Below are 223,453 nucleotides of genomic sequence, written 5' to 3' on the forward strand. Positions count from 1 at the left end.
CGTCTCCGCCGCTTCCGCCGCGTCCCAGCGCCTCAGCAGCGCCGGTGAAGGGCGTTCTAAGGTTTAGTGATCAGGGCCGCAAGCAGAAAAATGCATTCTGGCGCATTTTTTTGCATACTCAGGGAAAATATATACTTTTCAATTGTTTAGCAACCCACCAAACACCAATCTCTGCACCTGCGGGGTACTTGTGGGGCCTCGCAGTCGCTGTTCCGAACCAAGGCCTACACAGTCCACCACTATATATAGGGCATCGATGGCCACCGACTACTAGGCTACGCGACTCGGTGTGGTGAATCGGCCTTGCTCAACACCGCATGAATCGATGAATCGGGATAGTTTCCCGCGCCCAACGGCATGAAGTGCGCAGGAAAGATTTGGATGGCATTGAAAAGCCACCCTGACACCGCACCCGACCTTGCGCATCTATGCGCGATGCGCTCTGGTTCCCAGGGAACAAGCAATGACGATGATGCGGGACGGACATGACCCTCACCCCCACTTTTCCTGCTATACGCAATGTCGGCTTTGACGGAGCCCTGGTGACGTTTGCAGACACTATGTCGGATACCGCAAACCGGGCCGCGCTGGCGTTTCGGGCCGCGCTTGATGCCTTGGGCCTGAGCGGGATTGTTGAGATCTCGGCGTCTCTTGGGTCGGCTTATGTGCGGTATGATCCGCAGCAGCTGACCTACGGTGAAATCACAGCCAGCCTCCATCAGCTTTTGGAACAGCAGGATTGGTATGCGACGCCCTTGCCGACGGGGCGCAGGTTGTGGCGGGTTCCGACTGTGTACGGTACCGATCTTGCCCCGCAACTGGATGAAGCGGCAGCCGCCGCCGGATTGAGCACCGCCGAGGCCATTCGCCGCCTCAGCCAGTCCCGCGTGCGGGTTCTGACGATTGGCTTTGCGCCCGGTCAGCCTTACCTCGGCCCCCTTGGGCCCGAGTTCGAAATACCGCGCCTGCAAGAATTAAACCCGATGGTGCCTGAGGGGGCTCTGGTCCTTGCGATCTCGCAGTTTGTTCTGTTTTCCGGCCCCACCCCGACCGGATGGCGGCATATCGGTCAAACTGCGTTCCGGTGCTTCCGGCCCGAGATGGAAGAGACCTTCACCCTGAGACCCGGCGACGAATTGCAGTTTGATCCCATTTCGCGTGACGAATTGCAGAGCATTCGCACGAACAACGAAGACGGCCTTGGCGGCGCAACGTGTCACGAGATTGCGTCATGAGCCTGATTGTTAGACGTATCGGCCCCGCATGCACCATTCAGGATCAGGGGCGCACGGGGTACCTGGATCAGGGACTGTCCCGGTCCGGGGCGGCCGACATTCTGGCGCTGCATGAAGGCGCGGCCTTGTTGCGGCAAAGCCCGGACTTGGCCGCGTTGGAAATGGCAGGCATGGGGGGCGAGTTCGAAGCCACTCAGCCCGTGCGGGTCGCGCTGACCGGCGCGCCTATGCAAGCCAGTATCGATGGCGCGCCTGTTGTCTGGAACGCATCCCATCATCTGGAACCCGGGCAACGCCTGACGATTGGTGCGACGTTGCAAGGCAATTATGGCTACCTTCATGTGGGTGGTGGCATCGATACCGAGGTGTTTCTTGGCTCACGCGCGACCCATCTGACGGCTAAAATCGGGCGCGCGGTCGAGGCGGGCGATACGCTTCCCGCGGGGCCGGATGCAGGCGAGCCCGGGCGCAAGCTGCCCCCCAGCGACCGGTTCAACGGCGGCACATTGCGCGTTGTGGCCAGCTTTCAGACCCCACTGTTTGATGACACGACGCTGGGCCGTTTCACGCAAACCCAGTTCCGGCGGGGTGCCCGCGCCAACCGGATGGGCATGCAGATGGAGAGCGACGGTGAGGGGTTCGCCGCGAAGGGGCAGTTGAACATCCTGTCCGAAGTGATCACCCCCGGCGACATCCAGATGACCGGAACTGGCAACCCGTTCATCCTGCTGCCCGAGTGCCAGACGACCGGCGGTTACCCCCGGATTGCAACCGTACTGCCCTGCGATATGCCGCGTGCCGCGCAAACCCTCGCAGGTGGCTCGGTCCGGTTCGAATTCGTGACGATGGATCAGGCGATGGAACTGGATGCGGCCTTTCGGGCGGATCTTGCCCGCCTGCCGGGGCGTGTTGAGCCACTGGTGCGCGACCCGCATGACATTCCGGACTTGTTGTCCTACCAATTGATCGGCGGAGTGATCTCTGCCACCGAGCAAGGAGACCGTTAGATGCCGCGCGTGGATCTGAATGCTGATATGGGCGAAAGCTTTGGCCCGTGGAAGATGGGCGATGACGAAAGCCTGTTGAAGATCATCACCTCTGCCAATATCGCCTGCGGGTTTCATGCCGGTGATTGGGACGTGATGGCCAAGACGATGGCGTTGGCCGCCGAGAACGATGTGGGCATTGGCGCACATCCCGGCTTTCCCGATCTTCAGGGCTTTGGCCGCCGCAATATGAAAGTGCCCCATGGCAGCCTGCGCAATCTGGTGCGGTACCAACTGGGCGCAGCCATGGGGATGGCGGCGGCTGTTGGCACCAAGGTCCGGCACCTGAAACTGCATGGGGCGTTGGCCAATATGTGCTCGGTCGATATCGACATGGCGCGGGCCTGCTATCAGGGGGCGCTGGATGTGGACCCCGACATCATCATCATGGTACTGGCGGTTACGAAACAGGAAGAGGCCGTGCGCGAGCTTGGCTGCAAATGGGTGGGCGAGATTTTTGCCGACCGCGCCTATAATGACGACGGCACTCTGGTCGATCGCAGCTTGCCCGGCGCGGTGATCCATGACCCCGAAGTTGCCGGGCCGCGCATCCTGAACATGGTTCGCGAGGGCGCGATCATCACTGAATCCGGCAAACACCTTGAGACCTCAATCGACACGATCTGCCTGCATGGCGACGGGCCAACGGCTGTGCAGATTGCCCACTCGGTCCGGGAAAACCTGATTGCGGGCGAGGTCGAGGTGACAAAGTTCACCAGATAGCCATCTGGCCGTAATCCAGGCGGTCCAGGGTCTGGCTGTTGCCCGAACGGGGTTCAGCGCCTAGCATGCCTGCAAGTGCATGTTCTGAATACCGTTATTGCAGCAACACGCTTGCAGCCAGATTTCCGCAAGGAGGCGCCAATGTCTTTCGATCTGATGTCTTATGAACCCCGAGGCGATAAGAAGAACTCGGACTTCTTTCACGAATACTTGCCGATGATCTACGAGCGGAGGACAAGTTCGGGGATCGCGGATCAGGTTGGCCCCATGCGGGCGATTGTCATACAGGTCGAAACCACCGCTCTGTTCGATACCTTGGTCGAATTGTATGTGATGACGCCCTATCGCCACTCGGCCAGCTATTTGGGGCGGACACACAAGTTCTCGGTCCTGCATTCACATGCCGATTACCCGGCACTGATCGTGATGGCACCACTGAGCGAAACATTTGAAGACTTCATCCCGCGTATCAACCGCATGTACCCGCTGGCCCGCAACACCCCACAGACCCGGTATGTGGGCGAGGTTTTTGCAGCAAGCGATCTGACTGCGCTCAGCAAAACGCTGGAGGATCAGAATATCCGGTTCGAATATCCCGGCGACACGGAAAACCCCTTTTACACGCGGGACGGGTTTCGGTTTACGACCCCGTCCGATTTCACCTGCAATCGGGTCGGTTACTCGACGCTGGATTTCAATGATCCAGACAGTCTGGGCCTCGGGGATCGCGTTCTGCTCAGCGATGCCGAGAAAGCGAAACTGGATGAGGCGGCCGCGTTTGCCGAGGACAGCAAGATAGGGCCACTGATGCTGGGGATCGACCACCTTGCCACGCGGGTTCTGGCGGGTGAGCGTGAGGATGCGATCCTCGAATTTCTGACCATGGTGCCCTATTATTTCTGGGGCGCATACAACATCTTCGACATGAACTCGTCCACCAATGTGAACCGCAACGCCAATGTGGATGACGACAAGAAATCCCCGGCCAAGGTGTTCACCGCCAACAACACGCCGTCCTTTGTGAATTCCTTCGCCAAGCTGCCGATGCCGACCGAGGATTTCGTGCGCAATTTCGGCCGTCGCCTGCACCACATGGCGGTCGAGATACAAGACGGCGATCATGGCGCGGGCGAGAAGAATGTCGATTTCGTCGTCAACACGCTGAAAGACAAGGGCGTGCCGTTCCTGGCGCATGTGGTGGGTGAGTGCAAAGATGATCCGAACCTGAAACAGATCTTCTCAAAACACTCGAAGAACACGCTGCTGATCACCGAATATATCGAACGCTGCCACCACTATGACGGGTTCTTTACCAAGGACAACGTGGCCGCACTAACGGCGGCTGCCGGGCAGGACGAGCAGTATGAACATGGGCATGTGTTCGACTGACATTCCCGGATGAAAAAAGGGCTGCGAAACCTCGCAGCCCAGACCCATCAGGAGAGAATATGCCGGGTCTTATGACGGCCCGATCATGAAACAGGTAACATTGCGCGCCTGCAACCGGCGGCAGGCCAGATCGGCCTGTTCGCGGGTCATGCCCTGGAACGTTGCTTCGAACCCTTTCGAGCTTTGGTTAACCTTGCGCAGCGTGCCCTCCAGCGTGGTCATTTCCGACAGCGCTGTTTTCAGCAAGATCTTCTCGGCCTCATATCGCGTGGTGTAACGACCGACATTGACGCCCCAAAGATGCCCGCCGGATGTGGACAGGCGGGTGACGACCTCCTGCTCGGGTTCGGGCTGTTCCGCAGGTTGTGTCGATGCCAGAACCAGGTTGTCGGGCCGCAATGCAGGGCGTGTGTCCGAGCTTTCGACCGGAGGAGCGGTGGGTGCAATATCAGCCTCGGCAATGGCCGCAGCGATGCCGCTTTGGATACGGTCACGATCCTGATCTGCCGTCTCGGCGATTGCGCTGGCAACTTGCGTGGCCGCGCTTGGACGCAGAACCGGGCGCAGGCTGGCTTTGGGCGCGCCGCTAATGCTGGCCACCTGAGTCGAACCGCCAAGCCCCGTATTGCCCGCGTAAGATGGCCGCGCAGGTTTGCGGATCGGTGCGCGTGACGGCGCACGGCGGAAGCCCATATCCAGCAGTTCGGCCACCTTGGCGTTGCGCGAGGCGCTGGATTTGCCGCCAAACACGGTTGCGATGATACGCTCATCCTTACGCTTGGCCGAGGCGACAAGGTTGAAGCCCGCAGCACGGGTGTAGCCTGTCTTGATCCCGTCCGCGCCCCGGTATGCAGCCAGCAGGCGGCGGTTCGTATTGGGAACCGTCTTGATCCCGGCATGGGTCGATTGGCGCGAGAACAGGTTGTAATACTGCGGATAATCATACAGCAGATGCCGCCCCAGCGTGGTCATGTCGCGCGCGGTGGACAAATGCCCCGACTCGGTCAGCCCGTGTGCGTTCTTGAAGGTCGTGCGGCTCATGCCCATGGCCTTGGCCGTGCGGGTCATGCGACGCGCAAAGGCGGCCTCGGACCCGCTGAGCGCGATGCCGATGGCGGTTGCTGCGTCGTTGGCCGATTTCACAGCCGCCGCGCGGATCAGGTACCGGAACGCAATGGTCTGGCCCGAGCGCAGGCCCAGTTTCGAAGGTGGCTCTGCCGCCGCGGCCCGGGTGATACGAACCGGGGTATCCAATGTGATCTCGCCGTTCCGCACCGCCTCGAACGCGATATACAGCGTCATCATCTTGGTCAGCGATGCCGGATGCAGCCGGGTGTCCGCGTTGCGGGAATGAAGAACCTCGCCCGTGCGGGCATCGATCACCATGGCGGCGTAGGGTGCGGCCAAAGATTTAAGCGGCGCAAAAGAAAGCACCATCAACAATGCGATGAGAAATAAGCCCATTCGGGCCGGAACTGTCCGCCGAATCTGCACGATCTTTGCCTCTGTCTGCCTCGCGCCGCCGGGTTTTCCCGGTCAGCTAAAATTTATTCTGCTTGTCGGAAAGGCTAACACAGGGGCCGTATGAAATAAACCGAAAGCTGCGGTTTTCGCAGTTTCGTTATGGCCCGCAACCGCAGCTATATCTAGGCGCGGCGCGACCCTGGCCCTACTACATCGGCGAAGTTGGCGGGAACGGGGCGTATCCCAAAGCGGATTTTTCGGAACTGAGGCCGAATGGCAACATCACCCGAGTTCCTGGATCAGATCGCTGAGATCGCCCAAATCTCGCAGCTCGCGGAATCGCGGATCATCGACGGGGGCGTCGGCATGCTCGACCTCCCACACCAGACCATGCGGCACGTAAACGCCCCAGGAACCAGCCTGAATCGGGGCCACAACATCTGACCGCATCGAGTTGCCGACCATCATCGCCGACGCCGGGCCATCGCCATGTGAGGTGAAGATCGACCGGTATGTGTCGGCTGTCTTTTCCGAGACAATTTCGACCGCGTCGAACAAGTCACCCAACCCCGACTGGGCCAGTTTACGCTCCTGATCGATCAGATCGCCCTTGGTGATCAAAACAACGCGATATTCGTTGGTGACCGCCTCAACGGCTTCGCGGGCATGGGGAAGCAACTCGATCGGATAGGCCAGCATCTCTTGCCCGGCCTCGATCAACTGACGGATCACGGATGCAGGCACACGATCCTCGGTCACCTCAATCGCCGTTTCGATCATCGACAGGACAAAGCCTTTGATACCGTAACCATAGTGACGGATATTGCGTTTTTCGGCGGCCAGAAGACGCTCCATCAGGTGATCGCGGTCGGCGTGGTCTTTCAGTAAGCTGGCAAAATGCGCCTGCGTCAGTTGAAAGAACCGTTCGTTATGCCAAAGGGTGTCATCCGCGTCGAACCCGATTGTGGTCAGTTTTTCCACCATTCAGAATACGCTCTCTTCCTCTTTTCTCTGCGCCCATCGACGTTATATAAGCGCTCAGATAAACCCAATGCCTGAATCGGACAGAAGCGCGCGATGCTGGAAAACCCCTGGATGATGTCTGACAAATCGGATGACGATGCCGACTCGTCCGTTCTGGTTCAGACGCGGCCAAAGACCAAGCGCCCTCCGCTGTATAAGGTGTTACTGCTGAACGACGACTACACACCGATGGAGTTTGTAGTCCATGTGCTTGAGCGTTTCTTTGGCATGACCCATGCGCAGGCGTTCGAGATCATGCTGACCGTGCACAAGAAGGGCGTCGCCGTTGTCGGCGTGTTCAGCCACGAGATTGCCGAAACCAAAGTGGGTCAGGTGATGGATTTTGCCCGACGCCATCAGCACCCGCTGCAATGTACAATGGAGCGCGAAGAGTAAGCCCCGCGCTGCTGTTCGACGCATTCGAAGATGTCCCCTCGCCTCGATCTCGCCCTGCAAAGCGGTTTGACGCTGTCGCACCCGCTGACAGTGATTGGCCCGACGCCCGAGCAGGATCTGTCCGACCTGCCGCGTGATACGCAGGTCGTGCAGCCGTTCAAACCGTTTCACGATCACTTTGCGTCGCTGGGTTTCGCCGCAGTGCCCGAAGCGGGCGCACCCTGTCAGGATGCAATTGTCTTCCTGCCCCGCGCCAAGGCTCTGGCCCGCGCGCTGATCGATCAGGCCTGCACCCGTGCCAGTGGTCTGGTTGTTGTTGACGGGGCCAAAACCAATGGCGTGGACAGTATCCTGAAAGACGTGCGCAAGCGTGTGTCTGTCGAAGGGCCGCTGTCCAAGGCGCATGGCAAGATATTCTGGTTCCAATCCGAGCCTCAGGCCTTTGCCGATTGGGCCGCGCCCAAGGAGCAGATGGTCGACGGGTACCGGACTGCGCCCGGCGTATTCTCATCGGACGGCATCGATCCAGCCTCGGCGCTGCTGTTGCAAGCCCTGCCCGAAAAACTGGGACCACGCGTTGCCGATCTGGGGGCCGGTTGGGGGTACCTGTCAGCCGACTTGCTAAAGCGCGACCGCATCACATCCTTGCATCTGGTCGAAGCGGATCACACAGCGCTCGACTGTGCCCGCGCCAATGTGACCGACGACCGGGCCGCGTTTCACTGGGCAGACGCCGTGGCGTGGAAGGCCAGCGAGCCTTGCGATACCGTCATCATGAACCCGCCCTTTCACACCTCGCGCAGCGCTGATCCCGCGTTGGGTCAGGGGTTTATCACCGCTGCCGCCCGCAACCTGACCCGCAATGGCGATCTGTGGATGGTCGCCAATCGCCACCTGCCCTACGAGGCCACGCTGGCCGAGACTTTCGCGCATGTGGAAGAGGTTGCCGGTGACAATCGGTTCAAGGCCTTTCATGCCTCTCGCCCTCGACGCTGAGGCCCGTTAATCTGCCCCCCAACTCAGGAGGATTCGGATGTCCTTTTCCATAGCTGGCAAGACAGCAATCGTCACAGGCGGGGCCAATGGGATCGGGCTGGCCATCGGACGACACTTTGCCGATGCAGGGGCCAACGTGATGTTCGCCGATATGGACGAAAAGCGTCTGGTCGAGGAACTGGGCGAGCAGGCAGATGACAGCAATATCCGCTATTTCGCAGGCGATTTGCGCGAGAAACTGACCATCGCCAACCTTCTGTCGGCCACGCTGGACGCGTTCGATCAGGTGGACATTCTGATCAACGGCGCGCGGCAGGTGATCCCGTCCGATCCGCTGGACCCCGATGACGACTCGGTCCGCTCGCTGCTGAACCAGAACCTGATGCCCGCGTTGCGTCTCAGCCAGTTGGTGGCCAAGCGCATGATCAAACAGGCCGGGGACGAGGACGAAAACCCGGCCGGATCGATCATCAACCTGTCCTCGATTGCCGCCCGCCGAACCCATCCCGATCTGATGGCCTATTCAGTGTCTACGGCTGCGCTGGATCAGATGACACGCTCGCTGGCCGTTGCACTGGCTCCGAACCGGATACGCGTGAATTCCATCGCGCTGGGATCAGTCATGAGTGCATCCTTGCAGTCCACGCTCAAGGAAAACCGCGACTTCCGGGATGACATTGAAAAGCATACCCCGCTGGCCCGTATCGCTGCACCCACCGAATTGACGGAAACGGCCCAGTTTCTCGCATCCGACGCTGCCGGCTTCATCACCGGGCAAATCCTGACAATCGACGGTGGCCGGACCCTGCTGGATCCTGTTGCCGCGCCAGCTCACTAAGACCTCATGTTCGATACAGAAAAAACCACTGCCTCTGCCTGGTTCCGTCAACTGCGCGATGACATTGTTGCCGCCTTTGAAGCGCTGGAAGACAGCCACGACACAGGCCCGTTCTCGGACGCCCGACCGGGTCGGTTCGAGGTCAAGGAAACCACCCGCCACTCCGAGGATGGCTCGGACGCAGGCGGCGGTCTGATGTCGGTGATGCGCGGTGGGCGTGTGTTTGAAAAGGTCGGGGTCAATGTCTCGACCGTCTTTGGCACGCTGGGCGAACGCGCGCAGCAGGCAATGGCGGCGCGCAAGGGTATCCCCGGAATGACCGAAGACCCGAGGTTCTGGGCGTCGGGCATCAGTCTGGTGGCGCATATGCAGAACCCGCATGTCCCGGCGGTGCATATGAACACGCGCATGTTCTGGACCCCGCACGCCTGGTGGTTCGGCGGTGGATCGGACCTGAACCCCTGCATTGAGTATGATGAGGACACGGCCCATTTCCACGCGACGCAAAAGGCCCATCTGGACCCGCACGGCCCCGGCCATTACCCGCGACTGAAAGACTGGGCCGACGAATATTTCTACATCCCCCACCGCAAACGCGCCCGCGGCGTTGGCGGTATCTTCATGGATGATTACTGCACTGGCGACTGGCAGGCCGATTTCGCCCTGACGCAGGACATCGGCAAAGCCTTTCTGCCTGCCTTCCTGCCGCTGGTTGAAAAGCGCCGGGTGCAGTCATTCTCGGACGCCGATAAAGAGACGCAACTGGTGCATCGCGGCCTCTACGCCGAATACAATCTGGTCTATGACCGAGGCACGAAATTCGGTCTGGAGACCGGGCATGACCCGGATGCCGTGCTTATGAGCCTGCCGCCTCTGGCGAAATGGATCTGAAGCTCAGAACCCGAAATCTATGAAGTTGTCATAGCAGTAGTTCTGCGCCGAGGATGCCGACATATTCTCGCCCACCCGTTTGACGGTGATCGAGTATCCGGGGTTCGTATCCGCACCAGGCGGCGGGGTCAGCGAGAACTCAACCGTCCGCACACCCGGCTCATAGGCTTTCGAGATGTAAATCCGCTGGTTGTTCGGCACGCCCAGCGAACGGATCGCAAAATCGCCAATGCCACACCAATAGTTCACAGGGGCGGACGAACCGATGGCTTTGACGCTGTAGGTTCCCTCACCGACCTGAGTGATCTCGGTCCGGTACTGGGGCTGAACGCTCAGGCCAAATCCGACAGCTTGCGCCAAATCGGGCATAACCATCCCGCCTGTGACCAAAAGAGCTGATAAAAGTCTCATAGGCAAAACACCCTGAATGAACTCCGTTCTCTGTCAATAACATAGATGTCGTGCAGCATGAGTAAAGCGGTCAGAGGACCCCTGTCATTTGTCCTGCAAGATCCGCCCGCCAACATCCTGCGGTGCCAGCGCAACGGTTTTGATCACCGTATGGCACGCCACGCCGGGTTGCAGACCCAACGCCGAGACCGAGCGTCGCGTGACCCGCGCCAGAACAATGCCCGCTGGCGTTTTTACCGACACAATCGCCCCCGGCCCATCACCCGCGCGGATCGAATCCACCTGCCCGCTCAGCACATTCAGGGCCGACAGACCCTCGGGCGGGTTGCTGGACAGAATAACCTCTTGCGCGGGGATACGAATGCGCAGGGTTTCCCCGACCTGATGCGCGATGCGCGGCAGGAACAACCGCTCGCCACCGGCATCCAACTCGGTCAAACCGTCAGAATGATGTTCCCGCACCCGCACCTGCAGCACGGCCCCCACGGCGCGAATACCGGCAGGGGCGACGGACGGGTCGGACAGAACCTCGGACGCCGGACCGTGACGCGCCACCTTGCCGTCCTGCAGCGCGACCACCGACGTCGCAAGACGCGCAACCTCGGCCGCCGAATGGGTAACATAAAGGATCGGGACCGACACTTCATCGCGCAGGCGTTCGAAATAGGGAAGGATCTCAGCCTTTCGCGCGTCATCCAACGCGGCCAGAGGCTCGTCCGCAAGGATCAGGCGCGGGCTGGCCAGCAAGGCCCGACCGATGGCAACGCGCTGTTTCTCACCGCCCGACAGCATGGCCGGACGGCGATCCAGCAGATGACCGATGCCCAGCATCTCGATGACCTTGTCGGGGTTTTCCCGCTTTGCCTTGCGCGGCGCAAACCAGCGGCCATAGGCAAGGTTCTGGCGCACGGTCAGGTGCGGGAACAGGCGCCCCTCTTGAAAGATATAGCCCAGACGCCGTTTGTGCGGGGGCAGCCAGTTCTGGTGATCGGTGTCGAACAAAACCCAATCATCCACGGCGACCCGACCGGCCTGTGGCCGCAGCAACCCGGCGACGGCGTTGACCACCGTGGTTTTGCCCGACCCGGAGCGTCCGAACAGAACCGTCACCCCCGGCGGCGCGTCAAAGGTCAGATCCAGATCGATCCCCGGCAGGCTGTGTTGCAGGCGAACAGAAAGGCTCATGTCCCGGCCACCCGGGCAGCGGCGCGCCGCCCTACATATTCCGAGAGCAGCAGCGCAGACATGGCGATGATGATCGAAATGATCACCAATCTGGTCGCAGCGGCCTCACCGCCCGGAACCTGCAGGAAGGCGTATACGGCCGAGGGCAAGGTCTGGGTCTGCCCCGGAATGTTGGACACAAAGGTGATGGTTGCCCCGAACTCTCCCATCGCTTTGGCGAACGCGAGGATCGAGCCCGCGATGATCCCCGGCAGGATCATCGGCAGAGTTACAGTCGCGAATACCATCAGACGCGAGGCCCCAAGCGTTGACCCGGCCTGTTCCAGCCGTGGGTCCACAGCTTCGATCGACAGGCGAATGGCGCGGACCATCAGTGGAAAGGCCATGATCCCTGCGGCCAAAGCCGCCCCGGTCCAGCGAAACGCGACGACAATTCCAAACTCGGCCAGAAACCGGCCCATCGGGCCCTGAATGCCGAAGGTCAGCAACAACAGGTATCCTGTGACGACAGGCGGCAGGATCAGCGGCAAATGCACCAACCCGTTCAGGACCTGACGACCGGGAAAGCGCCAGCGCGCCAGCGCGTAGGCCACAAATATGCCGAAGGGCAAAGTCGCCAGCGTCGCCCAAAAGGACACGCGCAATGACAGCTTCAACGCCTCCAACTCTGCCGGACCCAACCACTCCATCTGCGTCACTCGCCCGGCAGGGCAAAGCCCTGGTTCAGAAACACGACCTCAGCGTCCTTGGTCTGTAAATAATCCAGAAACCCTGCGGCGTCTTTGTTGGCAGCACCGGTCAAGGCGGCAGGGTAGATAATCGGCTGATGTGCCTCGGACGGTATCGTGCCCACAACGCCGACACGCGTTTCAGCGATAGCATCAGACCGGTAGACAACCCCCAGCGGGGCCGCGCCGGTCGCAACCAAAGCCAGCGCCGCGCGGACATTGTCCGATTGCGCCACCTGCCCTTGCACCGCATCCCACAAGCCAAGAGTCTGCAACGCCTCTTTGCCATAAATGCCCGCAGGTACCGCGTCCACCAAAGCCATAGCCAGATACCCACCAGCCAGTTGACCCGAGAGATCATATCCGGGTGAAAGCTGTCCATCCGACGCCCGGTCCGCCGGTCCAATCAGAACCAGCCCATTTGCCAACAGATCCACCCGCGATTTAGGGTCGATCCATCCGCCCCCTTGCAGCGCGTCCATCCAATCCCGGTTTGCGGACATAAACACATCCGCCGGCGCACCCAATTGAATCTGGCGCGCCAAAACCGACGAGGCCGCATAAGACACGGTCACATCCACACCCGTCTGCTGCGTGTAGTCCAACGCAATCTCATCCAGCGCGGTTTTCAGGCTGGCTGCAGCGAATACCAATATCCCCTCTGCCCCAGCCCGTATCGGAGCCAGCAGAACTGCGATCAGAACCATAGAGGCAAAAACTGTTCGGCGGGCCATTGAAAGGGCCATTAAAACTCCCGACTGGAAAGTTACCATCCTGTTTGGGAATATCGGAGGCTGCATGGACCACGCAAGCGCGTTTCCTGACGCACTTTGGATAAGGTAGAAAAAACTTCGATCGGACAACGTTTTTGGCCAAAGGCCCAGGCATTGGGCGTGCGGTCCTCCCACCGTTCCCGGTGAAACAAATCTATTCAAGAAATTCCACCCCACCCTCTTGCGCCCGCCCGCAGGCTTGGCTACATGCACCGTCACGGGTGATTAGCTCAGTTGGTAGAGCGCTTCGTTTACACCGAAGATGTCGGGAGTTCGAGTCTCTCATCACCCACCATCCCCATCCCAGCACTGCACCAGTGGATTGCCTGACAGTCACCTCGCCGGTTTCTGCGCGCGGGTTCCGGCCCGCGGTGATGGGTCCGATGGGTTTGTTCAACTCTGATATCCGTTCCGCGGCGGCAGCTAACCTGTGGGCGAACACGCGGCTGAAAACGGCTGTCGATGCGTTGAAAGGCTGAGAGCCGGGCCAACTTGCCCAAAATGAAATTGGCCACGCCTAGTCGACCAGCTTCATGCACACGCTTGCGTTTCTATCGCGAATAGAACCCATCACGAAGCTCTTGCCTGAGGCGCAAACGCTCGGGGTATTCCTTCAGAAACTGCTCGGGCGGTTTGCCTTCCCAGACTTGCGCGTAGACCCGCATCTTGTTGCCGCCATAGATCTTTGCAGGGTCTTCGTTGGAATAGCCACGCGCCCAAAGATCATCGGTAATCGCGGCCAGAATTTTGGCAAGTTCGCCGTTGCCGGTCGCCCCTTTGTTGAAGGCATCGATCATGTACCCTCCGTCATCGTACATGCTCGCGTTTGCAGTCGCGAACTCCACGACCAGTTCGAGCGAGAACATGTCATCCGTTGCGATCCCGACATTGTCGACGCCCACAAGTTGAACGTAGTAGTCGATCATATCAGCGGCTTGTTTGGGAGAGATATCCTCGGGCCAGACACCGTCCATCATCCATTCGGTGAATGTCGGAGAAACATATCCCCCCGATTTGGCCGCGCGCAGCGCCTCATCATCGGGAATGGCCCGATAACACCCGCGCGGCGTGGCATTGGGTTCGTTCGCATAAAGACCGGCAGGGACTGAATGCGTGTAAACATAGGGTACACCGGGGTAGGTCTCATCCATGTAATCCATGGCGTCATTGGCCGTTTTGGAACCGGTATGGCTGAGGTCCAGCAGGATACCGAACCGCACCATTTCATCGATGACAGACTTCCCCCAAGGGGTCAGCCCGATGTCGCGCCCGTTGTAGGCCGCCAATTGCCCTGATCCGGTTCGGAAGATGTCATTGTAGGCCAGGATCATACTCTTGATCCCCATATCCTTGAGCAGGGCCATCTTCTTTAGATCGCCGTCCAGAATCGTGGCCGTTTGGCTGTTCCAGATGACCGCCGTCTTTCCTTGAATATGGGCGGCTTCAATATCGCGGGTTTCGTTCACGATCAGGTAGTTTTCCGGTTGCTGCGCCATCGCCGCGCGGAAATGGTAATGCTGTTCAAGAAAAGTCTCAAAGGACATATCCGCCGCAGCGAGCGTCATCTCATGCCCCGTGATGCCGTTTTCCCGGGCCCGTGTGAAGTAAGTGTGCAGCTGCTCATACTCGGTCCAACCGGTCCCGTAAGGGCTGGCCAACATGCCAAGCACGATTGTGTCCTGCACAAATTGCTTCGCTTCATCTGATGCGTCCCATGTCTTGCTTTCTTCGCTTGCGTGCAATGCGCCAGCAAAAGCAAAAGCGACTATGCTTGCGGTCAACAGAGTCTTCATTGCGGTACCTCCAGATAGAAATCCAAGACAGATGCTGCATGAGACCCGCATCAGAAAACGATCCGGGTTCGTAGACCTATCAGCGTGATGCTGTCCTGATCGGGGTTATCGAGCGGGTTGGAAATGAACTGCAGCGATGGAGTGATCTGCAGCCCGGGTGAGATTGAAAAGCGATAGAATGCCTCAAGCGTGAACTGTGTGCCGTCTATGCCTCTTGCCTCGGCCCAATTCAGGCCAAGCCCAGCCAGATCGGTATTGCGACCGTAATAGCCCAAACCGGCCGAGACCGACCGGTCATAAAGCGCGGCTGTCCCTTTTGAGGCCCCGGCCCGAAAGAATGGCATCCATCTGTTGTCGATAAACCAGGCCGCGGAGAACGCGGCGCCATAGTCCTCCGGACGGCTGCCATCGTCGGCTGCATCCGCATGCCAAAGGGTCAGGTGGATATTGTCGAAGTAGATGCGATCAAAGCCAGAGGTGTAGCCAAGTTCGAGTGATTTGAAGAGTTTGCCATCGCTGAACACATCGAAATTTGGATCAGACGGGTCGGCGTTTGCGTCAGAGACACTGGCGACGGCATAGACGTTTTTGCTGAGCTTTATCCCACCGGCAACGCCAAGACCTTGATTGGGCGTGTTAATGGTCGGGTTGGTATTAAAGGACAGGTTCTGGAACCCACTATAAGGGCTGACCAGCCCGTAGATATCCACGAAGTCCGTCACATCGATTTGCCCGATCTGCAATGTCCAAGAGCCATCTCTGGCCCTTTGAGTCCAGAACAGGTTGGTCAACAGCAAACCGTTGTCGTTGAATGCTGTTCCCGTAATCGCGCGCGCGCCGCCATCCAGCCCAAGAAACTGCGGGACAACATCCGTGTAACTGTGCCGATCTTCGATCTTGAACGTCAGCGAACCCCATTCCGTCGCCTGCCAACTGCCATAGATACGCGCAATTCCACTGGCCGCTTCGCCGGTTCCCGGATCGGCATTCGTTGTTTGGCCCAACGCCAGGTAATCAATGTTGAACCGAAACCCGTCCTCAGCCAGCCTGTTCTTCCACTGGAACCAGCCAGCAGCAATGTTGCGCGGAAAATCCGACCGGTACTGCGGGTCGGTCAGACCATCTCCGGGCTCAAGATCAGCTTCAACGGAAGAGGGCCCGGATAATCCCTGCGCCAAAGCTGAACCAGCAAAGGCAAAACAAAATAAGGCAAGCAGGCTTCTGATCATTCCGATGCGCGCGCCCCACCCGTCTTGCGATTCTCCGCCGCGCGAATGCGATCGGCGGCACGTTGTTTCCATTCCAGCCTGTCTGCCTCAGTCTCCAGCGTTTCGACTGTATCCGTCTCCAACTGGAAAGTCGCACTCATGGGCATCAAGCCATCCACGACCATCATGTTTTGAACCGAGGGGTCAATCGTCAGCGTTCCTGTAAGTCTCACCGGTTCATGAAAATAGCTGGGCGTCCAATCGCCGTTCAACCGCACGCGGATCATCTGGTTCGGCGGCGGCGGGGGCATGTGACTGCACATCCCACGTTCCGGAACCAGATACACCACAGATCGCCCGTCAGGATCGGTCGGGGCTGGAATGGCAAAGCCCGCAAGTGTGATTGTCTGACCATCGAATTGCGGGTTTCCTTGTGTGCCAGCCTTTCTTCGGCGTTCTGTCACAACCTCTCGCTGATCGAGCAGCCAGTCGACATCAATTCCGTCTGCCGACAATGCGCCTTCGGTTTCAGTCAGCAGCTCTTGCCATTTCTGTCTTTCCTCAACGCTGCCGACATTCTGCTGCAGTCTGCCGCGCAGGCGCACGACGAAAAGGACATCGTCGAACTGTTCGGGGGCAAGATCGCGATACGGGTCGTCAAAGATCTGTGTTGACGGATCCGGCAGGTCAGACCAGTCCAGCGAAGTGCCGGATGCCGCCATGGCGGAATGACAACCCATTCCCAGCGTTGCGATGGTAAAAACTTGGAGCCATTGACGCATGAAACTCTCCAATGTCTATCTACCGATCAATCCAATGTGTTTTTGTAGATCACGCCGTCTTTCATAATCAGACGGATCGTTTCAGGGCTTTCGGGCCTCGGGTCTGCGCCGAACCACTGGTCGCCGGTGCCAACGACCGAGAAATCCTCAAGCGGGTTGCCGTCTATCAGCAGGATGTCGGCATAGGCACCTTCCTCGATCACGCCCAGTTTTCCTTCCGGATAGGGGTTCATGAAATCACCGCTAAGTGCCGCGATCTCGCCACCTACCGAAGTCAGGGTTACCATCGACGCATAGGGGCCGAAGAAATGGTTGTTCAAATGTTTCTCGTAGGCGATCTGGATGTTGCACGCTTCGACTGAGCCCACGCAATCGGTTTGGAATCCGCGCGGCGCCGGGCATTCCTTCATGCTGGGAATATAGGCTTCGAAGGTCGCCGAGGCCGATTTGGCTTTCCTCAAACTGTTAGGGTTGTTTTTCACGGACGGAACGTCAAGAAGGCCCGGATCAAATGCCGTGATGTTCGTCGTGATGTACGCTCCTTTTTCTTTCATCAAAGCAGAAATTTCGCAGTCAAAGTGAAATCCGTGTTCAATGGTTCTAACCCCTGCATTCAGGGCATTGATGATCGCTTCTTTGCGGTAGGAATGTGCCATGACATAGGTGCCGTACTCGTTGGCAACCTGAACAGCAGCCTCGATCTCTTCCTTCGAACCGGCGAGCAACTGCCATGGATCGAATGCCGAAATCACCCCACCTGATTGCATGAACTTCAGTTGCGTGGCACCCATGCGCAAGTTGTTGCGGCCATACATGTAAATTTCGTCAACACCGTTGACCTGTTGGGCCATATTCAGAGTGCCAAAGTTGGTCACCCCGCCCGGCGGAGATGTGAAGGATGCGAAATCGGCGTGACCACCACGTGTTCCGAGAAATGCCCCGGAAGGATAAAAGCGGGGGCCGACGATCTGGCCGGCGTCTATTGCGCGCCGCAGCCCGCCACCAGCTCCCCCGGCATCGCGAACGGTCGTGAAGCCCTGCATCAGGTACATTTCGGCCATCCGGGTCCCGTGGATGGCGAAATCCTCCCAGGTCGAGTTGGTTTCCATCTCAGCAATCGATGGCCCCATGAGCATCAGGTGCGCGTGGTTCTCGATAAAGCCCGGTGTCAGCGTGCGCCCGCCGCCGTCGATCACGATGGCATCAGGGGCATCGATAGCATCCGTTGAAACCGACGTGATCAGATTGCCTTCGACCAGAACACTGGCATTCTCGATACGCTGTTCGTTGACACCGTCAAAGACGTGGACGTTGGTAAACAGCGTTTGAGGTTCCGCTTGGTCCTGAGCCTGTGCGGGCGCCGACAGTGTCAGGGCCGCCGCAAAGATCACCGTTGTGCGAAGGGGCAATTGTAAGCCGGGCATAGGGTCTCCCTTTCATATTCACCAATTCCTAACTGTAGCCCGGAAATTCTTGGTCCGGTTGCCAGTTTCGAGTTAGGATGTTCGAATGTGACTGTAAAAGTGGCCACTGAGCAAACCGACAAAGGGTGACAAGCTTGCCTTTCAACTCCACGATTTCGGAACATAGCGAAGGCTTTATCCGCCTCGCTTTGGCGTCTCCGTTTTTGCAATATCTCACTGACCGCAAAATCAATCCGCAACCCGCCCTGGATCAGGTCGGATTGAAGGCTGAGCTGCTGTCTGACCCATCTGTCTATGTCCATTCAGAACTGGTCTATGGTCTGATAAATGCCTTCGCGGACTTGGCAGGGGATCGGTATCTTGGGTTGAAAGTTGGGGAAACGTTTGACCTGCAGGCGTGGCCTCCGTTCGCTCAGGCCCTGCAATCGACACATACCCTGTTCGAATTTTTCGCCCGTTTCGTGGGGCTTGTCCCGCGCGAGTCCAATTCTGTAAGGCACAGCCTTGTCGTTGACGCGGACAAGGCGATCTATCGAATCCAGAGGCAACAGGAACCAACAGTCCCACCCGTTCAGGTGACCGGCTTCGGCGCCGCCATCTATGTGCGCCTCTTGCAGACCGTCGTCGGATCGTCATGGGATCCGTCCCGAGTGCGATGGGAAAGCAGATACATTAATGGCCTGCCCATTGGCTACAAGGGGATTGAGGTTGGTCTTGGAACCGATCCCGGCATGCAGATCAGCTTTCCTGTGGAATGGTTGTTTTTGCACCATGTCTCGCAAGATGCCGCCACCGCTGAGTTCTCACCCCGGCGGCACGAGGAAGTAACTGTGGTGGCTGCTTTGCGATCCGTCCTGCGCGACAAACTGGACGAAACCAATCTGGGGCCAGAGGTGGTGGCCGGGCTGTTGGGCATACAGCCCGAGCGGTTACTGAAAGCCCTTAGGCACCAAAGGACAACCTTGACCCACGAGGTCAAACGGCTGCGTGTCGATGTGGCCAAAGAGCATCTTAGAGAAAACAAGAGGACAATTGCCGAGATCGGTCTCATGCTTGGATATTCAGACAAGTCCCACTTCACGCGTTTCTTTCGCGGCCAGACCGGCATGACGCCGACCAAATTCCGCCTTGGATCGTAACGCACAGGCGCCATAGCGCCCCGGCGTCAGTCGGCGCGTGTCAGACCCTGGCTTCCCGCGCCCCGGGCATCGGCTGGGTCGATAAGCCAAACCAAACAGGTGCGTCCCCTTCTGACCATGTCGGGTATTTTGTCATAACCTGTTCGAAAGATGTGCTCTCCAGAAACCGCTTCAGCCAACCGATCAAATTCGGCCAGGGCTGCGCGTCGAACCACGGCTTGTCGATGAAAGCGAATTGGCGCACGAAGGGCAAAATGGCCAGATCGGCCAGCGTTGGACGCTCGCCAAACAGCCAGCGCTGTCCGGTGAGTTGCGCATCAAGCTTTAGGAGATGCGCTGACGCTTTCCCACGTTCGGTCGCGGGGTCCAGATCCGGATACCGCGTTGCGTATTTCGTGTGATCCAAAGCCGCTTTGAACGGGCCGTCATTGGTTTCGATCAAATCCCAACCTGCCTGTGGCATGTCCAATAGACGGGCCGGGTCATTCTGGTTCAATGCCCAGAGCATAACCTCAAGGCTTTCATCCAGCACCCCGTCTTTCATCCGTAGGGCCGGAACCGTGGCCGATGGTGATGTGTCCAGAAAGGCCTCGGGTTTGTCCCGCAACAGGATTTCCCGCAATTCGACCTGCACACCGGCGCTGAGGATCGCAAGGCGCGCCCGGATTGCGTAGGGGCAGCGGCGAAAAGACCAAAGGATCGGCGGGTGGGCCATGATGCAAATACCCTCATCAGAGACAGGCGCAACTTGCACTTTGCGACACCATGCGCAACCACCGCAAGACATCAGTGTCAGCGACGCGCCGGGTGATCGGCGCGTCGGGGTACCCGATTTATACCGTTGCACTAACCCTCGACAGCCTGCCCGTCCGCATCGAAGAAACGCAGTTTTTCGGGCAGGAAATGCAGCCCGATCCCGGTTCCTGCGGTCAGATCCGTATCGCCGTTCAGACGAACCGTCACTTTCTCTTCAAAGCCGCAATCGACGATCAGGAACGTATCGGCACCCAGATACTCGACCACTTCGATGGTGCCATCCGTCTGACCTGCACCGGGGGCGACCACCTCGATATGTTCGGGGCGGATGCCCACGCGGGTCGCTTCGCCCGTCAGGTCGAACGTGCCGGACCCGCCATTATCCAGATGGTAGGCACCATCCCGTGTTGTGCAGGGCATGATGTTCATCTTCGGGCTGCCGATGAACTGGGCGACAAACAGATTGGCCGGGCGTTCATACAATTCGCGCGGCGTACCGACCTGAGCGATCTTGCCGTATTCCAGCACCACGATCCGGTCTGCCAGCGTCATCGCTTCGACCTGATCGTGGGTCACATAGATCATCGTGCGTTTGAGGTTCTGATGCAGTTTCGCGATCTCGTACCGCATCTCGACCCGCAACGCGGCGTCGAGGTTCGACAGCGGTTCATCGAACAGAAACGCGGTCGGATCCCGCACGATCGAGCGCCCGATGGCAACGCGCTGCCGCTGGCCACCGGACAGATCCTTGGGCCGCCGTTCCAGAAACGGTTCCAGTTTCAGAACTTCGGCCGCCCTGCCGACCTGCTCGTGAATTTCGGCCTTGGCGACCCCTGCGACCTTGAGCGAAAAGCCCATATTCTCGGCCACGGTCAGATGCGGATAAAGCGCATAGGACTGGAACACCATGGTCAGGCCCCGCTTGGAGGGCGGATGATCCGTGACGTCATTGCCGTTGATCAACAGCTCACCGCGCGAGATATCTTCAAGCCCGCCGATCATGCGCAACAGCGTGGATTTGCCGCAGCCGGACGGGCCGACAAACACGACGAACTCGCCTTCCTCGATCTGCAAGTCGATGCCTTTGATGACCTGCGCGGTTCCAAACCACTTTTCGACGCCTTTAAGTTCGATGCTACCCATTAGGACCTCCCTGCCCAGTGCAGCCAGACAGCGGCTGTCCAGGTGAATGCGTTACCACCAGCGGGGCTGCCGGTTGTTGGATCGAAATACTCGGCAAACCCGAAGGTCGAGATCAGCTCGGCCGTTTTGCGGCGCAAGTGGTCTGCCTCGGCTGTATGGCCCATGTCTTTCAGGCCGAAGCCGATCATCATGTTCATGATTGCCCAGGTCGGCCCGCGCCAATAGCGGCGGGCGTCGAAGCCGGGCAAGGTTGGATCGTAGCTTGGCACCGGATGCGGGACGGTGTTCAGCACCGTCCTGATCCGGTCCAGCATGGCATCCGAGTCGACACCCGCGAACCAGCACATATAGGACGCGTTAGACACAGTGCCCGACCATTCGCCCGAATGGGCATCGCGCGAGTCGAAGGACGCAAGATCCTCGTTCCACAGCGACAGCGCGCCGGCCTCAAGCCGCGCTATGTCATCCGCCAAACCATCGGCACTCAGATGCAACGCCTCACTGACCGCCAGCAAATCCCGCGCGGCGCGCAATGTGGTGAATGTCATGGTCGGGTCAGCCACGCGGAACGGGTTGTCCGCCAGCAATCTCTGCTGATCCCATTGGGCATCGCGTCCGATCTGCACCAGTTTGATATAGCGGTCATAGTCGAACTTGGTCGGGCGATCCTCGCTGTTCACATGGGCTGTATCGCGGCGCTGGTATTCACCAACATCGGATGCGTCCATGCGCGCCATGGTCTTGTCCCAGTCGGGCGCATTGTCGCGACCGGCCTCCCAGGGATGGGTGGTGCATACGGCGTCATGCTCGTCCAGACGCCATTTCACGATCCAGCGATGCCAGGCCAGCATGGCCGGAAACAGCGCCCGGATGCGCGCCTCACCCGCGTCTGGGTCTTGTTCCCAGATTTTGCGCGCCATCGTCGCGGCAATCGGCGGCTGGATGATACCCGAGGACGGGATCGGCCCATGGCAGCCCCACACATCGGGGCCCGGGAAATAGCCGTCATCCTGTTGGTGGAACAGGATGTGCGGCACCATGCCGTCATCCCACTGGCCCGAGAACAACGTCTCAAGCTCGACCCAGGCGCGGTCGATGTCGAACTCGGCAAAACCAAGTGCGGCAATCGCGCTGTCCCAGTTCCACTGATAGGGATACAGCCCTTCGGTGGGGATGGTGTAACCGCCGCGATCATTGGCAACCAGAATGTTGCGCGCCTCGCGGTCGGGGTTGGTATGTTGGTTCATTTCGGTCATCCTTTGACAGACCCCGCAGTCAGGCCCTTGGTCATGAAACGTTCAAGCCCCAGGAACAGCGCCATGATCGGGACTGTGGCAATCACCGCACCGGCCATCAGGTGCTGTCGGGGGATTTCGGAAGAGTTCAGCATCGTCACCCCTCGGGTCAGGGTGAATTTCGACGGATCGTCCAGCAGCATGAAGGCCAGCAGGAATTCATTCCAGGCGATCATGAAGACGTAAAGCGACACAGATGCCAGCGCAGGCAGGCTCAGCGGCAAGGTAATCTTCCAGATCACGGCCAGACGCGACAGGCCATCCATCAGACCGGCCTCTTCCACCTCAGTCGGAAGACCCCGGAAGTAGCCTTGCAGCATATACAGCGCGACCGGGATCGTCGTGACCGGGTAGATCATCACGATGCCAAGGATCGAGTTGCGCAGGCCGGTCAGCGAGAACGCGATGTAGATCGGCAACGCCAGAACGATCATCGGCACCATATAGATCAGCAGGATCGAGCGTGAGAACGCCTTTTGCCCTTTGAACCGGAACCGCGCCACCGCGTAAGCCCCCGGAACACTGAAGGCCAGCGTGATGAACACCGTCAGGACCGAAACGTAGAACGAGGTCCACAGATAGGTGCCGAAGTTGAAGTCCCGGAACAGCTCGGTATAGCTGCGCAACAGCGCCCAGCCCTGTGACAGATCAACCGAGAAATCCAGCGGGTTTTGCAGCAATGCCTGCTGTGATTTCAGGCTGGTCATCACCATGACGTAGAATGGGATGATGACAATGGCGGTGAAAAAGATGTAGCCAAAGCCGGTGCAGAACCGGATCACCGCGTCCTCGAATTCATGGCGGGTGAGTTCGCCGAACGGCAGCTCTTTCAGGATTTCCGCCATCGACAGGTGCATCACCACCGCAAGCGAAATCACGGTGATCAGCGTGGCTTGCAGGGTGGTGTCCGATCCGATCAGAACCGGGCCAAAGCCGGTCAGGCAGGACAGGCCCAACAGGGCCGACACGCCCAGACGTGCCGGGGCATGGCGTTCCGGGAACCGGACATATGCCAGACCCGCGACCGCGCCCCAGATCAAGCTCAGCAGAACCTGAGGGCGGAACGCCGCCCCTGTTGCGAAGGACATGGTGACCGCGATGGTGGTGGCAATCACCACCAACCAAAGCGCGCCCAGTACGGGGCCAGTGACAAAGCCGTTGCGCATCACAAACCCTCCTCACGGCTGATGAATTTGAAGAAAACAAAGCTGAAGGCGATCAGGCACATCAGGATGACCACGGCCACCGCCGCGCCCGCCCCGATGTTCGAGACGGCAAAGGCCTGCTCGTAAACATTCACGGTCAGCGTGCGGGTGCCCGCATTGCCGCCGGTTAGCAGAAAGATGTCGTCGAACTTGTTGAACGTCCAAATGAAGCGCAGCAGGAACAGGACCGACAGGATGCCCAGCAGTTGCGGGATGCTCAGCAGCCAGAACTTCTGGAAGGGCGACGCCCCGTCCATATCCGCCGCCTCATACATGCTGGAATCGATGGACTGCATCCGCGCCAGAATGAACAGGAAGGACAGCGGGAAATAGCGCCATATCTCGAACACCGTGACCATGATCAGGGCCAGAGGGCGTTCGCCGAAGAAGTTGATTGGATCACTGGTCAGGCCCATCTGCACCAACAGCGCATTGGCCGAGCCCGAGAAGGGATCGAACAGCGTCACCCAAGTAAAGGCAACGGCAATGACAGGCGCCACATAGGGGAACAGGTACAGGCCGCGGATAAAGCCCTGCCCTCGGAAGCTCTTGTTCAGCAGCAGCGCCGCGAACAGGCCCATGACCAATGCGCCGATGGTGCCAAAGACGGTGTAGAACAGGGTGACCCAAAGCACGCCCCAGAATTCAGACCCATCAAATACGCGGGCGAAGTTTTCAAGGCTGAATTCGAAATTCGTCAGAACGCTCGGCCCGCTGCCGGTGGTGGCCGGTTCGGATCCTTCGACCAGATCCTCGAACACGTCCGGGTCGCCATCGACGGAGACAGGGATGCGGATGCGCTCGCGCTGACCGCCTTCCAGCGTTCCGAAATCGCAGAACAACTCTTGCCCGTTCAGGGCACAGGGCGCTGCGACCTCGCCAATTGGTGCAACGCCATCCGGCAACACATCGCTGAGGGTCACGCCGTCGATGGCGATCTCTTGGCTGGAATTGCGCAGGCGGTATTCGATTTGCAGATCGTCGCCCGATCCGCGCAGGCTTTCGCGGACAACAGGCGCGGGTGGGCGCAGGTCGGACAGCGTGAAGGGCTTGAAGCTGATCCAGATGATCGCCAGCAAAGGCAGGATCACCACAAGCGATACACTGATCACGGTCGGAGCCAGCAGCGTCCAGGCCAGACGCGCCTCGCGTTTGGCTAACGCCCCGGTTCCGGTCGGTGGGGTGGCCGAAGACATTTGGGATACCTCGAAGGGATGGGGGCAGCGGCGCGAACGCCGCTGCAGTGCCATTGGAAGGTGGCGTTACTCGACCTTGGCGAGTTCTTCGTTCATGGCTGCAACAGCAGCTGCGGCGTCAATTTCGCCGTCGATATATTGACGGACAACGCGGTTGATCGCTTGGCTGTTGACCATTTTCGAGGCCAGCGCCAGTTGGCCTTCGGCCACGCCCCAGCGCTGGGCCACGTCCAGACCGCCGACGATTTCGTCGATCATGGCCTGTTCGTACAGCTCACCCAGCGGCGCTTTGCGGTCGACACCTACGGGCAGATCCGCCCACGCCTCAGAAAACGCAGTCGGGTTGTCGGCGTTGCCGCGACGGACCGGGAATTTGCCCTCGGGCGCGATGGCCAGTGTTTGGGTATAGCCTTCGTCCATGGCGAATTTCACGAACTCCATCGCCGCATCGGTATCCGCGTCGTTGGTGATGCCAAAGTACCGCACATCGCCCCAAGCCGCACCGTCAGGGTTCGACGGGCCCGACAGTTTGGTCACGATGCCGGTCTTGCTGGCCAGATCGCGCGAGGTCGGGTCGTCGTTGATGGTCGGCGGCGCGCTGTCACGCAGGCCAGCCAGTTCGTCCAGAATGAAGGGCGACCAGATGATCATCGCGGCTTTGCCGTCAAAATACAGCTCGCGCGACTGCTTCCAATACAGCTCACCCGGAGGCGACGCTTGCGAGATCGCCTTGTAGAAATCCAGAACCTCGGTCGTCTTGGCCTCATCCAGCGGCTGGAACCCGTCAGGACCAACCGGTGAGACGCCATTGGCCAGGAAGACATGCTCCAGCACCTGGCTCATGAAGTTCTCGTCAACCTTGGTAGCCGAGACAAAGCCATACATCTCGGGCGGGTTATGCAGAGCCTCCAGCGCGGCCTGAATGCCCGCAAAACTGTCCGGCGCATCCAAACCGGCCCCTTCGAACAGGTCTTTGCGATAGACCACCATCTGGGTCCATCCATCCACCGGAACAGATGCGGTTTCATCGTTAAACGCCGCCATTCCCAACGCGCCAGGAGCGAACGTATCTGCGCCCAGTTCTTCGATCACTTCGGTTGCGGCTTCGGTGTCCAGAATTCCAGCCTCGGCCCAGGGCAGCGCGTATTGCAGCGGGTGATAGACCACATCGGGCAGGTCCCCGGCGGCAAACGCGGCTGTTGCGCGCGTGCCCAGATCGCTTTCGGTGATCGGAATGACCTCGACCGTGGTGCCTGTTTCGGCCTTGAACTGATCGGCCATCTCTTGCTGCTTGGCCAGACGCTCGGGCTGTTCTTCGGTGGTCCAGAAGCGGATTGTATCCGCCTGCACGGACATCGCGGTCAGCGCCAGTGCCAGGGACGAGCCTAACATCAGCTTGGCTGCTTTCGGCGTGAGTTTCATGATTGGTTTCCTCCCAATTTGCTTTCTGTCGTCTCTTTGATTTTCGTTGCCAGCGCGTCCGAGCCCAGCAGCGGCGGACCGTCCGAGGCCCGTTCGATCAGCATCGCCTCGCCCAGCTCGCGCAGTGTGCCCGGTGCTTCGCCCCGGATCTGACGGATAAGCAGGGTGGCCAGACGCTCACCCGCAGCGCGAGAATCGACGCTGAAGGTTGTCAGGGCCGGGTTGGCGTATTGGCACTCCGGAACGCCGTCATATCCGGTAACCGAAACGTCCCGGCCAATCTGCAAGCCAAGCTCAGCGGCAACGGGATAGAAGCCCAATGCCGCAAGATCGGTGGCAAAGATGATGGCAGTTGGCGGACGGTCCAGCGCCATTAGGGCACGCGCTTCGATTGCGCCCTCTTCGCGTGTTCGCGCGCCTTCGCGGATCAAATCGGGGTCGAATGGCAGGTCGGCAATGCGCAGCCCCTCGATATACCCGTCCCGGCGCAGATGGCTGTAGTTGAACTTGGGATCGCTGCCGACATAACCGATGCGCGTATGCCCATGGCTTGCCAGCCGCAGAACCGACTTCAGCATCGCGGATTCGCCCGAAATATCGAACCACGAAATATCATCCGGCACTTTGGCCCCGCCATAGCCGGTGCGTCCGTATAGGATATGCGGCACGCCCAGATTGCGCAGGAACCGAACCCGCGCGTCGGTGACGGCAGTACGCGGCAGGATAAAGCCGTCTGCCTTGTGTTCCTCGACCAGACGGCCAAGCACCTTGAGCGTGTCCTGCTCCGAATGCGCCGTTGAAATCGTCATGGTCCAGCCGAAACCGCTGGCCGCCTCGCATGCGCCTGCCAGAAACTCTTGCAGGAATGGGTTGTGACCGTCCGGCTCATCTGTGTTGAGCACCATGGCCAGCGCACGAACACGCCCGGTCCGAATGGCCTGCGCGTGGCTGAGCGGACGATACCCAAGCTTGCGCGCCATGGTTTCGACCCGCTTTCGGGTGGTTTCGGAAATGTCCGGATAACCGTTCAAAGCCCGCGAAACCGTGCTTTTGGACAAGCCCAGACGGGCCGCAAGTTCATCGATCTTTACACGGCGCGAAGACTGCGGATTTTCACCCGCCGTTTCGTATTGCCGATTTGTAAGATTCGCTCCCATGTCTACATTTTTTGTTTCCGAAACCGGTTTCGGCAACAGAAAATCTTATCAGCCGCGCTGTAGCGCCAATCAAGGGCACAACTTCACGTGGTAGGAATGCAGGATTTACCAGGGTTATCAGCCGGCCTCAGCCGGTTGTTGGGGGCAACGCCACTTTTGACGAAAGGGAACAATTAACCCGCGTCACCCCCAACTTTGGATATCCCGGACAACTCTCTCGGCATTGTCCGGGATGATCAGGAATTAAAGGCACTCGGCCAGGGTCTTTGCCATGTTCCGGATGACCTGAGGGTACAGGTCCACGCCGGGTTCAAGGTCCGAGCCCAGCGGGTCGATGACGCCGGTATTTGCGTCGGTGCCGCCCAGAACGGTTTCAATGATCCCCGGGTTGAATTGCGGCTCGGCCAGAACGCAATCGATCCCCTCTTCCGTGATCCTGCCCTGAATCTCGGTAATCCGCGCGGGGCTGGGGTCGGCTGCGTCGCCAATCGAAATCGCCCCCGAGGTGGGCAAATCAAACGCATCCTCAAAGTACTGATAGGCATCGTGGAAGACGATAAAACTGCCACCGCGAACGGGGTCCAACATCTGTGCAACCTCGGTCGAAAGCGCCTCAAGCTCTTCCCGGCCGGCGGCCGCATTGGCGAAATAGGCACCGGCATTGTCAGGGTCTGCCGCCGACAGTTGGGCCGCGATCACGTTCAACCAAGTTCCGGCGTTTTCGGGCGACAGCCAGGCGTGCGGGTCATGCGCGCCATGGTGATGGCCGTCGTGATCGTCATGGTCATCATGTCCCGCGTGGTCTTCATGGTCATGGTCATCATGATCCTTGGCGTCGGCATGATCATCGTGGTCGTCGTGATCGTGGTCGTCGTGACCATCCGAGTCCGCATGATCTTCGTGATCATGGTCATGGTCTTCGTCTTTGGCGTGATCTTCATGATCGTCGTGATCATGGTCGTCATGATCGTCATCCGCGTGGTCTTCGTGGTCATGATCATCATGATCATCATGGTCCCCGTGATCATGCGCCTCAAACAGCGCGCTTTCACGGAAATCCAGCAGAACGGTGCCATCGGCCTCAAGCAACGCCGTAACAGTTGCACCTTCGGCCAGTGTTTCCACCGCGCTTTCCATCCAGGGCGTCAGATCCTCACCCAGCCAAAACACCAGATCCGCCTCTTGCAGCGCTTCAGCTTCGGATGGGCGCAGGTTGTATTCGTGCGGCGAAGCCCCAGCCGGGATAATCAGGTCCGGCTCGCCAACGCCTTGCATGACCCGCGCCACAAGCGAATGCACCGGCGCAATATCAACTGCCACATTCGGCACATCGGCAATCGCCGTGCCCCCCATCAACGCGGCTGTGATCGAAACGGGAAGGAGCTTTCTGGACATCGGGAACCCTATGTGATTTTATAACGTTACCAGCGAAATACATGATATATAATAACATGACAAGTGAGACACCGCCCGCCACGGCTGAAGAAGCCACCCTGCTTGGGTTCAACAAGCACGACCACGCCTCGTGCGTTGCAACCGGTTTGGCCAATGCCCAGGCGCATTGCCAGGCAGAAGGGCTGCGCCTGACACCTGTGCGCCAGAAGGTTCTGGAAATGTTGCTGCAAGAGCATCGGGCGCTTGGGGCCTATGCGATTCTCGACCGTTTGCGTGAAGAAGGCTTCGGGTCGCAACCGCCGGTGGCCTATCGTGCGCTGGACTTTCTGGTCGAGCATGGGTTTGCCCATAAGATCGAGCGACTGAATGCCTTTGTCGCCTGCGCGCATCCCGGGGCTTCGCATTCCCCGGCCTTCATGATCTGCCGCAAATGCGATGCCGTGGCCGAGGCGTATTCCGCCCCCGCCAAAGGCGCGCTAGGCGCTGCCGCGCGCGCCGTCGGGTTCGAGATCGAACGCACCGTCGTCGAAGCCGAAGGCATCTGCCCCGACTGCACCGAGAAAGCCTGATCATGACTTTGGTTTCTGTAAAGGATCTCAGCGTCCGCTACGGCGCAAACACCGTATTGCGCCACGTAAACATGGCCGTTGAGCCGGGCGAGATCGTGACCATCGTGGGTCCGAACGGGTCGGGCAAAACCAGCCTGCTGCGCGCCATCATTGGCGCGACCCAACCCGCTGCGGGGCATATCACGCTCAAAAAAGGGCTGCGGATCGGGTATGTGCCGCAAAAGCTGCATATCGATCCGACGCTGCCGATCTCGGTCGAGCGGTTCATGCGCCTGACGGATCGGGTTTCAAAACAGGATTGCGCGGCGGCCCTGAAAACCGCCGGTGTCCCGGACCTGCTGAACCGGCAGATGTCGCAGCTGTCCGGCGGTCAGTTTCAGCGGGTTATGCTGGCGCGTGCGCTGATCAACCGACCCGAAGTTCTGTTGCTGGATGAAGCCACTCAAGGGCTGGACCAACCTGGCTCTGCCGCCTTTTACCGCCAGATCGAAGACGTGCGCCGGGAAACCGGATGCGCCATCCTGATGATCAGCCATGAACTGCATGTGGTCATGAGCGCGTCGGACCGCGTGATCTGTCTGAACGGTCATGTCTGCTGCGAAGGCTCGCCCGCCGTGGTCGCCTCGGCCCCTGAATACCGGGCGTTGTTTGGGACAGGCACGGGGGGCGCGTTGGCGCTGTATCGTCATGACCATGATCATGATCACGAACATGATCATGGCCCGAACTCTCAGGAAGCTGCAGAATAATGCTTGATGATTTCATGACCCGCGCAACGCTTGCTGGCGTTGGTGTGGCCTTTGCCGCCGCCCCGCTGGGCTGTTTCGTCGTTTGGCGCAGAATGGCCTATTTCGGCGATGCAACCGCCCATGCCGCAATTCTGGGTGTGGCCTTGTCGTTGACCTTCCAGATGTCTGTGTTCACCGGGGCTTTGGCCGTTGCTTTGGTGATGGCGCTGGCAGTCACGCTGCTGTCCGGCAAAGGCTATGCCATGGACACTCTGCTGGGTGTTTTGGCCCATTCCGCACTGGCTTTCGGCCTTGTCGCCGTATCGTTCCTGTCCGGGGTGCGGATCGACCTGATGGCCTATCTGTTTGGCGATATTCTGGCCGTTTCCAAAAGCGATCTGGCCGTCATCTGGGGTGGAGCCGCTTTGGTGGTGGCCCTGATTTCTTGGCGTTGGTCCCACCTGCTGACCGCGACGCTGAACGAAGAACTGGCCTATGCCAGCGGCTACAACCCCAAACGCGAGCAGTTGATCCTGACCCTGTCGCTGGCGGTAACAGTCGCGGTTGCGATCAAGGTGGTTGGCGTGTTGCTGATCGCCGCCATGCTGATCATCCCCGCTGCCGCAGCCCGCAGTCTGGCGCGATCGCCCGAGTCCATGGCCGTGATTGCCGCCCTTATCGGGACGACCTCATCGATCGTCGGCCTGAGGGCGGCTTATGTGTTCGACACGCCCGCCGGCCCCTCAATCGTCTGCGTCGCGGCTGTGCTGTTCGCCTGTTTCAGCCTGCTGGGCTGGCAAGGGCGCAAGACCTGATCAAAGCTCAGGACAACCGCGCGCCGCTTTGGTCGAACATGTAAACGCTCTGCGGATCGAAGGCGAGGCGGATGTCCTGCCCTTCTTCGACCCGATGCTGCCCGAACAGGCGGGCGGTGATCTGGTGGTCCTGAACCTTGGCAATGACGTTGGTGTCACCGCCCAGATGCTCGACATGGCTGACCCGTGCCTGAAGCGCGCCGTTGTCGTCCAGCACCAAATCCTCGGGGCGCACACCCATGGTCCTGTCATCCCCTTCCTGCATCAGCCCGGCGGGGAAGAAGTTCATCGAAGGTGAGCCCAGGAACCCGGCAACGAACTGGTTGGCCGGGTTGTTATACAGCTCCATCGGCGAGCCGATCTGTTCGACGCGCCCGTCACGCAGGACAACGATCTTATCGGCCAAGGTCATCGCCTCGGTCTGGTCATGGGTGACGTAAATCATCGATCCGCCAAGCTGACGATGCAAGTTTGCAATCTCCAACCGCGTATTCATGCGCAGCGCCGCATCAAGATTGGACAAAGGCTCATCAAACAGGAACAGCTTGGGCTCGCGCACAATGGCCCGGCCAATAGCCACGCGCTGACGCTGTCCACCGGACAACTCGGATGGGTAGCGGTTCAGATAGGGACCCAGATCCAGCATCTGGCTGGCCTTGGCGATACGCTGTTCGATCACCGCCTTGGACTGGCCTTCCTGCTTCAGCGCCAGCGTCATGTTCCCGCGCACGTTCAGATGCGGATAGAGCGCATAGCTTTGGAACACCATTGCGATCCCGCGTTTGGACGGTGGGGTCAGATTGACCAGCTCATCGCCGATCCGCACCTCGCCCGAGGTTGCATCCTCAAGCCCCGCGATCACACGCAGCAGGGTGGATTTGCCGCAGCCCGAGGGGCCGACGAAAACGACGAACTCGCCCTCTTCGACGTCAAGATTGATGTCTTTCAGAACGTGAACCTCACCAAAGGACTTGTTCACATCTTTCAGGGTCAGCGCGGTCATGTGGCGTCCTCCTTCAGAGATACAGGGTGGCCGGTGCGAATGCTTTCATCCGCGGCCAGGCATATGGCCAGCGATTGCACGGCGTCGTTCATGTGGCGGGTCAGGTCGATGTCATCCGTGATGGCGCGCAACATGTAGGCCTGCTCGGCATCGCAGAGCTCTTGATGGCCCGGCTCATCCGGCATCTCGACGGTGGTGTCACCATCCGGTCTGTGCACAAGAATGCTGCCAACCTTGGTGTGACCGTCGATATCTGGAGACGCGCCTTTGTTGCCGTCCGTGATCGAGACCGATCCGTTGGGCGAGACGATGTCTTTTACGAAAAACGCTGTCTCGGACATCATCGGACCCCAGCCAGCCTCGTACCACCCGACCGAGCCATCGGCGAAGACGACCTGAAACTGGCCGTAATTGTACATCTCTTCCGGTATCTCGTCGGTCAGGCGCAGGCCCATGCCATGCACGCGCACCGGGTCGGCATCGGTGATCTGGCACATGACGTCGACGTAATGCACGCCGCAATCCACTATCGGGCTGGTGGTCTGCATCAGCGCCTTGTGCGTCTCCCACTCCGCGCCCGAGGATTGCTGGTTCAGGTTCAGGCGGAAGACATATGGCCCACCCAGCCCACGCGCCTCTTCGATCAACCGAATCCACGACGGGTGATGACGCAGGATGTAGCCGACAACCAGTTTGCGCCCGGTCCACTTGGCCGTATCGACAACCCGCTTGGCATCTGCAACGGTCATTGCCAGAGGCTTTTCGACAAACACATGCGCCCCTGCCTCCATCGCCTTGCAGGCATAGTCCACGTGGGTGTCGGTATAGGTTGCGATAACGGCAAGGTCCGGAGTGGTGTCCGCCAGAGCCGCCTCGAAATCGTTAAACGCGGGATACCCGGCCAGATCGGGATGCGAGACCTCCCCGCTGCGGTTCACCAGACCAACAATCTCGGCCTCCGGATGGTGGTGATGGGCCAGCGCATGGCTCAGGCCCATATTCCCAAGACCGGCAACAAGAACACGGATCATTTGACAGCCCCCGAAGTCAGACCGCGGATCAATTGCCGCGAGAAAATTACGTACAGGATCAACACCGGTAGGATCGCCATGGACAGCGCCGACAAGACCGCGTTCCAGTCGGTCACGAACTGGCCAATGAAGACCTGCGAGCCCAGCGTCAGCGTCTTGGTCTCCTCGGCCGGGGCAAGGATCAGCGGGAACCAGAGGTCGTTCCAGATCGGGATCATGTTGAACACCGCAACCGTCGCCATGGCCGGGCGCACCAACGGCAGGACCAGCCGGAAGAAGATCGCGTATTCCGACAGCCCATCAACCCGGCCCGCGTTTTTCAGATCGTCCGAAACCTGCCGCATGAACTCACTGAGGATAAACACCGCCAACGGCAACCCTTGCGCCGTATAAACGAGGATCAGCGCCCATAGCGTGTTGACCAGACCGGTGGCCACCATCATCTCAAGGATCGCAACGGTGCCGATGCGGATCGGGATCATGATGCCCAGCGCCAGATACAGGCCCATCAGCAGGTTGCCTTTGAAACGGTATTCGCTCAGCGCATAAGCCGCCATTGCGCCGAACAGCAGGATAAAGAACAGCGACGCGACCGTGACGATCATCGAATTCTGGAAGTAGAGGAAGAAATCCCCCTGTTTCATCACTGTCTGGTAGCCAATCAGCGAGAAACTGTCGGCATCGGGCAAGGCCAGCGGCTGACGAAAGATCGCTTTGCGGGTTTTGAAACTGTTGATCAGGATGACAAAGACGGGGAACAGCGCGATCAGCGTGTACAGGATCAACGCCCCGTGCATACCGAATGCGTTCAATGGATTCGTACGCGCTTTGCTCATAGCTGATACCTCCGCATCCGGGTCTGGATACCAAACAGATAGATACAGACGCCCACCAGAATGATCGCGAACATGGCCCCGGCGATGGCCGATCCCATATGCGGGTCGCCCAGTTGCAACTGGAAACCGAAGAAGGTGCGGTACATGAAGGTGCCCAGAATATCGGTTGAAAAGTCAGGCCCGGCCAGCGCGCCCTGCGCGGCATAGATCAGGTCAAACGCGTTGAAGTTCCCCACGAAAGTCAGGATCGAGATAATCCCGATCGAGGGCAGGATCAGCGGCAGCTTGATTTTCCAGAACGCAGACATTCCGGTGATGCCGTCAATCTCTCCGGCCTCAAGAATCTCTTCGGGTATGGTCAGCAGCGCGGCATAGATCAGCATCATTGGAATACCGACAAACTGCCAGACCGAGATCAGCGCCAGCGTCGTCAGGGCGTATTCCTCTTTGCCCAGCCACGGCGCGAACAGAAATTTCAGCCCGACCGCATCCAGCATTGATGGCGCGATGCCCCAGATGGGTGACAGGATCAGCTTCCAGGCGAACCCGACGATCACAAAAGACAGGATCGTTGGGATGAAGATGGCCGACCGATAAAGCGCAGCAAAGCGCAGGCGCGGATGGCTGAGCAGCGCAGCCAACGCGATGCCGATCGGGTTCTGTACCAGCATGTGGATGAGAAAGAACCAGAAATTGTTGCCCAGCGCGTTCCAGAATTGCTCGGCCCAGATGGGATCGAAAAACAGCGTTCTGAAATTGTCGAGCCCGACAAACACCCTCTCCTGATCGATGCGCGAATACAGCGCCAGACGCAGGGTGTTGAACAGGGGAAAGATCATCACGGCGGTGTAGACGATCACGGCTGGCGCAAGGAATACGACGATATGCCAGCGAATGCGGCCGGGGTTCATGGTTCGATCTCCGGGGGTAGAAGGACCCGGGCGACAGATGCGCCCGGGATGTGTGCAACAGCGGTGGGCTTACTGATGCGGCGCGTACCAGCTGGCCAGACCATCCTGAAGCTGCTGGCCCAGCTCGTCCGGTGAGGCACTGCCCTTGATGGCGGCAACCGAGGCACCCCAGGTTTCATTCTCAAGGTTCGGCGTACCGCGCGACAGAATCTGATAGGTCGAACGGATCGTGCTTTCACACTCGCCACGCCACCCGACGATTTCCTTGGCAAGCGGGTCTTCCAACTCGACCGGGGTCGAGGACAGCGGGAAGAAACCCGGCAGGGCATTGCCAAAGATCTCGGCGAATTCAGGGCTGGCAACCCAGGCCAGGAAAGTGCGCGCGGCCTCGGAATTTTCGCTGGCTGCGTTCATTCCAATGCCGATATCGGTGTGATCCGAGATGTAGCAAGTGTCGCCCGCATTCTGGACCGGCGGCTTGAACGCGCCCATCTCGAAATCGGCCTGCGCGTTGAAGCCCGAAATCTCCCACGAACCGGCGGGATAAATCGCTGCGCGTCCCAGGGTGAAGATGTTCTGACTGTCGGGATAGGTCTGCGCCTCATACCCGTCGCCCAGATAATCCGCCCAGCGCGCCAGCGTCGCATAAGGCGCAGTCCATTGCGCGTCGGTCAGCTTCTGCTCGCCCGCGATCAGAGCCAGACGGCCTTCTTCGCCCTTCCAATAGTTCGGGCCGATATTGTTATAGCCCATGGTGGCCGCTTCCCACTGGTCATTCGTGCCCATGGCCATCGGGATGTAATTGCCGTCTTCCTTGAAAGCATCGAGCACCGCAAAGAACTCATCTTCGGTGGTCGGAGCCTCAAGACCCAGTTCAGCGAAGGCATCCTTGTTGTAGATGAACCCGTGGATCACCGACGCCATCGGCACGCAAAAGCTGGCCGATCCGTCATCCGTCTGCCATGCCGATTTCGCCACGTCCGAGAAGTTCCCCATCGCATCCAGATCAGACAGGTCGGTCAGGTGCCCCGCCTCATACAGCGCCAAAGAGGCATCGAAGGGACGGCACGTGATCAGATCACCCGCAGACCCTGCGTCGAGCTTCGAGTTCAAAACGGCATTGTACTCGGCAGGTGCAGAGGGCGTGAACTGGACCTTGATGCCGGGATGCTTGGCCTCAAAGGCCGGGATGATCTTGTCCTGCCACAGTGTCAGGTCATCGTTGCGCCAGCTTTCAATGGTCAGCGTGATATCCTCGGCATAGGCCCCCGTCGCCACAAAGGCAGTGGTGGCCATCGCCAGCGATAGTGAATTGCGTTTCATCATAGTCCTCCCAGGTTATTGTCATTCAAGCCGCGACAGCGCGGCCCGCAGGTTTCCTTCGGTTTCATGAAGCAGCGCATGGGCCGCATCGGGGGCAACCCCGTTTGCCACCAGAACAGCGGGCTTGACCTGCCCCCCGATCTGATCCAGCGCGGCGGATGCCGCAGCAACATCAACGCCCGCGATCCGCGCCACCATCGAAGCGGCACGCGCGCGCAGTTTTGCGTTATCCGCCCGCAGGTTGACCATCATCCCATCATGAACATGGCCCAATTCCATCGCCATCAGCGTCGACAGCATGTTCAGCGCAATTTTCTGTGCCGTCCCCGCGCCCATTCGGGTCGAGCCGGACAGCACTTCAGGCGGCGTGCTCAGGCAAATCGCGTGATCCGCGAGATCCAACAAGGCAGAGCCCGCATTATTGGCGATCCCCACAACGGCGGCCCCTCGGGATCGGGCGATCCGGGCGGCTTCGACGGTAAAGGGCGTCGTGCCGCTGGCCGAAACGCCGATCAGCAGGTCGCGCGCCGTCAGGGTCTCAAGGTCACGGTCCAGCCCGGCGGTATCGTCCTCGGTTGCGCCCGGCATTTCGACGCCCGTTGGCAAACCACCCGCAAAATGGATCTGCAACTGCGCAGGCGGGATCGAGAAGGTTCCGCCCAACTCTTGCGCATCCGCAGCCGCCATCAACCCGGAAGACCCCGCCGCCGCATAGTGCAGGACGCCGCCGCCACGAAGGGTCGCCGCCATCTGCGCCGCTGCGGCAGAAATTTCGGGAACAGCAGCCCGGACCGCCGTCGCGGCCTCGATCTGTGCATCCGCCAGCACAGCCGCAACATCGGCCAACGGGCGTGCATCCAACCCCTTTGCCAATCCGTGCAACGCTTCTGTCTGTGTGGAATGCACCTGATTCCCCCCTCCAACTCCGGAAACAATACCTTTATAATACCTTTTGTCCACAAGAATCTTTTTGAGACCTTCTTGGCGGTAAAATACAGGCGTTTTTCGCGATTTTGGTATTTAAAAGGTATTTACTTACCCGCACAGGTATCTTAATGGAGTCTCCTATGGCTGCCGAATCTCAAACCCCAATTCTCGCCATCGATGGCGGAGGCACCCGGTGCCGGATCGCGCTGGCGCAGGGGCAAACCGTGACCTCGGTCGAGACCGGTTCGGCCAATGTATCCAGCGATTTTAACGGCACCGTCCTTTCGATTGTGCAAGGTCTGGACTTGCTGACAGCCAAATCTGGCCTGCCCCAAGACGTGATCCACAACACACCGGCCTTTGTCGGGCTGGCAGGCGTGACCGGGCCAGCCATCGCGGATCGGTTGCGACAGGCCCTGCCCTTGTCGCACCTGCGCATCGAAGACGACCGGCGCGCCGCTTTGCGCGGAGCCTTGGGACGGCAGGACGGCGTTCTGGCCCATTGCGGGACGGGGTCGTTTTATGCCGCGCAGTTTGGTGCAACCGCGAAATTCGCAGGCGGTTGGGGCCCTGTTCTTGGGGATGAAGCCTCGGCACAATGGATCGGCCGAAACGCCCTGCGCCTGACGTTGGAAAGCGTGGATGGTCGCATTCCCGACGCCCCCATGGCCCAACGCTTTCTGACCCAATTCCAATCCCCTGCTGGGCTTGTTCGCTTCGCCGCAACCGCCCGCCCGCACGAGTTTGGCGAATTGGCGAAAACCGTCACCGAACTCGCGGCAGAAGGCGATCATCTAGCCCAATCCACCATGCAAGCCGGAGCGGATGAGATCGAACGCAGCCTGAAACAGATCGGCTGGGCGCCCGGACTTCCCGTCTGTCTGACCGGCGGGATCGGCCCGGAATTCCGCGCCTATTTACCGGCCGTAATGCAGGACTGCGTGACCCAACCGCTCAAGTCGCCTCTGGACGGTGCTCTGTCATTGGCCCGTGATTTCGCTGAGGAGGTCATCGCATGAGCGCCATCGAATTCCTGCGGTCGAAAACCTGGCTCGGCGAAACCGGCGGGCCACGCTATGTGCAGCTCAGGCGGCGTCTGGAAGAGGGCATCGCCTCGGGAATCCTACCACCGAACTCGTCCCTGCCGCCCGAACGCGAACTGGCCGAGATTACCGACCTGTCCCGCGTCACCGTCCGCAAAGCCATTCAGGAACTTGTGCGCGAAGGGCTGATCGAACAGCGGCAGGGCTCTGGGTCCTTCATTCGCGAACCGGTGACCCGGATGGAACAGTCGCTCAAGCAACTGACTTCATTCACCGAAGACATGACCCGTCGGGGGATGGAGACGACCTCTCGCTGGCTGGAACGCGGGGTATTCATGGCCACACCTGAGGAAGTGTCGGCGCTGGACCTTGCAGCAGGCGATCAGGTCTCGCGCATCTATCGCCTGCGCGAGGCGGATGGACGCCCGCTGGCGCTGGAACGCGCAGCGCTGCCGCTGGATTTGCTGCCCAACCCGACCGAGGTGTCCACGTCCCTGTATGATCTGCTCGCCAAGTCCGGCAACCGCCCGACGCGCGCGGTGCAGAAAATCTCGGCCATCAATCTGGAAGCGCGCGAGGCCGAGTTGCTGGATGTTGCCGAAGGGGATGCCGGATTGAGGATCGAACGCACCTCATTCCTTGACAGTGGGCGGGTCGCGGAACTCACCCGCTCCATCTATCGCGGCGATGCCTACGATTTCGTCGCCGAATTGCGCTTGTAGACCGGAAAGGCCGATCTGAATGCCACATCAAACCACGCAGATGCGCCGCGAGATTCTGGAAATCCCCGGCGCTGTCGACAGGCTTCTGACCCAGGGCGGTGACGCGATCACGCAAGCCGCCGATACAGCGCGGCAGATCGACCCGCGCTATTTGCTGTCCGTGGCGCGGGGGTCTTCGGATCACGCCTGCACTTATCTGAAATACGCCAGCGAGTTGATCCTGAAACGCCCCATGGCATCGGTCGGCCCATCCGTCAGTTCGATCTACGATGTCGCGTTGCAGGCCGAAGGTGCCCTGTGCATCTCGATCTCGCAATCCGGGCAAAGCCCCGACATTGCGCGCATGACCGAAGCGCTGGGAAAGACTGGCGGATTTACGGTTGCGATCACCAATGACTCGGCCTCCCGACTGGCCGGAATTGCCGACACCACGCTGCCGATCCATGCAGGCCCCGAGCTGAGCGTCGCGGCAACAAAAACCTTCGTCACCTCGCTGGTCGCGGGCCTTTGGTTGATAGCCGAAATCAAAAAGGACGCCGCGCTGATCGCTGCGATCAAGACCCTTCCGGAAAGGCTGGAGGCGGCGACCCAATGCGATTGGTCCGCTGCGGCAGAGGCCGTCGACGGCCGGTCGCTGTTTACGCTGGGCCGGGGGCCAAGCTGGGCGATCTCGAACGAGGCCGCGCTGAAGTTCAAGGAGACCTGCCTGATCCACGCCGAAAGCTATTCTTCGGCCGAGGTTCTGCACGGCCCGGTCTCGATCGTCGAGCAGGATTTTCCCGTGATCGCCTTCGCTGCCGCAGACGACGCTGAAGACAGCGTCGCGCAGACGGCGGACGCAATGGCCGCCAAGGGCGCGCGCGTTTTTGCCTTGTCCGACAAGGTCAACACGGCGACGCGTCTGCCTTATGTGCGAACAGATCACTGGCTGACCGACCCGATTGCGGCCATCGTTTCGTTCTACGGGATGGTTGAAACCGTGGCGGTCCAGCGCGGGATCAATCCTGACACGCCGCGGCACCTGAACAAGGTGACGGAAACGGTATGACACAGGATGTGGTGACATTCCGGAACGGGCTTGTTTTTGACGGGTCAAAGCTGTGGCAGAACCACGCGTTACGGGTCGTCGATGGGCACGTGGCAGAGTTCGGGCCGGATACGCGCATCTCTGACGCGGGACATGTCGTTGACCTTGGCGGAGATATTCTGAGCCCCGGTTATGTCGATCTGCAGGTCAATGGCGGCGATGGGCTGTTGTTCAATGACGATCCCTCGGTAGACACGCTGCGCCGAATGGCTCGCACCCATCGTCGTTTGGGGGTCACCTCGCTGCTACCGACACTGATTACGGATACCGCCGACAAAACTCAGGCTGCCATAGATGCTGCCATCCAAGCCGTTCGCGCGGGTATTCCCGGCATTGCGGGTTTGCATCTGGAAGGGCCGCATTTGTCGGTTGCCCGAAAAGGCGCGCATGACGCCAGCCTGATCCGACCGATGGAGCAGCACGATCTTGATGCCTTGTTGTCTGCCGCCGCCCAATTGCCGTGTCTCAAAGTCACAATCGCCCCGGAATCTGTGTCCGAACAGCAGGTCAGCACGTTGATCGAGGCCGGGGTGCTGGTTTCGCTGGGGCACACAGACGCCGGTTTCGACACCTGCATGCGCTACTTCGCGGCTGGTGCGCGTTGTGCGACGCATCTGTTCAACGCCATGAGCCAGCTGGGCAATCGCGAACCAGGGTTGGTTGGCGCGGTTCTGGCCAATGGTGCGGCCTCGTCCGGGTTGATTGCCGATGCCGTCCACGTTCACCCGGAGACAATCCGCGCCGCGTGGGCGGCCAAAAGCGGGCCGGGTCGGCTGTATCTGGTCAGCGACGCCATGGCTGTGGCCGGGACAAGCGAAACTGAGTTCCAACTGAACGGGCGCACGATCCTGCGTCGTGACGGGATCCTCACCTTGTCGGATGGCACTTTGGCGGGCGCTGATCTGGATCTGACCACAGCACTGGGCGTGATGGTCAACAAAGTCGGCATCCCGCCGGAGGACGCCTTGCAAGCTGCAACCTCGGTCCCTGCCGCCTTGATTGGACAGCAATGCGAGGACCTCAAGATCGGTGAGGGCAAGTTGTCGGGTATGATCCGCGTCGCCTCGGACTTCTCATCAGTCTCCACGTTCGACTGACAATGACGCGCAAGACCGGGATGACCCATCCCGCTCAGGTCCTTATCAATTCTTATCGGTACTCGATCTGCGACCAAACAAGCTGTTGAACCCGCGCGCAGCGGTGCCTATCGTGCGCCTCTGAAGGCCTTCAATCAGGACGTAGCTCATGACCGATCAAACCCCTCATCCCATGTCCCCGCAGGATTGCCTTGTGGCGATCATGGTCGCGGTCTCCGCATCGGACGAAAACATCCGCACGGCTGAGCTGGTCAAGATCCAGGGCGCGGTGAACATGCTGCCGGTCTTTGCCGGGTATGACGCGGACCGCACCCGGCATGTCTCGCAAATCGTGTTCGACCTGTTCGAGCAAGAGGATGGTCTGGACGCCTTGTTTGGCCTGATCCGGGACAACCTGCCCGAGCGTCTGAACGAAACCGCCTATGCGCTGGCCTGCGACGTGGCCGCTGCCGACGGATCCCTGGCCGAGACCGAGCTGCGCCTGCTGGAAGAAATCCGGTATGAGCTGAGCATTGACCGCCTGCACGCCGCCGCCATCGAGCGTGGCGCACGCGCCCGTCACGTGGTCTGACGGTTTCAACTGCCGTAAAGCGCGCCCCAGCGCTCAATCAGCGCCCGTTGCAATTTGCGCGACCGCCGGTTCCAGGCGCGCGCGCCCTCGGGGCGTTCGCGAAGGGCACGAGGGATCGTCGCGCGGTGATCGACATCTGCAGTAAAGATCGCAAAGGCCAGCTCCGATCCATCCGCCGTTGTCAGAAAGCCGCCCAGACCTGAAACGAAGTTCAGCGTTCCCGTTTTGGCATCCACTTTGATCGGGTGATCCTTTACGGGCGTGCCATTCTTGTCGGTCAGGGAAAACGGCTTCAACAAAGGGCGCAGCGCCCCGGCCTTGCGCGCCTGAACAAAGGCCGCAACCAAAGCCTCCGGTGCCATGCGCGATGCGTCGCCCAGCCCGGAATGATCCACCATTGCAATCTGATCGACCCCATAGACCTCAAGCGCCCAGCGGTTCATCTCTGCCGCCGATTCCGCAAGGTCCTGCGGCATCACTCCGCGCGCCTTGGTCGCTGCCATTCCCACCATCTCGGCTGTCAGATTGGTCGAGTATTTCAGCATTCCGCGCAGGATACTGTCCAAACGATCGCTTTGATGGACAATGAGGGTGGTGCCTTGCGGCGCCTCGCGCGTGACTTCAACCCGGTCCAGAACGATCCCGTTGGCACGGGCTAGAGTTTTGAACACATCCCCCGCATAAAGTGCAGGTTTGCGCACCGGCAACCAACGGGCACCGCCGTTGCCCAAGGCTCCTTTGGCGACGGACCAGCGGTCCTGCCGCGCACTGGGTTGATAAGTGTAAATCGGCAGGCTGCGCCCTTCGACCCGCATCGACGCCACGTCAACATCCGGGCGATACTTGGCGGTGCGGGCGTCCATTGTGACGTCGTAATTGGTGCCGTCCCGTTTCCATTCAAAGTGAACCCGGTTGAAATTCAGTGAAATACCGCTGATGGCCGGGCTATAGCCCAGATGATCCGGCTGTCCGGGGTCGATGCTGAACACGAAAGGCAGCGCGCCGTCATAAACCTTGAACGCGCCGCGCACCTCGGTAATGCCCGCCTCGCGCAGATTGGCCGCCATCGAGGCCAGATTGTCGGTGTCCAGCAACGGATCACCTCCGCCGGCCAGGATCAGATCCCCCTGCAATATGCCGTTTTCAATTGGCCCAGCCGCGATCAGGCTTGTTTCAAAGCGATGATCGGGTCCAAGCACGTCCAGCGCGTAAAGCGCGGTCAGCGCCTTGCCCACACTGGCGGGCGGCAATCCCATCTCGCCCTGAAACGCCTCAAGCTGCGCACCGGTGCCAACATCGGCCACCGCGAACACGACGTCGCCTTTCAGACCGGCCGCCCGGACAAGACGTTCGGCGCCGGTCAACTGCGGCCCGCGCGCCTGCGGCCGAAGCGAGACCAAAGGGGCCTGCGCCAATCCCGTCGCCGGGATCAGGGACGCCCCGATACCCCCCAGAAAAAACCGTCGTGAAATGCGATCAACCATGGGGCAATTAAAATCCCAGCGATTAAAATCAGACAACCATTGCATGATAATATGCAGGTGATGTGGCTATTCCGGCAACACTCCGTTGCGCCAATCGCCGCGATTGCGCAACTCGGTCGAGCTGACATCGACCATCGGTACATTCACGAAACACCAGGCCGGAGCCTGTGCCCGCCCCAGCAAATGCCGCGCCTGCCCGTCAATCCGGTAGCGGGCATAGAGCCGCGCCGCAGGCGACATCCGGGCACTGATCCGATCCCCCGGACGCGCCACCACACCCACCGGCACGCTGTCCATGATCTGCCGCCAGTCTTTCCAGCGATGAAACTGCGCCAGATTATCGGCCCCCATCAGCCAGACAAATTTGACCTGCGGATATAACCGGCATAGCGCCGCCAGAGTGTCCGCCGTCGCCCGCGTTCCTGTCAGCGCCTCGATATCCGTGATCTCGACATCCGGGTGCTGTATGACCCCCCGCGCGGCCTTGACCCGCTGCGCCAGAGGGGCCGGTCCGCGCTCCTTCAACGGATTGCCCGGAGACACCAGCCACCACACCCGATCCAGCCCAAACGCCTTCATCGCCTCAAGCGTCACATGCACATGGCCCTTGTGCGGCGGATCAAAGGACCCGCCGAACAGCCCGATCACCTGCCCGGGCCGCGCATATGGAATGTCGTATCGCTCCATCCCACGCTGATGTTCAGAACTGGCGGGCGTTGTCAATCAACCGGCTGCACCGCATCACCCAGCTTGACGCGCCCGGGCCGGAGGACTTCCGCACACCAACCACCATGCCCCCGCACGGCAGAATAACCCCCTTTGCCCAGCGCCTCCTCCATCCGGCTGCACGGCGCACAGATCACGGTAAAGCGCAAGATGGCCTCGCCCACCTGCACCTCACGCCCTTTGAGCGCCGCCAGATTGATCCCGGAAACCACCAGATTGCGCCGTAGAATGTCGGGCGAAACCGGCCCCTGCCCGAGATACGAGCCTATCGCCGCCAGATGCTCCTGCTGAATTAGAGTCACCGCCCGCTTGCCTGCGCGACTGCGGTCGCCGTCCAACCCATCGGCAGAGATCATGGCCTCGTCCACAATAATCACCTCCGACCGCCGCTCAGACCGAAGGCCGATCCATTCAACACGTCCCGACTGTGCCCAACCAGCAATGAGATCTTTCAGGGACATCAAAGGCTCCGAGATTTTCACACCTCCCCTCATCTAGCAGTCTGGCCGTTCCTGCGGCAGCCGCTAATAGTAATGCTGATTGATTTGTGAATTGGAACCAAACATGCGCCTGACCATCCCCGAACCCAAGATCAAGCTATACAAAGATGGGTTTGACGAGCACGACAAACTCTCACGCAAACCCACCGGCGACAAGTTGTCGGAACTGGTCGAGCGCATCGACGACCCACTTGTGATCGCTTTGGACGGAGCATGGGGCTCCGGCAAGTCATTCTTCCTAAAGTGCTGGGTGGGCGAGCATCTGAAGCGAGAAGGAAACACGACCCAAACCGTTTACTTCGACGCGTTCAAACATGACTTTCTGGACGATCCTTTGATTGCGTTGACCGGAGCGATTGCCGAACGGTTCGAAGAAACGAACGACGAAGCGGCTCAAAAGGCTTGGAAGACAGCCAAGCAGGTCGCCCCTGCCCTCGCGCGCGCACTTGTTCGTACCGGCGCGTCCGTCGTGACTGCGGGTCTAGTAACCAAAGCAGACGAATTGGCGGAGGCCGCGATCAAAACCGTTGCCGGTGAGCTTGATGAAGCCGTGACTGATTTCTGGAAATTAGAAAATGGTAAACGCGCGGCAATGGAGGGTTTCAGACGGGCACTGGTCGATCTGACCGAGCCAGATGCCAGCGGAGCGCCAAACCGAAAACTGATCGTTGTGATTGACGAACTGGATCGTTGTCGACCCGACTTTGCACTCTCCGTTCTGGAAACAATCAAACACTTTTTCGACGTGGCAGGCGTCCAGTTCGTTTTGGGCGTAAATCTAGAGGAATTACAGAACTCAGTTCGCGCTCGGTATGGAAGACAGACAAACGCAAATGCCTATCTACAGAAATTCATTCACGTTCAGTTCAAACTGCCATTAGAAACAGGCAAGGCATCAGCAACAACACTTTCAAAGTATTTAGCCCTCGTCGCTGAACATACCAAGAGCAAGAACACTCAAGGTGTCGGTCTACTAAACCTCTACACCAAGCACGGTTCAGCAACTCGCGAATTGACACTTCGCGAAGCGGAAAGGGTGTGTGCTTTGGCTTCCATTGCCGCTCCAATAGACACTGACTGGGGTGGGAAGTACGCGGCATGGTTGGTGCCGGGTCTGCTGCTTATCAAAATCAAAAGGCCGGAGCTCTACACATCATTGAGAGCTGGAAAACTTCCAAAAAACGAAGTGCTCGAACAGTTGGGCTTGGCGCGCGTAGAACTTGATGAACACAGCAAGCCCCGCAATAGCCAGCGACATATGCTAATATTGATATGGCACTATTACTTGGACCCTGCCTTTGGTGACAGACCGGTACTCGGTCAGAGTGAACTTAATTTTGAGAACGACTTTGTTCCTGACGATCTTCGGAACGTACCGCGCACAGAGCTTCTCTCCGCACTCATCAACGATTACCTAGAGGTGTTTCAGCCACTCAACAATCATTGACGGGCATCATTGCCCCCACCCAACGCATCCGCTATCACACCGCCCAACCCAATTTCCCCGACCCAGAGGACGCGACATGGCCGCCTATCAATATGTCTACCACATGCAGGGTGTCTCAAAGACCTATCCCGGTGGCAAGAAGTGCTTTGAAAACATCCACCTGAGTTTTCTGCCCGGCGTGAAAATCGGTGTTGTCGGCGTCAACGGCGCGGGTAAATCGACGCTGATGAAGATCATGGCCGGTCTGGATACCGACTTTACCGGCGAGGCATGGGCAGCCGAGGGCGCCAAGGTCGGCTATCTGCCGCAGGAACCGCAACTGGACGAAAGCCTGTCGGTCCGCGAAAACGTCATGCTGGGCGTGGCCGCTAAAAAGGCCAAGGTCGACCGGTTCAACGAAATCGCCATGGAGATCGCCGAGAATTACTCGGACGAGTTGATGGAGGAAATGACCACCCTGCAGGACGCTATCGACGCCGAAAACCTGTGGGACCTCGACAGCCAGATCGACGTCTCGATGGAGGCGCTGCGCTGCCCGCCGGACGATGCCAACATCGCCAACCTCTCGGGGGGTGAGAAACGCCGCGTGGCGCTGTGCAAGCTGCTGCTGGAAGCGCCCGACATGCTGCTGCTCGACGAACCGACCAACCACCTGGACGCCGAGACCATCGCCTGGCTGCAACAGCACCTGATCGATTACAAAGGCACCATCCTGATCGTCACCCACGACCGCTATTTCCTGGATGACATCACCAGCTGGATTCTGGAACTCGACCGTGGCCGGGGTATTCCTTACGAGGGCAACTATTCCGCATGGCTGGAACAAAAAGCCAAACGGCTGGAACAGGAAGCGCGCGAGGACAAGTCCAAGCAGAAGACCCTGCAGCGCGAGTTGGAATGGATGCGTCAGGGCCAGAAGGCCCGTCAGGCCAAATCCAAGGCCCGGATCAACGCCTATAACGAACTGGCCGAACAGTCCGAGCGCGAAAAACTGACCCGCGCGCAGATCGTCATCCCCAACGGCCAGCGCCTTGGCGGCAAGGTGATCGAGGTCGAGGGCCTGTCGAAACACATGGGCGACAAGCAACTGATCGAAGGGCTGGACTTTGCCCTGCCCCCCGGCGGCATTGTCGGCGTCATCGGCCCCAACGGTGCCGGTAAATCGACCCTGTTCAAGATGCTCACCGGGCAGGAACAGCCCGACAGCGGCACCATTACGCTGGGCGACACGGTCAAGCTGTCCTATGTCGACCAGTCCCGCGACGACCTGAAAGACAACGACACCGTGTGGGAGGCGATCACCGGCGGCGCCGAAATCATCCAGCTGGGTGACGCACAGGTCAATTCCCGCGCCTATTGCTCGTCCTTCAACTTCAAGGGCGGCGATCAGCAAAAAAAGGTCTCTCTGCTGTCAGGTGGTGAGCGCAATCGCGTCCACATGGCCCGCCTGCTGAAAGAGGGCGGCAATGTCCTGCTGCTCGACGAACCGACAAACGACCTCGACGTCGAAACCCTGCGCGCGCTGGAAGACGCCCTGGTCGATTTCGCAGGCTGCGCCGTGGTCATCTCGCACGACCGTTTCTTCCTTGACCGGATTTGCACGCATATTTTGGCCTTCGAAGGTGACGCGCATGTTGAGTGGTTCGAGGGCAACTTCGAGGATTACGAAGAGGACAAAAAGCGCCGTCTGGGACCGGACGCGCTGGAGCCCAAGCGGTTGAAGCATAAGAAATTTGCGCGGTAAGTACTTCGTGCTAAAATAGGCTCCAGTGTATTGATTGCATTGGAGCTGTTTTATGGAGCCAAAAATTGTAATTGATGTGTCCGAGATATTGAAACTGGTCACACCAGAAATTGAACGTTGGTCGCAGATTACAAAAGACAAAAGGGAAGAACGTCGGCTTGTGGCATATGTCGACGACATGCATCCAACATATCTTCGAAACACAAGCAGAATGTGACCTAGAAGCGATTATGAGCCATGTTCATGATGTGCCTAGTGAACATTTGATCAGACAGAGCCTGACAAGAATCGGCGCAACAAGACTCTTCGGTAGGGAAAAAGAGACGTATCGAAGAAAACCAACCCCCGAAGATGTTAACAGAAATCGCGCACTTAAAGAAATCGCCAAAGACTGCGTAGAACAGATGTTCTCCGAGAATGAGAGGGTTTCTTTTAGCGAAGTTAAGGCTCGAAACCCGGAACTGTCTGTAGAAGATGACTTGCGGGAGATTATTACTCAGCTGGGAGGAAAGCTCGTCGCCCGCGAGGAAAACGAACCGTTTGGAGACATCTATTTTAGGAACAAAATTACACGGAGATGGAAGAGAAAAGAATTGAAAAGCTAAAAAACAACGGAAATGTGTTGTTAACCTTCTGTGCATTGTCTTTGTTTTGGGGGTTTTTAAATATTCAATCTGAATTTGGAATACTATTTTTCATTGCAGCTATCGCAACGGGTGTCTCAGGTGCTATGCAACGTGCAAAAGCTGCAGAAGCGGAAAAAACAGAGACTGAGTAAATTGAGTGGTTTCGCAATGAGCAAGCGTGGAATGGGTGCTTGCACCCATCGTTACTGAATTCCAATCTACCTCATCAAATGATGGGTGAAATCACCCACCCTGCGGCTCGCCAAACGTTCCTTCGGTGATACCACCACTCCATTCCGGATCAACTCGACCCGCACGAATATCGCGATGGATTGACGAATACGGCCAATCGGTTGGACGTTCGACCAACCCATGTTTGACCGGATTACCCCAACAATACGCCATGTGACTCCGATAATCCCGTTCGTCGCGGATACAATGTTCCCAAAAACGGCGTTGCCAAATACCGCGCTCCTGTTTGGCGACCTTCGACTCGCTTCGTGGACCGAACTCCGCTGCGGCTCGCACAAACCGGCTTTTGATCAATCGCCAACGCGTCGAATAATCCGCATCCCCCGGCGGCAGGGTCCAAACCGCGTGGATATGATCCGGCAACACAACAAACGCATCACACCAGAACGGTCTCTCACGTTGAGTCACGGCAAAGGCCGCGCGTAAATGCGCCACGTCTCGTACCAACAAATCCGACGTTCTGTCGGCCAGTGAGACAGTGAAGAAGTACTTCGCTCCGGGTATTCGAACGCGGCGATAATTGCTCATGCGGGCATCCTGCCGCACTCATGGCTACCAATTCGTTAACCAAATCCACCCTTGCCACATGCCCACCCCAATGCCATATGCAAAGGGCTTACGTTTTTCTATTTCGACCTACTGTCTCCTTCCACGGCGCTCAGTCATTCGATCCAGACTACGACGCCAGGCTGCCGCATCCACGTGGGCAGCACCAATCAGGAGACAACGGATATGCCCGCAGGCACCGTAAAATGGTTCAACACCACCAAAGGCTACGGCTTTATCGCACCCGAAGATGGCGGCAAAGACATCTTCGTTCACATCTCGGCTGTCGAGCGTTCGGGCCTGACAGGTCTGGCCGACAACCAGAAAGTCACATACGAGCTGCGCTCGGGTCGTGACGGGCGCGAAAGCGCTGACAATATCGAGCTGGCCTAAGCCAGTCACAGGGTGAGGCGCAATCCTCACCCTTTTTTACTGCGGCGCAGCGCGAAAGCAGAACACATCACGTTTCCGTTATATTTGCCCTAGAAATGACCAGATTTGCTATCATCCTGACAGTATAGTCATGATTGCATTGGTCATTTGAAGAGGCTCACCCATGTTCACACGCCGTGTGTTTCTTGCCGGAACGGCTGCCAGCCTGCTGCCGGGTATCGCCAGCGCCAAGAAGGCGGTCGAGTACGATCCGACACCGCAATTTGTGCGGATCAAGAAGCAATTCGTTCCCGGTCAGCTGCTGGTCGTGCCCCGATCCTTCTACCTCTATTACGTGACCGAACCGCGCAAGGCGATCCGTTACGGCTGCGGTGTCGGCAAGGCGGGACTGGAGTTCACGGGCACCGCAACCATCGACGTCAAGAAGGAATGGCCCACCTGGCGGCCTACAGATGAGATGATCGAACGTGATCCGGTGGCTTACGCCAAGTTCAAGGACAACGACTATGTGCAACCGGGCGGAGGGGACAATCCGCTGGGCGCCCGTGCGCTGTATCTTTTCCAGAATGGGGTCGATACGTATTTTCGCATTCATGGGACGACACAGCCGCAGACGATCGGACGGGCGGCCTCGAACGGGTGCATCCGGATGCTGAACGAACATGTGGTCGATCTGTATAACCGGGTTCCGATTGGAACGGTTGTAACCGTGGTCTGACCGGCTGGTCAGGGCGCGGACCAGTCTGCGCCCTTTGCTTCTTCGATATGCAACAGCCCGTCTGGCCACGGGCGCGTTAACTGTTTGGCCTGATCTTCCGAGCCGGTCAGCCATAAATCAATGCCTGCGCGATCCAGCAGCACGCCCATCCGGTGGTGGATGGGTTTCACGTCGCCATTCGGCTCGCAGGTGACGGCTGCAAACTGATCGACCTGTAGGCCGCCCGGGGCCTGCCAGGTGTCGGTAATCGCCGCGAAGAACAGTGGCGCGCCGTCAGCCGACGAGATACGCCATGCTGTCTTGCGACGCTTCTCTCCGGTCCATTCGTACCACCCATCCACCGGGATAACTGCGCGGCCAACGCCCTCAAACGCGGTTTTGTCGAACACGGTCTCGGAGCGGGCATTGATGATGGTCTCCATCACCGGGCGCCCTCGGGCGTTGACCCGACCGACCGGGATCATGCCCCAGCGCATGGGCACCAGCCCGGATTGCGTCAGCACCAGCATCTCTTGACCAGGCTGGATGTTGCTGCGGGGCGGTTGTTCGGGGACATCCGCCGAAACACCAAGCAAATCGGCGATTTCGGCGATAGGTCGCGTCAGAAAGAACCGTCCCGGCATGAGCTACCCTTGTTCTGCGACCTCGTTGGCCAGTTGCAGCACTTTTGGCCCCAAAGCCTCGACAATAAGGGCGACGCCCTTGGCGTTGGGATGAATGCCATCGGGCTGCATGAACGCGCCAACAGCATTCGGATCGTCAACCGCCGTCAGCCCTTCAAAGAAGCTGTCTGCGTAAAGCGTCTGATACTGCTGCGCCAAATCGGGATAGATGCTGTCGAAGCTCTGCTTGTAGTCCGGGCCATAATTGCCGGGGGCTTGCATGCCCACCAGTAACACCTCAACCTCCCCCGCTTGCGCGGTGGTCAGGATCTTCTCGAGGTTTGATCGAGACACATCCGGGTCGATCCCGCGCAGCAGATCATTGCCGCCCAGCGCGACGATCATCCCATCCACCTCGGGCGTCAGGGTCCAGTCCACTCGCGCAGCACCACCGGCCGTGGTATCGCCCGAAACACCCGCATTGATCAACCGGACATCCGCGCCTTGCGCCTGCAGCCACCGTTCCAGTTGCGAAACAAACCCGTCCTCTTCAACCAGCCCATAGCCTTGCGTCAGCGAGTCCCCCAATGCGGCGATAATCACAGGTTCGGCTGTGGCCGCAAAACCGCAGCTTGCAAAAAGGCCTGCGATCAAAGTCTTGCGCAAAGTCGTATCCGCTCCATATCCCACAAGTGTTGCCTCCATTTGGAAAGACCTATGACTCAGCCTGTTCTTTCGCTCCAAAATGCCGCTTTGTCGCTGGATGGCAATGCCGGGCGTGTGGATATTCTGCATGGCATCACGCTGTCGGTAAAGCAGGGTGAGACCTTGGGGCTGGTTGGGCCATCCGGGTCGGGCAAGTCATCCCTTCTGATGCTGATGGGTGGGCTGGAACAGGCGACCGGAGGCTCCGTCACGGCCTTGGGGCAGGACCTGACCGGGATGGACGAGGATCATCTGGCGCGGTTCCGGCGCGATACGATGGGTGTGGTGTTTCAGAACTTCCACCTGATCCCGACCATGACTGCGCTGGAAAACGTAGCCACGCCACTGGAACTGGCCGGTCACAAGGATGCCTTTGCCCGGGCCGAGGCCGAGTTGGATTCGGTTGGCCTGTCGCATCGGCGCGACCACTATCCGGCGCAGTTGTCGGGCGGTGAGCAGCAACGCGTGGCACTGGCCCGGGCCTCGGCCCCGCGCCCGCAGATCCTGCTGGCGGATGAACCCACGGGAAATCTGGATGAGGCAAACGGGGCCGCCATTGTCGATTTGCTGTTTGGCTTGCGCGACAGACACGGCGCGACGCTGATCCTCGTGACCCATAGCCATACACTGGCCGACCGGTGCGACCGCGTTGTCCGCCTGCGCGACGGGCGCATTGCCGAGGATGCACGGAAAGAGGCTGCAGAATGAGCCTACGACTGGCCGGGCGGCTGGCGCGGCGGGAACTGCGCGGAGGCCTGCGCGGATTTCGTATCTTTCTGGCCTGTCTGGCCCTTGGGGTCGCGGCTATCGCCGCTGTGGGATCGGTCCGATACGCCATCCAGACCGGGCTGACACAGGAAGGCGCGGCACTGCTGGGCGGCGACGCCGAGTTGGAATTCACTTACCGTTTTGCCACCGCAGAAGAGCGTGCATGGATGGAAAACACCGCCGAGGCGGTCTCGGAGGTTGTCGATTTCCGGTCGCTCGCGGTTGCCCCGCTTGACGCGGGCACTGAGCGCGCGTTGACGCAGGTGAAGGCCGTTGATGCCGCCTATCCCTTGCTGGGTGAGGTTGGGCTGAACCCTGACATGCAGCTGTCTGATGCGTTGGAGGGGCACAACGATCTGCCGGGCGCGGTGATGGAGCAGGTTCTGATGGACAGGCTTGGCCTTTCGGTGGGCGATGTTTTTGCGCTGGGAACGCAGGATTTCGTTCTGATGGCCGCCCTGACCGCCGAGCCTGACGGGGCCGCAGACGGGTTTGGCCTTGGTCCCCGAACGCTGGTTCGCACCGCAGATCTTAGCGCATCCGGCTTGTTGGAACCCGGCACTTTGTTTTCGACCAAATACCGGTTGGACCTTCCTGAAACAGCCAATCTTGAGGTAACCGCAACCGAGGCCGCCCGGACCTTTGAAGGCACCGGAATGCGCTGGACAGATGCCCGAAACGGAGCGCCCGGCATTGCCGAATTCGTCGGGCGGCTCAGCGCCTTTCTGGTTCTGGTGGGCCTGTCTGGCTTGGCCGTGGGCGGTATCGGCGTGTCCGCCGCCGTACGGGCGTACCTGTCGCAGAAAACGGAAACCATCGCCACACTACGCACATTGGGGGCGGATCGGGCGACCGTGTTTCAGACCTATATGATCCAGATCGGGCTGTTGTCCGGGATCGGCATCGTCATTGGATTGGCCCTGGGTGGATTGGCCCCTGTCCTGCTGGCCCCCATCATCGAAAGCCAATTGCCCGTCCCGGCGGTGTTTTCGATCTATCCCCAACCCCTGGCCGAGGCTGCCCTGTATGGCTTGCTGACAGCGTTTCTGTTCACCCTCTGGCCGCTGGCCCGAACCGAGAAGGTGCGCGCCGCCACCCTGTTCCGCGACGCCCTGACCTCGGCCCGGCAGATACCCCGGTTGATTTACGTTCTGGCAACCGGGCTGGGTCTGGCCATTCTGATCGCAGCGGCGGCGTGGTTCAGCGGCTCGGCGCGGCTGACGCTTTGGACCAGTGGCGGGTTGGTCGGGGCGCTGTTCCTTTTGTCACTGGCCGCTTTCGCAATTCGCTGGCTGGCCCGCAAGGGCGTTCCGTGGTCGCGCGGCCGCCCGCCACTGCGTTGGGCACTGGCCGCCATCTCGGACCCACGCGAAGGCGCGGGGTCTGTGGTTCTGTCCCTTGGTCTGGGCCTTTCTGTGCTTGCCGCCGTGGGCCAGATCGATGGTACATTGCGCAATGCCATCTCGGGCAATCTGCCGGACGTTGCGCCCTCGTATTTCTTTGTCGACATCCAGAAGGATCAAATGCCCGGTTTTACCGAGCGTCTGGAAACCGACCCCGCTGTCAGTCGCCTTGAAAGCGCACCGATGCTGCGGGGGATCATCACCCAGATCAACGGTCAACCCGCACGCGAGGTTGCAGGCAGCCACTGGGTTCTGGAAGGCGACCGGGGCATCACCTACTCTGCCCTCCCGCCCGAGAATGCGCGCATCACGGCGGGCGAATGGTGGGCTGAGGGCTATGCAGGTGACCCCCAGATCAGCTTTTCCGCCGAAGAGGCCGAGGAAATGGGCCTGAAACTTGGCGATACGCTGACCGTGAACATTCTGGGCCGCGACATCACCGCGACGATTACATCCTTTCGCGAGGTTGATTTTTCGACCGCCGGCATCGGCTTCATCATGTCGATGAACCCGTCGGCGCTGGCCGGTGCGCCACATAGTTTCATCGCCACCGTCTATGCCGAAGAACAGGCCGAGGCCGCGATCCTGCGCGATCTGGCAGGTCAGTTCCCCAATATCACCGCCATCCGGGTGCGCGATGCCATCGACCGGGTCTCGGGCCTGTTGGCGGGGCTGGCCTCGGCAACGTCCTACGGAGCCGGGGTGTCGCTGCTGACCGGGTTTCTGGTGCTGATCGGCGCAGCCGCAGCCGGAGAACCGGCACGCCGGTACGAGGCTGCAATCCTGAAAACAATCGGGGCCGACCGCCGCCGCATTTTGCTCAGCTTCACCCTGCGTGCGATGTTGCTGGGTGCCGCGGCAGGCTTCGTCGCCCTGCTGGTCGGTATCTTGGGCGGCTGGGCTGTGGCGACCTATATCTTCGACACCGGGTTCGCGGTGATCTGGCCCTCGGCACTGGGCATCGTGATCACAGGGGTCATCGTCACCCTTGTCGCGGGGCTGATCTTTGCGCTGCGCCCCTTATCCGTCCGACCCGCCCGCATTCTGCGCGCCAGCGACTGAGCTTAACGCATACAGGCGACCGGCTGCAGGATTTTCAGCAGCGGATCATTATCGCAGACCAGCGCATCCAGCGTGATGTCGTCGAGCGATGCGTAAAACACCTCGGCGGCGTCCTGCAAGGCCACCCGCAAGCGGCAGGCGTCGGTCAGCGGACAGGTATTGTCGGCATCCGCAAAACACTCGGCAACCGGCAGCGATCCTTCCACATGCCGGAATACGGCACCAATGCGGATCTGATCCGCCGGGCGTGCCAGAGACATGCCACCATTCCGGCCGCGCTGCGTGCTCAGATAATCCAACTGACCCAGTTGATTGATCACCTGCGCCAGATGGTTTTCCGAGATGTTGCACACTTCGGCGATCTCGGATTTAGTCACCAGCCGCTCCGGGTGCGCCGCGCAATACATCAGCAGGCGCACAGCAATATTCGTTCGTTTGGTAATCCGCATATGGGCCTCCCTCACATAATGATGCAGCCTTATTGCATGTCCGGGAAAAAAGCGGTTTGACATACATCAATCGATCGAAAGGCGCGTTCGCAGATGGCAGACCCCTATTTCTTTGGCTATGGCAGCCTTGTGAACCTGGCCACCCATGATTTTCCCGACCCACGACCGGCAAAACTGAAGGGGTGGCGGCGGGCCTGGAAACACACCGATCTGCGCCCGGTCGCCTTTCTGACGGCGGTCCCAGACCCCGAGTCCGAGATCGAAGGCATGATCGCGCATGTTCCCAAGAACGACTGGGCCGCACTGGATGAAAGGGAATGGGCCTATGACCGGATACCCGTGACACAATCGGTCACACATCCACTGACCCATGACGTTGAAATAGCGGTCTATGCCGTCCCGCAGGCCCGGCATAATGCGCCGACCAATCACCATCCTTTACTGCTCAGCTACATTGACGTTGTCGTGCAAGGGTACCTACGCATTTTCGGACCAGACGGGGTGGACCGGTTCTTCGCCACGACCGATGGCTGGGAGGCACCTGTGTTGAATGACCGGGCCGAACCGAGATATCCGCGCCACCAACAACTCAAACCGGACGAGACCGCCTTTGTGGATGACCGCCTGCAGCGCGCGTCGGTGAAGATCATCCAACCACAACAACAAAAAGAGGCAGACGAACTGCCTGCCTCTTTCAAGTTCTAGATTGTCAGGGGCATTCAGCCCCGCGCGCGGATCACCTGCAGCAAGGGCAGCAGCGCCGCCATTTCAGGCCCGCGCTCCATCCCCGTCAGCGCCTTGCGCAGCGGCATGAACAGGCCCTTGCCTTTGCGGCCCGTCGCTTCTTTTACTGCTTTGGTCCATACACCCCATGTCTCTCCGTCAAACGGGCCTTCGGGCAGCAGCGCCATGGCGTCCGAGATGAACTCCCGGTCTTCATCCGCGATCAGAGGTTCCGCCCCATCCCGGCACAGTTCCCACCAGCCTTTCAGATCGGACAGAGTGGTGATGTTTTCACGCGCCATGGCCCAGAACGGCTCGGCCAGTTCGGCAGGAACACCCGCATCGGCCACAGCATCAGCAACTTCCGCCAGCGGCAGCGATTGCAAGTGTTTCGCGGTCAGCGGGAACAGGTCCTGCACGTCAAACTTGGTCGGCGCAGCCCCAAAGCGGTTCACATCAAACCCATCGATCAACTCGGCCATGTCCGAGCGTAGTTCGACTGGATCAGACGACCCCAGCCGCGCCATCAGGCTCAGCAGCGCCATAGGCTGCACGCCCTGCTCGCGCAGATCGCGCAGGGCCAGCGTGCCCAGACGTTTCGACAGCGCCTCACCCTGTGGGCCGGTCAGCAGCGAATGATGCGCGAAACGCGGACAAGTTCCGCCCAGCGCCTCGATGATCTGAATTTGCGTCGCCGTGTTGGTCACATGGTCCGAACCGCGTACCACGTCCGTCACACCCATCTCGGTATCATCCACAACCGACGCAATCGTATAAAGAACCTGACCATCGCCACGGATCAGCACCGGGTCCGAAACGGACGCCGCATCGATCGAGATGTCACCCAAGATGCCATCGGTCCACTCGATCCGCTCATGATCCAGCTTGAAGCGCCAGACGCCATTGCCACGTTCGGCCCGCAGCACCTCTTTTTCAGCGTCCGACAGGTTCAGCGCAGCGCGGTCATAGACCGGCGGCTTGCCCATGTTCAGTTGCTTTTTGCGCTTCAGATCCAGCTCGGTCGGCGTTTCAAACGCCTCATAAAACCGGCCCATCTCGCGCAGCTTGTCGGCGGCTTCGGCGTAGCGATCCAGACGGTCCGACTGACGCTCGACCTTGTCCCAGTGCAGACCCAGCCATTCCAGATCCTGCTTGATCGCGTCGACATATTCTTCTTTCGACCGCTCAGGGTCTGTGTCGTCGATACGCAGGATGAACGTACCGCCTGCCTTGCGGGCGATCAGATAGTTCATCAGGGCGGTGCGCAGGTTGCCCACATGGATGTAACCGGTGGGCGACGGGGCGAAACGGGTGGTTGTCATGGGTGTCTCCTGTTGGCGCGGCTCTTGTCACAAAGGCGCGATTTTGTCCAGCAGGGGTTTCGGATCGTTCGCACCATACCCAGCTTCAAGATCGCGGGACGAAAACCATGGAACACGTAATGTTCATCCAATTGCGTGCCAAACCGGGCTATACACTGGCGCACGACCCGCAACGAACTAACTTATTATCTGGCGTTCTGACAGGGAGACGAAGACATGGCCATCAACTTAACACGCAGAGCGGCCCTGGGCGCCGCCGCAGCCCTTCCATTCGCATCCGCAACAACCCCGCTATTGGCAGCCGGGGCCGAGACCAAGGCGAACTCGACCATCGCAAGATCGTTCCAGTTGGGCGATTTCACCGTCACAACGCTGCTGGACGGCAGTCTGCCGCGCGATGGCGCGCAAGAGATCTTTGGCGGCGGTGCATCCGACGAAGACTTTGCACGCGTCTCGGCGGAAAACTTCATTTCGCCCGACGTTGCGCAGTTCTTCTTTACGCCGACGCTGGTGAATACGGGGGCCGAGCTGGTTCTGTTCGACACCGGGCTTGGTCAGGGCGGCATTCAGGCGGCCCTCGCAGATGCCGGAGTGACACCGGATCAGATCGACGTCGTTGTCATCACCCATATGCATCCCGACCACATTGGCGGTATGACCACCAATGACGCTGAGACATTCCCCAATGCGCGCTATGTCACCGCCGCGCAGGAATATGACTTCTGGTCCGCTCAGGAGGCTGGCAACCGGGTCGGTGATCTGGTCGCGGCAAAAGTCACACCTTTGGCCGAGAAAATGACGTTCATCGAAGATGGCAGCGACGTTGTCTCTGGTGTGACGGCAATGGCGACGTTCGGCCATACGCCCGGCCATATGGTTTATCACCTGGAAAGCAATGGCCAGCGGCTGATCCTGACGGCAGACCTTGCCAATCACTATGTCTGGTCCTTCGCGCACCCCGAATGGGAGGTTCGTTTTGACATGGATAAGGCTGCAGCCACCGAATCCCGCCGCAAAATCCTGGGCCTGCTGGCCGCCGACAAGGTGCCGATGATCGGCTATCACATGCCGTTCCCGGCTGCCGGGTATGTCGAGACCCGCGGCGAAGGGTTCCGCTTTGTCCCGGTCAGCTATCAGATGATGGGCTGACGCCTCAATACCCAGGGTCCGGCCGCACCCTTGAGCCATCCGTGAAACGCGACAGGCGGAAGGCGGCCGGATCCACACAGGGCGTGGACTGCATCACCAGATCGGCCATCAGGCGACCTGCACCGGGCCCGATGCCAAAACCGTGGCCGGAAAACCCGGTGGCGATGAACATGCCGGGGATATCCTCGACGCCCGAGATTACCGGGATCGCGTCGGGCGTCACATCGATCAGACCGGCCCAGCTTTGCACCACTTCGGCCTGCTGTAGCGCCGGAAACGCCTTTGTCGCGTTGGCCCAGGATGTGCGCAGGGCCTTCGGCGATGGCTCGGGGTCCAGGACGCGGCAATGTTCGAACGGGGTCACATCGGTAGGCACCCACGACCGGTCCTGCGCCACCTCGGCCTTCCAACGACCAGAGAGCCGAAAGCGCAGGGATTTCCATTCCTGAAAAAACGCAGGCAGGAATTGCGATGCAAGGCGAAAGCTGTCGGGTACGATGTCATAGGTGTTTTGATGGGCCGAGGCGATGGAATACCCTCCATCCGCGCGTTTTCGGATTGCAAAGTCATCGGACCACAGCGCTGTGTCCGGCCCATCCTCGACAGGTGAGCTTCGCAGGACGGTGTTCAGCACTTTCAGCTGCGGCAGATCAATGCCTGCATTGCCCGCAAACAAGCGCGACCACGCGCCGCCTGCCAGCACCACCCTGTCGCAGGCCACGCGCCCGCGTTCCGTGAACACGCCGGCAACGCGTCCGCCCTGCACGTCAAGGCTGCGCACGGCGCAATTGGTCATGATCGCCGCCCCCCGGTCGCGGGCCCCTTCGGCAATCGCAGGTGCCGCAAGCTGAGGCTCGGCGCGCCCGTCCTGCGGCATGTGCAGCGCGCAATCGAGTGTGCCGGTATAGCCGGGCAACATTTCCGCCAGTTCAGACGCTGGCACAATCCGCGCCCCGGTTTGCAATCCGTCCAAATGGCGCAACCAGCATTGCAGATTGCCGGCCTCCCGCGCCCCTGATGCACCGAACAGGATGCCCGATTGCACGTATCCGGTTTGCCGTCCAAGACGATTGTCCAGGTTTTGCCAGATCCGGGTGGCTTCCTGCATCAACGGAATTTCGCGCGGGTCGCGCATCCCCAGACGCACCCAACCCCAATTGCGCGAACTTTGTTCCCCCGCGATCTGCCCCTTTTCACACAACAGGACGGACACGCCCCGTTCGGCCAGTTCCAGCGCGGTTGAAACGCCAATGATACCGCCGCCGATCACGACGGTGTCTACGGATTTTGGCAGGGAAAGATCGGATTCAAATGGGGTCGGTTTGGGACCGGGCATTTACCGCTCATACTCAATTTATCAGAGTACAAGGATGCTGAACTTGCCGGTCCTGACAACAGGTTTTCAGCACAGCCCTATCAAATGTGCGGACGTGTGGCAGCCGCGCCAAAGCATACGCCCGGCGGGTCACTTCAGGTTCTGACTCAGAGTTAGGCGGCGCCGGACAGTTCAGCCCATTTCTGACGCAGTGACGCCGACAATCCGGCCTCTTTTGCGTCGGCTTGCGCCGAAACCTCTTTTTGCGATTTCAGATCGGGAAATTCCAGCCGCTGCGATGGTTCGGCCTTGTCTTCCGCTGCTTGTTCGCCAAGCAGGTCAGCAATGGCCGCGTCCAGCTTTTCTTCATCCAGTTCCTGCGCCGGAGATTCCATCGTTCTGTACTGCCACGGCGCGTGCAGAGACTTATCGTATTCCTCGTACATGTTAACACCACACTATTAACTCAGACATCCAACCCCGGATGCGCCGCACGAGACAAAAATCACTTGTCGAAAAACTGCGAACTTAACAGCAATGCGTCACATCCGCCCCACATTGGGCAACTTCCAAGCATAAATGTGGCAGAAAAATGTCAGCCGAACAAGGTTAAGAACCCCTTTGGGGCCATGATTTCAGCCTCAATGACCCACAAATGGAAACAATATAAGGTCATGATGCGGAACTGTTTTCAGAAACAAGGCCGCGTATCGGCCTCAGCCCCGATCCCGCCAGCGATTCACGATGGGATAGCGTCTGTCCAGCCAGAACGCACGGCTGGTCAGACGGGTGCCGGGGGCAGACTGGAACCGCTTGTATTCGCTGATATAGACCAGATGTTCGACCTTGCGGGCGTCCTGTTCGCCATATCCGGCCGCGACACAATCGGCGATGGAACCGTCCTGATCCACCAGAATGTTCAGAATACCGTCCAGCACCGGATAATCCGGCAGGCTGTCGCTGTCTTTCTGATCTTCGCGCAGCTCCGCGCTTGGAGGTTTGTCGATGACCGAGGGGCGAATGACTTCACCCTCCGGGCCCATCATCCACGCACGGTGATTGGCATTGCGCCAGCGGCAGGTCTCGAACACGCGGGTCTTGTAGAGGTCCTTGATTGGGTTGTAGCCGCCATTCATGTCCCCATAGATCGTGGCATAGCCCACCGCGACCTCGGATTTGTTGCCCGTGGTCAGCAACATCTCGCCAAATTTGTTCGAGATCGCCATCAGCAGCACACCGCGCAGGCGGGACTGGATGTTCTCTTCGGTCAGGTCCGCGTCGCGCCCTTCAAACAGGGGGGCCAGCGTATCCGTTACCGCAGCCCGGCTGTCCGAGATCGGAACAAAGTCGTAGTGCACGCCCAGCGCTTTGGCGACCGCCTCGGCATCGTCCAGTGAGGCCTGGCTGGTGTATTCCGACGGCAGCATCACGCAGCGCACATTCTCTGCCCCGATGGCATCCACGGCTATGGCCGCGACCAGAGCGGAATCTACACCGCCCGACAGACCCAGCAACGCCTTTTTGAAACCGGTCTTCCCCATATAATCGCGTAAGGATTCCACCATGGCGCGGTAATCCTGTTCCCACGCATCGGGTTGAGGCACAATCTCGGCGGGGATAATCCGCCAGCCGTCATCGCCCCGCTCAAGGTCCACATGGGTGACGGTTTCGTCAAAAACCGGCATGCGAAAGGCAAGCTCTCCGCCCGGGTTCAGGCCGAATGTGGCACCGTCGAACACCTGATCGTCCTGCCCACCCACCATATTCAGGTAAATCAGCGGCAGGCCGGTCTCGACCACCCGCGCGACCATATGGTTCAGGCGCACATCGTATTTGTCCCGGAAATAAGGCGAGCCATTGGGGATCAGCAGAAACTCGGCCCCGGTTTCTTCCAGCGTTTCGGCAACATCCGGGTGCCAGCTATCCTCGCAGATCGGGCTGCCGATGCGCGAGTTCCCGACCGAATACGGCCCGCCCAGAGGGCCGGAATCATACAGGCGCACCTCGTCAAAAACCGTCTCGTTCGGCAGGTGATGTTTCAAAACCTTGCTGGTGATCCGCCCGCCCTTGAGGATCAGATAGGCGTTGAACAGGCTGTCGTTCTCGGCCCAAGGTCCACCAATCGCCACAGCCGGACCATCCGCGCATTGCGCGGCCAGATCCTGCACCGCTGCCATCGCGGCACGGTGGAAGACCGGCTTCAGGATCAGGTCCTGCGTGTTGTACCCGGTGATGAACATCTCGGGAAACGCCACAAGATCGGCCCCGGCCTCGCGGGCTTGCTCCCACACGGCCAAGGCTTTGGCTGCGTTGCCCTCGATATCGCCCACGGTGGGGTTAAGCTGTGCCAGAGTGATGCGGAAACGGTCGGCCATGCTGCCCTCTTGCCCTCGTTGGTGCTAATGCATTTAGCAGATCGTTGCGCGAGTGAAAGACCAATGCCGCAAAAGCCGTTGCTCTGACCTGTGCGGTCCCTTATTTTTGCGCCAACCAAAGCGAAAACGATCACCGGGCAGGCAGGACGATACATGAAGCTGATCCGCAACTCTCTCACAGTCGGGATTCTGTCCCTGACGATGACAGCCGCATTTGCCCAGGACGGGACGGTGATCACCAAGGATGACGAGGTCGGCGGCGTCTATGAGGGCACGTTCGAAAACGGGCTGCGCCATGGCACCGGAACCTACCGCCTACCCAACGGGTTTGAATATACCGGCGAATGGGTCGAAGGCGTCATTCAGGGCCAGGGCACGGCGCGTTTTGCCGACGGGTCGGTCTATGTCGGGCAATTCGCCGAAGGCAAGCCCGAGGGTCAGGGCAAGATCAGCTATGCCGATGGCGGTTCCTACGAAGGCGAATGGCAAGGTGGCGGCATCAACGGCACCGGTGTCGCGGAATACGCCAGCGGCGTGCGTTACGAGGGTGAATTTAAGGACTCGCGCCACCATGGCACGGGCACGCGCACGGACCCCAGCGGCTATGTCTACGACGGCGATTGGGCTGATGGCCAAATGCAGGGCAAGGCCAGGATCACCTACCCGGACGGGTCGGTTTACGACGGCGACGTGCAGCAGGGCCAACGCCATGGGCAGGGTCTTTGGATCCAGTCGGACGGTCTGGAATATGACGGCCAGTGGGTCGAGAACCTGATGACCGGCACCGGGCGAATGACGCTGGCCAATGGCGATGTCTACGAAGGCGAAGTTGCGAAAGGCCGCCGTCAAGGCAAGGGCAAAGAAACCTACGCCAATGGCAGCGTCTACGAGGGCGATTATGAAGACGACCGCCGCCATGGCAAGGGCACCTTCGTTGGCACCGATGGCTACCGCTATTCCGGGGAATGGTCGCAAGGCCAGATCGAAGGCTTTGGCGAGATCACCTATCCGGACGGCTCGGCCTATATCGGTGAGCTGAGCGCAGATCTGCCGCACGGCAAGGGCCAAAGCACATATGCCGACGGAACCGTCTATGACGGCGACTGGATTGCCGGGGTTTTTGAGGGGCGCGGCACGGCGACCTACCCCAATGGCACGGTCTATTCAGGCCAGTTCCGCAACGCCCTGAGCCACGGCACCGGCACGGTCACCTTTGCCAATGGCTATCGCTATGAAGGCGAATGGATCGACGGTGCGCGGCAAGGCAAAGGGAAATCAACCTTTGCCGACGGCACGGTGTACGAGGGCGATTTCATCGATGGCGCTCGCCATGGAAAGGGAACGATCACGGCCCCCAGCGGCTTTACCTACACCGGCGACTGGTTTGACGGTAAAATCACCGGTGTAGGCGTGGCAACCTATGCTTCGGGCGATGTGTATGAGGGCGGCTTTTTCGAAAACAAACGTCAGGGACAGGGCACAATGCGCTATGCCAACGGGCAAGAGCAATCGGGCCTTTGGGACAACGACGCCCTGTCGTCAGAAGATGCGGCACCCACCGAGGGCACACCAGACGCAGAACCGGATGCGCCAAGCGCCGGGGAACCGGAAACCGAGGCCCCCGCAGAGAACTGACCTGCTACCAGGGCACCCGCTTCCCGGCCCAGTCGAAGAACCCACCCGTGTCGTCTTGGGTCAGCGCCCCCGTCACACGCAGCAGGTTTTCAGCAGCCTCCTCTGGCGCGACAGCGGGGTGTCGGCCTAGGTATTTCCGCGTGAACTCGGTTTTGACCGTTCCGGGGTGCAAGGCGACGCAAATCGCCTGTTTGTGCGTCCGGGCCAACTCGATAGACGCCGTGTGAACCACCTGATTAACCGCAGCCTTGGCCGCGCGATAACTGACCCACCCGCCCATTCGATTGTCGCCAATCGATCCGACCCGCGCTGACAAAACCGCAATCACGGATCGCCTGTCGCGCGGCAGCAACCGATGCGCCCGGCCAAGGATCAGCGCAGGGCCGACCGTATTCAGAGCATACTGATCCATCATGGCCCGCGCCGTCACAGCGCGCATGGTTTTCTCGGGCTGCGCGCCATTGATCTCCAATGCGCCTGACGCGACCAGGACCAGATCGAACGGCCCCTGCAGGTCATCCAGACGCGCCAACGCCACCTCGGGCCGGGTCAGATCGAACCCGTCGTGCGACCGGGACAGGCCGGTCACCGCCACGCGCTGTGCCACAAGCCGGTCGCAGATTGCGCCGCCGATCCCCCCGGATGCACCAATGATCAAAGCTGTCTTCATACCGCCCCACCTAGCGGCAGCACAGATGGGTTCAACACGCAAAGCAAAAGAAACCGGGGCAAATCCGCAAAGCCTGAAAATTGGTTCTTTTCATTCCCCTTCTGCTCTGTATAAGTTTCGCCCATGATCAACCGCGCAGATATCCCTTTTATCGACACCGCCCTTGGCGGTACGTCGCTGCGTGGCCTACTGATCCTAATCCGCCTCTGAGCGTGCCACCCGGCGCGCCCGCTCAGAGGAGGACGCCCGCGCGCCATAGGCTTTAGGACAGAAGAAGAAAGAGAAATCCCATGACCAACGTGACCGACCAAGACCGCGTCTTGATCTTCGATACCACTTTGCGCGACGGCGAGCAGAGCCCCGGCGCCACCATGACCCATGAAGAAAAGCTGGAGATCGCCGAACTGCTGGACGAGATGGGCGTCGACATCATCGAGGCGGGTTTTCCCATCGCCTCGGAAGGCGATTTCAAAGCCGTCACCGAAATTTCCCAGCGCGCCAAGAACAGCCGCATCTGTGGTCTGGCCCGCGCCAATTTCAACGATATCGACCGGTGCTGGGAGGCGATCAAACACGCCGAGAAAAGCCGCATTCACACATTTATCGGCACCTCTCCGCTGCATCGGGCCATTCCGAACCTGACCCAGGACGAGATGGCCGAGAAAATCCACGACACCGTCACCCATGCCCGCAATCTGTGCGAAAACGTGCAGTGGTCGCCGATGGATGCAACGCGGACCGAGTGGGACTACCTGTGCCGTGTGATCGAGATTGCGATCAAGGCGGGTGCGACCACGATCAACATTCCCGACACGGTGGGCTACACGGCACCGCTGGAATCGGCTGATTTGATCAAGCGTCTGATCGCAACCGTCCCCGGCGCGGATGAGGTCGTGTTTGCGACCCACTGCCACAACGATCTGGGCATGGCGACGGCGAACTCGCTGGCGGCCGTCATCGGCGGCGCGCGTCAGATCGAATGCACCATCAACGGTCTGGGTGAGCGTGCGGGCAACACCGCGCTGGAAGAGGTCGTGATGGCCATGCGCACGCGCAACGATATCATGCCCTACCACACCGGTATCGACACCACCAAGATCATGCATATCTCGCGCCGGGTCGCCACCGTGTCGGGCTTCAACGTGCAGTTCAACAAGGCCATCGTCGGCAAGAACGCATTTGCCCACGAAAGCGGCATCCATCAGGACGGGATGCTGAAGAACCGTGACAATTTCGAGATCATGCGCCCCGAAGATGTCGGCCTTACCGGCACATCCCTGCCGCTGGGCAAACATTCGGGCCGCGCCGCCCTGCGCGACAAACTTGAGACGCTTGGCTTTGAGGTCGGGGACAACCAGCTTCGCGATATCTTTGTCCGCTTCAAGGACCTGGCCGACCGCAAAAAAGAGGTCTTTGACGACGACCTGATCGCCCTGATGACGCTGGACGAGGCGGATGACTACCTGCAACTGGTGTCGATGAAGGTCACCTGCGGCACTGGCGGACAGGCCGAGTCGACGGTCGAGCTGGAGATGGACGGCAAGGACATCATCGCAACCGAACATGGGGATGGGCCGGTCGATGCCACCTTCAAGGCGATCCGTGCGATTTACCCCAACAAAGCGCATTTGCAGCTCTATCAGGTGCACGCGGTGACCGAAGGCACGGACGCGCAAGCCACCGTCTCGGTGCGTCTGGAAGAAGACGGCATGATCGCCACCGGCCAATCTGCAAACACAGATACCGTCGTAGCCTCGGCCAAGGCGTATATCCACGCGCTGAACCGTCTGATCATGCGTCGTGAGAAAGCAGGCCCCGGAGCGGACACGCGCGAGATCAGTTACAAGGACCTGACCTAAACAGACCAAAGGCTCCCGCACCCGCGGCGGCCCGGCTTCGCCGACCCTTCTTGGGTTTTGGGCCCGGCAGCGCGCCTGCGGCGCGCTCCGGGGCCCAACTCGGTTGACGGCATCTTTGATGCTGGCAAGCGAGGCGGGAGACCCCTTTGCCGCACCAGCTTTCAAAGGGTTTTGAACAAGTCCGTCAGTCTCTGCGCTTCGTCGCTCAGGCCAAACGGCGCGTTGATCACGAACATGCCGGATCCGATCATGCGATGATCCTTTCGCGCCGCCGGAAAGGTCACCTCGTGCCGCATCGCTTTGGGTAAGTTCTGCCGAACCAATGCATCGACCATCTGTTGTTGGCGGTTATCCCGCAAGATCGGATACCAAAGCGCGATGACCCCGACATTCCATTTGCGATGCAGCTTGGCGATGATGCCCGGCAGGCGATCATACTCCGTTTTCACCTCATAACTCGGATCGATCAGCAGCATCCCCCGGCGCGGTGTGGGCGGCAGCAGGGACTGCGCCAGATCGTATCCGTCCTGCTTGTAGGTTTTGACATTGCCCCCTGGCACGGCCTGCGACAGCGCGGCATATTCCTGCGGATGCAGTTCGGCAAAATGCAAACTATCCTGTTGTCTGAGCAAACTTGCCGCAATCAGGGGTGATCCCGGATAACACGCCGACCCAAATCTGGACCGCGTCGCCACGATGGCCTGCGCCAGCGGATGCGATGCCTCGAACCATTCGCCCCGCTGCACCCGCTCAATCCCCGCCGCCGCTTCACCCGTCTTGCGCGCCTCGTCTGAATCCAGCCGGTACACCCCGCGCCCGGAATGGGTTTCCACATAGGTCAACGGCTTGTCCTTGCGGGTCAGATAAGACAGCGTCCATGCCAATATTGCGTGCTTTTGCACGTCGGCCAGATTCCCGGCGTGGTAAATATGTTGATATGAGAGCATGTTGCCTTCTAAAGTCCCTGCAAATGAGGCGAAAAGGTGCTGATTGTCGCGGAATCAGCCCTTTTACCGGGCGAGTTGGCACCCTATAAGTCATCCGTCCCGGAACCGTCGAGTCGCGGGCAGTAGAAAAACCGACATACAGGATCAGGGAAAACATGGGGATCTTTGGCAATCTGGGCGGCCTGTTCACAGCGGACATGGCTATCGACCTTGGGACAGCAAACACGCTGGTTTATGTCAAAGGTCGCGGTGTGATCCTGTCTGAACCTTCGGTTGTGGCCTATCACGTCAAGGACGGCGTAAAAAAGGTTCTGGCCGTCGGAGAAGACGCCAAGCTGATGCTGGGCCGGACCCCCGGTTCCATCGAGGCGATCCGCCCGATGCGCGAGGGCGTGATTGCAGATTTCGACACCGCCGAAGAGATGATCAAGCATTTCATCCGCAAGGTGCACAAACGCTCGACCTTCTCAAAACCCAAGATCATCGTCTGCGTCCCTCATGGCGCGACACCCGTTGAAAAGCGCGCGATCCGTCAGTCGGTTCTGTCCGCAGGCGCCCGCCGCGCCGGTTTGATTGCGGAACCGATTGCGGCAGCCATTGGCGCAGGGATGCCGATCACTGATCCGACCGGCAACATGGTCGTCGATATCGGCGGCGGCACCACCGAGGTTGCGGTTCTGTCGCTGGGCGACATCGTCTATGCCCGCTCAGTCCGCGTTGGCGGCGACCGAATGGACGAGGCCATTATCTCGTACCTGCGGCGTCAGCAGAACCTGCTGGTCGGTGAATCCACCGCTGAACGGATCAAGACCACCATCGGCACCGCCCGGATGCCCGACGATGGCCGGGGCCAGTCGATGCATATCCGCGGCCGCGACCTGCTGAACGGCGTGCCCAAGGAAATCGAGATCAGCCAGGCCCAGGTGGCCGAGGCTCTGTCGGAACCGGTCCAGCAGATCTGCGAGGCGGTGATGACCGCGCTGGAAACCACGCCGCCCGATCTGGCGGCGGATATTGTGGACCGGGGCGTGATGCTGACCGGCGGCGGCGCGCTGCTAGGCGATCTGGATCTGGCCCTGCGCGAACAGACCGGTCTGGCCGTGTCGATTGCCGATGAAAGCCTGAATTGTGTGGCTTTGGGCACCGGCAAGGCGCTAGAATACGAAAAACAGCTGCGCCACGCGATTGACTACGAAAGCTAAGGCGCGCACCCTTCGCACATAGGGTAAATTCGGCACGAGCAGCACGGGAAGGTAACCTGTGGCAAAAGACCGATCACAGCGCGATGACTACACGACCCCGCTGCGGCGTCTGCTTCTGGGGATCGTTGTGCTGTGCCTGTTGGGCATCTTTGTCGTCTGGCGCATTGATAGCCCTCGGGTTGAGCGTTTCCGCGCTCAGGTGGTGGACGCCGTTGTCCCCTCGATGGAATGGGCCATGGTGCCGGTGACGGCGACCGTCAATCTGGTGCGCGACTTCCAAAGCTATCAGCGCCTGAGCGAACAAAACCGCGAGCTGCGGTCCGAACTGCGCCTGATGCGCGCCTGGAAAGAGGCCGCGCTGCAACTCGAACAGGAAAACGCGCGCCTGCTGGACTTGAACAATGTGCGCCTTGATCCGCGCCTGACCTATATCACTGGGGTTGTGATGGCAGATAGCGGCTCACCCTTCCGGCAGTCCGTTCTGCTGAATGTGGGTGAGCGTGACGGGATCGTCGACGGCTGGGCCACGATGGACGGGATCGGGCTGGTCGGGCGGATTTCGGGCGTGGGGCCAGATACGGCGCGTGTCATTCTGCTGACCGACGCCTCTAGCGCCATTCCCGCGACCATCCAGCCATCGGGGCAAACGGCCCTGATCGCCGGCGACAACACCCCGGCCCCAGCCGTCGAATTCCTTGAAAACCGCGAACTTGTGCGCCCCGGCGACCGGGTGATTACCTCGGGCGATGGGGGCGTATTTCCCGCCGGACTGCTGATCGGCCAGATTGCCGCAGACCCCGGCGGTCGCCTGCGCGTGCGCCTGTCCGCCGACTTCGAGCGGCTGGAGTTTCTGCGGGTTCTGCGGTTCAACGCGGCGCCCTCGATCCGCGATCCCGGTGGCATTGTCGGCCCGGCGCGCCCCGAAGCCGCTCTGACACCCAATGAGGCCGGCGATGGATAAACCTGCCTCACATAACTGGGCGATGCGGGGGCTTTACGTGGTGTTGGCGTTTCTGGTCCTGTTCCTCCACCTTCTGCCGCTGAACGCGCAACCGGATCGCTGGCCCTTTCCGGATGTCATGATCGCGCTGACCTTTGCATGGGTGCTGCGCCGCCCGGATTACGTACCGACCTTGCTGATCGCCGCCGTGTTACTGATGGCTGACTTGCTGTTGCAACGCCCGCCCGGATTACTGGCGGCGCTGGTGGTTTTGGGCGCGGCCTACCTGCGCTCGGCAGCACCTGGCATGCGGGATGCGGGCTTTGTGGGTGAATGGATGTCGGTCGGCATGGTCACAACTGCCGTATTTCTTGGAAACCGCGTTATTCTGGCCGTCCTGTCCGTTGATCAGGCCGCCTTTGCGCCCGTCCTATTTCAGCTGGTCGTGACGATTGTGGCCTATCCGACAATTGTTCTGCTCAGCCAGTCCGTCTTTGGCGTGCGACGGATGTCGGCAGCAGACGTCAGTGTTGCGGGGGCACGGGCATGAAGCCGCGCAAGACCAAAACCCAGGGCCTTGCCTATAAACGCCTGCCGCGCCGGGCCTTGATACTGGGCGGGCTGCAAGCGGCCTTTGTCGGCGGGCTGGCGGCGCGGATGCGGTTCATGCAGGTCGATCAGGCTGATCAATATCGGCTTCTGGCCGAAGAAAACCGCATCAATATCCGCCTGATCCCACCCACACGCGGGCGGATCTATGACCGTAACGGGCAGATCATCGGGCAAAACACGCCGTCCTACCGTATCGTCATCGTGCGCGAGGATGCAGGCGACGTCGACAAGGTGATCGCCGAGCTGTCCAGCATCATCCCCCTGAACGAGGATGAGATCGAACGCGCCAAGACCGAGATGCGCCGCTCGGCCCCGTTTCTGCCGGTGACGCTGGCCGATCAGGTGACGTGGGAGGACATCTCGAAAGTTGCGGTGAACGCCCCGGCCCTGCCCGGCGTTACGCCAGAGGTCGGTTCAACCCGGCAATACCCCAGATATGAGGATTTCGCTCATATCGTCGGATATGTCGGCCCGGTCAGCGATTATGATCTCAGCCAGATCGAAGATCCCGAACCGGTGCTACGCATCCCGCGCTTCCAGATCGGCAAGGTCGGATTGGAAGCCAAACAGGAGATCTCGCTGCGAGGCCGTGCCGGCTCCAAGCGGATCGAGGTTAACGCTTCGGGCCGAGTGATGCGTGAATTGGACCGGCAGGAGGGTCAGCCCGGTGCCGACCTTCAGCTCTCGGTCGATGCGGACCTGCAGCAATATGCGCAAGCCCGACTGGCCGGGGAAAGCGCCGCCGCTGTGGTCATCGACTGCGAAACCGGCGATCTGCGCGCGATGGCCTCGGCCCCCAGCTTTGACCCCAACCTGTTCGTCCGCGGAATCTCGGTCGCGGATTACCAAATACTGACGCAGGACAAGTACCGCCCATTGGCCAACAAAACGGTGCAGGGCACCTATCCGCCAGGCTCCACCTTTAAGATGGTCACCGCTCTGGCAGCACTTGAGGCTGGTGTCATCGGTCCTGGCAATACCGTCTATTGCCCCGGCCACCTGAAGGTCGGCAGCCGCCGCTTCCACTGCTGGAAGCGTGGCGGTCATGGCATGGTGGACTTGAATACATCGCTGAAGCGCAGTTGCGACGTGTATTACTACGACGTGGCGATCAAGGTCGGCATCGACAAAATCTCTGAGATGTCCAACATCCTTGGCCTGGGAATAAAACATGACATTCCGATGTCCGCTGTGCGCGCCGGGCTGGCGCCCAATCAGGCATGGAAACAGCGGGTCCATGGCGAGGAATGGCTGATCGGTGATACCGCCAATGCGTCCATCGGGCAGGGCTTCATGCTCGCCTCGCCCATGCAACTGGCCGTGATGACTGCAAGGATCGCCACTGGACGCGCCGTTGCGCCCCGACTGGTGCGGTCGGTCAACGGGGTCGAACAGCCCTCGGGCGCGGGTGAAGCGCTAGCGATCAGCCCCACCAACCTGCGCTACATTCGCGAGGCAATGTGGTCGGTGTCGAACGACAGGCGCGGGACGGCCTATCGCAGCCGTATCATTGCGGATGACCTGCGTATGGCGGGCAAGACCGGCACCAGCCAGGTTCGCAACATCACCAAGGCCGAACGGGCTGCTGGGGTGATCCGCAATGAGGACTTGCCGTGGGAACGCCGAGATCACGCCCTGTTCGTCAGTTTTGCGCCCTACGACAATCCCAAATACGCGATTGCAGTGGTGGTGGAACATGGCGGCGGCGGATCGAAAGCAGCGGCCCCGGTTGCACGAGATATCATGCTACAGGCACTCTACAAGGGCACCCCGCCGCTTGAGGCGTACCCGGTCGCGGATCGGGACCGTATTAAAGAGCAGCAAAAGAGGCTTGAGGGCGACCGTCGCCCCAAAGCGCGCCCTGACGAGAAGGACCGCGCATGAGCTATTTAGAGTATAACGTCAAATCCACGCCATCGGGGTTCCGCAAGTTTCTGTACATGAACTGGCCTTTGACCTTGTTGCTGATCAGCACGGCCAGTGCCGGGTTCCTGATGCTGTATTCCGTGGCAGGCGGGTCGTGGATGCCCTGGGCCGAACCTCAGATGGAGCGGTTTGGTCTGGGCTTAACTGTGATGTATATCATCGCGCTTGTACCGATCTGGTTCTGGCGAAATATGTCGGTGCTGGCCTATCTGGGGTCCATCGCTCTGCTGGTTTTTGTCGAGCTTTTTGGAACCATAGGTATGGGCGCTCAGCGCTGGATAGATCTTGGTTTCATGCGGCTGCAACCGTCCGAGGTGATGAAAGTCGCATTGGTCATGGTGCTGGCGGCTTATTACGATTGGCTGCCTTCTCACAAAACTTCTCGCCCGCTCTGGGTGATCATTCCGGTGATCCTTATCCTTATCCCGACCTTCATGGTCTTAAGGCAACCGGACCTTGGCACCTCGATCCTGTTGCTGGCCGCCGGTGGCGGGTTGATGTTTTTGGCAGGTGTGCATTGGGCCTATTTTGCGGCGGTAATAGCGGCAGTGGCGGGGCTGATTGCCGCTGTCTTCAACAGCCGGGGAACCGAATGGCAGTTGCTGAAAGACTATCAGTTTCGCCGCATCGACACATTTCTTGATCCTTCATCCGATCCACTTGGCGACGGATACCATATCACCCAATCGAAAATCGCTTTGGGATCGGGTGGCTGGAACGGGCGCGGCTTCATGCAAGGCACCCAGTCGCGCCTGAATTTCCTGCCCGAGAAGCACACCGATTTCATCTTCACCACACTGGCCGAGGAATTCGGCTTTGTTGGCGGCATCACTCTGTTGATACTCTATGCTCTGATCCTGATCTTCTGCATGGTCACGGCGCTTTCGACCAAGGATCGGTTCTCGTCACTGGTGGTGCTGGGGATTGCGCTGAACTTCTTCCTTTTCTTTGCGGTCAACATGTCGATGGTGATGGGACTGGCCCCGGTTGTCGGCGTTCCGCTGCCAATGGTCAGCTATGGCGGATCGGCCATGCTGGTCCTGATGGCCGCCTTCGGCATTGTCCAAAGCGCGCATATCCACCGCCCCCGCTGATCTGAAAGGCCCTTCATGCCCGTCAACGTTCTGTTCTCTGCGCGCCCTGCCCTGTGGCCGATCTACGAGCCGCTGTTGACCAAGGGTCTGGCCCAGGTCGGGTTGGACGTGCATCTGGCCACTGACATGGACCCGGATCAGGTGGATTACGTCGTCTATGCGCCAAATGGCGGCTTGCTGGACTTCAAACCCTATTCTCGACTGAAAGCCGTCCTGAGCCTTTGGGCCGGGGTCGAAAGCATCGCCGACAACCAAACCCTGACCGTTCCATTGGCCCGTATGGTCGATCACGGCCTCACACAAGGCATGACGGAATGGGTCGTGGGCCATGTCCTGCGGTACCATCTGGGCATGGATACTCATATCACCCAGCAGGACGGTGTTTGGACCCCGATCGCGCCACCGCTTGCGACCGAGCGCACGGTCTGCGTGCTGGGGCTGGGAGAGTTGGGTCAAGCGGCAGCGCAGGCGCTGGCCACGCTGAACTTTCGCGTTTTGGGGTGGAGCCGCACCCAAAAGGACATCCAGGGCGTGACCTGTCTGCATGGGGCCGACGGTTTGCGTATCGCCTTGTCCCAATCCGAAATCGTCGTGCTGCTGTTGCCAGACACGAAAGCGACGGAAAACACTCTGAATGCCGAGACATTGGCGCTGATGCCGAAAGGGGCAAGGATCATCAATCCGGGGCGCGGCCCGCTGATCGATGACGACGCCCTGCTGGATGCGCTGAACACCGGGCAGGTCGGACACGCGACGCTGGATGTGTTTCGCATCGAACCCCTGCCGCCGGAACACCCTTATTGGTCACATCCGAGCGTCACAGTCACGCCGCATATCGCGTCCGAGACCCGGCCCCTCACAGCGGCGCAGGTGATCTGCGAAAACATCCGGCGCGGTGAGGCGGGTGAGCCCTTTGTGCATCTGGTGGACCGCCAGTTGGGATACTGACGGCCCGATCCGATCAGGCGGCGATCAACCCGCGCCCTTTCAGCAGGGCCTCGACACCCGGCAGGCGGCCCCGGAAGGCCAGATACAAATCCTCGGCCTCACGCGAGCCGCCGGTGGAGAGGATATTCTCTTCCAGCGCCTTGGCGCGTTCAGGGTCAAAGGCCCCTCCGGCCTCTTCGAATGCGGCGAAGGCGTCGGCATCCATGACCTCGGACCACATGTAGCTGTAGTAGCCTGCGCTGTACCCGTCGCCCGCAAAGACATGGGCGAAATGCGGGGTGGCGTGGCGCATCCCGATGGCCCTTGGCATGCCGATTTCGGCCAGAACCTCGGCCTGCTTGGCCATCGGGTCCGCCGGGGCTGCGCCTTCGTGAAACGCCAGATCAACCAAGGCCGAGGCCACATATTCGACCGTCTGGAACCCTTGGTCGAAATTGGCTGCCTTCAGCACCTTCTCCAACATCGCCTGAGGCATCGGCTCACCCGTCTCGGCATGGATGGCGTATTCGGCCAGAACCTCGGGCACTTCCAGCCAGTGTTCATAAAGCTGGCTGGGCAGTTCGACGAAATCCCGCGCGACCGATGTGCCCGAGATGCTTTCATAGGTCACGTTCGAAAGCATCTGATGCAGCGCATGCCCAAATTCATGAAACAACGTCCGCGCGTCATCATAAGACAACAGCGCGGGATCGCCCTTGGCAAAGTTGCAGACGTTAATCACGACGGGGGCCTGTTCTTCGGGAAACTTCGCCTGCGCCCGCATGGCGCTGCACCAGGCCCCTGACCGTTTCGAGCCTCGGGCGAAATAATCGCCAATGAAAACCGCCACATGCCTCCCGTTGCGCGTCACCTCCCACGCCCGGCAATCGGGGTGGTAGAGCGGCACGTCCAGCGGCGCGAACTCCAGCCCGAAAAGACGGTTGGCGCAGGCAAACGACGCCTCGATCATACGGTCGAGTTGCAGGTACGGTTTCAGCGCCGCCTCGTCCAGGTCATGCTCGGCCTTGCGGCGCTTCTCGGCATAGTATCGCCAGTCCCAGGCTTCCAAGGGGCCGTTCACGCCATCCTCTTGCATCATGCCGATCAGGATCTCGGCATCCGCATCGGCGCGGGCTTTGGCGGGGTCCCAAACCTGCATCAACAGATCGCGCACGCGGTCGGGCGAGCGGGCCATCTCGGTTTCCAGCTTGAAATCCGCGAAACTGTCATAGCCCAGCAGCTTGGCCCGCTCTTCCCGCAGGGTCAGGATTTCGGCTGCAATCTCGCGGTTGTCGGTCTCATTCCCATTTGCCCCCCGCGCAGCCCAGGCGCGATAGGCGGTTTCCCGCAGGTCGCGGCGGGATGAGAACTGCAGAAACGGCACGATCAGCGAGCGGGACAGGGTCACGACCGGCCCGTTCGCGCCCTTTTCCTCACCCGCTGCGCGGGCCGCAGCGATGACGAAATCGGGCAGGCCGTCCAGATCATCCTCGGCCAGAACCATGAACCAATCGCGCTCATCCGCCAGCAGGTTCTGGGTGAACGAGGTGCCCAGCGAGGCAAGGCGCGATTTGATCCCTTGCATCCTTTCATCGGCCTCGCCCTGCAGCGCGGCACCAGCGCGGACAAAGCCGCGATGGGTCTGCATCAGAACTCGGGCCTGTTCATCGCTCAGGTCCAGATCATCGCGCCGCTGCCAAAGATCGGCCACCCGGCGGAACAGATCCTTGTTCGATGAAATGCCCGAGAAATGCGCCGACAGTTTCGGTGAAAAGTCACGCTGCAACTCTTCCCGTTTGGGGTTGCTGTCGGCCCCTGCCACCGTGAAAAACACCGACAGGACCTTATCCAATTGCTCCCCCGCGGCCTCAAGCGCTTCGATCGTGTTGGCAAAGGTGGGCGCGTCCGGGTTTCCGGCAATCGCGTCGATCTGAGCGTTATGCGCAGCCATCGCCTTATCCAGTGCCGGGGCAAAATCTTCATCTGAAATCGCAGCGAAGGGCGCGATTTCAAAGGGCGTGGTCCAGTCGGACAGGATCGGGTTGGTCATGCAGATCTCCTTTGACCCTCAAGCTATGTAGGGCGCGGGGAATGGTCCAGAGGGGGTGGTACCGGAACCGGCAGAATTCGTCGCAAATCTGCTTGCCTTGTCGCGATAGCCCGCTCAGGTTCGACACGAAAGGGAGGACGCCCATGACAAAACCCAATCGCCCCGCCGGGATCATGACGACAGCGATCCATGCCGGGGATCCGCCAGACGCCTCGACCAACGCATCGGCCCCGCCGATCCACATGAGCTCGACCTATATCACCGAGGATCTGGCCGGGTTTTCCGCCCATGATCTGACGCCCGAGACGCCCTATGTGTATTCCCGCTGGGCCAACCCGACCGTGGCGGGGCTGGAGGCCAAGATCGCTGCGCTGCAGGGCACTGAGGCCTGTCTGGCGACCGCCTCGGGGATGGCGGCGGCCTCGGCGATCTTTTTCACCTTTCTGTCGGCGGGCGATCATCTGATTGTCTCCGACGTGTCTTATGCTGGCGTGGCCGAACTGGCGCGCGAGACACTGCCGCGCATGGGCATTGAGGTCTCAGCCGTGAACATGTCTAATCCGTCGAACGTGGCTGCGGCCCTGCGCCCCAACACGCGGCTGATCCATACCGAAACGCCGGTAAATCCCATCGGGCGGCTGACCGATCTGGCCGCAGTCTCGCGGCTGGCGCGTCAGGCCGGGGCGTTGCTGAGCTGTGATGCCACCTTTGCCTCGCCACTGGGCATGGACACGGTGGCGTTGGGTGTTGATCTGACGCTGCACTCGATCACGAAATATATTGGCGGGCATGGCGACGCGGTGGGAGGCGCGGTGGCCGGATCGGCGGAACTGATCGCCCGGTTGCGGGCCGAGGCCGCGATCCATCACGGAGGCGTTCTGTCGCCGTTCAACGCCTGGCTGATCGCGCGCGGCGCCACCACCCTGCCCCTGCGCATGAAGGCCCATCAGGCCGGAGCCATGGCAGTGGCCGAATGGCTGGACAATGACCCGCGGGTCACCAAGGTGATCTATCCCGGCCTCGCGTCGCATCCGCAGGCCGAACTGGCGCAGCAACAGATGTCGAATATGTCCGGCATGATCTCATTCCAGGTGGGCAACGCTGCTGAGGGCGAACGCATCGCACAACAGATGATCGAGAGGCTTGAGGTGATCCACTATGCAGTCTCGCTGGGGCATCACCGCAGCCTGATCTTCTGGATGGGCACCGATGGGCTAATGGAGACGTCGTTCAAACTGAGCGGTGCGCAGTTGGAGGATTACCGCGCCTATGCAGGCGACGGGATTTTCCGTCTGTCGGTCGGGCTGGAAGATGCCGAGGACCTGATCGCCGATCTGGATCGCGCTTTGGGGTGAACGGGGCTCTCCCGCCCGCGCAGCGCGCATCGCAGATGCGCCTTGGCGCGGTTGGGCCGGGCCGCGCGCTGGCGCGCGCGGCGGTTACGCCTGGGCGGCTGCCTGCGCGCAGATCGGGCAATCGGCGCGTTTGGACAGGGTGATCTTGCGGCTTTCGCCATAAAGCGCGTCATAGATCAGCATTTCACCCCGCAAGGCGGCCCCGGCACCGGTGATCACCTTGATCGCCTCAACCGCCATCATGGATCCCACCACGCCGGGCAGCGGCCCGATCACTCCGGCTTCGGCGCAAGAAGGGGCCAGCCCGGCAGCAGGCGCTTCGGGAAAGATGCACTGATAGCACGGGCCTGTGGTGGCGGGGTCAAAGACGCTCAGCTGCCCTTCCCATTGCGAGAGCGCGCCAGAGATCAAAGGTTTCCCCAAGGCAACCGCCGTTCGGTTGGCCAGATAGCGGGTGTCGAAATTGTCCGTCCCGTCCAGGATCAGATCGAAATCGGCGAACAGGTCCGCCGCAATCTCATCGCTCAGGCGGCGATTGTAGGGCAGCACCACAACGTTCGGGTTTTGCGCTTCCATCGCCTGTTGCGCCGAGAAAACCTTGGGCATTCCGATGTCGGCGTCGCGGTGGATCACCTGCCGTTGCAGGTTGGCGTTTTCAACCACGTCGTCATCGATCACGCCGATGGTGCCGACACCCGCCGCCGCCAGATATTGCAACGCGGGCGCGCCCAGACCGCCCGCGCCGATGACAAGCACCCGCGCTTTTTTGAGTTTCTTCTGCCCCGGCCCGCCCAGTTCCCGCAAAACGATGTGACGGGCATAGCGATCCAGTTCGGTTTCAGAAAAACGACCCGTGGGTTTGGTGGCCTCCTGATCTGTCGCGGGCGTGGCCCGGTTGCGCAGGGCTTTCAGCATCCTGCCATAGGCCAGAACCAAAGCGGCAAACCCGGCCAGAATCAACCACATCGCGGCGGACCCACCGGTCGCTTCGCGCAAGGGGTTGCCGTCGGGCAGGATCAGCTGCGCAATGATGACGCCCGACAAAAGAACCGCGACCGAGACCAGCCGTGCCGTGCGCGATACACCAGCGACATAGCCGACGCCCCAAAGCCCGGCGGCCAACAGAAGAACCAGCAACATCAGCCGCGCCCGGTGGAGCCGAAGCCACCTGCCCCGCGTTCGGTATCGCTCAGGTCGTCTGCCACTAGGAACTCGGCCTGAACGACCGGGGCGACGACCAGTTGTGCAATACGTTCACCATGCGCCACGTCAAAGGGGTCTTGCCCGGCATTCATCAGGATCACGCCCAAGGGACCGCGATAATCGCTGTCGATTGTCCCCGGCGTGTTGGGCAGGGTGATCCCATGTTTCAGGGCCAAACCCGAACGCGGGCGGACCTGAACCTCATACCCTTGGGGGATTTCGATCCGCAGGCCGGTCGGGATCAAGGCGCGCTGCCCGGGCTCAAGTGTAATCGCCTTGCCACCGGGAAGGTTTGCGCGCACATCTGCACCGGCGGCACCGGATGTTTCATAAGACGGCAATGCCACCGAGACATCAGACCCCGCGTCGCGGATCACACGAATTGCGACCATTCCAGTTCCTCTTTGTTCATAGTCCAAGGCGTCAATCGCCCAACGCCTCGGCAATCTTCTGGGCCAGACGGGCGGCCACCGCGTCTTTGCCCATGCGCGGCCATTCCTCGGCACCAGTGTCCGAGATCAGCACCACCGCGTTTTCCGCCCCGCCCATGATACCGGTCGAGGGGCTGACATCGTTGGCGACAATCCAGTCACATTGCTTACGCAGTCGTTTCGCGGTGGCATTATCCAGAACGTCATTTGTTTCCGCCGCAAAGCCCACGACCAGCGCTGGTCGTCCGTGCTCCAGATGCGCAACCCGTTTCAGGATGTCGGGGTTTTCCGCAAACTCCAGCGCGGGCAAGCCGTCGCGGGTTTTCTTCAACTTCCGGTCCGAGGCGCTGGCGACGCGCCAATCGGCCACGGCGGCGGCAAACACACCAGCATCCACCGGCAGGGCGGCGTCGACCGCGTCCGACATTTCCTGCGCCGTTTCAACGCGCACCACCTGCACGCCTTCGGGCGGGGGCACATCGGCGGGGCCGGTGACAAAAACCACATCCGCCCCAAGCGCCGCCAAGGCCCGCGCCACGGCGGTGCCCTGCGCACCCGAGGAGCGGTTGGCGATATAGCGCACGGGGTCGATGGGTTCATGCGTGGGGCCGGACGTCACCAGAATGCGCTTGCCCTGCAATGGGCCGTCCGACAATTGGGCCTCGATCGCGGCAACAATCTCTAGCGGTTCGGACATGCGGCCGGGACCGTATTCGCCGCAGGCCATATCCCCTTCGTTCGGGCCGACAAAGCGCACGCCATCCGCCTGCAATTGCGCAAGGTTGCGCTGGGTCGCGGGGTGATCCCACATCCGTACATTCATGGCAGGCGCACACAGAACGGGTGTGTCGGTGGCCATCAGAAGGGTCGAGGCCATATCATTCGCCAGACCCGAGGCCATCTTGCCCATCAGATCCGCCGTCGCCGGGGCAACAACGATCAAGTCGGCCGAGCGCGAAAGCTGTATATGGCCCATCTCGGCCTCATCGGTCAGGTCGAAGAGGTCGCGATAGACCTTTTCACCTGCAAGCGCGGATACGGACAAGGGCGTCACAAACTCTTCCGCCGCGCGGGTCACAACGGGGGTTACGGCCGCGCCACGCTCTTTCAGCCGCCGGATCAGGTCCAGCGATTTGTAGGCAGCTATCCCTCCGCCGATGATCAGCAAAATGCGTTTGGATGACAGCATGTTCAGCCCTTCCCGTCCCGGTCGGCCCCGACATTAGGCAACGCCACCGCGTAGTTCCAGCGGTTAATTCTGGGTCTCGAACGCTTTGCAGGGGTCTTCGCGATCAACAGTCGGGCTGTCAATCACCGCGTCGAATGTGCCTTCGATTGCGCCATCCTCGGATTGGCCCAGCACAAAAACCTTCAACCCGGGCTGCATCCGCGACAGGAAGGTCGGAATGCCTCGGTCCTTGCGGGCATGGCCGTTGCCGGTGATCACCGCAACCGGCCCGCCGGTGTCTTCGATCGCCTGCAGGGTCGAGCGTGTCAGCACGGCGTCACGTAGGCGCTGTATTGCGACCATTTGCGGCAAGGCCTCTTCCGGAAGCGCGTCACAATGCGCGGCCAACTGGTCGGCTTCGCGCGCGGCCTGTTCGGCAGGTGGCAGTGGAACCGTCAGACCATATCGCGCCGCATCCGCGCCCAGCGCTGTTGCCGCGCCGCGCTCCATCGCAGCCCGCGCAGCGGTTCGCGGCACCATGGCGCCATAAACAGGCGCGTCCGATGCCTGAAAAACAGGGTAATACATGCTGAGCGGCGGCCAACCTGTTTCCGCCCAGCGCAGGATGCGGCCCAGTTCTTCGGGATCAGACACGGCCTTTTGCGCCAGCCTTTGTGCGCCTTCTTCGGTCACCATCTCCCACACAACAGCCGAGGGCGAGATGGCCTGGATCGCCTGGCTCTGAACCTGATGATGCCTGGGATTGTCGTGAACTTCGCCCAATATCACCACATCCGCCGACTGCATGTCGGCAATCATGTCGCGAGGGATCAACGCATCCGCCTGGCCCGGACGCGCCGAGACCATCGTAACCATCAGTGCACAAAGCAGAATCGCAAGCCGTGTCATGCGATGAAGTGTTGCACCTCTCGCGACTGGGCTTCAAGGTTCTTGCGCATCTTCACAAATGCTGCGGCCTCAAGCTGGCGGACACGTTCCTTGGACAGCCCAAGCTCATCCCCCAGGCTTTCCAGCGTCCGCGCGGGTTCGCGCAGCTTGCGTTCGCGTACGATGAAACGCTCGCGGTCATTCAGCGCGTTCATGGCGGTCAACAACCACTCGCGCAGTTGTTCGGTGTCATGGTTGTGCGCAACCGTTTCTGCGGCCTGTTCCCGGTCGTCTTCCAGCGCATCGATCCATTCGCGCCCGTCCTCATCAACCGATTGCACCGCGTTCAGCGAGAAATCCGAACCTGACAGGCGGCCTTCCATCATCTCGACATCGCGCAGAGGCACACCGATTTCAGTGGCGATCATCTGGTGCAGTTGGTGCCGGTCCAGTTCCAGACCCTCGGTCGCCGCTTCGCGTTCCAACCGTGCCTGAACCCGACGCATGTTGAAGAACAGCGATTTCTGGGATGAGGTCGAGCCGGTGCGCACCATGGACCAATTGCGCATCACATAGTCCTGAATGCTGGCCTTGATCCACCAGACGGCATAGGTGGAAAAGCGCACGCCCCGGTCGGGGTCAAACTTGTCAGCGGCTTTCATCAAGCCCAGACCGGCCTCTTGGATCAAATCGTTCATCGGCGCGCCATAGCGCTTGAATTTTGCCGCCATCGAAATAGCTAACCGCATATAGGCGGTGATCAGTCGATGCAGAGCTTTTTCATCACGATCATCGCGCCAGGCATATGCCAACTTTAACTCGGTCTCTGCATCCAGCAATTCGGCCTTCATTGCCTGCCGGGACATCGAAAAGTCGGTCGCGTTGTCAAGTGCCATGAAACTCTCCCAATTATCGTATTCGATGGCCGGGCTTGCCTTGCCGACCTGTCGTCGATACGCAGAGCACAAGCAGGTGGATCACTAGAAAGGTAAGAATTGTGCTGCCCGATTTAACCTTTGTGCTGGGCGGGGCTGCTTCGGGCAAATCGGCTTTTGCCGAACAACTGGTTGTTTCATCGGGGAAAAGCCGCGTTTATCTGGCCACATCACAAGTGTTTGATGATGAAATGCGCCAAAAGGTCGATCAGCATATCGCCCAACGCGGCCCGGATTGGCTGACGGTCGAGGCACCTTTGGATTTGGCCCCGGTTTTGGCGGGATTGAAGGCGGATCAGATCTGCCTGATCGACTGCGCCACCATGTGGCTGACCAATCACCTGCTGGCCGAAACCGATCTGGCCACGGCGCAGGCTGACCTGCTGAACGCGCTGGGGCATTGCGCGGCGCAGATCGTCGTTGTGTCCAACGAGGTAGGTCATGGGATCGTACCCGAAAACGCTCTGGCCCGCCGCTTTCGCGAGGCGCAGGGTCGCTTGAACATCGCCCTGGCCGCTCGTGCCGATCTGGCGGTACAGGTGACGGCAGGCTTGCCGATGGTTCTGAAGGGGACATTGCCGTGACCCGGCTGCACCTTGTCCGCCATGGCCCGACCCATGCCAAAACCATGGTTGGCTGGTCCGATCTTCCGGCTGATCTGAGCGACACAGCCGCCCTGGAACGCCTGCATGACTACCTGCCGCCCGCGGCAATAGTCGTGTCCTCGGACCTGTCGCGCGCCCTAGAGACGGCAACAGCTATCCAAGGCACACGCCGCCGTTTGCCCCATCACCCGGACCTGCGCGAGATCAATTTCGGCGCGTGGGAATTGCGCGGCTTTGCCGAAATCGAGGCCGAAGACCCCGAACTGGCCTTCGCCTATTGGGACAACCCCGGCGACGTTCGCCCGCCACAAGGCGAAAGCTGGAACGAGGTGCGCGCGCGGGTCGATGGCGCGATTGACACCCTGATCGCCAATCACCGGGGCCACGATCTGGTCATCGTCGCCCATTTCGGTGTGATCCTGACACAGGTTCAGCGCGCGCTGGATCTGGACGCGCAACAGACCTTTGCGCACCGCATCGACAACCTGTCCGTGACCCATCTGGTATTTGACGGTCAGGCCTGGTCGGCTGGTGTAATCAATCACCTTCCGTGATCGGGCGGCGCACAAATCACTGATTTACCTGCGCGACGCGCTGCGTCATCGTCCCTTTATGACCTATGACCTTTTTATCGGCGACAGGCTGTTTTCCAGCTGGTCCATGCGCGGTTGGCTGATGCTGGAAAAGTTCGGCCTGCCCTATCGAACCCATATGATCGGCCTTTATTCCGGAACCATGGCGCAGGATATGGAGCCACTGTCTCCGGCCCGGCTTGTTCCCGCGATGCGCTTGCCCGAGGGAACAGTCGTGGGCGAAAGCCTCGCCATGGCCGAAACGCTGGCCGAACGTCACCCGGACGCCGGTTTATGGCCCAGTGACCCGGCGGAACGGGCCACGGCGCGTTGGTTATGCGCCGAGATGGTCGCCGGCTTCACCGCCCTGCGCGGCCAATGCGCGATGCAGTTGAAGCATGTCTGGCAGGGGTTCTCTCCATCTGAGGACACGCTGACTGATCTGGCGCGTATCGAAACACTCTGGGCCCACGCGCGCCGTATCTCGGGGGCCAAGGATGGACCGCTTTTTGGCGCGTATTCTCTGGCCGATGTGTTTTACACGCCGGTGGCGGCACGGATCATTGGCTACGGCCTGCCTGTATCCGAGGCCAATCGCGACTACTGCATCGAACTGCTGAGCGATACATCGGTACGCCAATGGCGCGCGATGGGGCTGACGGTTGAATATAAGCCATTTCCCTACGCTTTGGATTTGCCCATTGCGCCATGGCCAGTGGGCGGTGTTTCAACGGCCATGGCCGCCGAACCCGGCCCGTCAGTTAACACGATGTGCCCCTATTCCGGCAAACCGGTGACCGATTTTCTGGAGTTGGACGGACAACGCTGGGGTTTTTGCAATTCGTTCTGCCGCGACAAAACCGTGGCTGACCCCGAGGCATGGCCCAAATTCACCGCCATGCGTGCTGCCGTTAACGATTCCTAAACCGCAACCATGGCAGCAACGTCCTGTTAACCAAGAACAGGATCAACATGGTTGCCCGCGCTCATACCGTTGCTTTTCAGGGGGTCGAGGCCCGCCCGGTCGAGGTGCAATGCGCCGTATCGCCGGGCTTGCCTGCGTTCTCCATCGTCGGCCTGCCGGACAAGGCCGTGTCCGAGGCGCGCGACCGGGTCCGTAGCGCGCTTAGCGCCATGGCCATTGCCCTGCCGTCGAAGCGGATCACCATCAACCTCTCGCCCGCCGATCTGCCGAAAGAAGGCAGCCATTTCGACCTGCCCATCGCCGTCGCCCTGCTGTCGGCGCTGGAGATCATTCCGGCAGATGCCGCCGACGGCACAGTTGCCTTGGGTGAGTTGTCCTTGGATGGGTCTTTGGTGCCCGTGGTCGGCGCTTTGCCCGCCGCCATGACCGCCGCCTCCGAGGATCGCGCGCTGCTTTGCCCGCGCGCATCCAGCGCCGAGGCGGCATGGGTCGATGCCACTCAGGTGATCGGAGCCGGGTCTCTGGGCGACGTCGTCCGCCATTTCTCAGGCCAGTCTCCTCTGGCCGCGGCGAAACCGGGTGAGGTAAACCTGTCGCCCAGCGCCCGCGATCTGCGCGACGTCAAAGGGCAGGAACGTGCAAAACGCGCGCTTGAGATTGCCGCAGCCGGACGGCACCACCTGATCATGATCGGAACGCCTGGCTCGGGCAAATCAATGCTGGCCGCACGCCTGCCCGGCATTCTGCCGCCCCTTACACCGGTCGAAGCGCTGGAGACGTCTATGATCCAATCCCTTTGCGGGCTGCTGGATGAAGGCGGCATCAGCCGCGCGCGACCCTTCCGCGAGCCGCACCACACGGCCTCGATGGCGGCGATTGTTGGTGGCGGCAAGGGCGCAAAACCGGGCGAGATTTCATTGGCCCATAACGGTGTACTGTTCATGGACGAGTTTCCCGAATTCCCCCGGACGGTGCTGGAAACCCTGCGCCAACCGATTGAGACAGGCGAAGTGATGGTGGCGCGCGCCAATGCGCATGTGAAGTATCCCTGCCGTTTCATGCTGGTCGCCGCAGCCAACCCCTGCAAATGCGGCTATCTGACCGATCCGTCCCGCGCCTGTTCCCGTGCGCCCGGATGCGGCGAGGATTACCTGAACCGTATTTCCGGCCCGTTGATGGACAGGTTCGATCTGCGGATCGAGGTTCCGCCTGTTGCCTTTACCGACCTTGATCTGCCGCCATCCGGCGATAGCTCGGCCACCGTCGCGACACGTGTGGAACAGGCGCGTCAGGTTCAGGCCACGCGCTACGCAGATACGCCATCCGTCCGCCAGAACGCGGATGTTGAAGGTAAACTGCTGGAAGAGGTCGCAGCCCCGGATCCCGAAGGCAAAGACCTGTTGCTGAAAGCCGCCGACCGGTTCGGCCTGTCGGCCCGCGCCTTTCACCGCATCCTGCGGGTCGCGCGAACCATCGCCGATCTGGATGGTGCGCCCGATATTCGCAGACCCCATGTGGCCGAGGCGCTGAGTTTCCGGATCAGCGCCAGGGTGATGGCCTAGACTTTGGCCTCAATCGCCTGCCAGATCTTTTCGGCGATGTTCTCGCCGTTAAACCGCTCCAGCTCCTGAATGCCAGTGGGCGAGGTCACGTTGATCTCGGTCAGGTAGTCGCCGATGACGTCGATCCCGACAAAAATCTGGCCCTTTTCTTTCAGAATTGGACCGATGGTGGCGCAAATCTCGAGATCGCGTTCGCTCAGCCCGATCTTTTCGGGCCGTCCACCCACATGCATGTTCGAACGCGTCTCGCCTTCGGCCGGGACACGATTGATCGCGCCCACCGCTTCCCCGTCGACCAGGATCACGCGCTTGTCGCCGTTTTTGACATCGGGCAGGAATTTCTGAACGATCAGCGGCTCGCGCGAGAAGCCGGAGAACAGCTCATGCAGGGACGTGAGATTGCGGTCGTTGGCATCAAGCCGGAACACGCCTGCACCGCCATTGCCATAAAGGGGTTTCAGGATGACGTCCTTATGCTTGTCCTTGAACGCTTTGATAGTCCGCAGATCCCGCGCAATCGTGGTCGGTGGCATCAGATCGGGGAAATCCAGGATCAGCAGTTTTTCGGGGAAGTTGCGAACCCAAAACGAGTCATTGACCACCAGAACCTGACTTTTGAGGCGATCCAGCAGATGGGTCGACGTGATGTAATGCATGTCGAACGGCGGGTCCTGTCGCAGCCAGATGACGTCGAACTCGGCCAGATCAACCTCACGTTCCGGTCCAAGCACCGCCGGATCTCCGGGCACACGCTGCACCGTCATGTCCTGACCGCGCGCGGTGATCCGGCCTTCCTGATAGGCCAATTGGTCCGGGCCGTAGAAGAACAGCTGGTGCCCGCGGGCCTGCGCCTCTTCCGCAAGGCGGAAAGAGCTGTCGGCATTGATGTCCACGGCCCCGATCGGGTCCATTTGAAAGGCGATTTTCATGGCATGTCCCTCAACTTCACGCCAGATACATGGCGCAGCAGGCCGAGGGGTTCAATGGGGCTTAGGCCTGTCCAAACGCGTTTTCGATGATTTGGACCGCACCCGAGCGATCAACCAATGCCGCGTCGAACCGCACATTCGTTAGCTGCCCGCCGGGTTCGTTTTCCAGAAACTGCGCAGCCGAGGCGCAAATCCGTTCCGTTTGCCGCCGTGTGATACGGGCCGCGGCCATGTCAAAACTGGCGCTTTTCTTTACCTCGATGAAGACCAGGCCATCGCTATCGCGTGCAATCAGATCAATTTCACCCCCGGCACCGCGCCAGCGGCGATGTGCGATGGAAAAGCCACGGCGTTCGTAATCTGTAGCGACGCGCAGTTCCGCCGCCTGACCCGCGTGATAGGACACTGATCCCCGAACCGAACGCTGCGCCATGTCATCCCTTTCCCAATTTCAGGGCCTTCTGGTAGATCGGACGCCGGGGCAGATCATACATCTGCGACACCAGATCCGCGGCATCCCGAACCGAATGCGTCTGCAAGGCCTGTTTCAAAGCCTCTTCTACGTCAGACTCGTTAACACTTTGCGAATGGCTGCGATCCACCAGCAAGACAACCTCGCCCTTCACGGTCTGACCCTGATAGGCCTGCGCCAGTTCGCCCAGCGTACCGCGCTTGATTTCTTCGAATTTCTTCGTCAGTTCCCGGCACAAAGCGGCCTGACGATCTGCGCCCAGAACGTCGGAAAGATCGGACAGGCTGCTGGCGACGCGTTTGGGCGATTCGTAAAACACCAGCGTTCCGGGAATATCACGCAGGGCTTCGATTCGGCTGCGCCGAGCACCGGACGCATTCGGCAGAAAGCCTGCAAAAAAGAACGCATCCGTTGGCAAACCCGCCAGCGTAAGGGCCGCCAAAGCCGCAGACGGCCCTGGTGCACAGGTCACTGTATATCCGGCCTCGGCCGCTTGCCGCCCAAGATCATAGCCCGGATCGGCGATCAGTGGCATTCCGGCTTCGGACGCGTAGGCAACCGACTGCCCCTGTGCCAGCGCGTCCATAATCTTGCCGCGCGCGCCCGCGCCGCTGTGATCGTGATAGGCGTGGATTCGGCGACCATCCAGCGGGATGCCATGGATCTCCATCAATCGGCGCAGGCTGCGGGTGTCTTCCGCCGCGATCACGTCCGCCGATGCCAGAATATCCAGTGCTCTGAGCGTAATGTCGCGCGCGGTTCCGATCGGAGTGGCAACAAAATACAGGCCCGCAGCCAATCTGATCTTTTGGAAATTCAAAGCTGGACCCTCACAGCATGACGTTTATTATCGCGGCTCGATAGAATAGCAGCGCCCGTCGCCGCCGGATCAGGGAGTTTTCTTTTAGATGTTTACCGTTTGCAAGCCCGTTAGCAAGCTGGCGAAGGCCGCTGCTGCCCTGGCCACCGTGGCGTTTCTGGCTGCCTGTGACGTCGGCGGTTTGGGCGGTGGGCCATCGATCAACACGTCGAAACCTGTCCCGGTCGCCCTGCTGGTTCCAAGCGGGTCAGGTCAGGCGGGAGACGCCGCACTGGCGCGCAGCCTTGAGAACGCCGCGCGGCTGGCGATGAACGATCTTCCGAATGTTCAGATCGACCTGCGGGTCTATGACACTGCCGGAAACGCGGGCACCGCATCCGTTGTTGCGCAGCAGGCCGTATCGGACGGGGCCAAGATCATCATCGGACCGGTCTACGCACAAGCGGCCAACGCGGCCGGGCTGGCCGTGCTGAACAACAACGTCAATGTCCTGTCCTTTTCGAACAACACCAGCATCGCGGGCGGTAATGTCTACGTGCTTGGCCCCACATTCCAGAACACCGCAAACCGGTTGGTGAACTATGCAGGCTCGCAAGGCAAAACCGGCACCGTGATCGTGCACAGCAACGATGCGGCGGGCCAGTTGGGCCAGTCGGCCATTGCCAATGCGCTGAACTCCAGCCCGGTCAACAACGCGGGCACTGTGGGCTATGACCGCTCGCAACAAGGGGTTATCAACGCGGTTCCCACCGTCAAGGCAACTGTAGATTCGTCGGGCGCGGACTCGGTGTTCCTGACAGCAACAACGGCCGGAGCGTTGCCCCTGTTCACCCAGCTTCTGCCAGAGGCAGGCGTCTCACCGGCCACGACGCAATTCATCGGCCTGACCCGCTGGGACATCCCGCCGCAAACGCTGGAACTGCCGGGTGTTCAGGGCGGTTGGTTCGCCCTGCCGGACCCGTCCAAAGCACAAGCCTACCGCCAGCGCTATAATGCGACCTATGGCGAGGCCCCGCATCCGATCAGTGGGTTGGCCTATGACGGCATCGCGGCCATCGGCGCACTGGTCTCGCAAGGCAAATCCGACGCGCTGACCGGGGCGGCCCTGACACAGAACGCCGGTTTCCAGGGCGTCGGCGGCATCTTCCGTCTGCGTCCGAACGGCACCAACGAACGCGGTCTGGCCGTCGCCACGATCCAGAACAAACAGGTGGTTGTGATTGACCCTGCCCCACAAAGCTTCTCTGGCGCCGGTTTCTGATCGACCCGGTCTGGTTGCCGCGCCCGACACCGTGCTGATCTGCCCCGCCGAGGATATTTTCGACAGCGCCAGTGTGACTGAACAACTGGCGTCTGCATTTGAAGCCTGCGCGGACAATGCCGCGATCCGTTCGCAAACCGTGCGAATCCTGCGGGATGCGCAGAAGACCGGGCGCAAGGCCATTGCGGATGCGTTTGCCGCGCGCCCGTTTGATGCGCGGCCCCTGACCCGATCCTATACCCACCTGACCGATCAACTGGTCGGCACGGCGATGCGCGTGTCCAGCGAGCGTCTGCACCCGCTGGCCAACCCGACGCAAGGCGAACGGATCGCCGTTCTGGCCGTTGGCGGATATGGGCGGGGCGAGATGGCCCCGGCCTCGGATGTCGATCTGCTGTTTCTGACACCTTACAAGATCACCGCCTGGGCCGAGAGCGTGATTGAATCCATGCTCTACATCCTGTGGGATTTGCGGCTGAAGGTGGGACATTCCTCGCGCACCATCAAAGACTGCCTGCGGTTGGGAACCGAAGATTTCACCATCCGCACCGCGATGCTGGAACAGCGCTATCTGGCCGGTGACACGGCCCTGGCGGAGGAGTTGGACGAAAAGCTGAAATCCGACCTGTTCAAAGGGACCGAGCGCGAGTTCATCGAGGCCAAACTAAAGGAACGCGACGAACGCCACCTGAAACAGGGCCAGCGCTATATGGTCGAACCCAATGTCAAAGAAGGCAAGGGCGGGCTGCGCGACCTGCAATCGCTGTATTGGATCGCCAAATACATCTACGGCGTTCAGGATGTGGCCGAGCTTGTGCCGCTGGGTCTGTTCACGCCCGAAGAGTTCAAAACCTTTGTCGAGGCCGAGGATTTCCTGTGGGCCGTGCGCTCTCATCTGCATCTGGTCACGGGGCGTGCGACGGAACAGCTGACCTTTGACATGCAGGTCGAGGTCGCGGCGCGAATGGGCTACGAAGACAGGGCCGGTCGGCGCGGTGTCGAGGTGTTCATGCAGCGCTATTTCCGCGAGGCGACGCGCGTGGGCGAGCTGACGCGGATCTTCCTGACCAAGCTGGAAGCCGCGCATGTGAAAGGTGCCCCATTGCTTGAACGGATCTTCCGGCGTCGTCCGAGGGTCAAGCAGGGCTACAGCGTTGTGCACGGGCGTCTGAACATCGCCGATCCGGAGGCGTTTCTGGCCGACAAGGTGAACCTGCTGCGCCTGTTCGAGGAAGGGTTGCGGACCGGCATGTTGATCCATCCCGACGCAATGCTGCTGGTAACAGCCAACCTGCATCTGATCGACGAGGACATGCGCAACGACAAAGAAGCGCGGCGCATTTTCCTGGACCTGATGCTGAAACACGGCAACCCGGAACGGGCCTTGCGGCGGATGAACGAACTGGGCGTGCTATCGGCCTTCCTGCCCGAGTTCGAGCCCATCGTCGCGATGATGCAGTTCAACATGTATCACAGCTATACGGTGGACGAGCATACCATTCAGTGCATCGTGAACCTGGCCCAGATCGAGCGCGAAGAGTTGATGGAGTCCTTGCCTCTGGCCTCTTCGATCCTGAAAGGTGGCGTCAACCGCAAGGTTCTGTATGTGGCCTTGCTGCTGCACGATATCGCCAAGGGGCGGCCCGAGGATCACTCGATCCTGGGGGCGCAGATCGCGCGCAAGGTGGCCCCCCGGCTTGGGTTGAACAAGGGGGATTCCGAGACGGTCGAATGGCTGGTGCGCTATCACCTGCTGATGTCCGACATGGCGCAGAAACGCGATATTTCAGATCCGCGCACTGTGAGGGACTTTGCCAAAGCCGTGCAGACGGTCAAGCGGCTGGATTTGCTGACCGTGCTTACGGTCTGCGACATTCGCGGCGTCGGCCCGACCACCTGGAACAACTGGAAAGCCACCCTGTTGCGGGCCCTGCATGCCGAAACCAAACGCGCGCTTGAGACCGGGATGGAGGACCTGAACCGCGCCAATCGCGGGACCGAGGCCAAAAAGGCGCTGCGCGCCCAGCTTGCGGATTGGTCCAAGGCCGACCTCAAGGTCGAAACCGGGCGGCACTACGCACCCTATTGGCAGGGTCTGAACGTGGCGACCCATGTGGAGTTTGCGGACATGCTGCGCGCGCTGGATCGCAGCGGTGATCCGGGCGAAGTCGAAATCCGTCTGCACCCGGACGAGGATCGCGACGCGACCCGCGCCTGCTTTGCCATGGGCGACCACCCCGGTATCTTTGCGCGGATTGCGGGCGCTCTGGCGCTGGTCGGGGCCAACGTGGTGGATGCGCGCAGCTATACGACCAAGGACGGCTACGTCACCGACGCATTCTGGATACAAGATGCCGAGGGCCACCCATTCGAGGCCGCGCGCCTGCCGCGTCTGACGCAGATGATCCACAAGACCCTGAAGGGCGAGGTTGTCGCCCGCGAGGCGCTGAAATCCCGCGACAAAATCAAGAAACGCGAGCGCGCGTTCAACGTGCCGACCCATATCACCTTCGACAATGACGGGTCCGAGATTTACACGATCATCGAGGTTGATACCCGCGACCGGCCCGGCTTGCTCTATGATCTGACGCGGACGCTAGCGGCGGCCAATGTCTATATCGCCAACGCCGTGATCGCGACCTATGGCGAACAGGTGGTGGATACCTTCTATGTCAAGGATATGTTCGGGCTGAAATACCACTCGGAAAGCAAGCAGCGCGGGCTTGAGGCCAAGCTGCGCACCGCCATCACCGAAGGCGCCGAGCGCGCGGCCTCATGAAGCAGATCCGGCTGTTTTCGGGCTTTTTCACGGTTGGGTTCTGGACTCTGGCCAGCCGCATTCTGGGCTTTCTGCGAGAGATTCTGCTGACCGCCTATATCGGCCCGGGGCCGGTGATGGACGCCTTTGTGGCGGCCTTCCGCCTGCCCAATATGTTCCGACGGTTTTTCGCCGAAGGGGCGTTCAACGCGGCCTTTGTGCCGATGTTTTCGAAACGGCTTGAAGGTGGTGAAAACGCCGAAGGGTTCGCACAGGATGCATTCAACCTGCTTGGCGCTGCCGTGCTGGCGCTGGTCGGTCTGGCAATGGTGTTCATGCCGGGGCTCGTGTGGCTGACGGCCGAAGGGTTCTATGGCGATGAGCGGTTCGATCTGGCCGTCGATTACGGTTACGTCGTCTTTCCCTACATCCTGTTCATGTCATTGGCGGCCTTGTTTTCGGGCGTGCTGAATGCGACGGGCCGCTTTGCAGCCGCTGCTGCCGCACCCGTTTTGCTGAACATCTTTGCGTGCTCGGCGCTTATCTTCGGCGCGATGTCCGGCGGTGAGGTCATTCGCTGGCTCATCACCGTGATCCCTATCGCCGGGGTCGCTCAACTGGCTCTGGTCTGGGTCGCGACCGAGCGCGCGGGTATCCGTATCCGCGTAGGCCTGCCGCGCCTGACACCCGAAATGCGCAACATGGTCCGCATTGCGATCCCTGCCGCGTTGGCTATGGGGGTTACGCAGGTCAATCTGGTTGTGGGGCAATTGGTGGCATCCAAGACCGAGAAAGCCGTCAGTTGGTTGTTTGCCGCGGATCGTCTGTATCAGTTGCCTCTAGGCGTTGTCGGGATAGCAATTGGCATTGTCCTGCTGCCCGACCTGTCCCGCCGTCTGCGCGCCGACGACAAGGAAGGCGCGCGCAACGCCTTCTCGCGCGCGGGCGAGTTCATGTTGCTGCTCACGCTGCCCTCGACCGTGGCGTTTCTGATCATCCCGATACCCTTGGTTTCGGTCCTGTTCGAGCGCGGCCAGTTCAGCGCCGAGGATACCGCCGCCACAGCGCTCGCCGTGGCAATCTACGGCGTCGGGCTTCCGGCCTTCATGCTGCAGAAACTGCTGCAACCGCTGTATTTCGCGCGCGAGGATACGAAATCCCCCTTCCGCTATGCTGTCGTTGCCATGATCATCAATGCGGCTTTGGCCTTTGGTCTTTATCCTGTGGTCGGATGGATCGCACCTGCCATTGCGGCGTCGGTTGCCGGATGGGCGATGGTTGCCCTGCTGGCCATCGGTGCGCGGCGCATGGGGGACGAGGCGCGGTTTGATGACCGGTTCAAACTGCGCGCATGGCGGATCGTTGCGGCCTCGGTCGGAATGGGCGTGGTGCTGGGTGCAGCCACTTACCTGTTCGGTTGGGCCTTTGCGCTGGCAGGCTGGCGCTATCTTGCGCTGCTGGCACTGATTGTCATAGCGGCGATAGCTTACTTCTTGCTGGGTCACCTGCTGGGCGCATTCAAACTGTCCGAGTTCAAGCGCGCCCTGCGCCGGTCCTGATCAATCGCGCCGGATGCGGCCCTTGATCCGGGCCCAACCGCCCGGGGCCAGAAAGAACGACAGCCCGAACCCGGTGGCAAACCCACCCAGATCGGCCACCCAATCGGACGTCCCGCCAAACAGCAACCCAAAGAGCAGTTGAATACCCATCAGCACGGCGATCAACTGGAAAGCCCGCGCCTGATTTTCGCCAACCAGAGACAGCTTGCGCCATAGCAGCCATGTGAAGGCCCCTATCAATCCGTAGACCGGTGGGAAGCCCCCGACCAGCGGATATGAAGGATCAAGGATCAACGCATAGGCCAGCGCGCCACCAACGCCCGACAGCACAAAGATCAGCAGCATCGGAAAGCCGCCAAAAACCTCTCCGACCATCTTGCCCATGGCCAGCACGAAGACGCAGACAAACACCGCTTGGGTGAAATTGGCCGAGACAAAGGGATAGGTCACGAAACGGATGACATGCTCGAACGGCCAGCGACCGTTCAGCACCATCCAGTCGAAAATATCCGCCGAAAAGGCGTAACTCTGCAGCGCATCCAACCGCCAGCCTACGGCACCCGGCCCTCCGGCCAGCCCGCGCGCGCCCAGCGTGAAGGCCAGTTCGATCCCGATGATGAACAGAACCAGCGCCACCACGACGGGCGGCAGGGGGTTCACGGCGGGTGTGTAATGCTCACTGCTCATATTGGGCGGGCCTTTCGCGGCTGTTGACGTCCCTGACCCTCATGGGTAAGCGACGAGGGCTGATTTTTCCAGACGGGAGTTCCCTTCGATGACCCAGACCCAATTCACGCCGCGCGTGTTTTCCGGCATCCAGCCTTCGGGCGGGCTGACCCTGGGCAATTATCTGGGCGCGATGAAGCGCTTTGTGGATATGCAAGGGCCAGAGTTCGAAACCATCTATTGCATGGTCGACCTTCACGCGATCACCACATGGCAGGACCCCGCTGCGCTGTCCCACAACACCCGCGAGCTATGCGCCGGGTTCATCGCTGCGGGCATTGATCCGGAACAGTCGATCCTGTTCAACCAAAGTCAGGTGCCTGAGCACGCGCAGCTTGGCTGGATCTTCAACTGTGTCGCCCGGATGGGTTGGATGCAGCGGATGACTCAGTGGAAGGACAAGGCGGGCAAAAACCAGCAGAATGCCTCGCTGGGTTTGTTTGCCTACCCGTCGCTGATGGCTGCCGACATTCTGATCTATCACGCGACCCATGTTCCGGTGGGCGAGGACCAGAAACAGCATCTGGAACTGACGCGCGACATCGCGATCAAGTTCAACAACGATTTCGGTGTGGATTTCTTCCCCATTACCGAACCGGTGATCGAAGGCGCGGCCACGCGGGTCATGAGCCTGCGCGACGGGTCCAAGAAGATGTCCAAATCCGATCCATCGGATATGAGCCGGATCAACATGACCGACGATGCCGACACGATCGCCAAGAAAATCCGCAAGGCCAAGACGGACCCGGATGCGCTGCCCTCAGAACCCGATGGTCTGGAAGACCGCCCCGAAGCGCGCAATCTGGTGAATATCTACGCCGCTCTTGCGGATCAAAGCGCAGAACAGGTGCTGTCGGAGGTGGGCGGCAAGCAGTTCGGCGAGTTCAAACCGATGCTGGCCGATCTGGCGGTCGAGAAACTGTCGCCGATCTCGTCCGAGATGGCCCGGCTGATGAACGATCAGGCCGAGATCGACCGCATTCTGGCGCATGGCGCCGAACGCGCGCGCGCAATCACCGCGCCGATCCTGCGCCAGACCTACGACATCGTGGGTATGGTCGGCGCAACATCGCGCTGATTACACTGGACCTTCGCCTGACGCCCTCCTAGGTTTGCCCAAAGCTTGGGAGGGCGTCATGGCAACGGGCAAGAATATCCGCACCTATTTCGAAGGCCAATGGCACGATGGGGACGCTCCGATCATGCGTGCCGCCGACCATGGCGCGTGGCTGGGCTCGTCAGTGTTTGACGGGGCGCGGTATTTCGAAGGCATGGCCCCGGATCTTTTGGCCCATTGCGCCCGCGTGAACCGCTCGGCTGAGGCGCTGATGCTGACGCCAACGGTGACGCCAGAACAGATGGTCGATCTGGTGCGCGACGGGCTGCAGGCCTACGGCCCGGACACAGGCGTCTATATTCGCCCGATGTATTGGGGGATCGATGGTGACGCCACTGCCATTGTTCCAAAGGAAAACAGCACCGGTTTCGCTATTTGCCTGGAAGAGATTCCGATGGCACCCGAGACGGCCTCGGCCACGCTGACAACCACGCGCTTTCGCAGGCCGGTTCTGGAATCTGCCGTTGTGCATGCCAAGGCCGGATGCCTTTACCCCAACAACGCCCGCATGCTGCAGGAGGCGCGCTCCAAAGGGTTTTCGAACGCGCTGGTTGCGGACGCGATGGGCAATGTGGCCGAGACCGCAACCGCCAATATCTTCATGGTCCGGGACGGAGAGGTCTTTACCCCGATCCCAAACGGCACCTTCTTGGCCGGGATCACCCGCGCGCGTCACATCAAGAACCTGCGCGCCGATGGCGTCACCGTGCACGAAACGATTCTGAGCTTCGACGATTTCCATCATGCGGATGAGGTGTTCATGTCCGGGAACATGAACAAGGTGACGCCGGTAACCGCACTGGACGACACGCAATTTCAGATTGGCCCTATTGCCCGCCGCGCCCGTGGTCTTTATTGGGATTGGGCTGCCAGCGAACGCTAGCTGAATATCTGGGCATTGCCCGAGTTGCCAGCGCGCAATCGGTCGGGCATCATCCCCAAAAAGAATGAGGACACCCATGCGCAAGTTCCTGGTCGTACTGGATGACAGCCGTGAATGCCTGAATGCGATGCGCTTTGCCGCAATGCGCGCGGCCCATACCGGCGGCGGCGTCACGATCCTGTCGGTCATCCCGCCGGACGAGTTTAACCACTGGATCGGTGTGGCCGAGGTCATGCGCGAAGAAGCGCGCGAGCGTATTCACGCGCATTACGAAGTGTTCGCCAAGTGGATGCGCGACAAACAAAACGTCGAGCCGGAACTGGCGATCCGCGAAGGCGATCCGGTGCCTCAGATCATCGAGCATGTGCAGTCCGACCCCGAAATCGGCGTGCTGGTTCTGGGGGCGGGCACCGACAAGAAGGGGCCCGGCCCGCTGGTCACGCAGTTGACGAAAAACTCGGGCAGCCTGCCGATCCCGATCACAATCGTGCCCGGCGATCTGAGCAAGGAAAAGCTGGAAGAAATCACCTGATATGGGGGCGGCGGTCGACTTCTGGTTCGAATTCGCCTCGACCTATTCTTATTTCAGCGCCATGCGCATCGAACAGGCCGCCACCGCCAAGGGCGTGACCGTGAACTGGCAGCCTTTCTTGCTGGGGCCGATCTTTGCCGATCAGGGCTGGACCACGTCGCCCTTTAACCTCTATGCCGCCAAAGGCCGCTATATGTGGCGGGATATGGAGCGGTTATGCGATGCGCGTGGGTTGCCGTTTCAACGCCCGGACCCGTTCCCGCAGAACGGCCTGAATGCGGCACGTTTGGTTCTGGTCATCGACCCGCCGGACCAAAAAGCGCGTTTTGTCCGTGCCGTCTACAGCGCCGAGTTTGGTCAGGGTCGCGACATTTCGGATCGAGGGACTCTGCTGGACTGTCTGCGCGACGCGGGTCTGCCGTCTGATCTGTTGCAGCGAACGGCGGACCCGGACGTCAAGGCCGCGCTGTTTCAGCAAACGGATCGGGCCAAGGCGGCAGGTATCTTTGGCGCGCCCAGCTTTCTGGTCGGGGATGAGCTTTTTTGGGGCGATGACCGGCTGGATCAAGCGCTGGACTATGCCGCTTCTATTTAGAATAGTTCCAAATCTTGACTTCCCCGACTGCGACGCGCATATCAATGGCACCTTAGACGGAGCTGTCCCATGTTCATTCAGACCGAATCCACCCCTAACCCGGCCACATTGAAGTTTTTGCCCGGCCAGACGGTGCTTGAGGCGGGAACAACCGATTTTCCAACCGCTGAAGCGGGTGAGAAATCCCCTCTGGCCAAGCGCATCTTCGGCGTTGACGGCGTGACCGGCGTGTTCTTTGGGAACGACTTTGTCACCGTGACCAAATCGGATGACGTGCAGTGGGACCACATCAAACCCGCCATCCTTGGCGCGGTGATGGAGCATTACCAGTCCGGTCAACCCGTTATGGGTGCGGACGCAACAACGGCATCCGGTCATGCGGAACATACCGGTGAGGATGCGGAAGTCGTCAACCAGATCAAAGAGTTGCTGGACAGCCGCGTGCGCCCCGCAGTGGCGCAGGATGGTGGTGACATCACCTTCCACGGCTTTGACCGGGGCGTGGTTTACCTGCATATGCAGGGCGCTTGCGCCGGGTGCCCCTCGTCCACACTGACTCTGAAAATGGGTATCGAGAACCTGCTGCGCCACTACATCCCCGAAGTGACCGAGGTTCGTCCGGTTGCCGTCTGACCCGACAATACTGGCATTTGACACATCGGCCGCGCATTGCGCGGCCGCTTTGCTGCGGGGTGGACAGATCGTCGTATCCGTGGCCGAGGCCATGTCACGCGGACAGGCCGAACGGCTGATGCCCCTGCTGGAAGAAGTTTTGACGCAAGCGGGCTGTAGCTGGGCAGATCTGGACGCCATTGGCGTCGGCGTCGGGCCGGGAAACTTTACCGGTATTCGCATTTCGGTATCGGCAGCACGGGGGCTGGCCTTGGGCCTGAACGTCCCCGCCGTGGGTGTATCTGGCTTTGACGCATTGGCCGACATCGCTCCGGACACCCATATCCCCACCATCCCGGCTCCGCGCGATCAGGTCTATGTGCAAACTGCTGACTTACCCGCACGCCTGATACCGCTGGACGAGGCCAAGGTATTGGGGCCGCTCTACTTCTGCCCCGACCCGGCAGCGCAGGCGCAAGCCATTGCGCGGGTTGCAGCACGTCGATGGGACACCGAAACCCTGCCGCCTGCGCCTTTATACGTCCGCCCCGCCGATGCGGCGCCGTCCAGCGACACACCTCCGGTCTTGCTGGACGAATGACACCTCGTGATCTGACCGCAACACATGCCGCCGCTTTCACCCAATCCCGTCCTTGGACGACGTCCGAGTTCGCTGATCTGCTGGCCAACCCATTCACCCACTGCATCGGCACGCCCAAAGCCTTCGCCCTGTTTCAGGTGATTGCGGATGAGGCGGAGTTGCTGACCATCGCGACTCACCCCAGCCATCAACGGCAGGGGCTGGGCCTGCAGTGCATGAACGACTGGCACGCAAAGGCCACGCAACTGGGCGCGACACGGGCGTTTCTGGACGTAGCCGCCGACAATCGGCCCGCAATCGCACTGTACCATCGCTGCGGATACCGGGTGTGTGGTCAGCGCAAGGGCTACTACCGCCGAGAAAAAGGGCCAAACTGCGACGCAATTGTCATGGAATGCACCCTGCCCTGACGGTAAGTGGCAATTTTCGGACCAAACGGTCAAAAATCTATTGACCCCACCTGTTGCAAACATCCTTAATTCCCGCCATCACAACAGTTATGCTCGCTCTGAGTGGGTAATCGGGGCTATCCTTGGCCTTGGACCAACGACAAAAACAACGGGAGTAAGAAATGACCCTCATGAAATCTCTGATGGGTGCCGCTGCGGCGGTCGCACTGACAGCTGGCGCAGCCCTGGCCGAACCGGCGCTGATCTTTGACCTGGGTGGCAAGTTTGACAAGTCGTTCAACGAAGCCGCACATAACGGCGCACAGCGTTGGGCAGATCAAACCGGCAAAACCTACCGCGAGATCGAGCTTCAGTCGGAAGCCCAGCGCGAACAGGCCCTGCGCCGCTTTGCCGAAGCCGGTGCCAACCCGATCATCACCATGGGCTTTGCCATGGCCGATCCGCTGGCCGCTGTTGCCGGTGATTACCCGGACACCAAGTTTGTTGCGGTTGACGTAACCTGGCTGGAGGCTCCGAATATCCGTCAGATCGGTTTTGCGGAACATGAAGGATCGTATCTGGTCGGCATGATGGCAGCGATGGCGTCCCAGTCGGGCACCGTTGGCTTTATCGGCGGCATGGACATCCCGCTGATTCGCCACTTTGGCTGCGGTTACGCCCAAGGTGCCAAGGCCGTGAACCCGGATATCGAAGTTGTCGCCAACATGACCGGCACCACCCCCGCGGCATGGAACGACCCGGTGAAGGGTTCGGAACTGACCAAGGCGCAGATCAGTCAGGGCGCTGACGTGATCTATGCGGCCGCAGGCGGCACCGGCGTTGGTGTTCTGCAAACCGCAGCCGACGAAGGCATCCTGTCGATCGGCGTGGACAGCAACCAGAACCACCTGCATCCGGGCAAAGTGCTGACCTCGATGCTCAAGCGCGTGGATGTTGCCGTTTATGACGCCATGAAGGCGGGTGAAGACCTGCAAACCGGTGTCTTCTCGATGGGTCTGGCCGAAGAAGGCGTTGGCGTCGCAATGGACGAAAACAACGCAGAGCTGGTCACCGAAGAAATGAGCTCGGCCATCGAAAGCGCACGGCGCGACATTATCGACGGCAATGTCTCGGTTGTCAGCTACTACGAGAACGACAGCTGCCCGGCACTGCAATTCTAAAACCCATGCGGGGCGGAGGGTCTCTTTCGCCTCGCTTTTTCCTTCTGCCGCGCCGGTTGCGCGGTCCCTTCGGCAATTGAGGACACGACATGACCGTCCCCGCCATTGAGCTCAAAGGGATTTCCAAAGCCTTTGGGCCGGTTCAGGCCAACAAAGACATTTCCATCAGCGTCGCCCCCGGTACGATCCATGGGATTATCGGTGAAAACGGTGCGGGCAAATCCACGCTGATGAGCATCCTCTACGGGTTTTACAAAGCCGACAAAGGCGAGATCTGGATCAACGGCACCAAGACCGAGATTCCGGACAGTCAGGCGGCGATTGCCTCGGGCATCGGGATGGTGTTCCAGCATTTCAAGCTGGTCGAAAACTTCACCGTTCTGGAAAACATCGTTCTGGGGGCCGAGGATGGCGGCATGCTGGCGCCGTCGCTGGCCAAGGCGCGTAAGGAACTGAAAGCGCTAGAAGAAGAGTACGAGCTGTTCGTGGACCCCGACAAACGCATCGACGAGATCGGTGTGGGCATGCAACAGCGGGTCGAGATCCTCAAGGCGCTGTACCGCCGGGCCGAGATTCTGATTCTCGACGAACCCACCGGCGTTCTGACGCCGTCCGAGGCGGACCAGCTGTTCCGCATCCTCGACCGGCTGCGGGCCGAGGGGAAAACGATCATCGTGATTACCCATAAGCTGCGCGAGATCATGGAGAACACCGATACCGTTTCGGTCATGCGGCGCGGGCAGATGACGGCCACCGTCAAGACGTCCGAGACCAGCCCCGAAGAACTGGCCGAGCTGATGGTGGGCCGCAAGGTTCTGCTGCAGGTCGATAAAGTGCCTGCAAAGCCGGGCAAACCGATTCTGGAGATCGAAAACCTGCAAGTCTTTGACAGCGCCGGTGTTGAGCGGGTCAAAGGGATCGACCTGACCGTCCGGGCGGGCGAGATTGTGGGCATTGCCGGTGTCGCGGGCAATGGTCAGTCTGAACTGCTGGAGGTTCTGGGCGGGATGCGCCCAGGTCAGGGCTCGATCAAGCTGAACGGCGTGCCGCTGCCGCTCAGCGGGGCGGGGTCGGATGGACAGGCGCGGCGCGCGCAGCACATTGCCCATGTGCCCGAAGATCGGCAGCGCGAAGGTCTGATCATGGACTTCCACGCGTGGGAAAACGTGGCCTTCGGCTATCACCGCGACCCGGCTTACAAGCGTGGCATCTTCATGGACAACGCCGCCCTGCGCGCCGATACCGAAGCGAAGATCGAGAAATTCGATGTCCGCCCACCGAATGGCTGGCTGACGGCCAAAAGCTTTTCGGGGGGGAACCAGCAAAAGATCGTCGTCGCGCGCGAGATTGAGCGCAATCCCGACCTGCTGCTGGTCGGCCAGCCGACCCGAGGTGTCGATATTGGCGCGATCGAGTTCATTCACAAACAGATCGTCGCCCTGCGCGATCAGGGCAAGGCCATCCTGCTGGTTTCGGTCGAGTTGGAGGAAATCTTCTCACTGTCCGACCGGATCGCAGTGATGTTTGACGGACATATCATGGGCGAACGTCTGCCCGCCGAGACGGATGAAAAAGAACTGGGCCTGCTGATGGCCGGTGTTGCGGGAGAGGCCGCGTAACATGGATAAAATGCCCAAATGGGCCGATGTCGTGCTGATCCCGGTGATCAGCCTTCTACTGGCCGCAATCCTTTCGGCGCTGGTCATTCTGGCCATCGGAGAAAACCCGGTCGAGGCCGTGAACCTGATGGTCACCGGCGCGCTGGGATCGACCTATGGCTGGGGCTATACGCTATACTACGCCACCAACTTCATGTTCACCGGATTGGCCGTGGCCGTCGCGTTCCACGCGCGGATGTTCAATATCGGGGGCGAAGGTCAGGCAATGCTGGGCGGGCTTGGCGTTGCCATGGTCTGCTTGTATGTCCCCTGGCCGCATTGGAGCATTGCCCTGCTGGCCGCCTGTGCCGCCTCAATGCTGTTTGGCGCGGCATGGGCCGCGATCCCGGCCTATCTGCAAGCCAAGCGCGGCAGCCATATCGTGATCACAACGATCATGTTCAACTTCATCGCCGCTGCCTTCCTGAACTACATGCTGGTCAATGTGATGCGCCCACAGGGCTCGCAAGACCCGGCGACCGCGCGCTTCCCCGAGGCGGTCCACCTGCCGACTTTCCAGTCGATGTTCTCAACCGCCGAGAATGTGATGTTCCGGGGAGCACCTGCGAATATCTCGTTCTTCGTGGCGATTCTGGCCTGTGTGATCGTCTGGGCCCTGATCTGGCGCACAAGGCTGGGCTATGAAATTCGCGCCTATGGCCATTCGGAAACCGGGGCCGTTTATGCCGGTATCTCGCCTGTGCGCATCACCATCATCGCCATGCTGATCTCGGGGGCGCTGGCGGGTCTGATGGCAATCAACAACGTGATGGGTGAGGCGGAACGGCTGGTTCTGAATTCAACCGAAGGCGCGGGCTTTATCGGCATCGCTGTGGCCCTGATGGGCCGGTCGCACCCGTTCGGCGTGTTCCTTGCGGCGCTGCTGTTCGGCTTCCTGTATCAGGGCGGCGCAGAACTGGCGCTGTGGACCTCGATCCCGCGGGAACTGATCGTCGTCATTCAGGCGCTGGTCATCCTTTTCACCGGAGCGCTCGACAATATGGTGCGCATGCCGCTTGAAAAGCTGTTCCTGGGTCTGCGGAAGGGGGCTGAGTGATGGAGTTCTTCGTTACCCTCATCCAGGTCCTCGATTCGACTATCCGTCTGGCCACACCGCTGCTGCTGGCTTGTCTGGCCGGGCTTTATTCGGAACGCGCGGGTATCTTCGACATCGGGCTTGAGGGCAAGATGCTGATGTCAGCCTTTTTCTCGGCCGCCGTCGCTGCCGTAACCGGTTCGGTCTGGCTGGGCCTTTTGGCAGGGATCGGCGCGTCGCTGGTCCTGTCAGCGCTGCACGGGGTGGCCTCGATCACCTTCCGGGGCAATCAGTTGATCTCGGGCGTTGCCATCAACTTTCTGGCCTCGGGCCTGACCGTTCTGATCGCCCAAAGCTGGTTCCAGCAGGGCGGGCGCACCCCGTCGCTATTCGGGCAAGGCCGGTTCGAACCGATCGAGTTTCCCTTTGCCGAAGCGCTGAGCGGTGTGCCAATTTTCGGCCCGATTTACTCCGAACTGCTGTCGGGCCATTCGATCCTTGTTTACATCGCCTTTCTGATGGTGCCGCTGACCTGGTGGATCCTGTATCGCACCCGGTTCGGTTTGCGCCTGCGGGCGGTGGGTGAAAACCCGGCGGCGGTGGATACGGCGGGCGTCTCGGTTGTTGGTCTGCGCTTTGCCGCTGTGGCCATCTGTGGCGTGCTCTGCGGTATTGCAGGGGCGTATCTGGCGACCGCGCTGCAGGCCGGGTTCGTCAAAGAGATGACCGCCGGCCGGGGCTTCATTGCGCTGGCCGCACTGATCTTCGCGAAATGGCGCCCGTGGCATGCCATGTGGGCCTGTCTGCTGTTCGGCCTGCTGCAAGCCGTTGCGCTGCGGTTCCAGAATATCGATCTGGGCGGCGTGGTGATTCCCGTTCAGGTGATGGACGCCCTGCCCTATATCCTGACCGTCGTCATTCTGGCCGGGTTCGTAGGCAAGGCGGTACCGCCCCGAGCGGGTGGTGAGCCCTATGTAAAGGAACGCTGATAAGTCCAGTTTCGAGACAATTCTGGGTCCTGTTTGCTGCAGAGCGGCATGCACAGTTGATTTTGCATGCCGCAACCGCTCTAAAAGGGTATGTGCGTGTTTCCTTTGCCAGACAGCAGCGTGACCAGGGGTCTACAGATCACCTCGATACGCTGCCAGGCTGTCACGGAAACGTACAAATTCCGGTGTTTAACCATCCCAATTGATCGCGGCTTTGTCGCATTGAACTGGCCCCATTCGCCCGACTAGAAGACAACATGCAGATCTACCTTCCCATCGCCGAAGTCTCCGTGAATGCCTTTCTTCTGTTAGGGCTGGGCGGGATGGTCGGCATCCTGTCCGGAATGTTCGGTGTTGGGGGCGGCTTTCTGATGACGCCCCTGCTGTTCTTCATCGGCATCCCGCCTGCCGTCGCGGTCGCGACCGAAGCCAACCAGATCGTTGCCTCGTCCTTCTCGGGCGTGCTGGCGCATTTCCGACGAAAGACGGTCGATCTGAAGATGGGCACGGTGCTTTTAACGGGCGGCCTGATAGGCGCGGCCCTGGGTGTGGTGATTTTCAACTACCTCAAGGGGCTGGGTCAGGTCGATCTGCTGGTCACCTTGTGCTACGTCGTGTTTCTGGGCGTTATCGGCAGCCTGATGTTCGTCGAAAGCCTGCGCGCGCTTCGGCGCGTAAAAAAGGGCAACGCCACCCCTGCCAAGCGCAGACAGCGCGGCTGGGTGCATGCGTTGCCGTTCAAAATGCGCTTTCGGACCTCGGGCCTTTATATCTCGGTCATTCCGCCGGTTCTGGTCGGACTGTGCGTGGGCGTTCTGTCAGCGATCATGGGCGTCGGCGGCGGTTTCATCATGGTGCCCGCGATGATCTACCTGCTGGGCATGCCGACCAAGGTCGTGGTCGGCACCTCGCTGTTCCAGATCATCTTTGTCACCGCCTTCACCACCATGCTGCACGCCACCACCAACTACACCGTTGACGTGGTATTGGCGGTTCTCTTGCTGGTCGGAGGCGTCATCGGCGCGCAGATCGGCACCGTGATCGGCGCGCGTATGCCGGCCGAGCAACTGCGTGTTCTGCTGGCCGCGCTGGTTCTGGTCGTCTGCGGCAAGCTGGCGCTGGACCTGCTACTGGAACCGACCGAGCTGTTCTCGCTTGGCGATAGCGGGGGGCACTGATGATGTTGCGCCCTCTGATCGCCGCTTTGTGCCTGCTGTGCCTGCCCGCCGCCGCAGCCGAGGAACAGGTTGTTCTGGGTCTCAGCCAGGACCGTGTTGCCATCACCGCCAATTTTGACGGCTCCGAGATCCTGATTTTCGGCGCCATCAAGCGCGAGGCCCCGATCCCCGAAGGCCCCCCGCTTGAGGTCATCGTGTCCGTCGCAGGCCCGTCCGAACCGATCACGGTGCGGCGCAAGGAACGCAGGTTCGGTATCTGGGTCAATACCGACAGCGTTCTAGTCGATCTTGCCCCCAGCTTCTATGCCGTCGCCACAAGCGCGCCGTTTGACGAGATCATCACCGACACCGAAGACCTGCGCTATCGCATTTCCATCGAACGGGCGATCCGCTCGGTCGGGGCGGCGATGCATATTCGGGGCGCTCAGGAATTTGCCGATGCGGTGGTGCGGATTCGCGAAGACGAAGACCTGTATTCGATTCGGGAAAACACGGTCGCGGTGGACGAACAAACCCTGTTTCGCACCTCGATCGCGATGCCCGCAGACCTGACCGAAGGCGATTATGTGGCGCGGATTTACCTGACCCGGGGGGGTGAGGTTGTCTCGCAATACGAAACCACCATTGACGTGCGCAAGGTGGGGCTGGAGCGGTTTCTGTACAACATGTCCCGCCAGCAGCCTGTTCTTTACGGCCTGATGTCGCTGGTCATCGCCATTGCTGCGGGTTGGGGCGCATCAACCGCCTTCCGTCTGCTGCGCGAAAAGTAACGCTTAGCCCCGCCCGATATAGGGCATCGTGGTAGCCATCACGGTCATGAACTGCACGTTCGCCTCGGGCGGCAGATTGGCCATGTGCAAGACAGATCGCGCTGCGTCCTGCACGTCCATTGTCGGGTCCGGCGTTTCTCCGTTCGCGACGGCCGCATCGACCAGCCCCTGAACCATCTGCGTGCGGGCGTTTCCAATGTCGATCTGACCGCAAGCGATGCCAAAGTCGCGCCCATCCAATGACAGGCTGCGGGTCAGGCCGGTGATGGCATGTTTCGTGGCCGAGTAATGCACCGAGTTGGGGCGTGGAACATAGGCCGCAATCGAGCCGTTGTTGATAATCCGTCCCCCTTGTGGCGCCTGGCTGCGCATGAGCCGAAACGCCTCACGCGCGCACAGGAACATCCCGTTGAGGTTCACGTTGACGCTTTGGTACCAATCCTCCAGCGCGATTTCGTCGATTGTGCCACCGGGGGCAAAGATGCCCGCGTTGTTGAACAGGACATCCAGCCGATCGGCCCGGTTGGCAAAGGATCGAAAGGCTCGGGCCACGGCGATGGGGTCCGTCACATCCGCAACCAATGGCACAGCGCGCGGCTGACCGTCAGCCATCGCGGCCAGCTTGTCTTCGCTGCGGGCCAACAGGCCGACCATCCAGCCCTCGGCCAGAAACAGCTCGGCCGTGGCCTGCCCGATGCCCGAGCTTGCGCCAGTGACGATGATGGTTTTCATGTCTCTTCCGCCTCCAATGTCAGGGATGCCGCAGGGACCGCGCGCAGGTCGTCCACGCGCAGCGGATGGGTGGGTTTCGACAGTCGGTTGCGCACCACCCAGATCAGCCGCTCCTGCGCCCGTGTGATGGCCACATAGGCCAGCCGTTTCCACAATGGCTGCCCGGCCTCGGTCCGGCCCATCCGGGCTGCTGCATAGATGTCTGGTGCAAAGACTTGTACCGTGTCCCATTGGGACCCTTGCGCCTTGTGGATCGTCACCGCCGCGCCGTGCAAAAACGTCGCCCCCATGCGGGCAGCATAAGGGATGAACGGTTCTTCTTCGTCCGGTTTTTCGATCTGCACAATCGACGCTGCACTGACCTGAGGGTCCTCGGCCCCCATCACATGCAAGCGCGAAAACCCCGGCTTGCGCCCCGGCCCAAGATAGACAACCTGAGCGCCCTTGATCAGCCCGCGCGCCTCAAGATCCAGCCGCTTCTTGCGGTGTTTCAAAGGCAGTTCGATCCCGTCACAGATCAGAGGTTCGCCTTCCAGCAACTCGGTATCCGGCGCACCATGGACCTGCCGGAACGCTTGGATCAGCCGGATGCGCGTTGCATTGCGCCAGACCAGAACCGGGCTGCGGGCCATCAGATCAACCTCGACCCGCTGGCCCCAGACGACACGATCATCGCGGCGGGCGGTGTCTTCGACCAGACGCTCGAAATCTTCGAACCCCATGGACGCATCGGCCAACGCATGGGCCAGATCGAGGATCGGGTTATCCGCGTCCTGCCGGTGGACCCGGTGCAGCACCAGCTTGCGCGGCTCTGGCAGCGCCTCGAACACCATGCTGCCGGATTGGTTGACCGGGGCAAGCTGAGCGGGGTCGCCGAACATCAGCAGGGTCGGGAAGATCTCTTTCAGGTCTTCGAACTGCCGGTCATCCAGCATCGAGGCTTCGTCGACAAAGCCAATATCCAGCGGCTCATCCCGGCGTTTCCAACCGGTGATGAAATCCGATCCACGCAACCCCGCAGCCGCCAACGCGCCGGGAATTGATTTGTTGTTTTCATAAAACGCCGCTGCGCGATCCAGCGCCTCATCTGTCAGGCCCTCGATCTCGGGCCGGTCGTCATTTCCGGCCAGCCATTCGGCGATGCGTTCATATTCGGGGTCGTAAACCGGCGTATAGAGGATGCGGTGGATGGTTGTGGCCGGAACACCGCGCAGGCGCAGGACGCTGGCGGCCTTGTTCGTGGGGGCCAGAATCGCAAGCGTGCGCTTGTCCCTGGATTTACGGCTTTCATAGTCGCCCGACACGATCTGAACGCCGGTTTCGGCCAGCGCCTTATACAGCTCTGCCAGCAACAGAGTCTTGCCCGACCCCGCCTTGCCGATCACCGCCATCACACCGGATTTTCCGGCCCCCGGCAGTTTGAGCAGCGCATCATCTTCCAGGTCCACACCGGCTGAGCGCAGCATCTCGGCGATGCTGTCATATGCGGCGGCCTGATCGTCCGAGAAGGTCACATTGGGCAAAGACATGGCGCGACCCTACAAGGCCGCGCCAGCCACCACCAGATGCGGAATGCCGTTTTCGTCGCCGTCACGCAGACAAGGCAAACCGGTGCCGTCTGCCGGGGCCAAAAGCGGTCTTGAACCACAGGCGCGACAGGTCCCGCGGGATGCCCGCCCGCGCTGCCACGCGATTGCAGTCATCTGCCGAATATGGCCACAGCCCGACCGAGATCTGATCGCGCCCCTTGCCCTCTGTCCCCAGAACGATCGGGGACGAGCCGATCATGCGATAGATGCGTATCATCCGCGCATCGAACACCCCGACGATATGGGTCAGGCCGAACCCTTCCATCATCTCGCCCCCGCTGAGCATGATGGCCCCGGCGGTATGCGGACTGGCGGTCCGGGACAGGCAAAAGCGCGTCACCTCCCAGATCAAGGGGCTGCAGATCGGCTCGCCCTCGTTCAGATGGCCAAAGACTTCGTTCACCATCACCGGGCCGGTTGTGGGCAGCACCCGCATCGATCCCCCGTGGCTGCCATCGGGTTCTTCCCAGATGACATAGAGCGGATTGAGATCGTCATATTGATCCCGCTCTTCCCCTTTTTCGTTAACGTGCACGTCCCAACCCAAACGGGTTTTGAACTGATCTGCGCGATCGCGAAACATCCCCTCGGCCAGAATTGGAAATTTATGCAGCTCGTCAGCATACAGATAACGCAACATGACGTGTTCCCCTCGTCGTTCTTTTAAGAACGAAAGGGGTACAGATACGTGGTTAATTAACTGTTCGAGGACCGTACGTTGCTTAAACCACTATTAAGATTTATCCTTAGAGGAATCGAGACTTTTCCATATAAATAAGGGTTTTTTGGCTAACATCATTGACATGAATAACACTGATTAATACTTGTTTACGGGAATTTTACGGATTCAAGGTCTGAAAATGGCGACTTTCAAAAAGACTGCTACGGGATGGGAAGCGCAGGTTTACAAGCAAGGCAAGCGCAAGAGCAAAACGTTTCGTAACAAAGCCTTAGCTAAACGTTGGGCGGAAGATACGGAGCGTGCTTTGGAGGCTGACAAGCTTACAGGGTTCGAAGTTCCCGTAGGTAAACCGATTAGTTCACTTCTGAAAAGATACGAAAAAGAGCAAGGCGATTCGTGGTCAGAAAGTAAGTCTGCCGCCGTCAACAGGCTTCTAAAGGACATGACATTGTCCGTAGATGACCTGATGCCCAACACCGTGCGTGAGTGGGCACTGAACCGTGAGTACGGCTTAGGTACGACCAGAATTGACTTAGCTACGCTCCAAGGAATGCTCAAACACGCTAAACAAGTTTGGTTCATTGAAACCAACATTGACGCAGTACAAGCAGCGCGGATCAGCTTGGAAAAGGGCGGCGAAATGCCCAAGGTCCAACACCGCGACCGCCGTATCAGTATAGATGAAGAAAACGCCATCATTCGAAACTGGCAGTCAAACCGCATCCCTTCTTACGTAGTACCGTTCCTGATCGACACGCCCATCCGGTCTGGCGAAATGTGCGCTTTGACCAAGAACGACATAGACGGGCAGATCATCACCATTCGAAACCGGAAGGACCCCCACGAAAAGAACCGGATTGATCGTGTACCGCTGCTAGGCCGCTCCTATGAGATACTGCGCAATACCGGAACGCTGCGCCCGTTCCCTTTCTCTCAGGACAAGGTTAACGAAGCGATAACAGCGGCGGTGGCCGAGGCTGGCTTAGTGGGGATCACGGCCCATACCTGCCGACATGAGGGGATAAGCAGGATGTTCGAAAAAGGTTATGGTGTCCCTCAAGTGGCGCTGGTCAGCGGTCATAAGAACTGGAACACATTGAAGCGATATACGCATATCACGCCGGAAAGCCTGCTGGATGCAATTTAAGTCCCCCACAGTAGGGGAATTGATGGAGAAACCGCAAAGGTCCCGTTCGTTCAAAGTAGATAGGGCCATACGCCGATGTCGCATCGCTGCGGTACGCACTAATTGAGCCGCAAATGTTCTTTTTTTGTACCAGAACCCACCGCTAGGCCTGGTTTGCACAGACTATTCACAGTTTATCCACAAGAAATACGCCAAGCTATTACCCATAATTACCCCCATATGTTGTCCTATGTTGCCATTCATTACCACATATGGTGTCATTTTTCGACTTTTGGACACCTGAGAGAGATCAATATCGTTGTAGCGCAGAGGGCGGCACGTTACGTTGGTATCCATCTTATGACGCTGATTCGCAGCATCACACTGGCGGCAGTGACAGCCGAACAAGAGTAGGAGAAAGGAGGAACAAATGTCCGATTTACACCGCTCAGTGCTAAACGCACTCTATTGGCTAGGTAGGGTATTCTACTTGCTAATAGTGAAGTAAGACGACTGGTTTAGAAACCAGTCGTCTCAGATGGGGCCAGTGAACTAACCGTCGAAAGTAAATTTCACTGGTCCTACCTCATAAATCCAAGGATATGTGCCACAGCACATGATGTAAATCCACCAAAAGTGGATGTTTCAACATTTAGTGGAACATTGAAAAACCGCCCCGTAGGGCGGCTCTCCTTATTTGTAGACCAAAATTAGGGTCGTCACCGAAGCGATAGCTCCAATGATGTCGCTCAATTCGGCAAGCAGAGTTATATAGGTCATTGACTGTTTCGCACAGGCACGTGCGCCTTTGCCCTCCCCCGGCGGGCGCAATCTCAACCTAATAATTCAATTAGGATTTTCAAGCACTCCCCTACGATAGGGGACGCTCTAACAGCACGTGCGTGGCAATCCAGCTATGAGGCCTTAGACGCCGTTCAAAGCCCCTGCGTCCGGTCAGGGTCAGCTTTTTTGCCCCAAGGGCTTTGGCGTTCTTAGCGGCGATTGCAGTTAGATCGTTGATTTCCTCGAAATCACCGCCAGCCAAGAAACAGTGGTAAGTCGAGAACTGCCCAAACTTGCGCAGTTCCATAATCACGAAAGCGTTTTCCAGCGGGTAGAAATGCAACGTGCCGGATAGCACCGCGCACACGATCTGATCAAAGCTGTGGCTGTTATCCGCATAGCGTAACGCCGCTTCGATCTGCGGTTTGTAGCGCAGGATCATCTCTGTCAGGCTTTCGGGCGGTACAGTGTGGATCATCGCAACAAGCCCATGCCGGGCACTCCTGCGGCCTCGCCAACCACTTTGAATAGTTCAGCCACGCCGCGCGGCGATCCGCTGTCTGGAACCTCTTTCATCATCACCGCTGCGGCGGTGTCTAGAAAGTTGGCGAACTCGCTGTCATCGTAACCGATCTTGAAGCGGCGGTTTCCTCTGGCGTAGCTATTGGTGAAGCTCTGGATGTTTACGTCACCACGAGCATTGGTTGCCGCCGAGCTTCGCAGCGCAGCATTAGCTACGCCCCAACGGAAACGGTTTTCCCGCATCTGCGCTTTGTCCTCTGGATCAAGCGCACGCATCAGGGCTGCGTCCATATCTGTATCAATCTCGCGTAGCGCATCGCCAAGTAAGAGGTTTGGTTCGCGGCCGTAAGCCTTGGTCAGCGTGTCTTTGACGTCGTTTTTGATAGCCATGAAATCCCTGGCGGTAATCATGCCCTGATCGTCAAGGTAGGTGTTGATCTGGTCGCGGTAGCTGACCAACTTTCGGCTAACAGTGTCGTCTAGGGCTGCGCGTTCGACAAAGGCGTCAATGTTGTCTGCGATCTGCTGACCGTTGATCGGTGCGGCTCTGGCGGCGATGTCGTTGTAGCTGTCAGAGATAGCCTTGCGCGCCTCGCCAACATTGCGCCGGGTCGCTGCGGTTTTGACGTTCTCGCCCATTGCACGCATGACCTCAGTATTGAGTGCGTTCTGCTGGACAGTTCGCAGCGCGCCGTAATCTTCAATCGGTCTCGCAATCGACTTTGCCGCCGTGATCGGCCCGGTAATACCGCTGCGGAACCTGTTGAATTCTTCGGCGTCCTGCGCTCTGGCAGAATTGAACTCGGCAGGGTCGCCAGTGTCCAACATTCGCGCCTGCGCTGGTGATGTTGGAAAGCCATAATCGTCCTGTAGACGCTGGCTGTTGATCGTGCCGCGCCCAAGGATCGGCGTTGATTGAATGTCGCTTGGATCAACCGCGCGGGCCGCACTCAAGCTGTCGTCCCCCACCGTAGGGGACCGTCTAAGCGGCGTACCATTTTCAGCGGCTTCCCTAATGGCCCTGATTTCGGCGCGGCGTCCTGAGCGAATGTTCACGGCATTGCTGATTGTCTCAGACAAACGAATACCCTTGATAGCGCCGGGTGATGCCGCCAGCCCTAAACCAGCGCCACCAATGGCACCAGCGCCCGCGCCAACAGCAGCCCCAATAGCCGGGTTGTCGGGGTTCTGAGCCGCCCCCAAACCGCCCTCAACCGCCGCAGTTAGGCCCACACGCCGCGCCAGAGGGCCGGAGCCGCCCGTAGCAGCACCAACGGCAACATCGGGCACCAGTGACCCTACTTGGCCCGCTGTAGGGCTTGCGGCTACTCGCGCCTGCTGTGTTCCTGATAGCTGGTCGAACGCATCCCTTGCGCCCGGTAGCTGTGCCAAAGCACCAGCACCCGTGATCGTTTGGCCGATAGCGTTGCCTGCGGCGTTTATGAAAGCCTCAACGCCGCTTTCCTGTACCGCTCTTGCTTGGTCCTCATTTTGCAGGGGCAAGTAGCGGTTACCCGGCAGCTTTGCGAAGTATTGCCCGGTGCTTTCGCTGTAGAGAATATCGGCCATCGGCGTTACCTCGTTACGGCTGAACGTTCATTTCATCCCAAGTAGGACGGTCACGCGGCGGTAGCGTTGTCTCTTGCACGTCATTGGGCAGGTCATTGGCAGTTAGAGTGCGCTGTGAGATTTCGCCCTGCATAACAAGGCGCGGATCGACACCGTTTGCAGCCAGAGTGCGCGCCGCTTGGGATTGAATAGCGGTTATCGTTGCGCGGAATTTCTCAATCTGAGAGTTGGTCAAACTGATCCTGAGAGGATCACCAATCCATTCCTTGAATTGCTCAAGTTCACCGGGCTGCAACGCGCCGCTGTCCACAAGCTGTTGCATCGCCGGAATGAGGGTCAGTTCAGCCTGAGTGCGGTAGCCTTCCATTACAGATGGTTCTAGGCGGCGTCCCGGTCCCGCGCTGGTGACGTAGTTGATGATGTCGTTGCCGACCTTCACAACGTTATCGGTATCAGAGGCAAGTTGACGAAGCTCTGGCGTATATCTGGCGGCATTGGATTGGTCAGCTTGCGCGATACCTTGGTAGCCGTTGACGGCTCTACTCACGTAGTCAACCGTGCGCGTGTAACCGTCTGTAGCACCGTCATTAGCGGCGGTTCTTAAATCGCGCCCGCTATGCCAGATCGACGCTGCATCAGCAAAACCATGCTTCTGCATCAGTTCGCCAAACTTGGCGTCGAACAGTTGCTCTTGAAGATCAGGCGAATTGAGGAATTCGTCAGCGCCGACCTCACGACCGAAGACCTCTTGAGACCAGACTTTCAAGTTACCCGGCATGACTTGGTATTTGCCTAGCGCTTGTTCGCCAGAGTATTGCCCGCCTTGGACAACAGGACCAATCGCACCGTAGTTGTTGTTGCTTTCAATCGCCCCGATTGATTGCTTGGCGTAGTCAAGTGCTGTGCCCGTTGAATAAGGCGCACGGTCTTGTGGGGACGCCATGGCGGGCTGTCCGATGCCAAACGCACCGCCGCTGGCAAGGTTGCTTGCGATGTTCAAAGCGTTGCTGCGCTCATTGGCACTTATGCCTGCCATTGTGCGTGCCATCGCCGCGTCATTGTTGGCTGCATTCAGCCGCATCTGTTCAAAGAAATCGCGGGTGCTGGACTGATCCTCAAAGCCGATTTCCGCAAAACGAGACGGGTCAAGTAACCCGCCGCCCATCAAAGCCTCGCGTTTGTCGTCAACGCTGGCATCCTCTGGCAGGTCATCCAGAATGCCTTGCGCTCTTGCACCTTGGCGGCGTCGGAATTCCGGTATCGCCCATCCATGCACCGCCGCTTGACTGGCAAGGCCAGCGCCAAGAATACCTAATAGAATTGGTGCAACCATGTCGTTTCCCCTCCCCTATCTTGGGGGATTACTTGAAGCCAAAGCCGAAACCAGCACTCTGACCGCTGCCCTCGCCTCTCGACTGACTTTCCGTTTGACCGAAATTGAAACTCTCGTTCTGGCTCAACACTGTTGGATCACCGAGCAAACCTTGCAGCGCCTGTAATGGTGCGAAGTTGGATGTCAGTTCGTTGCCTATTAGCTGGCCAGCGCCGCTAATGACTGAGTTGTTGGCGTCAATTGATTGACGCGATGCGTTAGCCACGATGTCGCCGTAACCTCTGGTGAATGCGTCCCCGATTTCCCCAGCTAACGCCGCCTCTGCAACGCCCTGACGTGATCCACCAAACGCGCCTGCTGTTACGGCGTTGTCGCCAATCCGGTTCATGCCTAGCTGAAAGATTTCGCCCAAACCGTCCTGCAAACCAGTTAGCTGAGCGTCAACCACCTGTTGAGGGTTTGCCAGCCCGCCCAAGTTGTCTAACGCACCTGTCAGGCGGGCGTTCACGTCATTACCAATTCCTGCAATCGGCTCCGCAACGCTGTCATAGACGCCCATCGACATTTGACGCAGTTGTTCAAGAAACGGCATTTGTGATGGGTCAACAAAGGTACTGCCAGAGCTACCGCCAAGGCTGATACCGCTGCTGCTGCTTTCGCTGTATTGGCTTTGCTCGGATGATCTGCCACCGATGCTCATGTCATGTGCCTCTTGTTAATGTGAAATTCCCATACGTTTTTGGCCTGTTTGCAGTCGCGCCGTTGTAAAGACCGAACTTTGCCTGCCCCGTATCAACTGCATTAGCTTGGATTTTTCGGAGGCTTCTTAGGCACTACAATTTGCCCCGGTCTTCGCACGATGGTTGCGGGCGTTTGTTTAAGGGGTGTCAGCTTATTCATCTGTCTATCGCCTCCGATACTTGGCTAGTTCGCCACTAAGAATTTCCTTTTTCATTGCCTCCGACCGTTCAACGCGATCCTTGGATTTCAACGCAGGGTTTTTGGTGGCGATCTTGTCGAAGTCTTGTTGCGGCACCTGAATGCCTTCGTTGAAGGCAGAGCGGGTTACCGCTCTGCCACCACGTGCAACATATGGTGCCGCTAACTTTGTCATCAGGTCGTAACTGCTGCGGCTGGATCGATGTCCAGAAGGACCCGGCCCGCATTGCGGTTAAGAGCGCACACGGTGCCATTAGCATGCATGAGACGCTTATCGGCCAAGCCGGTTTTCGCCAGTTCATCGACGGTGTAACCAGTCAGCCAGCTAATATCGATATACATCGGGTCAAATACGTAGACCGCTGCCGAGTCTAGTTCCGGACCAGTGTCATCCGAATAAAGCTGCTGCAAACGGTTGGCGATCATGTCCAGCGTCACACCAAAGTCAGTGATGAACACGTTCACGCTGCCCATTGCCTCAGCAGCACCGCCTTTGCCTACACCTTGTGTTTCACGTGTCAGCGTGGCGATGCGGCTAGATGACGTGAACATGTACTCGGACAAGGCGCGAATAACTGACGGGACCGACATAATGACATTAGGGTTTGAACCGTCTTCCCACGCCGCTTGGCAAGCATCACGGACAAGCGTTTCGGTCAGCGCAACTTTCGTGCCGGGTGTAATTTCCGTCCACGAACCAGCGGAAAAGCCACCGCCTGTTGCACCTGAACTCGTATCAAGCTGGGTAAGTTGCGTAGCTAGACCAGCTGGCACACCGGGTGTCACCCCGTCACCGCTATCTGCGGTGTTGCCTTGGATACCAAGGAAATTCGCCTCATAGTTCCGACGCAGTTCCTTTTGGCGTTGCATCACCTGATAGCCAAGGGATGCGATTGAGCCGATGGAGTTGGCATCTTGCGCAGCCTGGCTAACTTTGACCTCTCGGGTGAGAATACCTGTGTGGTTGCCAAGTCGAAAACCTAGCTTGCTGTCGTCTTGATCGCTGTCGGCACCGTCCGCGACGAACCCACCCACAACCGGGTCTGCAAGTTCGTCCTCTACCCATTCGTGATAGTGGTTTTCTGCGTCTGAGCTTCCGACAAGATCAGTGAATGGAAGGGGATAGTCAGAAATATCCCAGATGGCGTCCATTACGTCTTCGCGGATCGTGCCGTTGAAATCTACCCCGGCAAAATCTTGATGCGTTGAAGGATTAGGCATTTTGCGCCCCTTTCAAGATTGCGTTAGCAGCAGCCGCTTTGTCCTGCGGTCGTGCGCTGCCACGTGCGTTTGCGATTGTCTCGGCTTGACGGTTCGGGGGCTTGCGCTTGCCTTGCGGCTTACGAGACTTCGGAGGATCTTGCTTCGGCTCAAATTCCATGAGCTTTGCAAGCTGCCTCTTAGTCTGGATCAAGTCTTTAATCGCCAGAGCGATCCGGTGATCACGGATAACAAGCTCGTGCGGCTTGAAACCGTATGGCTGCATTATCTCCGCCACATCGTTGCGGAATGTCTCTAGCTGCGCCTTGTCCGCCAATTCTGGCATGGCCTGCATCATCAGCGTGCGCTCTCGCGCCTCTGTTTGCTGGGTATGTTGCGCCAATTTCTGAACTGTTTGCGGGTCTAGCTTCCCCTTCAAATCGTCTTGCACCGATTGAAGTAGCTGCATGTTTTGCAGCATTGCGCTCTCGCGCTCTGAAATCGCGGTTTCACGTTTTACGATCTCTCGCGTGGCCGCTTCCTGCGATTGAATGCGGTCTTTGACCTCACCAAGCGTCAGGGTTTCACCCTCTTGGGTAGTGATCTGCACACTTTCGTACAGCTTCTTTGGCGAAGTCCCCAGCCGCTCGGCTAGTTCCTTCACTGATAGTTCGCCAACGTCCCCGGCTACGTCATGCGCAGGAGAAGGGCTGTCAGATGCCCCGCCGGGGCCGTTGGCGTCACCGCCACCAGTATCGCTGCCCTTACCAGCGTCGGTGTCTAGGTCCCCTTGCATGGGGGACTTGTCGCCTTGAAGCAGTTCGTTAACCGCCGCCAGCTTGTCTTGTTGGCTGCGCGGTTTGCTCCTTTTCGATTGCGAAGTAGAGGCTTCGGAAGGCTGCGCGGCTTCCGCTAATTTGGTTTCTGAGGTTTTCGGCTGTGTCGGCGTCTCCGCAAGCAAGCCACTGCTCATAGAACTCTCGCTCATGCTGTTCCTCTATCTGCTTGATTGTCGGCAGTGCCTCTTGCAGTGCCGTTAAGTGCTGACTGTTCACGCTGTTCCCCCTGCATCTGGACTTTCTCCAAGTCAGTGATGCCTTGAGCCACGATTTTGGCCTCATCGGTCTCGGCTTTGAGACGATCAGACCAATACTTGTAGGCAAGTTCGTCACTGGCCTCTTTTGCGGCCTGCTGTAGCTTCATCATTTCAAGCTGATACATCGCTTGGGCTACGCGCTGTTGCGATTGCTGCTGTGCGTTCTGCGCTTCACTGTTGCGCTTAGCTGCTTGCTGCGCTGCCTGAGATTTCGGGTTGATCGAATAGCTATCAGGTTCATCCAAACCCGCCATCACCGCCCAATCATGGATGGTGTTGTAAACCGTGGTAACGTCAGCAAGTACGCCGTTCATACCCTGACCAATTGCGGTCATCTGGATTTGCAGCATTTGCGCCAACGTGCGCTGAATGTGCGATCTCTCGCCCGTACTCAATCCCGCTTTAACATTACAACGCACACGCTTGGGCCATTGGCTTGGATCGACTTCCACCCAATCACCGTTGAACTTAAGTGATAGCGGCGCATTGCTGTAACGACGCATGAACTCGTGCATGAGCAAGTACAGCGGGCGGATTAGCGTCTCTGCTAGATTGCGTGCCATGAACGACACAAGCAGTTCACGCTGCCCATACTGGCGTTCAATGCCGTGCGCGGTCTCGCCAACTAACTGAGCGTCTGCGCTCATCATATCCAGCGCAGCACCGCCCCGCTCTGTGCGCATCTTGTCTTGGTAGGTCAGAGCATTGAGGATCGATCCGCCAATGTCGTTTTCATCGATCCTTATCGGCGGTGCAGCGGGGTTCTTGGTCTTGATGAGCTTACCGCCATTGAGAAAATCGCGCATATCCACTTGGGTCGGATCGGCTACCCAGCGCCCGCCGCTGATATAGCCGATGTTGTCCATCCAGTGACGCAACAGGAACGTCTTGTAGACCTGTGTTTGCTGTAGGTGATCAAACAGGCTTTCACCTAGTAGGCGATGGCTCTGAATAAACGCTGTACCTACGGCATACGGGATTAAATCGACTTCCTCGTATTCCATGACATAGCCGCCAGCATAAAGCACCTTGTAACGCTCGCTGATACCGTCACCGTCCATGTCATAGAGGCAGTAAGCCTCATAACACTCTATGGTTTGCTGATCTTTGGTGTGCGCTAGGTTCGCGGTCTGGTTCGACTTGTTCCGCTTGCGCGTAACGAGGTGTTGTTCATCGCTGATGTATGGGAGTTGATCGATTTGGGTTTTGTCAAAGCCCATTTCGACAAGCTCTGAGCGCGTGTAATACAGACGCTCTGCAAAGAACCGCATTTGCTGCACATCGCCGCTGCTGGCGTTGGCTTCATAAAGGATGTTCTCAATCGGCACCGCTTCGCAACGGAAATGCCGCTTAGTCGTGGTAATGCGCACGCGATCACCAACAAGCTCGCGCGTTTCTTCGGACGTGCGCGGCTCAAGCAATGCCGCGATCTGTTCATTGGATAGCTTTTGCGGTTCTCCCCCCTCTTGGGGGACAATTTCAGTTTTGATGCTGCGCACGTCTACATCATCGTCAACGTAGACCTTGTATGCGGCATTGCGCAGTAGCAACGCGTCCTTGATTGCCTCTTGAAGTTCAATGAAGCCGTTGTTGCGTTCAATGACGACGTTATTGACTGCGTTTGACTCAGCGCGGGCGTCTTCCTCATCCTGCTTGCCGTTGCTTTCAAAGGTGACAAGCGCGTCTGTGCTGAGCATTGGCGTTAGCTGAGCAAGCACAGCGTTCGTCATGTCGGCGACGTCCGTAGAGACGATATAGTCGCCTGCGGTGTCTTCTTCTGGCGCTGGCCGCTTGCCCTCATAGTAGTCAAGCGCGTCCTGTCGGTTCTGGTAAATCTCCGAGCTTTCCGCATTCTCAGAATTGGCGATTTCCTGACTGATCAAGCTGCGCAGCTTTTGCTGTTTGGGGTTCTGTTTGACTGTCATTAGAACCTCACCCGGCTAGGCCGCGCTGTCTGCGGAAAGCTGGACCAATCAACCATGTGATCCGGTCTGCCAGTCGCGTATGTTTGGATTGCGTCAACGTAGTGGGATGACCAGTCATGGACCGGCGATAGCTTCACGACACGGCGCGTTTCATCGTATTCAGCGCGATAGCTGAAACATGCCTCAACAGTCGTGCTGCATTCGTCCCTGTCGAACCAGCAGTGCGGCAATAGCGCCCTGACCTGTTCGATTCCCTCGTGCTTTGACTTAACGCGCGGTGCAACGCGCACGTCATGACCCATATTTCGCACAACCTGTTCGCGGGTCATGCCGCTGGTCAGTTCGTGCTGCACTGCGTCGTGAGGCATGATCACGGTATCAATGCCGAATGGTAGTGTCTTCCACTCATTCACAACGTCTGGCAGTTTGGTTTCTGCATACGCCTTGGTGCATAGAAAGCGATGCTCTGTACCCACGGGCTGGATGAAGTGACAGACCATCAGGTCAGACCAACCCAAGTCCATGGCGCAGTAGACCGGCGCGGCAGCGTCGTACTTGATTTGTGTGATCTGGCCCCGCTGATCGACCGCCATCATTTCCTTGGCGTAGTAGGCACCACGTATGGCAGCATTGAATGAGCAAAGCAGTTCTTGCTCATACTCGGACTGGCTCATTTCCCGCTGCATCGCCCTGACCTCATTCCGGTCAAGCACGCTCGTATCGTTCACGGTCAGCAGGTGGCTTGACCAATCAGGATCGTCGCCGCCTGCATACTCATACAAGTCAAACAGCAGATTGTGCCTGCCTGCTGGCGTGCCTTGTATGACTGCACGGCCTTGGCGGTCTGCCAGCATAGGACGGATGACAGTAGACCACGCCGCAGACGGGATTAGCTGCGCCTCATCCAAGACAACGTGGTCAGCATATTGACCACGTAAGCTATCGTATGTCTCAGCACCCAATAGCTGGATGCGTGAGCCATTCTTGAAGTCGGCTCTTAGCTCTTGTTCATTGAAGACAACGCCGGGAATGTCTCGGCAAAACTGCTTGATGTAATCCCATGCAATCCGCTTGGCCTGCTTAAATGTCGGAGCGACATAGAAGCCCCGCCAATCGCTGAGCGCAGTAGACAACGCGCCAACAAGTAGCTCTGCAATCGCCTGCCATGTCTTACCAAAGCGACGATGCACAACGCGGATAGCGAAGCGGCTGGCTGTTGCATACAGGCTTTCTTGTTCGGGTCGGAAATCAATGTTTATGCGAGTGTCCATTTAGTCCCCCACGCTGGGGGCGGAAACTGGCTTGCCGCCGATTGTAATCGTCACTTCACCGTCATGCTGTACGGTGGCGTCAACTTGTTTCAGCTTGGCGTAAGCATAGGGCAGTAGCTCAACGCATAAGGCCCGAAGCTCTTTCGAGTCCGGGTCGTTTTTCTGCATCTTGTTCGCTTGCCTGACCAGCGTTTTCAGCGGATCGAAGTCCAGCCGCTGCATGATCTGGCTAGCACTATCTTTGCGCTGCCGTGCCATAGCTCTTAATTGCCAATAAGCCGTTGATCTTATTGGCACTCGATTGCCCTAGCTCGGCTGTCGCGCAAAAAGTGCCTATACAATGACTATACCATATCTCCTATGGTATGTCAAGCAAAAAATTCAACGAAATCTGTAGGTTAGTCGATTTCTCGGCCCCGCTTTCGAAATTCGTCCAGATCGGTGTAGCGGTGTAGTGTAGTAGTGTAGCAGCCCCCAAGGGGGGTGCTTCGCCTGCTACACTGCTACACTGTAGCACACGGTAGCTTGCTACACCTTTGCTACACCTTGCTACACCCGCTACACCCATAAGCCTTTGTTTTTATTAACTTTTTTAATCCCCCTCCAGAGGGGATTTACTCGGCGGGATCGTCAGGCACAGGGCGCGGTTGGTTTTGCCAGAACTGGTGGAAGTCAAACGCCAGCCCTAGCATTGTGCCATCCTCTGAAAGTACGCCTTTCTTCATAAGTGATGCTATCGTGCGGTTAACCGACTGGCGTTTGGTCCTCGGTAGGTTCTCCCCCGGCCAGCCATTTACCATTTGCTCTACAAATTCTTCACGCTCTGGCTTGCCTCGATCACGAATGAAACGCCCATACAAAGCGGTGACTATCCGTTCTTGATTAGGCGTCAGGTCGTTCCAGTGCTTGAAATCACCCGAACCATCCTCTTGACCACTCAGATTGCCTTTGAACATGAAAACAGGCGATGAAACGTCCCTGCCCCTGTTGTTGGTGCCGATAGCGTGGCTGATGATTTCGCCCTTGATACCGTCGCCTAGAACACCGTCACGGCTGGCGCTTGACTTAACTTTAACTTGGTTGCTGCCTGTGCGCTTATCGATTTTCAGTACCATATCGACCGCGCCCTCATAAGCGGTGCTGCCTCTCGCGCCCCTGCTTTGGTCCATGCCAGTGTGATGCGGGATGATAACGACACCATCAATGTGCTTTGCGATCTTGTGACAGTTGTCCATGAACCTGATCATGTCCTCTGAACTGTTCTCATTGCCCCTGAAATTCTCGATCAGCGGATCAACGATAACTACGTCAACGCGATCAGCACCGCCGTAGAAAGTAACATCATTGATAAGCTCATTAGCGCTTTCTGTGAGGTTGTATTTAGCAGATAGCGGGATGTAGCGGCCTAGTACCGCTTTTGTATCTACGCCGTTTTCACGGCACCAAGCTAAGATGCGGTTCTTGTTCCTTTGAGCGTCACCCTCGGACATGACGTGTATGACGACGCCTTGCTCTACAAACCTATCGCCGATGTCCTTACCCGTAGCGATGTGCAAGCCTAGCGCAGATGAGATAACCGATTTCCCGGACTTGAACGGCCCCAAGATGCCGACCCTGCCCCTACGCGGGATCAGACCCTCAACCATGTCGAAGTTGTCTAAGATGAAAGCATCGTCTGACAGATCGATCAATTTGCCCTCATCTTTGACAAATTCGTCTCTTTCTTGTCGCCGCAAGAACCGTTCACGTTTGCGCAAGAACCCCGGCAATAGCGCTTGGTAAACCGGGTCAAGTTCTGTCGATATGCTCGGCCCCTGATAGTCGTTTAGACACGCTGTCGCGTCTGCTGATGCCTCTACGCACTCTTCTTCGGTCCAGTCGTCAACGTTTAGATCGTCACCAGCATAGAACCCGCTCTCAAATGGCCATTCGCTGCCATCAAGCTTAATATTAGCCATGACACTTACTCCGCCGCTGTGGCGGTTGCGTCAGGTTCTTTGTCCCCCTCATTAGGAGGTTGAGGCGGTGCCGACATCTTCGCTTGATAGTCCACAAGCACGTCAGGACCGAAAGAACCGTCTGGATAGAACCGCTTGTCACTGGCCATCCAATCAACCAAGTCTGACTGCTTGTAGTAGATGTGCCCGGACCCGGTGCGGATGTACTCTGGTCCGATGCCTTCGCTACGAAACCGCGCCAGCGTCGTATACGAAAGACCTGTGATGCGCTCAGCGCCAGCACAACCAACTAAGCCGGAATCCTCCGGCAATACCATTTTTGAATTTGTCACATCTTTCTCCTTGATAGAGATTTGCACCACCCTAACACATTGATAATACTATACTTTTTATGATTTGTCAAGTATTATCTTTTGTTATCAATAGGTTAGATGTATATTGAGGGTGTCCTGATAGAGACACCCACCTAACAAGAAACCCCGCGCTGGCCACGGCTAGGCGGGGTTTTCTGTTTTGAGAAAATTGGGCCAAGGTTGACTGATGCGGCTGTCTTCACGACGATAGCGGAAGTTTGGAGTACGTTATTATGGCCGACGAATTTGACCTCAAGATTGCCGAACTCGAACACAAAACTGCTCTGGTGAATAAAGAAGCCGCGCAATCTGCTGCGCGAAGCGGCAGAACGAACAACTTTCTTCAGTTCGTTGTTGGCGGCGCAATTACTGCCGGATTGGCAGGGCTGTTTAGCTACCTTGCATCAACAAATACTTACAAGTCTGCGATCCGTGAAATTGAACTGAAATACGAAAAAGAGAACCGCGAGATAGACTTAGAATTAGCTAGGTTGAGCCTTACAATCTTGGCGGGCGAATACCAAGAAGACGTGGAAAACTCGCTTCCTGCAAGAATGTTCGCACTAAATGCTCTCGAACGCGGGACTGGCGTTACGATCCCAGACGAAGATAAAGTTACCTGGGCTGAAACAGGGCTAACTCCGGGTGACATAAAAATATTTGGCGGGGTCGGCACTTCTTCTGGGGACAGCTTTGGCAAAGGCTTTGTAACGAGTACGCTTTACTATCCCGACTGGTTCAAACGAGAGATTTGCATAGATGTAAAGTATGTGGCTGAACCAATTTGTGGTGAGTACCGTTCGGGTGGTCCGGGAAGTGTAATATGTGTTGAGGCCGAACTAGGAGAATACTGCGGCGCGCTGAATAGTATTCCTGAATTCGAGTAAGCAAGGGACCTACTCATGATGGCGTCAGTGGGAGAATACGCTTCTGTATTCCCCCAACGAACAACGCCAAGAGAGTTATCCTAGTTGTGATCCATCCGCTTAATCAGACCGTTGATCAAGCTTCGGTTGTGCCGGGTGCTATCCCAATTGTCGTTAAGGCTAGACACGATTTCAGCAATCGCCGCTGGCACTGACTTGGGGTCGCTCTCGGTGTGCTCTGGGATAAGCCCGGTTTCCACCAACGCGTGAATAACTCGAAAGCGGAACATGGTATTTGCATCTACGGCTCTGTCCATGTTCGCTAGGCGATCATCAATCGCTTTGACCATGGTGCCTAGGGCATCCTCTAGCTTCTTGATCTTTTCGTCCTGCGCCGCCCTGTCGTCTTCAAGCTGAGCGATGCGCATTCGTAGTTGCGCCTCAGTACCATGCAGTAAAATCTGACCCATTTCGGTGGCTTCAAAAGGCGTGCTGGGCAGGTTCTCTACGATGTCGTCTAGGATCGATTGCATCAGTGCTTCTCCTCGTTAGGCGTTGAAAGCGAGATCACGGCGTCACGTAGCCGCGCCATATCGCTTTGAATGAGCCGCTGGTTTTCGCTTAGGATGTTCTGGTCTCGCGCAACTCTGATGTTGTCGCTTGCCAGCTTGTTGACCACGCTTAGCAGTTCTTGGATTTGGCCTTGCTGGTAGCAGATGATCTCCTTGAGATCGTCAATTGACGCCTTTTCCATCAGGCCCACGTTTGGAGGCATGCTCATGCTGAAGCCTCCATAGTGTTGTGCGTCTGCTTGGTTTCCCAATTCAGAATGTCTTGCTTGCGGTATCGGACTGTCTGGTTGGACACCTTCACATACGGCGGACCAAGATCGCGGTGTCGCTGCTGCGCGAGCGCATCAGTTGTGGTTTTCCAACGCTCCGCAAGCTCTTTTGGAGTCATAAAATCGACGGGTTTCATCCCGAAAAAGCCTCATCCCCTAAACACGGGGACCACGCATCGCCTACTTGCGTCGAATAACCGGGTTTTTGTCTGGCAGTTCCGGCGTAATCTGCACCAGCTTTCTCGTAAGATATTGTTTTATAACATTTTTTGTCAGCTATGTCAAGTTGAAAATGAAGCCGCAAATCAACCTGAGACAGAAACGCTGCTGATTACGGGACTATTACGGACATTTCGTATAAATATCTGTTTTACATATTATTTTTCTTAAACCACTATTAACCCGCGGCTGAGTGCTGTGGCTATTGCGTGCGTTGTGTTCTGCGCGCCCAGTTTCGACCGCGCGCTTTCGATATAGACCCGCAAAGTATGCTCGGAAATCGATAGCGAATGGGCCACCTGCGCGCGGCTATATCCAAGCGCCAGCAGGGTAATCGCGTCGATCTCTCTGGGTGACAGGCCACGCGTCGACTCGGGCTGCCTGTCCTTTTCAAACTCCAGCGCTTTGCGATTGATGTAATGCGCCACCAGGATCAGCTGTTGCCCGTAGGTCGAGATGAAATCCTGCCAGGTCTGATCGTCGCAACTGTGGTTCACGGTGAACAGCGCGAATTGCCCGTTGGGCCCCCGGATCGGAATCGAATAGCCCTGGTTGCCGATCCCGTGCGCCAGTGCGTCCTGAAGAAAGACCTTGGCCACTTTGCTCGACCAGTCCAACGCCTTCCAGTCGACCGGGTGAAACCGCTGGAAACAGCCCAGAATGACAGGGTCGATGCGGTGGTAGTTCTTTTCCCGATACCGTTCATCCCAGTCATCGGAATAGGTGGTACAACCGTATTGATCCCCGGCCCCGTCCACCCAGTGATAGGTCAGATGTGCGACCTTCAGACGGTCACGTAGTCGAAATGCAACCGCGCTGAGCTCGTCAAGCGTGCTGGTGTTTTCCAAATCCTGCAGGATCTGACCCAAATCGAGTTCTGTTCCCATCCGCGGGCGCCCGTGCCTCATCCTTCATGGACGCGATCTCGGCCGCAGCGATCAGCCGTGTATCATCCAGCTGCTCGGCCAAGGCGGTTAACCCATTCGCAACGGCGAACGCGTTGAGGTCCGACAATACGTCCAAAATCCACTCATTTTGCGCCATCAGGGTCTCTCTGAAACAGTTAACGAAGGGTTAACACAACCATAACATGTATGATCTTTTTCAGCCTATTCACCGGTTTCTACTCCCCAAAAACAGCGAGGGGTGATTTTGCAACCTGTTGAAAGGCCGAAGGGCGGGTGAAAAACGCAAAACACCCGCGAACCGAAAGGCCGATTCGCGGGTGTTTCTTGTCTGTTTTGCGGGCAGATTAGGGGCGCGCGTCCAACACTTCTTCCAGGGTGCGCATGCCGGTCCGCGGGGCCTGAACCAGTACCGACATGTTGCCCGGTTTATGCTCGTTGCGCAGCATTTTCATATGCGCCTCGGGCAGATCATTCCACGAGAACACTTCGGACATGCAGGGATCCAGACGACGCTCGACCATCAGCTTGTTCGCGGCTGCGGCCTGTTTCAGATGCGCAAAGTGCGAGCCCTGCAGGCGCTTCTGGTGCATCCACATATAGCGCACGTCGAAGGTGCAGTTGAAGCCGGTGGTGCCGGCGCAGATCACAACCATGCCGCCTTTCTTGACCACGAAGGTCGAGACCGGGAAGGTGCTTTCGCCCGGATGTTCGAACACCATGTCGACATTGTTGCCTTTGCCGGTGATGTCCCAGATCGCCTTGCCGAATTTGCGGGCCTCTTTGAACCACTCGGCATATTCCGGAGTGTTCACGGTGGGCAATTGACCCCAGCAGTTGAAGTCCTTACGGTTCAGAACGCCCTTGGCACCCAGACCCATGACAAAGTCACGCTTGCTTTCGTCCGAGATCACACCGATCGCATTTGCACCTGCGGTGTTGATCAGCTGGATCGCATAAGACCCCAGACCACCCGAGGCACCCCAGACCAGAACGTTCTGACCGGGTTTCAGGTCATGCGGCTCGTGACCGAACAGCATCCGGTAGGCGGTTGCCAGCGTCAGCGTGTAGCAGGCGGCCTCTTCCCAGGTCAGGTGCTTGGGGCGCGGCATCAGCTGCTGTGCCTGCACGCGGGTGAACTGGCTGAACGAGCCGTCGGGTGTCTCGTAACCCCATATGCGCTGGCTGGGCGAATACATCGGATCGCCGCCGTTGCATTCTTCGTCATCGCCATCGTCCTGGTTGCAGTGGATGACAACCTCGTCGCCGACTTTCCAGCGCTTGACCTTGTCGCCAACGGCCCAGACGATGCCCGACGCATCGGAACCCGCAATGTGATAGGGTGCCTTGTGGCCGTCAAACGGGCTGATCGGCTGACCCAGTGCAGCCCAGACGCCGTTATAGTTCACGCCCGCAGCCATAACCAGAACCAGCACTTCGTTGCTGTCCAGGGTCGGCACATCGACCACTTCCTGCTGCATGGCGGTGTTGGGCTCACCATGACGTTCTTTCCGGATTGCCCAGGCATACATCTGCTTGGGCACAAACCCCATCGGAGGGATTTCCCCCATCTCATAGAGGTCCTTTTCGGGTGCCTCGTACGACGCGATACCGCTTTCGGTGTCCAAAGCCATGCTGGCCTCCTTCTCTCAATACCTTTGCCGCGACGCAGAATCGCGCGCTTCATCGACTGGAATATTGATCGACGCGAAATATTGCAACCGTTTTTGGATCGAATTTGTAATTTTATGACCCCGCAGGTGCAGAAATTTCTTTCGCATCCGCAGAATCATCGGAATTCATGTGGTTGGGCAGTGAGTTGGCGTAGAAATCGAGAAGATCGCCGCGCTGGCCAGACAGGCATAGCATGTCCCCATCTCGGCTCAGAATGCGGCGCTCGACAAACTGATCCAGCGCGTCTGTCACGGCTGTCGCCGTCTCGGCGGATTCGCCGCCATCCTGCTCCATCATCGCGACGATCCGAGCCTTCACGTCCTGCTCGGGTATCGGACCGTTTTCGCGCAACAACGAACAGGCCGCCGGGCCGGGCACCATCGGTATCGCCGCCCCGATCCGCACCATCAGCGCACGGGCCAGATCGGTCATGATGTCATCGCCCGCCCTGGCCGAGAATTCCTTGAGCGAGATCGGCTGGCCATACCGCACCGAGGCCACCCCGAACCGTTTGTACCGCCCGATCAGGCGACGCCAGAGCTGCTTGACGATCCAGCTGGTGATGACACCGATCCGCGCACGAAAGCGCCGCTCGGTCCCCAAAGCGGCATGGGTCAAAATGGTGTCTTCCAACACCCGGTCATAGTTCAGGGCCACAGGCACGAACACAACATCCCGCCCGTCCGGCGAGGTGCCATCGATGATGTATTTCAACAATCCCAACTTAGGCCGACCCAGCGCGCCGGTCAGGCTCAGCCCGCCTTCGGGGAACATCGCCTGGGTCACGCCTGCCTCGGTCGCGTGGCGGACATAGCTGGCCAGGACCTGCCGATACAGCTCACTACCGGACTTCCGTCGGATGAAATACGCCCCCATTGCCCGGATCAACCGGCTGAGCGGCCAGACCCGCGCCCATTCCCCCACAGCATAAGACAGGGCCGACTGCTGCGCCGCCAGATAGGTGACCAGCACGTAGTCCATGTTACTGCGGTGATTCATGACAAAGACAACCGTTGCCTCGGGGTCGATGTCCTTGACGGCGCTTTCGTCTTCATAGCTGAGGCGCACGTTGTAGAACGTGTTGCTCAGCAACCGGGCCAAACGAATGGCAAAGCTGAAATAAGCAAAGGCCGAGAACGAGGGCACGATTTCGCGCGCATAGCGGCGGGCCTTTTCAAAGGCCACTGCCTCGGGGATGCCTTCCTCGCGCGCGTGATTTTGTACGGCGTGCCCGACCTGCGGGTCATAGATCAGCCGTTGGATCATGTCATGCCGCCGGGCCAGCTTGAACGGCTGAATCGGGCGTTGCAGACGTTTGTTCAATCGCGACACCGCCCGTTCCAGCCTGCGGCGAAAAAACCAGCGCACCGATGGGAACAAGAAATGCGACGCGAACGTGACCATGGCAAAGACCACGATCAGCAGGAAAAGCCAGAGCGGAAGTTCCACGGTTTGCATCATGTCGGCACAGTGCCACTAATCGAAACCGCTCACAATCTGCACAATTTTGAAATGCCGCAACGCAGCGAATTGACATGTCCTGAAAATTGCGCTTTAGAACCCTCATACGTAATTTTGTTACCGAACGACATGCGAGGCCCGCCCATGACGCAGACGCAGAAAGACCGCCCCTGGCTGATCCGGACCTATGCCGGTCATTCCACCGCCGAAGCCTCGAACGCGCTGTATCGTGGAAACCTGGCAAAAGGTCAGACCGGCCTGTCGGTGGCCTTCGATCTGCCGACGCAAACCGGCTATGACAGTGACCATACTCTGGCCCGTGGCGAGGTTGGCAAAGTGGGCGTGCCGGTCTGCCATCTGGGTGACATGCGGGTTCTGTTCGACCAGATTCCGCTGGAGCAGATGAACACCTCGATGACGATCAATGCCACGGCCCCGTGGCTGTTGGCGTTGTATATCGCGGTGGCCGAGGAACAGGGCGCGGATGTCTCGAAACTGCAAGGCACGGTGCAGAACGACCTGATCAAGGAATACCTGAGCCGTGGTACCTATGTCTGCCCGCCCAAACCGTCGCTGAAGATGATCGCGGACGTGGCCGAGTACTGCTATACCCACGTGCCGAAATGGAACCCGATGAACGTGTGTTCTTATCACCTGCAAGAGGCAGGCGCGACGCCGGAACAGGAACTGGCCTATGCGCTGGCCACCGCCATCGCAGTTCTGGATGAATTGCGCCCTCGTGTTCCGGCCGAGGATTTCCCGGCGCTGTGCGGGCGGATTTCGTTCTTTGTGAACGCGGGCATCCGCTTTGTCACCGAGATGTGCAAAATGCGCGCCTTCGTCGATCTTTGGGACGAAATCCTGCAAGACCGCTACGGCGTCGAGAACCCAAAATTCCGCCGATTCCGCTATGGCGTTCAGGTGAACTCGCTGGGCTTGACCGAGCAGCAGCCGGAAAACAACGTCTACCGCATTCTGATCGAGATGCTGGCCGTGACCCTGTCGAAAAAGGCCCGCGCCCGTGCGGTGCAGTTGCCGGCTTGGAACGAGGCGCTTGGCCTGCCCCGCCCATGGGATCAGCAATGGTCGATGCGGATGCAGCAAATTCTGGCTTATGAGACCGACCTGCTGGAATATGGTGACCTGTTCGACGGCAACCCGGCGGTGGACGCCAAGGTCGAGGAACTGAAGGAAGGCGCGCGCGCCGAACTGGCCAACCTCGATTCGATGGGGGGTGCCGTTGCCTCGATCGAGTACATGAAATCCCGCCTTGTCGATTCCAACGCCGAGCGTCTGAACCGGATCGAACGCAATGAAACCATTGTGGTCGGCGTGAACAAATGGATCGAGGGTGAGCCCTCGCCCCTTCAAACCGAAGATGGCGGGATCATGGTTGTTGATCCGGCTGTCGAGCAGGAACAGATTAACCGCCTGAACAACTGGCGCGCCGAGCGGGATGATGCCGCCGTTACGGCCGCACTGGCCGCGCTGCGTGAGGCTGCGCAGAACGGCACAAATGTGATGGAGCCGTCGATTGCCGCCGCAAAGGCCGGTGTCACCACCGGTGAATGGGCCGAGGAAATGCGCAAGGTTTACGGCACCTATCGCGGCCCGACAGGTGTGTCGGGCTCGGTTTCGAACAAGACCGAAGGTCTGGACGACCTGCGCGCCGCGGTGGACGCCGTCAGCGACAAGCTGGGCCGCCGCCTGAAATTCCTGGTCGGCAAGCCCGGTCTGGACGGCCATTCGAACGGTGCGGAACAAATCGCATTCCGTGCGCGGGATTGCGGTATGGACATCAGCTATGAAGGTATTCGCCTGACCCCCGAAGAGATCGTGACCGCCGCCGCAGATGACGACGCGCATGTCATCGGTCTGTCGATCCTGTCCGGCAGCCATCTGCCGCTGGTCGAGGATGTCCTTGCACGGCTGCGCAAAGCGGGTCTGGATCACATCCCTGTCGTTGTCGGCGGAATTATTCCGGATGAGGATGCGGAACAATTGAAGGCCATGGGCGTCGCAAAAGTCTACACCCCCAAGAATTTCGAACTCAATTCGATCATGGGCGATATTGTGGAATTGGTGGACCCGAAAAACCTGGCCGCTGAATAACGGACGTTTTAACCAATTATTTCCCCGTTTCTATTCCCAATTCATTGGGAGTAGAGTATCGCGTTGTTTGCAATTGCGGTGCGCCTTGGCGCACGCGGTAACACTTATCAGGACGGAGACAAGATTATGGGGATAAACCTGGAAACGATGTCGCGAAAAGAGCTGGTATCTCTGCGCGAAAACGTCGAAAAAGCCCTTGTAAACGCTGAGAAACGTGAACGTCAGGAAGCGCTGAAAGCGGCGGAAAAGGCAGCTGCTGAATTTGGCTTCTCGCTATCCGAATTGTCGGGCGACGCGCCGCGTTCCGTAAAAGGCAGCAAGGCACAGGCCAAATACCGCAACCCTGCAAATCCGGACCAGACATGGACAGGTCGTGGCCGGAAACCGCAATGGGTTCATGATGCGCTGAAATCCGGCGCGGATATTTCCGATCTGGAAATCTAATCAGGACAGGTGCCGAAATGACGATTCATATTGGCGCGGAAAAAGGTGAAATCGCCGAAACCGTTCTTTTGCCCGGCGATCCGTATCGCGCGAAATGGGCCGCTGAGACGTTTCTGGACGATGTAAAGCAGGTCAACAACGTTCGGGGCATGTTGGGCTTCACCGGCAGCTGGAAGGGCAATCCTGTCACCATTCAGGGCAGCGGTATGGGAATGCCGTCTTTGTCGATCTACGTGAATGAACTGATCCGGGACTATGGCGCGAAAACGCTGATCCGCATCGGGTCCTGCGGTGGGATGCAGGACAGCGTGAATCTGCGCGACGTCATTCTGGCAATGACTTCGACAACGCTCAGCACCCCTTCGCGGGGCATCATGAAAGAGATAAATTTTGCTCCCTGTGCAGATTGGGATTTGCTGCAGGCCGCCGCCGTGGCGGCCAAGGCAAAAGGCACGCCCACCCATATCGGCGGCATCTATTCCTCGGATGTGTTCTATGACGAACGCCCTGATCTGAACGAACAGATGGTGCGTCACGGCATTCTGGGCGTCGAGATGGAAGCGGCCGAGCTTTACATCCTCGCCGCCCGTCACAAATGCCGGGCTTTGGCCGTGTTGACCGTGTCCGATCATCTGCTGACCGGTGAGGCACTGCCCTCATCCGACCGCGAAAGCAGTTTTGGTGACATGGTCGAGATTGCCCTGCACGCCGCCTTTCCGGACGCAGGCTAAACTGGAACGGGCAGAGGACCCCTCTGCCCGGTTTCTATCGGCCTGAAGACTGGCGCAAACACTGGGTTGGGCTGTCAGAACTTTCCGTTTTTGCGCCGCAATAGGCGCAGACCCACCGACCTTCATCGCGATGTTGCCGCCATCGGCACTCGCGCGTCAGTGAAGACGTGCGCGACCGCCAGAAGAAATAGGCAAAGACCCCGGCGGCCAGAAGTATCAAGAGAACGGGCATGGTTCTGTTTCGCCCATACTGTCGGCTATTGGCAAGCCGTCAGGCCGCATTTGCGTATTCAAACAGCTCGGGCTCTCGCGCCTTTAGGGCCGGTGCTGGTTCCGGCGTGTAATAGGCCCAGGCCTGCTCAAGCAGGTCCAGCGCTTCTTTGGCAGTCACTTTCGGGGTTTGTGGTTTTGTTGTCATCGGAGTGATCCTGATTTGATCCCATCACTCCTCCCTACTGCAAATCTAGACCGTGTCGCGCCCGGCTGCATCGCCTGATTTTGCAATAGCGGCATGCGCTTGCCGCAACCCGGCAAGCGCTGATTCAAAAACGCCTTAAACCGAGCGTTCGATCATCATTTTCTTGATCTGCGCAATCGCAGCCGCCGGGTTCAGACCCTTGGGGCAGGTCTTGGCGCAATTCATGATCGTGTGACAGCGATACAGCTTGAAGGGATCTTCCAACTCGTCCAGACGCTCACCCGTGGCCTCATCCCGGCTGTCAATGATCCAGCGATAGGCGTGCAGCAGGGCGGCGGGGCCAAGGTAGCGGTCGCCGTTCCACCAGTAGCTGGGACAGGATGTCGAGCAGCTGGCGCACATGACGCATTCATACAGACCATCCAGTTTCTTGCGGTCTTCGATGGATTGCTTCCACTCTTTCGCCGGGCGGTTGGTCTTGGTTTCCAGCCACGGCATGATGGATGCGTGCTGAGCGTAGAAATGGGTCAGATCGGGGATCAGGTCCTTGACCACCGGCATATGCGGCAGCGGATAGATTTTCACGTCGCCCTTGATCTCGTCCATGCCGTAGATACAGGCCAGCGTGTTGATCCCGTCGATATTCATCGCGCAAGAGCCACAGATCCCTTCCCGGCAGGACCGGCGGAAGGTCAGGGTCGGGTCGATCTCGTTCTTGATCTTGATCAGCGCGTCCAGGATCATCGGACCGCAGTTGTCCATATCGACAAAATAGGTATCGACGCGCGGGTTTTGCCCGTCATCCGGGTTCCAGCGGTAAATCTGGAACTTGCGCAGGTTTTTCGCACCCTCCGGTTTGGGCCAGGTCTTGCCGGTGGTGATCCGGGAATTCTTGGGCAGGGTCAGTTGAACCATGTCAATTCTCCATTCAGCCTGTCCGGGCGCGCTTGGACGCGCCGCGATTATAGTGCCCCCAATGGGCAATGTTCACGTCAAAATCCGGAGACAGCCAGTCGGCAATGGCCTGCGGCTCGTCCCGGTCGATATCAAATCGCAGAAACCTTGGGTTTCCGGCGAAATAGTCCTGCACTTCGGCATGGTGCACGTCGTACATATGCGCCCAGCCCTGTTTCACTTCGTCCGCCGATTGACCGTTGGCCTGACAGCAACGATCCAGATACCGGCCCTGGTTGTGGCGCGCGCGGGATGTGATCCAGTCGTCCCGATTGCGCGTGTTCAGCAGGAAATAGGCATCCGGGTAGCCCGCGTGCAGTTCGCGAAAGAACCGTGCACCGTCCAGCATGAAGCGGACATTGACAAAGGCAATGTCGGTAAACGCCCGAACAGCGCCAAACCCGTCCAGAGGTTTGCGGCCCATGGATATATTTGTCACCATGCGATGCGCCAGATTTTCGCCCCGCTCATCCACCCAATGCACCGATGGGATGCCGCTGTCCTGAAACAACCTGTGGAACGAGGTCGTTGCGCAGCGGTTGAGACCGACCAGAATGATCTTCGGATCGGCCTGAGCAGAGCGTAACGCCTGAACCGTCATACCAGCCCCCAGACACAGCACAGTGTCCAACGGCCATAGGTCGCAGCGTTGTCCGTGGGTATTTGGCGTTTGCACACCATTGCCTGGTCAATACGCTCCTTAGAAGGTCCGCGCCTTGGGCGCGATTTTCTTGAGGCTGATGCCGCCTTCGTCCTCGTTGGTCAGCGGATCGACGATGACCGGACGATAGCTGAGCTCGACCTTGTTGCCCTCGACCCGGCTGACAGTGTGAACGCGCCAGTTTTCGTCATCGCGTTCGCTGAAATCCTCATGCGCGTGGGCGCCGCGGGATTCCTTGCGCGCCTCGGCGCCGACGATGGTGGCCAGCGCGCTTGGCATCAGGTTGGTCAGTTCCAGCGTCTCCATCAGGTCGCTGTTCCAGACAAGGCTGCGGTCGGTGACTTTCAGGTCGTCCATCTTGGCGGCGATGGCGGTCATCTTCTCGACGCCCTCGGCCATAGTCTTGGCGGTACGGAACACGGCGGCGTCGGCCTGCATGGTCTTCTGCATCTCAAGCCGCAGATCGGCGGTTGGGATCGCACCGCTGGCGTTGCGGACCGTGTCGAAGCGGTCAAACGCCTTATCAACCGACGCCTGGTTCAGAACCGGGTTCGGAGCACCGGCATCGACAACCTTGCCCGCCTTGATCGCCGCCGCGCGGCCAAAGACCACAAGGTCGATCAGCGAGTTCGACCCCAGACGGTTCGCGCCGTGGACCGAGGCACAACCGGCCTCACCCACAGCCATCAGGCCGGGAACGACAGCTGTCGGGTCATCGGCGGTGGGGTTCAGAACCTCACCCCAATAGTTGGTCGGGATACCGCCCATGTTATAGTGCACAGTCGGCAGAACCGGGATCGGTTCTTTGGTGACGTCGACACCTGCAAAAATCTTAGCGCTTTCCGAGATGCCGGGCAGGCGTTCTGCCAGAGCCTCGGCGGGCAGGTGCGACAGGTTCAGGTGGATGTGATCCCCTTCACCGCCGACCCCACGGCCTTCGCGGATCTCCATTGTCATCGAACGCGAGACATAGTCGCGCGGTGCTAGGTCCTTGTACTGGGGCGCATAACGCTCCATGAACCGCTCGCCTTCCGAGTTGGTCAGGTAACCACCCTCGCCCCGTGCGCCTTCGGTGATCAGGCAGCCCGAGCCGTAGATGCCGGTCGGGTGAAACTGCACGAACTCCATATCCTGCAGCGCCAGACCCGCGCGGGCCACCATGCCGCCACCGTCGCCGGTGCAGGTATGGGCCGAGGTGGCGCTGAAATACGCCCGACCATAGCCGCCGGTCGCCAGCACCACCATCTTGGCGTTGAAGACATGCATGGTGCCGTCGTCCAACTTCCAACAGACAACGCCCTGACATTGCCCGTCCTCGGACATGATCAGGTCGATGGCGAAATATTCGATGTAGAACTCGGCATTGTTCTTCAGCGACTGGCCATACAGCGTGTGCAGGATCGCGTGGCCGGTCCGGTCGGCGGCGGCACAGGTGCGCTGCACGGCGGGGCCTTCGCCAAACTCGGTGGTGTGACCGCCAAATGGGCGCTGGTAGATCTTGCCTTCTTCGGTGCGGCTGAACGGAACGCCGTAATGTTCCAATTCATAAACCGCCTTGGGCGCTTCACGCGCGAGGTATTCCATCGCGTCCGTGTCACCCAGCCAGTCCGAGCCCTTGACGGTGTCGTACATATGCCACTGCCAGTGGTCCGGCCCCATGTTCGACAGAGACGCCGCGATACCGCCTTGTGCTGCAACCGTGTGCGAGCGGGTCGGGAAAACCTTGGTCACACAGGCCGTGCGCAGGCCCTGTTCCGCCATACCCAGCGTTGCGCGCAGACCGGCGCCGCCTGCCCCGACAACCACGACGTCATATTCGTGGGTTTCATATTCATATGCTGCTGTCATTTTCTCTGATCCTTAGCGCGTCATCACAGGGCCAGCTTGACGAGGGCAAACAGCCCCGCAGCCATCAGCGTGTAGCCAAAGGCCCACATCGCAACGAGTGTGATCTTTTCCGCGATCCCGTGCACGTAATCCTCGATGGTTTCCTGCGCCTCATACATGAGTTGCAGCAGACCCACGACCAAAGTCAGACCGGTGACAATGGCCGGGAAGGGACGGGCGAAATAGGCCAGAACCTCTTCGTAGGTTCCGCCGATGCCATAGCCAAAAGTGAAGATGAACAGGGGCACCAGAATGGCCAGGATCATCGCCCGGACCATGGTGCGCCAATGTGTTTGCGTTCCGGATTTCCCCGCGCCCAGGCCTTGCGCGCGTTTGCGGTCGGTGAGGTATTGCATCGCCATTCTCCTTACACCAACAGCATGGTGATGATGGTCAGAACGGTCGCCCCGACAAACATGCCAATGCCCATCTTCTCGGACACAGCAACGTCGAGGCAATAGCCGAAGTCCCACACCACGTGACGCAACCGCCCCAGCGTGTGGTACCACAGTGCCCAGACCCCACCCGTCAGGATGAGCTGACCGAACCAGCTGAGTAGGAAGCCGTCGATGCCAGCAAATGCGGCCTCGGACGTGGCCGCGGCAAGCAGCCACCAAACCACAAGTGCTGCGATGGCAAATACCGCAAGACCCGACAGTCGAACCATGATCGACGACAACGAGGTCATCTGCGGGCGGTAGATCATAATATGTGGCGAGAGCGGGCGATTGCCCCGATTGACATCGGCCATGGCGGCTCCTCTTACTTTGGCTACCAGTCGTTTTACCTTTTTTTCCTGTGCTGTCACGTGCTGCACCCGCAAAAACGGGTAATTTTAGTGCAAAATGGACGTTTTGCCCCATATGTGATCACACTAAATAATACTGTGATCACAAATCACATGCAGCCATCTCAATGTTAGCGTTTTCACTGATCAATCAATGTGATCACGAATCTTCCCCACCTATTCCAGGGCGGCAGATTGCTGGGTGACTTCGCGCAGCAGCTTTTTGCGAATGCGTTCGGGGTAGTCCGCAAACCCGGCTGCGGACACAACAAACGCCCCTTCTCCGACTATTACGTTTTCGTAGAAATAGGCTGTCAGATCAGGCTCACTCTCTTCAATAGCGATGGCATTTACTGTCACGCCGCGATCTTTCAACAGCCCATGGATTTGCGTGGGTTCGACCCCTTCGTTCGATATTCCGTCGCCCGAGATGTCGATCAGCAGCCGCTTGCATTCCGACACCGTATCAAAGCTGGACACCGTGGTCTCCAGTGCCTCACCTATCGCGGTTGAAAAATTGCGCCAGACACGCGGGTCTTGCGCCACCTGATCGGCGAACCGGTCGAGCGCATCGAAGCTGTCAATTCGGGTCCAGGGGATTGTTACCCTTTGGCGCGAGGCCCCGGTCCACTGCACCAGCATCAACTGGGCCTGCCCGCGCACCAATGCCTCGGACACAATCGGATCACGCAAGCCAGCCGCCAGACCATCCATCTGAATACGAAACTCGTTGCTGTCCACAGACCCCGAGACATCCACCGCAAGCGCCAGCGCCAGATCACAGGACCACGCAGGGGGCGCTAGGCAAAGGCAGGCGGCAAGTGTGCGAAGCAGGGTCATGCCGCCAACCTAGCACGGAAAATCAACGCTGTACTCACATCAGCGTCATCAGATCCGCGCGATCTGACCGGGTCACATCACATTGGGATCAGGGCCCAGTAATCGAGGTCCAGCAACACGTCCGGGTGATACTTGCCGTCTTCATTGCGCAACTCAAACGGCGTGCCGCCTTTGGTCGCGACCAGCCGCAGGCGAAGGGCACCGACGCCCGGAACATCGGTTTCGGCTTTGTCCAGAACCTCGGACCAGGCCTTGATCGTGTCACCTGCAAAACACGGGTTTGCATGCGCGCCACCATTCAGACCCACGATCATCTGCGCATTGGCCAGACCGTTAAAGGACAGGGTCCGCGCCATCGAAATTACGTGACCGCCATAGATCAGCCGCCCTTCGGGCCGGAAGGTCAGGTCGAAATGCACCTTGGCGGTGTTCTGCCACAGGCGAGTTGCCAGCATATGCTCGGCTTCTTCGACGGTGACGCCATCGACGTGGTCGATCTTTTCTCCGATCTCATAATCGCCCCAGCGATGGGGTTCGCCCGACTGCATGAAATCGTAGTTCGAGAAATCCAGCCCCTCGGGCACAACCAGATCCTGTGGCTCCAGAACCTTTTTCAGCTCGGGCACAACGGTGTCCGGCGCGGGTGCATCCAGGTTCGACTTACGAACCATGACCCAACGCACATAGTCGATGACAACTTCATCCAGCTGGTTCAGGCCACGGGTGCGCACCCAGACCACGCCGGTTTTGCCGTTCGAGTTCTGCTTGACCCCGATCACTTCGGAAACCGAGCGCAGCGTGTCGCCGGGATAGACCGGTTTCAACCAGCGCCCTTCCGCATAGCCCAGATTGGCGACCGCGTTCAGCGACACATCCGGCACGGTTTTGCCAAAGACCACATGAAACGCCGCCAGATCATCAAGGGGGCTTTCCGACAATCCGCAGCTGCGCGCAAATTCGTCCGAGGAATAAAGCGCATGCCGCGCCGGATACAGCGCATGATACAACGCCCTTTCGCCATCCGTTACGGTGCGGGGCACTGCATGAGTCAGCACCTGCCCGACGGAATAATCCTCAAAAAAGCGGCCCGGATTGGTCTTTGCCATTATTGCTGTCCCAGTTTCATTTCAGGTGAATAGTCGCCTTCGACCTCTTTGGTCACGGCCTGCGCACAGCGCATGACGCTGTTTGCCGTGTCATAGGCGTAGGATGGGTCGCCATACAGCTCCCACCCTTTGGCCAATGCGTCCGACACTTTGTGGCAGAAGGCGGATGTGTCTTCTTCCGTCAACAGACGATAGAGTTTTGCCATTATTTCGGTTCCTTATCCGCCGAACGGGGACGGGCCGACCAGCCCGTGGATATAACCGATGATGCCCAGCAAGACGATCGAGGCGACAAAGAACATCGCGTCCTTGCCATAGGTGCCAGGCTCGCCCGGGGTCCATTCGGGTTCGGACTTGTTGATCACGATCACTTCGACCACCGCCCAGGCCAGCAGCCCTCCGAACAGGACAATGGACGCCAGATCGCCGTTTACCAGCAGATGCGCAAAAGCCCACAGCTTGAATCCGCCCAGCATCGGGTGGCGAACCTTGTTCAGCAGGCGGCCTTTCGCACCAGCCGGACTCATCAGATAGATCGCGATCAGCACCAGCAGGTTGTTGACGTGGATCAGAAAGGTCGGCGGGGCCCAGACATGGATGAAGTCGGTCATGCGATAACCGAAGATCATCAACAGGATCGCCGCGACCAACGCCAAGGCCACCGCGCCCTTGCCCGCATCGCCCAACGCGGCGCGTTGATCCGGCATGACGCGTTTGAACAGATGTGCGGCCCACCAAAGCGCCACCCCGAGGATCAGAAGTACAAAACCCATTGCTGGCTTACCCCGCTTGCAAAGCTGTAATCGCCTCCGCTTTTGCCAGAAGTTCACGTGCGGTTACAACATGCAGGTTTTCGACAATCTTGCCGTCAACGACAGCAACGCCCTGCCCTTGCGCCTCGGTCTCTTCAAAGGCGGCGATCTGGCGGCGGGCCAGATCGATCTCGGCATCCGAAGGTGCGAAGGCCTCATTCGTGACCTCGACCTGCGCCGGGTGGATCAGAGTTTTACCGTCAAAGCCCATATTCCGGCCCTGCGCACATTCGGCGGCCAAACCTTCTGTGTCTTTGAACGCATTATATACGCCGTCCACAATGATCAGACCTTCGGCCTTGGCCGCCAACAGGCACAGGCCCAAAGACGTTATCAGCGGCAGGCGATCCGGGCGGAAGCGTGTCTGAAGCTCTTTAGCCAGATCGTTGGTGCCCATGACAAAGCCCGCCATCAGGGGATGGGCCGCAATCTCGGCCGCGTTCAGCATCCCGCGCGGGGTTTCCATCATCGCCCAGATCGGCAGATCCCCGGTGATTGCGGCCAAAGCGTCGACATCAGCGGCCGAGCTCACCTTGGGCAGCAGAACCACATCGGCATCCATGTCCCGCACGGCTTCGGCATCGGCGCGGCCCCATTCGGTGTCCAGCCCGTTGATTCGAACGATCTTGACCCGCGAACCATACCCGCCAGCGGCCAGGGCTGCCTTGAGCGTCTCGCGTGCATTCTCTTTCTCGTCCGCTGCAACTGCATCTTCCAGATCGAAGATGATCGCATCAACAGGCAGAGTGCGTGCCTTGTCCAGGGCCCGATCACGCGAGCCGGGAATATACAGAACCGAACGATACGGGCGTTGACGCGGATCCATCGATGCCTCCCTAAGAAATAAAGTTGCGCGGAATGGGCCATTTTTTTCGGGAAACTTCAAGGTCAAAATCGCCGCAACGCAGCATTCGACCCGCCGCGTGACGCAACGCACTTTGGTTTAACCGGATTTCCGGTCCCCGCCCGCAAGCTGACTTGCACACCAAACAAAAGGGGTCGGAGATGAAAAAGAGAGTTGTGAATATGACCATCGGGCTTGGGATCATGGTGTTGGCGGCCCAACAGGTGCAGGCGCAGAACCGCAACTGCGCCCCGCGCGCGGACGTGATCGAGCGTCTGGCCGGCACCTATGGCGAAACCCGCAAGGGGATCGGCATTGCCCGTCAAGGCGCGGTGATGGAGGTGTTTGCCTCGGACGAGACGGGAAGCTGGACGATCACCGTCACCCTGCCGGACGGCATGACCTGCCTTGTGGCCTCGGGCCAGTCCTACGAGGCGCTTACCGAAGCCCTGCCGCCCAATGCCTAAGTCAAAGCGTCCCAGATCAGTTTTGATCCGGTCAGGGTCAGCAGAACATAGGTGATGCCAAAGAACACGCGTTCGGACAGCATAAAATGCGCCCGAACGCCAAGCCAGGCCCCTAAGACAGCAAACGGAGCCAGCAGAAGATTGGCCCAGGCCGTTTGCAGGGTGAAAAGCCCCAGATAGGCATAGGGCACAAACTTCACGATATTGATGACCCAAAAGACCAGCACGGTCGACGCCTGAAATTCGGTCTTCGTCAGGCGCTGCGACAGCAGATAAACCGCGGCAGGCGGTCCCCCGGCATGGCTGACGAAGCTGGTGAAGCCTGCCACCACACCGGCAAACACCCCGGCGGATGGCGGCAAACGGTCTGCAAAGCCGCGAATCCAACCTCGGACCTGTGCGATATGCCAAACCACAAACGCGACCGAGATGCCGCCGATCAGCAACCGCAGCACGTCGTCATTGGTCAGGTGGAAAAGGCCCATTCCCAGCAGCACACCGGGTATGCCGCCCAGTATCAACAGGCGGCAATCCGGCCAGCTCCAACGTTTCCAATAGGGGCCAAGCGTTGCCACATCGATGATCATCAGGATCGGCAACATCAGCGCCACGGCCTGCGCCGGGCTCAGGATCAGCGCCAGAATCGACGAGGACGCAAAAGCCACGCCCGAACCGAACCCGCCTTTTGAAATACCGGCAAAGATCACCGCAGGGATCGCCACGGCAAAAAACATCAGGTTCAGTTCGAACATGCGGCGGCCTGCGAATTGGCTTGTCTCACAAGCCGTTTAGCGCAATCAACACGGGCAAGGCAAACGGTATGCGGTGGCATGCCGCGCCGCAGGACCCTTGCGCAATTGCTATTTAGCGACTAGCACAACCGCGATTTCAAAACCGACCGGAGAATTCCAAATGGCCAGACCCAAGATTGCGCTGATCGGCGCGGGGAACATCGGCGGCACGCTTGCACACCTGGCAGCTGTCAAAGAACTGGGTGACGTTGTCCTGTTTGACATCGCAGACGGACTGCCGCAGGGCAAGGCACTCGACATCGCAGAATCCGGCCCTTCGGAAGGCTTTGACGCTTCGATGAAAGGCACCAGCGACTACGCCGACATCGCAGGCGCGGATGTCTGCATCGTCACCGCAGGCGTCGCCCGCAAACCGGGGATGAGCCGCGATGACCTGTTGGGCATCAACCTGAAAGTCATGAAGTCCGTTGGCGAAGGCATCGCTGCCCACGCGCCCGACGCCTTCGTGATCTGCATCACCAACCCGCTGGACGCGATGGTCTGGGCCCTGCGCGAATTCTCGGGCCTGCCCCACAACAAGGTCTGCGGCATGGCAGGCGTGCTGGACTCGGCGCGTTTCGCACACTTCCTGTCGGAAGAGTTCAACGTCTCGATGCGCGACGTCACCGCCTTTGTTCTGGGTGGCCACGGCGACACCATGGTTCCCTCGGTCCGCTATTCGACCGTTGCCGGTATCCCGCTGCCCGATCTGGTCGAGATGGGCTGGACCACGCAAGAGAAACTGGACGCCATCGTTCAGCGCACCCGCGACGGTGGTGCCGAGATTGTTGGCCTGCTGAAAACCGGCTCGGCCTATTACGCGCCTGCGACTTCGGCGATCGAAATGGCCGAAGCCTATCTGAAAGACCAAAAGCGCGTTCTGCCCTGTGCCGCCTATTGCAGCGGTGAACTGGGTGTCGATGGCCTGTATGTCGGCGTCCCGACCGTGATCGGCGCAGGCGGTGTCGAGCGCATCGTGGACATCAAGCTGAACGCGGACGAACAGGCCGGTTTCGACAACTCGGTCAACGCGGTGAAAGGCCTGATCGAGGCGTGTAAGGGCATCGACAGCTCGCTGGCGTAAGCCGCACCTCTGCACACGCATTCCAAACCGGCCTTCTTGCGAGGCCGGTTTTTTTGTGGCTTTCGATCCGGCTGATTTCCGGTCGCTCCTGTTATCGCAAACGTCGCAAACTCTGCTTTTTGAATGTGATTTTATCGGTCTACCGGCAGGATCGAATCAAACGCCAGCTCGTTCAGATTTTGTGATCACACCCCAAAAACCTGTGATCACAAATACTGAAAATCTTCCACAAAAACTCGTGACACGTCAAAAAACCCTTTAAACTTGCCCTCTAGACACGCCTATAACGGTTCAATCGTAGTCAAACGGGACAGTTTCGATGAATATCCACGAATATCAGGCCAAAGCGCTTCTTCGCAGCTATGGCGCTCCGGTCTCTGAAGGTCGCGCGGTTCTGCGCGCCGAAGAAGCCAAAACCGCAGCCGGTGAACTGGACGGCCCGCTTTGGGTGGTCAAGTCGCAGATCCACGCAGGCGGTCGCGGCAAGGGCTCTTTCAAAGAGGCAGACGCCGGTGAAAAAGGCGGTGTGCGCCTGACCAAATCGGTCGAGGAAGCCGCCGAAGAAGCCAAGAAGATGCTGGGTCGCACGCTGGTCACGCATCAGACCGGCCCGGCGGGCAAACAGGTCAACCGCATCTACATCGAAGCCGGTTCCGGCATCGAAACCGAAATGTATCTGGCCCTGCTGGTGGACCGCCAGACCAGCCGCATCTCGTTCGTCTGCTCGACCGAAGGTGGCATGGACATCGAAGAAGTGGCCGCTGAAACGCCCGAGAAAATCCTGTCGTTCTCGGTCGACCCCGCGACCGGCTATCAGCCCTATCACGGCCGCCGCATCGCGTTCTCGCTGGGTCTGCAAGGCGCACAGGTCAAGCAATGCGTCAAGCTGATGGGTCAGCTGTACCAGGCCTTCGTCGAGAAGGACATGGAGATGCTGGAGATCAACCCGCTGATCATCACCGATGGCGGCGACCTCAAGGTGCTGGACGCCAAAGTCAGCTTTGACGGCAACGCGGTTTACCGCCACCCCGACATCGCCGAACTGCGCGACACAACCGAGGAAGACCCCAAGGAACTGGAAGCCTCGAAATACGACCTGAACTACATCGCGCTGGATGGTGAGATCGGGTGCATGGTCAACGGTGCCGGTCTGGCGATGGCCACCATGGACATCATCAAGCTGTATGGGGCCGAGCCTGCCAACTTCCTCGACGTAGGTGGCGGTGCCACCAAAGAGAAAGTGACCGAGGCGTTCAAGATCATCACCTCGGACCCGCAGGTCAAAGGCATTCTGGTCAACATCTTCGGCGGCATCATGCGTTGTGATGTCATTGCCGAGGGCGTTGTCGCCGCCGTGAAAGAGGTCGGCCTGCAGGTTCCGCTGGTCGTGCGTCTGGAAGGCACGAATGTCGAGAAGGGCAAAGAGATCATCAACACCTCGGGCCTGGACGTAATCGCGGCGGACAATCTGAAAGACGGTGCCGAGAAGATCGTGAAGGCGGTTAAGAGTTAAGTTCGAATATGCGGGCGTTTCTAATTTCGGCAGTTTCAGTCGCGTGTCTCTCCACGGGCGCTCAGGCTGCGACGCTTGAAGAAGCCACTCAAGCAGTAGAGTGTTTTCAGCTTTCAGCGTCGGCTTCCGCAATTAGTCAGGATTTGTTTGACCGTTTCGACATTCAGACGGAACCCAACTACCTGCTTTGGAAACGTTACACGAATTTGTTCTCCGAAAGAGCTTCGTTGCTCGAACAACTATTGGATAGCGATCAAGAACGAATGATCGTAGGCCTCTACCAAGATGAAAACGAGATCGAGTTAGTTTCCGCAGTTCGCAAAATTCGAGACTACGGAACGATGGTCGAAAAATACTCGTTTTTGTCCTCCGTAGAAGATCGTTGTTTGGGTCAACGGAACCAATCGGACCAAGAATAAAAGCGTAGGGTGGGTGATTTCACCCATCTTTAATTGAGATGATGGGTGCGAGCACCCATCCTACGAAAATCAAAGGAGAACGCCAAATGGCAGTCCTCATCGACGAAAATACCAAAGTGATCTGTCAGGGCTTTACCGGCTCGCAGGGCACATTCCACAGCGAACAGGCCATCGCTTATGGCACCAAGATGGTCGGCGGCGTGACCCCCGGTAAAGGCGGGATGGAGCATCTGGGCCTGCCCGTGTTCAACTCGGTCCACGAAGCCAAGCATGTGACCGAAGCCAACGCCTCTGTCATCTATGTGCCGCCGCCCTTCGCGGCTGACTCGATCCTCGAAGCGATTGATGCCGAGATGGAAGTGATCGTCTGCATCACCGAAGGCATCCCGGTTCTAGACATGATGAAGGTAAAACGCGCGCTGGAAGGCTCGAACTCGCGCCTGATCGGCCCGAACTGCCCCGGTGTCATCACGCCTGATGCCTGCAAAATCGGCATCATGCCCGGCCACATCCACAAGCGCGGCTCGGTCGGCGTTGTGTCCCGTTCGGGCACCTTGACTTATGAGGCCGTCAAGCAGACCACAGATGTGGGTCTGGGCCAGTCCACCTGCGTTGGCATCGGCGGCGACCCGATCAAAGGCACCGAGCATATCGACGTGCTGGAATGGTTCCTGGCGGACGACGAAACCGAGTCGATCATCATGATCGGTGAGATCGGTGGCTCGGCCGAGGAAGAAGCCGCGCAGTTCCTGGCGGATGAGGCCAAGAAGGGCCGCAAGAAGCCGACCGCCGGTTTCATCGCAGGCCGCACAGCCCCTCCGGGCCGCCGCATGGGCCACGCGGGCGCAATCGTCGCCGGTGGCAAGGGCGGTGCCGAGGACAAGATCGAAGCCATGCGCTCGGCCGGTATCGTCGTGGCCGAAAGCCCGGCGCAGCTGGGTGAGGCCGTGCTGGAAGCGATTGGGTAAGCGCGATGGCGCGCCAGAAAATATGCTTTGTGAGGCGGGGGGCAAAATCCCCTCGCCTCCTGCATGTTTTGGTTTTGTTTCTAAGTGTCCAGTTTTCCGCAATCTCGGGGACTGCCAGCGCATCACCGAAATTTACAAAGCCAACACAGGACGTAATCGATCTATGTACATGGTCATTGGCAGATCGTGCTTCGGTTGCTGAGGAATTCACCCAACGCGGATGGAAAACGTTCCGTGCGCCCTATCCCGAAGCACTTGCTTCGCTTTTGGCAGATGGCGGACTCTTCCGTGCCCTTATTGATGAGAGATACAACTTTTTCGGTCTGGATACAGAAACTGGCATCATTCCCGACATGATTGAGCATCTGGACACCATATCTGATGTCTCACAGCGCGGTGTCTTTGATGCGTTCTGGTGGGATGGAGACACCCGCGCGTTTTTGATGATCCATGACAAGGGCGGAAATAGAAAACTTGGCGAAGACCTTGGATGCCGCTTCTTTAGTTCTTCTTTGCAAGATGCAACATTGGTTTCTGATGCAGTTCATCAATACCCGGGTGACGGGCACAAAGTATCTCTTGGTCCGGCTCGAACTGTGAGCGCGACAACTATTGGAGACGAACTACACAAACCGCTTTCTGGTGCTGCTAGTTTTCTCGTGAAACTAGGCGTTTTTGTTGATCGCCCGATTCTGGAACCCCAAGTTGGCATGGGGCCAGCGAGAGTGGATTTTTTCTGGTTCGAGCAATCCGAGTTCGAAGAGCAGTATTCTAGAAAACCCAATTCTGCATTTGGATTAGAAATTTATCGGCGAAATAAGGAGGCCAAACAGTGACCTTCTCTGACGCCATCCGCACCTGTTTCTCCAAGTTCTTCACCTTCTCGGGTCGGGCCTCCCGCCCCGAATACTGGTTCTTTTTCCTGTTTATCGTGATCTGGAGCTTAATCGCAGGGATCATCGATGCGCAGTTCTTCACTCAGGTCTCGGTCAGCGAAAGCGATGAGGTCAAACAGGTCACCGCGACATCCCGCCAACCGGTTCAAAGCATCGTCAGCCTGATCGTCTTCTTCCCGCATCTGGCCGTCGCGTGGCGGCGGATGCATGATAGCGGGCGCAGCGGGCTCTATGCTCTGCTACCAATCCTGCTGATCCTCGGGGCCTTTGCGGTTCTGATTTTTGGCATTGGCCTTGCCAGCCAGTTCCACGGTGGCACTCTGGACATTCTGTTCACACGTGCCACTCTGCTGATCGTCATTCCGACACTCATCGTTCTGTTTGTGTCGCCCCTGCTGGTTCTGTGGTGGCTGACCCGCCCCAGCCAACCCGGCGCCAACCAATACGGTCCCAACCCATATGAGGTAGCCCAATGACCGAACATACGCCCAACTCTGCCTTTCATGCCTCGAGCTTTATGCAAGGGCACAATGCCGAGTATCTGGAGCAGCTTTACGCCCAGTATACGAAGGACCCGAACGCGATAGACGCGGCCTGGGTCGATTTCTTCCGGCAGATGGGCGACGCCACGCCCGACGTTCAGAAAGAGGCAGAAGGGCCGTCCTGGGCGCGGACCGACTGGCCGCCGATGCCGGCCGATGATCTGACCGGCGCGCTGACCGGCGAGTGGGCCGAGATCGACGCCAAGGCGGCAGACAAAAAGATCAAGGACAAGGCCGCTGACACGGGCGTCAAGGTCAGTGAAGATCAGGTCAAACGCGCCGTGCTGGACAGCCTACGTGCCCTGATGCTGATCCGGGCCTATCGGATCCGGGGCCATCTGGCTGCCGATCTGGATCCGCTGGGCATGCGCGCGGCCAGCACGCACCCGGAACTGGACCCAAAGACCTACGGCTTTACCGAAGCCGATATGGACCGTCAGATTTTCATCGACAACGTGCTGGGCCTGCAGATGGCCAGCATGCGCCAGATCGTCGAGATCGTGAAACGCACCTATTGCGGCACCTTCGCGCTGCAATACATGCATATCTCGGACCCCGAACAAGCCGCCTGGTTGAAAGAACGGATCGAAGGCTACGGCAAGGAAATCGCCTTTACCAAGGAAGGCCGCAAGGCGATCCTGAACAAGATGGTCGAGGCCGAAGGCTTCGAAAAATTCTTGCATGTAAAATACATGGGCACCAAGCGGTTCGGTCTGGACGGCGGCGAAAGTCTGATCCCGGCGATGGAGCAGATCATCAAGCGCGGCGGTGCCCTAGGCGTTCAGGACATCGTGATCGGCATGCCGCACCGCGGGCGTCTGAACATCCTCGCCAACGTGATGGGCAAGCCTTACCGCGCGATTTTCAACGAATTCCAGGGCGGCAGCTTCAAGCCCGAGGACGTGGATGGCTCGGGCGACGTGAAATATCACCTTGGCGCCTCCAGCGACCGCGAGTTTGATGGCAACAGCGTGCACCTGTCGCTGACCGCCAACCCCAGCCACCTTGAGGCCGTGAACCCGGTTGTGCTGGGCAAGGTCCGCGCCAAGCAGGATCAGTTGAAAGACGAAGACCGCACCAAGGTCATGGGCATCCTGCTGCACGGCGATGCGGCCTTTGCCGGTCAGGGTGTGGTGGCCGAAGGGTTCGGCCTGTCCGGCCTGCGCGGGCACAAGACCGGTGGAACGATGCATATCGTGGTGAATAACCAGATCGGTTTCACCACCGCGCCGCACTTCTCACGCTCCAGCCCCTATCCCACGGATATTGCGCTGATGGTTGAAGCACCGATCTTCCACGTCAACGGGGACGACCCCGAGGCCGTGGTGCATGCGGCGAAGGTGGCGACCGAGTTCCGTCAGAAGTTTCACAAGGACGTGGTCATCGACATCTTCTGCTATCGCCGGTTTGGTCATAACGAGGGCGATGAGCCCATGTTCACCAACCCGATCATGTACAAGAAGATCAAGACGCATAAGACCACGTTGTCTCTGTACACCGAGCGTTTGGTCAAGGACGGTCTGATCCCCGAGGGCGAGATCGAGGACATGAAGGCCGCCTTCCAGGCCCATCTGAATGATGAGTTCGAGGCTGGAAAAGACTATAAACCCAACAAGGCCGACTGGTTGGACGGGCGCTGGTCGCACATGGACAAAAGCAAGGAAGAATATGTGCGGGGCGAGACCGCCATTTCTCCGGACACGCTGGCTGAGGTTGGCAAGGCACTGACCCATGCGCCCGACAATGTGGCCCTGCACAAGACCGTGGGCCGCCTGCTGGATCACAAAAAGCAGATGTTCGAAACAGGCACAGGGTTTGACTGGGCCACGGGCGAAGCACTGGCCTTTGGCTCATTGCTGACCGAAGGCTACCCGGTGCGCCTGTCCGGGCAGGACGCAACGCGCGGGACGTTTAGCCAGCGCCATTCCGGCTTTGTCCATCAGGAAAGTGAAGAACGCTATTACCCGCTGAACAATATTCGCTCGGGGCAGGCGCAGTACGAAGTGATCGACTCGATGCTGTCCGAATATGCGGTTCTGGGTTTCGAATACGGCTATTCGCTGGCCGAACCCAACGCCCTGACCCTGTGGGAAGCGCAGTTCGGCGATTTCGCCAACGGGGCGCAGATCATGTTCGACCAGTTCATCAGCTCGGGCGAAAGCAAGTGGCTGCGGATGTCCGGTCTGGTCTGCCTGCTGCCGCACGGGTTCGAAGGGCAAGGGCCGGAACACTCGTCTGCCCGTCTGGAACGGTTCCTGCAAATGTGCGGTCAGGACAACTGGATCGTGGCGAACTGCACGACGCCTGCGAACTATTTCCACATCCTGCGCCGTCAGCTGCACCGGACCTTCCGCAAGCCGCTGATCCTGGTGACGCCGAAATCGCTGCTGCGCCACAAGCTGGCTGTTAGCAAGGCAGAAGAGTTCACCACAGGCTCCAGCTTCCACCGGGTTCTGTGGGACGATGCGCAGCACGGCAATTCGGACACCAAGCTGGTCAAGGACGACAAAATCAAGCGGGTCGTGATGTGTTCCGGCAAGGTTTACTACGACCTGCTGGAGGAACGCGACGCGCGTGGGATCGACGATGTCTACCTGATGCGGATCGAACAGTTTTATCCGTTCCCGGCGCACTCGCTGATCAATGAGCTTGAGCGCTTTAAGGGTGCGGAAATGATCTGGTGCCAGGAAGAGCCCAAGAACCAGGGCGCCTGGACCTTTATCGAGCCCAATATCGAATGGGTGCTGACCCGCATCAAGGCCAAGCATACCCGGCCGCGCTATGTCGGTCGCGCAACATCCGCCTCACCCGCGACGGGTCTGGCCAGCCAACACAAAGCCCAACAAGAAGCGCTGGTGAACGAAGCGCTGAGCATTGAAGGAAAGTAAACGATGACGATTGAAGTTCGTGTTCCCACGCTTGGCGAATCGGTAACCGAAGCGACGGTTGCGACCTGGTTCAAGAAACCCGGCGATGCGGTCGCCGTAGATGAAATGCTGTGCGAGCTTGAGACCGACAAGGTTACGGTCGAAGTGCCCTCGCCCTCTGCCGGTGTGATGGGCGAAATCGTCGCCGCCGAAGGTGAAACCGTTGGCGTTGACGCCCTGCTGGCCACAATCACCGCGGGCGAAGGCGCGGCTCCTGCGCCTGCCGCCGCTCCGGCCCCGGCAGCCGCCCCGGCTGCGTCGGGCGGCAGCGTGGACGTCATGGTGCCGACGCTGGGCGAATCCGTGACCGAAGCAACCGTTTCGACATGGTTCAAACAGGTCGGCGACAGCGTCGCGCAGGATGAGATGCTGTGCGAATTGGAAACCGACAAGGTTTCGGTCGAGGTTCCGGCCCCCGCTGCGGGCGTGCTGGCTGAAATCGTGGCCCCCGAAGGCGCGACCGTGGATGCCTCGGCCAAGCTGGCGGTGATCTCGGGCGCGGCGGCTGGGGCTGCTCCGGCTCCGGCAGCAGCCGCGGCGGCGGCCCCGGCAGCGGCCAGCACAGGCAAGGATATCGCCAATGCGCCGTCAGCCGAAAAAGCCATGGCCGAGGCTGGCCTGTCGGCCGATCAGGTCACTGGAACCGGTCGCGATGGCCGGATCATGAAAGAAGATGTGGCCCGCGCCGCTGCAGCACCGTCGGCCCCCGCACCGGCCCCGGCGGCCCCTACCCCGGCACCAACCCCGCGCGCGCCTGTGGCTGCCGCAGATGCCGGGCGCGAAGAACGGGTACGCATGACCCGTCTGCGCCAAACCATCGCCAAGCGCCTGAAGGATGCGCAGAACACCGCAGCGATCCTGACCACCTATAACGAGGTGGACATGACCGAGGTGATGGCCCTGCGCAACCAGTACAAGGATCAGTTCGAGAAGAAGCACGGCGTGCGTCTGGGCTTTATGTCCTTCTTCACCAAGGCCTGCTGTCATGCGCTGAAAGAAGTGCCCGAGGTGAACGCGGAAATCGACGGCACCGATATCGTCTACAAGAACTTCGTGCATATGGGCGTTGCCGCCGGTACGCCGCAGGGTCTGGTGGTTCCGGTGATCCGCGATGCCGACAGCATGTCCTTTGCCGCGATCGAGAAGGCGATTGCCGAAAAAGGCCGACGCGCCCGTGACGGCAAGCTGAGCATGGAAGAGATGCAGGGCGGCACCTTCACCATCTCAAACGGTGGCGTCTACGGCTCGCTGATGTCCTCACCGATCCTGAACCCGCCGCAGTCGGGTATTCTGGGAATGCACAAGATCCAGGACCGTCCGATGGTTATCAATGGCGAAATCAAGATTCGTCCGATGATGTATCTGGCCCTGTCCTATGATCACCGCATCGTGGACGGCAAAGGCGCGGTGACGTTCCTTGTCCGCGTGAAAGAGGCGCTGGAAGATCCGCGCCGCCTGTTGATGGATCTGTAATCATGGCGACTCATGTCCTTTGGCAAGCCGATGTGGCGGATTTCGATGCCTGGCTGACCGTGTTCCGCGAAGACCAGAAAATGCGTGAGGCTGCGGGAATCCGCGACCTCCATATCTGGCAGGACCCAGCTCAGAAGGATCACGCTGTGGCCCTGTTCGAAATCACCGATCTGGACCGCGCGCAGAGTTTTCTGGAATCAGAAGAGCTGGCGATGCACCACGAACGCGGGGGCGTTGCGCATATCCAGGTCAAAGTTCTGAACCCTGTCTAAACAGTGCTGCCCGGATCAGACATAATCCCAACTGGCCGCCCGACCCATCATAGGGTGGGCGGCAAAAATGAAGGTGTTCCCCTGTGACACCCGAGTTGACTGCCCTGACATTGGCCGCACTGTTGCAGATCATCCAATATGCTCTGATGGCGATCCCGGCCAATCTGGAACTGGGTCCGGGCAAGACCATGTCCGCGCGCGACCGCAGCCGGTTGGGTGGTGCACTCGAAGATCAGCTGTCCGATGAAACGGCCCGTCTGTATCGGGCGCTGAACAATCACTTCGAAGGGCTGATCCTGTTCTCCATCGCTTGTGTGGTCGTGACCCTCAGTGGGACGGGCAACGACTTCACTGCGACCTGCGCCTGGACCTATCTGGTGGCGCGCGTCCTTTACGTGCCCGCCTATTATTACGGTTGGAAGCCCTGGCGCACCCTGATCTGGTTCGCCGGGTTCCTGACTACCACCTTCATGCTTTTGGCGGTGCTATTGTGACGCCGCTGATGTACAACCTGTTCAGAGGTTTACGCCCTGTGACAGCCCGAATTCTCAAGGAGACCCTCAATGGCAAGTTATGACGTCATCGTAATCGGCTCAGGCCCCGGCGGCTATGTGTGTGCCATCCGTTGTGCCCAGCTGGGCCTGAAAACCGCCTGCGTTGAAGGACGGGACACATTGGGCGGCACCTGTCTGAATGTGGGCTGCATCCCATCCAAGGCGCTGCTGCACGCCAGCCATCAGTTGCACGAGGCCGAGCATAACTTTGCCAAGATGGGCCTGAAGGGTAAATCGCCTTCGGTCGATTGGAAGCAGATGCAGACCTACAAGGACGAGGTGATCGAAGGCAATACCAAGGGCATCGAGTTCCTGTTCAAGAAGAACAAGATCGACTGGCTGAAAGGCTGGGGCTCGATCCCCGCTGCAGGTCAGGTCAAGGTTGGTGATGAGGTGCACGAGGCGAAGAACATCATCATCGCCTCGGGGTCCGAGCCCGCCTCGCTGCCCGGTGTTGAAGTTGATGAGAAGGTTGTCGTCACCTCGACGGGTGCGCTGTCGCTGGGCAAGATCCCGAAGAAGATGGTCGTTATTGGTGCAGGTGTGATCGGGCTTGAACTGGGTTCGGTCTATCAGCGGCTGGGTGCCGAGGTCACGGTGATCGAATTCCTCGACGTGATCACACCGGGCATGGACCCCGAGGTGCAGAAAACCTTCCAGCGTATCCTCAAGAAACAGGGTTTGAAGTTTGTCATGGGCGCAGCGGTGCAAAAGACCGAAGCCACCAAGACTAAGGCCAAGGTCACGTACAAACTGCGCAAGGACGACAGCGAGCATGTGGTCGAGGCGGATACCGTACTGGTCGCCACCGGGCGCAAACCGTATTCGGACGGCCTGGGGCTGGACGCTTTGGGCGTCGAGATGACGCCGCGTGGTCAGATCAAGGTCGGGGCCGACTGGCAGACCAACGTGCCTGGCATCTACGCCATCGGCGACGTCACCGAAGGCCCGATGTTGGCGCATAAGGCCGAGGATGAGGGCATGGCTGCCGCCGAACAGGTCGCGGGCAAGCATGGTCACGTGAACTACGGCGTCATTCCTGGCGTGATCTACACCTGGCCCGAGGTTGCCAATGTCGGCGAAACCGAAGAGACGCTGAAAGAACAGGGCCGCGCCTACAAGGTCGGCAAGTTCATGTTCATGGGCAACGGTCGGGCCAAAGCCAACTTTGCCGCCGACGGGTTCGTGAAGATTCTGGCCGACAAGGAAACCGACCGTATTCTGGGCGCACACATCATCGGCCCCGGCGCTGGCGATCTGATCCACGAGGTCTGCGTCGCCATGGAATTCGGAGCCTCAGCCGAAGATCTGGCCCTGACCTGCCACGCCCACCCGACCTATTCCGAAGCCGTGCGCGAGGCTGCCTTGGCCTGCGGCGACGGACCGATCCACAGCTAAGACCAATGACTCCGGCGGCAATCAGCGCGCCGGGGTCAGCCATGCATCCAGATAGGTTTCCAGCCTGTCGGTGAATGTCGTCGCGGAATGCAACGCGCAGAACCTTAGAGACATCGCCTGAATCGCAAAGGCCTGCACACCTTCTGCCAACAGCTCGGGCGGCACATCCTTGCGCATCTGAGCAGCGTCAAGCCACATCATCACGACGCGGAAGTACCGCTCAAAGCAATAGGCGATCGGGCCCACCTCGGCGATTGCCGCCGCGCCGGAATACCTGATCAACAGATCGAATACATACCGTTCGGACGTCATGAAACTGTGGGCGGGCTCCAGCCCGGCGATGATTTCGGCGACGGTTCCGGGCGGCGGGCCGGACTCGGCCTGATCCAGGCACGCGTTCAACCTGTCAGCGATCAGAATTTCCATCATCGCGTCTTTGTCGTGGAAATGCGCAAAGAACGTCCCCTTGGCCACACCGGCGGCCTTGACGACATCTTCCACCCTCAGCGCCTCATACCCGCTGTCCTGAATCAACGCCTCGGACGCCGCCATAAGGCGGGCGCGGGTTTTCAGTGTACGTTTTTGAACTGTCTTCTGCATAAGGCTAATTTGCACGTTTTCTGACCGTGGTCAAATTTTTTATTGACCGCGGTCATTTTTTGATTCTATAAACTGACCACGGTCATTTTTAGGAGAACCCCGATGCAGCCGAAGAAAATTCTGATCCTTGACGGACACCCTGCCGAAAGCAGCCTGTCCCGCACCTTTGCGCAAACCTATGGCGACGCAGCCCGCGAAAACGGGCATGATGTCCGCCTGATCCACCTGAGCGATCTGCAGTTCGACCACGATTTCGGTCAGGGCAATTACCACGACTTCAAGCCGCTAGAGCCCGTGCTGGAACAGGTTCTGCAGGATTTTGAATGGAGCGATCATCTGGTCCTGACAGCGCCAATGTGGTGGGGCGGTCTGCCTGCGAAACTGAAGGGTCTGATTGACCGCATGTTCATCCCGGGGCGTACTTTCGATACGCGACACACGACCAAGATGGGTTTCCCGGCCCCGATGCTGACCGGTCGCACCGCGCGCGTCATTCTGACGTCGGACACGCCGGGCTGGTTCATGCGGCTGATCTATCGCCAGGCACTGATCCGGCAAGTACGCGATCAGATCCTGGGCTTTGTCGGCTTCAAACCAACACGGTTTACCTATTTCGCAGGGGCCAGCTATCCCAAGCCCGGTCATGTCGAGCGCTGGATTTCCCAGGTCGCCAGGATTGGCGCAGCGGCAGTGTAGCCGCCGTGACTACCACATGGTTTTAGCGGCGCGCGCGCCCCATTCGCGATCATAGCGTGCGCCGCCTTCGTCCCCGTCCGACGCCTCGGCCAGAATTTCTCCGATGGTTGGAAGAGGCGCGGACTCATCACCGCAAGTCCAGGTTCTTGCCCGCATCAGCGCCCGCGCGCATTGAGTGTAAATCTCGTGAAGTTCAATCACGATCACAGTCGCCGGGCGCTTGCCCTGCTTTTCGAACCGCGTACGCAATTCATCATCCGCAGTCAGACGCGCCGTCCCGTTCACCCGCACCACGTTGTTGGAACCGGGCACGATGAACATCAGCGAAACACGCGGATCGCGCACGATGTTGCGCAGCGAATCCAAGCGGTTGTTGCCCCGCCAATCCGGCATCGCCAGAGTCTTTGGATCCAGCTCCAGCACCACCGGGCCATCGTCACCGCGCGGGCTGCCATCGACACCTTCCGGCCCGACCGTGCTGAGAATGCACAGGCGCGAGGCCATGATCCATGTCCGATACAGTGGCGTCAGGCTGTGTGCCACTTTGCGCAAGGACGGTGCGCCCGGGGTGCCATAAAGCCCCGCAAGCGTCTCGGTATCTTCAATGAACTCCATCTGGGTCAAACCCCACTTCTTTCATCAACGCGGTCGAGCGGGTCTCGATCACCTCTTCCAGCCGCCCAAGGAATGCATCGCGCGCGACACCCGGCTCGATCGGGTCGAGGAAATCGACGATTGCCAGGCCGGGTTTGCGCAAGATGCCCGTGCGCGGCCAGAAAACCCCCGCATTTGTGGCAACAGGGACGCACGGCACGCCAAGCCCTTCGTACAGAACCGCCGTGCCCACCTTATAGGGCTTTTTGGCCCCCGGTGCGACGCGGGTGCCCTGAGGGTAGATGACCAACTGGCCGGGTTCGGTGAATTCCTTGGCGACATCCTTGACCATCTTGGCCACCGCCGCACCCTTCTTGCCCCGGTTGACCGGGATACATCCCAATCGGCGCGCATATAGGCCAATGACCGGGGTCCACAAAAGCTCTCGCTTCATGATGAACTTGCCATGCGGGATCACGTTGAAGATCAAGAGAATATCAAGAAACGACTGGTGCTTGGCCCCGATGACAACCTCGCCCGTGGGCACTGCGCCGCGCACCTCAGAGCGAATGCCAACCATCCAGCGCGCAAGCCAAATGGTACTGCTGGCATAGGCTTTGCAGGCCCGCAACGCGCCGCGTTTGGTGAAGATCGCGTAAGGCAGGTACAGAATGCCAAGGATCAGCATCCAAAGGTAGATCACAAACATGAAGATCACCGAGCGGACCCACTGAATGGCCATGGACATCACGAAAGCTCCTTCAACTTGCGGCGCGCGGCGGCCCAGGTGGCAAAAAAGGCGACGGCCGCGCCCAGAATGGGAATGGCCACGGGCAAAATCCAGTCACTGCCCTGAAACCCGACGCCAGACAGGAAGCCCCCGGCATCCGAGGCTTCGGGCAACAACAAAACGCCGGTCATCCCCAACAACGTGCCCACGGCTGCGCCAAACAGCGCGCGGTAGGTAAAGCGGCGCACGAAGGCTCCTGCGATAAACCGGTCGCGGGCCCCAACCTGACGCAACACCTCGATGATCTTGGCATTCGCCGCCAGTGAGGCATTCGCGGCCAGAGTGATCATGGCCGCCGTCGCCCCACCGATCAGCAGGATCGAAATCCAGCCCAATCGCCTAAGGGACATGGCGGCATCGACCAAAGGTTCGCGCCATCTGGTGTGGTCATCCAGAACCGCGCCCGGTACCTCGGCCCCAAGGCGCAGGCGCAGACCGGCGGCGTCAAGGCCCGGTTCGCCTTCGACAATCTCGATCAGTTGCGGGATGGGCAGCGTGTCCAGTGGCAGATCTGGCCCGAACCAGGGCGACAGCAGGGCCGCCTGTTCCTCGGTCGTCAGGGCGCGGGCCGAAGCGACGCCGGGCGTTTGGCTCAGCACGGTCAGCGCGGCCTGGGCCTGGGCGGCCAGCTGCTCGGCCGGCGCGTTGATGCGCAGGGTGGCGGCCCCGGCCAGTTCCGTTGCCCATCGGTCGGCAATCCGGCCCGAGGCCAGCGACAGGGCCAAAGCAAAAACGGTCAGAAACGCCATCGCGCCCGAAACGAATAGGGTCAAATGCGCGGTATACCCGGTTGGGGGCACCACGCGGTCGGCCCGAGAATCTCGTCGCAGCAGGTTTCGGATATCGCCCCGGCTCATAGATCCGCCCCCGCCAAGTGCAGACGACGCTGCGAGATGCGCAGAACACGCGCCTGAACCTGACTTTTCGCGGCACGGATCAGGCTTAGATCATGGGTGGCGATCAGGACGGTTTTGCCCATCCGGTTCAGTTCGACCAGCAGGCGCAGCAGGCGCTGCGACATCTCCCAATCCACGTTGCCTGTGGGTTCATCGGCCAGCACCACGTCAGGCGACAGGATCACCGCACGGGCCAGCGCGGCGCGCTGCCGTTCGCCGCCCGACAGCTCTGGCGGATGCGCTTCAAGACGGGACCCCAGACCGACCCAGCCCAGCAACTCGGTTAGATTGTCCTGCTCATCCGCTTCAACCCGGCCTGAAACCATCAACGGCAGCGCGACGTTTTCGGCCAAGGTCATATGGTCCAGAAACTCGCAATTCTGATGAACCACGCCGATCCGGCGGCGCAACAGGGCCATCTGATCGCGATCCAGCGTGGCTATGTCCTGATCAAAGGCGCTCAACCGCCCGGATGTGGGCAACAATGCGCCGTAGCATAGTTTCAGAAACGTGGTCTTGCCCGCACCCGAAGGCCCCGTCAGAAAGTGAAACGAACCCGGCTGCAATTGCACCGAGACATCGCTCAGCAATTCGCCGTCACCATAGGTGTAGCTGACATTTTCCAGCTCGATCACACGTGCCCCCATTTATTATGCCGCTCTTCTTGCCCCAGTGCGGGTGTGGTTTCAATGCCTGTACCGAGTCCAATTGGTGACACTTGGACCGTGAAACCGAAAACGCGCTTTGCTGTTGGGTCTTAACGGAATATCATGCCTGAAAAAACTATTATCGGCCGGATTGCACGGCCGGGGAGGCAGCATGCGTCTTACATGTCCGAATTGCAGTGCCCAATATGAGGTCCCGGACGAGGTCATCCCCGAGGAAGGCCGCGATGTCCAATGTTCGGCCTGCGATCACACATGGTTTCAGGCCAAACATCCTGTAGCGGAAACACCAGAGCCCGCCCCGGCCGAAGCCGACACGCCGGAACCCGAAGCGGTCGAGCCTGAGGCCGCCGAAGACCCGCAACCTGAAGAGGCTGCGCCGGTTGTGGCCGAGATCGCGCCAGAACCCGAGCCTGAGCCTGAGCCGGAACCGGCAGATGCCAAACCTACCGGCAACGTGGACCCTGCCGTGGCCAATATTCTGCAGGAAGAGGCGGCGCGCGAGGCTGACTTGCGGGCGCAAGAGGGCAGCAGCCTGGAAACGCAACCGGATCTGGCGCTGGATGTCGCGCCGACGCCCAAGGTCGAACCACGGCGCCCTACCGCCTCGGAAACGTCCGAGGATGCCGGTCAGAAGGACGCTCTGCCGGATGTAGAGGCGATCAATTCCAGCATGCTCAGCGAAGAACCCGAGGCCGAACAGCCAGCGCGCAAATCCGGCGGCTTTGTGCGTGGGTTTGCGCTGATGCTGATCATTGGCGTGATTCTGTACCTGATCTACGGCAACGCCCAGCAGATCAGCGAAGCTGTGCCGCAGGCGGATCCGGTGCTGAATTCCTATGTCTCACTGGTGGATCAGGCGCGTGTCTGGCTTGAGAGCCAAGCCGGATCCGGCGCGCCCTAGACCTGACGTCGTCAGAACCGTTCAAGCAGCCGTTTCAGATATTCCAGTTCAATTGTGGGCCGGTCGCTTTCGCCGGTCCGGCGGCGGATTTCGTCCAGCAACTCACGCGCGCGACGATACACATCCTCGCCCTGCAACAGGTTTTCCTCGGTCGAGATTGACCCGGCAGCACCCGGATTGCGGCCCAGCGGATCGCGGTTGTTGGCCTGCGCCTCACCCTCCTGCGCGCCCTGACCGGGCTGGTTCTGCTGGTTCTGGGCCAAGGCCTCACCCAGCGATCGCATGCCCTCGCGCAGGGCTTCCATCGCCTCGGACTGGCGGTCTATTGCCTCGGCCAGATCATCGCCGCGCAGGGCCTGTTCGGCCTCATCCATAGCGCGCCCCGCCCGGCCCAACGCATCACGCGCGGCCTCGCCTTCCGGCGTTCCTGCACCGGGCAGGCCCTGCGCCTGCCGCCGCAACTCATCCCGCAGGGCCTGCTGACGGTCGGCAAGGTTGCCCTGTCCGGACTGGCCTTCCCCGGCCTGATCCGAATCCTGCCCCTGACCGCCCTGGCCCTCGTGGCTTTGTCCGCGGCCCATGCCGCCACTACGCCCTTCATTGCCCTGGCTCTCACCAGACTGGGCACCGGGGTTGAATTGTTCCTGCAGGTCGCGGAAGGCCTGATCGCTAAGGCCCTGTTGTTCGCGCAACGTCTCGGCCAGGCCTTCCATGGCCTGTTGCCCTTCGGACTGGCCGCCCTGACCTTGCCCTTGGGTGACGCGCATATTCTCCATCATCTGCTGGAATTCTTCCAACGCCTGCTGCGCCTCGGCCATGCGGCCCTGTTCCATCAGTTCCTGAATGCGGTCCATCATGGCCTGCAGGTCGTCCTGCGTCATCTGCATGGATTCGCCGTTCTGGCCCTGCTGCCGCTCGCCGTCTTCGCCATTCTGCTGTGCCAGACGCTGAAGCTGTTGCAAATAGTCCTGAGTTGCCTCGCGCAATTCCTGCATCAGCTCGGCAATTTCCTCGTCGCTGGCACCGTTTTGCATTGCCTCGGTCAAACGTTCCTGCGCGCGGCGCATCCGTTCCAAAGCATCCGCAAGCGTGCCGTCCTCGATCAGAACCGCAAGGTCCCAAAGCGCTTGCGCAATCTCCTCTTGCTGAGGCTGCTTCAGGCCATATTCCGTGAACGTCTCCAACCGCCGCAACAGAACGCGAAGCCGCAGATAGGCCGTGTCCGAGCGGAACAGATCTTCGGGGCGATGGGACACCGCGCGCAATACCTGCGCAACCCGCGCGCCATTGTCGCGCGACCACAGCAAATCACGCCGCTGTTCGATCACCGCCGCTGCCAGCGGGTCAAAGAACCGACGCGCTGGCAAGGCGGTCAGATACGGTTCGGATTCGGACTGCTGATCTGCGGCATCCCGCGCCATCAACGTGATGCGCACCGGCAGATGCGCCCACGGGTGCTGCGAGAAATCTTCGATCAGATCTTCGGTGAAATCGGCCCGGTCGCCGGTGATCGGCATGGGCAACTCGATCTGAATCACCTCGCGCGGCTCAGGCTCTGTGGTCAGGCCATAGCGGCGATCAACGGCGGCCAGATCCAGTTCGATCAGGGCTGAGCCCGAGACGACACCGTAATCATCGCTGGACTGGAAGGGCAATTTCATCTGCCCACCGGCTTCAGCCTCGGCCACGCCTGCGACGCTGATCCGGGGTGCGGCATCCGCGACCACATCCAGCGTCCAATCCCGGCCTGCGGGTCCGTCGATCCGCAACTGGCCCGAGCGGTCGACCACGAATTCCTGTTCCGGCGCGGTGGCGGCTTCTGTACCCAGAACAGAGCTTGTTTCGGTCAGGCTATGCGCCCCAACCTCACCGTAAAAGCGCAGCGTAATGTTGCTGCCCTGCGGCACAGACAGGGTCGGCCCGGACTGGTCGGCCAGATACAGGGTCGGCAGGCCGGTATAGCGCGGCGGCTCGACCCAGCCTTCCCAGGTGGGTCCCTGCCCGGCGACAGCCGTGCCGGGCGTCATCTCCGCGACCGAACCGATGCGCCAGAAGGACCCGAACAACACAGCCACCACCAGCGCCAGCAGCGCGGCGTAGCGCAAAGCATACGGATCGCGCGACGCAAGTCGCAGATCGGGTTTGACTGCCTTGGCCGTCGAGGCTCGCTGCGCCATACGCGCCTTGTGCGCGTGCCACAGCGCAACCGAATCCGCATCCGTGGCCCCAATTGCCTGATCATCCATCAAGGCCTGTATGGGCCGCCCCGGAAGGGTTTCATCCAGACGCGCCAGCGCCTCGATCCGCGATGGCACATGGAATCGCCGGACCCCAAGAACCGCAGCCACACCCAGCACAATCAGGCCAAGCGCGCCGATACCCCAAACAAGCTCGACCCGGACCTGATCCTGCAGGCCCAGCATCAATGCGGCCAAAATGCCCATCAGGATCGAGAAAAACGGCCAGAAAGCGCGCATAACCTGCTCGGCCAGCAGCCCCGCATGGGTCAGCCAAAGCGAAAGTCTTGGAATCGGCAGTTTCAATCTGTCGCGCAATGCGGGCCTCCTGATCGGGCCTGCACGCTTATCGCGTCAAAGCCACTCAGGTATGGTATCGCGGTTTATGATTTCGTCAAAGCTTGGGCGTTCACGAATAACTGCAAATTGATCCCCGTGCACCAGAACCTCGGGGATCAGGGGGCGGGTGTTGTATTCGCTGGCCATCACCGCGCCATAGGCACCGGCGCTGCGGAAGGCGACCAGATCACCGGGCGCAAGCGGCGGCATGGTGCGTTGCTTGGCAAAGGTATCGCCACTTTCGCAGACCGGGCCAACGATGTCATAGGGTTGCTGTTCGACCCCGGCGGCAGGTTCCTGCACCGCGATAATGTCGTGATGCGCCTCGTACATTGCCGGGCGGATCAGGTCGTTCATCGCACCATCGAGGATCAGGAAATCGCGGCCTTCGCCCGATTTCACATAGATCACTTTGCTGACCATCAGCCCCGCATTGCCCGCGATCAGGCGGCCCGGTTCAATTTCGATCTCGCAGCCCAGATGGCCCAGCGTTTTCTTGATCAAAGCGCCATATTCCATCGGCAGCGGCGGCGCTTCATTCGACCGCGCATAGGGAATGCCCAAACCGCCCCCCAGATCGAGCCTGCGGATATTGTGCCCCTCGGCGCGCAGTTGTTCGGTCAGCTCGGCGACTTTGGTATAGGCCAGCTCGAACGGCTCCAGTTCGGTCAATTGCGAGCCGATATGGACATCGATACCAATCACGTCCAGCCCCGGAAGGCTGGCGGCCAGCGCATAAACCTCGGACGCGCGTGAGATCGGGATGCCGAATTTGTTCTCGGACTTACCGGTCGCGATTTTCGCATGGGTCTTGGCGTCCACATCCGGGTTCACGCGCACGGTGATCGGCGCGATCACGCCCAGTTCCAGAGCGACGGCGTTGATCACCTCCATCTCAGGTTCGGATTCAACGTTGAACTGGCGGATGCCGCCGGTCAGCGCCGTGCGAATCTCATCCGCTGTTTTGCCGACGCCCGAAAACACGATCTTGTCGCCCGGAACGCCTGCAGCCTTGGCCCGCAGGTATTCCCCTCCCGAAACCACATCCATCCCCGCGCCCGCCTGCGCCAGCGTTTTCAGGATCGCCTGATTGCTGGCCGCTTTCATCGCGTAGCAGACAAGGTGATCGGTGCCCTCAAGTGCGTCGTCGAACAGCTTGAAATGCCGCAACAGGGTTGCCGTCGAATAGACATAGAACGGGGTTCCGACCGCAGCTGCGATTTCGGAAATCGGGACATCCTCGGCGTAGAGCGCGCCGTCGCGGTAGAGAAAGTGATCCATGACGCCGCGCTTAGACCAAAAGGGGGATACGGATCAATGGATTCCGGCACTCAGCGCGCCTATCGGTCGCTCAGGACCCGGTCGAAACACCGACCCGCGCATAGCCGGACACGGAAACGCCGGATTCGCTGGGTTCTGGCTTGGGTTCCTGACGCGGTGCAGATGTGGGTTCGCACGCCGCCAGAACAGCAAGCGTCAGGATCAGGCCAAGAGTTCGCATAAATTCAGTTTTCCCAAGATGATGCGGCCCGACAGACATGGGCCTTGTTTGCAACATTGCAATGGCGCAGGGCTCAGACGCCCAGATAGACACCTAGGCCGCCGCGGCGGAAGCCAACGCCGCCGCCGACATGAGTGCCGCTGGATCCGACGCCGATCCCGAGGCTGGCGGTGGGCTGCACCGGCTCTCCATCCGCTCCGCAAGCGACCAGGGCAAACCCGGCCATAATCAGAAGAATGACCCTGAAGATATACATCACACCAATGCCTTCCATCGTTCGATCTGCGCACGAACCTGATCGGGGGCGGTACCGCCGTAGGACTGGCGCGAGTTTACCGAGTTTTCCACGGTAAGGACAGAATAGACGTCATCGGTGATGTCTGCATGGACCGATTGCATATCCTCCAGCGTCAGGTCCGGCAGGTCGCAGGCTTTCTGTTCAGCCATCGCAACCAGCGATCCGGTGACATGGTGCGCGTCGCGGAAGGGCAGGCCCAGCACCCGCACCAGCCAGTCGGCCAGATCGGTCGCGGTCGAGAACCCTGACCCGGCAGCGGCGGCGAGGCTGTCGCGGTTGGCGGTCATGTCCTTGACCATGCCTTCCATCGCCGCCAGCGCCAGCATCCAGTTGTCGGCGGCGTCAAAGACCTGTTCCTTGTCTTCCTGCATGTCCTTGGAATAGGCCAGCGGCAGGCCTTTCATCACCATCATCAAAGCGGTGTTTGCGCCATAGATCCGGCCCACCTTGGCGCGGATCAACTCGGCGGCATCGGGGTTTTTCTTCTGCGGCATGATCGACGAACCGGTCGAGAACCGGTCGGACAGCGTCACAAACCGGAACTGGGCCGAAGACCAGATCACCAGTTCCTCGGCAAAGCGCGACAGGTGCACGGCGCAGATCGACGCGGTGGACAGGAACTCGAGCGCGAAATCGCGGTCGCTGACCGCATCCAGCGAGTTCGCGGCGGGGCGATCAAAGCCCAGCGCTTTGGCTGTCATTTCCCGGTCGATGGGGAAGGATGTTCCAGCCAATGCAGCAGCGCCCAAGGGGGATTCATTCATCCGGGCACGGGCGTCGCGGACACGGGACAGGTCGCGGCCGAACATCTCGACATAGGCCATCATGTGATGGCCCCATGTCACCGGCTGCGCCGTTTGCAGGTGGGTGAAACCGGGCATGACCCAATCGGCCCCAGCCTCGGCCTGCGTCAGAAGCGCACGGATCAGAGCCAGCAGACCCGATTCCGCCGCGTCCAGCTGATCGCGGACCCATAGCTTAAAATCGGTCGCAACTTGGTCATTCCGCGAACGACCGGTATGCAGACGGCCCGCAGGCTCTCCGATCACCTCTTTCAGCCGCGCCTCCACATTCATGTGGATGTCTTCCAACGCGGTCGAGAACTGAAACTCACCGTTCTGGATTTCTGACAAAACGGTGAGCAGCCCTTCCCGAATGGCCTGCGCATCACTATCAGTAATAACGCCTGTGGCAGCCAGCATGGCGGCATGGGCGCGCGAGCCTGCGATGTCCTGGGCTGCCATCCGCTGATCGAACCCGATCGAGGCATTGATCGCCTCCATGATCGCGTCTGGTCCGGCGGCAAAGCGGCCGCCCCACATCTGGTTCGAGGATTGATCGGTCATGTTGGAAAACCCGGAGTTGATATGCGCCTTATTCGTCTGATCCCCCTTTATATGGCCCTTGCGCTGGGTGCAAACGCCGCTTTGGCCGCCGATGCCGAGACGCTCGCCCCCTTGCGCGAGGATAGCCTGAAGCGTCTGATCCTGCATTCACAGCCCAAGCCGGTGACGCCGGTGGACTTCGAGCTTGAGGATGACGGCGGCACAGCCTCGCTGGAGGATTACAAAGGCAAATACGTTCTGCTGAACTTCTGGGCCACATGGTGCGCGCCGTGCCGCAAGGAAATGCCCCAGATCGCCGAGTTGCAGGCAGAGTTCGGAGGCGACAAGTTCGAAGTGCTGACGCTGGCCACCGGGCGCAATTCACCTGCCGGGATCAAGAAGTTCTTCGAAGAAAACGGCATCGACAACCTGCCCCGCCATCAGGACCCTTCACAGGCCGTTGCGCGCGAGATGGGTGTGATCGGCCTGCCAATCACCGTGATCGTCGACCCCGACGGCAATGAAATCGCCCGTCTGATCGGTGATGCCGAATGGAATTCCGACAGCGCCAAGGCGATTATCTCGACTCTGGTCGGCGCAGCAGGCTAAGGAAACGGCTTCCAACCGCTGTCGGCCCCCGTCAAATTCGATCTCGTGATACACTGTCCTCATCCCGCTGTTTTGGGCGGGGCAGTTTGTGTGTTGGGAATGGAGGCAACGATGAAACCCGTTGTACTGCTGATCGGACGCTTACCGAATGTGATCGGAGATGTTGCGCGGCAGCTTGATCACCTTCCGATCCAATGGCTGGGTGCACATGACCCCGATGAGGTGCGGCGGCAACTGGATGCTGAACCCCGGATCGCCTGTGCCATCATGGGGGCTGGGCTGGATGATATGATACGCGGTGAATTGGTGGGGATCATTGCATCCCGCCGCCCCGATATCTGTATCCATCTGAAAGACCGAAGCTCGGGCCCCGAAGGCCTGGTCCCCTTTGTGCAGCGCGTGGTGCAGCATGAAATCCTGGACCGTCTGGAACACGGCTGACGCAACGCCACCTTTGACAGCGTTCTTCCCGCTTTGCACTCTGCCAGCGGGGAGAGAACTATGCCACTTGAAATATTGCTTGTACTTGTGGTCGGGGGGATTGCCGCAATAACGCTTCTGTTGCACCTGAGCGGGCGGTCTCAGCGGCGTGTTCTGACACGGGAAACCGCACTGGCGGATTGGCAGCGCCACTTTCCCGACGATGTGGTGATCGATGTCACCGTCTCACACGACGCCCACGCCGCTCTGGTTCGGACCGAGACAGGGCCGGGCCTGCTGTGGTCCTTTGGCGCGGATACGGTGGCTCGGCACCTGCTGGATTTCGACTGGATCGAACAGCAGGCCGGGTTCGAGTTCCAGTTTCACGACTTCACCACGCCCAGGGTGGTCATCCGCCTTGACGAAATCGAACGCCAGCACTGGCAAAACCTGATGGACCTTTCATGACCGATCACATCAGCTTTCCCGACGCCGTCCAATGGGCTGTCCCGTTTTTTATCGCCGCCATCCTGGCCGAGTTCCTGTGGATCACGGTCAAAGGGCGTGGCGGCCGGTATGAGACGCGCGATGCCGTGACCTCATTGATCATGGGGGCGGGCAATATCGCCTCGGGCTTCTCGCTGGGGTTCATCGCCTATGGGTTCTTCATGTGGTTGTGGCAGGTCACACCGCTGAACCTTGGGACCTCGATCCCCGTCATCATCCTGTGTTTCGTGTTGGACGACCTTCGGTACTATTGGGTACATCGTTTCGGGCACCGCATCCGCTGGGTCTGGGCCAGCCATGTGAACCACCACAGTTCGCAACACTACAACCTGACGACCGCGCTGCGGCAGACATGGACCTATACGTTCACCTTCATGATGGTCGTCCGCGCGCCCCTGATCCTGCTGGGCTTTCACCCAGCCATGGTGCTGTTCGTTGGCGGGCTGAACCTGATCTATCAGTTCTGGATTCATACCGAGGCCATCGGCAAAATGCCCCGCTGGTTCGAGGCGATCATGAACACGCCCAGCCATCACCGCGTGCATCATGGCCGCAACGCGCGCTATCTGGACTGCAACTATGCAGGTGTTTTCATCATCTGGGACAAGATGTTCGGCACCTTTGTACCCGAACAAGAAGATGAGCGGGTCGATTACGGGTTGGTCCACAATATCGGCACCTTCAACCCGCTGCGTGTGGCCTTCCACGAATGGGTTGGCATCTGGCGCGACGCCACACAGCCCGGCCTGACCCTGCGCCAGAGGCTCGGCTATTGCTTCGCCCCGCCCGGCTACAGCCATGATGGCAGCCGGGACAGCTCAACGCAGATCAAAGAAAAGCACCTGGCGCGCCACCCCGAAGATCGCGGAACGCCCGGATTCGAGCATCTGGACAAGAACGTGCCCAATCGTCAGGCGGAACAGGTCTGACGCACGTAGTGCAACATGGGTCTCAACTTGAAATTCCAGCCTTCGACGCCATATGAGGGGACAGGTGCAATGTAACGAGTGGCCGGAGACCCGAAATGACCCGTTTAACAACTGTTTCGACCGTGGTTGGTCTGATGGGTCTGACTTTGGCCATGATCGCCGCTTTGGCGACGGCGCTGACTGGCCTGATCGCACTGGGCTTTGTCATGATGATCATGGGTGTCACCGGTGCCGTGATCGGAGCCGCAGCCTCCCTGACACGCGCGTGGCAATCTGCCCGCTGAAACTTTCCCGACCTTAACCGCAGATTCACCTGTTTGACCTGACACTGGGCCGGACCTTTGTTCGGAATCACTCAGGGAACCGGCGCTCATGCGGGACAAGAAACGTGCGGATATACCCGAAGGATCGGAAAGCCCGTTGAACTCGGCCATCTCGGCGCGGGACAGATCCGTTGTGAAAATGGCGACCGAAGCGGTGAAGCACAAACAATGCAAGCTGGCGTTCCAGCCGGTTGTGCAGGCCGACCCGCCATATGCTGTCGCATTCTACGAAGGCTTCATCCGGGTTCTGGACGAAACCGGGCGGGTGATCCCGGCGCGCGAGTTCATGCCGCAATTGGAAAACACGCCTTTAGGCCGAGAACTGGATTGCATCGCACTGGAACTGGGGCTGCGTACGCTTGCCCGAAACCCCTCGATCCGGTTGTCCATCAACATGTCGGCCCGGTCGATCGGGTTCTCGCGCTGGACCCGGGTGCTGGACCGCTTTCTGAAACGCGACGCGGGTTTGGGGGAACGGCTGATCCTTGAGATTTCCGAACAATCCGCCATGCAGGTGCCCGAGCTTGTGATCGACCTGATGGACCGCCTGCAGGAACGCGGCATCGCCTTTGCGCTGGACGATTTCGGTGCCAGCGATTTCAGCTTTCGCCATTTTCGCGAGTTTCTGTTCGACGCGGCCAAGATCGACGGGCAGTTCATTCGGGGGATCAGCGAGCAGCCTGACAATCAGGCGCTGGTCCGCGCTTTGATCGCTGTCGCGCGGGAATTCGAGATCCTGGTGACCGCCGAATCGGTCGAAAACCAGGCGGATGCCGCGTTCCTGACCGCCAGCGGCGTCGATTGCCTGCAGGGTTTTCTGTTTGGCGCGCCCGCGGTTTCGCCCCCGTGGAAGCAGGAAAAGAAATCCAAAACAGGCTCTTAGGCAAAAACCCGCTTGCGACAACAAATCCTGTCCAACGCTGAGACAAGCTGTCCGTTGCTGCAATTGCAGCATTGCGGTATTGCAAAAGGTGCTGGAGCGGGGAACTTGGGGCGCTCTTGTACTGTCAGAGAGCCTCTCTGCCACCTGCGCCGTCAGATTTCCCTTTGGACCATGACGGTAAAGGACTGATTATATGACCAACGTAGTAATCGCATCCGCCGCACGCACAGGCGTCGGCAGCTTTAGCGGTTCGTTTGCGAACACCCCTGCACATGATCTGGGCGCTGCCGTCCTGGAAGCAGTCGTAGAACGCGCCGGAGTAGAGAAGGGCGAAGTAAGCGAAACCATCATGGGTCAGGTGCTGACCGCCGCTCAGGGCCAGAACCCCGCCCGTCAGGCGCATATCAATGCCGGCCTGCCGCAGGAAAGCGCGGCTTGGGGCATTAACCAGGTGTGTGGCTCGGGCCTGCGCGCGGTTGCGCTGGGGGCTCAGCACATTCAGCTGGGCGATGCCGACATCGTTGCCGCCGGTGGACAAGAGAACATGACCCTGTCGCCCCACGCCGCCGCCCTGCGCGCCGGTCACAAGATGGGTGACATGAAATATATCGACACAATGATCCGCGACGGTCTGTGGGACGCCTTCAACGGCTACCACATGGGTCAGACCGCCGAAAACGTCGCCGAGAAATGGCAGATCAGCCGCGATCAGCAGGACGAATTCGCCGTTGCCTCGCAGAACAAGGCCGAAGCGGCTCAGAAAGCGGGCAAGTTCGCGGATGAAATCGTGCCCTTCACCATCAAGACCCGCAAGGGCGATATCGTGATGGACAAGGACGAGTACATCCGCCACGGCGCAACCATGGAAGCCATGGCAAAGCTGCGCCCGGCCTTCACCAAGGACGGCTCGGTCACGGCGGCAAACGCATCTGGCCTGAACGATGGTGCGGCGGCAACCCTGCTGATGTCGGCCGAAAACGCCGAAAAGCGCGGGATCGAGCCTCTGGCCCGTATCGCGTCCTACGCGACCGCTGGTCTGGACCCGTCGATCATGGGCGTCGGCCCGATCTACGCCTCGCGCAAGGCGCTGGAAAAAGCGGGCTGGTCGGTTGACGATCTGGATCTGGTCGAGGCCAACGAAGCGTTCGCCGCGCAGGCCTGCGCCGTGAACAAGGACATGGGCTGGGACCCGTCCATCGTGAACGTCAACGGCGGCGCAATTGCCATCGGCCACCCGATCGGCGCATCCGGCTGCCGTGTCCTGAACACGCTGCTGTTCGAAATGAAACGCCGCGACGCGAAAAAGGGTCTGGCGACCCTGTGCATCGGCGGCGGCATGGGCGTCGCCCTGTGCGTGGAGCGCGACTAAGTGCGTTGACACCCAAATAGAAAAGGGCGCTCTACCAGCGCCCTTTTTTGTTACAATCGAAGCATATCCGTTAGATGCGACAATATCGCCAAACAGAAAGTCGAAAACGATCACGAAACGATATTGCGCACCAATCTCCCTCAGAGTAACAGAATTACCAAGACGACTAAATTTGGAGGATTCCTAAATGGCACGTACAGCACTCGTAACCGGCGGCTCTCGCGGCATCGGCGCAGCAATTTCCAAGGCGCTCAAGGCCGAAGGGTACAATGTTGCGGCCACCTATGCAGGAAACGATGAAGCCGCCGCAAAGTTCACCGAAGAAACCGGCATCGCCACTTACAAGTGGAACGTCGCCGACTATGACGAGTCCAAAGCGGGCATCGAAAAAGTCGAGGCCGAGGTTGGCCCGATCGACATCGTTGTGGCCAACGCGGGTATCACCAAGGACGCACCTTTCCACAAGATGACGCCCGAGCAGTGGCACCAGGTCATCGACACCAACCTGACCGGCGTGTTCAACACTGTTCATCCCGTCTGGCCCGGCATGCGCGAGCGAAAATTTGGCCGCGTGATCGTCATCAGCTCGATCAACGGTCAGAAAGGTCAGTTCGCGCAGGTGAACTATGCCGCGACCAAAGCGGGTGATCTGGGCATTGTGAAATCACTGGCGCAGGAAGGTGCACGCGCGGGCATCACCGCCAACGCAATCTGCCCCGGCTACATCGCAACCGAAATGGTGATGGCGGTACCCGAGAAGGTGCGTGAATCGATCATCAGCCAGATCCCTGCTGGCCGTCTGGGTGAGCCGGAAGAGATTGCCCGTTGCGTGGCCTTCCTGGCCTCGGACGAGTCGCAGTTCATCAACGGCTCGACCATCTCGGCCAATGGCGCGCAGTTCTTCGTCTAGACCCGAAGCAGTGCAACGAAATCGGGCCGGTCCTTTTGGGCCGGCCCTTCTTTATCCCGTAAGCCCGCGCGCGCTGCGGTCAGCGGGAACCGAATAGCCAACCCCAGACCTGATGGACCATCTTGCTGCGTTCTTCATGCGCGCGACGGATCGCATCCTGAACAGACGGGTTTGTCGTCATCTCGATCATGGCATATCCCCTTTGGCTAAAGCTGAACTTGACTTGCCTTCAACATGGCGTTTGATTTCAAAACGTACAAACGAGAGTTTTCGACGGCTCGGACAAGAAATTCTTAAGCGACATGAGCGACAGACTTCCCCCTCTTACCGCCTTACGGGCCTTTGACGCCGCCGCGCGCCATATGTCTTTTGCCAAGGCAGCGGATGAACTGAACGTGACCCCCGCTGCGCTGTCCTTCCAGATCAAATCGCTGGAGGAGCATCTGGGCCACCCCCTGTTCAAACGTCTGAACCGCGCGGTGGAACTGACCGAAGCTGGCAAAGCGCTGGCCCCCGGCGCGGCCGAAGGCTTTGCCGCGCTCAAATCCGCATGGGCCGCGACGCGCAGATTGCAGGACAACACCACGCTTACGGTCACGGCTGGGCCTGCCCTGACAGCGAAATGGCTGGCCCCACGCCTTTATGACTTTGCCCGCGCCCATCCGGAGATCGACCTGAGATTCTCGGCCACCTTGCGCAATATGGATCTTGAGCGGGACGATGTGGATGTCGCAATCCGCTTTGGCTATGGCCAGGATGACGGCTTGTATTGCCTGCCCGTGCGCAAGGAATGGCTGACCCCGGTCATGACGCCGGAGCTGGCCGAGCAATTCACGACGCCTGAAAGCCTGCGCGATGCGCCGCTGATCCATGACGATTCAATCGCGTTTCTCAAGCCGCCCGCCGACTGGCCCACCTGGTTTCGGGCGGTTGGTGTTGATTTCACGCCGACCCATGGCGCGCATTTCTCAAACGCGGATCACGCGATTGATGCGGCGGTGGCGGGGGTTGGCGTTGCCTTGGGGCGGCGCGCGATGATCATCAAGGACATGACCGAAGGCCGGTTGGTCGCGCCGTTCAAAACCGCCATTGAAACCAAGGGGCGGTTCCGGTTTCTGTGTCTGCCCGGTGCGGAAAACCGGCCACAGATCGCTGCATTCCGCGATTGGTTCGCGGCCGAGATTGAAAAGACCGCCCATATCTCGGATGAATTCACGATTATCCCTGTAGAAGACGTATCCCCGAAATGACCAGAAATCGCGCCACGACCATCGGATTCATCGCCGTCCTGCTTTGGGCCTTGCTGGCGCTTTTCACGGTTGGCTCGGCCCCAACGCCGCCTTTGTTGCTGAACGCCATATGCTTCAGCATCGGCGGGTCCCTGGGGTTGATCTGGACATGGCGGTCAGGCGGCTTTTCCAAATTGCGCAGCATCAGTTGGAAGATCTATGCCTTCGGCACGGTGGGCCTGTTCGGCTATCACGCGCTGTATTTCTCGGCCCTGCGCATGGCCCCTGCGGCCGAGGCGGGGCTGATCGCCTATCTCTGGCCCTTGCTGATCGTTCTGTTCTCGGGGCTGCTTCCCGGCGAGCATTTGCGCGCCGGCCATCTGATCGGGGCCTGTCTGGGCTTTGCCGGGGCCGCGCTGATCATCACCGGTGGCGGCAGCGCGGGTTTTCAGGTCGACCACCTGCCCGGATACGCGCTGGCCTTCCTCTGCGCGCTGACTTGGTCGGGTTATTCGGTTCTGTCCCGCAGACTGGGTGAAACGCCGACAAGCTCGGTTGCGGTCTTCTGCGTGCTGACGGCGATCGCGTCATGGGCGCTGCACTTTGCGCTGGAAACAACCGTCTGGCCGGGTACGACGCTTGGCTGGGCATCAACCCTGGCCCTTGGTCTGGGGCCGGTGGGGCTGGCGTTTTACGTGTGGGATATCGGGGTCAAACAGGGTGACATACAAATGCTGGGAACCAGCTCATACGCGGCGCCCTTGTTGTCCACCGTGGTTTTGGTACTTGCCGGGATCGCCATGCCGACATGGACATTGGCGATCGCGGCTTTACTGATCACCGGCGGTGCGTTGATTGCGGCACGCGCCAGCCTGAAAGGTTAAGTTGACAGGCGCTCGATCTCTTCCTTGAGCTTTAGTTTTTGCTTCTTGAGCTGGGCGATATGGAGATCATCGATGCCTGGCGAGCGTTGGGCTTGTTCCACTTCGAGACCGAGAGATTCGTGCTTCTTCTTCAGTTCCGTCAGATGTGCGCTCACGCTCATGGCGATCCTCCTTGGTTGCGAGTGTATATGTCACGTAAGAAGTTGATCACATCGTTTCCACCCTGTCACGCTGCAGACGCACAGATTCTGTAATAAATCCGACAAATTCGGCTGGTCATTGCCTAAGGCTGTGAAACGGACCCAACGCAGCCCCGTCCCGAAGGGCCGCGGAAACATCCGGGGTATAGCTTTCCCCGTCCTTTTCGTGCCGCGCGCCCATATGCAAGATCAACGGTGCATGCAGGCGAAATGCGGCCCGTCCCCCTTTGCGGGCGCGCAAAATCACCAACTCAGCCTCGCGGCCCGCGCGTGCCGCAAGCGGCAACGCCTCGACCGACCCAAGCCGGTCCTGACAGGCCGTCAACATATCGGGCAGGCGGTCGGCCTTTTGGATCATGTGCAGATAGCCACGCGGAGCCAGCCGTCTGGCTGCCACGTCGATCCAATCATCCAGGGGCGTTTCCTCGCCCAAGGCCACGCTGCGCCCGGTATCTGTGGCCGGGCTATGGGCACCGGCGCGGTAATAGGGCGGATTCGCGATCACATGGTCGAATTGTCGTTGCTTCAGTTCTGCCGGAAGTGCCGTCAGATCGGATATCACCACATCCAGCACGATATTGTTATCGGCGGCATTGCGGCGGGCCAAATCCGCATAGGCCGGTTGCAGTTCGACCCCGCACATCTGCAAACCAGGCACCCGCGCGGCCAGACACAGGATCGTAGCCCCTGCCCCGCATCCAAGCTCCAACACCGATTGGCCACTGGTTGCAGGTACCGAAGCGGCCAGCAAAACAGGGTCTACACCGGCGCGATAGCCTTTTGTCGGCTGCCAAAGGCGCACCCGACCACCCAGAAAATCGTTCCGGCTTAGTTCATGGTCGGCGAAACCTGTCATCGCCCCAGCGGGATCTCATTGTCGCGCATCACCCGTTCGGCGCGGGTCAGGTCATCGGCCCGCACCATCAGGCGACGGGGGAAGATTCCAATGCCACCTTCGAGGATGCTCATATTTACGTCCATCTGAAAGCAGTCTATATCCTCGCCTTCAAGAAGAGCGGATGCAAAGGCCAGGATTGTCGGATCGGTGCTGCGCAATAGTTCTTTCATGGGGATGGATGTAAGGGCAAGGCAGGACAGAAGTCGAGCCTTGTATCAGGAGTGTGATGGACGTCAGCACAATCTCGAAACCGCATGAGCGGCTCGCCGAAATTCTGAGCGCTGAGATGGAGGCGGTGAATACGCTGATCCAGACGCGGATGGCATCAGAGCACGCGCCCCGCATCCCCGAGGTCACCGCGCATCTGGTCGAAGCGGGCGGCAAACGTCTGCGCCCGATGCTGACATTGGCGGCAGCGCGGTTGTTTGGGTATACGGGCGAGCATCATGTGCGACTGGCCGCAACGGTCGAGTTCATCCATACCGCGACCCTGTTGCATGACGATGTGGTCGACGAAAGCGCCCAGCGACGCGGGCGGCCCACGGCCAACCTGCTCTGGGACAATAAATCCAGCGTTTTGGTAGGCGACTATCTGTTCTCCCGCAGCTTCCAGTTGATGGTCGAAACCGGATCGCTGCGCGTTCTGGACATTCTGGCCAACGCTTCGGCCACGATTGCCGAAGGTGAAGTACTGCAAATGACCGCCGCCACCGATCTGGGCACCGATGAGGGTGTTTACCTGCAGGTCGTGCGCGGCAAGACAGCGGCGCTGTTTTCAGCCGCGACCGAGGTAGGTGGCGTCATCGCCGGGGCCTCGGACCCGCAGGTGCAGGCCTTGTTCGACTATGGCGATGCGCTGGGCATCGCCTTCCAGATTGCCGACGATCTGCTGGATTATCAGGGCGACAGCAAAACAACCGGCAAGAATATCGGCGACGATTTCCGCGAGCGGAAGCTGACCCTGCCGGTAATCAAGGCAGTCGCGCAAGCCACGGCGGATGAGCGCGCTTTCTGGGAGCGCACCATTGAAAAGGGTCGACAGCACGACGGCGATCTGGACCACGCGCTTGGCCTGATGGACAAGTACCAGACGCTGGAGGCCACCCGGCAGGACGCGTTGGGATGGGCCAACAAGGCCAAGGCTTCGCTGGAATCGCTGCCGGATCACGAGGTTCGGACCCTGCTGCGTGATCTGGCCGATTACGTGGTGTCGCGGCTCAACTAAGCCGGGTCGCGCGGCACCACCAATCGGGATGGGCCGCGCCGATCTCATAGGCCGCGAAATGGGCCGCCTTCATCGACGGATAGAGCGCAAAACAGGTCGAGCCGGAGCCGGACATTCGGTTCAGCAAAACATCCCGAGTAGCGGCCAGTTCCTCCAGCACCCGCCCGATTTGCGGGGCAATGGCCACAGCGGGACCTTGCAGATCGTTTCGCTGGGCGGACAACCAATCGGCGCACGCCCCAATGTCGCCAAACGCGGGAATATCATCCGGCATCCCCGGATTGACGCGGGTTTCCATGGCCTTGAAAACAGACCCCGTAGGGACTTCAACGCCGGGATTCACCAGCAGTGCCGGCAACACAGGCAGGGCCATCGGCGCAACCTGCTCGCCAATACCACGCAGCCGCGACGCTTGGGCGACCATGCAAACCGGAATATCCGCACCCAGCGAGACTGGCAGGTCCGAGGGGATTTCGATGCCCTGAACCGCCGCATGGCGCAGCATGGCCGCAGCGTCGGACGAGCCACCGCCAATCCCGCCACCATGCGGCAGGGCCTTGCTCAACGACACATGGCCCGTCCACCCCACAGCCTCAGCCGCCTTCCAGATCAGGTTGTGATCATCAGTCGGAACGCCTGTCGCATGTTCTCCGGCAACAGAAATCGACATGTCAGGCCCCGGCGCAAATTCCAACTGATCCCCCACATCCGCGAAAGCCACAAGGGAATCGAGCAGATGATAGCCATCCGCGCGCTGGCCGGTGACATGCAGGGTCAGATTGATTTTGGCGGGCGCGAAGGCCTCAGTTGCCATTGGCGACCTTCAACGGGTCGGCCCCCTCTTCAGCCAATACAACATCCAGCCCAACCTCAAGCTTGCGGCGGATGCGCTCGGGATCGGCCTCGCTGTCAGTGTCTTCGGCGTCGATGAAGGACAGTGCCCGTTTCCATTGGAACTCGGCCTCGCGCGCACGACCGACAGCCCAATAGACATCGCCCAGATGGTCATTGACCACCGGATCGACCGGCATCAGTTCAACGGCACGTTCCATATGCTCGACCGCTTCGTCATAGCGACCAAGGCGGAACAGGACCCAACCCAGACTGTCGACGATATAGCCGCTGTCCGGGCGCGCAGCCACGGCGCGCTCGATCATATCCAGCGCCTCGTCCAACTTTTCGCGCCGTTCAACCAGCGAGTAGCCGAGATAGTTCAACACCTGCGGCTGATCGGGGTTCAATTCCAACGCGCGCCGGAAATCGGTCTCGGCCTGATCCCATTGCTTGAGACGCTCGTGCGAGATCCCGCGAGCGTAATGCAGAAACCAGTTGCCGCTGGATTCCGTCTCGGTCAGGTCAATGGCTGTGTCGTAAGAGGCCACCGCCGCCGTGTAATTCTCTTCCCGGCGCTGAATATCCGCCAGCGCGACATGAACGCCCGGCAGGTCGGGCTTTTGCGCGGCCAGATTCTGCAGCACTTCGATGGCGGCATCCGTTTTACCCGACCGGCCCAGAACCTCGGCCCGACCCAGTTCAGCGGCGTGATGATCATTGCTGTCTGCGGGCACCTGACGATAGGCATCCACCGCCAGATCGTATTGGTTCAGTTCGTCCAGCAACTCGGCACTCAGCAGAATGGCATCGACGTGATCGGGACGCAGGAAACTGGCCATGCGCGCGTAAAGCAAGACATAGTCGGGCGATGCTTCGGCATTCAGCGCCGCCCCGACCGAGAAAAACACCTCGGCCATCCCATCACGCGCGGATTGCACATGGGTGAAGGGCAAGGTCTCACCGGCTGTCAGACGGCTGATGTAGTCTTCGATGGACGGATCATCGCTGCCCGCCGCAAAGACGTCGTCCAGAAACGCCAATGCGTCGGCGTTGCGGTCCAGTTGTGACAAGACCTCGACCCGCGCCATCGCAGCACGGCGCGAGAATTGCGCGATTGCACCGTCATTTTCCGCAAAAATCGCCTCGGCCCCTTCGAAATCCCCGATCGAGGCCAGCGCCATGGCTTTGTGGTAAAACGCAAACTCGCGCAGTCCGTTTTGGGTCGAGACTGTATCGAACTGCTCCATCGCTTTGGTCATCTCACCCTGACCCAGATAGGCCCAGGACATCATCAAACCATCGACCAATGGCCCAACACCCTGAGTTTCAGGATCGCGGGCCAACAGTTCGGCCAGATTATCATCGGCGATCAGGTTGGCGGCGACCGCCATCCGCGCAGCCTGACTGGGCAGGTTCGCCTCTTCAATTGACTGCGCAACGGGCAAGGCGCGCTCGATCTCACCCAGCGCAAGCCGTGCGACGACAACGCTTTCCAGAAGCAGCGCGTTCTGGGGGTCGAATTTCAGTGCCTGAGCATAGTATTTCTCGGCCGCTGCATAATCGCTTTCATAGATCGCCTGACGCCCAGCCAGATAAGAGCCTGCGCCTGTATCCGCAGACACCGGAACCGCAACGGAAGAAGAGAGCAACACGGCCAATACCGTGCGACGAACAATGGAAATCACCAAAAGCCTGCCTTGCTGTCATTGACTGGGCGATAAGCTAGGGCCTTGGCCAGCAAGAGGCAATGGCAGAGCCTTCACGACCCTGCCAGTGCCCATCTTTTTGCTTACATGTTGGGATAGTTCGGGCCATCCCCACCCTGCGGCGTGGTCCAGGTGATGTTCTGGCTGGGATCCTTGATGTCGCAGGTTTTGCAATGGACGCAGTTCTGGAAGTTGATGACGAATCGCGGACCGTTTTCATCCTCGACCATCTCGTACACGCCCGCGGGGCAGTAGCGCTGCGCCGGTTCGTCGAACTTGGGCAGGTTGACCTTCACCGGGATCTCGGGGTCGGCCAGGCGCAGGTGGCAAGGCTGGGCTTCCTCGTGGTTGGTGGCCGCGAAGGACACGTTGGTCAGGCGGTCAAAGGACAGCGTGCCATCGGGTTTGGGATAATCGATGGGCTTGTGCTTGCTGGCATCTTCGGTGGAATCCGCATCGTTCTTGCCGTGGCCCAGCGTGCCGAACAGCGAAAAGCCCAGCGTGTTGGTCCACATATCCAGACCGCCCAGCATCAGCGAGGCGGTCAGACCCCATTTCGACCACATCGGCTTGACGTTGCGCACCTTCTTCAGGTCGCTGCCGATGGCACCATCGCGCACGTCGGTCTCATAAGCGGTCAGCTCATCCCCCGAACGGTCGGCCTTGATGGCGTCGAACGCCGCTTCGGCTGCGGCTTTGCCCGACAGCATGGCGTTGTGGTTGCCCTTGATGCGCGGCACGTTGACCATACCCGCCGAACAGCCCAGCAGCGCCACGCCCGGCGCGACCAGCTTGGGCATCGACTGATAGCCGCCCTCGGTGATCGCACGGGCACCGTAAGCGACGCGCTTGCCGCCTTTCAGCAGCTCGGCCACCATCGGGTGATGCTTGAAGCGCTGGAATTCCATGTAGGGGTACAGGTGCGGGTTCTTGTAGTTCAGGTGAACCACGAAACCGACATAGACCTGATTGTTTTCAAGATGATAGATGAAGGAACCGCCACCTGCGTTGCTGCCCAAAGGCCAGCCCATGGTGTGGGTGACGCTGCCTTCTTTGTGCTTGGCGGGGTCGATCTCCCAGATCTCTTTCATGCCGACGCCGTATTTCTGCACTTCCTTACCGGCCTGCAGGTCGTATTTGGCGATGACTTCCTTGGACAGCGAACCGCGCACACCTTCCGACAGGAAGACATATTTGCCGTGCAGTTCCATGCCCGGCTCGGTGTTCGGACCATAAGAGCCATCCGCTTCCAGACCAAAGACACCAGCGACCACGCCTTTGACTTCGCCATTGTCGCCATAAACCAGCTCGGAACAGGCCATGCCGGGGAAGATTTCCACGCCCAGTTCCTCGGCCTGCTCGGCCATCCAGCGGCAGACATTGCCCATCGACACGATGTAGTTGCCGTGGTTGTTCATCAGCGGCGGCATCGGGAAGTTGGGGATGCGGATCTGACCGGCCTCTCCCAGCATGTAAAAGTTATCTTCATGCACCGGCACGTTCAGCGGCGCACCTTTTTCCTTCCAGTCCGGGATCAGCGCGTCCAGCCCGCAAGGGTCAAGCACCGCACCCGACAGGATATGCGCACCCACTTCGGACCCTTTTTCCAGAACGACAACGTTCAGGTCGGCATCAAGCTGTTTCAGACGGATGGCCGCAGACAGACCCGCAGGGCCAGCGCCCACGATCACTACGTCGTATTCCATCGCTTCGCGTTCAATCTCGGCCATCGCGGGCTCCTTAGCTAACTTTCCGAATTGGCGCTTTCACTGCGTGGTCTGCGCAATTTTGTTTCACGGGTGATTACCCGGTCCGAAAGACCTTGGTCAATCAAAACACGGCGTAACATTGCTGCAATGCGGCAGTTATGTATCCGGAGCGTCCCCCATCAGGTATCTGGGACCGCTACCATGGGACTTGGCCCGGTCATCAGGATTGTAAAGCGCGCATTTCGGCAGGCTGAGGCAGCCACAGCCGATGCACCCGTCCAGATTGTCGCGCAACCGCATCAGAGTATCGATTCGCTGATCCAGCCGGGCGCGCAGGGTGATGCTGATATCCTTCCAGTCCTGCGGCGTGGGCGTGCGGTTGCCGGGCAGGCCGGACAGAACCTCGCGAATTTCCGGCAGGGTCAGGCCGAACTGCTGCGCAATCATCACAAAGCTCAGCCGTCTTATGTCGGCCCGCTGATAGCGCCGCTGCCCGCCTGCGTTGCGCCAGGGTGCGATCAGGCCCTGCGCCTCGTAATACCGGATGGCTGACACCGCCAACCCCGTGCGCCGGGCCAATGCGCCAATTGCCAGCCCTTCGGAAACCGCCATAGAACCCTCGCAAAAAATATCTTGACCTAAAGTTAGGTTTAGTAATTACGCTGAGTCGTGACAAGCAACAAATTCGCAAAGGAGATCCCATGATGGCGACGCTTGAACACACCAATTTCACCGTCCGCGACCCGCAGGCCTCGGCGGCTTGGATGCAAAAGGTCTTTGGCTGGAAGACCCGCTGGGAAGGCCCCGCCATCGCGGGCGGCTATACCGTTCATGTCGGCAGCCAGCACACCTATCTGGCGCTTTATGCGCCCAGTGACCCGAAACCCGCAGGCGAAAGCAGCTATGACATCGTCGGCGGGCTCAATCACGTGGGCGTTCTGGTCGAAGACATCGACGTCACCGAAGCCAAGGTGCGCGAGGCCGGGTTCACACCGCATAACCACGCCGATTACGAACCGGGCAGACGGTTCTATTTCGACGATGACAACGGCATCGAGTTCGAAGTGGTGCAATATGATTGATATGCTGTGGCTTTGCACCCCTTCGCGCCGCTGGCGGCGCAACAAGCCCCCTGATCACCGTCACAGGCGCGAACCGGTTCCGCCTGAACGGCGCTAAGTCGCGAATCGAACGCTGACTGCCCCTTGGCCTCTTGCAATTCACGCCCCATTTGGGTCAGGTACTGAACGACCCATCATTCGCCCCGACGCTTTCCCTGCGGCGGGGCGGCTCAATTTATGCGTGGACCACAAGACTATGGAAAAGATTCCAATGACGCCTGCGGGCAATGCCGCGCTGGCAGCAGAGCTGAAAAACCTCAAATCCGTCGAGCGTCCGGCGATCATCGAAGCCATCGCTTCGGCGCGGGAACTGGGTGATTTGAAGGAAAACGCCGAATACCACTCGGCCCGCGAAAAACAGGGCTTTATCGAAGGCCGTATCAAGGAACTGGAAGGCATCCTGTCGCTGGCCGACGTGATCGACCCTGCCAAATTGTCCGGTGCGATCAAGTTCGGCGCCAAGGTCACGCTGGTCGATGAAGATACCGACGAAGAAAAGACCTGGCAGATCGTCGGAGAGTATGAGGCCAATATCGAAAACGGCCTGCTGAATATCAAATCGCCCATGGCCCGCGCCCTGATCGGCAAGGACGAAGGCGACAGTGTCGAGGTTCGCACCCCCGGTGGTGTGCGGTCTTACGAAGTTCTGAGCATCGAATACGCCTGACCGGAGCGTCTGATATGTCGGGGACCCAACCTGACCAGGAAACCGAACGGCCAACCTCTCTGGGCATCTATGATCGCCCCGAGCGGACGGGCGTGACCTCGATCGAAATCGCCGCAGGTGTGCTCAGCGTCATCTGGCTGGTGGTGTCGGTTGTGTTTCTGGTGCTGCCCGACCAGAACGAAGGCAGCGGGTTCATCGTGACCTTCCTTGCGGTGTTCATGCCGGTGGCGATGATCTGGGTTGCGGCCACGGCGATGCGGGCCAGCCGTGTGATGCGCGAGGAAAGCGCGCGGTTGCAGACAGCGATTGACGCGATCCGACAAGCCTATGTTCTGCAACAGCAGCGGGCGGCCAGTTCCGTTGAGCCTGCAGCTGCCAAGAAACTGGACGAAATCGCCGCTGCCACGAAGAAGGCCGAGGATGCTCTGGCCACCTTTTCGACCAAACGGCGAGAGCCTGCGTCGGGCGGCCAGCCCACGCTGGCTCCGGGCGATCAGACATCTTTGGCGCTTGGCACCACCGCCGAAGATATCGCGCCGCCACTGACAACCGACACCTTTATCCGCGCCCTGAATTTCCCCGAGACCGAGAAAGACACCGAAGGGTTCAACGCCTTGCGAATGGCGTTGAAAGATCGGAAAACCGCACAACTGGTGCAGGCCTCTCAGGATGTTCTGACCCTGCTCAGCCAGGAGGGCATCTATATGGACGACCTGCGCCCCGACATGGCGCGGCCAGAAATCTGGCGGCAATTTGCCCAAGGCGCGCGCGGGCGGTCCGTTGCGGCCCTGGGCGGGATCCGGGACCGGTCTTCGCTGGCGCTAACCGCCGCGCGGATGAAACAGGACCCGATCTTTCGGGATGCTGCCCATCACTTCCTGCGGCGCTTCGACAACATGATTGTCGAGTTTGAACCTGATGCCAGCGATGCTGAACTGACCGCGCTTGGCGACACCAGAACGGCACGGGCCTTCATGCTGGTGGGCCGCGTTGCGGGGACCTTCGACTAGGGTCAGGACCCTAGGCGGGCGAAACCGCCCAGCTCATCTTGGTGGCGCGGCTGAACCCGAACAGATGGCGGAACGGACCGGTTTTCTCATAACCCACCGGTTTGAAACCTTCGCGTTCGTACAAAGCCTGCGCGCGCGGGTTGGTGTCGATCACGTCCAACTGCACCTCGGCCATGCCCCTGTTGCGAGCCTCGTCCTTGATCGCGGATAGCAGCATCGTCCCGACGCCCTGTCCGCGCGCCTCGGCGGCGACAAAAATGCCATCCATCTGAAACACGCCGGGTTTCAGGTCCCGCTCCAGCACGCTCAGCACCATGCCGCGCCACAGCGCGCCGAACCAACCATAAACGCGCGCGAGGTCCGACAGGCTGCCGCCCGCCAACCCGCCCTCGGTCGTTTTGAACCCCGCAAGGCCCAGCAACCGGCCAGACGAATCCCGCGCGACCAATGCAAAGTCCGGGGCAAGCGCGCGTTCGAAAAAGGCCAGCCCCTTGTCGTCGGGGCCCATGACCTTGTGCAGTTTGGCCGCAAATGCCTGCCAGAACAGAGCGGCGGCCTTGGATCGTTCCGCCTCGGTAAATCCTTGCGAGACGGTTACGGTCATAGCCCGAAACTGCCATAGGGAATGAACCGCACCGAATCGCCCGGCTGGATATGCCGCGCGCCGTCTTCGATTTCGACCAGCCCCTCGGCCCAGCTGAGCCCGCTGATCCGGCCCGACCCTTCCGAATGGAACACCTCGACCCTGCCATGGCGCAGGCGCGCGCGCAGGTATTCGCGACGACCGGGTTTCTTGCGCTTCTCAAACGCGGCGGGCACGTCGAAGCCTTGCGGATCGATCCAGCCCTCGCCCGTCATCAGGCACAAAGCCGGGCGGGCGAAGATCAACGTGCAGACCATCGCGGCCACGGGGTTTCCGGGCAAGCCAAAGACCGGCGTGTCCGACCACATGCCCAGCGCCAGGGGGCGTCCGGGTTTCAGCGCAATCCGCCATTCCTGCATCGCGCCCGCTTCGCGCAACAGGGCCGAGACGTGATCCTCATCCCCCGCCGATGCGCCGCCACTGGTCAGGATGGCATCGGCATGTTCTGCCGCCTCATCCAGCCGCGCGCGCAACACATCGCGGTCGTCTGCCACGCGACCCATATCGACGGGCTCAAACCCCATCCGCTCCAACAAGGACAGCAACATCGGGCGGTTCGCATCGAAAATCTGACCCGCACCCACAGCATCGCCCGGCTCGACCAGTTCATCACCGGTGGACAGAACCGCGACGCGCAGGGGTTTGCGAACGGGAACCTCGGCGATACCGACGGCGGACAGCAGCGCCATATCCGCCGGTGTCACCCTGCGCCCGGCGGGCAAGGCGGTGTCACCCTGCGCAACATCCTCGCCAGCGCGGCGGGTGTTTGCGCCCTTTTTTATGGGCCCGTGAAAGGCGATAAAGCCGTCCTGAACGGTCACATCCTCTTCCAGAACAACGGTATCAACACCTTCGGGCAACGCAGCACCGGTCAGAATGCGCAGCGCATGGCCCGCAGGCACGGACCCGTCAAAGGGGATGCCCGCAGCCGCGCGGCCCTCGGTCAGGGGCATCACCTGCGCGCCGTCTGCGGCGGGACCTGCAAAGCCATAGCCGTCCACCGCCGTATTGGGTTGCGGTGGGTTCGAGCGTTTTGCCACTACATCCTCGGCCAGAACCCGACCCATAGACTGCGCCAAGGGCACCGTCTCAGCCCCCGTTACCGGTCGCAACCGATCCCGCAACAGCGCCAATGCCTCATCCACCGGGGTCCAGTTCACGCCCGCGGGCAAGGCGAAACAATCGTTCCGCAATGGCGGCGGCGCTATGGTCGGTTTGTTTTGCGGTACACCCAAAATCCACCCCTCCTCTGGGGCCGTGACAGTCAATTGCTCTGCCAATTCCTGATCCGTCAAGCGCGACAGTGTCAATGCGACCTGTTCAACCTGCCATGCATCCTTGATCCGATCCGGCGGAGCCTTCCCCAACTTGAGCGAGGGCCATATCTCGACAAAAGCCACGGGCCTGTCCAGCGGTTGAAACGGCCAGACGGCGATCTTGCCCGCATAAGCGTGCCGCAAACGGTTCAGAACCGGCAGGCCCATCATCACCTGACCGCCCACCGCGCCCGCCCCGGCCATCTGCCAACAGGTGAAACTGCCTTTGGCCCGCGTCTCAACAATGCGGCGATCCGGGAACGGGTTGTGATAGTCCTGTTTGGTGCGCGGCAATCCATCAACCTCGCGCCGCAGGGCGTTCATCCAGAACGGACCTTTGCCGCCAAACCGACGGTTGATCCGCCCCGCCAGATCGAAGCGGTTGTTGGCGGTCGGAGAATCCTGGATCTGCGCCCCGAACCAATCCCACAAAGCCAAGGGGTCACTTGTCCCCGTAACCGCCTTGGCAAAGCCATTGGGGTAGCCAAAGGGAAAATCAAAGCCCAGGAGCAAGCGGCGACCTTCGGCCAGTTCGGTCTCGATCAGCCTGCGCAACCAGTCCTCGGCGACCTGACGGTTGCGCAAATAGTCCAGCGCCTGCACGGCATCCTCGCGCACCACACAAGCCCAGATCGCGTCTTTGCGCGGGCGCGGTCCGGTATCGTTACCACCCGACCAGTCCACCATCGCAAAGCTGTCGAAAAGGCTCACAAACCGACCTCGGACAGGATGAAATCCGCAATTGCCTTTGTGTCGTTCAGGTCGAAAACAGGGCGATCCAGGTCCAGAGGCGTATCGCTGGCAACCGCGCGGATCGTGTCGTCTCGGGTCGCGATCAGATCATTGCCTGGCTCAGCGCGGAAGGCTTCGACCTTGGGGTGACGCTCGCGTTTGTAGCCTTCGATCAGCACCAGATCGACCGGCGACAGACGCGCCAGCAGAGCCTCCAGCGAAGGTTCCGGCGCGCCGCGCAATTCCTGCATCAGGGCCACGCGCTGGCCCGAGGCCAGCAGCACCTCGCTGGCGCCCGCCATTCGGTGACGGTGACTGTCGCGCCCGGGCTGGTCGACATCAAAGGAATGATGCGCATGTTTGACGGTTGAAACGGTGAACCCGCGCCCGGTGACCTCGGCCACCAGCCGCTCCATCAACCCGGTTTTTCCCGCGTTTTTCCAACCGGTGACGCCGTAAACCCTCATGCCTGCTCCAACAGTTTTCGGGCCAGCGCCAGATCGTCGGGCGTATTGACGTTGAAGAACGGATCAAAGGGGTCAGCCGGAAACAACGCCTCGCGCCCGTTGTGCTGATCGGTCCACAGCACGACCTTACGCAGCCCATCGTTCAACGCCGCACGCAGATCATCGCGCAGCGCCACCGGCCAGAGGCCAAAAGTCGGGTGCCGGTTCACCCGCTTGCCGCCGCCGGATTTCAACGCCTCCTCACCCGTGCGCGGCGTCGTCGCCAACACCAGCGGATGCGTCTGCCCCTGCGCTGTGGCGGTCAACCGATCCACCAGATCGCGTGGGAAAAAGGGCGTATCTACGGCGGCTGTCACGATACTGTCCGCGCCCTGCTCGGCCGCCCAATCGAGCCCGGCCAGAACGCCCGCCAATGGACCGGCAAAACCCTCGATCGTGTCCGGCAGGACCGGCAAGTTCAGATCAGCGAACCGTTTGGGGTCGCCATTGGCGTTGAGGGCAAGATGATCGACCTGCGGAGACAGCCGCTCGATAACATGAGATAACAGGCTTTGCCCCCCGATTTCCAACAGGCCCTTGTCACCACCCCCCATGCGGGTTGCTAGACCGCCTGCGAGGATAACGCCGAGGGGGCGGATCAATTTTTCTTCTCCGTAGAACGCCAGTTTTCGACTGTTTTTGGGAAGGTCTTAGCCTCTTCTGTACTCAACAGTTTTTTGGGCAGAACATACACGAAGGCACCTGCGTAAAAGAAAAACCCCGCCCTATCTTCGACGACTTGCTCAACAGCATGCCAAGACACATTCCAAGTTACGTGAGGTGACCGCATATCCAAACCTTCTGGCGAGAACATAAAGTCAGTTCCACCGCTGTAAATCGGCGAGGCCAGCATCTGTCGGACTTTCAGCCTTTTGGAAGAACGTTCCGCAAAATAGAGTACTCCAGCTCCAATCACCCCTCCGGAAACAGGTGCAAAAAGACCTTGTGTAAGAGGTAGAGTACCAATCGCACGAAACACTATGAAAGCAACAACAATTCCGCCAACAACAGCCAAAATTCCTCTTGATGCATCCAAAGCCAAGTTGCCCCAATAAGCTCCTTTCCCGCTATAATTTTGCCTGCAAGGGCCCATGGCTCTAATAAGAGTTTTGTCGTCTATTTGTTCCGACAAATGGAAATTGTATGTCAATGTTCACCCCGCACTCTTCCGTCGATGTTTCTTGTCCTCTACCGCGACGCTGGCCGGGTCTGCGTCCCGTACCAGCCGGTCCTCACCCGAGAGGCACACAAACCGCTGGCCGCGCATCCGGCCGATCAGGGTCAGGCCGACCTCGCGCGCAATTTCGACGCCCCATGCGGTGAAACCGGACCGTGAGGCCAGAACCGGGATGCCCATCATCGCTGTTTTGATTACCATCTCGGACGTCAGCCGTCCGGTGGTGTAGAGGATCTTGTCCTCCGCCGCCTCACCCTCGGACAGCATCCAGCCTGCAATCTTGTCGACCGCGTTGTGGCGGCCCACGTCCTCCATATAGACCAAGGGGCGGTTCTCGCGGCACAGCACCGTACCGTGGATCGCTCCGGCCTCAAGGTACAGTGATGGGGTGCGGTTGATCTTGACGGCTAGGTCATACAGCCACGAGGTTCGTACCTGAACCTGCGGCAGGCGCACGTCCTCCAACCCCTCCATCATGTCGCCAAACACGGTGCCCACGGCACAGCCGCTGGTGCGGGTCTTTTTCTTCAGCTTGTCCTCATAGGACGTCTCACGCGCCGTGCGGACCACGACGGTTTCCAGATCGTCGTCATAGTCGACCCGCGTGATCTGATCATCCGCCAGCAGCATGCCCTGATTGCGCAGAAAGCCCAGCGCCAGAAATTCCGGGTAGTCGCCGATTGTCATCGCCGTCACGATTTCCTGGGAGTTGAGGAATATCGTCAGCGGGCGCTCCTCGACCACCGAGATCTGGCTGACCTCGCCATTCTGGTCCACGCCTTCCACCGCGCGGGTCAGGCGGGCCGCGCCGGGGTCTGGGGCGATGATGTAGTCCGTGACATCCAGTTCCGTGGCCAATTGCAACCCTTTCCCAAGACCGCTACTTCTTCTGCGGACACCATAGGATTTAGCCATGGCAACCGCCACATCCAAGTCATACTTCTGGAAGGGTTTTCGCGACGGGACGCCGTTCATCTTCGTGGCGATGCCCTTCGGGACCCTGTTCGGCGTTTTCGCGACCGAGGCCGGGCTGGACATCGTTCAGACAATGGCCTTCTCGATCACGGTTTTTGCAGGCGCCGCACAGTTTGCGGCCCTGCAGTTGCTGCAGGACAACGCACCGACCATCATCATTCTGGCCTCCGCATTGGCGGTAAACCTGCGGGTGGCGATGTATTCGGCCTCGCTCACCCCTTATTTAGGGGCGGCGCCCCTGTGGCAGAGGGCCTGCGCAGCCTATTTGATCGTGGATCAGTCCTATGCCTGCTCGGTGGTGCGGTTCGAAAAAGAACCCCGGATGACCGTGCCTCAGCGCATGGCGTATTTCTTCGGGTCGGTCACGCCGATCACGCCGCTTTGGATGCTCACCACCTATCTGGGTGCGGTTCTTGGGGCACAAATCCCTGAAAGCTGGGCACTGGATTTTGCGCTGCCGATCACCTTTCTGGCCATGGTGGGCCCGATGATGCGGACGCTGGCGCATGTGGTCGCCGCGCTGGTTGCGATTGTCGTCGCACTGCTGACGGTTGCCGTCCCGTTCAATCTGGGTTTGCTGATCGCTGGCGCGGCAGGGATGGTGGCCGGGGCGCAAGCCGAACTGATGCTGGAGCGGAAAAAATCATGACACAGGTCGACCCGGTCACCATCTGGACCATCATCGTCGGGCTAGCCATCGGCAGCTTTGCCCTGCGCTTTGCCTTTATCGGGCTGGTTGGCGACCGTCCGATGCCACCATGGCTGTTGCGGCATTTGCGCTACACAGCGGTTGCCATCATTCCGGCCCTGATTGCGCCACTGGTCGTCTGGCCCACGGCAACCGAAGGGCAACCCGACATCCCGCGCATGGCAGCCGCCGCTGTTGCATTATCGGTCGGAGTTCTGACGAAAAACGTCCTTGCCGCGATCTTCACCGGCGCGACAACCCTTTACGGGTTGCTGTTCCTATTGGGTTGACGTCGCATCCAACTGGTTCAGGCGCGCATTGTTCGCGGCCAGACCTTTTTGCAGATCGGCATCGTCGTTCTCGCGGTATTCTTCCGTCACGACACCGGGCAATTGTCCGAACTGATCCGAGAGCTTCACAGGGTAGAACGTGACGTCGATCTGCTCGAACCCCGGCACTTGTTGCAATATCCGGGCAGTTGAGTTTGCGCAGAACGCGCCTGCAACCGGACCGCTTTGCTTGGCCAGCTGCAGCGCGATTTCGGCCTGCTGAGGGCTCACCTGAATCGTTTGGATGCGCGCATAATGGGATTCGCGCGCGTGCGAGCTGCGATAGGCTTGCTCGACCGCCGGGGTGATCCCATAAAGAACGTCGTCTTTGATCGGCACCACGTCCGCGCGAAACGACCCGGCAGGATCAAAGATCACCCGCTCGCTGCCGCCGATCATCAAGGATGTGTGCGCGCCGGATCCGGTGCGCGTGTTGATCATCGTATACAGCGTCAGGGTAGACGGCCCGGGGTCACGGTAAGACCGGGCGACAATTTCGGCCTGATCTGCCTGCGGACGGTCGGACACCGCACAGCCTGTCAGCGTTGCTGCCAGAAGGCAGGCAATCAAAATCCGGAACACAGTCGCCCTCGGTTCAGCTTAGGACGCGAAAACCGCGAGGAACAGGCAAAGGAAGGCGATGACAACCACGCACCATGTGGTGGCCTTGATGAAGCCGTTGAAGGTTTTTTCCTGGACGGTGATGTCCATTTCGCCGTGCTTGTGGTCAGCCATGTGTCTAAGAATCCCAATTCGCGTGTTTTCCAGTTGGATAATCGAAAAGAGTCAGGCTGTCACCACGTCATTCGCGCGCAGGTGCACGATGCCATTTGCGCGCAGGGCATGACGTCACTCGCTTGCAGGGGTGCGTTCTCCGAACACGGAACATCCCGGATATCCAAATCCCCAGCGCCAGGGCAAACCGCTGCACGGGCCGCCGCCAAAGCGGACGGCACCGTACATGGCATCTGCGGTCAGTGCATGGACGTTTCGGATCTGATCAGGGGTCATCTCATAGCGCTCTGCGTATTCCTCGGCATGGCTGTTGCCATGGGCCTTGACGCAGGCCCGCAAGGTTTGATCCGCAGAAAGCCGCGCGTCAAAGCTGTCTTCGGCGCGCAGGGCCCCGCCTGCGTTGTGATAGGCGCGGTCATGGATGATGCAACATTCCTCCCAAGGGGGATGCGCTTGATACAGCTCACCGATCTGCGGGAAGGTGTCTGCCACCCAGCGCCAACTGGCCGACAACCCGCCCGAGCATCCGTCCGTTTCAAACGGTGTCAGAGGATCCGTTCCCCGCTGCGCGATCAAGGCCCGGTGGGCAGGCATTTCGACGCTGCGCATCAGGTCCTGCGCGACGGCAGGCCCCGACAGGCAGATCAGAAACAGCGCCAGCTTATGGGCTGTCATCGCGCATCGCCTCGGTATCGACCTGCATTCCGAAACTTGTGGCCAGCCACAGCAGCAACCGCTCTGCCGGTCCCATCTCGGCACGAACGCGCAAAACCTCGCGCGCCATGGCCGGGCGGTCGGTGATCAGCCCGTCCACCCCCATCGAGGCCATGGCAGACATTTGCAGCGGGTCATTCACCGTCCAGACATAAATGTCCTTGCCCGCATCCTGAACGGATCGGATCAGCCCAGGCGACACCGTGGCCGCGTTCACGGCAACAAAATCCCCCTCTAACCCGGACAGATCACCCACGGCGGTCGCGGCCAGAACGCCCGCCCGCCAGTCGGGCCGGATCGCCTTCATCTTCTGCACAGCCGGGTATTTCAGCGACATGGTGGCAATGTCGTCCTGCATTCCCAACTCTTCGACCAAAGCGGCCACACGGTTCTCCAGATCAATATCGTGACCGTAGTATTTCAGCTCGATAATGACCTTGGATCTGCCCTTTGTGGCCTCCAAAACCTCTCGCAGCGTTGGGGTACGCTGATCGGCATATTCGGGGCCAAACCAGCTGCCGATATCGATCTGGGCCACATCCTCCATCGTGGCGTCCCAAACCTTCAGATTGACCCCGGCCAGTTTCATGAAATCACTGTCATGGGCGACGATCACCACATCATCCGCCGTTTCCTGTACGTCGATCTCAACCCAGTCCGCGCCGTCCTCGATGGCTTTCAAGACCGAGGCCATGGTGTTTTCAGGCCGCAACGCCGCCGCCCCGCGGTGGCCGATCACCTCGGCCCGGTCCGGGGCCTGCACCCGTTCCAGCAGGTTTTGACCAAACCAAACACCTGCCAGCACGGCGACCAAGGCCAGACCAACGGCGGTGAACAGCGGCACCCCCAGACGCCCCGGTTCGGGATGCGGCAGGTCCGCTGTCTGCGGTTCAAAGAACCGGTCCAGCAAAACCGCCAAAGCGCCCAGCGCCGTGGCTGCCAGCACCAACCCGGCCAAGGCCCAAAGCCCCGCAATGATCAGGCTGTAGATCAAGGCCAGACGCAGATGACCGCTGCCCTGCAACGGCACCAGTGCAAACAGGAGGCCCGCAACCCACGCAATCACTGCAGCAATGACAAGGCGCGTGGCCAGCCACAGCACCAGCGACAGTTTCAGACGGCCCCGATTACCCTCCATCCGCGATGCGCTGATATTGAACACATGCGCCGGGTGAACGTTTTCAAACAGCACCAGATGCAGCGAAAGCGCCCAGGCCGATAGCCTGCGGATCAGGACCCATGCCATCACAAGCATCACCGCCCCGATCATCAACACAGCGATCCAGAAGGCGGGTGGGTGGAAGGTCAGGTAGTAGTTGATGTCATATTCGGTCAGCCACCACCACGCGATCAGGCCGGAAATGGCCAGAAAGGGCAGCGCCAGAAGCAGAACGCGCAGGATAAAGCGCGCTGCAAAGTTGAACAGCGCGGGCAGGCGCGACAGAACCAGGCGGATCGAAGAGCTGCCTGCGCGCCACGGATCGGGTTCGCCCATGCGAAGCGAACCCGCCATAACCGCAAAGACAAAAACCTCGGCCATCAGAAACAGGCTCAGCACCACAAGTGCGGCGATGAACCCGGCGGGGGACAGAATGAAGGCTGCGATGTCCTGATCCGTCAGGGCCGTTTGATTGGACAGGGACACCGCGAGATTGACCGCCGCCGCCACGCCCGGTGCAATCAGTGCGATCAGCAACAGGCGGACGGCAAGGTAGACGGGCACAAAGACACGCCGCCGCCGCCAGGCGGCACCATAGGCATGTGTAACGGCTGAGAAATCTGACACTTGCGCGGCCTCCTGAACGGTTTACTCATTCAAGGCTGCGAAAGCGTGAATTGCAAGTCAGCTTTCTTCCAGATCTGCGGCCAGACGGAACCCGATGCGGTTGGCGGGCTTGTCCTCGACCGATTTCGGCAAGGCGCGCAGCATGACATTCAACTGGCTGACATGCTGTACCAGCTGGGTGCGGGCGCCCGATCCATCCGAGCCGTAGAAGGTGATGACATCGGGGTCGAAATACCCCATCCCTTCGATCCGCATGACACCCGCGTCACCGCCGGTGAAGCCCATCGCAACCTCCTGATCTCCATCCAGCGTCTTTTCAAAGTTCTGGATGTAAAGGATCAGACGTTCGTATGCCCATTGGGCCGGGCTTTTGGTCTCGACCGGTTGTTGCAAGGGTTCCGGCAGGGTTTTCGAACCGGATTCGGCCTCGGCGTTGGCGTGGACCTCGTAGCAGCGCGGCAGGGCCGCCGCTTCGGCAGCTTCGGCTGAGGTTTCGATCTCGTCCTGCATTCTTTACCCTTTGCGTTGGTAGACCCAGGCACCGTCTGCGCGGCGCGTCCGGGTGACAGCTCCAATGTGGTAAAGATGGTTCATATGTGCAACCGCTTCGACCAGGGCCAGGCCATATTCCCCCTCGCCGATCGACCGTTTGAACAGGGGCGCAAAACACTCGGCGGCGGCTTTGGGTTCGGTCAGGTCTTTCAACAAGCGCTTAAGCGCACCGTGATGGTTGTCGATCAACTGCCGCATCCGCAGCGGCAGGCCAGTGAACGGCAATTTGTGCCCGCCCAGAACCAGATGTTCGAGCCGCGCCAGGGTTGCAAGCCGTTCACACGCCTCCAGCCAGCCCGAGATCGGGTCGGCCATGGGCTCGGTCGCGTAGACGCCCAGATTGGGACTGATCGAGCTGAGGATCTGGTCGCCGCTGAGAACCAGATCATCGTCGCGGCTCCAGAGCGTGACATGTTCCGGCGCGTGGCCGTTGCCCATATGCACGTCCCAGTCCCGCCCGCCCATGCGGAACACGTCGCCCTGCTGGATGCGGGTGAACCCAAGCGGCATGGGATAGACGCTGTCGGCAAAGTTAAAGGGGCGGTCGGCTTTGCGTTTATCCAGAACCTCGGCCGCCATTCCGGCGCTTTGGTAGAAATCCAGCGTTTCCTGCGGCCAGCTTTCCTGCACGTCCAGCGTCAGCATGCGCGCGAACAGCCATGCGGTTCGGCTGGTCACCAGTTCAGCGCCGTATTCGGACTGAAACCAGCCCGCGTTGCCGATGTGATCGGGGTGATGATGCGTGGCCACAACCCGGTGGACGGGTTTGCCGCCCAGCGGCCCGGACATCAGATCCTGCCAGATCGCGCGGGTTTTCCGCGACGACATCCCAGTGTCGACGATGGTCCAGCCGTCACCGTCATCCAGCGCGTAGACATTCACATGGTCCAGCGCCATCGGCAGCGGCAGTCGGATCCACAGCACACCTTCGGCAATCCGCGTGGCCTCGCCGGGTGCAGGCGGCTCGGGCCAGGGGTAGCGGATGGCCGGAGAGTGCAGGTCGTCCATCATGCCGACAGATCATCCGCGCTAAGGGCAAACAGGTCCACCGACCCGTTCTGCGCTTGCGCCAGCAGGCCGGTATATTCGGGCAGCAGCGCTTTGATGTAATAGCGCGCCAGCTTGCCACGTGGGCCCTTTGGGTCCGCCAGGGCGGCTTTCAGATGGAAATGCCCGCCCAGAACCCGCGCGAAGGCGTGCAGATAAGCCAGCGCCCCGGCAAAGCGGTCATTCATGTTGCCCTGTGACACCATCCATTCGGTTGCTTCGCGCAGGGACTCGGTCGCCTCCCACACGGGACCGGCAAGATCGGGCACTGTGGCGCGGGCCTGTTCGGCGTGATCTTCGATCTCGTCCAGCAGGCGCGAAGCCGCCTCGCCCCCGTCCATCATCTTGCGGGCGACAAGGTCCATCGCCTGAATACCGTTGGTGCCTTCGTAGATCGCGGTCACACGGACATCGCGGTAGAACTGAGCCGCCCCGGTTTCCTCGATCACGCCCATGCCGCCATGCACCTGAATGCCGGTTTCAGACACGCGCATCCCGGTGCGGGACCCGAACGCCTTGGAGATCGGGGTCAGCAATGCAGCGCGGGCCACCCAATCAGCGTCGCCTGTCGCTTCGGCCATGTCGATGGCGGCAGCATTGGCCAGCATGATCGCACGGGCCGCAAAGGTATCGGCGCGCATATCGGCGACCATTCGGCGCACATCGGCGTGGTCAATGATTGTCCCTGAAGGGGTTTTGCCCTGCTTGCGATCCTGCGCGTAGGCCAGCGCGTGCTGATAGGCGGCTTCGGCCACACCGATGCCCTGCCCGCCCACGCCCAGCCGCGCGTTGTTCATCATGGTGAACATGGCTGCCATGCCGCCATGTTCCTGCCCCACCAGCCAACCGGTTGCACCGTCATATTGCATCACACAGGTGGGCGAGCCGTGCAGACCCAGCTTATGCTCGATTGAAACAACCTTCAGATCATTGCGCGCACCCGGATTGCCATCGGCATCCGGGATAAACTTGGGCACCAGGAACAGCGAAATCCCCTTTGTGCCCGGCACCCCATCCGGCAAGCGTGCCAGCACCAGATGACAGATATTTTCGGCAAAGTCGTTGTCACCCCATGAGATAAAGATCTTCTGCCCCGAGATCGCATAGGTTCCATCGCCGTTGGGTTCGGCCTTCGATGTCAGCGACCCAACATCCGAGCCTGCCTGCGGTTCCGTCAGGTTCATCGTGCCCGACCATGCACCGGTCATCAGCTTGGGCAGATACAGCGCCTTGAGCGCGTCACTGGCATGGTGCTGCAGGGCTTCGATCTGCCCCTGGCTCATCAGCGGGGCCACCTGCAGTGACAGGCAGGCCGCGCTCATCATCTCGTTCACGGCGGTGGTGACGGTCATCGGCAGGCCCATACCGCCATGCTTGGGGTCGCCGCTGATCCCGATCCAGCCGCCCTCGGCAATCGCGGCCCAGCCATCCGCATAGCCGGGCGGGCTGCGCAGCACACCATCCTCCAACCGTGCCGGTTTCAGATCGCCGGTGGCGTTCAGTGGGGCCAGAACCTCTTCACACATCTTGCCCGCCTCGGACAGGATCGCGCTGACGACGTCGGGGCTGGCATCGGCAAACCTTTCGGTCGCCGCAATCTGATCGAATTCGACCACATTTTGAAACAGGAACTCGTAGTCTGAAATCGGTGCGCGGTATGTCATGTTGTCCCTCGGGGGCTGTCTGACCGGTATTGCGCAGGCGGGCTTGGAATTCCGGCCCGGCACCGGTATGCATCAAGGCTTGGGTGCATTACCTACCTGTCCTTATGTTGCAAGCAACCAAAACGCGGCGTCACCAGACATGATCCCCACAACTCTCGATCTGACAGCAGACCCAGACGGCATCGTGCGCGCGGCTGACCTGCTGCGTCAGGGCCTGCTGGTCGCCTTTGCAACCGAGACGGTCTATGGCCTTGGCGGCGATGCCCGCAACGGAGAGGCCGTGGCCGCGATTTACGAGGCCAAGGGCCGCCCCAGCTTTAACCCGCTGATCGCCCATGTCGCTTCGGCCGAGGCTGCGCGGCGGTTTGTCGAATGGTCGGATCACGCGGAAACCCTTTCCAATGCCTTTTGGCCCGGCCCGCTGACACTGGTTCTGCCTTTGCGCGACGGGCACGGGATTTCTTCACTGGTCACGGCGGGGCTGGACACGCTGGCGGTGCGGGTGCCCGCGCATCAAACCGCCCGCGATCTGCTGACCGCCTTTGACGGGCCGGTCGCGGCCCCGTCGGCGAACCCCTCAGGTCAAATCAGTCCGACGACTGCCCAGCATGTGCGTGCAGGCCTTGGAGGCCGGATCGCAGCCATTCTGGATGATGGCCCTTGTGGCGTGGGTCTGGAATCCACAATCGTGGGGCTGGCCGGAGAGCCGACCTTGCTGCGCCCCGGAGGTGTGGCGCTGGAAGCGGTCGAGACCGCCCTCAACACCCGCCTGCACCTGCACCAATCCGGCGACCTGCTGACCGCGCCCGGGCAATTGCAGTCACATTATGCCCCGGATGCGCCCGTGCGCCTGAACGCGCAGAGCAGGCAAGGCGATGAGGTTCTTTTGGGCTTTGGCCCTGTCGATTGCGATCTGAACCTGTCTGAAGCCGGAAACTTGCCCGAGGCCGCCGCCAACCTGTTTGCGGCACTGCACAGCTTGAATGAAACGGGCCTGCCGATTGCCGTGTCTCCGATCCCGGACCATGATCTTGGGGCTGCGATCAATGACCGCCTGCGCCGGGCCGCGGCCCCACGCGACAGCTGATCAGGCGCGGCCCGCGCTGGCCGACAGGGTCAGGGGATCGACGCCCAGCGTGGCCAAGGCGGCCTCCCACTTTTCGTCGTCGGGCACATCAAACACGAGTTTCGAGCTCGCCTCGGTCGTCAGCCAGCCATTCATTGCGATCTCATCTTCCAATTGCCCCGGCCCCCAGCCGGAATAGCCCAGTGCGAGCACAGAATTCAGCGGCCCCCGGCCCGAGGCCAGATCCTCCAGCACATCCAGCGTCGCGGTCATGCTGAAATCATCCGAGATTTGCATGGAATGCAGGTTGGCCTCGTAATCTGCGCTGTGCAGGACAAAGCCGCGCGACATCTCGACCGGGCCACCGAAATGCACAAGCCGCTCGCCCACAATCGGGATACTGCAGGCGATGTTCAACTGCCCCAGCAGGGCCTTGATCCGCAGGTCCGAGGGTTTGTTCACGATCAGACCCATCGCGCCATCGTCGCCATGACTGCACATATAGACAACCGAGTGGTCGAATCGCGGATCGCCCATGCCGGGCATCGCAATCAACAGTTTTCCGGTCAGGTCCATTGGGTGGCTTCTCTTTTTCAACTCAGCTTCACAATGACCCTGCGGCGCAGGGATTGGCAAGTCGGCAGCGGGGTTTTCCGCAGATTTCAGTCAGGTGACCCGAACGTGACTTGGATTTTCGTGCCGCGCCGCGCATGTATAGGCAATGAACACGCTGATGAAATCCCTTGCCGCCACCATCGCGGCCTGTTTTTGCATGATCTTTCCGGCCACCGCGCAGGGGCTGGACGGAGTTGTCAGGCTGGACATTCTGGATGGTGGCCGCACCGCCAATGGGACCTATATGGGGGCCTTGCGCCTGACTTTGAAGGACGGGTGGAAGACCTATTGGCGCGCACCGGGCGATGCGGGCATTCCGCCGCAATTCGACTGGAACGGGTCGCGCAACGTGGGCGATGTGTCAATCACATGGCCCGCGCCCGATGTGTTTGACCAGAACGGCCTGCAATCTATCGGATACGAGGATCAACTGGTTCTGCCGGTCGAGATCACGCCGAAGAACCCGGCCAAGCCCGTGCGTCTGCGCGGTGAGATGGATTTGGGCGTCTGCAAGGATGTCTGCATCCCCGAACGGCTGGATTTCGACCACACGCTGGATGCCGAAGCGGGCCGCAACCCTGCCATCGCCGCAGCACTGGCCCAGCGCCCGTTTTCCGCGCGTGAGGCCAACGTATCCGCTGCGCGGTGTAGTTTGACCCCAACGGCGGACGGCATGCAGATCGAGGCACGTGTGACCATGCCTTCGGCGGGTGGGCAAGAGATCGCGGTGATAGAACCCGGCAATCCGGTGCTGTGGGCTTCGCAGCCCAAAACCGTCCGGCAAGGTGGCACGCTGATCGCAACTGCCGAGGTCATCAATGCCTCTGGCGCGCCTTTTGCGCTGGACCGGTCCGAGATTCGGATCACGGTATTGGGCGCTAACCACGCCGTGGACATTCAGGGCTGCACCGCTGGGTGATCGCATGACCCAAACCCCGAAGATCGGCGCGCTGGCGGTTGTGCTGCATCAGGATCAGGTTCTGCTGGTGCAACGCAGCAAACAGCCTGACCGGGGATTGTGGGGCTTTCCCGGCGGTCACCTGGAATGGGGTGAAACCGTTTTGGAGGCTGCGCAGCGAGAGCTATTCGAGGAAACCTCGGTCACTGCGCAGCCAACACATTATCTGGACAATCTGGACATGCTGCGGCGGGATGAGGCGGGCCTTGTGATCTCCCACTACCTGCTGGTCGGCGTGGCCTGCCGCTATCAATCCGGCGCGCCGGTCGCAGGCGATGATGCACTGGATGCGCGCTGGTTTCCGATTGAGCAAATACGGCAGGGCGATCTGCCGATGAGCGCACGGGTTCGTCAACTTCTGGAATATGCTCTGCGCGAAGGCTAAGGGCCAACATGATCTTTCAGCCTCGCGTAAAGCATCCCAGAGGCTATAAAGCTGAGGACGACAATCGGGATCGCCCCAACCAGAAATGCGCCCAGACCCATGTTCAGAACGGCCACCCCTTCATCACCCGAATAGAGGGCGGACAGGGCACCGACCGGAGCGCCTGTCAACGCTGGCCAGACCATTGTCACGGCAAACCAGAACAATAGCGCCGCGCCCGTGGCGGCAACTGCCCCCTGCATCACCCGATCCGGGGCGCGGACAGCTCGGCGCATGGCTGTCATCGGACGCGATACGTCGTTCAGGATCGCCAGCAGGGCCGGAACCAGCACCAGAACCAGCAACATGCCAAAGCCCAACCCGTAGACCAGAGTGATCACCGTGGGCTTCAGGAACTGCGCCTGCTGAGAGCCTTCATACAGCAAAGGCGTCAGCCCCAGCACCGTCGTCAGCGTGGTCAGCATCACAGGGCGCAACCGGTCCGCTGTGCCTTCGACGATAGACGGCACCAATCCGCGTTCCTGCTGGTGGCCATCGATGGTCGTCACCAGCACAATCGAGTCGTTGATGATGATCCCGGTCATGCCCAGCAGACCCACAACCGTGAACATGCTCAGCGGTACGTCCCAGATGTAATGCCCCCAGATCGCGCCCACCAAGCCAAACGGGATGATTGCCATCACCACTAAGGGCCGCGACCAGCTGGCAAAGACCCAGGCCAGTACCAGATAGATCCCGGTCAGACACAGGATCAGGCCTGTGCGCGCCTCGGACAGGAACTCATCCTCTTGTTCGCTGAGGCCCGCCATGCGCCATTCGACCTGACGTTCGGCGGCGATATTGGGCAGAATCTCTTCGTTCAGCGCGCGTTCGATCTCGGCCGCGCGGGTCGGATCGTCCTCGGATATGTCGCCATTGACCGAAATCACCCGCAGCCCGTTTTCACGCCGTACGGTCGAGAAGCCCGACTTGCGTTCGACCGAGACGATATCGGCCAGCGGCACATAGACCCCGTCCGGGGTGCGCATCAGCGTGCGTTCAAGGAAATCGGCGGTCAGTTCGCCCTCGGGCAATTCCACACGGATCTCAGCACTGCGGGGACCATCGGGGAAGGTCGCAGCCTCGATCCCGTTGAGCCTGTTGCGCAGAACCCGACCCAAGGTTTCGATCCGGAAGCCCAGCGCCTGACCTTGCGCAGTCAGGTCCAGAATGAATTCTTCCTTGTCATAAGCCAGATTATCCTCAAGCGCCGAGACCTCGGGGAATTTCGACAATTCGGTCTGCAAATCCTCTGACGCCGCCTTGAGAGTATTCACATCCGAGCCATAGAACTGCACATCGATGGCATCACCGCCGGGGCCGGATCGCCAGCCGCGGAAACTGATCAATTCGACCTTGGGGTGGCGGGGTACGAATTCCTGCAACTCTCCCACAAACTCAAAGCTCGAATAAGGGCGCAGGTCGGCGTCGATCAGTTCGATCGAAATACCACCCAGCAAATCGTCGTCCTTGCCCTCGGCGGCGGACAGACCAAACCCGGCACTGCCGCCAACCTCGGCCAGAACATAGTCGATGGGGTTGCGGCCATGGCGTTCCTCGTAAATCTGTCCCAGCTCATCGGTGGCCTGCTGCAACTGGCGCATCATTTCAAGCGTATCGGCGCGGGTGGCGCCTTCGGCCATGATGAAGTTGCCGGTGACCGAGCCACGCTCGGGCGCATTGAAGAACCGCCAGTTCACGTCGCCTCGGATGAACAGGGCAATCTGGCTGGCCAGAATAACGATCATCAGGGCGACGACCACATACCGCGCCCAGATGACCCAGGCGATGAAGGGCCGGAACAGATGATCCCGCACCCAGCGGAACCCCCGGTTCACGACCCGATTGGGCAGGTCGTACCAATGTTCCTTGGCCGAATGCGCGATGGCATGGGCCATGTGGTTGGGCAGGATCAGGAAGCATTCGATCAGTGAGGCCGCCAGAACGGCGATCACGGTAAAGGGAATATCTCGGATCAACTCTCCGAACCGACCACCGACAAGGGTCAGGCCGAAAAAGGCGATTACCGTGGTGATCGTGGCCGCAAAGACCGGCATGGCCATGCGCCGGGCGGCGCGCTCGGCGGCAACCATGGGCGGTTCGCCCAATCGGCGGGCACGAAAATCGGCGTGTTCGCCCACCACAATCGCGTCATCGACGACGATGCCCAGCGTGATGATCAGGCCGAACAAGGACACCATATTCAGCGACAAACCGCCCAGATACATCAGCGCAATCGCCGCTGACATCGCGACCGGGATGCCTGCCGCCACCCAAAAGGCGATCCGGGCGTTGAGGAACAAAAACAGCAGGCAGACGACCAACCCAAGCCCGACAAGGCCGTTGTCGATCAGAATATCCAGCCGATCCGTGATCGCCTGCGCGCGGGTGCGGATCAGTTCAACCGTGACACCTTCGGGCAGGCTGGCCTGCATTTCGGCGACGACATCTTCGACCGAATGCTGGATACCGATGGCGTCACCCAGATTCGAGCGGTCCACCCGGATGGACATGGCCGGGTTCTCACCCACAAAGTAGCTGCGGTTGCGATTGACCCCTTCGACCCGGATCGTCGCCACATCACCCACGAGCAGTTTGGACCCATCCGCAAAGTTGCGCAGCGTGATGCCTTCGATCTCTTCCGGTGTGCGTTTCTCGGCCCCCGTCCGAATGCGGGCATTGGCACCGCTGACATCACCGGCGGGGCTGGCATTGACCTCGGCCGCGATGGCTGTCGCGATATCGGCCAGAGCGATATCGTTGGCGATCAGCTGAGCGGTCGGCACCTCGACCACAACGCGCGGAGCCGCCAGTCCCCGGATCGTGGTGCGGGTAACACCGACCGCAAATAGCCGGTTGATCAATTCATCGGTGAACTTCGCCAACTGGTCAGGCGCAACCGGACCCGTGACAACCACATCCGTAACGCGATCCCGCCACGCGCCGCGCCGGATTGAAGGTTCTTCGGCGTCCACCGGCAGGTTAGTGACGCTGTCCACGGCGGTGCGGACTTCTTCGATGGCGCGGGCCATGTCCCAGTTGGGCTCGAACTCCAACCGGATGCTGGCCGAACCTTCGCGTGAGGTAGCCGTTGTGCTGGTGACACCTTCAACCGCCAGCAACTCGGGTTCCAGCAGTTGAACGATGCCATTGTCGACATCCTCGGGGCCTGCGCCGTCCCATTCAACCGCCACATCGACCCGTTCCAGAATGACATCGGGAAAGAACTGCGCGCGCATGTTCGGGATCGCTGCGGCCCCCAAGACCAGCATGACCAGCAGCAGCAGATTGGCGACCGTCCGGTGCCGGGTGAAATAGCTGAGGATACCACCGGCCGCGCTTGGGATCTCGCGCATCATGGCGCTTAGCCCCCGGCCCGGTTTTCAATACGCCGGACAAGCGAGGCAGGCACCTGTGCCGCCTCCAACTGACCCAACATGCGGGATTTGACGTCCTGCGGCATGCCTTCGCTGGCTTCCACCTGCGCCATGAGTTGTGCACGCTGTGTATCCGTCAACTCGACCATATCCGTGTCGGCATTTGCCTCGACCCGCAAGGGGCGCACCCGCACGCCCGAGCCCAACAGCGGCGTCCGGCCAATCACGACCTCGCGGCCTTCCAGACCTTCGCCGCGCAACAACACCTCATCGCCTTGCCGCCGGATCAACTGCACCGGCAGCGCCTCTAACCGGTCATCTGCGCCCAGAACCAGAACCGTTCCAGCCGCATCCAGAACCGAGGATGGCAAACGCACCACCGCATCCAAAGGTTGTTCCTGCACCGTCACGGTCACGAAATCCCCCGGTTTGAAGCCCGAGGCGGTGTCCAGACGGGCAAAGATCAGACGTCCGGTCTGCCCTTCCCCGGCTGACCCGCTATCCCGACTGATCCGGCCTTGGGCGGTCAGGTCGGTCCCTGTTACCTCAAGTGAGACAGTCACCGGCGCGTCGATCAGTGCGCCCGTGTCATCCAGCAATCGCACAAACTGCGCCGTAGAAACTCTGAACGCCACCTCCAGCGCATTTGGGTCCACCAGCTCGGCCAGCTTTTCATTGGCCGACACCAATCGCCCCTCGACTAAGGTGACATCGGTCAGCGTACCGCCAAACCGGGCGCGAATGGTCATATCGTCCAGATCGCGTTCCGCTGCTTCCAGCGCAATTCGCGCCCGCGCAAACAGCGTGGTTGCCTGATCCACGCGCGACTCGGCCTGCGCCAAGGCAATGCGGCGCGCCAGAACCGATTGCTGGGCGGCGGCGGCGGACAATTCGGCCTCTTCCACGCTGGCCGTGGCCCCCACACCGCGGGATTCCAGATCGCGTTGCCGTTGCAGGGCGCGTTCTCGCAGGTCCGCCTGGGCCTCTGCCGATTTCAACTCATCCTGTGCCAGCAATAGCGAGCGTTCGGCGTCGCGTTCTTCGAACTGGGCATCCAGCAAATCCGATTTGGCGCGATCCAAGGCAGATTGCGCATCTGCCGGGTCCAGCTCGACCAGCACCTCGCCTGCTGTGACGGAGCCGCCGTCCTCAAAATCATCAGCCAGAGCAACCACGCGCCCGCCCAGCGCCGCGCGCAACTCCAGCCTGCGGCGGCTTTGCACCTCACCAAACGCTTCCAGATAGGGGGTGACGGTCTCAAGCTCGGCCTGTCGGACGGTTACCGCAAAGACCCGCTCGCGCGCCTGAGGTTGTTCGTTCTCGCGCGTCAGCACGTCCTGCACCGCGCCAGAGATGATTTGCGCGGCCACAAACAGCAAAGCCAGCGTCAGCGACGCCAGAAAGACACCGACAAGACTTTGCCTTAGAAAACGCATTCTCACTTACCCCGGGTTGCAATGGGCTGCCTTGTGCAAAATGTAGCCGGACCGCCAAACATGCCAAGCCACAAAGCGGTTATAAGGTCTTGAACGTAGGACCAGTCTACTTCCGTCGCAGATGTTCGTCCAATCGGGGCATTATTTCCACGAAATTGCAGGGGCGGTGGCGGTAATCGAGTTGTTTTTCCAAAATCCCGTCCCACGCATCCTTGCAGGCTCCGGGACTGCCGGGCAGGGCAAACAGATAGGTTCCCCCGGCGACGCCGCCAGTGGCGCGGGACTGCACAGCCGAGGTGCCGATTTTCTCCATCGAGATGATGGTGAAGACAGTACCGAAGGCCTCGATCTCTTTTTCATAAACATCGCGATGTGCCTCGACCGTCACATCGCGCCCGGTCAGTCCGGTGCCGCCGGTCGAGATCACGACGTCGATTTCAGGGTCGCCGATCCACAGCCGCAGCTGCGCGGCTATTTCGGCGCGTTCGTCTTGGATGATCTTACGATCAGCCAGCACATGCCCTGCCCGTTCGATCCGGTCCACAAGTGTCTGGCCCGAGCGGTCTTCGTCCAGCGACCGCGTGTCAGATACCGTCAGCACCGCAATGCGGACCGGGATAAACTCCATACTTTCATCGATGCGCGACATGCGGTGTCAGGCCCTTTCCATGATTGCCAGCCGGGCCGCCAAAGTGATGAATATCCCTCCGGTGACCCAACCCATGATGCGCGAGGCGCGCGGGTTCGAAATCAGAAGCTTGCCCGCTCCGCCGGCGAACACGCCGACCAGCCCGTTCACCACAAACCCGCCCAGCGCGATGATGACCCCAAAGATCAGGAACTGCGCAAGGATCGACCCCGAGTTGGGATCAACGAATTGCGGGATGAAGGCCAGAACAAACAGGATCACCTTCGGGTTGGTCAGGTTCACCACCAAACCATCCCGAAAGGCCATGCGGGTCGGCCTGACCGACCCCTCTGCTGAAACAGCACCGTTCCGGATCGCGCCCCATGCCAGATACAGCAGATAGGCAACGCCCATCCAGCGGATGACATCGAACAGCCACGGCATTGAAGACACCAATGCCCCAAGGCCCAGCCCGGCCAGCAGCACATGCACCATCGATCCCAACGAAATCCCTGCGCTTGCCAACAGCGCCGGTTTTGCGCCGGAACGCAGCCCTTGTCCAAAACAGAACATCATGTCCGCGCCGGGCGTAAAATTCAGCACGATGGCCGCCGGAATAAAGGCCAGCAGCGTGACGGTGTCGATCATGAGGGTACCTCGAACCAGTTTGCCTTGGGTCCCAAATTGGCGATCTGCGACCGCCCCAGTGTGCCGCGATAGCCCCAGCTGTCGTGGATATGGCCGCAAAACACCAGCCCGGGCTGTAGTCTTTCCACCGCATCGCGCACCGAAACCGAGCCGACAGAGATACCCTGCGACGTGGTATCGCCATAACCTTTGGGCGGCGAATGCACGATCAGCACATCCGCGCCGTCGCAGCGATCCAGCAATTCCGTTGCTTCTGCCTCGGTCAGGTCACAAGACCAGTCGCCAAAAGGCGTCACCGGCACGCCATAGCCCAGACCAAACAGGCGTACCCCATCGACGGTCATGCCGGTACCGTGCAGCACATGCACGCCTTCGGGGGCGGCATCGATCAACTCACCCGCGCTTTCGGCATTGCCTGGAACCAGAACCAGCGGGGCCGATATGCCCGAGAGCATCTGCATCGCTTCATCCAGCCCCTGCCGCATATTGCAATAGTCCCCGGCCCCGATCACCAGATCAGCCTCGGCACTGGCCGCAACCAGTTCTGCCGCGCGGTTGCGGGCCATATGCAGGTCCGAGAAGGCCAGAATCCGCATCATCCTGTCCCCAGCCGTGCTTTCAACTCCAGCAGATCAGCCCAGGCCTGCCGTTTCATCTGCGGCTGGCGCAGCAGATAGGCCGGGTGGAACATCGGGATCACCGGCAGGTCCAGCGCCTGATCCCAATTGCCGCGCAGCCGCGTGATGCCGCGTTTGCCCAGCACCGCCTGACAGCTGATATTGCCCATCACCACCAACACCTCGGGCTTGGCCAGCGCCACGTGGCGTTCCAGAAACGGCTTCATCATGCCGATCTCTTCCGGCTTGGGATCCCGGTTTTGCGGCGGCCGCCAGGGCAGCACATTGGTGATATAGACGTTCTCGCGCCGATCCAGATCAATCGCCGCCAGCATCCGATCCAACAATTGCCCGGCCCGCCCGACAAAAGGCTTGCCCTCGCGGTCCTCGTCGCGGCCCGGAGCCTCACCGATGATCATCACCCGCGCGCCGGGCGTGCCATCGGCAAACACCAACTGGCGCGCACCGCGTTTCAACTCGCAATGGTCGAACGCCTCCATCGCCGCGCGCAACTGGTCCAGTGACCCCGCATTTTGTGCAGCGGATTTCGCAATCGCGACCGGATCGACCTGCTTGGGGGTGGCCGGGGCCGCTTGCGGGGTGGCGGGTTTCTTGGCCTTGGGCGCGGTATCGGGCAACGCGTAACGGTCCACCGGCGCGTCCCCGATAGCCTCGGTCACGCCCAGTTCGACCTGCCAATCTAGCAGCGCCCGCGCGGTATGATAGTCCAAGCCCGATTCCATGCCTCTCAATCTAACCAGCTTTTGACTGAGGGAAAGCGAATAGACCTTGTCACGGCGCAGGGTCGCACCGACCATGACGCCAACCATGTTGTCGATCCTGCGATTCCTTTTGATTTCCTTTCTGTTGGTCCCCCTCAGCGGTCCGGCCGATGCGCAGCTATTCGACCGTGGCACGCAATGCCGGGGCGGACAGTTTCAATGCGGCAACCGGTGCTGCTCGGCCGGGCAAAGATGCAGCTTTGACGGGCACTGCATCCCATTGGGCGGCACCTATTGCGGTGGCGGTCGAACCTGCGGCCTGTTTGAACGCTGTGTTCCGGGCAGCACCCGCTGTGCGCCAAAGGCCGCAAACGCCTGTAATTCAAGCCTGGATTGCCCAAGCGGCAGCCGTTGCAACGGGCGCGGAGAGTGCGAGCCGATCCAACCCGATCTCCACCTGAACCTGCCGCAACCCTGCGCCGATGGCCGGATTTGTGCGCGCGGGTCGTTCTGCCTGCCGCAGGGCGGATGTTCCCGCGCCGGATGGTTTTTATGCGAAAAAACCGGATCGCAATGCCGCCCGGGCTTCAAATGCTCGAAAAATCAGGGCTGTGTCCCGGTCAAGGCGGTCGATTGCGGCTATGGCAAATGGTGCAAACCCGGCGAGCGGTGCCTGCCCGAAGGCGGATGCGAGATATTGCCCGAAGGGTCTGATCCTTAGGTTGCCTTGGCCCGCGCGGCTTTCTATAAGCGGTCCGATTGTCAGACAGGAGCCCGCCACATGCGTTTCGCCCATCGTCACCTTCTTGGCATCGAGCATCTGTCGCAATCCGATATTACCGCCATCCTCGATCTGGCCGAAAAATATGTCGATCTGAACCGGCAATCCGCCAAACACTCGGACGTGTTGTCGGGGCTGACGCAGATCAACATGTTCTTTGAAAACTCGACCCGCACGCAGGCCAGTTTCGAACTGGCCGGTAAACGTCTGGGTGCGGATGTGATGAACATGGCGATGCAGGCCAGTTCGATCAAAAAGGGTGAAACGCTGATCGATACAGCGATGACGCTGAACGCAATGCATCCCGATCTGCTGGTGGTGCGGCATCCGCATTCCGGCGCGGTGGACCTGCTGGCGCAAAAGGTGAACTGCGCCGTGCTGAACGCCGGGGATGGCAAGCACGAACATCCCACGCAGGCTCTGCTGGATGCGCTGACCATCCGCCGCGCCAAGGGCCGCCTGCACCGTCTGAACATCGCCATTTGCGGGGATGTCGCGCATTCGCGCGTGGCACGCTCGAACCTGATCCTGCTGGGCAAGATGGAAAACCGCATCCGCCTGATTGGCCCTCCGACGCTGGTGCCCGCGCAATTCGCCGAATTCGGGGCCGAGATTTATGACGATATGGCCGAGGGTCTGCGGGACGTCGATGTGGTCATGATGCTGCGCCTTCAGAAAGAGCGGATGGATGGCGGCTTTATCCCCTCAGAACGCGAATATTATCACCGCTACGGTCTGGACGCCGCCAAACTGGCGCTGGCCAAACCCGACGCCATCGTCATGCATCCCGGCCCGATGAACCGGGGTGTCGAGATCGACGGAACCTTGGCGGATGACATCAACCGATCCGTCATTCAGGAACAGGTCGAGATGGGCGTCGCCGTCCGAATGGCCGCCATGGAACTGCTGGCCCGCAATCTTCGCGAGGCCGCATGAGCGATCTGACCATCGCCCCCCATGAACACGGCATGATCCGCCTGTTCACGCTGGACATGCGCCCCGAAGAGGCGAAGTTCCTGCGCGAGCCGGGTGCGGCGGATCAGGTTCTGGGGGTCGACGGGCTGGACCCGGATCAGATCGACGTCTTTCCGGTCTCCGACCTCGAAGACCTCGGGCTATATGGCTATCTGAACGACGGTTGTGGCGTGTCCGAGGATCAATTGGACCGCACGACGCTGGACGCGGTCGAGGGCTGGGTCATGGTCCTGCGCAGCGCCGCGTTCCACGGGCGCCCCGCGACGCTGACCCCCGATCCCCGCCTAAAGCTGATCGGCCTGTTCACGGAAGAGGCGACAAACTGGACCGGCGGCGCAATCGAAACGGACAGCGCCAAACCCTTCTCGGCCCCGCAACATGCGGGCGATGGGGGCAAGGCGTCGCGCCGTATGGGATCGGCTTTTCTGGCCCTTGTCCTGTTGTTGGCCGTCGGAGGTGCCCTGTGGCTGATCCTGTGATCTTCGCGCCCGACAAGGGGGCCTATATCCGCACCAACGCATGGCTCGCCGCCGCAGCCATGGCTGGCGCGATGATCATTCTGTGGCTGATCGGCAACCCCTATGTCTGGACCGGAGCCCCCGCTGGCCTCGCCGCAATCGGGTTGCGCGCGTGGTATCTGGCCTCCGAGGAACTGACCGCCGCGTGGGAAATGACTGAAACCATGCTCACCGGCCCCGGCTCGCGCAAAGTTGCGCTGAACCAGATCGAGGCTGTGAACACCATGGGCAGCTTTGTCCAGCTTGTGACCAAGGGCGGCGACAAGCATCTGATCAAGTACCAGGCGGACCCTGCCGCCACCAAAGCCGCCATCGAAAGGGCCCTGCCATGAGCACCGTTCTGTTTACCAACGCCCGCCTGATCGACCCGGAAAGCGGCACAGACTCGATCGGGTGGCTGCATGTTGCGGATGGGCGCATTGTGGCAAAGGGCGACGGCGAGGCCCCCACCATCGACGGGCAGGTCATCGATTGCCAGGGCAAATGCCTTGCCCCCGGCATCGTCGATATTGGCGTCAAAGTGTGCGAGCCGGGCGAGCGGCACAAGGAAAGTTATAAATCCGCCGGGCAGGCAGCGGCGGCAGGTGGGGTGACCACGATGGTCACGCGACCCGACACCTCGCCCGCGATCGACACGCCCGAAACTTTGGAATTTGTAACCCGCCGCGCGCAGGCCGACACTCCGGTCAATGTGCTGCCCATGGCGGCGCTGACCAAGGGCCGTGAAGGGCGCGAAATGACCGAGATCGGGTTCCTGATGGACGCGGGCGCGGTGGCCTTTACTGATTGCGATCATGTCGTCACCAACACCAAGGTCTTTTCGCGCGCGCTGACTTATGCGCGATCCTGCGGCGCGCTGGTCATTGCCCATCCGCAGGAACCGGGCCTCAGCAATGGCGCGGCGGCGACCAGCGGCAAATTCGCGGCCCTGCGCGGGTTGCCCGCCGTCTCGCCCATGGCTGAACGTATGGGGCTGGACCGTGACATTGCCTTGCTGGAAATGACCGGCGCGAAATACCACGCCGACCAGATCACCACCGCCCGCGCCCTGCCCGCGCTGGAGCGGGCCAAGGGCAACGGGCTGGATATCACAGCCGGCACTTCGATCCACCATCTGACGCTGAACGAACTGGACGTGGCCGACTATCGCACCTTCTTCAAGGTCAAGCCGCCGCTGCGGTCCGAGGATGACCGGCAGGCTGTGATCGAGGCGGTACGGACCGGCCTGATCGACATCGTCAGTTCGATGCACACGCCGCAGGACGAAGAAAGCAAGCGCCTGCCGTTTGAAGAGGCGGCATCCGGAGCCGTCGCGCTGGAGACGCTGCTGCCTGCGGCCCTGCGCCTGTATCATTCTGGTCAGCTGGACCTGCCGACCCTGTTCCGGGCAATGACGCTGAACCCGGCGAAACGGCTGGGTCTGGAGAGTGGCAGTTTGTCCACAGGTGCGCCTGCCGATCTGGTGGTGTTCGATCCGGATATTCCCTTTGTGCTGGACCGGTTTACACTCAGGTCAAAATCACAGAACACGCCGTTTGACGGGCAGAGGATGCAGGGTAAGGTCATTGCAACCTATGTTGCCGGCAAAGAAGTCTACCGGAGAGCCTGATGCCCTTGATTGACAGTACGACAACCCAGCTCATCCTGTGGGCGGCTATGGGCTATTTGCTGGGGTCGATCCCGTTTGGGCTGATCCTGGCTAAGGTGATGGGGCTGGGCAATCTGCGGCAGATCGGGTCGGGCAATATCGGCGCGACCAACGTTCTGCGTACGGGCAACAAGGCTGCGGCTGCGCTGACGCTGCTGTTCGATGCCGGAAAAGGCGCGGCGGCGGTTCTGCTGGCGCGGGCCTTTGCGGGGGAAGACGCCGTGCAGATGGCCGCCTTGATGGCGTTTCTGGGGCATTGCTTCCCCGTCTGGCTGGGCTTCAAGGGCGGCAAGGGCGTGGCAACCTTTCTGGGTCTGTGGCTGGCGCTGGACTGGCGGGTCGGGGTGGCGTGCTGCCTGACCTGGCTTGTGGCGGCTGCCATCTGGCGCATCTCATCCGTTGGCGCGCTGGCTGCTGCGGCCTTGTCCACCACATGGGTCGTGGTTCTGACCGATGGATCCAGCTTTGTGCTGGGGATCATCCTGACGCTGCTGGTCTATTGGCGTCACAACGCCAACGTGGCCCGGATCAAAGCCGGGACCGAGCCCAAAATCGGAAAGCCGTGACCGCCACAGACGTGTTTCTTGCCGCGTTCTTTGCGTTGCCGCTGGGCACGTTCACCGGCCACACGCAAGGCGGGCGGTATGTTGTTTCGCGTCAGGAAATGGCGGGCGGCAAGTCGCATAAACTGGTCGCGCATCAGTTGGACGGCACCGATTACATCAGCCTGAATCTGTACCAGACCCGCAACAGCGGCGCGTTGCTGCGCCCGTGCGAAATGCCCGCCGAGAAGGTGGTCGCCTTTGTTCTGGCACTTTGCCCAGATGCGTGAGTCGACTGCATTTTCGAACAGACCCTCTTCACCCTCGCACAATCACAATTGATTGTTTTGAACGTGAACACCCCGCTTCCCACCTGAATTTTCGTGACGGTCAATTACCGGCCGCACAGGACAAAATCCCGGGTGCGCAAATCGCAATTGCAGTGAGAACGCGCAGCCCATTTCACGAAAGGTGAAGCTATGAACACGTTTAAATCTCTGATCGGTGGCGTTGCCCTGTCTGTTGCTCTGGCAACTTCGACCCTGGCCGCAGGCGTTGAAATCAACGCAAGCTCGACCGGACTGGCGATGCAGGGCTATGACCCGGTTGCTTATTTCACCGAAGGCGAAGCCACCAAGGGCGATTACCGCATCACCACGCTGCACGATGACGCGCTGTACCGCTTCTCGTCGGAAGAAAACAAAGCCGCGTTCGAAGCCAACCCCGAAGCTTACCTGCCCGCATATGGCGGCTACTGCGCGTTTGGCGCGGCCATGGGCTTCAAGTTCGACGGTGACCCGAACCACTGGAAAATCGTCGACAACACGCTGTACCTGAACCTGTCGAAAGACATTCAGGAACGTTGGGAAGGCGACATCCCGGGCTTCATCGAACAGGCCAGCGCAAACTGGGAAGACATCGCGGACAAAGCGCCTGCAGAACTGCAGCAATAATCCGCTTAAAAACCAACGCATGTCGGCGGCAGAGTGATCTGCCGCCGACATGTCATTTGAAGCCCTTGGCACGCACCCTATCTGTTTTGACAGACAGACCCGGAATTACCGGGCACAGGCCGGTCAGATCGGCCGACATTCAGTACGGAAAATGTAGCAAACGATGATCCGGCCCCGGCTTCGGATCGTAACAGCTTGTACACAGGCGCAACCTCAGGCCTCTGGCCGCTGCGCTCATTTTGCGAATGAAAGGATCAAAAGATGACTGGGAAATTGGCGCTCATCGCAGCTGTATCCACTTTGGCGGCAGGGTCGGCCATGGCGCAATCCTCGGGCGACTGGACCGGGTTCTACGGCGGCTTGCAGCTTGGTTATATTGACGTTGACACCAGCCTCTCGGGCGTGGACGGAGACAGCGCGCTCGGCGGCATCGTTCTGGGCTACGACTATGATCTGGGCGACTGGGTCGTGGGTGGCGGCTTCGATTATGACTGGGCGGATGTCGATCTGTCTGGCGCGGCCACGGTCGAGGATGTCTGGCGCATCAAGGCGCGCGCCGGGTACAAAGTGACCCCTCAGGGGCTGCTTTACGGTGTCGGGGGCTATGCCGAAGCCGGAACCGACAATCTGGGCAGCGACAGTGGCTGGTTCATCGGCGCGGGCTATGAACAGATCGTTGCGCCCAATGTCAGCATCGGGGGCGAGTTGCTGTATCACGAGTTTGACGATTTCAACTCGACCGGCGTGGATGTGGACGCCACCACGTTGCAATTCCGGGCGACCTATCGGTTCTGACCGCCGCGACATAGAAAACGGGACCCGGCGTCATTCGCCGGGTCTTTGCGTTCAGATATCCAGGATCGTACTGCCCGTGGTCTGACGCGCCTCAAGCGCGCGGTGCGCATCGGCGATCTGGTCCAGCGGAAAGCGCTGGTCTATGTGGATTTTGACCTCGCCGCCTTCAACCTTGCCGAACAGCCGCCGCGCCATGGCCTGACACACCGTATGATCCCCGATATGGGTGAATAGGGTCGGTCTGGTGATCTTGAGCGATCCCTTTTGCCCCAGAATCCCGATATCCACCGGCGGCACGGGCCCCGAGGCATTGCCGAATGAAATCATTATGCCCAGCGGCTTGAGGCAATCCAGCGACCCCTCGAACGTGTCCGCCCCGACCGAATCCATCACCACATCGACGCCTTTGCCATTGGTGATCTCGGCCACCCGCTCGACAAAATTCTCGGTGCGGTAGTTGATACAATGGGCCGCGCCGTTGAACTGGGACAATGAACATTTCTCATCGGTTCCGGCGGTGCCGATCAGGGTAATCCCCTCGGACTTGGCCCATTGGCAGGCGATCAGGCCGACGCCCCCGGCAGCCGCGTGAAACAACACGGTGTCACCCCGCCGCAATGGGGTGGTGCGGTGAAACAGGTATTCGACCGTCATGCCTTTCAGCATCATCGCGGCGGCGGCGTCGAACGAAATACCATCGGGCAGCGGACAGACATGCGCGGCTGGCATCACCCGCGCCTCGCAATAGGCACCGGGCGGGGCGGCGGCATAGGCAGCGCGCTGGCCGGGCTCCAGATGGGTTACACCCTCGCCCACCGCTTCGATCACACCTGCGGCCTCCATGCCCAACGCATGGGGCAACTCCAAAGGATACAGGCCCGTGCGCTGGTAGACGTCTATGAAGTTCAAACCGCAGGCATGATGGCGGATGCGAACCTCGCCGGGGCCGGGATCACCCAACGATCTGTCTTCGATCTGCAAAACCTCGGGTCCGCCAAATTCCTGGATGACGACTGTGCGGGCGGTGTGCTGCATTCTGACCTCCTTCTGCCTGTGCCCAAGCTATCACGCCTGCGCGACAGGGCAATCGGCGCGAAACGCATCCTCGTGATTCGCGGTTATCGAAAACTGTGCTATAGTTGAATCAGGCGTTGCCGGCTGGTCCGGCCACGGGCAACCCCAAGCCGGATCCATTCCGCGGCGCATCTTCGCCAAGGAAAGGGAACAAGATGGCAAAAACAATCGGTAATCCGATCAGCTGGGCAGCCCAAAGCCTTGGAGCGACCGGCGATCACGTCAGCGAAAGCGTCTCGCGCATTGGTAGTTCGGATGTCCGCCACCTGCCGATGGTCCAGACACTCACGATTCAGGATCTCAAGGCCTGCCTGAGGGCCGGATACAACGATTTCCTGGAAACCCGGGCGGACGCGATCTTTATCGTGCTGATCTATCCGATCGCCGGGCTGCTGATGTTCGGCTTTGCGATGAACCTGAACCTTGTGCCGCTGCTCGCGCCGCTGGTTGCAGGTTTTGCGCTGATCGGACCGGTCGCCGCTGTTGGCCTGTATGAGATCAGCCGCAAGCGCGAAGAAGGCGGCGAAGTCCATTGGCTGGACGCGTTCGGCGTCTTCCGGTCACCGTCCTTCGGGGCCATTCTGGCGCTGGGTTTCTATCTGGTCATGCTGCTGCTGGTCTGGCTGATGGTCGCGCAGAGCATCTATGTGCAGACCCTTGGCCCGGAACCCCCAACCTCATTCGGGGCGTTCGTAAGCGAAGTTCTGACCACGGGGGCCGGATGGACGATGATCATCTTCGGAACCGCTGTCGGGTTTGTCTTTGCCCTGTGCGCGCTGGCCGTCAGCGTTGTCAGCTTCCCGCTGTTGCTGGATCGCAAGGTGGGTCTGCCGGTCGCGGTCGTCACCTCGGTCCGCGTTTTGCGTCACAATCCGGGCGTTGTGTTGTGCTGGGGCTTCATCGTGGCCGCGTTGCTGGTTTTGGGCGCAATCCCGATGCTGCTGGGCCTGATCGTCGTAATGCCCGTTCTCGGCCACGCAACCTGGCACCTGTATCGGCGCGCGGTCGCGTGACCTGATTTGGGGCGTGCGGGTCAGCCCGCGACGTTCAGAACGATCTTGCCAATATGTTGCGAGCTTTCCATGTGCGCATGGGCCGCCGCAGCCTCGGCCAATGGAAATTCACTGTCCATAACTGGCGCAACCTTGCCTGCGGCCAGCAAGGGCCAAACGGCTTCGCGCAGATCCTGCGCGATCCTCGCCTTGGCCAGATCGCTTTGCGGGCGCAACGTGCTGCCGGTCAGCGTCAGTCGTTTCACCATCATCAGGGCAAAGTTCAACTCGGCCACCGGACCTTGCAGAAAGGCGATCTGGACCAGCCGCCCATCCTCGGCCAGAGCCTTCACATTGCGCGGGATATAATCACCGCCCACCATGTCGAGGATCAGGTTCGCCCCGCCTTCGGCCCGCATGACACCGACAAAATCCTCATCTTTGTAGTTTATCGCCTTTTCGGCCCCCAGTTTCAGGCAGGCCTCGCATTTCTCAGCGGACCCGGCGGTAGCGAAGACCCGCGCGCCAAAGGCATTGGCCAGTTGGATCGCAGTGGTGCCGATCCCGCTGGACCCGCCATGGACCAAAAACCGATCTGCCGCTTTCAGGCCACCGCGCGTGAACACGTTGGACCAGACGGTAAAGAAGGTCTCGGGCAGGCAGGCGGCCTGTTTCATGTCCATCCCGTCCGGCACCGGCAGGCAATGCGCGGCAGGCGTGGCGACATATTCCGCATATCCTCCACCGGGCAGCAGCGCGCACACCTTGTCGCCCAGCGACAGACCCTCGACGCCCGAGCCCACGGCCACAACCTCGCCCGACGCTTCCAGCCCCGGCAAATCGCTGGCGCCGGGCGGGGGATCGTATGCCCCGGCGCGCTGCAGGGCGTCCGGGCGGTTCACCCCGGCATAGGCAACCTTTAGAACAACCTGCCCCGCCTCGGCTGTGGGGATCGGGCGTTCCGTCAGCTTCAGAACGTCGGGGCCGCCGGGCTGGCTGATTTCGACAGCGCGCATCATCTGGGTCATGGGCAAATCTCCTTTGCCCAATGCCTAGCTGTCAACCGGCCAAAGGCCAAGCGTTGACTACTTGCGAGGGTTCAACAGACCCGGCAGATCGGCCCGCATCTTTACCGGAGCCTTCACATGACCGGCCAGCCAGTTCGGCACCGCCAGAAACGGCTTGAACAGCGGATTACTGTTCACCTGCGCCTTGAGCTTTTCGAACTGCATCACGTCGCCAATGCGTCGGTCCAGAAACTCCCACGTTTTGTGGTGATCGGGCGAATCGTCCCCCAGCCAGAACAGCAGGGTCGAGGAATAGACCCCCGACAGCGTCGCCCGCTTGGTGTACCAGTTCACGTCATCCGATGTATCGCCCAGCGCATCCCATATCAGATCGCAGGTCTGCCAGACCGCCTTGGCCCCCTCGCCCGCATGTATCGGCAGCGAAAATAGCGTCATGCCCCGGCGGACCAGTTCCTTATCCTCGACCGCTTCCAGCCGGAACCGAACGGCAGCGGCGACCTTTTCGCGGAACTTAAGCGCGCTGAGGTCTTCGGACTTGATCCGGTCCAGCATCATCTGATCGCCGCGCGCATGATAGGCCAGCGCCAGATCAACCGCGCCGCGCGGGCAGATCGCCCGGGCCAGACCGTCATCCAGATCGCAATCGGCGATCGCCGCGCGAAAGCTGGTTTCGGACCAGCCGTCAAACGGCACGTGGATCAGCATCGCGTCCAGAAGTTGCTGTTTTGCGTCTTCATAAGTCACTGTCATGGCGGTTCTCCGGTGTTCGGGGCCAGTACTAGACAAGTTAGAACGGCTTTGCTATACGGCCAACTCCTGCAATTTCCTTGCAACTCTATCTAGAAAGGTGGTGACAACCACATGCAGGTTAGTGTTCGCGACAATAACGTCGATCAGGCGCTTCGTGCCCTGAAGAAAAAGCTGCAGCGCGAAGGCGTGTTCCGTGAAATGAAGCTGAAGCAACATTTCGAGAAACCGTCCGAGAAAAAAGCGCGCGAGAAGGCTGAAGCGATCCGCCGTGCCCGTAAACTGGCACGTAAGAAAGCACAGCGCGAAGGTTTGCTCTAAAACCTTTGGTCTCGTCCAGCTTTGGATGACACTATTTGACGACCCCCGAGGCATCGCCCGGGGGTTTGTCGTTTTCAGGACCGGTCTCATTTCGCCGACTCGAACATGGCGGCTGTGCGGCAAGCTGCCATTTCGCCCCCGGCAGGATTTTGCCCGGCATTTTGCAGCGCAACGAATCCCGCATCGGTAGCGCGGGCCTGCCCAAATTCGCCTGATTGCTCAGCGCCGCTATCGGCCGCGTTGCGGGTCTTTGTATCAGCCTCCCGTCACCCAAGACGACACATCAAAAAACGGAGGCTACAATGTCGACTGCAAGCAATATCGAGCGAGAAATGCTCGCGCTGATCAATCAAGAGCGCACATCCCGCGGACTGAATCCGCTGCAATTGGAAACGCGGCTGAACGCATCATCCGAGGATCACAGCGAATGGATGCTGGATCGCGATATCTTCAGCCATACCGGTTCGGGCGGGTCCAGCGCGACACAGCGGATGGAGGATGCCGGATTCGATCTGTCGGGTAGCTGGCGCACGGGCGAGAACATCGCCTGGCAATCGGAACGTGGTGCGCCGGGGATCAGTGACGATGTCGCACAGCTGCATCAGAATCTGATGAACAGCCCCGGCCACCGCGCCAACATCCTGAATCCGGATTTCGAATATATCGGGATCGGTATCGAGACCGGGGACATGCAAGGCTTTGACGCCGTGATGGTCACACAGAACTTTGCCACCACGGATGGCACGGTTGTGCTGGACACGGGCTCGGCCCCGACCCCGCCGCCTGTCATCCCGGATGTCCCGGACGCACCGGATACGCCCGACGCGCCTGATACGCCAGATCTACCAGATACTCCTGACGTGGCTGATACACCCGACACACCCGACACACCGGACGTGGTTGATACGCCAGACGTAACCGACGACCCGGACACGCCGGTCGAACCAGATACACCTGATGTGGCGGAAGACCCAGACGCACCGGTCGCGCCCGAGGACCCCGACGTTGCCGAGCAACCCGATACGCCCGAGCCAGTGGATGAATACACTTTTGACGTCGAAGCGTTCCTTGCTGCGATCGAGCAATTCGTGAACGAAGTTCTGGCCTTGATCGACGACTTTGACTGGATCGACATCGAACTGCCGGACACACAGACCGTAGACGCCGGAACGGACAACGACCTGCTGCTGATGCCCGACCCAAGCACCGACAACACACCTTCGGACCCCATGGCGGACTTGGGCGATGACGATGACATGCTGGTGTTCACGCCCTTTGAACCGGGCTGCATGATGGACGCTGCCTGATCGCGAAAAAATGATGTGGCGGGGCCCAACACGCCCCGCTTCTGCGCGAGTTTCTGCACAGACCCCGACAATGGCTGGTAACAATTCGCTCAGCCGGCGGAACAGCCCGACCTGCGGCTTTATTTCGCCAAAGTCTCGCCACTAATGTCCCCACAAAATTACACAATCAACCGGAGGCAGAATCATGTCCAGCGCCAGCAATCTTGAACGTCAGATGCTCAGGCTTATCAACGAAGAACGCACGAAACGTGGCCTTAATCCTCTGCAACTTGAACTGCAGCTGAATGAGTCTGCCGAGGACCACAGCGAGTGGATGCTTCAAAGGGATATCTTCAGTCACACCGGTGCTGGCGGATCCAGCGCCACACAACGGATGCGAGACGCAGGGTTTGACTTCACAGGCAACTGGCGATCCGGCGAAAACATCGCGTGGCAATCCGAACGGGGCGCCAGCGGGGCCGCTGATGATGTCGCGCAATTGCACCAAAGCCTGATGGACAGCCCTGGCCACCGCGCCAACATCCTGAATCCCGATTTCGAATATATCGGCATCGGGATCGAGATCGGGAATTTCCAGGGCTGGGACGCTGTCATTGTCACCCAGAACTTCGCGCGCACATCCGCTCCGGTGCAGTTGGATACTGGCACCTCGCCCGATCCTGTTACGCCCAAGCCTAGCACTGTCTCGCCGGGGACTGTCGGGGATAGTCAAGACGATATCTTTGTCTTGGCAGCAGGAACTGCGGGGCGACTTGAAGGCAAAGGCGGCAATGACACTTTGACCGGCCAAAACGGAAGGGACGTCCTCGTCGGCGGGTCCGGCCATGACAACCTGAAAGGCCAAGGCGGTAACGACAGAGTATACGGCAACTCTGGCGATGACACGCTACGCGGAAACAATGGCGCAGACCTCCTTGACGGTGGGCATGGCAATGACAGAATTTTCGGCGGGTATCAGAACGACCGACTGTTTGGAAGTTTCGGATCTGATACACTGGATGGTGGACGAGGGTCGGACACACTGGACGGCGGAAATGGTAACGACGTACTGAAAGGTGGAACCGGTTCGGATATTCTCAGGGGCGGACAGGGCAATGACACGCTGGTCGGGGGCGGCGGTAACGATATTCTGGCCGGTAACGTCGGCAACGACATCATGACTGGCGGGGGTGGCGCGGACAGTTTCGTGTTCAGGCCAGGCACTGACCGGATCACCGACTTCCAAGACGTCGATAGGATCGTCCTTAAGTTTGCCGACCCGATAACCGGCTACTCTGACCTCAGGAACAACCACATGACCCAATCCGGCGACGACGTTGTGATCAATGACGGTTTGGGCAACAGGCTGATACTTGAGGATACACTGTTGGCCGATCTCGGCCGGGATGATTTTATCTTCTGATCACCCCCAACACCCAAACAAGAAACGCCCCAAACATGGGGCGTTTCGTTTCAATAGATTTTGGGAACGTGAAGCTCGTCCGGCAGGACGCGGCGTTCGTAGTCGGGGTTGTAGCGGCGATCCGGCAGGTTGACCTTTTCCTGCGGCACATCCGTGTAGGGGATCTTAGTCAGCAGATGCTCGATACAGTTCAACCGCTCGCGTTTCTTGTCGTTGCCTTCAACGATGTACCACGGCGCCTCAGAGATGTTGGTGCGGAAGAACATATCCTCTTTGGCCTTGGTGTAGGCCTCCCAGCGGATGCGGGATTCCAGATCCATAGGGGACAGTTTCCACTGTTTCATCGGGTCGTGGATGCGCATGAGGAATCGCAACTGCTGTTCCTCATCCGTGATCGAGAACCAGTATTTCAGCAGGATGATCCCCGACCGCACCAGCATCCGTTCGAATTCGGGAACGTCCTGAAAGAACTGTTCCACCTGATCTTCGGTGGCAAAGCCCATGACCCGCTCGACACCCGCGCGGTTGTACCATGAGCGGTCGAAGAACACGATCTCTCCGGCGGCGGGCAAATGCGGGACGTAGCGCTGGAAATACCACTGGCTCTGCTCGCGGCGGCTGGGTGCAGGCAGGGCAACCACGCGCGCAACACGGGGATTCAGACGCTGGGTGATCCGTTTGATCACGCCCCCCTTGCCCGCGCTGTCGCGGCCTTCGAACAGAATGCAGACCTTGGCGCCGGTATGCTGCACCCAATCCTGAACCTTGATCAGCTCGGCCTGAAGGCGCAGCAGGTTGCGGAAATAGACCTTGCGGTCCAGCATGTCCGGATGCTGATCCTTGTAGATCTTGCGGACTTCCATCGACAGCATTGGCTCGCTGAATTCGATCTCGAAATCTTCGTCCAGCGTGTCTTCCAGTTCGGCTTCCAGCCAGTCTTTGGGGGCGTCATCGTTTTCATATGCCAAAGTCTGTTCCTTTTTGGTCATCGGGTGCGGACCGTATCGGCTGTGTGTAACCGCCTGATGTCATCGGACAAATTGATGACACGATGAGCCTGCCCGAACCTACACCGGGTCCGGGCGGCTTTGCGACCCTTTGCACAAGTTTGACCCGCGCGGGCCGGGGATACAAGCGTCAGAATTGCCGCAATCTGAACAGCTTGACCCAAAAAGCAGGTCGGAAATCTTGAGTCGGTCTTGCATTTCTGTACATCACTGAGGTCGTTGACATGAGCAGATAGAATTGGCGTACGTATTTTCCATTCTTCCCGCGATCTGGCCCTGGTTGATCCTGATTGCAGCGCTGGTCACAGCGGTGTCGGGGCGCATGAGCGTTGGTTTGGCGTTGTTGGTGTTGTTTGCCAGCGTCGCCTCGGTCACAGACCTGATGACGCCGCTGGCGGTTGCAGTTGTCGCGCTGGGGCTGATCGGCGCGCCCATCCTGCCCCGCCTGACGGGATGGGGTGCGGTTGTCGGGCACGTGTTGCTGATCCTGTGGTGTCTGGCCCTGGGGGCGCATTTGATACCCGGCTTCAACAACCTGCGCGTTCTGGATGCCGTTCATGCCGGAGCAAACAGCGCCGCATTCACGATGCATCTGAACCTCGACAAACCGATGGTGGTGTTCGCGGTCCTGCTGGCCTGGCCGGGGATGCTTGGGGTCGCACGTAAAACCAATGTCGCGCTGCTTGCCGCCGGGTGTGCTTTGCTGCCGTTGCTGATAGCGGCTGCTGTAGTCTCTGGCGCGGTTCAGCCGGAAATGGGCCTGCCGCCGTGGTGGTTGCTCTTCGCGCTTTCAAACCTGTTCCTGACCTGCATCGCGGAAGAGGCGTTTTTTCGCGGCTACCTGCAATCCATCCTGAGTTCCAAACTGGGAACAGCCGGAGGGATAGCTTCGGCGAGCCTGCTGTTCGGGCTGGTCCATTCCGGCGGCGGTCCGGCCCTGGTGGTCTTTGCGACGCTACTTGGTGTGGGCGTGGGCTGCGCCTATGCCGCTACGGGTCGGCTGTGGGTTCCGATTGCGATGCATTTTGCGTTCAATTTCGTGCATCTGGCGTTTTTCACCTATCCGGGTCCGGCCTGAGACCTAAACCGGCAGGGCCGTGGTTTTGAAAACGGTCCGCAGGGCAAACGAGCTTTGCATCTGCGCCACACCCGGAAGACGGGACAGATATTGGCGGTGGATGCGCGCAAAATCCTCGGTGTTTTCGGCCACAACTTTCAACAGGTAATCCGCCGTCCCGGCCATCAGGTGGCATTCCAGCACATCCGGAATGCGGGCCACGGCCTTTTCGAACGCGTTCAGAACCTCTTCGGCCTGACCCTGCAATGTGATCTCGACAAACACGGTCGTCGGCACATTCATCTTCCGGGCGTTCAGCAACGCAACGTAATTTCGAATGTACCCTTCAAGTTCCAATCGCTGTACGCGACGATGGCAAGCTGACGGCGACAGATTCACCATCTCGGACAGGCCCGCATTCGAAAGGCGGCCGTTCTTTTGCAGAGCGGCAAGAATCTTACGATCAGTCGTATCCAAGCTCATTCACGCACATCCATTGCAAGGTTTTGCCTTATTGCAGGAGATTCTTTCGAAAGAAAATCCATTGGCGGGCATTGTTTCACAAAAATTGCGTAACGTAATGCACATAATTTGAGCAGTTTATGAACGGAGAGCCAAAATGAAAATCGGTTGCCCCAAGGAAATCAAACCTCAGGAATTCCGTGTCGGCATGACACCCAACGCCGCACAGGAAGCCACCGCGCGCGGCCATGAGGTCATCATCGAAACCGGCGCGGGTCTGGGATCCGGCTTTGCCAATGAAGATTACGTGGCAGCCGGTGCCAGCATCGTCGACACCGCAGCCGAGGTGTTTGCGACGGCGGACATGATCGTGAAGGTCAAGGAACCGCAGGCGGTCGAGCGCAAGATGCTGCGCGAAGGCCAGCTGCTGTTCACCTATCTGCACCTGGCCCCCGATCCGGATCAGACCCGTGACCTTCTGGAGTCGGGCTGCACCGCGATTGCCTATGAAACCGTGACCGACCGCAATGGCGGCCTGCCCCTGCTGGCCCCGATGTCCGAGGTTGCCGGTCGTCTGGCCCCGCAGGTCGGCTCGTGGACGCTGCAAAAGGCCAATGGTGGCCGCGGCGTTCTGATGGGCGGCGTTCCCGGCGTTGGCCCGGCCAAGGTTGTGGTGATCGGTGGTGGTGTTGTTGGCACGCACGCAGCCAAGATCGCAGCAGGCATGGGCGCGGATGTCACCATCCTGGACCGTTCGCTGCCGCGTCTGCGTTATCTGGACGACGTTTTTGGCCGCACCTTCAAGAACCAGTACTCTACCGCTGGCGCGACGGCTGAACTGATCCAGACCGCCGACATGGTTATCGGCGCGGTTCTGATCCCCGGCGCCGAAGCGCCCAAGCTGGTATCGCGCGCGCAACTGTCGACCATGAAGCCCGGCGCAGTTCTGGTGGACGTGGCCATCGACCAGGGCGGCTGCTTTGAAACCTCGAAGGCGACCACCCATGCTGACCCGATCTACGACGTGGATGGCATCATGCACTATTGCGTTGCCAACATGCCAGGCGCGGTTGCGCGGACCTCTACCATCGCGCTGGGGAACGCAACGATGCCGTTCATGCTGGCACTGGCCGACAAGGGCTGGAAGCAAGCGTGTCAGGACGATCCGCACCTGCTGAACGGTCTGAACGTACACGCCGGTCAACTGACCTATTATGCGGTTGGCAAAGCTCTGGGCATTGATGTCGTCTCTCCCAACGTTGTCATCAAGTCCTGAGTTCTCCCGCCGCTGAAAGCGCCCGCTGATGCGGGCGAGTTCCAGCGTTGGGCCAGGCCGCGCCTTCGGGCGCGGCTTTTGCGTTTTTGGCGTATCGTTCCGCACAACAGAAAAGGCGCCGCACGAAGGTGCGGCGCCGGGCCCAACGGGAGGAGGGCATTTTGAATGCCCGAACGACGGGCGGGAGGCCTTAGCCCTGTTTCTGGATCTCCACCGAATGCGGATAGGGGATCGACACGCCCTTGGCGTCGAAGGCTTCCTTGATCGTCTTGGTCAGTTCGAACTTCACATCCCAATAATCCGCTGCCGCGCACCACAGGCGCGCCGTCAGGTCAACCGAGCTGTCACCCAGATTGGTCACACGCACCCAGGGTTCCGGGTCCTTGTGAATGCGCTCATCCGCGTTCGCAACGTCCAGAATGATCTTCATCGCCTCATCGGCGCTGTCACCATAATCAATCCCAAAGACCAGATCGACGCGACGCGTGTCATGGGCCGAGTAGTTGGAGATGACCGAGCCCCAGGCCTGCCCGTTTGGCACAATGATCTGCACATTGTCCGGCGTCACCAGCTCGGTCGTGAACAGGTTCAGGTCTTTGACCGTCCCGGCTGTTCCGCCAATATCCACGTATTGGCCCAGCTTATAGGGCCGGAACACAACCAGCATCACGCCTGCGGCCAGATCGCTGAGTGTCCCTTGCAGCGCCAGACCAATCGCCAGCGATGCAGCACCCAGAATGGCGACGATGCTTGTGGCTTCGATCCCGAAAATCCCCAGCACAGCCACCAGGACCATCGCCAGAATGGCCCATTTGACCAGGCTGGCCATGAAATTGCCAAGCGTCGGGTCAATATGCGGGGTCGCGTTGATCCGACGCCGCACGACGCCAGCAATCATACCCGCAACAATCCAACCGATGATCAGAACGATCAGTGCCTTCACCGCGTTCATGATCACAGGCGCAAATGCACCCACCTGTGTTACGACCTCATCCACGCGCATCTCCTTTGTCCAACAAGAAACCCGCGTCTTATGCGCGGGATTGGCCAAATTGTGAGGCAAAACCGCGTTTTGGTCTAGGTGCGAGTTGCGCGGGATTTCCCCGTTGTTCACCAGCAAACAGGCGCTGACCGGCTTTGCACACTGGCAGGGGCTTTCAAGATCGCGCTGTGCTGCCTAGGTTTGACGATATCCAAAACAGGAGCCCCCTCAATGCTGGATGCCGAAACACACCCGATCATGACCCGTTGGCCTGCGCAGTTCCCTGACAGAATCCAACTCTATTCCTTCCCCACACCAAACGGCGTCAAGGCGTCGATCATGCTGGAAGAAACCGGCCTGCCTTATGAGGCGCACAAGGTCACTCTGGCCGATGCCGACGTGAAAAGCCCCGCGTTCCTGTCGCTGAACCCCAACAACAAGATCCCTGCGAT

At 59.8% G+C, this 223,453-nt stretch carries 233 protein-coding genes and 1 tRNA gene (1 of these 234 cut by a window edge); 111 read left to right on the forward strand and 123 right to left on the reverse strand.

The window, feature by feature from the left end; genetic code table 11:
* Positions 1-485: 485 nt before the first annotated feature.
* The 4 genes from ACR0C9_RS13930 (at position 486) to ACR0C9_RS13945 (ending at position 4,393) form a co-directional block, all read left to right on the forward strand.
* Positions 486-1,235, forward strand: coding sequence for a 5-oxoprolinase subunit B family protein (locus ACR0C9_RS13930; RefSeq protein ID WP_480781279.1), 750 nt, complete (start codon positions 486-488; stop codon positions 1,233-1,235).
* On the forward strand, positions 1,232-2,242 hold the full coding sequence (locus ACR0C9_RS13935; RefSeq protein ID WP_170455423.1) for a 5-oxoprolinase subunit C family protein: 1,011 nt from the start codon (positions 1,232-1,234) through the stop codon (positions 2,240-2,242). The genes ACR0C9_RS13930 and ACR0C9_RS13935 overlap by 4 nt, the downstream gene beginning before the upstream one ends.
* Positions 2,243-3,004: a 5-oxoprolinase subunit PxpA gene (locus tag ACR0C9_RS13940; RefSeq protein WP_170455425.1), complete on the forward strand. Its 762-nt coding sequence runs from the start codon at positions 2,243-2,245 to the stop codon at positions 3,002-3,004. It abuts the gene before it with no gap.
* Between the two features lie 141 nt (positions 3,005-3,145).
* Positions 3,146-4,393 (forward strand): hypothetical protein, encoded by a 1,248-nt coding sequence (locus ACR0C9_RS13945; protein ID WP_480627301.1) that lies wholly within the window; start codon positions 3,146-3,148, stop codon positions 4,391-4,393.
* Positions 4,394-4,462: 69 nt separating this feature from the next.
* On the opposite strand, the gene ACR0C9_RS13950 is transcribed toward ACR0C9_RS13945, so the two are convergent.
* A complete protein-coding gene (locus ACR0C9_RS13950) occupies positions 4,463-5,857 on the reverse strand; it encodes a D-alanyl-D-alanine carboxypeptidase family protein (protein ID WP_170455430.1) in 1,395 nt (464 codons plus the stop codon).
* Positions 5,858-6,139: 282 nt separating this feature from the next.
* Positions 6,140-6,841: an HAD family hydrolase gene (locus tag ACR0C9_RS13955; RefSeq protein ID WP_170455431.1), complete on the reverse strand. Its 702-nt coding sequence runs from the start codon at positions 6,839-6,841 to the stop codon at positions 6,140-6,142.
* Positions 6,842-6,934: 93 nt separating this feature from the next.
* On the opposite strand from ACR0C9_RS13955, the gene clpS reads away from it, so the two are divergent.
* From clpS to hemF, 4 genes are read left to right on the forward strand one after another with little or no spacing between them, the layout of a single operon-like run.
* Positions 6,935-7,276, forward strand: coding sequence for an ATP-dependent Clp protease adapter ClpS (gene clpS / locus ACR0C9_RS13960; protein ID WP_170455433.1), 342 nt, complete (start codon positions 6,935-6,937; stop codon positions 7,274-7,276).
* Positions 7,277-7,306: 30 nt separating this feature from the next.
* Positions 7,307-8,272: a class I SAM-dependent methyltransferase gene (locus tag ACR0C9_RS13965; RefSeq protein ID WP_480781280.1), complete on the forward strand. Its 966-nt coding sequence runs from the start codon at positions 7,307-7,309 to the stop codon at positions 8,270-8,272.
* Positions 8,273-8,309: 37 nt separating this feature from the next.
* Positions 8,310-9,110 carry an SDR family oxidoreductase gene (locus ACR0C9_RS13970; RefSeq protein ID WP_170455437.1) on the forward strand — a complete coding sequence of 267 codons (801 nt, stop codon included), beginning with the start codon at positions 8,310-8,312 and terminating at the stop codon, positions 9,108-9,110.
* 6 nt (positions 9,111-9,116) lie between these two features.
* On the forward strand, positions 9,117-10,001 hold the full coding sequence (gene hemF, locus ACR0C9_RS13975; protein ID WP_170455439.1) for an oxygen-dependent coproporphyrinogen oxidase: 885 nt from the start codon (positions 9,117-9,119) through the stop codon (positions 9,999-10,001).
* Positions 10,002-10,004: 3 nt separating this feature from the next.
* Here hemF and ACR0C9_RS13980 read toward each other — a convergent pair whose 3' ends face one another.
* The 4 genes from ACR0C9_RS13980 to modA form a co-directional block, all read right to left on the reverse strand.
* Complete coding sequence (locus ACR0C9_RS13980; protein ID WP_170455441.1) at positions 10,005-10,412, reverse strand: hypothetical protein; 408 nt, start codon at positions 10,410-10,412, stop codon at positions 10,005-10,007.
* A gap of 84 nt (positions 10,413-10,496) precedes the next feature.
* Complete coding sequence (gene modC, locus ACR0C9_RS13985; protein WP_170455443.1) at positions 10,497-11,597, reverse strand: molybdenum ABC transporter ATP-binding protein; 1,101 nt, start codon at positions 11,595-11,597, stop codon at positions 10,497-10,499.
* The gene (gene modB / locus ACR0C9_RS13990) at positions 11,594-12,286 is read right to left on the reverse strand and encodes a molybdate ABC transporter permease subunit (RefSeq protein WP_170455694.1); all 693 of its coding nucleotides are present in this window, start codon (positions 12,284-12,286) and stop codon (positions 11,594-11,596) included. The genes modC and modB overlap by 4 nt, the downstream gene beginning before the upstream one ends.
* A gap of 5 nt (positions 12,287-12,291) precedes the next feature.
* Positions 12,292-13,071, reverse strand: coding sequence for a molybdate ABC transporter substrate-binding protein (gene modA, locus ACR0C9_RS13995; protein WP_480781281.1), 780 nt, complete (start codon positions 13,069-13,071; stop codon positions 12,292-12,294).
* A gap of 246 nt (positions 13,072-13,317) precedes the next feature.
* Here modA and ACR0C9_RS14000 point away from each other — a divergent pair.
* Positions 13,318-13,393 (forward strand) — tRNA-Val (locus ACR0C9_RS14000).
* Positions 13,394-13,649: 256 nt separating this feature from the next.
* Here ACR0C9_RS14000 and ACR0C9_RS14005 read toward each other — a convergent pair.
* The 4 genes from ACR0C9_RS14005 to ACR0C9_RS14020 are packed head-to-tail and all read right to left on the reverse strand — an operon-like array spanning position 13,650 to position 18,305.
* A complete protein-coding gene (locus ACR0C9_RS14005) occupies positions 13,650-14,891 on the reverse strand; it encodes a membrane dipeptidase (RefSeq protein WP_480781282.1) in 1,242 nt (413 codons plus the stop codon).
* 50 nt (positions 14,892-14,941) lie between these two features.
* Positions 14,942-16,069, reverse strand: coding sequence for a carbohydrate porin (locus tag ACR0C9_RS14010; protein ID WP_480781283.1), 1,128 nt, complete (start codon positions 16,067-16,069; stop codon positions 14,942-14,944).
* Positions 16,070-16,116: 47 nt separating this feature from the next.
* Positions 16,117-16,881, reverse strand: coding sequence for a DUF3299 domain-containing protein (locus ACR0C9_RS14015; protein ID WP_480781284.1), 765 nt, complete (start codon positions 16,879-16,881; stop codon positions 16,117-16,119).
* A gap of 26 nt (positions 16,882-16,907) precedes the next feature.
* On the reverse strand, positions 16,908-18,305 hold the full coding sequence (locus tag ACR0C9_RS14020) for an amidohydrolase family protein (RefSeq protein WP_170522420.1): 1,398 nt from the start codon (positions 18,303-18,305) through the stop codon (positions 16,908-16,910).
* Between the two features lie 134 nt (positions 18,306-18,439).
* Between ACR0C9_RS14020 and ACR0C9_RS14025 the strand changes: the two genes are divergently transcribed.
* Entirely contained in the window at positions 18,440-19,444 is a 1,005-nt protein-coding gene (locus ACR0C9_RS14025; RefSeq protein WP_480781285.1) for a helix-turn-helix domain-containing protein, read from the forward strand.
* A 40-nt stretch (positions 19,445-19,484) separates the two neighbouring features.
* Here the strand turns inward: ACR0C9_RS14025 and ACR0C9_RS14030 are convergent, their stop codons facing one another.
* The 8 genes from ACR0C9_RS14030 to ACR0C9_RS14065 all read right to left on the reverse strand — a co-directional run bounded on the left by ACR0C9_RS14030 (position 19,485) and on the right by ACR0C9_RS14065 (position 29,013).
* Positions 19,485-20,159 (reverse strand): glutathione S-transferase, encoded by a 675-nt coding sequence (locus ACR0C9_RS14030; protein WP_480781286.1) that lies wholly within the window; start codon positions 20,157-20,159, stop codon positions 19,485-19,487.
* Between the two features lie 131 nt (positions 20,160-20,290).
* Positions 20,291-21,343, reverse strand: coding sequence for a sn-glycerol-3-phosphate ABC transporter ATP-binding protein UgpC (locus ACR0C9_RS14035; RefSeq protein ID WP_170455459.1), 1,053 nt, complete (start codon positions 21,341-21,343; stop codon positions 20,291-20,293).
* Positions 21,343-22,590: an MGH1-like glycoside hydrolase domain-containing protein gene (locus ACR0C9_RS14040; protein WP_480627293.1), complete on the reverse strand. Its 1,248-nt coding sequence runs from the start codon at positions 22,588-22,590 to the stop codon at positions 21,343-21,345. The genes ACR0C9_RS14035 and ACR0C9_RS14040 overlap by 1 nt, the downstream gene beginning before the upstream one ends.
* Positions 22,591-22,595: 5 nt before the next feature.
* Entirely contained in the window at positions 22,596-23,804 is a 1,209-nt protein-coding gene (locus tag ACR0C9_RS14045) for a carbohydrate ABC transporter permease (RefSeq protein WP_170455463.1), read from the reverse strand.
* Complete coding sequence (locus ACR0C9_RS14050) at positions 23,804-25,039, reverse strand: carbohydrate ABC transporter permease (RefSeq protein ID WP_170522410.1); 1,236 nt, start codon at positions 25,037-25,039, stop codon at positions 23,804-23,806. The genes ACR0C9_RS14045 and ACR0C9_RS14050 overlap by 1 nt, the downstream gene beginning before the upstream one ends.
* A 66-nt stretch (positions 25,040-25,105) precedes the next feature.
* Entirely contained in the window at positions 25,106-26,461 is a 1,356-nt protein-coding gene (locus ACR0C9_RS14055; RefSeq protein WP_480586477.1) for an ABC transporter substrate-binding protein, read from the reverse strand.
* Positions 26,458-27,618 carry a LacI family DNA-binding transcriptional regulator gene (locus ACR0C9_RS14060; protein ID WP_480627291.1) on the reverse strand — a complete coding sequence of 387 codons (1,161 nt, stop codon included), beginning with the start codon at positions 27,616-27,618 and terminating at the stop codon, positions 26,458-26,460. Before ACR0C9_RS14060 ends, ACR0C9_RS14055 begins: the two co-directional genes overlap by 4 nt.
* A 243-nt stretch (positions 27,619-27,861) precedes the next feature.
* Positions 27,862-29,013, reverse strand: coding sequence for a metal ABC transporter solute-binding protein, Zn/Mn family (locus ACR0C9_RS14065; protein WP_170455471.1), 1,152 nt, complete (start codon positions 29,011-29,013; stop codon positions 27,862-27,864).
* A 56-nt stretch (positions 29,014-29,069) separates the two neighbouring features.
* On the opposite strand from ACR0C9_RS14065, the gene ACR0C9_RS14070 reads away from it, so the two are divergent.
* The 3 genes from ACR0C9_RS14070 to ACR0C9_RS14080 are packed head-to-tail and all read left to right on the forward strand — an operon-like array spanning position 29,070 to position 31,125.
* Positions 29,070-29,582, forward strand: a complete 513-nt coding sequence (locus tag ACR0C9_RS14070) for a transcriptional repressor (protein WP_170455473.1) — start codon at positions 29,070-29,072, stop codon at positions 29,580-29,582.
* 2 nt (positions 29,583-29,584) lie between these two features.
* Entirely contained in the window at positions 29,585-30,331 is a 747-nt protein-coding gene (locus tag ACR0C9_RS14075) for a metal ABC transporter ATP-binding protein (RefSeq protein WP_170455475.1), read from the forward strand.
* A complete protein-coding gene (locus ACR0C9_RS14080; RefSeq protein ID WP_170455477.1) occupies positions 30,331-31,125 on the forward strand; it encodes an iron chelate uptake ABC transporter family permease subunit in 795 nt (264 codons plus the stop codon). Before ACR0C9_RS14075 ends, ACR0C9_RS14080 begins: the two co-directional genes overlap by 1 nt.
* A 7-nt stretch (positions 31,126-31,132) precedes the next feature.
* Here the strand turns inward: ACR0C9_RS14080 and ACR0C9_RS14085 are convergent, their stop codons facing one another.
* From ACR0C9_RS14085 to ACR0C9_RS14110, 6 genes are all read right to left on the reverse strand, one after another.
* The gene (locus tag ACR0C9_RS14085; RefSeq protein WP_480781287.1) at positions 31,133-32,128 is read right to left on the reverse strand and encodes an ABC transporter ATP-binding protein; all 996 of its coding nucleotides are present in this window, start codon (positions 32,126-32,128) and stop codon (positions 31,133-31,135) included.
* Complete coding sequence (locus tag ACR0C9_RS14090; RefSeq protein WP_480781288.1) at positions 32,125-33,159, reverse strand: Gfo/Idh/MocA family protein; 1,035 nt, start codon at positions 33,157-33,159, stop codon at positions 32,125-32,127. Before ACR0C9_RS14090 ends, ACR0C9_RS14085 begins: the two co-directional genes overlap by 4 nt.
* A complete protein-coding gene (locus tag ACR0C9_RS14095; protein ID WP_170455483.1) occupies positions 33,156-33,995 on the reverse strand; it encodes a carbohydrate ABC transporter permease in 840 nt (279 codons plus the stop codon). Before ACR0C9_RS14095 ends, ACR0C9_RS14090 begins: the two co-directional genes overlap by 4 nt.
* Positions 33,992-34,906, reverse strand: a complete 915-nt coding sequence (locus ACR0C9_RS14100; protein WP_170455486.1) for a carbohydrate ABC transporter permease — start codon at positions 34,904-34,906, stop codon at positions 33,992-33,994. The genes ACR0C9_RS14095 and ACR0C9_RS14100 overlap by 4 nt, the downstream gene beginning before the upstream one ends.
* Before the next feature lie 69 nt (positions 34,907-34,975).
* Complete coding sequence (locus ACR0C9_RS14105; RefSeq protein ID WP_170455487.1) at positions 34,976-36,229, reverse strand: ABC transporter substrate-binding protein; 1,254 nt, start codon at positions 36,227-36,229, stop codon at positions 34,976-34,978.
* A gap of 21 nt (positions 36,230-36,250) precedes the next feature.
* Positions 36,251-37,135 carry an N-acetylmuramic acid 6-phosphate etherase gene (locus ACR0C9_RS14110; protein ID WP_170455490.1) on the reverse strand — a complete coding sequence of 295 codons (885 nt, stop codon included), beginning with the start codon at positions 37,133-37,135 and terminating at the stop codon, positions 36,251-36,253.
* 161 nt (positions 37,136-37,296) lie between these two features.
* On the opposite strand from ACR0C9_RS14110, the gene ACR0C9_RS14115 reads away from it, so the two are divergent.
* The 5 genes from ACR0C9_RS14115 to ACR0C9_RS14135 all read left to right on the forward strand — a co-directional run bounded on the left by ACR0C9_RS14115 (position 37,297) and on the right by ACR0C9_RS14135 (position 41,676).
* Entirely contained in the window at positions 37,297-38,175 is an 879-nt protein-coding gene (locus ACR0C9_RS14115) for a BadF/BadG/BcrA/BcrD ATPase family protein (protein WP_170455491.1), read from the forward strand.
* Positions 38,172-38,921 carry a GntR family transcriptional regulator gene (locus ACR0C9_RS14120; RefSeq protein ID WP_170455494.1) on the forward strand — a complete coding sequence of 250 codons (750 nt, stop codon included), beginning with the start codon at positions 38,172-38,174 and terminating at the stop codon, positions 38,919-38,921. The genes ACR0C9_RS14115 and ACR0C9_RS14120 overlap by 4 nt, the downstream gene beginning before the upstream one ends.
* Before the next feature lie 19 nt (positions 38,922-38,940).
* A complete protein-coding gene (locus tag ACR0C9_RS14125; RefSeq protein WP_170455496.1) occupies positions 38,941-39,969 on the forward strand; it encodes an SIS domain-containing protein in 1,029 nt (342 codons plus the stop codon).
* The gene (gene nagA, locus ACR0C9_RS14130; protein ID WP_170455498.1) at positions 39,966-41,105 is read left to right on the forward strand and encodes an N-acetylglucosamine-6-phosphate deacetylase; all 1,140 of its coding nucleotides are present in this window, start codon (positions 39,966-39,968) and stop codon (positions 41,103-41,105) included. The genes ACR0C9_RS14125 and nagA overlap by 4 nt, the downstream gene beginning before the upstream one ends.
* A 148-nt stretch (positions 41,106-41,253) precedes the next feature.
* Positions 41,254-41,676 carry a tellurite resistance TerB family protein gene (locus ACR0C9_RS14135; protein ID WP_170455499.1) on the forward strand — a complete coding sequence of 141 codons (423 nt, stop codon included), beginning with the start codon at positions 41,254-41,256 and terminating at the stop codon, positions 41,674-41,676.
* A 5-nt stretch (positions 41,677-41,681) separates the two neighbouring features.
* On the opposite strand, the gene dacB is transcribed toward ACR0C9_RS14135, so the two are convergent.
* From dacB to ACR0C9_RS14150, 3 genes are all read right to left on the reverse strand, one after another.
* Positions 41,682-43,160, reverse strand: a complete 1,479-nt coding sequence (gene dacB / locus ACR0C9_RS14140) for a D-alanyl-D-alanine carboxypeptidase/D-alanyl-D-alanine endopeptidase (RefSeq protein ID WP_480781289.1) — start codon at positions 43,158-43,160, stop codon at positions 41,682-41,684.
* A gap of 66 nt (positions 43,161-43,226) precedes the next feature.
* A complete protein-coding gene (locus tag ACR0C9_RS14145) occupies positions 43,227-43,847 on the reverse strand; it encodes a nicotinate-nucleotide adenylyltransferase (protein ID WP_170455504.1) in 621 nt (206 codons plus the stop codon).
* Positions 43,848-43,879: 32 nt separating this feature from the next.
* Positions 43,880-44,347, reverse strand: coding sequence for an MOSC domain-containing protein (locus ACR0C9_RS14150; protein WP_170455505.1), 468 nt, complete (start codon positions 44,345-44,347; stop codon positions 43,880-43,882).
* 103 nt (positions 44,348-44,450) lie between these two features.
* Between ACR0C9_RS14150 and ACR0C9_RS14155 the strand changes: the two genes are divergently transcribed.
* The 4 genes from ACR0C9_RS14155 to ACR0C9_RS14170 all read left to right on the forward strand — a co-directional run bounded on the left by ACR0C9_RS14155 (position 44,451) and on the right by ACR0C9_RS14170 (position 48,355).
* Positions 44,451-45,833, forward strand: coding sequence for a P-loop NTPase fold protein (locus ACR0C9_RS14155; protein ID WP_170623939.1), 1,383 nt, complete (start codon positions 44,451-44,453; stop codon positions 45,831-45,833).
* Positions 45,834-45,909: 76 nt separating this feature from the next.
* Positions 45,910-47,577 carry an energy-dependent translational throttle protein EttA gene (ettA, locus tag ACR0C9_RS14160; protein WP_480781290.1) on the forward strand — a complete coding sequence of 556 codons (1,668 nt, stop codon included), beginning with the start codon at positions 45,910-45,912 and terminating at the stop codon, positions 47,575-47,577.
* Positions 47,578-47,807: 230 nt separating this feature from the next.
* Positions 47,808-48,182, forward strand: coding sequence for a hypothetical protein (locus ACR0C9_RS14165; protein WP_480781291.1), 375 nt, complete (start codon positions 47,808-47,810; stop codon positions 48,180-48,182).
* Positions 48,155-48,355, forward strand: coding sequence for a hypothetical protein (locus ACR0C9_RS14170; protein WP_480781292.1), 201 nt, complete (start codon positions 48,155-48,157; stop codon positions 48,353-48,355). Before ACR0C9_RS14165 ends, ACR0C9_RS14170 begins: the two co-directional genes overlap by 28 nt.
* A gap of 91 nt (positions 48,356-48,446) precedes the next feature.
* Here the strand turns inward: ACR0C9_RS14170 and ACR0C9_RS14175 are convergent, their stop codons facing one another.
* A complete protein-coding gene (locus ACR0C9_RS14175) occupies positions 48,447-48,983 on the reverse strand; it encodes an REP-associated tyrosine transposase (protein ID WP_480781293.1) in 537 nt (178 codons plus the stop codon).
* Between the two features lie 204 nt (positions 48,984-49,187).
* Here ACR0C9_RS14175 and ACR0C9_RS14180 point away from each other — a divergent pair, with 204 nt between their 5' ends.
* Together ACR0C9_RS14180 and ACR0C9_RS14185 are read left to right on the forward strand one after the other, a co-directional pair.
* Positions 49,188-49,394, forward strand: a complete 207-nt coding sequence (locus ACR0C9_RS14180) for a cold-shock protein (RefSeq protein ID WP_170378838.1) — start codon at positions 49,188-49,190, stop codon at positions 49,392-49,394.
* Between the two features lie 163 nt (positions 49,395-49,557).
* Positions 49,558-50,112, forward strand: a complete 555-nt coding sequence (locus ACR0C9_RS14185; RefSeq protein WP_170455512.1) for a L,D-transpeptidase — start codon at positions 49,558-49,560, stop codon at positions 50,110-50,112.
* Between the two features lie 8 nt (positions 50,113-50,120).
* On the opposite strand, the gene ACR0C9_RS14190 is transcribed toward ACR0C9_RS14185, so the two are convergent.
* The gene (locus ACR0C9_RS14190; protein ID WP_480781294.1) at positions 50,121-50,735 is read right to left on the reverse strand and encodes an SOS response-associated peptidase; all 615 of its coding nucleotides are present in this window, start codon (positions 50,733-50,735) and stop codon (positions 50,121-50,123) included.
* Positions 50,736-50,738: 3 nt separating this feature from the next.
* Positions 50,739-51,419: an arylesterase gene (locus tag ACR0C9_RS14195; protein WP_170455516.1), complete on the reverse strand. Its 681-nt coding sequence runs from the start codon at positions 51,417-51,419 to the stop codon at positions 50,739-50,741.
* A 12-nt stretch (positions 51,420-51,431) separates the two neighbouring features.
* Between ACR0C9_RS14195 and ACR0C9_RS14200 the strand changes: the two genes are divergently transcribed.
* Positions 51,432-52,127 carry an ATP-binding cassette domain-containing protein gene (locus ACR0C9_RS14200; RefSeq protein ID WP_170455518.1) on the forward strand — a complete coding sequence of 232 codons (696 nt, stop codon included), beginning with the start codon at positions 51,432-51,434 and terminating at the stop codon, positions 52,125-52,127.
* Positions 52,124-54,652, forward strand: coding sequence for an ABC transporter permease (locus ACR0C9_RS14205; RefSeq protein WP_480781295.1), 2,529 nt, complete (start codon positions 52,124-52,126; stop codon positions 54,650-54,652). The genes ACR0C9_RS14200 and ACR0C9_RS14205 overlap by 4 nt, the downstream gene beginning before the upstream one ends.
* Positions 54,653-54,654: 2 nt before the next feature.
* Here the strand turns inward: ACR0C9_RS14205 and ACR0C9_RS14210 are convergent, their stop codons facing one another.
* On the reverse strand, positions 54,655-55,101 hold the full coding sequence (locus ACR0C9_RS14210; protein ID WP_480781296.1) for an RrF2 family transcriptional regulator: 447 nt from the start codon (positions 55,099-55,101) through the stop codon (positions 54,655-54,657).
* A 93-nt stretch (positions 55,102-55,194) separates the two neighbouring features.
* Here ACR0C9_RS14210 and ACR0C9_RS14215 point away from each other — a divergent pair, with 93 nt between their 5' ends.
* Positions 55,195-55,806 carry a gamma-glutamylcyclotransferase family protein gene (locus ACR0C9_RS14215; protein ID WP_480781297.1) on the forward strand — a complete coding sequence of 204 codons (612 nt, stop codon included), beginning with the start codon at positions 55,195-55,197 and terminating at the stop codon, positions 55,804-55,806.
* Between the two features lie 14 nt (positions 55,807-55,820).
* On the opposite strand, the gene gltX is transcribed toward ACR0C9_RS14215, so the two are convergent.
* Entirely contained in the window at positions 55,821-57,146 is a 1,326-nt protein-coding gene (gene gltX, locus ACR0C9_RS14220; RefSeq protein WP_480781298.1) for a glutamate--tRNA ligase, read from the reverse strand.
* 216 nt (positions 57,147-57,362) lie between these two features.
* Here gltX and ACR0C9_RS14225 point away from each other — a divergent pair, with 216 nt between their 5' ends.
* A complete protein-coding gene (locus ACR0C9_RS14225) occupies positions 57,363-58,295 on the forward strand; it encodes an MBL fold metallo-hydrolase (RefSeq protein WP_480781299.1) in 933 nt (310 codons plus the stop codon).
* 4 nt (positions 58,296-58,299) lie between these two features.
* On the opposite strand, the gene ACR0C9_RS14230 is transcribed toward ACR0C9_RS14225, so the two are convergent.
* The 3 genes from ACR0C9_RS14230 to ACR0C9_RS14240 form a co-directional block, all read right to left on the reverse strand.
* Positions 58,300-59,631, reverse strand: a complete 1,332-nt coding sequence (locus ACR0C9_RS14230; protein WP_480781300.1) for an NAD(P)/FAD-dependent oxidoreductase — start codon at positions 59,629-59,631, stop codon at positions 58,300-58,302.
* A 152-nt stretch (positions 59,632-59,783) separates the two neighbouring features.
* Positions 59,784-60,056 carry a hypothetical protein gene (locus tag ACR0C9_RS14235; RefSeq protein ID WP_170455532.1) on the reverse strand — a complete coding sequence of 91 codons (273 nt, stop codon included), beginning with the start codon at positions 60,054-60,056 and terminating at the stop codon, positions 59,784-59,786.
* A 270-nt stretch (positions 60,057-60,326) separates the two neighbouring features.
* Complete coding sequence (locus ACR0C9_RS14240; protein WP_480627277.1) at positions 60,327-61,985, reverse strand: NAD+ synthase; 1,659 nt, start codon at positions 61,983-61,985, stop codon at positions 60,327-60,329.
* Between the two features lie 153 nt (positions 61,986-62,138).
* Between ACR0C9_RS14240 and ACR0C9_RS14245 the strand changes: the two genes are divergently transcribed.
* Entirely contained in the window at positions 62,139-63,620 is a 1,482-nt protein-coding gene (locus ACR0C9_RS14245; protein ID WP_480781301.1) for an MORN repeat-containing protein, read from the forward strand.
* A gap of 4 nt (positions 63,621-63,624) precedes the next feature.
* Here ACR0C9_RS14245 and ACR0C9_RS14250 read toward each other — a convergent pair whose 3' ends face one another.
* A complete protein-coding gene (locus ACR0C9_RS14250) occupies positions 63,625-64,290 on the reverse strand; it encodes an SDR family NAD(P)-dependent oxidoreductase (RefSeq protein ID WP_480781302.1) in 666 nt (221 codons plus the stop codon).
* 290 nt (positions 64,291-64,580) lie between these two features.
* Here ACR0C9_RS14250 and ACR0C9_RS14255 point away from each other — a divergent pair, with 290 nt between their 5' ends.
* Positions 64,581-66,149 (forward strand): 2-isopropylmalate synthase, encoded by a 1,569-nt coding sequence (locus ACR0C9_RS14255; RefSeq protein ID WP_170455540.1) that lies wholly within the window; start codon positions 64,581-64,583, stop codon positions 66,147-66,149.
* Positions 66,150-66,310: 161 nt separating this feature from the next.
* On the opposite strand, the gene ACR0C9_RS14260 is transcribed toward ACR0C9_RS14255, so the two are convergent.
* The gene (locus ACR0C9_RS14260) at positions 66,311-67,096 is read right to left on the reverse strand and encodes a 23S rRNA (adenine(2030)-N(6))-methyltransferase RlmJ (protein ID WP_170623956.1); all 786 of its coding nucleotides are present in this window, start codon (positions 67,094-67,096) and stop codon (positions 66,311-66,313) included.
* Positions 67,097-67,251: 155 nt separating this feature from the next.
* Here ACR0C9_RS14260 and ACR0C9_RS14265 point away from each other — a divergent pair, with 155 nt between their 5' ends.
* Genes ACR0C9_RS14265 through ACR0C9_RS14290 form a run of 6 tightly spaced genes read left to right on the forward strand, consistent with a single transcriptional unit; the run spans position 67,252 to position 73,818 of the window.
* Positions 67,252-68,298, forward strand: coding sequence for a rod shape-determining protein (locus ACR0C9_RS14265; RefSeq protein WP_039523195.1), 1,047 nt, complete (start codon positions 67,252-67,254; stop codon positions 68,296-68,298).
* 58 nt (positions 68,299-68,356) lie between these two features.
* Positions 68,357-69,259: a rod shape-determining protein MreC gene (mreC, locus tag ACR0C9_RS14270; protein WP_170455545.1), complete on the forward strand. Its 903-nt coding sequence runs from the start codon at positions 68,357-68,359 to the stop codon at positions 69,257-69,259.
* Positions 69,252-69,788, forward strand: coding sequence for a rod shape-determining protein MreD (locus ACR0C9_RS14275; RefSeq protein WP_170455547.1), 537 nt, complete (start codon positions 69,252-69,254; stop codon positions 69,786-69,788). The genes mreC and ACR0C9_RS14275 overlap by 8 nt, the downstream gene beginning before the upstream one ends.
* Positions 69,785-71,734: a penicillin-binding protein 2 gene (mrdA, locus tag ACR0C9_RS14280; protein WP_170455548.1), complete on the forward strand. Its 1,950-nt coding sequence runs from the start codon at positions 69,785-69,787 to the stop codon at positions 71,732-71,734. Before ACR0C9_RS14275 ends, mrdA begins: the two co-directional genes overlap by 4 nt.
* The gene (gene rodA / locus ACR0C9_RS14285) at positions 71,731-72,870 is read left to right on the forward strand and encodes a rod shape-determining protein RodA (RefSeq protein ID WP_480781303.1); all 1,140 of its coding nucleotides are present in this window, start codon (positions 71,731-71,733) and stop codon (positions 72,868-72,870) included. Before mrdA ends, rodA begins: the two co-directional genes overlap by 4 nt.
* 15 nt (positions 72,871-72,885) lie before the next feature.
* Positions 72,886-73,818, forward strand: coding sequence for a 2-hydroxyacid dehydrogenase (locus tag ACR0C9_RS14290; RefSeq protein ID WP_480781304.1), 933 nt, complete (start codon positions 72,886-72,888; stop codon positions 73,816-73,818).
* A 13-nt stretch (positions 73,819-73,831) separates the two neighbouring features.
* Here the strand turns inward: ACR0C9_RS14290 and ACR0C9_RS14295 are convergent, their stop codons facing one another.
* Positions 73,832-75,847: a M3 family metallopeptidase gene (locus ACR0C9_RS14295; protein WP_170455554.1), complete on the reverse strand. Its 2,016-nt coding sequence runs from the start codon at positions 75,845-75,847 to the stop codon at positions 73,832-73,834.
* 143 nt (positions 75,848-75,990) lie between these two features.
* Here ACR0C9_RS14295 and ACR0C9_RS14300 point away from each other — a divergent pair, with 143 nt between their 5' ends.
* Positions 75,991-77,202: a trans-sulfuration enzyme family protein gene (locus ACR0C9_RS14300; RefSeq protein WP_480781305.1), complete on the forward strand. Its 1,212-nt coding sequence runs from the start codon at positions 75,991-75,993 to the stop codon at positions 77,200-77,202.
* An 84-nt stretch (positions 77,203-77,286) separates the two neighbouring features.
* On the opposite strand, the gene ACR0C9_RS14305 is transcribed toward ACR0C9_RS14300, so the two are convergent.
* From ACR0C9_RS14305 to ACR0C9_RS14325, 5 genes are all read right to left on the reverse strand, one after another.
* Positions 77,287-78,342 carry a molybdopterin-synthase adenylyltransferase MoeB gene (locus ACR0C9_RS14305; RefSeq protein ID WP_170623965.1) on the reverse strand — a complete coding sequence of 352 codons (1,056 nt, stop codon included), beginning with the start codon at positions 78,340-78,342 and terminating at the stop codon, positions 77,287-77,289.
* Positions 78,342-78,797: a dUTP diphosphatase gene (gene dut / locus ACR0C9_RS14310; RefSeq protein WP_170522324.1), complete on the reverse strand. Its 456-nt coding sequence runs from the start codon at positions 78,795-78,797 to the stop codon at positions 78,342-78,344. Before dut ends, ACR0C9_RS14305 begins: the two co-directional genes overlap by 1 nt.
* A 31-nt stretch (positions 78,798-78,828) precedes the next feature.
* Positions 78,829-80,025, reverse strand: coding sequence for a bifunctional phosphopantothenoylcysteine decarboxylase/phosphopantothenate--cysteine ligase CoaBC (gene coaBC, locus ACR0C9_RS14315; RefSeq protein WP_480781306.1), 1,197 nt, complete (start codon positions 80,023-80,025; stop codon positions 78,829-78,831).
* Positions 80,026-80,088: 63 nt separating this feature from the next.
* Positions 80,089-80,913, reverse strand: a complete 825-nt coding sequence (locus ACR0C9_RS14320; protein ID WP_480781307.1) for a ChaN family lipoprotein — start codon at positions 80,911-80,913, stop codon at positions 80,089-80,091.
* Positions 80,910-81,788, reverse strand: a complete 879-nt coding sequence (locus tag ACR0C9_RS14325) for an RNA polymerase factor sigma-32 (RefSeq protein ID WP_170455565.1) — start codon at positions 81,786-81,788, stop codon at positions 80,910-80,912. Before ACR0C9_RS14325 ends, ACR0C9_RS14320 begins: the two co-directional genes overlap by 4 nt.
* Positions 81,789-81,889: 101 nt before the next feature.
* Between ACR0C9_RS14325 and cobU the strand changes: the two genes are divergently transcribed.
* From cobU to ACR0C9_RS14345, 4 genes are read left to right on the forward strand one after another with little or no spacing between them, the layout of a single operon-like run.
* The gene (gene cobU, locus ACR0C9_RS14330; protein ID WP_170455567.1) at positions 81,890-82,411 is read left to right on the forward strand and encodes a bifunctional adenosylcobinamide kinase/adenosylcobinamide-phosphate guanylyltransferase; all 522 of its coding nucleotides are present in this window, start codon (positions 81,890-81,892) and stop codon (positions 82,409-82,411) included.
* Entirely contained in the window at positions 82,408-82,986 is a 579-nt protein-coding gene (locus ACR0C9_RS14335; protein ID WP_170455569.1) for a histidine phosphatase family protein, read from the forward strand. Before cobU ends, ACR0C9_RS14335 begins: the two co-directional genes overlap by 4 nt.
* 58 nt (positions 82,987-83,044) lie before the next feature.
* Positions 83,045-83,929 (forward strand): glutathione S-transferase, encoded by an 885-nt coding sequence (locus ACR0C9_RS14340; protein ID WP_170455571.1) that lies wholly within the window; start codon positions 83,045-83,047, stop codon positions 83,927-83,929.
* Positions 83,930-83,976: 47 nt separating this feature from the next.
* The gene (locus ACR0C9_RS14345) at positions 83,977-85,491 is read left to right on the forward strand and encodes a YifB family Mg chelatase-like AAA ATPase (protein ID WP_480626993.1); all 1,515 of its coding nucleotides are present in this window, start codon (positions 83,977-83,979) and stop codon (positions 85,489-85,491) included.
* On the opposite strand, the gene gshB is transcribed toward ACR0C9_RS14345, so the two are convergent.
* The 3 genes from gshB to rsmI form a co-directional block, all read right to left on the reverse strand.
* Positions 85,488-86,420, reverse strand: a complete 933-nt coding sequence (gene gshB / locus ACR0C9_RS14350) for a glutathione synthase (RefSeq protein ID WP_480781308.1) — start codon at positions 86,418-86,420, stop codon at positions 85,488-85,490. The two genes, ACR0C9_RS14345 and gshB, sit on opposite strands and share 4 nt — an antisense overlap.
* Positions 86,421-86,481: 61 nt before the next feature.
* Positions 86,482-86,853, reverse strand: coding sequence for a YraN family protein (locus ACR0C9_RS14355; RefSeq protein WP_170455578.1), 372 nt, complete (start codon positions 86,851-86,853; stop codon positions 86,482-86,484).
* A 1-nt stretch (position 86,854) separates the two neighbouring features.
* The gene (gene rsmI / locus ACR0C9_RS14360) at positions 86,855-87,712 is read right to left on the reverse strand and encodes a 16S rRNA (cytidine(1402)-2'-O)-methyltransferase (protein ID WP_170455580.1); all 858 of its coding nucleotides are present in this window, start codon (positions 87,710-87,712) and stop codon (positions 86,855-86,857) included.
* Between the two features lie 88 nt (positions 87,713-87,800).
* On the opposite strand from rsmI, the gene ACR0C9_RS14365 reads away from it, so the two are divergent.
* The 3 genes from ACR0C9_RS14365 to murJ are packed head-to-tail and all read left to right on the forward strand — an operon-like array spanning position 87,801 to position 93,290.
* The gene (locus ACR0C9_RS14365; RefSeq protein WP_170522305.1) at positions 87,801-88,973 is read left to right on the forward strand and encodes a penicillin-binding protein activator; all 1,173 of its coding nucleotides are present in this window, start codon (positions 87,801-87,803) and stop codon (positions 88,971-88,973) included.
* Positions 88,933-91,752: a [protein-PII] uridylyltransferase gene (locus ACR0C9_RS14370; protein WP_480781309.1), complete on the forward strand. Its 2,820-nt coding sequence runs from the start codon at positions 88,933-88,935 to the stop codon at positions 91,750-91,752. Before ACR0C9_RS14365 ends, ACR0C9_RS14370 begins: the two co-directional genes overlap by 41 nt.
* A complete protein-coding gene (gene murJ / locus ACR0C9_RS14375; RefSeq protein WP_480781310.1) occupies positions 91,749-93,290 on the forward strand; it encodes a murein biosynthesis integral membrane protein MurJ in 1,542 nt (513 codons plus the stop codon). The genes ACR0C9_RS14370 and murJ overlap by 4 nt, the downstream gene beginning before the upstream one ends.
* Here the strand turns inward: murJ and ACR0C9_RS14380 are convergent, their stop codons facing one another.
* On the reverse strand, positions 93,291-93,977 hold the full coding sequence (locus ACR0C9_RS14380; protein ID WP_480781311.1) for a rhomboid family intramembrane serine protease: 687 nt from the start codon (positions 93,975-93,977) through the stop codon (positions 93,291-93,293).
* An 88-nt stretch (positions 93,978-94,065) separates the two neighbouring features.
* On the opposite strand from ACR0C9_RS14380, the gene trpS reads away from it, so the two are divergent.
* The 13 genes from trpS to ACR0C9_RS14445 all read left to right on the forward strand — a co-directional run bounded on the left by trpS (position 94,066) and on the right by ACR0C9_RS14445 (position 105,557).
* Positions 94,066-95,094 carry a tryptophan--tRNA ligase gene (trpS, locus tag ACR0C9_RS14385; RefSeq protein ID WP_480781312.1) on the forward strand — a complete coding sequence of 343 codons (1,029 nt, stop codon included), beginning with the start codon at positions 94,066-94,068 and terminating at the stop codon, positions 95,092-95,094.
* Positions 95,095-95,152: 58 nt separating this feature from the next.
* Positions 95,153-96,016 carry a branched-chain amino acid aminotransferase gene (locus ACR0C9_RS14390; protein WP_480781313.1) on the forward strand — a complete coding sequence of 288 codons (864 nt, stop codon included), beginning with the start codon at positions 95,153-95,155 and terminating at the stop codon, positions 96,014-96,016.
* 76 nt (positions 96,017-96,092) lie between these two features.
* Entirely contained in the window at positions 96,093-96,548 is a 456-nt protein-coding gene (locus tag ACR0C9_RS14395) for a universal stress protein (RefSeq protein ID WP_170455593.1), read from the forward strand.
* A gap of 1 nt (position 96,549) precedes the next feature.
* Positions 96,550-97,143 (forward strand): DsbA family protein, encoded by a 594-nt coding sequence (locus ACR0C9_RS14400; protein ID WP_480781314.1) that lies wholly within the window; start codon positions 96,550-96,552, stop codon positions 97,141-97,143.
* A gap of 69 nt (positions 97,144-97,212) precedes the next feature.
* Positions 97,213-97,776 (forward strand): NifU family protein, encoded by a 564-nt coding sequence (locus ACR0C9_RS14405; RefSeq protein ID WP_480781315.1) that lies wholly within the window; start codon positions 97,213-97,215, stop codon positions 97,774-97,776.
* A complete protein-coding gene (gene tsaB / locus ACR0C9_RS14410; protein WP_480781316.1) occupies positions 97,766-98,356 on the forward strand; it encodes a tRNA (adenosine(37)-N6)-threonylcarbamoyltransferase complex dimerization subunit type 1 TsaB in 591 nt (196 codons plus the stop codon). The genes ACR0C9_RS14405 and tsaB overlap by 11 nt, the downstream gene beginning before the upstream one ends.
* Entirely contained in the window at positions 98,353-98,766 is a 414-nt protein-coding gene (locus tag ACR0C9_RS14415; protein WP_480781317.1) for a GNAT family N-acetyltransferase, read from the forward strand. The genes tsaB and ACR0C9_RS14415 overlap by 4 nt, the downstream gene beginning before the upstream one ends.
* Positions 98,767-98,927: 161 nt before the next feature.
* Entirely contained in the window at positions 98,928-99,926 is a 999-nt protein-coding gene (locus ACR0C9_RS14420; RefSeq protein WP_170455603.1) for a BMP family ABC transporter substrate-binding protein, read from the forward strand.
* Positions 99,927-100,015: 89 nt separating this feature from the next.
* Positions 100,016-101,545, forward strand: a complete 1,530-nt coding sequence (locus ACR0C9_RS14425) for an ABC transporter ATP-binding protein (protein ID WP_170623996.1) — start codon at positions 100,016-100,018, stop codon at positions 101,543-101,545.
* Between the two features lies 1 nt (position 101,546).
* Positions 101,547-102,641: an ABC transporter permease gene (locus ACR0C9_RS14430; RefSeq protein WP_170455607.1), complete on the forward strand. Its 1,095-nt coding sequence runs from the start codon at positions 101,547-101,549 to the stop codon at positions 102,639-102,641.
* The gene (locus tag ACR0C9_RS14435; RefSeq protein ID WP_480781318.1) at positions 102,641-103,609 is read left to right on the forward strand and encodes an ABC transporter permease; all 969 of its coding nucleotides are present in this window, start codon (positions 102,641-102,643) and stop codon (positions 103,607-103,609) included. Before ACR0C9_RS14430 ends, ACR0C9_RS14435 begins: the two co-directional genes overlap by 1 nt.
* A 257-nt stretch (positions 103,610-103,866) precedes the next feature.
* Positions 103,867-104,787 carry a sulfite exporter TauE/SafE family protein gene (locus ACR0C9_RS14440; RefSeq protein ID WP_170455612.1) on the forward strand — a complete coding sequence of 307 codons (921 nt, stop codon included), beginning with the start codon at positions 103,867-103,869 and terminating at the stop codon, positions 104,785-104,787.
* A gap of 2 nt (positions 104,788-104,789) precedes the next feature.
* Complete coding sequence (locus tag ACR0C9_RS14445; protein WP_480781421.1) at positions 104,790-105,557, forward strand: TIGR02186 family protein; 768 nt, start codon at positions 104,790-104,792, stop codon at positions 105,555-105,557.
* 3 nt (positions 105,558-105,560) lie between these two features.
* Here the strand turns inward: ACR0C9_RS14445 and ACR0C9_RS14450 are convergent, their stop codons facing one another.
* From ACR0C9_RS14450 to ACR0C9_RS14460, 3 genes are all read right to left on the reverse strand, one after another.
* Positions 105,561-106,289 (reverse strand): SDR family oxidoreductase, encoded by a 729-nt coding sequence (locus ACR0C9_RS14450; protein WP_480626997.1) that lies wholly within the window; start codon positions 106,287-106,289, stop codon positions 105,561-105,563.
* On the reverse strand, positions 106,286-107,818 hold the full coding sequence (locus tag ACR0C9_RS14455) for an ATP-dependent DNA helicase (protein WP_480781319.1): 1,533 nt from the start codon (positions 107,816-107,818) through the stop codon (positions 106,286-106,288). The genes ACR0C9_RS14450 and ACR0C9_RS14455 overlap by 4 nt, the downstream gene beginning before the upstream one ends.
* A gap of 61 nt (positions 107,819-107,879) precedes the next feature.
* Positions 107,880-108,518, reverse strand: coding sequence for an acyl-homoserine-lactone synthase (locus ACR0C9_RS14460; protein WP_480781320.1), 639 nt, complete (start codon positions 108,516-108,518; stop codon positions 107,880-107,882).
* Positions 108,519-108,738: 220 nt separating this feature from the next.
* Between ACR0C9_RS14460 and ACR0C9_RS14465 the strand changes: the two genes are divergently transcribed.
* On the forward strand, positions 108,739-109,707 hold the full coding sequence (locus ACR0C9_RS14465; RefSeq protein ID WP_480781321.1) for a site-specific integrase: 969 nt from the start codon (positions 108,739-108,741) through the stop codon (positions 109,705-109,707).
* A gap of 850 nt (positions 109,708-110,557) precedes the next feature.
* On the opposite strand, the gene ACR0C9_RS14470 is transcribed toward ACR0C9_RS14465, so the two are convergent.
* From ACR0C9_RS14470 to ACR0C9_RS14525, 12 genes are all read right to left on the reverse strand, one after another.
* Positions 110,558-110,947, reverse strand: a complete 390-nt coding sequence (locus ACR0C9_RS14470; protein ID WP_480781322.1) for a hypothetical protein — start codon at positions 110,945-110,947, stop codon at positions 110,558-110,560.
* Positions 110,944-112,560 (reverse strand): hypothetical protein, encoded by a 1,617-nt coding sequence (locus ACR0C9_RS14475; RefSeq protein ID WP_480781323.1) that lies wholly within the window; start codon positions 112,558-112,560, stop codon positions 110,944-110,946. The genes ACR0C9_RS14470 and ACR0C9_RS14475 overlap by 4 nt, the downstream gene beginning before the upstream one ends.
* 13 nt (positions 112,561-112,573) lie before the next feature.
* Positions 112,574-113,893, reverse strand: coding sequence for a hypothetical protein (locus ACR0C9_RS14480; protein ID WP_480781324.1), 1,320 nt, complete (start codon positions 113,891-113,893; stop codon positions 112,574-112,576).
* Between the two features lie 28 nt (positions 113,894-113,921).
* Positions 113,922-114,593, reverse strand: a complete 672-nt coding sequence (locus tag ACR0C9_RS14485; RefSeq protein ID WP_480781325.1) for a hypothetical protein — start codon at positions 114,591-114,593, stop codon at positions 113,922-113,924.
* A 204-nt stretch (positions 114,594-114,797) separates the two neighbouring features.
* Positions 114,798-115,007: a hypothetical protein gene (locus tag ACR0C9_RS14490; RefSeq protein WP_480781326.1), complete on the reverse strand. Its 210-nt coding sequence runs from the start codon at positions 115,005-115,007 to the stop codon at positions 114,798-114,800.
* Positions 115,007-116,053, reverse strand: coding sequence for an SU10 major capsid protein (locus ACR0C9_RS14495; RefSeq protein WP_480781327.1), 1,047 nt, complete (start codon positions 116,051-116,053; stop codon positions 115,007-115,009). Before ACR0C9_RS14495 ends, ACR0C9_RS14490 begins: the two co-directional genes overlap by 1 nt.
* Positions 116,046-117,020 carry a hypothetical protein gene (locus tag ACR0C9_RS14500; RefSeq protein ID WP_480781328.1) on the reverse strand — a complete coding sequence of 325 codons (975 nt, stop codon included), beginning with the start codon at positions 117,018-117,020 and terminating at the stop codon, positions 116,046-116,048. The genes ACR0C9_RS14495 and ACR0C9_RS14500 overlap by 8 nt, the downstream gene beginning before the upstream one ends.
* A complete protein-coding gene (locus ACR0C9_RS14505; protein WP_480781329.1) occupies positions 117,017-119,053 on the reverse strand; it encodes a portal protein in 2,037 nt (678 codons plus the stop codon). The genes ACR0C9_RS14500 and ACR0C9_RS14505 overlap by 4 nt, the downstream gene beginning before the upstream one ends.
* Positions 119,053-120,324, reverse strand: a complete 1,272-nt coding sequence (locus ACR0C9_RS14510; RefSeq protein WP_480781330.1) for a terminase large subunit domain-containing protein — start codon at positions 120,322-120,324, stop codon at positions 119,053-119,055. The genes ACR0C9_RS14505 and ACR0C9_RS14510 overlap by 1 nt, the downstream gene beginning before the upstream one ends.
* On the reverse strand, positions 120,325-120,546 hold the full coding sequence (locus ACR0C9_RS14515) for a hypothetical protein (RefSeq protein WP_480781331.1): 222 nt from the start codon (positions 120,544-120,546) through the stop codon (positions 120,325-120,327).
* A 392-nt stretch (positions 120,547-120,938) separates the two neighbouring features.
* Complete coding sequence (locus ACR0C9_RS14520) at positions 120,939-122,282, reverse strand: AAA family ATPase (protein WP_480781332.1); 1,344 nt, start codon at positions 122,280-122,282, stop codon at positions 120,939-120,941.
* A gap of 5 nt (positions 122,283-122,287) precedes the next feature.
* Complete coding sequence (locus ACR0C9_RS14525; protein WP_480781333.1) at positions 122,288-122,614, reverse strand: helix-turn-helix transcriptional regulator; 327 nt, start codon at positions 122,612-122,614, stop codon at positions 122,288-122,290.
* 254 nt (positions 122,615-122,868) lie between these two features.
* On the opposite strand from ACR0C9_RS14525, the gene ACR0C9_RS14530 reads away from it, so the two are divergent.
* Positions 122,869-123,522 (forward strand): hypothetical protein, encoded by a 654-nt coding sequence (locus tag ACR0C9_RS14530; RefSeq protein WP_480781334.1) that lies wholly within the window; start codon positions 122,869-122,871, stop codon positions 123,520-123,522.
* Between the two features lie 80 nt (positions 123,523-123,602).
* Here ACR0C9_RS14530 and ACR0C9_RS14535 read toward each other — a convergent pair whose 3' ends face one another.
* The 6 genes from ACR0C9_RS14535 to ACR0C9_RS14560 all read right to left on the reverse strand — a co-directional run bounded on the left by ACR0C9_RS14535 (position 123,603) and on the right by ACR0C9_RS14560 (position 128,601).
* The gene (locus ACR0C9_RS14535) at positions 123,603-124,034 is read right to left on the reverse strand and encodes a hypothetical protein (protein WP_480781335.1); all 432 of its coding nucleotides are present in this window, start codon (positions 124,032-124,034) and stop codon (positions 123,603-123,605) included.
* Positions 124,034-124,282: a hypothetical protein gene (locus ACR0C9_RS14540; protein WP_480781336.1), complete on the reverse strand. Its 249-nt coding sequence runs from the start codon at positions 124,280-124,282 to the stop codon at positions 124,034-124,036. Before ACR0C9_RS14540 ends, ACR0C9_RS14535 begins: the two co-directional genes overlap by 1 nt.
* Complete coding sequence (locus ACR0C9_RS14545; protein ID WP_480781337.1) at positions 124,279-124,479, reverse strand: helix-turn-helix transcriptional regulator; 201 nt, start codon at positions 124,477-124,479, stop codon at positions 124,279-124,281. The genes ACR0C9_RS14540 and ACR0C9_RS14545 overlap by 4 nt, the downstream gene beginning before the upstream one ends.
* A 249-nt stretch (positions 124,480-124,728) precedes the next feature.
* Positions 124,729-125,448, reverse strand: a complete 720-nt coding sequence (locus tag ACR0C9_RS14550) for a LuxR family transcriptional regulator (RefSeq protein ID WP_170455622.1) — start codon at positions 125,446-125,448, stop codon at positions 124,729-124,731.
* 365 nt (positions 125,449-125,813) lie between these two features.
* Positions 125,814-127,100: a crotonyl-CoA carboxylase/reductase gene (gene ccrA / locus ACR0C9_RS14555; RefSeq protein ID WP_170455623.1), complete on the reverse strand. Its 1,287-nt coding sequence runs from the start codon at positions 127,098-127,100 to the stop codon at positions 125,814-125,816.
* Positions 127,101-127,212: 112 nt separating this feature from the next.
* The gene (locus ACR0C9_RS14560; protein ID WP_170455624.1) at positions 127,213-128,601 is read right to left on the reverse strand and encodes a 1-acyl-sn-glycerol-3-phosphate acyltransferase; all 1,389 of its coding nucleotides are present in this window, start codon (positions 128,599-128,601) and stop codon (positions 127,213-127,215) included.
* A gap of 144 nt (positions 128,602-128,745) precedes the next feature.
* On the opposite strand from ACR0C9_RS14560, the gene ACR0C9_RS14565 reads away from it, so the two are divergent.
* The 3 genes from ACR0C9_RS14565 (at position 128,746) to deoD (ending at position 131,888) form a co-directional block, all read left to right on the forward strand.
* Positions 128,746-130,713: a protein meaA gene (locus tag ACR0C9_RS14565; RefSeq protein ID WP_170624005.1), complete on the forward strand. Its 1,968-nt coding sequence runs from the start codon at positions 128,746-128,748 to the stop codon at positions 130,711-130,713.
* 126 nt (positions 130,714-130,839) lie between these two features.
* Positions 130,840-131,157, forward strand: a complete 318-nt coding sequence (locus tag ACR0C9_RS14570; RefSeq protein WP_170455626.1) for an H-NS histone family protein — start codon at positions 130,840-130,842, stop codon at positions 131,155-131,157.
* A 17-nt stretch (positions 131,158-131,174) separates the two neighbouring features.
* Entirely contained in the window at positions 131,175-131,888 is a 714-nt protein-coding gene (gene deoD / locus ACR0C9_RS14575) for a purine-nucleoside phosphorylase (protein WP_480781338.1), read from the forward strand.
* A gap of 271 nt (positions 131,889-132,159) precedes the next feature.
* Here deoD and ACR0C9_RS14580 read toward each other — a convergent pair whose 3' ends face one another.
* The 11 genes from ACR0C9_RS14580 to ACR0C9_RS14630 all read right to left on the reverse strand — a co-directional run bounded on the left by ACR0C9_RS14580 (position 132,160) and on the right by ACR0C9_RS14630 (position 140,179).
* On the reverse strand, positions 132,160-132,306 hold the full coding sequence (locus tag ACR0C9_RS14580; protein ID WP_170455628.1) for a hypothetical protein: 147 nt from the start codon (positions 132,304-132,306) through the stop codon (positions 132,160-132,162).
* 135 nt (positions 132,307-132,441) lie between these two features.
* The gene (locus ACR0C9_RS14585) at positions 132,442-133,221 is read right to left on the reverse strand and encodes a succinate dehydrogenase iron-sulfur subunit (protein WP_170455629.1); all 780 of its coding nucleotides are present in this window, start codon (positions 133,219-133,221) and stop codon (positions 132,442-132,444) included.
* Between the two features lie 13 nt (positions 133,222-133,234).
* Positions 133,235-133,861, reverse strand: a complete 627-nt coding sequence (locus tag ACR0C9_RS14590) for a sulfotransferase (protein WP_170624007.1) — start codon at positions 133,859-133,861, stop codon at positions 133,235-133,237.
* A 99-nt stretch (positions 133,862-133,960) separates the two neighbouring features.
* Positions 133,961-135,769, reverse strand: coding sequence for a succinate dehydrogenase flavoprotein subunit (sdhA, locus tag ACR0C9_RS14595; RefSeq protein WP_480627001.1), 1,809 nt, complete (start codon positions 135,767-135,769; stop codon positions 133,961-133,963).
* Between the two features lie 23 nt (positions 135,770-135,792).
* Positions 135,793-136,164 (reverse strand): succinate dehydrogenase, hydrophobic membrane anchor protein, encoded by a 372-nt coding sequence (locus ACR0C9_RS14600; protein ID WP_170455634.1) that lies wholly within the window; start codon positions 136,162-136,164, stop codon positions 135,793-135,795.
* Between the two features lie 11 nt (positions 136,165-136,175).
* Positions 136,176-136,559, reverse strand: a complete 384-nt coding sequence (gene sdhC / locus ACR0C9_RS14605) for a succinate dehydrogenase, cytochrome b556 subunit (RefSeq protein WP_480781339.1) — start codon at positions 136,557-136,559, stop codon at positions 136,176-136,178.
* A gap of 213 nt (positions 136,560-136,772) precedes the next feature.
* Entirely contained in the window at positions 136,773-137,435 is a 663-nt protein-coding gene (locus tag ACR0C9_RS14610) for a DUF1194 domain-containing protein (protein ID WP_170455637.1), read from the reverse strand.
* 77 nt (positions 137,436-137,512) lie between these two features.
* Positions 137,513-138,541, reverse strand: coding sequence for a MaoC family dehydratase (locus ACR0C9_RS14615; protein WP_480781340.1), 1,029 nt, complete (start codon positions 138,539-138,541; stop codon positions 137,513-137,515).
* The gene (locus ACR0C9_RS14620) at positions 138,541-138,747 is read right to left on the reverse strand and encodes a DUF1737 domain-containing protein (RefSeq protein WP_170455640.1); all 207 of its coding nucleotides are present in this window, start codon (positions 138,745-138,747) and stop codon (positions 138,541-138,543) included. Before ACR0C9_RS14620 ends, ACR0C9_RS14615 begins: the two co-directional genes overlap by 1 nt.
* Positions 138,748-138,759: 12 nt before the next feature.
* On the reverse strand, positions 138,760-139,314 hold the full coding sequence (locus ACR0C9_RS14625; RefSeq protein ID WP_170455642.1) for an NnrU family protein: 555 nt from the start codon (positions 139,312-139,314) through the stop codon (positions 138,760-138,762).
* Positions 139,315-139,321: 7 nt separating this feature from the next.
* Positions 139,322-140,179: an HpcH/HpaI aldolase/citrate lyase family protein gene (locus ACR0C9_RS14630; RefSeq protein ID WP_480781341.1), complete on the reverse strand. Its 858-nt coding sequence runs from the start codon at positions 140,177-140,179 to the stop codon at positions 139,322-139,324.
* 179 nt (positions 140,180-140,358) lie between these two features.
* Between ACR0C9_RS14630 and ACR0C9_RS14635 the strand changes: the two genes are divergently transcribed.
* Entirely contained in the window at positions 140,359-140,664 is a 306-nt protein-coding gene (locus ACR0C9_RS14635; protein WP_480627006.1) for a hypothetical protein, read from the forward strand.
* On the opposite strand, the gene ACR0C9_RS14640 is transcribed toward ACR0C9_RS14635, so the two are convergent.
* Positions 140,661-141,416 carry a sulfite exporter TauE/SafE family protein gene (locus ACR0C9_RS14640; RefSeq protein WP_170624021.1) on the reverse strand — a complete coding sequence of 252 codons (756 nt, stop codon included), beginning with the start codon at positions 141,414-141,416 and terminating at the stop codon, positions 140,661-140,663. The genes ACR0C9_RS14635 and ACR0C9_RS14640 overlap by 4 nt on opposite strands.
* A gap of 160 nt (positions 141,417-141,576) precedes the next feature.
* Between ACR0C9_RS14640 and mdh the strand changes: the two genes are divergently transcribed.
* From mdh to lpdA, 11 genes are all read left to right on the forward strand, one after another.
* Positions 141,577-142,539 carry a malate dehydrogenase gene (gene mdh / locus ACR0C9_RS14645; protein ID WP_170522252.1) on the forward strand — a complete coding sequence of 321 codons (963 nt, stop codon included), beginning with the start codon at positions 141,577-141,579 and terminating at the stop codon, positions 142,537-142,539.
* A gap of 319 nt (positions 142,540-142,858) precedes the next feature.
* A complete protein-coding gene (sucC, locus tag ACR0C9_RS14650; RefSeq protein WP_480781342.1) occupies positions 142,859-144,052 on the forward strand; it encodes an ADP-forming succinate--CoA ligase subunit beta in 1,194 nt (397 codons plus the stop codon).
* A gap of 8 nt (positions 144,053-144,060) precedes the next feature.
* Complete coding sequence (locus ACR0C9_RS14655; RefSeq protein WP_480781343.1) at positions 144,061-144,471, forward strand: hypothetical protein; 411 nt, start codon at positions 144,061-144,063, stop codon at positions 144,469-144,471.
* Between the two features lie 86 nt (positions 144,472-144,557).
* The gene (sucD, locus tag ACR0C9_RS14660; protein WP_170522246.1) at positions 144,558-145,439 is read left to right on the forward strand and encodes a succinate--CoA ligase subunit alpha; all 882 of its coding nucleotides are present in this window, start codon (positions 144,558-144,560) and stop codon (positions 145,437-145,439) included.
* A gap of 5 nt (positions 145,440-145,444) precedes the next feature.
* A complete protein-coding gene (locus ACR0C9_RS14665) occupies positions 145,445-146,275 on the forward strand; it encodes a hypothetical protein (RefSeq protein WP_480585687.1) in 831 nt (276 codons plus the stop codon).
* Entirely contained in the window at positions 146,272-146,811 is a 540-nt protein-coding gene (locus tag ACR0C9_RS14670; RefSeq protein WP_170455659.1) for a DUF805 domain-containing protein, read from the forward strand. Before ACR0C9_RS14665 ends, ACR0C9_RS14670 begins: the two co-directional genes overlap by 4 nt.
* On the forward strand, positions 146,808-149,765 hold the full coding sequence (locus ACR0C9_RS14675) for a 2-oxoglutarate dehydrogenase E1 component (protein ID WP_480781344.1): 2,958 nt from the start codon (positions 146,808-146,810) through the stop codon (positions 149,763-149,765). Before ACR0C9_RS14670 ends, ACR0C9_RS14675 begins: the two co-directional genes overlap by 4 nt.
* A gap of 3 nt (positions 149,766-149,768) precedes the next feature.
* Positions 149,769-151,277 carry a 2-oxoglutarate dehydrogenase complex dihydrolipoyllysine-residue succinyltransferase gene (gene odhB / locus ACR0C9_RS14680; protein ID WP_170455663.1) on the forward strand — a complete coding sequence of 503 codons (1,509 nt, stop codon included), beginning with the start codon at positions 149,769-149,771 and terminating at the stop codon, positions 151,275-151,277.
* A gap of 2 nt (positions 151,278-151,279) precedes the next feature.
* Entirely contained in the window at positions 151,280-151,549 is a 270-nt protein-coding gene (locus tag ACR0C9_RS14685; protein WP_170455665.1) for a hypothetical protein, read from the forward strand.
* 83 nt (positions 151,550-151,632) lie between these two features.
* The gene (locus tag ACR0C9_RS14690) at positions 151,633-152,043 is read left to right on the forward strand and encodes an MAPEG family protein (RefSeq protein WP_170455667.1); all 411 of its coding nucleotides are present in this window, start codon (positions 151,633-151,635) and stop codon (positions 152,041-152,043) included.
* Between the two features lie 69 nt (positions 152,044-152,112).
* Entirely contained in the window at positions 152,113-153,501 is a 1,389-nt protein-coding gene (gene lpdA, locus ACR0C9_RS14695) for a dihydrolipoyl dehydrogenase (RefSeq protein ID WP_170455669.1), read from the forward strand.
* A 21-nt stretch (positions 153,502-153,522) separates the two neighbouring features.
* Here the strand turns inward: lpdA and ACR0C9_RS14700 are convergent, their stop codons facing one another.
* A complete protein-coding gene (locus ACR0C9_RS14700; RefSeq protein WP_480781345.1) occupies positions 153,523-154,101 on the reverse strand; it encodes a TetR/AcrR family transcriptional regulator in 579 nt (192 codons plus the stop codon).
* 102 nt (positions 154,102-154,203) lie between these two features.
* On the opposite strand from ACR0C9_RS14700, the gene ACR0C9_RS14705 reads away from it, so the two are divergent.
* A complete protein-coding gene (locus ACR0C9_RS14705; RefSeq protein WP_170624033.1) occupies positions 154,204-154,797 on the forward strand; it encodes an NAD(P)H-dependent oxidoreductase in 594 nt (197 codons plus the stop codon).
* A gap of 9 nt (positions 154,798-154,806) precedes the next feature.
* Here ACR0C9_RS14705 and ACR0C9_RS14710 read toward each other — a convergent pair whose 3' ends face one another.
* From ACR0C9_RS14710 to ACR0C9_RS14725, 4 genes are read right to left on the reverse strand one after another with little or no spacing between them, the layout of a single operon-like run.
* Entirely contained in the window at positions 154,807-155,412 is a 606-nt protein-coding gene (locus tag ACR0C9_RS14710; RefSeq protein ID WP_480781346.1) for a pyridoxamine 5'-phosphate oxidase family protein, read from the reverse strand.
* Positions 155,399-156,139 carry a lysophospholipid acyltransferase family protein gene (locus ACR0C9_RS14715; protein ID WP_480781347.1) on the reverse strand — a complete coding sequence of 247 codons (741 nt, stop codon included), beginning with the start codon at positions 156,137-156,139 and terminating at the stop codon, positions 155,399-155,401. Before ACR0C9_RS14715 ends, ACR0C9_RS14710 begins: the two co-directional genes overlap by 14 nt.
* Positions 156,139-157,038 (reverse strand): FtsX-like permease family protein, encoded by a 900-nt coding sequence (locus ACR0C9_RS14720; protein ID WP_170624035.1) that lies wholly within the window; start codon positions 157,036-157,038, stop codon positions 156,139-156,141. The genes ACR0C9_RS14715 and ACR0C9_RS14720 overlap by 1 nt, the downstream gene beginning before the upstream one ends.
* On the reverse strand, positions 157,035-157,712 hold the full coding sequence (locus ACR0C9_RS14725; protein ID WP_170624208.1) for an ATP-binding cassette domain-containing protein: 678 nt from the start codon (positions 157,710-157,712) through the stop codon (positions 157,035-157,037). The genes ACR0C9_RS14720 and ACR0C9_RS14725 overlap by 4 nt, the downstream gene beginning before the upstream one ends.
* 184 nt (positions 157,713-157,896) lie before the next feature.
* Here ACR0C9_RS14725 and ACR0C9_RS14730 point away from each other — a divergent pair, with 184 nt between their 5' ends.
* Positions 157,897-158,646: a zinc-ribbon domain-containing protein gene (locus ACR0C9_RS14730; RefSeq protein ID WP_170624037.1), complete on the forward strand. Its 750-nt coding sequence runs from the start codon at positions 157,897-157,899 to the stop codon at positions 158,644-158,646.
* An 11-nt stretch (positions 158,647-158,657) separates the two neighbouring features.
* Here the strand turns inward: ACR0C9_RS14730 and ACR0C9_RS14735 are convergent, their stop codons facing one another.
* From ACR0C9_RS14735 to argH, 5 genes are all read right to left on the reverse strand, one after another.
* Positions 158,658-161,201, reverse strand: coding sequence for a TIGR02302 family protein (locus ACR0C9_RS14735; protein ID WP_480781348.1), 2,544 nt, complete (start codon positions 161,199-161,201; stop codon positions 158,658-158,660).
* 36 nt (positions 161,202-161,237) lie between these two features.
* A complete protein-coding gene (gene lysA, locus ACR0C9_RS14740; RefSeq protein ID WP_170624041.1) occupies positions 161,238-162,503 on the reverse strand; it encodes a diaminopimelate decarboxylase in 1,266 nt (421 codons plus the stop codon).
* Between the two features lie 70 nt (positions 162,504-162,573).
* Entirely contained in the window at positions 162,574-162,723 is a 150-nt protein-coding gene (locus ACR0C9_RS14745) for a hypothetical protein (RefSeq protein WP_480781349.1), read from the reverse strand.
* Between the two features lie 73 nt (positions 162,724-162,796).
* A complete protein-coding gene (locus ACR0C9_RS14750) occupies positions 162,797-162,979 on the reverse strand; it encodes an argininosuccinate lyase (RefSeq protein WP_170455689.1) in 183 nt (60 codons plus the stop codon).
* The gene (argH, locus tag ACR0C9_RS14755; protein ID WP_170455690.1) at positions 162,979-164,367 is read right to left on the reverse strand and encodes an argininosuccinate lyase; all 1,389 of its coding nucleotides are present in this window, start codon (positions 164,365-164,367) and stop codon (positions 162,979-162,981) included. The genes ACR0C9_RS14750 and argH overlap by 1 nt, the downstream gene beginning before the upstream one ends.
* Positions 164,368-164,388: 21 nt before the next feature.
* On the opposite strand from argH, the gene ACR0C9_RS14760 reads away from it, so the two are divergent.
* From ACR0C9_RS14760 to yddG, 10 genes are all read left to right on the forward strand, one after another.
* Complete coding sequence (locus ACR0C9_RS14760; protein ID WP_170455692.1) at positions 164,389-164,955, forward strand: TlpA disulfide reductase family protein; 567 nt, start codon at positions 164,389-164,391, stop codon at positions 164,953-164,955.
* Between the two features lie 111 nt (positions 164,956-165,066).
* Complete coding sequence (locus tag ACR0C9_RS14765; RefSeq protein WP_170522204.1) at positions 165,067-165,396, forward strand: hypothetical protein; 330 nt, start codon at positions 165,067-165,069, stop codon at positions 165,394-165,396.
* A 60-nt stretch (positions 165,397-165,456) separates the two neighbouring features.
* Positions 165,457-165,843, forward strand: a complete 387-nt coding sequence (locus ACR0C9_RS14770) for a hypothetical protein (protein WP_170453153.1) — start codon at positions 165,457-165,459, stop codon at positions 165,841-165,843.
* Entirely contained in the window at positions 165,840-166,811 is a 972-nt protein-coding gene (locus ACR0C9_RS14775; RefSeq protein WP_480781350.1) for a sterol desaturase family protein, read from the forward strand. The genes ACR0C9_RS14770 and ACR0C9_RS14775 overlap by 4 nt, the downstream gene beginning before the upstream one ends.
* A gap of 95 nt (positions 166,812-166,906) precedes the next feature.
* The gene (locus ACR0C9_RS14780) at positions 166,907-167,095 is read left to right on the forward strand and encodes a hypothetical protein (RefSeq protein WP_170453155.1); all 189 of its coding nucleotides are present in this window, start codon (positions 166,907-166,909) and stop codon (positions 167,093-167,095) included.
* Between the two features lie 88 nt (positions 167,096-167,183).
* A complete protein-coding gene (locus tag ACR0C9_RS14785; protein ID WP_170522196.1) occupies positions 167,184-168,017 on the forward strand; it encodes an EAL domain-containing protein in 834 nt (277 codons plus the stop codon).
* Positions 168,018-168,210: 193 nt separating this feature from the next.
* Positions 168,211-169,386 carry an acetyl-CoA C-acetyltransferase gene (locus ACR0C9_RS14790; protein ID WP_170453157.1) on the forward strand — a complete coding sequence of 392 codons (1,176 nt, stop codon included), beginning with the start codon at positions 168,211-168,213 and terminating at the stop codon, positions 169,384-169,386.
* Positions 169,387-169,573: 187 nt separating this feature from the next.
* Positions 169,574-170,296 (forward strand): acetoacetyl-CoA reductase, encoded by a 723-nt coding sequence (gene phbB / locus ACR0C9_RS14795; RefSeq protein ID WP_170453158.1) that lies wholly within the window; start codon positions 169,574-169,576, stop codon positions 170,294-170,296.
* A gap of 302 nt (positions 170,297-170,598) precedes the next feature.
* Positions 170,599-171,546, forward strand: a complete 948-nt coding sequence (locus ACR0C9_RS14800; protein ID WP_170453159.1) for a transcriptional regulator GcvA — start codon at positions 170,599-170,601, stop codon at positions 171,544-171,546.
* Complete coding sequence (gene yddG, locus ACR0C9_RS14805; RefSeq protein ID WP_170737254.1) at positions 171,543-172,409, forward strand: aromatic amino acid exporter YddG; 867 nt, start codon at positions 171,543-171,545, stop codon at positions 172,407-172,409. Before ACR0C9_RS14800 ends, yddG begins: the two co-directional genes overlap by 4 nt.
* Here yddG and ACR0C9_RS14810 read toward each other — a convergent pair.
* From ACR0C9_RS14810 to ACR0C9_RS14820, 3 genes are all read right to left on the reverse strand, one after another.
* Positions 172,406-172,570, reverse strand: a complete 165-nt coding sequence (locus ACR0C9_RS14810) for a DUF465 domain-containing protein (protein ID WP_170453161.1) — start codon at positions 172,568-172,570, stop codon at positions 172,406-172,408. The genes yddG and ACR0C9_RS14810 overlap by 4 nt on opposite strands.
* 115 nt (positions 172,571-172,685) lie before the next feature.
* On the reverse strand, positions 172,686-173,465 hold the full coding sequence (locus ACR0C9_RS14815) for a methyltransferase (RefSeq protein WP_170453162.1): 780 nt from the start codon (positions 173,463-173,465) through the stop codon (positions 172,686-172,688).
* The gene (locus ACR0C9_RS14820; protein WP_037316655.1) at positions 173,462-173,677 is read right to left on the reverse strand and encodes a putative signal transducing protein; all 216 of its coding nucleotides are present in this window, start codon (positions 173,675-173,677) and stop codon (positions 173,462-173,464) included. The genes ACR0C9_RS14815 and ACR0C9_RS14820 overlap by 4 nt, the downstream gene beginning before the upstream one ends.
* Before the next feature lie 56 nt (positions 173,678-173,733).
* Here ACR0C9_RS14820 and ACR0C9_RS14825 point away from each other — a divergent pair, with 56 nt between their 5' ends.
* Complete coding sequence (locus tag ACR0C9_RS14825) at positions 173,734-174,732, forward strand: polyprenyl synthetase family protein (RefSeq protein WP_480781351.1); 999 nt, start codon at positions 173,734-173,736, stop codon at positions 174,730-174,732.
* On the opposite strand, the gene ACR0C9_RS14830 is transcribed toward ACR0C9_RS14825, so the two are convergent.
* From ACR0C9_RS14830 to soxR, 4 genes are all read right to left on the reverse strand, one after another.
* Positions 174,725-175,546: a 4-(cytidine 5'-diphospho)-2-C-methyl-D-erythritol kinase gene (locus ACR0C9_RS14830; protein ID WP_480781352.1), complete on the reverse strand. Its 822-nt coding sequence runs from the start codon at positions 175,544-175,546 to the stop codon at positions 174,725-174,727. The two genes, ACR0C9_RS14825 and ACR0C9_RS14830, sit on opposite strands and share 8 nt — an antisense overlap.
* On the reverse strand, positions 175,536-177,254 hold the full coding sequence (locus ACR0C9_RS14835; RefSeq protein ID WP_480781353.1) for a tetratricopeptide repeat protein: 1,719 nt from the start codon (positions 177,252-177,254) through the stop codon (positions 175,536-175,538). Before ACR0C9_RS14835 ends, ACR0C9_RS14830 begins: the two co-directional genes overlap by 11 nt.
* Before the next feature lie 101 nt (positions 177,255-177,355).
* Positions 177,356-179,002 carry an electron transfer flavoprotein-ubiquinone oxidoreductase gene (locus ACR0C9_RS14840; RefSeq protein WP_170522180.1) on the reverse strand — a complete coding sequence of 549 codons (1,647 nt, stop codon included), beginning with the start codon at positions 179,000-179,002 and terminating at the stop codon, positions 177,356-177,358.
* 135 nt (positions 179,003-179,137) lie between these two features.
* Positions 179,138-179,593, reverse strand: a complete 456-nt coding sequence (gene soxR, locus ACR0C9_RS14845; RefSeq protein ID WP_170453167.1) for a redox-sensitive transcriptional activator SoxR — start codon at positions 179,591-179,593, stop codon at positions 179,138-179,140.
* Between the two features lie 89 nt (positions 179,594-179,682).
* Here soxR and ACR0C9_RS14850 point away from each other — a divergent pair, with 89 nt between their 5' ends.
* From ACR0C9_RS14850 to ACR0C9_RS14860, 3 genes are all read left to right on the forward strand, one after another.
* The gene (locus tag ACR0C9_RS14850; protein WP_170453168.1) at positions 179,683-180,063 is read left to right on the forward strand and encodes a VOC family protein; all 381 of its coding nucleotides are present in this window, start codon (positions 179,683-179,685) and stop codon (positions 180,061-180,063) included.
* A 235-nt stretch (positions 180,064-180,298) separates the two neighbouring features.
* Entirely contained in the window at positions 180,299-180,769 is a 471-nt protein-coding gene (greA, locus tag ACR0C9_RS14855) for a transcription elongation factor GreA (protein ID WP_170453169.1), read from the forward strand.
* A 14-nt stretch (positions 180,770-180,783) separates the two neighbouring features.
* A complete protein-coding gene (locus ACR0C9_RS14860; protein ID WP_170453170.1) occupies positions 180,784-181,779 on the forward strand; it encodes a hypothetical protein in 996 nt (331 codons plus the stop codon).
* Positions 181,780-181,789: 10 nt separating this feature from the next.
* Here ACR0C9_RS14860 and ACR0C9_RS14865 read toward each other — a convergent pair whose 3' ends face one another.
* The 6 genes from ACR0C9_RS14865 to ACR0C9_RS14890 are packed head-to-tail and all read right to left on the reverse strand — an operon-like array spanning position 181,790 to position 187,068.
* A complete protein-coding gene (locus tag ACR0C9_RS14865; protein ID WP_170453171.1) occupies positions 181,790-182,383 on the reverse strand; it encodes a GNAT family N-acetyltransferase in 594 nt (197 codons plus the stop codon).
* Positions 182,380-184,449: a molybdopterin-binding protein gene (locus tag ACR0C9_RS14870; protein WP_480781354.1), complete on the reverse strand. Its 2,070-nt coding sequence runs from the start codon at positions 184,447-184,449 to the stop codon at positions 182,380-182,382. Before ACR0C9_RS14870 ends, ACR0C9_RS14865 begins: the two co-directional genes overlap by 4 nt.
* A complete protein-coding gene (mobB, locus tag ACR0C9_RS14875; RefSeq protein WP_170453172.1) occupies positions 184,446-184,937 on the reverse strand; it encodes a molybdopterin-guanine dinucleotide biosynthesis protein B in 492 nt (163 codons plus the stop codon). The genes ACR0C9_RS14870 and mobB overlap by 4 nt, the downstream gene beginning before the upstream one ends.
* Entirely contained in the window at positions 184,934-185,578 is a 645-nt protein-coding gene (gene mobA / locus ACR0C9_RS14880) for a molybdenum cofactor guanylyltransferase MobA (protein WP_480781355.1), read from the reverse strand. The genes mobB and mobA overlap by 4 nt, the downstream gene beginning before the upstream one ends.
* Positions 185,575-186,126 carry a YcxB family protein gene (locus tag ACR0C9_RS14885; RefSeq protein WP_480781356.1) on the reverse strand — a complete coding sequence of 184 codons (552 nt, stop codon included), beginning with the start codon at positions 186,124-186,126 and terminating at the stop codon, positions 185,575-185,577. The genes mobA and ACR0C9_RS14885 overlap by 4 nt, the downstream gene beginning before the upstream one ends.
* Before the next feature lie 3 nt (positions 186,127-186,129).
* Positions 186,130-187,068 carry a formate dehydrogenase accessory sulfurtransferase FdhD gene (locus ACR0C9_RS14890; protein ID WP_480781357.1) on the reverse strand — a complete coding sequence of 313 codons (939 nt, stop codon included), beginning with the start codon at positions 187,066-187,068 and terminating at the stop codon, positions 186,130-186,132.
* On the opposite strand from ACR0C9_RS14890, the gene ACR0C9_RS14895 reads away from it, so the two are divergent.
* Together ACR0C9_RS14895 and ACR0C9_RS14900 are read left to right on the forward strand one after the other, a co-directional pair.
* Positions 187,067-187,777, forward strand: coding sequence for an AzlC family ABC transporter permease (locus tag ACR0C9_RS14895; protein ID WP_170633343.1), 711 nt, complete (start codon positions 187,067-187,069; stop codon positions 187,775-187,777). The two genes, ACR0C9_RS14890 and ACR0C9_RS14895, sit on opposite strands and share 2 nt — an antisense overlap.
* Complete coding sequence (locus tag ACR0C9_RS14900; protein WP_480781358.1) at positions 187,774-188,106, forward strand: AzlD domain-containing protein; 333 nt, start codon at positions 187,774-187,776, stop codon at positions 188,104-188,106. Before ACR0C9_RS14895 ends, ACR0C9_RS14900 begins: the two co-directional genes overlap by 4 nt.
* Here the strand turns inward: ACR0C9_RS14900 and ACR0C9_RS14905 are convergent.
* From ACR0C9_RS14905 to ACR0C9_RS14935, 7 genes are all read right to left on the reverse strand, one after another.
* Positions 188,095-188,727, reverse strand: coding sequence for a hypothetical protein (locus tag ACR0C9_RS14905; RefSeq protein ID WP_170453177.1), 633 nt, complete (start codon positions 188,725-188,727; stop codon positions 188,095-188,097). The two genes, ACR0C9_RS14900 and ACR0C9_RS14905, sit on opposite strands and share 12 nt — an antisense overlap.
* An 18-nt stretch (positions 188,728-188,745) precedes the next feature.
* Positions 188,746-188,880, reverse strand: a complete 135-nt coding sequence (locus ACR0C9_RS14910; protein WP_170453178.1) for an aa3-type cytochrome c oxidase subunit IV — start codon at positions 188,878-188,880, stop codon at positions 188,746-188,748.
* A 114-nt stretch (positions 188,881-188,994) separates the two neighbouring features.
* Positions 188,995-189,555 carry a hypothetical protein gene (locus ACR0C9_RS14915; RefSeq protein WP_480585600.1) on the reverse strand — a complete coding sequence of 187 codons (561 nt, stop codon included), beginning with the start codon at positions 189,553-189,555 and terminating at the stop codon, positions 188,995-188,997.
* On the reverse strand, positions 189,542-191,380 hold the full coding sequence (locus tag ACR0C9_RS14920; protein WP_480781359.1) for a glycerophosphodiester phosphodiesterase family protein: 1,839 nt from the start codon (positions 191,378-191,380) through the stop codon (positions 189,542-189,544). The genes ACR0C9_RS14915 and ACR0C9_RS14920 overlap by 14 nt, the downstream gene beginning before the upstream one ends.
* 57 nt (positions 191,381-191,437) lie before the next feature.
* Entirely contained in the window at positions 191,438-191,890 is a 453-nt protein-coding gene (locus ACR0C9_RS14925; protein WP_170453181.1) for a DUF6173 family protein, read from the reverse strand.
* Between the two features lie 3 nt (positions 191,891-191,893).
* Entirely contained in the window at positions 191,894-192,940 is a 1,047-nt protein-coding gene (locus ACR0C9_RS14930; protein ID WP_480781360.1) for an MBL fold metallo-hydrolase, read from the reverse strand.
* Positions 192,940-194,643 (reverse strand): acyl-CoA dehydrogenase, encoded by a 1,704-nt coding sequence (locus ACR0C9_RS14935; RefSeq protein WP_480781361.1) that lies wholly within the window; start codon positions 194,641-194,643, stop codon positions 192,940-192,942. Before ACR0C9_RS14935 ends, ACR0C9_RS14930 begins: the two co-directional genes overlap by 1 nt.
* Before the next feature lie 139 nt (positions 194,644-194,782).
* On the opposite strand from ACR0C9_RS14935, the gene ACR0C9_RS14940 reads away from it, so the two are divergent.
* Positions 194,783-195,730, forward strand: a complete 948-nt coding sequence (locus ACR0C9_RS14940; protein WP_480781362.1) for an L-threonylcarbamoyladenylate synthase — start codon at positions 194,783-194,785, stop codon at positions 195,728-195,730.
* Here the strand turns inward: ACR0C9_RS14940 and ACR0C9_RS14945 are convergent, their stop codons facing one another.
* Positions 195,731-196,285, reverse strand: coding sequence for a YqgE/AlgH family protein (locus ACR0C9_RS14945; RefSeq protein ID WP_170453185.1), 555 nt, complete (start codon positions 196,283-196,285; stop codon positions 195,731-195,733).
* Positions 196,286-196,430: 145 nt separating this feature from the next.
* On the opposite strand from ACR0C9_RS14945, the gene ACR0C9_RS14950 reads away from it, so the two are divergent.
* Together ACR0C9_RS14950 and ACR0C9_RS14955 are read left to right on the forward strand one after the other, a co-directional pair.
* On the forward strand, positions 196,431-197,243 hold the full coding sequence (locus tag ACR0C9_RS14950) for a protein-disulfide reductase DsbD domain-containing protein (protein WP_170453186.1): 813 nt from the start codon (positions 196,431-196,433) through the stop codon (positions 197,241-197,243).
* Between the two features lie 4 nt (positions 197,244-197,247).
* Entirely contained in the window at positions 197,248-197,667 is a 420-nt protein-coding gene (locus tag ACR0C9_RS14955) for an NUDIX hydrolase (protein WP_170624077.1), read from the forward strand.
* On the opposite strand, the gene ACR0C9_RS14960 is transcribed toward ACR0C9_RS14955, so the two are convergent.
* From ACR0C9_RS14960 to ACR0C9_RS14985, 6 genes are all read right to left on the reverse strand, one after another.
* Complete coding sequence (locus tag ACR0C9_RS14960) at positions 197,664-201,065, reverse strand: efflux RND transporter permease subunit (RefSeq protein WP_170624079.1); 3,402 nt, start codon at positions 201,063-201,065, stop codon at positions 197,664-197,666. The genes ACR0C9_RS14955 and ACR0C9_RS14960 overlap by 4 nt on opposite strands.
* 5 nt (positions 201,066-201,070) lie before the next feature.
* Complete coding sequence (locus ACR0C9_RS14965; protein WP_170453189.1) at positions 201,071-202,519, reverse strand: RND family efflux transporter; 1,449 nt, start codon at positions 202,517-202,519, stop codon at positions 201,071-201,073.
* 106 nt (positions 202,520-202,625) lie between these two features.
* Entirely contained in the window at positions 202,626-203,168 is a 543-nt protein-coding gene (gene moaB, locus ACR0C9_RS14970) for a molybdenum cofactor biosynthesis protein B (protein ID WP_170633367.1), read from the reverse strand.
* A 6-nt stretch (positions 203,169-203,174) separates the two neighbouring features.
* Entirely contained in the window at positions 203,175-203,795 is a 621-nt protein-coding gene (locus tag ACR0C9_RS14975; protein WP_480781363.1) for a LysE family translocator, read from the reverse strand.
* The gene (locus ACR0C9_RS14980; protein ID WP_480781422.1) at positions 203,792-204,391 is read right to left on the reverse strand and encodes a metallophosphoesterase family protein; all 600 of its coding nucleotides are present in this window, start codon (positions 204,389-204,391) and stop codon (positions 203,792-203,794) included. Before ACR0C9_RS14980 ends, ACR0C9_RS14975 begins: the two co-directional genes overlap by 4 nt.
* Positions 204,391-205,155, reverse strand: coding sequence for a uracil-DNA glycosylase (locus ACR0C9_RS14985; protein ID WP_480781423.1), 765 nt, complete (start codon positions 205,153-205,155; stop codon positions 204,391-204,393). The genes ACR0C9_RS14980 and ACR0C9_RS14985 overlap by 1 nt, the downstream gene beginning before the upstream one ends.
* A gap of 73 nt (positions 205,156-205,228) precedes the next feature.
* On the opposite strand from ACR0C9_RS14985, the gene ACR0C9_RS14990 reads away from it, so the two are divergent.
* The 9 genes from ACR0C9_RS14990 (at position 205,229) to ACR0C9_RS15030 (ending at position 211,346) form a co-directional block, all read left to right on the forward strand.
* Positions 205,229-205,855, forward strand: a complete 627-nt coding sequence (locus tag ACR0C9_RS14990; RefSeq protein ID WP_170624083.1) for a scavenger receptor class F, member 2 — start codon at positions 205,229-205,231, stop codon at positions 205,853-205,855.
* Between the two features lie 60 nt (positions 205,856-205,915).
* Complete coding sequence (locus tag ACR0C9_RS14995) at positions 205,916-206,851, forward strand: aspartate carbamoyltransferase catalytic subunit (protein ID WP_170624085.1); 936 nt, start codon at positions 205,916-205,918, stop codon at positions 206,849-206,851.
* Positions 206,848-207,369, forward strand: a complete 522-nt coding sequence (locus ACR0C9_RS15000) for a hypothetical protein (RefSeq protein WP_480781364.1) — start codon at positions 206,848-206,850, stop codon at positions 207,367-207,369. The genes ACR0C9_RS14995 and ACR0C9_RS15000 overlap by 4 nt, the downstream gene beginning before the upstream one ends.
* The gene (locus tag ACR0C9_RS15005) at positions 207,354-207,740 is read left to right on the forward strand and encodes a hypothetical protein (protein ID WP_480781365.1); all 387 of its coding nucleotides are present in this window, start codon (positions 207,354-207,356) and stop codon (positions 207,738-207,740) included. Before ACR0C9_RS15000 ends, ACR0C9_RS15005 begins: the two co-directional genes overlap by 16 nt.
* Entirely contained in the window at positions 207,737-209,017 is a 1,281-nt protein-coding gene (gene pyrC, locus ACR0C9_RS15010) for a dihydroorotase (protein WP_480781366.1), read from the forward strand. Before ACR0C9_RS15005 ends, pyrC begins: the two co-directional genes overlap by 4 nt.
* The gene (gene plsY, locus ACR0C9_RS15015) at positions 209,017-209,622 is read left to right on the forward strand and encodes a glycerol-3-phosphate 1-O-acyltransferase PlsY (protein ID WP_170453195.1); all 606 of its coding nucleotides are present in this window, start codon (positions 209,017-209,019) and stop codon (positions 209,620-209,622) included. Before pyrC ends, plsY begins: the two co-directional genes overlap by 1 nt.
* Positions 209,619-209,888, forward strand: a complete 270-nt coding sequence (locus ACR0C9_RS15020) for a hypothetical protein (RefSeq protein ID WP_480781367.1) — start codon at positions 209,619-209,621, stop codon at positions 209,886-209,888. The genes plsY and ACR0C9_RS15020 overlap by 4 nt, the downstream gene beginning before the upstream one ends.
* Before the next feature lie 189 nt (positions 209,889-210,077).
* The gene (locus ACR0C9_RS15025; RefSeq protein WP_170453197.1) at positions 210,078-210,551 is read left to right on the forward strand and encodes a YHS domain-containing (seleno)protein; all 474 of its coding nucleotides are present in this window, start codon (positions 210,078-210,080) and stop codon (positions 210,549-210,551) included.
* A 261-nt stretch (positions 210,552-210,812) separates the two neighbouring features.
* Positions 210,813-211,346, forward strand: coding sequence for a porin family protein (locus tag ACR0C9_RS15030; RefSeq protein ID WP_170522132.1), 534 nt, complete (start codon positions 210,813-210,815; stop codon positions 211,344-211,346).
* Positions 211,347-211,397: 51 nt separating this feature from the next.
* On the opposite strand, the gene ACR0C9_RS15035 is transcribed toward ACR0C9_RS15030, so the two are convergent.
* Complete coding sequence (locus tag ACR0C9_RS15035; RefSeq protein WP_480781368.1) at positions 211,398-212,381, reverse strand: quinone oxidoreductase family protein; 984 nt, start codon at positions 212,379-212,381, stop codon at positions 211,398-211,400.
* 194 nt (positions 212,382-212,575) lie between these two features.
* Between ACR0C9_RS15035 and ACR0C9_RS15040 the strand changes: the two genes are divergently transcribed.
* A complete protein-coding gene (locus ACR0C9_RS15040; protein ID WP_480781369.1) occupies positions 212,576-213,433 on the forward strand; it encodes a DUF2189 domain-containing protein in 858 nt (285 codons plus the stop codon).
* A gap of 20 nt (positions 213,434-213,453) precedes the next feature.
* On the opposite strand, the gene ACR0C9_RS15045 is transcribed toward ACR0C9_RS15040, so the two are convergent.
* Together ACR0C9_RS15045 and ACR0C9_RS15050 are read right to left on the reverse strand one after the other, a co-directional pair.
* On the reverse strand, positions 213,454-214,440 hold the full coding sequence (locus ACR0C9_RS15045; protein ID WP_480781370.1) for an NAD(P)H-quinone oxidoreductase: 987 nt from the start codon (positions 214,438-214,440) through the stop codon (positions 213,454-213,456).
* Between the two features lie 57 nt (positions 214,441-214,497).
* On the reverse strand, positions 214,498-215,190 hold the full coding sequence (locus tag ACR0C9_RS15050) for a COQ9 family protein (protein ID WP_480781371.1): 693 nt from the start codon (positions 215,188-215,190) through the stop codon (positions 214,498-214,500).
* A gap of 111 nt (positions 215,191-215,301) precedes the next feature.
* Between ACR0C9_RS15050 and rpsU the strand changes: the two genes are divergently transcribed.
* The 3 genes from rpsU (at position 215,302) to ACR0C9_RS15065 (ending at position 218,217) form a co-directional block, all read left to right on the forward strand.
* Positions 215,302-215,508 carry a 30S ribosomal protein S21 gene (gene rpsU, locus ACR0C9_RS15055; RefSeq protein ID WP_005614280.1) on the forward strand — a complete coding sequence of 69 codons (207 nt, stop codon included), beginning with the start codon at positions 215,302-215,304 and terminating at the stop codon, positions 215,506-215,508.
* A gap of 302 nt (positions 215,509-215,810) precedes the next feature.
* Positions 215,811-216,815, forward strand: a complete 1,005-nt coding sequence (locus ACR0C9_RS15060; protein WP_480781372.1) for a CAP domain-containing protein — start codon at positions 215,811-215,813, stop codon at positions 216,813-216,815.
* Between the two features lie 184 nt (positions 216,816-216,999).
* A complete protein-coding gene (locus tag ACR0C9_RS15065; RefSeq protein ID WP_170453204.1) occupies positions 217,000-218,217 on the forward strand; it encodes a CAP domain-containing protein in 1,218 nt (405 codons plus the stop codon).
* Between the two features lie 50 nt (positions 218,218-218,267).
* On the opposite strand, the gene ppk2 is transcribed toward ACR0C9_RS15065, so the two are convergent.
* Positions 218,268-219,185 carry a polyphosphate kinase 2 gene (gene ppk2, locus ACR0C9_RS15070; protein ID WP_480627048.1) on the reverse strand — a complete coding sequence of 306 codons (918 nt, stop codon included), beginning with the start codon at positions 219,183-219,185 and terminating at the stop codon, positions 218,268-218,270.
* A gap of 277 nt (positions 219,186-219,462) precedes the next feature.
* On the opposite strand from ppk2, the gene ACR0C9_RS15075 reads away from it, so the two are divergent.
* Complete coding sequence (locus tag ACR0C9_RS15075; RefSeq protein WP_480781373.1) at positions 219,463-220,302, forward strand: CPBP family intramembrane glutamic endopeptidase; 840 nt, start codon at positions 219,463-219,465, stop codon at positions 220,300-220,302.
* A 3-nt stretch (positions 220,303-220,305) separates the two neighbouring features.
* Here the strand turns inward: ACR0C9_RS15075 and ACR0C9_RS15080 are convergent, their stop codons facing one another.
* On the reverse strand, positions 220,306-220,764 hold the full coding sequence (locus ACR0C9_RS15080; protein ID WP_170453206.1) for an Lrp/AsnC family transcriptional regulator: 459 nt from the start codon (positions 220,762-220,764) through the stop codon (positions 220,306-220,308).
* Positions 220,765-220,900: 136 nt separating this feature from the next.
* On the opposite strand from ACR0C9_RS15080, the gene ald reads away from it, so the two are divergent.
* Positions 220,901-222,019 (forward strand): alanine dehydrogenase, encoded by a 1,119-nt coding sequence (gene ald / locus ACR0C9_RS15085; RefSeq protein ID WP_170453207.1) that lies wholly within the window; start codon positions 220,901-220,903, stop codon positions 222,017-222,019.
* 190 nt (positions 222,020-222,209) lie between these two features.
* On the opposite strand, the gene ACR0C9_RS15090 is transcribed toward ald, so the two are convergent.
* Positions 222,210-223,016 (reverse strand): mechanosensitive ion channel family protein, encoded by an 807-nt coding sequence (locus ACR0C9_RS15090; RefSeq protein WP_480781374.1) that lies wholly within the window; start codon positions 223,014-223,016, stop codon positions 222,210-222,212.
* A gap of 216 nt (positions 223,017-223,232) precedes the next feature.
* Here ACR0C9_RS15090 and ACR0C9_RS15095 point away from each other — a divergent pair, with 216 nt between their 5' ends.
* Positions 223,233-223,453 carry the beginning of a glutathione S-transferase N-terminal domain-containing protein gene (locus tag ACR0C9_RS15095; protein ID WP_170453209.1) on the forward strand. The gene runs 478 nt beyond the window's last position, so 221 of the gene's 699 nt are visible here — the first part of the coding sequence; the start codon lies at positions 223,233-223,235; the stop codon falls past the right edge of the window.

This window comes from Ruegeria sp. C12 (genome assembly GCF_056537745.1).

Excerpts from the sequence above, each read along its gene's own strand:
- ACR0C9_RS13930 (WP_480781279.1), top strand. The coding sequence starts at position 486 with ATGACCCTCACCCCCACTTTTCCTGCTATACGCAATGTCGGCTTTGAC.
- ACR0C9_RS13935 (WP_170455423.1), top strand. The coding sequence starts at position 1,232 with ATGAGCCTGATTGTTAGACGTATCGGCCCCGCATGCACCATTCAGGAT.
- ACR0C9_RS13940 (WP_170455425.1), top strand. The coding sequence starts at position 2,243 with ATGCCGCGCGTGGATCTGAATGCTGATATGGGCGAAAGCTTTGGCCCG.
- ACR0C9_RS13945 (WP_480627301.1), top strand. The coding sequence starts at position 3,146 with ATGTCTTTCGATCTGATGTCTTATGAACCCCGAGGCGATAAGAAGAAC.
- ACR0C9_RS13950 (WP_170455430.1), bottom strand. The coding sequence starts at position 5,857 with ATGGGCTTATTTCTCATCGCATTGTTGATGGTGCTTTCTTTTGCGCCG.
- ACR0C9_RS13955 (WP_170455431.1), bottom strand. The coding sequence starts at position 6,841 with ATGGTGGAAAAACTGACCACAATCGGGTTCGACGCGGATGACACCCTT.
- clpS (WP_170455433.1), top strand. The coding sequence starts at position 6,935 with ATGCTGGAAAACCCCTGGATGATGTCTGACAAATCGGATGACGATGCC.
- ACR0C9_RS13965 (WP_480781280.1), top strand. The coding sequence starts at position 7,307 with ATGTCCCCTCGCCTCGATCTCGCCCTGCAAAGCGGTTTGACGCTGTCG.
- ACR0C9_RS13970 (WP_170455437.1), top strand. The coding sequence starts at position 8,310 with ATGTCCTTTTCCATAGCTGGCAAGACAGCAATCGTCACAGGCGGGGCC.
- hemF (WP_170455439.1), top strand. The coding sequence starts at position 9,117 with ATGTTCGATACAGAAAAAACCACTGCCTCTGCCTGGTTCCGTCAACTG.
- ACR0C9_RS13980 (WP_170455441.1), bottom strand. The coding sequence starts at position 10,412 with ATGAGACTTTTATCAGCTCTTTTGGTCACAGGCGGGATGGTTATGCCC.
- modC (WP_170455443.1), bottom strand. The coding sequence starts at position 11,597 with ATGAGCCTTTCTGTTCGCCTGCAACACAGCCTGCCGGGGATCGATCTG.
- modB (WP_170455694.1), bottom strand. The coding sequence starts at position 12,286 with ATGGAGTGGTTGGGTCCGGCAGAGTTGGAGGCGTTGAAGCTGTCATTG.
- modA (WP_480781281.1), bottom strand. The coding sequence starts at position 13,071 with ATGGCCCTTTCAATGGCCCGCCGAACAGTTTTTGCCTCTATGGTTCTG.
- ACR0C9_RS14005 (WP_480781282.1), bottom strand. The coding sequence starts at position 14,891 with ATGAAGACTCTGTTGACCGCAAGCATAGTCGCTTTTGCTTTTGCTGGC.
- ACR0C9_RS14015 (WP_480781284.1), bottom strand. The coding sequence starts at position 16,881 with ATGCGTCAATGGCTCCAAGTTTTTACCATCGCAACGCTGGGAATGGGT.
- ACR0C9_RS14020 (WP_170522420.1), bottom strand. The coding sequence starts at position 18,305 with ATGCCCGGCTTACAATTGCCCCTTCGCACAACGGTGATCTTTGCGGCG.
- ACR0C9_RS14030 (WP_480781286.1), bottom strand. The coding sequence starts at position 20,159 with ATGGCCCACCCGCCGATCCTTTGGTCTTTTCGCCGCTGCCCCTACGCA.
- ACR0C9_RS14035 (WP_170455459.1), bottom strand. The coding sequence starts at position 21,343 with ATGGGTAGCATCGAACTTAAAGGCGTCGAAAAGTGGTTTGGAACCGCG.
- ACR0C9_RS14040 (WP_480627293.1), bottom strand. The coding sequence starts at position 22,590 with ATGAACCAACATACCAACCCCGACCGCGAGGCGCGCAACATTCTGGTT.
- ACR0C9_RS14045 (WP_170455463.1), bottom strand. The coding sequence starts at position 23,804 with ATGCGCAACGGCTTTGTCACTGGCCCCGTACTGGGCGCGCTTTGGTTG.
- ACR0C9_RS14050 (WP_170522410.1), bottom strand. The coding sequence starts at position 25,039 with ATGTCTTCGGCCACCCCACCGACCGGAACCGGGGCGTTAGCCAAACGC.
- ACR0C9_RS14055 (WP_480586477.1), bottom strand. The coding sequence starts at position 26,461 with ATGAAACTCACGCCGAAAGCAGCCAAGCTGATGTTAGGCTCGTCCCTG.
- ACR0C9_RS14060 (WP_480627291.1), bottom strand. The coding sequence starts at position 27,618 with ATGGGAGCGAATCTTACAAATCGGCAATACGAAACGGCGGGTGAAAAT.
- ACR0C9_RS14065 (WP_170455471.1), bottom strand. The coding sequence starts at position 29,013 with ATGTCCAGAAAGCTCCTTCCCGTTTCGATCACAGCCGCGTTGATGGGG.
- ACR0C9_RS14070 (WP_170455473.1), top strand. The coding sequence starts at position 29,070 with ATGACAAGTGAGACACCGCCCGCCACGGCTGAAGAAGCCACCCTGCTT.
- ACR0C9_RS14075 (WP_170455475.1), top strand. The coding sequence starts at position 29,585 with ATGACTTTGGTTTCTGTAAAGGATCTCAGCGTCCGCTACGGCGCAAAC.
- ACR0C9_RS14080 (WP_170455477.1), top strand. The coding sequence starts at position 30,331 with ATGCTTGATGATTTCATGACCCGCGCAACGCTTGCTGGCGTTGGTGTG.
- ACR0C9_RS14085 (WP_480781287.1), bottom strand. The coding sequence starts at position 32,128 with ATGACCGCGCTGACCCTGAAAGATGTGAACAAGTCCTTTGGTGAGGTT.
- ACR0C9_RS14090 (WP_480781288.1), bottom strand. The coding sequence starts at position 33,159 with ATGATCCGTGTTCTTGTTGCCGGTCTTGGGAATATGGGCCTGAGCCAT.
- ACR0C9_RS14095 (WP_170455483.1), bottom strand. The coding sequence starts at position 33,995 with ATGAGCAAAGCGCGTACGAATCCATTGAACGCATTCGGTATGCACGGG.
- ACR0C9_RS14100 (WP_170455486.1), bottom strand. The coding sequence starts at position 34,906 with ATGAACCCCGGCCGCATTCGCTGGCATATCGTCGTATTCCTTGCGCCA.
- ACR0C9_RS14105 (WP_170455487.1), bottom strand. The coding sequence starts at position 36,229 with ATGAAACGCAATTCACTATCGCTGGCGATGGCCACCACTGCCTTTGTG.
- ACR0C9_RS14115 (WP_170455491.1), top strand. The coding sequence starts at position 37,297 with ATGGCTGCCGAATCTCAAACCCCAATTCTCGCCATCGATGGCGGAGGC.
- ACR0C9_RS14120 (WP_170455494.1), top strand. The coding sequence starts at position 38,172 with ATGAGCGCCATCGAATTCCTGCGGTCGAAAACCTGGCTCGGCGAAACC.
- ACR0C9_RS14125 (WP_170455496.1), top strand. The coding sequence starts at position 38,941 with ATGCCACATCAAACCACGCAGATGCGCCGCGAGATTCTGGAAATCCCC.
- nagA (WP_170455498.1), top strand. The coding sequence starts at position 39,966 with ATGACACAGGATGTGGTGACATTCCGGAACGGGCTTGTTTTTGACGGG.
- ACR0C9_RS14135 (WP_170455499.1), top strand. The coding sequence starts at position 41,254 with ATGACCGATCAAACCCCTCATCCCATGTCCCCGCAGGATTGCCTTGTG.
- dacB (WP_480781289.1), bottom strand. The coding sequence starts at position 43,160 with ATGGTTGATCGCATTTCACGACGGTTTTTTCTGGGGGGTATCGGGGCG.
- ACR0C9_RS14145 (WP_170455504.1), bottom strand. The coding sequence starts at position 43,847 with ATGGAGCGATACGACATTCCATATGCGCGGCCCGGGCAGGTGATCGGG.
- ACR0C9_RS14150 (WP_170455505.1), bottom strand. The coding sequence starts at position 44,347 with ATGTCCCTGAAAGATCTCATTGCTGGTTGGGCACAGTCGGGACGTGTT.
- ACR0C9_RS14155 (WP_170623939.1), top strand. The coding sequence starts at position 44,451 with ATGCGCCTGACCATCCCCGAACCCAAGATCAAGCTATACAAAGATGGG.
- ettA (WP_480781290.1), top strand. The coding sequence starts at position 45,910 with ATGGCCGCCTATCAATATGTCTACCACATGCAGGGTGTCTCAAAGACC.
- ACR0C9_RS14165 (WP_480781291.1), top strand. The coding sequence starts at position 47,808 with ATGAGCCATGTTCATGATGTGCCTAGTGAACATTTGATCAGACAGAGC.
- ACR0C9_RS14170 (WP_480781292.1), top strand. The coding sequence starts at position 48,155 with ATGGAAGAGAAAAGAATTGAAAAGCTAAAAAACAACGGAAATGTGTTG.
- ACR0C9_RS14175 (WP_480781293.1), bottom strand. The coding sequence starts at position 48,983 with ATGAGCAATTATCGCCGCGTTCGAATACCCGGAGCGAAGTACTTCTTC.
- ACR0C9_RS14180 (WP_170378838.1), top strand. The coding sequence starts at position 49,188 with ATGCCCGCAGGCACCGTAAAATGGTTCAACACCACCAAAGGCTACGGC.
- ACR0C9_RS14185 (WP_170455512.1), top strand. The coding sequence starts at position 49,558 with ATGTTCACACGCCGTGTGTTTCTTGCCGGAACGGCTGCCAGCCTGCTG.
- ACR0C9_RS14190 (WP_480781294.1), bottom strand. The coding sequence starts at position 50,735 with ATGCCGGGACGGTTCTTTCTGACGCGACCTATCGCCGAAATCGCCGAT.
- ACR0C9_RS14195 (WP_170455516.1), bottom strand. The coding sequence starts at position 51,419 with ATGGAGGCAACACTTGTGGGATATGGAGCGGATACGACTTTGCGCAAG.
- ACR0C9_RS14200 (WP_170455518.1), top strand. The coding sequence starts at position 51,432 with ATGACTCAGCCTGTTCTTTCGCTCCAAAATGCCGCTTTGTCGCTGGAT.
- ACR0C9_RS14205 (WP_480781295.1), top strand. The coding sequence starts at position 52,124 with ATGAGCCTACGACTGGCCGGGCGGCTGGCGCGGCGGGAACTGCGCGGA.
- ACR0C9_RS14210 (WP_480781296.1), bottom strand. The coding sequence starts at position 55,101 with ATGCGGATTACCAAACGAACGAATATTGCTGTGCGCCTGCTGATGTAT.
- ACR0C9_RS14215 (WP_480781297.1), top strand. The coding sequence starts at position 55,195 with ATGGCAGACCCCTATTTCTTTGGCTATGGCAGCCTTGTGAACCTGGCC.
- gltX (WP_480781298.1), bottom strand. The coding sequence starts at position 57,146 with ATGACAACCACCCGTTTCGCCCCGTCGCCCACCGGTTACATCCATGTG.
- ACR0C9_RS14225 (WP_480781299.1), top strand. The coding sequence starts at position 57,363 with ATGGCCATCAACTTAACACGCAGAGCGGCCCTGGGCGCCGCCGCAGCC.
- ACR0C9_RS14230 (WP_480781300.1), bottom strand. The coding sequence starts at position 59,631 with ATGCCCGGTCCCAAACCGACCCCATTTGAATCCGATCTTTCCCTGCCA.
- ACR0C9_RS14235 (WP_170455532.1), bottom strand. The coding sequence starts at position 60,056 with ATGTACGAGGAATACGATAAGTCTCTGCACGCGCCGTGGCAGTACAGA.
- ACR0C9_RS14240 (WP_480627277.1), bottom strand. The coding sequence starts at position 61,985 with ATGGCCGACCGTTTCCGCATCACTCTGGCACAGCTTAACCCCACCGTG.
- ACR0C9_RS14245 (WP_480781301.1), top strand. The coding sequence starts at position 62,139 with ATGAAGCTGATCCGCAACTCTCTCACAGTCGGGATTCTGTCCCTGACG.
- ACR0C9_RS14250 (WP_480781302.1), bottom strand. The coding sequence starts at position 64,290 with ATGAAGACAGCTTTGATCATTGGTGCATCCGGGGGGATCGGCGGCGCA.
- ACR0C9_RS14255 (WP_170455540.1), top strand. The coding sequence starts at position 64,581 with ATGACCAACGTGACCGACCAAGACCGCGTCTTGATCTTCGATACCACT.
- ACR0C9_RS14260 (WP_170623956.1), bottom strand. The coding sequence starts at position 67,096 with ATGCTCTCATATCAACATATTTACCACGCCGGGAATCTGGCCGACGTG.
- ACR0C9_RS14265 (WP_039523195.1), top strand. The coding sequence starts at position 67,252 with ATGGGGATCTTTGGCAATCTGGGCGGCCTGTTCACAGCGGACATGGCT.
- ACR0C9_RS14275 (WP_170455547.1), top strand. The coding sequence starts at position 69,252 with ATGGATAAACCTGCCTCACATAACTGGGCGATGCGGGGGCTTTACGTG.
- mrdA (WP_170455548.1), top strand. The coding sequence starts at position 69,785 with ATGAAGCCGCGCAAGACCAAAACCCAGGGCCTTGCCTATAAACGCCTG.
- rodA (WP_480781303.1), top strand. The coding sequence starts at position 71,731 with ATGAGCTATTTAGAGTATAACGTCAAATCCACGCCATCGGGGTTCCGC.
- ACR0C9_RS14290 (WP_480781304.1), top strand. The coding sequence starts at position 72,886 with ATGCCCGTCAACGTTCTGTTCTCTGCGCGCCCTGCCCTGTGGCCGATC.
- ACR0C9_RS14295 (WP_170455554.1), bottom strand. The coding sequence starts at position 75,847 with ATGACCAACCCGATCCTGTCCGACTGGACCACGCCCTTTGAAATCGCG.
- ACR0C9_RS14300 (WP_480781305.1), top strand. The coding sequence starts at position 75,991 with ATGACAAAACCCAATCGCCCCGCCGGGATCATGACGACAGCGATCCAT.
- ACR0C9_RS14305 (WP_170623965.1), bottom strand. The coding sequence starts at position 78,342 with ATGTTGCTGGTTCTTCTGTTGGCCGCCGGGCTTTGGGGCGTCGGCTAT.
- dut (WP_170522324.1), bottom strand. The coding sequence starts at position 78,797 with ATGGTCGCAATTCGTGTGATCCGCGACGCGGGGTCTGATGTCTCGGTG.
- coaBC (WP_480781306.1), bottom strand. The coding sequence starts at position 80,025 with ATGCTGTCATCCAAACGCATTTTGCTGATCATCGGCGGAGGGATAGCT.
- ACR0C9_RS14320 (WP_480781307.1), bottom strand. The coding sequence starts at position 80,913 with ATGACACGGCTTGCGATTCTGCTTTGTGCACTGATGGTTACGATGGTC.
- ACR0C9_RS14325 (WP_170455565.1), bottom strand. The coding sequence starts at position 81,788 with ATGGCACTTGACAACGCGACCGACTTTTCGATGTCCCGGCAGGCAATG.
- ACR0C9_RS14340 (WP_170455571.1), top strand. The coding sequence starts at position 83,045 with ATGACCTATGACCTTTTTATCGGCGACAGGCTGTTTTCCAGCTGGTCC.
- ACR0C9_RS14345 (WP_480626993.1), top strand. The coding sequence starts at position 83,977 with ATGGTTGCCCGCGCTCATACCGTTGCTTTTCAGGGGGTCGAGGCCCGC.
- gshB (WP_480781308.1), bottom strand. The coding sequence starts at position 86,420 with ATGAAAATCGCCTTTCAAATGGACCCGATCGGGGCCGTGGACATCAAT.
- ACR0C9_RS14355 (WP_170455578.1), bottom strand. The coding sequence starts at position 86,853 with ATGGCGCAGCGTTCGGTTCGGGGATCAGTGTCCTATCACGCGGGTCAG.
- ACR0C9_RS14365 (WP_170522305.1), top strand. The coding sequence starts at position 87,801 with ATGTTTACCGTTTGCAAGCCCGTTAGCAAGCTGGCGAAGGCCGCTGCT.
- murJ (WP_480781310.1), top strand. The coding sequence starts at position 91,749 with ATGAAGCAGATCCGGCTGTTTTCGGGCTTTTTCACGGTTGGGTTCTGG.
- ACR0C9_RS14380 (WP_480781311.1), bottom strand. The coding sequence starts at position 93,977 with ATGAGCAGTGAGCATTACACACCCGCCGTGAACCCCCTGCCGCCCGTC.
- trpS (WP_480781312.1), top strand. The coding sequence starts at position 94,066 with ATGACCCAGACCCAATTCACGCCGCGCGTGTTTTCCGGCATCCAGCCT.
- ACR0C9_RS14390 (WP_480781313.1), top strand. The coding sequence starts at position 95,153 with ATGGCAACGGGCAAGAATATCCGCACCTATTTCGAAGGCCAATGGCAC.
- ACR0C9_RS14395 (WP_170455593.1), top strand. The coding sequence starts at position 96,093 with ATGCGCAAGTTCCTGGTCGTACTGGATGACAGCCGTGAATGCCTGAAT.
- ACR0C9_RS14400 (WP_480781314.1), top strand. The coding sequence starts at position 96,550 with ATGGGGGCGGCGGTCGACTTCTGGTTCGAATTCGCCTCGACCTATTCT.
- ACR0C9_RS14405 (WP_480781315.1), top strand. The coding sequence starts at position 97,213 with ATGTTCATTCAGACCGAATCCACCCCTAACCCGGCCACATTGAAGTTT.
- ACR0C9_RS14415 (WP_480781317.1), top strand. The coding sequence starts at position 98,353 with ATGACACCTCGTGATCTGACCGCAACACATGCCGCCGCTTTCACCCAA.
- ACR0C9_RS14420 (WP_170455603.1), top strand. The coding sequence starts at position 98,928 with ATGACCCTCATGAAATCTCTGATGGGTGCCGCTGCGGCGGTCGCACTG.
- ACR0C9_RS14425 (WP_170623996.1), top strand. The coding sequence starts at position 100,016 with ATGACCGTCCCCGCCATTGAGCTCAAAGGGATTTCCAAAGCCTTTGGG.
- ACR0C9_RS14430 (WP_170455607.1), top strand. The coding sequence starts at position 101,547 with ATGGATAAAATGCCCAAATGGGCCGATGTCGTGCTGATCCCGGTGATC.
- ACR0C9_RS14435 (WP_480781318.1), top strand. The coding sequence starts at position 102,641 with ATGGAGTTCTTCGTTACCCTCATCCAGGTCCTCGATTCGACTATCCGT.
- ACR0C9_RS14440 (WP_170455612.1), top strand. The coding sequence starts at position 103,867 with ATGCAGATCTACCTTCCCATCGCCGAAGTCTCCGTGAATGCCTTTCTT.
- ACR0C9_RS14445 (WP_480781421.1), top strand. The coding sequence starts at position 104,790 with ATGTTGCGCCCTCTGATCGCCGCTTTGTGCCTGCTGTGCCTGCCCGCC.
- ACR0C9_RS14450 (WP_480626997.1), bottom strand. The coding sequence starts at position 106,289 with ATGAAAACCATCATCGTCACTGGCGCAAGCTCGGGCATCGGGCAGGCC.
- ACR0C9_RS14455 (WP_480781319.1), bottom strand. The coding sequence starts at position 107,818 with ATGTCTTTGCCCAATGTGACCTTCTCGGACGATCAGGCCGCCGCATAT.
- ACR0C9_RS14460 (WP_480781320.1), bottom strand. The coding sequence starts at position 108,518 with ATGTTGCGTTATCTGTATGCTGACGAGCTGCATAAATTTCCAATTCTG.
- ACR0C9_RS14465 (WP_480781321.1), top strand. The coding sequence starts at position 108,739 with ATGGCGACTTTCAAAAAGACTGCTACGGGATGGGAAGCGCAGGTTTAC.
- ACR0C9_RS14470 (WP_480781322.1), bottom strand. The coding sequence starts at position 110,947 with ATGATCCACACTGTACCGCCCGAAAGCCTGACAGAGATGATCCTGCGC.
- ACR0C9_RS14475 (WP_480781323.1), bottom strand. The coding sequence starts at position 112,560 with ATGGCCGATATTCTCTACAGCGAAAGCACCGGGCAATACTTCGCAAAG.
- ACR0C9_RS14480 (WP_480781324.1), bottom strand. The coding sequence starts at position 113,893 with ATGGTTGCACCAATTCTATTAGGTATTCTTGGCGCTGGCCTTGCCAGT.
- ACR0C9_RS14485 (WP_480781325.1), bottom strand. The coding sequence starts at position 114,593 with ATGAGCATCGGTGGCAGATCATCCGAGCAAAGCCAATACAGCGAAAGC.
- ACR0C9_RS14490 (WP_480781326.1), bottom strand. The coding sequence starts at position 115,007 with ATGACAAAGTTAGCGGCACCATATGTTGCACGTGGTGGCAGAGCGGTA.
- ACR0C9_RS14495 (WP_480781327.1), bottom strand. The coding sequence starts at position 116,053 with ATGCCTAATCCTTCAACGCATCAAGATTTTGCCGGGGTAGATTTCAAC.
- ACR0C9_RS14500 (WP_480781328.1), bottom strand. The coding sequence starts at position 117,020 with ATGAGCGAGAGTTCTATGAGCAGTGGCTTGCTTGCGGAGACGCCGACA.
- ACR0C9_RS14505 (WP_480781329.1), bottom strand. The coding sequence starts at position 119,053 with ATGACAGTCAAACAGAACCCCAAACAGCAAAAGCTGCGCAGCTTGATC.
- ACR0C9_RS14510 (WP_480781330.1), bottom strand. The coding sequence starts at position 120,324 with ATGGACACTCGCATAAACATTGATTTCCGACCCGAACAAGAAAGCCTG.
- ACR0C9_RS14515 (WP_480781331.1), bottom strand. The coding sequence starts at position 120,546 with ATGCAGCGGCTGGACTTCGATCCGCTGAAAACGCTGGTCAGGCAAGCG.
- ACR0C9_RS14520 (WP_480781332.1), bottom strand. The coding sequence starts at position 122,282 with ATGGCTAATATTAAGCTTGATGGCAGCGAATGGCCATTTGAGAGCGGG.
- ACR0C9_RS14530 (WP_480781334.1), top strand. The coding sequence starts at position 122,869 with ATGGCCGACGAATTTGACCTCAAGATTGCCGAACTCGAACACAAAACT.
- ACR0C9_RS14535 (WP_480781335.1), bottom strand. The coding sequence starts at position 124,034 with ATGCAATCGATCCTAGACGACATCGTAGAGAACCTGCCCAGCACGCCT.
- ACR0C9_RS14540 (WP_480781336.1), bottom strand. The coding sequence starts at position 124,282 with ATGAGCATGCCTCCAAACGTGGGCCTGATGGAAAAGGCGTCAATTGAC.
- ACR0C9_RS14545 (WP_480781337.1), bottom strand. The coding sequence starts at position 124,479 with ATGAAACCCGTCGATTTTATGACTCCAAAAGAGCTTGCGGAGCGTTGG.
- ACR0C9_RS14550 (WP_170455622.1), bottom strand. The coding sequence starts at position 125,448 with ATGGGAACAGAACTCGATTTGGGTCAGATCCTGCAGGATTTGGAAAAC.
- ccrA (WP_170455623.1), bottom strand. The coding sequence starts at position 127,100 with ATGGCTTTGGACACCGAAAGCGGTATCGCGTCGTACGAGGCACCCGAA.
- ACR0C9_RS14560 (WP_170455624.1), bottom strand. The coding sequence starts at position 128,601 with ATGATGCAAACCGTGGAACTTCCGCTCTGGCTTTTCCTGCTGATCGTG.
- ACR0C9_RS14565 (WP_170624005.1), top strand. The coding sequence starts at position 128,746 with ATGACGCAGACGCAGAAAGACCGCCCCTGGCTGATCCGGACCTATGCC.
- ACR0C9_RS14570 (WP_170455626.1), top strand. The coding sequence starts at position 130,840 with ATGGGGATAAACCTGGAAACGATGTCGCGAAAAGAGCTGGTATCTCTG.
- deoD (WP_480781338.1), top strand. The coding sequence starts at position 131,175 with ATGACGATTCATATTGGCGCGGAAAAAGGTGAAATCGCCGAAACCGTT.
- ACR0C9_RS14580 (WP_170455628.1), bottom strand. The coding sequence starts at position 132,306 with ATGACAACAAAACCACAAACCCCGAAAGTGACTGCCAAAGAAGCGCTG.
- ACR0C9_RS14585 (WP_170455629.1), bottom strand. The coding sequence starts at position 133,221 with ATGGTTCAACTGACCCTGCCCAAGAATTCCCGGATCACCACCGGCAAG.
- ACR0C9_RS14590 (WP_170624007.1), bottom strand. The coding sequence starts at position 133,861 with ATGACGGTTCAGGCGTTACGCTCTGCTCAGGCCGATCCGAAGATCATT.
- sdhA (WP_480627001.1), bottom strand. The coding sequence starts at position 135,769 with ATGACAGCAGCATATGAATATGAAACCCACGAATATGACGTCGTGGTT.
- ACR0C9_RS14600 (WP_170455634.1), bottom strand. The coding sequence starts at position 136,164 with ATGCAATACCTCACCGACCGCAAACGCGCGCAAGGCCTGGGCGCGGGG.
- sdhC (WP_480781339.1), bottom strand. The coding sequence starts at position 136,559 with ATGGCCGATGTCAATCGGGGCAATCGCCCGCTCTCGCCACATATTATG.
- ACR0C9_RS14610 (WP_170455637.1), bottom strand. The coding sequence starts at position 137,435 with ATGACCCTGCTTCGCACACTTGCCGCCTGCCTTTGCCTAGCGCCCCCT.
- ACR0C9_RS14615 (WP_480781340.1), bottom strand. The coding sequence starts at position 138,541 with ATGGCAAAGACCAATCCGGGCCGCTTTTTTGAGGATTATTCCGTCGGG.
- ACR0C9_RS14620 (WP_170455640.1), bottom strand. The coding sequence starts at position 138,747 with ATGGCAAAACTCTATCGTCTGTTGACGGAAGAAGACACATCCGCCTTC.
- ACR0C9_RS14625 (WP_170455642.1), bottom strand. The coding sequence starts at position 139,314 with ATGGGTTTTGTACTTCTGATCCTCGGGGTGGCGCTTTGGTGGGCCGCA.
- ACR0C9_RS14630 (WP_480781341.1), bottom strand. The coding sequence starts at position 140,179 with ATGGATCCGCGTCAACGCCCGTATCGTTCGGTTCTGTATATTCCCGGC.
- ACR0C9_RS14635 (WP_480627006.1), top strand. The coding sequence starts at position 140,359 with ATGAAAAAGAGAGTTGTGAATATGACCATCGGGCTTGGGATCATGGTG.
- ACR0C9_RS14640 (WP_170624021.1), bottom strand. The coding sequence starts at position 141,416 with ATGTTCGAACTGAACCTGATGTTTTTTGCCGTGGCGATCCCTGCGGTG.
- mdh (WP_170522252.1), top strand. The coding sequence starts at position 141,577 with ATGGCCAGACCCAAGATTGCGCTGATCGGCGCGGGGAACATCGGCGGC.
- sucC (WP_480781342.1), top strand. The coding sequence starts at position 142,859 with ATGAATATCCACGAATATCAGGCCAAAGCGCTTCTTCGCAGCTATGGC.
- ACR0C9_RS14655 (WP_480781343.1), top strand. The coding sequence starts at position 144,061 with ATGCGGGCGTTTCTAATTTCGGCAGTTTCAGTCGCGTGTCTCTCCACG.
- sucD (WP_170522246.1), top strand. The coding sequence starts at position 144,558 with ATGGCAGTCCTCATCGACGAAAATACCAAAGTGATCTGTCAGGGCTTT.
- ACR0C9_RS14665 (WP_480585687.1), top strand. The coding sequence starts at position 145,445 with ATGGCGCGCCAGAAAATATGCTTTGTGAGGCGGGGGGCAAAATCCCCT.
- ACR0C9_RS14675 (WP_480781344.1), top strand. The coding sequence starts at position 146,808 with ATGACCGAACATACGCCCAACTCTGCCTTTCATGCCTCGAGCTTTATG.
- odhB (WP_170455663.1), top strand. The coding sequence starts at position 149,769 with ATGACGATTGAAGTTCGTGTTCCCACGCTTGGCGAATCGGTAACCGAA.
- ACR0C9_RS14685 (WP_170455665.1), top strand. The coding sequence starts at position 151,280 with ATGGCGACTCATGTCCTTTGGCAAGCCGATGTGGCGGATTTCGATGCC.
- lpdA (WP_170455669.1), top strand. The coding sequence starts at position 152,113 with ATGGCAAGTTATGACGTCATCGTAATCGGCTCAGGCCCCGGCGGCTAT.
- ACR0C9_RS14700 (WP_480781345.1), bottom strand. The coding sequence starts at position 154,101 with ATGCAGAAGACAGTTCAAAAACGTACACTGAAAACCCGCGCCCGCCTT.
- ACR0C9_RS14705 (WP_170624033.1), top strand. The coding sequence starts at position 154,204 with ATGCAGCCGAAGAAAATTCTGATCCTTGACGGACACCCTGCCGAAAGC.
- ACR0C9_RS14710 (WP_480781346.1), bottom strand. The coding sequence starts at position 155,412 with ATGGAGTTCATTGAAGATACCGAGACGCTTGCGGGGCTTTATGGCACC.
- ACR0C9_RS14715 (WP_480781347.1), bottom strand. The coding sequence starts at position 156,139 with ATGTCCATGGCCATTCAGTGGGTCCGCTCGGTGATCTTCATGTTTGTG.
- ACR0C9_RS14720 (WP_170624035.1), bottom strand. The coding sequence starts at position 157,038 with ATGAGCCGGGGCGATATCCGAAACCTGCTGCGACGAGATTCTCGGGCC.
- ACR0C9_RS14730 (WP_170624037.1), top strand. The coding sequence starts at position 157,897 with ATGCGTCTTACATGTCCGAATTGCAGTGCCCAATATGAGGTCCCGGAC.
- lysA (WP_170624041.1), bottom strand. The coding sequence starts at position 162,503 with ATGGATCACTTTCTCTACCGCGACGGCGCGCTCTACGCCGAGGATGTC.
- ACR0C9_RS14745 (WP_480781349.1), bottom strand. The coding sequence starts at position 162,723 with ATGCGAACTCTTGGCCTGATCCTGACGCTTGCTGTTCTGGCGGCGTGC.
- ACR0C9_RS14750 (WP_170455689.1), bottom strand. The coding sequence starts at position 162,979 with ATGTATATCTTCAGGGTCATTCTTCTGATTATGGCCGGGTTTGCCCTG.
- argH (WP_170455690.1), bottom strand. The coding sequence starts at position 164,367 with ATGACCGATCAATCCTCGAACCAGATGTGGGGCGGCCGCTTTGCCGCC.
- ACR0C9_RS14760 (WP_170455692.1), top strand. The coding sequence starts at position 164,389 with ATGCGCCTTATTCGTCTGATCCCCCTTTATATGGCCCTTGCGCTGGGT.
- ACR0C9_RS14765 (WP_170522204.1), top strand. The coding sequence starts at position 165,067 with ATGAAACCCGTTGTACTGCTGATCGGACGCTTACCGAATGTGATCGGA.
- ACR0C9_RS14770 (WP_170453153.1), top strand. The coding sequence starts at position 165,457 with ATGCCACTTGAAATATTGCTTGTACTTGTGGTCGGGGGGATTGCCGCA.
- ACR0C9_RS14775 (WP_480781350.1), top strand. The coding sequence starts at position 165,840 with ATGACCGATCACATCAGCTTTCCCGACGCCGTCCAATGGGCTGTCCCG.
- ACR0C9_RS14780 (WP_170453155.1), top strand. The coding sequence starts at position 166,907 with ATGACCCGTTTAACAACTGTTTCGACCGTGGTTGGTCTGATGGGTCTG.
- ACR0C9_RS14785 (WP_170522196.1), top strand. The coding sequence starts at position 167,184 with ATGCGGGACAAGAAACGTGCGGATATACCCGAAGGATCGGAAAGCCCG.
- ACR0C9_RS14790 (WP_170453157.1), top strand. The coding sequence starts at position 168,211 with ATGACCAACGTAGTAATCGCATCCGCCGCACGCACAGGCGTCGGCAGC.
- phbB (WP_170453158.1), top strand. The coding sequence starts at position 169,574 with ATGGCACGTACAGCACTCGTAACCGGCGGCTCTCGCGGCATCGGCGCA.
- ACR0C9_RS14800 (WP_170453159.1), top strand. The coding sequence starts at position 170,599 with ATGAGCGACAGACTTCCCCCTCTTACCGCCTTACGGGCCTTTGACGCC.
- yddG (WP_170737254.1), top strand. The coding sequence starts at position 171,543 with ATGACCAGAAATCGCGCCACGACCATCGGATTCATCGCCGTCCTGCTT.
- ACR0C9_RS14810 (WP_170453161.1), bottom strand. The coding sequence starts at position 172,570 with ATGAGCGTGAGCGCACATCTGACGGAACTGAAGAAGAAGCACGAATCT.
- ACR0C9_RS14815 (WP_170453162.1), bottom strand. The coding sequence starts at position 173,465 with ATGACAGGTTTCGCCGACCATGAACTAAGCCGGAACGATTTTCTGGGT.
- ACR0C9_RS14820 (WP_037316655.1), bottom strand. The coding sequence starts at position 173,677 with ATGAAAGAACTATTGCGCAGCACCGATCCGACAATCCTGGCCTTTGCA.
- ACR0C9_RS14825 (WP_480781351.1), top strand. The coding sequence starts at position 173,734 with ATGGACGTCAGCACAATCTCGAAACCGCATGAGCGGCTCGCCGAAATT.
- ACR0C9_RS14830 (WP_480781352.1), bottom strand. The coding sequence starts at position 175,546 with ATGGCAACTGAGGCCTTCGCGCCCGCCAAAATCAATCTGACCCTGCAT.
- ACR0C9_RS14840 (WP_170522180.1), bottom strand. The coding sequence starts at position 179,002 with ATGGCCGAGATTGAACGCGAAGCGATGGAATACGACGTAGTGATCGTG.
- soxR (WP_170453167.1), bottom strand. The coding sequence starts at position 179,593 with ATGGCGGTTTCCGAAGGGCTGGCAATTGGCGCATTGGCCCGGCGCACG.
- ACR0C9_RS14850 (WP_170453168.1), top strand. The coding sequence starts at position 179,683 with ATGATGGCGACGCTTGAACACACCAATTTCACCGTCCGCGACCCGCAG.
- greA (WP_170453169.1), top strand. The coding sequence starts at position 180,299 with ATGGAAAAGATTCCAATGACGCCTGCGGGCAATGCCGCGCTGGCAGCA.
- ACR0C9_RS14860 (WP_170453170.1), top strand. The coding sequence starts at position 180,784 with ATGTCGGGGACCCAACCTGACCAGGAAACCGAACGGCCAACCTCTCTG.
- ACR0C9_RS14865 (WP_170453171.1), bottom strand. The coding sequence starts at position 182,383 with ATGACCGTAACCGTCTCGCAAGGATTTACCGAGGCGGAACGATCCAAG.
- mobB (WP_170453172.1), bottom strand. The coding sequence starts at position 184,937 with ATGAGGGTTTACGGCGTCACCGGTTGGAAAAACGCGGGAAAAACCGGG.
- ACR0C9_RS14895 (WP_170633343.1), top strand. The coding sequence starts at position 187,067 with ATGGCAACCGCCACATCCAAGTCATACTTCTGGAAGGGTTTTCGCGAC.
- ACR0C9_RS14890 (WP_480781357.1), bottom strand. The coding sequence starts at position 187,068 with ATGGCTAAATCCTATGGTGTCCGCAGAAGAAGTAGCGGTCTTGGGAAA.
- ACR0C9_RS14900 (WP_480781358.1), top strand. The coding sequence starts at position 187,774 with ATGACACAGGTCGACCCGGTCACCATCTGGACCATCATCGTCGGGCTA.
- ACR0C9_RS14910 (WP_170453178.1), bottom strand. The coding sequence starts at position 188,880 with ATGGCTGACCACAAGCACGGCGAAATGGACATCACCGTCCAGGAAAAA.
- ACR0C9_RS14915 (WP_480585600.1), bottom strand. The coding sequence starts at position 189,555 with ATGACAGCCCATAAGCTGGCGCTGTTTCTGATCTGCCTGTCGGGGCCT.
- ACR0C9_RS14925 (WP_170453181.1), bottom strand. The coding sequence starts at position 191,890 with ATGCAGGACGAGATCGAAACCTCAGCCGAAGCTGCCGAAGCGGCGGCC.
- ACR0C9_RS14930 (WP_480781360.1), bottom strand. The coding sequence starts at position 192,940 with ATGGACGACCTGCACTCTCCGGCCATCCGCTACCCCTGGCCCGAGCCG.
- ACR0C9_RS14935 (WP_480781361.1), bottom strand. The coding sequence starts at position 194,643 with ATGACATACCGCGCACCGATTTCAGACTACGAGTTCCTGTTTCAAAAT.
- ACR0C9_RS14940 (WP_480781362.1), top strand. The coding sequence starts at position 194,783 with ATGATCCCCACAACTCTCGATCTGACAGCAGACCCAGACGGCATCGTG.
- ACR0C9_RS14945 (WP_170453185.1), bottom strand. The coding sequence starts at position 196,285 with ATGGACCTGACCGGAAAACTGTTGATTGCGATGCCCGGCATGGGCGAT.
- ACR0C9_RS14950 (WP_170453186.1), top strand. The coding sequence starts at position 196,431 with ATGAACACGCTGATGAAATCCCTTGCCGCCACCATCGCGGCCTGTTTT.
- ACR0C9_RS14955 (WP_170624077.1), top strand. The coding sequence starts at position 197,248 with ATGACCCAAACCCCGAAGATCGGCGCGCTGGCGGTTGTGCTGCATCAG.
- ACR0C9_RS14960 (WP_170624079.1), bottom strand. The coding sequence starts at position 201,065 with ATGATGCGCGAGATCCCAAGCGCGGCCGGTGGTATCCTCAGCTATTTC.
- ACR0C9_RS14965 (WP_170453189.1), bottom strand. The coding sequence starts at position 202,519 with ATGCGTTTTCTAAGGCAAAGTCTTGTCGGTGTCTTTCTGGCGTCGCTG.
- moaB (WP_170633367.1), bottom strand. The coding sequence starts at position 203,168 with ATGTCGCGCATCGATGAAAGTATGGAGTTTATCCCGGTCCGCATTGCG.
- ACR0C9_RS14975 (WP_480781363.1), bottom strand. The coding sequence starts at position 203,795 with ATGATCGACACCGTCACGCTGCTGGCCTTTATTCCGGCGGCCATCGTG.
- ACR0C9_RS14980 (WP_480781422.1), bottom strand. The coding sequence starts at position 204,391 with ATGCGGATTCTGGCCTTCTCGGACCTGCATATGGCCCGCAACCGCGCG.
- ACR0C9_RS14985 (WP_480781423.1), bottom strand. The coding sequence starts at position 205,155 with ATGGAATCGGGCTTGGACTATCATACCGCGCGGGCGCTGCTAGATTGG.
- ACR0C9_RS14990 (WP_170624083.1), top strand. The coding sequence starts at position 205,229 with ATGACGCCAACCATGTTGTCGATCCTGCGATTCCTTTTGATTTCCTTT.
- ACR0C9_RS14995 (WP_170624085.1), top strand. The coding sequence starts at position 205,916 with ATGCGTTTCGCCCATCGTCACCTTCTTGGCATCGAGCATCTGTCGCAA.
- ACR0C9_RS15000 (WP_480781364.1), top strand. The coding sequence starts at position 206,848 with ATGAGCGATCTGACCATCGCCCCCCATGAACACGGCATGATCCGCCTG.
- pyrC (WP_480781366.1), top strand. The coding sequence starts at position 207,737 with ATGAGCACCGTTCTGTTTACCAACGCCCGCCTGATCGACCCGGAAAGC.
- plsY (WP_170453195.1), top strand. The coding sequence starts at position 209,017 with ATGCCCTTGATTGACAGTACGACAACCCAGCTCATCCTGTGGGCGGCT.
- ACR0C9_RS15025 (WP_170453197.1), top strand. The coding sequence starts at position 210,078 with ATGAACACGTTTAAATCTCTGATCGGTGGCGTTGCCCTGTCTGTTGCT.
- ACR0C9_RS15030 (WP_170522132.1), top strand. The coding sequence starts at position 210,813 with ATGACTGGGAAATTGGCGCTCATCGCAGCTGTATCCACTTTGGCGGCA.
- ACR0C9_RS15035 (WP_480781368.1), bottom strand. The coding sequence starts at position 212,381 with ATGCAGCACACCGCCCGCACAGTCGTCATCCAGGAATTTGGCGGACCC.
- ACR0C9_RS15040 (WP_480781369.1), top strand. The coding sequence starts at position 212,576 with ATGGCAAAAACAATCGGTAATCCGATCAGCTGGGCAGCCCAAAGCCTT.
- ACR0C9_RS15045 (WP_480781370.1), bottom strand. The coding sequence starts at position 214,440 with ATGACCCAGATGATGCGCGCTGTCGAAATCAGCCAGCCCGGCGGCCCC.
- ACR0C9_RS15050 (WP_480781371.1), bottom strand. The coding sequence starts at position 215,190 with ATGACAGTGACTTATGAAGACGCAAAACAGCAACTTCTGGACGCGATG.
- rpsU (WP_005614280.1), top strand. The coding sequence starts at position 215,302 with ATGCAGGTTAGTGTTCGCGACAATAACGTCGATCAGGCGCTTCGTGCC.
- ACR0C9_RS15060 (WP_480781372.1), top strand. The coding sequence starts at position 215,811 with ATGTCGACTGCAAGCAATATCGAGCGAGAAATGCTCGCGCTGATCAAT.
- ACR0C9_RS15065 (WP_170453204.1), top strand. The coding sequence starts at position 217,000 with ATGTCCAGCGCCAGCAATCTTGAACGTCAGATGCTCAGGCTTATCAAC.
- ACR0C9_RS15080 (WP_170453206.1), bottom strand. The coding sequence starts at position 220,764 with ATGAGCTTGGATACGACTGATCGTAAGATTCTTGCCGCTCTGCAAAAG.
- ald (WP_170453207.1), top strand. The coding sequence starts at position 220,901 with ATGAAAATCGGTTGCCCCAAGGAAATCAAACCTCAGGAATTCCGTGTC.